The sequence below is a fragment of the Limosilactobacillus caecicola genome (genome assembly GCF_943192935.1).
In the GTDB taxonomy this organism is placed as follows: Bacteria; Bacillota; Bacilli; order Lactobacillales; family Lactobacillaceae; genus Limosilactobacillus; species Limosilactobacillus caecicola.
The window spans coordinates 228,535-459,220 of the sequence record NZ_CALPCI010000001.1 but is presented as its reverse complement, the minus strand read 5'-3'; the positions used below and the strand labels follow the sequence as shown (position 1 = coordinate 459,220).

Genomic DNA, 230,686 nt, shown 5'->3' with positions numbered 1-230,686 from the left:
AAACTTGCTGGGTAGTAATTAATTTCCTGACCATCTAATTCGTAGGCCCGGGCGATTTTGATCGTCTTCAAACCGGATAACACATCCAGCAGGTTTAAGCTGAGGTAGTCAAGGCCGTCAACCCGGTGCGCATGCCGGAGGGCCACTGCATCAAACCAGCCGACCCGCCGTGGGCGTCCGGTAACCACCCCGTATTCGTGACCAGTTTCACGGATATGGTCACCAATTTCATCCGTTAATTCAGTTGGGAATGGCCCTTCACCAACCCGGGTCGTGTAGGCCTTACAAATGCCGACTACCTTATCAATCCGGTTCGGACCTACTCCCGACCCAGTGGCAGCCCCACCAGCAGCGGGATTGGAAGAGGTGACGTATGGGTAGGTACCGTCGTCGACGTCGAGCATGGTCCCTTGGGCCCCTTCAAAGAGCACCTTTTTGCCAGCATCCATTTCATCGTTAATCAACAGGGATGTATCGGTCACGTATTGTTTTAATTCTTGACCATATTGGTAATATTCATCAAAAATATCTTCAAATTTCAGCGGTTCCACACCGTAAATCTTGGTAAAGAGGGCGTTTTTCAGTTTGAGGTTTTCCCGCAATTTTTGCTCAAAGGTGTCCTTTTCTAACAGGTCACACATCCGAATCCCGATCCGGGAAACCTTATCCATGTAGGTTGGCCCAATCCCCTTTTGGGTCGTCCCAACTTTTTGGTCACCCTTGGCTTCTTCTTCACACTTATCGAGCAAAATGTGGTATGGCATCGTAACGTGAGCCCGGTTAGAAATCCGTAAGCCTGAAACATCAACACCATTTTCTTGTAAATAGTGGAGTTCCTCTAATAATGCCTTTGGATTAACCACGACCCCATTACCGATTACTGAAAGTTTCTTCGCACCAAAGATTCCTGATGGAACCAAGCGTAAAGCAAACTTTTTCCCGTCAAACACGATGGAGTGACCGGCATTATTGCCCCCTTGTGAGCGGACAACTACGTCAGCTTCTTGACTAAGGTAATCGGTCATCTTACCTTTCCCTTCGTCACCCCATTGACTACCAACAATTACTACTGATGCCATTAAGTATTCACCTCATTATTCATTTCTAAATCAGCACACAGTTACTCAATAATACTACCGAATCTGCTTTGATTTTTCAAGAACTTTTGCGAACTATTTTCCGAATGTTTTTCAAAAATGTCCGTAAATTGTCTTGACTATTTATCAAGTTCTGATATATTTACAGATGGTTTCTGACCGATTGGATTTAAGAAAGGTGGTTTTCCCCGCGTGGAAACTTTTGATTATGATGACATTCAACTCATCCCTAATAAGTGTATTATTAAGAGCCGGAAAGAGGCCGACACGAGCGTCCAGTTTGGACCGCACAAGTTCAAGATTCCCGTGGTTCCAGCCAACATGGCCAGTGTGATTAATGAGGAATTAGCAACCTGGTTAGCAGAGCATGATTACTACTACGTCATGCACCGTTTTGCCCCTGAAGAGCGGGCTGGTTTTATCAAACGGATGCATGATCGCAACCTCTTTGCATCCATTTCAGTCGGCATTAAGGACGCCGAATACGATTTCATTAACCAACTAAAATCCGAACATTTAGATCCGGAGTACATTACGATTGATGTAGCTCACGGACATTCTGATTATGTCATTAAAATGATACAACATATCAAAAAGCAATTACCAAATACGTTTGTGACCGCGGGAAACGTCGCAACCCCAGAAGCGGTCCGGGATTTAGAAAATGCGGGCGCGGACGCCACCAAAGTTGGGGTGGGGCCGGGGAAGGCCTGCATCACCAAACTGAAGACTGGCTTTGGTACCGGTGGTTGGCAACTTGCCGCCCTGCGTTTATGCAGTAAGGCTGCCCGCAAACCATTAATTGCTGACGGCGGCATTCGTCACAATGGTGACATTGCCAAGTCCGTCCGCTTTGGCGCTTCAATGGTCATGATTGGCTCGATGTTGGCCGGTCACCAAGAATCTCCTGGTAATGTCATTACCATCGATGGTAAACAATACAAGCAATATTGGGGTTCCGCCTCTGAAGTGCAAAAGGGCGCCTACCGCAATGTCGAAGGCAAGCAAATGCTCGTTCCATTCCGTGGTTCGATCAAGGACACGCTACAAGAAATGCAAGAAGATTTACAATCCTCAATTTCTTACGCCGGTGGTCGTGACCTGGAATCCATTACCAAGGTCGACTACGTCATTGTTAAAAATTCCATCATGAATGGCGATTATTAATGTGATAATTTTTTGACACCATTATTCTTTTGGGCTATCTTAGCGTAGATAATTTAATATTGGGAGGTAGTCTTGATGGATGCCAAAAAGAAGTCACGTTTAAACCAACAGCAACTACTCACCACTGGTGAAAAGAAAAGTGCCATGATGTTAGGACGAATTGCATCAGTTTTTACCATTATGATGTACGTTTCCTACATTCCAGAAATCATGGCCAACCTACAGGGGCATCCAGTCAATGTCTTGCAACCCACGGTGGCGGCCTTTAATGGTTTTTTGTGGTGCGCCTACGCCTTAGACAAACGCCATCGGGATTGGGCCGTGTTTGTCGGTAATTTTCCGGGCATCATTTTCGGCATTGTGACCGTTGTAACTGCCTTTATTCATTAATAATTACATTTTAAAAAAATCAGTAAAAAGAGCGCAGAAACTGCTGGCATACCTCTTCATGAGGCACTTGCATAAGTTCCTGCGCTCTTGACTTTTAAGCTGGCAGATTAGAAATGGGATTTAATAGATTCCAATATCGTTCGACAACGCTCTGCTGGCGGATGGTTTGCCGAATTGTCCGCTGCAATTCTGGCAAGCGGTCCGTCACGATCCCGTCGACCTGTTGGTTAACCAACTGTTTCATTGCGCCCCGACTATTAACCGTCCACGCAAAGACCGGTTTGCCTTGCCGGTGCACCGCATCAATAAACCGTTGGTTCAAAGTTGAATATTCATTATTAAAGCCCACGATGTGCTTTTGTGGATTCGTAAAATTATAGGCTTGTAAATACAGCACTTGCATCCGCGGATTGAGTCGTTGCAAACGCCGGACCAACCCATAATCGAGTGAGTGCACGAGGTAATGACGGCGGACAATTAAGTTCCCGTATTGATGGTTAAAACGTTCCACCACGTCGCGTGAATCATAGCGGGTGGTCTTGAGTTCCACAATCAACTTCTGGTGCAGTTGCCCCGCCACCTTCAAGTAATCATCAAAACTGGCCACTTTAGCCTGATGACCATTTTCGTGAGCGGTCAGTTTCGTCAACTGTTTGAGGGTCAACTGACCGGGACGTTTATCAACCCCCGTCAATTGCCGCAGGTTTTCATCATGCATCACCACAAACTGGCGGTCCTTGGTTTCGTGCACATCCATCTCAATATAATCAGGATGGTAACGACGACTGGTCAGCCGGAGAACCTCAATACTATTTTGGACCCCATTGCGGTCGGCAACCCCACGGTGGGCAATCGTCACGGGTCGCCGCAAAGATGGGCGGTTTAAATATTGAAATCCGGATAACCCAATGTTAACCAATAATATCAATAAACCAGCAAGTGACCAGCCGGCCCACTGACGATGAACTTGGGGAACCTGGTTGAATAGCTCTGGTTCGAGTAATTCCAACCACCGCATCAACACCCAACCCAAAAGGGCCACGGCCGCCGTTTCAGCGATTATCAAGCTCGCGATTCCACCCCACTGATTATCCGGTGCCAAAATAAGCTGTAAACCAGCGAGCACCGCATTAATGAGCCAACTGACAATTCCTGCACCCAGCAAGGTCCCGCTTAACTGCCAAACACTGCCGCGGTGAACTTGTTGCTTGTCACATGTGACTTTCAAAATGCTATCTAGTAAGGTTCCCCGGTGAAGGATCGTCGAACTTAGGCAGCCAAGATACACCAGTAGCATAATGACAAACAACCACCAATGACGCGTCCCGTAGTCCAAGAGGAATTCGGGAATCCGGATACCGATTAATAATGGCGTGCGAAAGGCCACACTAAATAAGGGCGCCAAGGCAACAAAATCAACTAATGTTTGCCACCATTGCCGTCCTTGAAAATGATGAACTGTCCCGGTCAATTGGCTAATCCAATGCTGCCAACTACCAGCGGGCCAGTAAACTTCCTTCATTCCTAAGATGAAGGCCGCCCACCCCGCCATCAGTAGCCACCAAACAATCACTAATTCGAGAATTAATGCCACCGTCACCCAGGGATGAAATTGGATAATCCGGGCAAGATTCGCTAGTGAAACGAATGGCACTTCTGCTTGGGGAAACAAGGCGGTGTTAATCAGCCGCAACACCGGCAGGAACACCCAGCGGATCAGCAAACCGCTAATCACCACTAGACCAAAGCTCGCCCACCACCAACGTAATTGCTGATGTCGTTGACGTCCCATTAGTAATCAACTGCATCGGGGTCAGCACACTGGCCACCGAGGTCCCGTAAGGCACTAATTTGCTTCATTTCATCATTACTCAATTCAAAGTCAAAGAAGTCCGTGTTTTGCTTCATCCGGTCGACGTGAACCGACTTTGGTAATGGGAGTATGTTTTGCTGCAGCACCCACCGTAAGCAGACCTGGGCCACCGTCTTATGATGACGATCCGCAATGTCTTGCAGGGTTGGATTCGTCAAGACTGTCGATCCTTGGCCACCCAGTGGTGCCCATGCTTCAACTAGGAGATCCATTGATTGAAGCTTTTTAACCTCTTCCGTATGTGGCCAGCCGGGGTGCACTTCGATTTGGTCCACCATTGGTTTAACTTCCGCCGTTTCCAGCAGGTCAGCAACGTGGTGTGGCATAAAATTACTCAAGCCAATCGCCCGAATCTTACCTTCGTGGTAGAGGTCTTCCATTGCCCGCCACGTTTCGGCATTCAGTTTCTTAGCATCAGCACCAAATTGCTTTTCATTCGCTGGCCAGTGAATGAGGTACAGGTCCAAATAATCCATGTCCAGTCGGTCTAAGGTTGCCTGAAATGCCTTCTTGGTTGATTCATAGCCCCGTTCAGTGTTCCAGAGTTTACTCGTCACGAATAACCGTTTCCGGTCAATTCCTGAATCCTTGATCCCGCGACCAACCGCTTCTTCATTGCCGTAAACGGCAGCGGTATCAATATGCCGGTAGCCCACTTCAATGGCATCCGCCACCGCCTTTTCGGCAACGTCAGCTGGTGTCCGGAAGGTTCCGTAACCAACACAAGGGATTTTGACCCCATTATTCAAGGTCCGCATCGTATTAATATTCTTAAATTCCATTATTGTTCCTCCAATCACAGTTCGTATAAATCGCCTGTCCGCACTAGGTATAGGTAACGGTGGGTGACTGTTTCACTAGTCATTTGCTGAAGGGCGGCCGCGTAAAGATTAACTTGACCGCGGTAACGATCAACAATTTCGGTCAGACGCTCTTCATCGCCTGGTTTCAAATAATCAGTTTTATAGTCAAATAATTCTAGTCCATCCGCACCCCGGAAATAACCGTCGATGATCCCGTGAATTAAAATTTGGCCATCATCAGGCGTCAGATCATTAAATAACTGGTGACCATCCATCAACATGGAAAATGGTTTTTCCCGGGCCAATTGTCCTGGAGCTTGCAAAATTCGTTGTCCTAACGCGGTTTGGTAAAATTTCACAATTCCCGCAACATCAATTTGCTTGGCAACCCGCTCGTTGGCGATTAACCGCTGGGCCACCAAGTCCCTGATCGTTGCCTGAACTTGGGATGTCGTCACCTGACCCTGCGTTAAATCGAGCATTTGGAAAACCAGGTGGGTTGCCGTCCCGACCTCTGTCGGTAACGGTGCTTGTGACGTCGTCTGCATAAATTGCGGTTGTTTAAAATCGCCCCGTAGGTATTGACCTTCATCCTTAACTTCCGCCTTATTGAAGGTTAACCGCCCCATCTCCGCATCATCGGGATCTTGGTTCGCAAAGATATCCCGAATCGCCGAAACGGATTGGTAGGCCGTCGTTTGAGTGGCCGCTTGGTACGGGTATTGCATGGTCAAAACCTGGTGGAGAAATTCCCGCTCCTGAGCCGTCAATGGCTGGCTCCCCGGATCTGTTGATACCTCAACACCATGGTTGGCTTTTAACTGTGCCAAATTAGCTTCAACCTGGTTGGCAGTTAGCATTTGAACCTGGTAATCAGCCTGTGGCAAGCCAAGTGTTGGCTTGACCACGTCATCATCGCCGCCAATAATTTGCGGATCAAACTGAGGAGTTCGGACTAAACACAAGCCAAGCCAATCGAGCATTGATTTACTATCAAGGCGTAACTGAGCGCCTAGCACTATCTTAGACCCCTGCAGGCCCTTACTCCACCTTTTCCACAGACTTTTTAGGTTATTTCGCGAATTTTTTTCGTTCACTGAACCGGTCAAAATTAATCGTTGTTCTGCCCGGGTTAACGCCACATACAAGAGGCGCATTTCTTCGGCACGGTTAGCCCGGGTAATCGCATCCGCGACGACCGTTCGTTGGGGGAGATCATAGGTGACCTTGATCTGGTCAGCCGTCAGTGATTGGCCTTCCCCCTTCATCGGTGCGTCACCCAAATACCGAATCCCAATGCCTAAATGGGGATCGATTACCAGGTCACTAGCCGTGTCACGGGTATTGAACTGGTGATTGAGGTCAATCACAAAGACGATCGGAAATTGCAGTCCCTTACTACCGTGGATCGTCATGACATTGACCGCATCCGTCGCCAATTCCACCGGTGCCTCGCCCAGGTCCTCGTTTCGCCGTTGCATTCGTTCAATAAAGTGGATGAACTGATACAGCCCCTTAAAGCTAGATTGCTCATAGGTATGGGCGCGTTCATAAAGTGCATGGAGGTTTGCTTGACGCTGTTTTCCACTCGGCATTCCACCCACGTAGTCAAGGTAGCCGGTGCTTTGGTAAACCTGCCAAATCAGGTCCACCAGCGATTCTTGCTGGGCCGTTACTTTAAATTGCGCTAGCTGCGTCAAAAATTCGCTCACTTTTTGGTGTAACTCAACTGGATCAACCCCGTCCGCTGGTCCTTGTCCGGTCACATCAGTTTGCACAAATGCCTGCAAAGCCTCATAGAAGTTTCCTGAACGATGGTGGATTCGCAGGTACGCCATTTCCGGTTCCGTTAGCTGAACAATTGGGGACCGTAACACCGCCACAAGGGGAATATCCTGGTAGGGATTATCAATCACCTTTAATAGCGACATTACCGTGCGGACTTCGGTGGCTTTAAAGTAATTTTGTACATCTTGGACCACCACCGGAATATTGAGTTGGCCAAATTGTTCCACAATCCGGTTGTTTGGTCCCTTGGTTCGTTCCAAGATCACGATATCAGCCGGCTTAATTGGTCGTTCATGCCCTGATTCCTGGTCGTAAATGGTCTCCTGGTTGTCCAGCATCTGCCGAATTCGCATCCCGATCATCCAGACTTCACCGGCATATTTATCTGCCCCTTCAGGAAGTTTCAGATAACGTTGCCGATTTTCTTCTTTCGTCAGTTCGGTGTCATTATCCGCATTAGCATCATATACCAAGAGCTCCGTTGCCTTTGGTTGGGCCGCTTGGTACCAAGTGGCGGCATATTTAAGCTGCGCCTGATCGTCGTAGGCCATTTCACCAACCGTTTCATCCATCAACTGGGTAAAAATCAGGTTCGTAAAATCCGTGACATTTTGCATTGACCGGAAATTTTCGGCTAAATTGACGGTTTCATCAGCAGTGGTCGCGTCCTGATACCGTTGATATTTATCCAAAAAGAGGCTCGGGTCCGCTTGGCGGAAGCGGTAAATCGACTGCTTAACGTCCCCTACCATAAAAAGGTGGTTGATTTGCGGGTCATGCAATTGGTTAATCAAGTCGTCCTGGAGCCGGTTCGTATCCTGATATTCATCCACCAAAATTTCTTGATAATGCTGCTGCAACTCAGCCAGAACTTGTTGACCGGCTGGCGTTTGGTTAGTCAAAATTTGGTAAGCATAGTGTTCCAAATCACTAAAATCAAGCATGTGGCGGGAGAGTTTTGCTTCCTGATATTTTTGGCGAAATTCTTTGGTAACCGCCACTAATTCGGCTACCGTTGAGCAAGCTGCAGCGGTTTTCGCCCGTAATTGCTGTTCATCATATTGGAAATACTTGCTGTGGATATCAGCTAAGCGAGATCGTAAAACATTCCGGCCATTCTTCGTCAAGTCCTGGTAGATGGCTTTGCGTTCCGGGTCATCTTTGAACCGGTGTGCCTTAAGCTTGCCAAAACCAGTGTTATTAATCAGCGCCTGCAATTCATCCCAGCAAGTACCGGCGCCTTGATCTAACGCCGCCTGCATCTCCTGCACGTGGGCAAGATCATCATTCAATAAGTCTGCCACATCACCAAAATCGTTGGCGGCCGCTTCCTTCACCAAATCCTGCCAGTCGGCCACTAATTGCTCCATGAGCGGTCGCAAAACTGGTAGTAAGGCCTTTTGATAAAAGGCTGATTTAGTAATTGGTTCATCACCAAATTCATAGTTTTCAATTGCCTGGTCGAGCCACTGGTCCGGATCCGGCTGGGCATTCGCCTCCTGGTACAGTTTTTCGACAACCTCTTGCAAACCCTCACCAACGTTGGACTTCGGGTCCGCAAAATTCTCTGCCAGATGACTAAAGTGCCAGTCTTGTGGATCCGCCATGGCGTAATCCTCCTTGAGATGGTCCTCTTGAAGGTCGTTCCACACTTGTTCCTTCAGGAGGGCTTGTTCGGTCGCATCCGTTACCAACCGGTATTGGGGATCGAGACCAATCACGTAGTAGTAACGCTTAATAATTTGCTCACAAAAGGAGTGAATGGTACTGATATTCGCCAAGGCCAAGCGGTTAATCTGCGCTCGCATGTGTAAGTCATTACTATCCGCGAGTAACCGTCGACGAATCCGGTCCTTCATGTTCTTGGCCGCTTCTTTGGTAAAGGTCACCAACAACATTTGGTCGATATTCAAATGGCGGTTTTCTTTTAACAGTTTGATGACCCGGTCAACGAGTACCGCAGTCTTCCCCGAACCGGCTGATGCAGACACCAGGATATCACGATCACGGTCGTTAATTGCCCGCGCTTGTTCTTTGGTTGGTTGAAAATTACTCATGGTCGTCCCCCTTATCCATTAGCTGGTTCATTACATCATCGTCCGTCAACGTAATTTCGCGGTATTTATCCTGATCTAATAAGTTGTCAAAGTGATAAATATCCAAGTAATCACTGTAGTCCAGGCCAGTTTTTTGTTCTCGCCGGAATGGTCGCAATTCGACATTGCCGCTAAAGATTTGCTGAGTGGCGTTAATGATTAACTGCCGATTTTGGCTCAGCAACCGTTCCAGTTGTTGTTCATTGACTAATAACGAACCCTTCCGCGCCTTAATGAGGTCCTTACTCTTGGTGTAGCTGACGCCCAGAATCAACGGATCTGGTTTCTCAGCCAGCAACCCTTCATCAATCTGCCGAAGCACATCATCGTTATCCAGTAACAGGCCTTTAAATTCATGGCGCTTTAGCTCTAAAATTTCTGGCGAACCCTTCATCACGTCAGAATAACTGTAATGCGGGTTAAATAAGTGCAGGTACAGGGCCCCCGCAATCGCCGTTGGTTGATCAGGGTTTGCAAGGTCGAGGTTGGCTCGTAAATTATTCAGGTAAGTGAGCATTTGAAGGTCCAGCCCTTCATAAGCATCGACCAGGTCAAAAGCCTTGTCCGCTGATTTGTAGTCGACCACCGTTAGATAATCCTGCTGGTCACTATGGACAGCGTCAACCCGGTCAATCCGGCCCCGGAGGTAAACTTTGCGCTTCAAATCCGGTTGATCAACCGTTTGGTTACGGACCGTCGTTTCATAAACGAGTGCCCGATAGCTTGGCTGCTGGTCTTGACGGTCATCGAGCACGCCAAGGTGGTCAAATTTTTGTTCCGTCGTTAGTGGATGGGCGGCCGAATTTTGGGCCTGGTTTCTCAATACCCGGGCCATCGTCAACACGATTCCTTCCAAATGACGTTTCTGATAGGCAATTCGTTGATAATTATCTGCCAATTCAACCACGCTTGGTTGCCGCCCAAAGGCCCAGTCAATTGCTCGAGCAACGTAAACGGCGAGTTGGTCGTCCGCCAAGTTTGCAAGCACAATTTTATCTTGGTGAAGCAAACGAATAAAGGCCTCCATCGCATCGTGGTAGAAAGTCCCTGAGTTGGCGTTCGTGATTTCTAATTCTTCCCGCTTTTGAAGGTCCAGACCAAACTTCAGGAAAAATTCATACGGGTTCTTGTAAAAGGTTTGGAGCTGTGAGATTGATGTTGCGAGCGTATTATGTCGCTGGTCGTCAGTCACCTGGGCCCAATCGAACTCTTGACCGGTTTGGCGGGCCGCCGTGACTTGCTGTAGAATGTCGGGATCCAAATGCCCATACAATTGGGCTGCCAAGTTTGGCGATAACTTAGTCGTTTGGTTTTGATAATTCAGGCTCGACTTTAACCAGCCCAGTCGTTCATGGTTTAGTTCCCGAGACACGGCGCGCCAGCTGGCACCAACCGCTTGACCATCAGTTTTCGCCTGGCGTTCAACCTGGATATAATTCGTCAATGTAGCCGCTGGAGCCCCGACAAATGGTTTCAGTTGGTCAAAGGTTGGCCGGGCTTGGGGGGCAAATGGCAGATCATTTTTGAGTTGGTCCGTTGCCGAAGCCCATTCGCCAAAGTACTTTGCCAAGCCCACCATGTATGGTGACATCACTAAGTGGGCCTCATCACTATCGAGGTCGGGAACCGAAAGAAAGAGCTGCTCCTGCCCGCTCAACATCCCTAAATAGTTGACCATTGGTTCGTCATCGACCCGTTGCATTCCCGAAACGGGTAAAAATTGATCATCAGCGAGCCCCCGCTTCAATAATTCTTTATCAGGATCGCTTAGCAACCCCTCATTAATTTTAACTTCTGGCATGACATCATCCGTGGCACCAATCATAAAGACGACTTTTCTGGCCGCCGTCTGAACAATCCCGGTTTCAGACACCAATACTTGGTCCATCGTGGACGGAATTGAGGAATACGTGGCGGTTTGAAAACCAATTTGCAGAATTTCCACAAAATCTGTGAGGTCAAACGTCCCGCTGGTGCCCAACACCGCGACGTACTCATCGAGTAAACTACACAACGTATTCCAAACTTGTTGCGGTTGCTGAGCCAGGTCCAATTGTCCCCGGTCTGTGGCCTCCCGGGTCCACCGTTGAAGTTGTTGATCGACCCCTAAATTGACTAATCCCTGGTATAAAACGGTGGCGGCAGTCTGACCATCAGTAGCGGACTGCAATTGCTTAATTAATGGGGCTACTTGCTCCCGCACCACCTGCTTAACCCAATTAATTTGTTGGGTTAGTTGGGCTTCGCGCTTTGCTAGTTGCGGGTTGGCGGCTAACACTTGCGGATCAACGTGGGGCGTATACTCCCAAGCCTGCTGGTCAAGCCAAGCGGAACCGGTTTTACCGTATTTCAAGCACCAATTTTCCGTCGTGTAAATGGCGTTCATGAATTGTTGAGCTAGGTCACTCCCTTGGTCCGCTCCACTATCCTGATTTGGCATGACCAAGCCCGTCTTTAATAACTGCAAGACGTCTGGCAATTGAAAATGCCGGTTCGCAATTTTAAACAGCGCCTCGATAAGGGTCACGAGGGGGTGATTAGCCATCGGCCGGTCATTATCGTTAAAAATTGGCACCTCATTGGCATCAAAAACTGGTTTGAGCATGGTCGTATACCCATCCAAGTGCCGCGCTAAAATGAGAAAATCGCGGTAACGGTACTGCCCGCTGGCCACCAGTTGGCGAATTTTGGTTGCGACCCGTTGCAGTTCGGCTACCCGGGTTGGCGCCGTAAAAAAGTGGATATTGCCATGAGTTGGTGTTTGCTGGTCAGGATCATGACTCAGCTTAGCTTCCGCTTTGAGCCAGTTCTCTACCCCGATCAAATCGGTACTGACCCGCTGTTTGGTCACCTGAACATCCGCGCGGAGGTCGACTCCTGCTTGCTGGTCAGCAAAATTAGCTAAGCGATGATACTGCATCCCCGTTTGGTAAAACAGGTCGTGGGGGTCCGGCAATTGTTGTCTACGGTATGGCCGGTCCAGTACTAGACCGATGGTTGTAGAAGTCGCATTTTTAATGATCGCTTCGACGACTTGTTCTTCAATCGCGGAGAATTGGCCATTATAACGGTTCAAGAAAAAATGAGTGTGGGAGAAATCATTCCGTTGGAGATGCTGAACCAATTGTTGATAGACTGCCGTGGTATTTAGTCGGTTAGCCATCCCCGTTTGAAACTGTTCATAGACCTTAAATAGGACACTCATCTTATCCAAGAAGGCGTTCGAAATGCGTTCATGGTGGTTTTGCGCCCACGCCTGAACCCGTTCCATAATGGCATCATGGTCACTTGGGTCGACGTTTGCATTTTGCAATTCGATTAATTGGGCCGTCAATTCCTGAACAAAACCGTACCGGTGGGCCTCTTGAGCAAACATTTTCAGATCGTCTTCAGGCAGGTTCCGGACGATTTTGGCAACTAACATCGTCATCCCAACGTTGGAAATGCGAGGGATTTGATAGTTTGGTTCATCCCGTAATAAAAACCACGCGAGCCGGGTAAAGGACAGGACTTGGACCTGTGACTGGGCGTATACATCCGTCGGATCACTCAACTCCCGTAACTGGTTTAACACCTCAATTTCTGTGGAGAATTTGATGTGGTTGGGCACCAGGAAAAAGAACTGGTCGTTGGGGTGGGCAACCAATTGCTCATGCAACTCACGCACGAGCTCTTGTTGATGATCCTTTGATGCCGGACCCAACACAAAATTTAGTGTACTCATGATGATTCCTCCGTTTGTCAATTATCCTTATTTTAGCATCACTAACGATGCAAAATTCTCCAAAAAAATTTTTTAAACTGTTGACAAGATTAAAATTTGATTATAGCATTCTAAGCAAGATTTAAATAACCGCGATGAAGAGATGAGTAATTACTGGATCCTTCTCCAGAGAACTGCGTTAGATGGGAAGCAGCGTTGGCAGAGGTAACGAAGATGGTCTTGGAGCGATGGAAGTTGTGAGTAGCCACAAGCAGCTTACGGACTGGTACCCGTTATCGTACCTGGGTTTTCCGTTTGGAGTACCCACTGAGGGTCTAGTCGTGAGGCTGGACCAAATTAGGGTGGTAACACGCTAGGATTTAGTAATTCAGCGCCCCTAGAACTAGCCAGTGATGGTTTGGTTCTAGGGGCTTTTTGTATATCAGGAGGTTTTTATTATGTCAGAATTTACTACACGTACTAAGTCACCATTTCGTTATGATATTGTCGGTTCATTTTTACGGCCAGCCAAGTTAAAGGACGCTCGTGCTAAGTTTGCTAAGGGCGAAATCGGTGCCGCCGACCTCAAGCAAGTTGAAGACGAGAGCATTATTGATTTGATCCATCAGGAAGAGGCCGCCGGGCTAAAGGCCGTGACCGATGGTGAATTTCGGCGGAGCTGGTGGCACCTCGACTTTTTCTGGGGCCTGAACGGGGTGCAAAAGAAAATTTTAGATGAAGGTTACCACTTCGCTGATGAAGAGACGCGTCCAGAATCCACAGAGTTAGTTGGCAAAGTTTCCGGTGAAAACCACCCCTTTGTGGAACACTTTAAGTTTACCCGTGATCACGTTTCAAAAGGAACCCAAGTCAAGCAAACCATTCCGGCACCAGCGCAATTCCTTGAAGAATTTCTCCGTCCCGAAAATCAAGCAAATATCAGTCAATTCTACGATTCCTTAGCCGATTTTGACCACGCCGTTGCCAAAGCTTACCACCAAGTCATTGAAGACCTGTATGCCGCTGGTTGCCGTACATTGCAACTTGATGACTGTACTTGGGGGATTTCGGTCAATAACTATGCAAACCTCAAAAAGAAAGATCCCAACGCTGATACTTCCCAACTCAAAGCTTTGCAAGAACGTTTCTTAAAGGTGAATAACGAAGCCATTGCTGACCTCCCCGCCGATCTCACGATTAATACGCACGTTTGTCGTGGAAACTACCACTCAACATGGGCTGCTGCTGGTGGTTACGGTCCGGTTGCCGATACACTCTTCGCTCAAGAAGACGTCACCGCCTTCTACTTGGAATACGATTCCGAACGCGCTGGTGGTTTCGAACCCTTAGCCCAAGTTCCTGATGACAAGTACGTCGTCTTAGGCTTGGTTACTTCCAAATCAGGTGAATTAGAAGATCGTGAGCAAATTATTGCTCGCATTCAAGAATCTACCAAGTTCCATCCCCTCGATCACCTGTGCTTGAGCCCGCAATGTGGCTTTGCTTCAACCGAAGAAGGAAACATCCTCACTGAAGAACAGCAATGGAAGAAGCTTAAATTGATCAAAGAAATTGCTGAAGAAGTTTTGGGGAACTAATTCCTCTCCGTCATTAAATCAACACTCCTCTAAATAGAAAACGCCTAAGCTGGCTCCTCTCCCCAGCTTAGGCGTTCTATTTAGTTACCGGAAAAATAGTGTTTCCAGAGTTGGTTGACGTTGTATTTCCGCGTCTTGTTCTTGGACCAGAAGCCGACTTTGACGACCCCGTCCACTTTACTCTTCGGGACAAATCCCCAATAACGACTATCGTTAGAGACCGTCCGATTATCCCCAAGGACAAAATATTCGCCCTTTGGAACCTTCGTGGCACCGGCATTTTTGACCCAATTGTTTTGCTTGGAAATGCTCTTTAACGTCCAGTTCCCGGTCCCTTGTTTCCGTTGATCCATCTTAATGTAACTCTGGTTGGTCTTTTTACCGTTGACGTAAATGTTCCCATTCTTTGATTTAACCGTGTCACCAGGTAAAGCAATTACCCGCTTGACATAATCCGTCTTCGTAGAAACCTGGGGATCGACCCCGTTAGCATTAAAGACAATCACACTTCCCCGGTGGATCTTGGACTGCTTAAAGCTAAACACCCGTTCATTATTCACCAAATTAGGTAACATCGAAGGACCATCAACCCGCACATTTTGGAACAAAAATTGCCGAATCAGTAACGCCAAAATTAACCCAATCGCAATCGGGACAACCCAGCTCAAAATTTGCCGTAAAGTTTTCATTTCTTCATCCTCAATCACAAAAAATATTCAGCTTAATAATAGTACATTTCAAAATGAAAATTCCACTATTATTTCTCATCAATCGGCATTTTTGTCTGCTGGCTGAATTTTCGAAATCTTACCTTGTTGGATGTAAACACTCAGAATTGCCAAATCTGCTGGATTAACTCCACTAATCCGGGAAGCTTGGGCCAACGTTTCAGGACGAATCTTTTCAAGCTTTTGCCGCCCTTCAGTGGCGAGGCCGTCAATCGCTTCGTAATCAATGTTGTCTGGAATATGCTTGGCTTCCATCCGCTTCAACCGGTTGACCTTCACTTCTTCTTTCTTAATGTAACCGGCATACTTCAGCTGAATTTCAACTTGTTCAGCTTCTTGCCGCTTCAAAGGTGTTTCCGGTGCCGGAATGAATTCCAATAGTTTCTGGTAGGTCACGTAAGGCCGCCGCAAGAATGCTGCTGCCGTAAGCGAATCCTTTAATGGGTTATCACCATTGGCCTGGATGAATTCATCGGCCGCCGTCTTTGGCTTAATCCGAACGCCTTCGAGGCGTTTGATTTCATCCGCCACGTGTTGCTTCTTGGCTTCCATCTTTGCCAACCGTTCGTCGCTGACCAATCCAATTTCATGACCCTTTTCCATTAACCGGAAATCTGCGTTATCGTGCCGTAAAATCAACCGGTATTCGGCCCGACTAGTCAAGAGCCGGTATGGCTCCTTGGTGCCCTTCGTTACCAAGTCGTCAATCATGACCCCGATGTAGGCATCTGACCGCTTGAGCACAAATGGGGACTTTCCGAGGGCCCGCCGTCCGGCATTGATTCCAGCAATTAGCCCTTGCCCAGCGGCTTCTTCATAACCAGAAGTTCCGTTGGTTTGTCCTGCCGTGTATAAATTCTTAATCTTCTTGGTTTCCAACGTTGGGTGCAATTGGTATGGTGCGACCACATCGTATTCAATGGCGTAACCAGGTCGCATTAATTCTGCGTCTTCGAGACCCTTGACGGAGTGCAACATCTTTTGCTGAATTTCTTCTGGCATGGAAGTTGATAAACCATCCACGTAGTATTCATCAGTGTCCCGGCCTTCCGGTTCCAAGAAAAGTTGGTGCCGGTCCTTGTCCGCAAACCGCACGATCTTATCTTCAATCGATGGACAATACCGTGGTCCAACCCCCTTAATAACTCCTGAGAACATCGGTGCCCGGTCCAGGTTGGCCCGAATCAGGTCATGCGTGTGGGGGTTCGTATAGGTTAACCAACAAGAAATTTGGTCAGATAGGGAGAGGTACTGACTATCTGGTGTATCAAAACTAAAGTGGTTTGGTTCCTTGTCACCCGGTTGTTCTTCGGTTTCATCATAATGAATGGTGTTCCCGTTGATTCGTGGTGGGGTCCCCGTCTTAAACCGTTCCAGATCAAAGCCGAGTCGTTCCAAACATTCTGAGAGCTTCGTGGCACTCTTGGAGTTATTTGGACCAGATTCATATTGGAGTTCCCCAATGATAATCTTCCCCCGGGCGGCCGTCCCAACTGTTAAAACCACCGTTTTAGCACCATACCGGGCGCCGGTGTTGGTGATCACACCCTTGCAAACGCCATCTTCCACAATTAAATCGTCAACCGTGCCTTGTCGCAAGGTTAAGTTCGGTTCCTTTTCAATTGTCAGCTTCATTTGCCGGTGGTAAGCGTGCTTATCCGCTTGCGCCCGTAGTGCCCGCACAGCCGGACCCTTCCCGGTATTCAGCATCCGCATTTGAATATAGGTCTTATCGATATTGTGGCCCATTTCACCTCCGAGGGCGTCAATTTCACGGACCACGATTCCCTTTGCGGGCCCACCTAATGAAGGATTACATGGCATAAAGGCCACCATTTCTAGACTAATAGTGATCAGCAAGGTTTTGTTCCCCATCCGGGCCGCCGCCAATGCTGCTTCAGAGCCCGCGTGGCCGGCACCAACCACGATTACATCGTAGTTACCACCATCGTATTGAACTGCTTCTCCAGTTTTCATTTTCATTCTCCTCTGATTTATTTTCCTAAACAGAATTGACTAAATAATTGATCCAATAGCTCATCTTGGTAACTGTCACCAGTGATTTCACCTAGTAGGTCCCAAGCCCGCGTCATATCGATTTGCACCAGGTCCACTGGCATCCCATCATCAAGCCCCTTTAGCACATCACCAAGCGCCTCATCTGCTTGCCGCAACAGGCCGATGTGACGGGCGTTTGTGACCATAATGTTATTTTGGTTACTTTCAATTCCTTCGTTAAAGAAGAGGTGACTGATGGCGGTACTTAACTCATCAATTCCCTCGTGCTTAGTCATTGATGCCTGGACCAAATGATCATCACCAATTAACTGCCGTAATTTCTGCTCGTCCACCTTCGTTGGCAGGTCCGTCTTATTCAAAATGACGATCCGCGGATGACCAGCCGTTTGCTTGATTAATTCACGATCTTCATCCGTCAAGGATTGCGAACTGTCAATCAGTAACAAAATCAGATCCGCCGTTTCGATAGCTTGGCGACTCCGTTCAACCCCGATTTTTTCAACCGTATCATCAGTGTGACGAATCCCGGCCGTATCAATTAACTTCAGAGGAACATCATTGACGTTGACATATTCTTCGATAACGTCCCGGGTCGTCCCGGCGACGTTAGTTACGATGGCCTTATCCTCATGCAAGAGCGAGTTTAGTAAACTTGATTTACCAACGTTCGGTCGGCCAATAATTGCCGTTGCTAACCCATCGCGAAGGACTTTTCCTTGCTTAGCCGTCTTCAAAAGGCCTTCAATTCGTTGCCGAATGTCAACCGCCTTTTCCCGCAGGAGTTTACTCGTCATTTCCTCGACCGCATCATATTCGGGATAGTCGATATTGACTTCGACCTGCGCTAAAACATCGAGGATATCTTGCCGTAATTGTTTAATCAGATGTGAAAGGTCCCCATCGAGCTGGTTTAAAGCGACCTTCATCGACTTATCCGTTTTCGCTCGAATCAGGTCCATCACCGCTTCGGCTTGGGATAAGTCTAACCGCCCGTTTAAGAAGGCCCGTTTAGTGAATTCACCTGGTTCTGCCATCCGAGCTCCGGCCCCAATCGTCAATTGGAGAATTCTGTTCGTGGCCAGCAGGCCCCCGTGACAGTTAATTTCGACGACATCTTCCTTGGTATACGTCTTCGGTGCCCGCATCACGGAAACCATGACTTCATCAACTTCGTCCTTAGTTTGGGGGTCAATAATGTGCCCATAATTAATCGTATGCGTCGGCACCTTGGCCAGGTCCTTGCCCTTAAATAACTTCTTTACTACGGGAATGGCCTCTTCGCCACTAACCCGAATGATTGAAATTCCACCTTCGCCAACTGGCGTTGAAATTGCCGTAATGGTATCAAATTCTGAATTAGCCATTGTGCCCCTTCCTTTCTAATTCAATAAAAAAAGTGCCAATTCCACACAACAACGTCGTTCCGTTGAGGATGGTCAAAGCACTTTCACTACTCTAACAAGCTCGATTTAATTATCACCGTTATTTTAAAAGTCCACTTCTCAATTGTCAATACTCGACCTAGTTTTTCGGCGCGATGACAATGCTCCGGAAAGGTTCTCGACCGTGAGAATATGTCCGGACCTGACCTTGACGTTCGGCCAATTTATGCAGGAACTTTCGCTCACGCGCTGGCATAGGATCCAAAAAGACCGCTTGGCCAGTCGCAATTACTTGGGTAATACTGCGTTCCATAATTTTTTCAAGTGCCGCCCGCCGTTTTGCGCGGTAGTCGCCAGTATCCAACATCAATTGGACATCATGAACACCGTGATAGTTGAGATAAACAGCCCCTAACTGTTCGACTGCATTAATCCGTCGTCCATGATAGCCAATCACTTTCCCGGGCTGTTCCGTCACCAAATTAATTGAACAATTATGCGCCCGCTCTTCAATAATTTCAGGTTGGACGGTCACCCCTAAATTAGCATAAATTGAAGTTAAGTATTTTGTTAGGCCATCCGTGGCCTGATGCATCATTGCTAAATTTTTCTGGTGGTTTGCCGCCATTTCGGCCTGAAGCTGTTCTTCGGCACTCAACTCTTGCTTGGCGACGTGGGGAGCTACTTGCTGCACCACTTGTTTGTGGGGCTTCGCTTGTTGGGCTGGTTGCGCCGTCGTGGAAGCTTTCAAAGACCGCTTTGGCGGTTGTTCCGGCCGTTTTTTTGCCTCAATTTTGGCTGGTCGACGGCCAATACCAAAAATTCCCCGACGAGCGGTCTGGATAATTGTAATCTGTAAATGCTGCCGATCCGTGGCCAAGTGGCCTTCTGCAGCCCGAATGGCGCTTTCTTGATCTTTCCCTGTAAACTCCGTCATGATTGTCACCTCAATTAAAAAACCACTAACCTTCCAACCAACTAGTGGTTGCCAGGCTAGTGGCATCATTGTTATTTCCGTTTACTCTTTAAAGCATTTCGCTTCGCATGAGCAATCTTATTCTTCCGTTGCCGCTCTGCCCGTTGCTTAGCTTCCCGTTCCCGCTTAATCTTAAATGGATTTTGCAGTAATAAGGTTTGGCCAACTTGGAAAGCGTTAGTAACCACCCAGTAGAGAGTGATGGCGGAAGCAAATCCTAACGCCATGAAGAAAATCATGATCGGCATTACCCACGTCATCGCTGTCGACATCGAATTTTTTTCTGGCATGGAAGCCATTGAGAGCCATGAACTAATAAAGGTAAACAGGGCCGCCAAAATTGGTAAGACGTAGTACGGATCCGGATGACCTAATTGTAACCACAAGAAGGTCCCATGCCGCAACGTACTGGTCCGCCAAATTGCTTGGTACAGCGCCCACATAATCGGTAATTGAACAATTAACGGTAGCATGGAAGCGAAGGGGTTCACACCAGCTTCCCGATACAGTTTTTGTTGTTCAACTTGCAATTTTTGCATCGTTTCACGGTCACGTGAAGAATACTTTTGCTGCAGTTTTTTCAGCTCTGGAGCTAATTCCTGCATCCGCATCATTGACTTGGTTTGGTAATACATCAATGGCAAGATGATGATCCGGACAAGAATCGTAAAGATAATGATCCCCATCCCATAACCACCAAAGTGATTAGACAACCAAATAATAAACCGTGAAAAGTTGTAAATAATGTAGTGATCCCAAATTCCAGTGCTATGACTAGTGATTGGTTTATTAGAACAAGCGGCCAAAAATAGGGTCAAACTCATAATTCCCAATAAACTGAGGACCTTTTTAGGATGCTTTTTCATCTCATACCTCTCTTTAATCCACTAATAAATGTGCAAGCTTTAAAGCATGAACTAAATTTTTCTTAGTTTCCGCCATCGTCATTCCGTCTGCAGCAGGCCGCGCAATCACGAGAAAATCAACATCCGGTTTTAACTGTGGCTTCACCTCTAACAAGGTTTGACGAATGCGCCGCTTTAACCAATTCCGGTGGACGGCATTGCCAATTTTTTTACCAACCGAGATACCGACGCGAAAATGAACTTGCCCCGGCTTTTCCATTTGGTAAATAACAAATTTATGATTTGCAACGGAATTATGCGTTTCAAATACCCGTTGAAACTCACTTTCTTTTTTTACTCGAAAAGTCTTTTTCATATTTAATAAATCTCCCCAGTAACAAAAAAAGGCGGTAGGAACATAAACAAAACCACAACATTAAAAATTGCAGCAAAGTGTATGGCCCTGCCCCCTACTGAGAAAAAAGCCGCGCAAACGGACTTTTTTATGCAGATAATACTTTACGACCCTTTTGACGACGACGGGCCAATACCTTGCGACCGTTGCTAGTGCTCATCCGAGCGCGGAAGCCGTGAACACGAGCACGGTGACGCTTCTTAGGTTGAAATGTGCGCTTCATAAGTTTTGCACCTCCTCAGCAATTTAAGAATTGTTTCGGTTTAACGTCCCTGAAGGACAAACTCTTTAAACATACTTTGAAAGTATATCATACTTTTCGGAGCTGATAAAGGGCGGAATTGCCAAGAAACTTTTTTACTTATCCACAGGCAATACAAAATAATCCACAGCGTTACTTTTTTATTTTGAATCAGCATTCCTAATCCACAGCCTTTTTCACCCTGCTCAACTTAAGCACAGGAATGTTAACAAAGTTATCCACAAGTCTGTGGAAAAACTGTTAAAAGTCCGTGTTAATAGTGTTCATTAGTCCGGATATCCACAAAAATCTGTGGATATCTGTATTTTTCTGTGGATATTTCCACAAATTCACACCCTTGTGGATTATTTCCACACAGCGTTGTGTATTTTGTGGACGAAAATTTATTCAGCCTGTGGAAAACTAAAAAAACTAATGATAAAATTGATTCTGGTTTTATTTTATCCACAACATATCCATATCTTTGAGGAGGAATTTTATTTTGACTGAGCTCGATTCTCTCTGGGAAACGGTCCAAAACGAGTTTAAGCAGTCGATTACACCACCGACTTACGAAAACGTCGTTGCTCCGGCAAAAGCATACTCTCTTCAAAACCACGAATTAACTGTCGTGTTGCCAACTGATTATCATCTAGATTGGTGGAAGAAGAGTCTCAACATTCAACTTAAGCACATCTTGCATGAACAAACTGGTGAAGACATTGAACCACGTTATGTCTTAACCAAGGACCTCATGAAAGAAGACCAGGCCGTTGGTGATTCGGTCAAACCAACTTATAAAACGCAGACACCGTTAAATAAGGAATATACCTTTGAAAATTTTGTTGAAGGACGAACCAACCAATTTGCCTATGCGTCAGCCTTTGCCGCTTCCGAACAACCAGGTGGGCTCTATAATCCCCTCCTCATTTACGGTGATGTTGGGCTCGGTAAAACGCACCTAATGCAAGCCATTGCTAATAACATGCTCGTCCACAATCCAGATGCGAAAATTAAATACGTCACCAGTGAAAATTTCATGAATGACTACATTAATTCCATTAAGACGGGGACCCAAGAACAATTCAGACAAGAGTACCGCGACCTTGATGCGCTGCTCGTGGACGATGTTCAATTCTTTAGTGAAAAAAATGGTACCCAGTTGGAATTCTTCAATACCTTTAACAGCTTGCATGACAATAATAAGCAAATTGTCCTGACCGCTGATCAAAATCCAAAAGAAATTCCAAACTTAACTGATCGGCTCGTCTCCCGGTTCGTCTGGGGACTGACCGTTGAGATTACCGCTCCTGATCTGGAAACTCGGATTGCTATCTTGAACCGAAAGGCCGAAGAGGAACACTTAGAAGGCATTCCCAACGAAGTTTTCAACTACATTGCTTCCAAGATTAATACTAACGTCCGGGAACTCGAAGGTGCCCTAATGCGGGTCCGGGTCTTTGCTAACCTTCACAAAACTTCCATTAATGAAGAAGTTGCCAGAGAAGCCCTGCAGGGAATTGGCAATGATACTCCTGCCACCCTCTCCATTGATCTTATCCAAAAGAAAGTCGCTGCCCACTTCAACATTAATCAAAGTGACATTACCGGGAAAAAGCGGGTTAAAAATATTGTGATTCCTCGACAAATCGCGATGTACCTGTCACGTGAGTTAACGGATAATTCCCTTCCCAAGATCGGTAAGGAATTTGGCGGAAAGGATCATACAACAGTGCTCCATGCGATTGATAAAATCGAAAAACAACTCACTGAAGATCCAAACCTGCAAAAAGAAATTAATTCATTAAAGAACGACTTACGTCCTTAGTAAATGTGGATAACTTTAGAGGTTTTCCAAAATAATCCACAAGTTTTCCACATGTGGAAAACTCTTTTTCCATCTGGTTTTGATTGATTTTTCCACATTTTCCACAGGCCCTATTACTACTACTAGTTATAATATTAATTAAATATAGATATTAAGGAGCGGTACGCAATGAAATTTACGATTAATCGAACTGCATTTATTAATCAATTAAATAATGTGTTACGAGCAATTTCTTCAAAGACAACAATTCCAATTTTGACAGGAGTTAAAATCGTGGTTGATGATCAGCAGGTTATCTTAACTGGTAGCAATGCTGATATTACAATTCAAACCACTTTAAAGGTTGCTGATGGCGATGCTGGATTAACCATTGAAGAACCAGGTGCCATTGTGTTGCCTGCTCGTTTCTTCAGTGAAATCGTGAAGAAGCTTCCTGATCAAGAAGTAACTATTGAAGTTCGCGATGGCTATCAAGCACAAATCTCTTCTGGGAATGCTGAATTTAAGATTAATGGTCAAGATGCGAATAATTATCCACACTTACCAGAAATTGAAAGTGCCGCAACCATTAGTATTTCCCCAGATTTATTACGGGATGTCATTGAACAAACCCGGATCGCCGTTTCCAAACAAGAAAGTCGGCCAATCCTGACCGGGATTCATTTCCAATTAGCGGATGACCAATTAACCGCGGTCGCGACTGACAGTCACCGGTTAGCGCAACGGAAAGTGGCGGTGCCAACGAACGACCACAGTTATGATGTTGTCATTCCGGGGAATAGCATGACCGAATTGGCGCGGATGATTGCGGATGTTAAAGATGACATTCAAGTTCAAATTGCCGAGAACCAGGTCCTGTTCCAATTTGGTAACGCCCTGTTCTATTCTCGCTTGCTGGAGGGGATGTACCCAGAAACAAGTCGGTTAATTCCAGACACTGCTGATACCACCATTGAATTAGATGCTGGCAAATTCTTAAATGCCATTGACCGGGCTTCTTTGTTATCACACCAAGGTCATAATAACGTTGTTAAATTAACGTTAGACCCAGATAATGGTTCTGCCAAAATCAGTGGTGATTCTGCTGACGTCGGTAATGTTGAAGAAGATGTGGCGTTTGAAAAATTGACTGGTGCTCAACTGGAAATTTCTTTTAATCCAGATTACATGAGTGATGCCTTAAAGTCGTTTGGTCAAACCACGATTCTAATCTCCTTCACTTCGCCATTACGGCCCTTTACCTTAGTGCCAACAGAAGACCAAGAGAACTTTATTCAATTGATTACTCCGGTCCGGACCTATTAAAAATTAATTCAAACGAATGTCACCCGAACGACGGTGACGTTCGTTTTTTATTTAACAAAGCAAATTTGATTGTATATTTAGTGTTGGTAATTAAAACTATCTCTAAAATGGTGAAATCAGCCTAAAACGATTCTCGCTAATTTTAGGGCAATTTTGAGTTAAATCCCTCATTCATATTAAATTTGCTAAAAATGGCTGAGAATGCGTTTAAATTTGTTTTTAGGTTAATAAAAGACTATAATATTAGCATTAACAAAGTAGGTGATGAGAGTGCAAAACTCGAATGTTTTTCAAATTGATCGTGACTTTATCACCCTTGGTCAACTTCTGAAGGAAGAAGGGATTATCCCAACGGGAGGCGCGGCCAAGTGGTTTTTGAAGGAACATCAGGTCAAGATTAATGGTGAACTCGATGATCGCCGGGGGAAGAAATTACGTCCTGGTGATGAAATTGAAATTGTTGGAATTGAAACTGTCAAAATCGAAAGTAAGCTGTGATCACAGATGATTCTTCAGGAATTAGGCCTGAAAAATTTTCGTAATTATGATGATTTACAAGTCAGCTTTTCCCCGGGAATTAACATCTTAATTGGTGAAAATGCCCAGGGAAAAACTAATTTATTAGAGGCAATTCATGTTCTTGCCCTTACCAAAAGCCACCGCACTTCTAAGGATCGTGAATTAATCCAGTGGAAGCACAAGCAGGCTTTTTTGTCTGGCAAAATTCAAAAGCAAGTGGAACGGGTGCCATTGGAAATTCAAATTGCCCAAGGCGGGAAGCGGGTCAAAGTGAACCACCTTTACCAGAGTCGGCTTTCTGCTTACGTTGGTAATTTGAACGTGGTCCTCTTTGCTCCTGAGGATCTCGCCCTTGTTAAGGGCGCGCCACAGGTGCGGCGACAGTTCATGAACATGGAATTTGGTCAAATGAGTAGCGCGTACCTTTATCACGTCAGCCAGTACCGTTCACTGCTTCAGCAGCGGAATCAGTACCTGAAGCAACTTCGTTCTGGTGAACAGAATGACCGGGTGCTATTAGGGGTAATTTCGGACCAACTGGCCGAAGCGGGAGCTCAGATTGTTCAAGCACGCTTCAAATTACTGAAACAACTTGAAAAATGGGCGCAGCAATTGCACGAGCACATTTCACTCCAAAAGGAGCAATTGCAACTGCAATACGTGACGCAACTAACCATTGATGAGCAGACTGAGGTTGCAGACTTGCAAACCCAATTACGGCAATTATTTGACGACAATCTCGAACGAGAAATCTTACTTGGGACCACCCTCGCTGGTCCACAACGCGATGACATCCATTTCATTGTGAACGGCCAAAATGTTCAGCATTTTGGCTCTCAGGGTCAGCAGCGAACGACGGCGCTAGCGGTTAAATTAGCTGAGATTGACTTGATGAAAGAACAGACTGGTGAGTATCCATTACTATTACTGGATGATGTTCTCTCAGAACTCGATGATGACCGTCAAACGCATTTATTAACGGCGATTCAAGATAAGGTGCAAACATTTTTAACCACCACCAGCCTGAGTGGAGTTGCACGGCAACTAATTAAGGCTCCGACAATTTTCGAAATTGATGGTGGGACGTTAACGAAGGAGGAAACAACGTGAGCGATAAAGAACGCGAGGTCCAAGAAACGGCGGCTGAGAAAAAAGCCGAAGAAAAGGCGGAATTAGGTAGTAAGTACGATGCGAGCCAAATTCAAGTGCTAAAGGGGCTTGAAGCCGTTCGAAAGCGTCCAGGGATGTACATCGGTTCAACGACTGCCCAGGGGTTACACCACTTAGTTTGGGAAATCGTGGACAACGGGATTGATGAAGCGCTGGCCGGATTTGCTGACGAGATCAACGTCGTAGTTGAAGAAGATAACAGTATTACCGTGACCGATAATGGGCGGGGAATTCCGGTTGATATCCAAAAGGAAACCGGCAAACCAGCCTTGGAAACCGTCTTTACCGTCCTCCACGCCGGTGGGAAGTTTGGTAATGGTGGTTACAAAGTTTCTGGTGGTCTTCACGGGGTTGGTGCCTCTGTTGTGAATGCCTTGTCGACTGAGTTAGACGTTCGCGTCACGCGGCAAGGGAAGGAATATTACATGGACTTCCAATATGGCCACGTCAAGACGCCAATGAAGGTCATTAAAGAAGGATTACCGGAAACTGAGCACGGCACTATTGTGCACTTTAAGCCGGATCCGGATATTTTCCAGGAAACCACGACCTACAACATTAAGACGTTGACGGACCGGATTCGTGAACTAGCCTTTTTGAATAAGGGACTCAAGATCACAATTGAAGACAAACGGAACGACGAAGATAATCGGCAAGAATTCCACTACGAAGGCGGCATTCGTCATTATGTCGAATTCTTGAATAAGGGCTATGACCTGCTGTTTGATCCACCGATCTACGTGGAAGGTGAATACAATGGGATTACAGTCGAAGTTTCGCTTCAATATACCAGTGGTTACCGGAGTAACTTACTAACCTTTACTAACAACATTCACACTTACGAAGGCGGAAGCCACGAAACCGGGTTTAAGACCGCTTTGACCCGGGTGATCAATGATTACGGGCGCAAGAGTGGACAATTGAAGGGCAACAACAGTACTCTGTCCGGTGACGATGTCAGAGAAGGGCTCACGGCGGTTGTTTCCATCAAGCACCCGAACCCTCAATTTGAAGGTCAAACAAAGACGAAATTAAGTAATTCTGATGCCCGGACGGCCACGGATCACATCTTTAGTGAAACAATGAACCGGTTCATGATGGAACACCCCGACGTGGCAAAGAAAATTGTCGAAAAAGGGATGTTAGCTTCCAAAGCTCGGGTAGCTGCAAAGCGGGCGCGGGAAGTAACCCGGAAGAAGAGTGGTCTTGAAATTAGTAACTTGCCTGGTAAATTAGCGGACAATACTAGTAAGGACCCGAATATCTCTGAATTATTCATTGTCGAAGGGGATTCCGCGGGGGGCTCTGCTAAGCAGGGTCGTTCACGGTTGACCCAGGCGATTTTGCCAATTCGGGGGAAAATCCTAAACGTCGAAAAGGCCAGTTTGAACCGGATTTTGGCGAATGACGAAATTCGGTCACTCTTTACCGCTTTGGGCACGGGCTTTGGTGACGACTTTGATGTTTCCAAGGCTAATTACCATAAGCTGATCATCATGACCGATGCGGATGTCGATGGTGCGCACATTCGAACTTTGCTCTTAACCTTGTTCTACCGCTTCATGCGGCCGATGATTGAAAAAGGGTATGTTTACATTGCGCAACCACCGCTGTACCAAGTCCGGCAAGGGAAGTTTGTCAAATATATTGAAACTGATGAAGAGCTTGAACGAGTCATCAATTCACTCCAACCGAGCCCGAAACCAGTTATTCAACGGTATAAGGGGCTTGGTGAAATGGATGCTGAACAACTGTGGGAAACGACCATGGATCCTGAAAATCGGCATTTACTGCGGGTTGACTTGGATGATGCTGAAGCAGCTGACAAGATTTTCCCAATGTTAATGGGTACCAAAGTTGGGCCACGGCGTGAATTTATTGAAAAGAACGCCACCTTTGTAAAGAACCTAGACCTGTAATTGAAGTAAGGAGCGAGACGAGTGGCTGAAGAAGAAATGTCAAATCGCATCACTGACGTCAAATTAACTAGTCAAATGCGGAATTCATTTCTGGACTACGCAATGAGTGTCATTGTGTCACGGGCATTACCAGATGTTCGAGACGGGCTCAAGCCAGTGCAGAGACGGATTTTATACGGAATGAATGAATTAGGGGTGACCCCCGACAAGCCTTACAAGAAGTCCGCCAGAATTGTTGGGGACGTCATGGGGAAATTCCACCCGCATGGTGACTCCTCAATTTATGAAGGGTTAGTGCGGATGGCCCAGGACTTTAGTTACCGCTACATGTTAGTTGACGGTCACGGTAACTTCGGTTCTGTCGACGGTGATGGCGCCGCCGCAATGCGGTATACTGAAGCGCGGATGAGTAAGATCGCGGTTGAAATGCTGCGGGACATCAATAAGGATACTGTTGATTTCCAAGACAACTACGATGGTTCTGAAAAGGAACCAACAGTGCTGCCAGCCCGGTTCCCTAACTTGTTGGTAAACGGGGCTTCAGGGATTGCCGTTGGGATGGCGACGAACATCCCAACCCACAACCTGGGGGAAGTTATTAGCGCGATTCATGTCTTGATGGATAATCCCGATGCAACGATTGAAGATTTGATGAAGGTCTTACCAGGACCAGACTTCCCAACTGGTGGGGTCGTCCTTGGTAAATCAGGGATCCGTAAGGCTTATGAAACGGGCAAGGGTACGATTATTGTCCGCGCGAAGGTCGACATTGAGGAAACGAAGACTGGCCGCCAACAAATTATCGTTCACGAAATTCCGTACATGGTCAACAAGGCGAAATTGATCGAACGGATTGCGGAACTTGCCCGGGAAAAAGAAATTGAAGGTATTACCGACGTCAATGATGAAACCGACCGTGAAGGGATGCGGATCGTGATTGATGTCCGGCGTGACGCCAGTGCCGAAGTCATTTTGAACAATTTGTACAAAATGACGATGATGCAGACAACGTTCAACTTCAACATGCTAGCCATCGTTAACGGTGCCCCAAAGATTTTAAGTTTGAAGGAAATCCTGACCTACTACCTTGAACACCAAGAAGAGGTTGTTCGGCGGCGGACTGAATTTGAACTGAAAAAGGCACAAAGTCGGGCCCACATCGTTGAAGGATTACGGATTGCCCTTGATCACATTGATGAAATTATCAAGATCATTCGTCAATCCCAAACGAGTGAAGTTGCCAAAAGCGAATTAATGAGCAATTACGGCCTTTCTGACCGGCAAGCACAAGCTATTTTGGATATGCGGTTGGTTCGGTTAACCGGCTTGGAACGGGAAAAGATCGAAGCTGAATATCAAAAGCTGATGGAAGCCATTGCTGATTACAAGGATATCTTGGCACACCGGGAACGGATTCAACAGATCATTTATGATGAATTAAAGGAAATTCAACGGAAGTTTGGCGATGCCCGGCGGACAGAATTACAAGTCGGCGACATTACAAACTTGGAAGACGAAGATCTGATTGAAGAACAGGATATCGTAGTGACCCTCACCCACAACGGTTACGTCAAACGGCTGCCAGTGGATGAATTTAAAGCACAAAATCGTGGTGGTCGTGGTGTCAAAGGGATGGGTGTCCACAGTGATGACTTCATCGAACACTTAATTTCCAGTTCCACGCACGATATGTTGCTGTTCTTTACGAATTCCGGAAAGGTCTTCTCAATGAAGGGCTACGAAATTCCAGAGTATGGCCGCGCCGCGCAAGGAATCCCAATTATCAATTTGTTGGGAATTGATGGCCAAGAAAAGATCAATGCAGTGATCAACGTTTCTCATACGGCGGATGAAGATGCCGATCACGACCTCTTCTTTGTTACGAAGCAGGGGATTGTTAAGCGGACGTCTGTGGAGGAATTTAAGAATATCCGCAGTAATGGTTTGAAGGCAATCAACCTTCACGATGGTGACGAGTTAATTGCGGTAGAAATTATTGACCATGACCAAAATATGATTATCGGAACGCACGAGGGGTACGCAGTTAGCTTTAGTGCAAGTGCGGTTCGGTCGATGGGCCGGGCTGCTGCCGGTGTCCGGGGAGTCCGTCTCAGAGAAGGCGACTACGTCATTGGTGTTGGTCAATTGAAACCGGATAGCAACGTCCTTGTCATTAGCGAAAAAGGGTTTGGTAAGCAAACGCCAGCAGCAGAATACCCAATCAAGGGCCGGGGCGGAAAAGGAATTAAGACCGTCAACGTCACGGAAAAGAATGGTCCGCTGGCAGGCTTAACCACGGTTTCTGGTGATGAAGACATCATGTTAGTAACCACTGAAGGGGTTATTATCAGATTTGGTGTCGAAAGCGTTTCTGAAACTGGCCGGGCCACCATTGGTGTGCACTTAATTAAGCTAAACGAAGGCTCGAAAGTGGCCACGATGACGCGGGTTGCTAAGGAAGAAGAAGCTGACGAAGATGATGATAGCCAAGATACGGTTGATTCAGAAACGACCACTTCTTCATCCGACACAGAAAATTAAATAATATAAAAGATCCGAAAATGCGTCTTTAAATAATAGACCGCAATTTTGGATCTTTTTGTTTAATCCTTGTTATTTATTGATAATTATGATAACATTCTAATTTGTGAGTATACGTTCGAGAACGTCTGCTCTCCTTGTTCTTTCTCATGAGGGGAAAGGGCCAGAGTCCATAAGGAGGTGTAACATTCATGGAAACACGCAAATATGAAATTACTTACATCATTCGTCCTGATATTGATGAATCAGCAAAGAGCGCTTTAGTAGAACGCTTTGACAAGGTTCTTTCAGACAATGGTGCAACTGTTGTTGACTCAAAGGATTGGTCAACCCGTCGTTTTGCATACCCAATTGATAAGTACACTGAAGGTACTTACCACGTTGTAAATGTCACGACTGATACTGACCAACCATTAAACGAATTTGATCGTTTATCCAAGTTCAGCGACGACATTTTACGTCACATGATCGTTAAGCGCGGTTAGTCTTAACGAAATTTTTTGAGAGGAGTGATGTCCGATGTTAAATCGTGTAGTATTAACTGGACGGTTAACTAGAGATCCGGAATTGCGGTATACCGGTAGCGGAACAGCAGTCTGCAGCTTTTCAGTAGCTGTTGATCGCCAATTCAGAAACCAAAATGGTGAACGGGACGCAGATTTCATTAACTGTGTTATCTGGCGTAAATCTGCTGAAAATTTCGCTAATTTCACTCACAAGGGTTCATTAGTTGGTATCGATGGCCGGCTTTCGACACGAAACTACGAAAACAACCAAGGCCAACGTGTCTACGTCACCGAAGTTACGGTTGACAACTTTGCATTGCTCGAACCACGTTCCAATAATCAAGGTCGCAACAATCAGGGTGGTTACAACCAAGGCAACAATGGCGGCTTTAATAATAACCAAAACTTTAGCCAAAATAATGCCTTCAATAACAACAATGGTGGTAACTTTGGTAATAACGGCCCTGCTCAAACCGCGAATAATCAACCAGTCTTCAACCAAGATAATCAGGTTGATTTAAGTACCTTGCCATTTAACAATGATGATGCCGACAATGGTTCATCAAATGGCAATGGGATTAACATTGACGATAATAGTGCAATGGGCACTAATCAAAAGAATGACAGTTCATCAGATGATCAGAATGATGATCAACCATCAATTGATGATGTACCGTTTTAAAAATTAAAAATACGGGGAGGTAATTTCATGGCACAACAACGTCGTGGTGGCCGTCGTCGTCGTAAGGTCGACTTCATCGCCGCAAACCACATTGACTACATTGACTACAAAGACACTGATTTATTACGCCGGTTCATTTCTGAACGTGGGAAGATCTTACCACGTCGGGTAACTGGAACTAGTGCTAAGAACCAACGCCGTTTGACGATCGCAATCAAGCGTGCACGGATTATGGGTCTTCTGCCATTCGTTGCGGATGACTAATCAATAAGTGAGGCTGGGAATTCTCAGCCTCTTTATTTTACATTTGACCACGGAGGGTTTCAGTATTCTGATTTACCGGATACTGGAGCTCTTTTGTGTTGAAAGCGGAATTCATGGTCAGTATGTGATAAGATAATAATGTTAAATCTTTGGACAGGAGGTGAGAAAATGCACTGGTTTTTACAGGGAATGATTAGCAAATTTCTAAAAAATCGCCGGTTACGGTTAAATACGGCCTTCCTGCTATTGACAACTGTCGTGGCCATTGTGATGGCGTTCCTGTATAACTGGATTGCTGGGTTGATCCTGTTAGTTTTAGGGATCATTGGCTTGGCAATGAGCTTGACCCAGTTGCAACACCTGGCTGGTGATACTGAGCAATACCTGCGTGATCTCACCTATGAAGTCCAAAATAGCCAACAAGAAGCCCTCCTGGAAATGCCGCTTGGCATTATCATCATGAATGCACGCGGAGTTGTCCGGTGGGCGAATCCATACATGGTGAAGTATTTGGGTAATGAAATTGTCGTGGGCGAAAAATTGGAAAATAGTGTGCCAGAGCTTGCGCAAATTGTTGCTGATCACCAAGATGACCAGGAACCTATTATTATTACTTGGCAGGGTCATAAGTTTGAATTTCGCTATCAAAAACGGTTCCACAATATCTATTTGAAGGACATTACCAAGTATGAGCGGATTAACCAACGTTATTTGGATGAACGACTTTTCCTGGGAAATATTTACCTGGATAATTATGTGGAATTGACGCAGGGAATGAGTGATTCCGACGTTTCGAACTTGCATAACTATGTTACTTCAGAACTCAGTGACTGGGCTAATCAATTTAACCTCCTGCTGAAGGTAATTGACGATGATAATTACTTGCTGCTTGGTCACGAGAGCGACTTGCATCGGTTAGAGAACCGTAAGTTTAAGATTTTAGATATCATTCGTGAAAACACCTCGAAGATGAACTCACCAGTGACGTTAAGTGTGGGGATTTCATATGGCCAAACCGATTTTATTAAATTGGCGGATACTGCCCAACGAAATCTGGACCTTGCTCTTGGGCGTGGTGGGGATCAAGTCGTTGTCCGCGCCGAAAACGAGCAAGCCCGGTTCTTTGGCGGTAAGACAAATCCGATGGAAAAACGGACACGGGTGCGGGCCCGGGTCATCAGTCATGCTTTCCAGGAATTGATGAACCAGTCTGACCAGCTCTTTGTTGTTGGGCATAGTAATCCTGATATGGATTCAATGGGGGCTTGTTTGGGAATCCGCCGAATTGCCGAAATGAATGGTCAGAAGTGCTGGATTGTCCTGGATCAAGAGCGGCTACACTCTGATATTGCCCGGCTGATTTATCAGATCAAGGATTATCAAAGTATTGAAGATTGCATTATTACCCCCGCTGAGGCGCTTGATAAGGCCACATCACAAAGTCTCTTGGTCATGGTTGACCACTCCAAAGTCAGCCTGTCAATGGCCTCAGATCTTTATCAACGACTCGCTGACCGGACGGTGATTATTGACCACCACCGGCGAGGTGAAGAGTTCCCTGAAAACCCACTGCTGGTTTACATTGAACCATATGCTTCCTCAACGTGTGAACTGATAACAGAAATGTTTGAGTATCAACCGCGCGAAGGGAAGGCGTTGAATAAACTTGAAGCGACAGCAATGCTGACGGGGATTGAAGTCGATACTAAAAACTTTACCCAAAATGCCGGGACGCGGACGTTTGATGCAGCAAGTTATCTCCGTTCTGCCGGTGCCGATGGTTTGATGATTCAATACTTCATGAAAGAAAACGTTGATGACTTCATGGAACGTAACCACCTGATTGCTCACACTGATTTTGTGGCTGGCCAGCTAGCCCTTTGTGTGGGAGCTGATGATAAAATTTACGATCCTGTCACCGCTGCTCAGGCGGCAGACATGTTATTGCAGGTCGAAGGTGTTGATGCGTCATTTGTCATTACACGGCGTTCTAACGATACTGTCGGGATCTCAGCCCGTTCAATGGGTGACTACAATGTTCAAATTATCATGGAAAAAATGGGTGGTGGTGGTCACTTGGCCAATGCTGCAACCCAAATTAAAGATCAGTCTGTTGATGAAGTTAAACAGCAATTATTAGATTTGGTACAATCAACAGCAGAAGTAGAAAATCCAGAGGAGTGATCTAGAATGAAAGTTATTTTTGTTGAAGATGTCAAAGGCCGTGGCAAGCGTGGGGAAATTAAAAATGTTCCTGACGGGTACGCACAAAACTTCTTGATTCCCCGTGGTAAGGCTAAGGCAGCAACCAAAGCAGCCCTGAGTGAAGTTGAAGGTCAAGAACGGTCGAAAGAAAAGCATGAAGCTGAAGAACTTGCCGAAGCGAAGAAGCTGAAGAAGGTTCTGGAAGCCGATGACATGGTTTTGGAAATGAAGGGTAAAGCTGGGACAGATGGCCGGATGTTTGGTTCCATTTCCAGCAAGCAAATTGCCAAAGCACTTCAAGATCAATACAATATTAAGTTAGATAAGCGCAAGCTAGAATTAGCTGCACCAATTAAAGCACTTGGCTATGTAACGGTGAAGGTTAAGTTACATCATGACGTGGAAGCTAGCATGCGGGTGCACATTGCAGAAAAGTAAACGTCAGTTAATTTTAGGATAAGGAGGGGCATCAGTGGATAACGCACCAGATATTAAGCGGACGCCACCACGCAATCTAGAAGCTGAACAGGCGGTACTTGGGGCCGCTTTTTTAGCCAAAGACGCGATTGTCGAAGCGATGGAATATGTCCAGCCGGATGATTTTTATACGCGGGCGCACCAAATTATCTTTGGGGCGATGATTAAGCTCAATGATCGTGATGTCCCGATCGACATTGTTTCCCTGAAAAATGAATTGGATCGGGAAAACCAGACCGAAAATGTTGGTGGGATGGAGTACCTGGCTAAGTTGGCTGGTGCCGTCCCAACGGCGGCGGACGTCGTTTACTATGCCAAAATTGTTAAAGAAAAGTCGACTTCACGGAAGTTGATTGATACGGCAACTCAAATTGTCAGCAAGAGTTATGATGATACAGAAGACCTAACGGATTTGCTTGATGATGCAGAACGTTCGATTCTGGGAGTTGCCGAAAGCAATAATAATACTGATTTACAAAAAATCGGGGACCTCTTAAATTCCTCAGTTAACAAGATTTTTGAGCTTTCGCGGCAACAGTCTGATGTGACGGGAATTGCGACTGGTTACCCACAGTTAGATAAGATGACGACCGGGTTACACCCTGATGAACTTGTCATTTTGGCAGCCCGTCCCGCAATGGGGAAAACGGCATTTGCTTTGAACATTGCGCAAAATGTGGCCATCAAGAATAATACGTCAGTGGCAATTTTTAGTCTCGAAATGGGCGCTGAATCACTGGTTAACCGGATGCTATGTGCTGAAGGCAGCATTAATGCGAACCACCTTCGGACAGGTGAATTGACCCAGGATGAGTGGCGGAGTCTTTGGGTGGCCGCAAGTACCCTGGATGCCGCAGATATATACATTGATGATACTCCGGGGATCCGGGTTCCTGAAATTCGGGCGAAGTGTCGACGGTTAGCAAAACGAACAGGAAACCTCGGATTAATTGTGATTGACTATTTGCAATTAATTGAAGGTGGGAATGCAGAAAGCCGGCAACAAGAAGTTTCCGAGATTTCGCGGCAACTGAAAAAGCTTGCTAAGGAATTGCAATGTCCGGTGATCGCACTTTCCCAACTTTCCCGGGGAGTGGAACAACGGCAGGATAAACGACCGGTACTGTCTGATATTCGTGAGTCTGGTTCAATCGAACAGGATGCAGATATCGTTAGCTTCCTCTACCGTGATGACTACTATGAGCGTGAACAAGGCGATGGTGATCAAGGTAACAATCAACCTGCGCAACAGGATGCGGATGTACCAAGTCTGAGCGAGGTCGAGGTAATTATCGAGAAGAACCGGAGTGGTCCGCGGGGGACGGTCAAATTACTTTTTAATAAGACCTACAATAAATTTGCTTCTATTGATTATCAACATGATGATCAATAGAACTAAAGAGGCTGGGTTTCCCCAGCCTCTTTAGTCTGTAAAACTGATTATTAAGGAGAAAATAATGAAAAAGGGCATCAAACTCCACTGGTTATTAGTGGGGGTTTTTCTCGTGAACTTTGGCAACAGTTTTGTGTGGCCGTTAACGACCGTTTACATTCATGATCAGCTTCACCAAAGCCTCACGGTTGCCGGGTTGGTAATCCTCTGCTATTCGGGAGCCAATGTCGTCGGTAGCTATATTGCGGGAATCCTCTTTGATCACTACAACCCGCGCACTTTAATGATTGAAGGATTAATTGGGGCAATTTTAACGATGTTTGTCCTGATATGGCGAAGTGGTTGGCCGATGTATCCCATTATGCTCACGTTGGTGGGATTCTTTAATGGTTGGCTAGTTACTCTTCACAATTCATACGGGACCATGGTGACGGGCCACGATGGACGCTATGTTTTCAATATGATCTACTTTTCCAATAATCTTGGCATGGTGTTTGCGACCAGTATTGTGGGCCCACTTTACCAGTATGCTCATAACCATGTTGGTCCCTTATTTGGCTTGACGGGGATTTTGTACATGTTCTTTATTGTGATCGTGTACTTCTTCTACCGGGTTCATGTGACACGTCAACAGGCTGCAGCGATTAATGCCGATGAAATGCCGAAACACGCCACCAAACTTCCGCGCCCGAACTTAGTGACGATTTGGACGCTTTTTATGACCCTCATGGTGATTTGGGTGACCTACTCCCAATGGTCCAGTAACATGTCCGTGTATATCACTAACCAAGGAATTTCAATGACCCTTTATAGCATGTTGTGGACCGTTAATGGGTTGATGGTGGTGATCTTACAACCGTTGATGAATATCGTTAATCAATATGTTCATAATGATTACGGCAAAATCTACGGGGGAATCTTTGGAATTATGCTTTCGTTTATTGTCTTGCTGTTTGCCAAGCAATACGGGTGGTTTGTTGTCGGTATGGTGGTCCTAACTTTAGGAGAAATCACCGTCTTTCCGACAATTCCTGCAGTGGTTAACCAACTATCCCCAGAAGACGAGAAGGGCCGTTACCAAGGACTGCTGAACGCATTTATTTCTTTTGGGAAGGCAGTCGGCCCAGCGATTGGTGGAGCAATGATTGAAGCATTCTCCTATCGTCCGTTATTTATCGTCTGTGCTGGAGCATTGGTGATCGCAATCATTGTGACCAGCATTGTCTTGGAGCGGAATAAGCACCGCGTTACTGAATATTAATATTTCCTGGGAAATAAAAAACCGATCATCAAACGATGATCGGTTTTAATAATGGGCAGTCAGGGGATCGAACCCTGGACCCACGGATTAAGAGTCCGTTGCTCTGCCAGCTGAGCTAACTGCCCATATTGCTTGTGACAACATATAAAATAATAGCAAGTTTTTTGAAAAATGGCAAGCTGTTTTTTAAATATTTCACTTCACAAATAAATAATGGTCACCAACTTTGAGGTTAATCAAAGTTGGTGACCATTTAAATTTATTGATCGTGATTAAGGGAGTTTGTGACCAGCCGCAAGGTATAAGTCATACCATTCTTGGTTGGTAATTTCAATTTCGCCACCCTTAGCACTGTCTAAAATGTGTGCGGGATTCATGGTCCCAATAATCATTTGCATGTCTGCCGGATGTTTGAGGATCCAAGCGGCAGCAATCGCATTCTTACCAACACCATATTTGTCGGCGACCTTTTGGAGAGCCGCATTTAATTCTGGGTAATCTGGGTTATCAATGAAGGTGCCTTCGAAATTACCATATTGGAATGGTGACCAGGTTTGGATGGTGATGTGTTGACGTCGACAATATTCAAGCAAACCACCATCGTGATCGGTTCCTTCACTATTGCTAATGTTGGTATTCAAGCCAAAGTCAACCATCCCAGTGTGCATGAGGCCGAACTGAAGTTGGTTGAACATTAGCCGTTGGGATAACTCAGCCTGAAGCATCGCTACTTGTTGCGGGTGGAAGTTGGAGACACCAAAGAAACGGACCTTCCCACTTGCTTGGAGAATGTCAAACGCCCGCTTAATACCGTCTAAATCCATCAGCGCGTCTGGACGATGAAGTAGCAGGGAGTCCAAGTAATCAATGTGCATGCGTTGAAGAATGCCATCGACAGCTTCGAGTAGGTGTTCCTTAGTAAATTCATAACGCCCACCAAAGACGAAGCTTCCGTGACTACGTGCCGGGTCAATAATGATGCCGGCCTTCGATTGAATAAAGAGATTTTCCCGCTTTACGTTTCCCAATTTGAGTGCTTCACCGAAAACCTCTTCTGATTTGCCTTGCCCATAAATATCCGCTGAATCGATAAAGTTAATGCCAGCATCATAGGCAGTCTCAATGGCGGTAGCAGCATCTTTTGGCGATTTTGCTTCCATTCTCATAATTCCTAACGCCATTGCGGGAATTTGGAGAGTGGTTGCACCTAAGTTTACTTTTTTCATTGTCAATCCTCCTAGTAGATAGCTTTCCCCATTATCATAACTAGGAGACAACAATCAGGCAAGACGGGACTTCAAAGACAATCGGTTACTTTTCGGTACCCGGGCCTCGTTGCATAAAAAAAGAGACTGAGAATTGCTTCTCAGTCTCTGTAAACCTCTGATGGGCAGTCAGGGGATCGAACCCTGGACCCACGGATTAAGAGTCCGTTGCTCTGCCAGCTGAGCTAACTGCCCATATTTATCAGAACAGTAGTTATATTACCAGTAATTTTGCCATTACGCAAGCATTTTTACGGACTTTTTTTAAATTTCTAGGAAGTGGTATAATGTGATAGTAATTAAACGGATTTAATGAAAAAGCTACATTCAGTCAGTCCTTATAAATTGGAGGAATTGAAATGGCCAATAAAGTTTTGGTAGTTGATGATGAAAAACCAATTTCTGATATCATCAAATTTAATCTCGAAAAAGAAGGGTACGAAGTCGTCACCGCTTTTGATGGGGAAGAAGGCCTCGAAAAAGTGGAAAGTGATCAACCAGATTTGATCATTCTCGACCTGATGTTACCAAAGATCGATGGTCTGGAGGTTGCTAAGCGGGTTCGTGCCAAGCACAACACGCCAATTATCATGGTTACGGCAAAGGATTCCGAGTTAGATAAAGTCCTAGGATTGGAATTAGGGGCCGACGATTACGTTACGAAGCCATTCTCTAATCGTGAATTAGTGGCCCGGGTGAAGGCTAATCTGCGGCGGCAAGACGTCGCTAGCAATCCAAATGCCGATGCCGAAAATAACGACATTAAAATTGGTGATTTAACGATCCATCCGGACGCCTATACAGTTACTAAACGTGGTGAAAATATTAATTTAACTCACCGGGAATTTGAATTGTTGCACTATCTTGCACAGCATATCGGACAAGTCATCAAGCGTGAACAGCTCTTACAAACTGTTTGGGGTTATGACTATTTTGGTGACGTGCGGACGGTCGATGTTACTGTCCGGCGGCTTCGTGAAAAGATCGAAGATAACCCTAGTCACCCACAATGGCTGGTGACCCGGCGGGGAGTCGGTTACTACTTAGCAAATCCTAGTCAAGAGTAGGGGAAAATAAGTTGTGAACAGCAAATTAAAAATTTATCAATCAATTCATTTTAAAATCGCCCTGGTATTTGCGTTAATGTTGATGTTGACGCTCGAAATTGTTGGGGCGGTTTTTGTGCGTCAATTGGAACGGCAAAACATCTCCAATTTTAAACAGCAAATTGAATTGCCTGCTTATATTGATAATTCGCTCGCCACACAACTCAGCCGTAAGAACACTAAAAAAGCGAACCGCCAGATTCGGGAAATCCTCACGGAAGTTAATAATAACAACATTTCAGAAATCCGGGTAGTTGACAGCAAGGGGATTATCCGGGGAACGAGTAATGCCAGCAACCAAAGCATTGTTGGTCAGCGGACGACGGATAATACCGTTAAAAATGTGCTCGCAACGAACCGGTCACACAGTAAGAATGTTTACGATAGTGACAATCATAATCGCTACTACGTTAACGTTGTCCCGTTATTAAGTAGCAACAATACCAACAACGTGGTCGGCGCCGTTTACATGCGGGCAAGCCTAGAAAGTGTCTATTCGACCATTAATAATATCTCGTTGATCTATGTCTTTGCGGCACTGATTACGATTGTGATTGGTTTGGGAATTACCATCATTATTTCCCGGGAAATTACTCGACCAATTGAGGAGATGCGTAAGCAAACGTTGCGAATCGCCCGGGGAGACTACTCCGGACGAGTTAAAGTGATGGGTAATGATGAATTAGGACAACTTGCCGGGGCGATTAATAACCTTTCTGTCCGGGTTGAGGAAAGTCAAGAAATTTCAGAAGCTGAGCAACGGCGGCTGAATAGTGTCCTTTCCCACATGTCGGATGGGGTGCTAGCCGCTGATCGTCGGGGGTTAATTACCGTGATCAATGAAACTGCTTTGGACCTCCTGGATCGCGATGACGAAGATGACGAAGATGTGATTGGTAAATCGTTATTAGACATTTTGGAAATTCGGCAAGATTATACAATGCGCGAACTCGTTGAGGATGATGTCCAACAGATCCTCATTGATAACACGGATACTAGTGGGATGATTCTCTCGGCGTACTTCTCGACCGTTCAACGTGAATCAGGCGTGATTAGTGGTTTTGTTTGTGTTCTCCATGACGTGACGAGTCAACAAAAGGAAGACCAAGAACGGAAACAATTTGTTTCCAATGTTTCCCATGAGTTACGGACTCCATTGACGAGTGTTAAGAGTTACGTGGAAGCCTTGAGCGATGGTGCTTGGAAAGATCCAGAGATTGCTCCACAATTTCTGCAGGTGGTTCAGGATGAAACCGACCGGATGATCCGGATGATCAACGATTTGCTGAGTTTATCGCGGATGGACTCGGGTACTGTCAAATTAAATCTGGAATTCGTGAACATCAATGAATTATTTAACTACATTCTAGACCGGTTTGATATGATCCTTAAAAAGGAAAAGGATCCTGACCAAAAGAAGTACACGATCCAACGTAATATCACTAAGAAGGACTTGTGGGTTGAAATCGACACCGATAAGTTTACTCAGGTAATCGACAATATCATGAATAACGCCGTGAAGTATTCTCCAGATGGTGGAGTGATTACTGCCCGGCTAATGGAAACCAAGAACCACGTGATCATGAGCATTGCCGACCAGGGATTAGGAATTCCGCGGAAGGATATTGGTCATATCTTTGACCGGTTCTTTAGAGTTGATAAGGCTCGTTCACGGAAGCAAGGTGGGACCGGTTTAGGATTAGCCATTTCTAAAGAAGTCGTGAACCTGCTAGGTGGTCAAATCTGGGTTGATAGTATCGAAGGCAAGGGATCGACGTTCTACATTTCATTACCATATGTACCGTACGATGAGGAGGATGAATGGGATGATGACAAAGATTAAGGATAATTGGTTAACCATCCTTTTAACGATCGTTGTGATCATCAGCCTGGTGTTGTCCGGGATCGTGTGGGTTAATCCTTACCGGACTGACCACCGGTTCTTTGGTGACAATACCTCATCTTCCAATAAGCAGATGACCACGCAGTCAATGCGGGACATTTATCTGCCGACTCAGGTGATTAGGACCGGTAGTAACCAGGGCCAGCATCTTTTGTATGGTCAACCCAAGAATACGGTCCTGACAGCGCGGCAAAGTATTGAAAAGTGGCGGTTACGTCGTTTAACGAGGATTGAATCTGGGCGCCCCAATAATTATTTGAATTACTTACGGTTAAACAATTCGGTCATGCTGTCGTATCCGCAAAGCGTGCCAATGACCATCTTTAATGACAGTTTTAATCAGAACTTGAACTACAACAGTTTGGGAAAGATTAACCATATTGTGATTCCACTGGATCATTCCAATCGGATTAACCGGATTTACCTCCTGAGTGATGATAATTACCGAGTTTTCCGGGTGAAGGTTAGTTATGCCAATATTAAGGCCATCCGTCAATCTTTACGTGGCGGATCATCCATCAGTGTTGACCATAAAATTTACCGGGGCCACCCGATTGTGACCTACCCGCATGGGGTTAAATTGCCTAATTTTGGTTACCAGATTAGTAAGTTGAATCCAGACAGTGTTAGCCAAACCCTGATGAGCTCCTCTAACAAGAGTTCGTCGGTAACCTCGAAGCAAGAGAATAATCAAATTGTTTACCAGAGTGGCACTAGTCGGCAGCTAGTTTTTAGCCCGGCCAAAGGAACAATTGATTACGAAAATTACGTTGGCCATACGGATCAATTCAATTACCAACAAATCTTTGGCCATCTGTATAATCAATTAGCGGGGACGTCGATTCCACTTGACTCGTTGCGTTTTGATGCGTACAGCAGTAAAAATGAATCCATTACCTACCGCAGTTTCGTGGAAGGTTTCCCGATTTTTAATGAGAATGGCTACGGAACTGTCCAAATGCAAAACAATAGTGATGGGGCAGAACGCTACCACTTCTCAATCTATAGTCTTCAGGTGCCAATTCCGGTTAAAAATAAAACGACGACACTTCCTTCCTCGGCGGTGGTCTTTAACGGCCTGCGGAGTAGTAATAAGGTCAAGGACATTAGTGGAATGCGGATTGGTTACCGGTGGAAGAATGACCAAAATTCGAAAACCGTCACGCTCACACCAACCTACTACCTCAAGTATCGGGGCAATTGGGTTGATTATGAAACTTTGATGAACTAGGAGGACTAGGAATGAACTTTAAACGAATCCAGTGGATTTTTATCCTTGCCTTTGTCCTCTTAGATCTGGGGTTATGTCTTTCATTATTCATGGGCACGCAATTTCATAACAGTACACAGCAACAAAGCCAAACCCAGATTACGCTTAAAGAAATGAAAAATGACATGATTAGTTTTAATCAATTGTCCAACAAGCGGCGGGATGGTTACTACGTTTCAGCAGCAGATAATCAACAATGGACGAATAATAACCACCTCAATACGTTGAAGGGCCAATCAGCCCGGATTAGTAATGGGATTGTGACGAGCACCTTTGATAAAACTATTAAGGTGAAGCCAGGGATTCAGATTCAAGCACAATTAGACAAGCTGGTACATTCGAAACGAATTCTTCACGGACAGCAATATACTTATTCGGCTGCCCTGTCGTCGACGCACCAGGTTGTATATACGCAAACTGTCCATGGCCAACCCGTGCTGGAACGGGATGGGCAAATCAGGATCCGGATCAATGACAATAATGAGGTTACGGGCTATACCCAAGGATACGTTGGCCAATTTAAGAATCTCCGGCCGCGGGCGATGACGGTTTCACAGCAGCAAGCGGTGACCTGGCTTTACCGGCACAACCAAATCGCTAATAATTCACGGATTCGCTACGTTCTGCTTGGTTATGCGAAGAGCGAAACCGTTAATAACCGGACGGTTTATCTGCCGGTTTGGAACGTGAATGTCAAGAGTAAGGCGGATGATAATAGTCAGAACCTCAGGGTGAACGCATTTAGTAACACCATTTTCACAACAAAACAAAGTAATTAAAAGGAATGATTAACTGGTGGCAAACACAGATGATTTACACTACAGTATTTTAGCTAGTGGCAGTAAGGGTAATTCAACCTACATTGAAACGGCCCACCACCGGATTTTGATTGATGCTGGATTAAGTGGGAAGCAAATTGAGGCCCGGATGGCAGAGATTAACCGGTCGATGGCGGATGTTGAAGCGATCTTTGTCACACATGAACATAGCGATCATAGTCATGGGGTGGGGGTTCTCGCCCGTCGCTATGGGCTGGATGTTTATGCTAACAAGGGTACCTGGGCGGCAATGGAAAATAAGATTGGTAAGCTCTCTTTGGACCAAAAACACCTGATTGCTCCCGGAACAGTCAAGGACTTTGGGGACTTACAGGTGGAAAGTTTTCCGGTTTCTCACGATGCTGCTGAACCACAGTTTTATCAGGTCCACCATGATAATCAGGCATTTTGTATTTTAACCGATACTGGTTACGTCTCTGAGCGGGTCGCCGGCACGATTCGGGATGCGGATGCCTACCTAATGGAGTGCAACCATGATACGGAAATGCTGATTAACGGGACTAAATATTCCTGGCCGCTCAAACAACGAATTTTAAGTGATGAGGGGCACCTGTCAAATGAGGATGGGGCGGAGGCCCTCATGGACGTGATTGGTCGGCATACTAAAGAAGTGATGATTGGCCACCGGAGCCACGAAAATAATACGCGGTCGTTAGCCCACTTGACGGTTGCTTCCTTTTTGGAACAACACGATTTTGGGGTGGACCATGACTTTAAACTCGATGATGCGGAGCAGGATCACGCCAGTCAATTACGGACTTTATAGGAAAAAATATGCATCTTTCAAGAAATATTCATATTTAGTTCCTATAATTGGACTGGATAGGAGGATTAAGAATGCAACAGAAGAATAACAATAAGTTTTGGCTGAAGGTTGCGGTTGTTGGCTTAGTCGCTGGTCTAATCGGTGGCGGAATTTCGCTCGGTGCCGGGGACCTAATTTCTAATCTTCGTGATCGAATTTCTACACTGACCACGTCCAGTTCTAATAAGGCTGGCGGGACTTCGGTTTCCAAGAATAAGGCCAATTTGAATAATCAATCAACGAAGGCGTATCAATCTGTAAAAAACTCGGTTGTGTCGGTGATTAATCAACAAACAACGCAAAGCAATAATAGTATTTCCAGTATGTTTGGGAGCAGTTCCAGTAATAGCTCTGGTTCTTCCAGTAGTAAATTGCAGACCGCGAGCGAAGGTTCCGGGGTAATTTACAAGAAGAGCGGTGGTTACGCGTATATCGTTACTAACAACCACGTTGTGTCGGGTTCAAACGCCTTGAAGGTGATCTTAAGTAACGGGAAGGAAGTTTCGGCTACCATTGTCGGGACTGACTCCACAACCGACTTAGCCGTCTTAAAGATCAGTTCTGCTCATGTTACCTCCGTCGCTTCGTTTGGTAATTCCAACGATATTGCGGCCGGCCAGGATGTGCTGGCAATTGGTTCACCAATGGGGAGCGAATATGCCAACACCGTTACCAAGGGGATTATCTCTGCGAAGAAGCGGACGATTACAGCTTCATCAGGTGCGGCTGCCACGACAGTTATCCAAACTGATGCCGCTATTAACTCCGGGAATTCGGGTGGCCCATTAATCAACATGGCTGGTCAAGTCATAGGGATTAACTCGATGAAATTGGCCTCCGATACGAACGGTAGCAACGTTGAAGGGATGGGCTTCTCAATTCCAAGTAACGAAGTCGTGCGGGTCATTAACCAACTTGTGAAGAATGGTAAAATTACTCGACCATCATTAGGGATTGGTTCACTTGATTTAAGTGATGTTTCTAAGGAACAACAATCATCAGTTCTGAAACTGCCAAGCAGTGTCACTAAAGGGGTTGTTGTCATGAGCGTCACCAGCAATGGGGCCGCGCAAAATGCCGGAATTCAAAAGTACGATGTGATCACCAAGTTAGGTAACAAGACCGTTAAAGACGTTAGCTCGTTGCGAACGGCTCTGTACAAATACAAGGTTGGCCAATCCGTTAAGGTAACGTACTACCATAATGGGAAGGCACACACCGTGACGGTGAAGTTAACCCAATCATCGTCCAGTTCATCAAGTAGCAGTTCTTCTGACTCTAATAGCAGTAATTCATCCCAACAGGGTGATACTGATAATGAACAGGGCCAGGATGATTCTGGAATGACCGCTGGATATTAACTATTAAGCACACTCAGGAACTGTGACATAAGTTCCTAAAACGAAACAAGGCTGGATGAAACCGTTGGGGATTTCATCCAGCCTTAATGTTTTTTCTATTATGACTTTTGTCACAGCCCTGTCATGGTCCGACTAGCTTAAACTAGTTAATTATCCAGACATTGTCGAATAAACTGGTCATAGATATCAGTCATCCGTTGATCGTAAAAGGCGTTGTTTCCGTGTGTGGCACCTTTAATCAGATACAAGTGAACTGGTTTGCCAGCAGCTTTTATTGCTTCATACAATTCAATGCTTTCTTGATCTGAAACGGTTGTATCACCAGTCCCATGTGCAATTAGCATTGGTGGAAAATCTTCGTTCACATAGGTTTTGGAGTTAGCCGTTGCCGTTTTCTCAAGGTGAGTGGGGATATCAAAGCCCATTTCACTGCCTTCGGGAGTCTTAATGCTATGGCTATCACCAGTTGACGGAAAACCACCTTTCATGGATAAGTCCACCGCTCCATACAGGTCGATGATCCCCTTGACATCAGGTGTTTCGTCATTAATTGGTTGGTCAAATAGGGCCGTTTTGGCAGTCATACCGGCCACGGTTGCCACTTGGCCACCGGATGAGTCACCCATGATAATGAAATTCTCTTTCTGGATATGGTAAGTGTCGGCATTTGCTTTGAGGAACCGAATTGCATTTTTCGCATCAATGATCGGGTCCGGAAAGTGGAACCCGGCTTCATAGTCACGATACTGAGTAATGGCGACGACATAGCCTTTAGCCGCTAACTTGGTCAGATAGGAGACCCGCCGGTAAACATTTTGCGTTGCCCAATGACTTCCCTGGACAAACACGATTGCCGGATAGGTTTGTTCCGGGTGATTAAAGGCGTTTGGTTGCAAAATTTGCAACGTTAATTCTTTACCGTAATTTTCGTAAGGAACGTTGGGGAGGTATTCAACTTCGATTTCGTTGCCATTCATTTCCAAGATAGTCTTGGTATCATTACCAGTTAGGTTAATTTGGCTGGGCTTTGCTTGCGTATTTTTCAAATTTATCATTCACCTTTCATGCAGATACGTTATTCATTATATCTAAATCATGGACGGCACGTAATAGTTAGCCCATCTTCTGACTCTGACAGCAGTAATTCAAACAGGGGGATAACTAAATCAGGCCTCGCAAGCTAAATGTCTGCGAGGCCTAATTTAATTGGTTAATTGATGGATTGTGAAGATTGGGTTATTAGCAATGGAGTGGCTTAAGCAAGGAGTTGCTTGATGGCGTCAACAATCGGGGTTACAGGACGCCCAAGGACCTTAGCTAAGTCATCAGTGTCCTCGGTTAAGTCACCGCTATCGATTGGTGCTTGGAAGGAGGCAAACATTGCTGCCAGGTTGGCGTCTAAGCCACCATCTTCCAAGTACTTAACGTAGTCGTCTTGAGAAACTTGCTTGATTGCAAAGTTGTTACCAGTTGCTTCTTGAAGAGCGTGACCAAGGTCTTCATAGCTCCGGGAAGCACCAGCAAATTCGTAGACTTCTTGAGCTTGGTCAGCAGCGACCACTTTGGCAGCAGCTTCTGCATAATCACCTTCAAGAGCCCAACCAGCGTTGTTGTTCGCCCAGTATAATGCATCCTTGTTAGCAGCACCGCTTTGTAAGAAGCCCATTTCATTTTGCAGGTACCAGTTGTTCCGCAAGAAGGAGTGGTCAATTCCGGCAGCGATGATTGCGTCTTCAGTCACCTTGTGGTCACTTGCTAATGGTGACTTGGCGTCTTGGGCGTGTGGGTAACTTGTGTAAGCCACAAACTTAACATCGTTAGCCTTTAGAGCGTCAACAACGTTCTTGTGAGCAGTAGCCCGATCAACTTTACCACCAGGTTGTGATGAGATAAAGAGGACCCGGTCGACACCTTGAAGGGCGTCCTTAATTGAAGCGGCGTTATCGTAATCACCTTGTCGAACTTCGTTTTGTGGGAATAGCTTGTTGCCCTTTTCGGTGTTCCGGACAACGGCAATCACGTTGTCTGCACCAACTAAGTCGTTCAATGTCTTCACGGCAGTTTGACCAAAGTTACCAGTAGCAGCAGTTACAGCGTATTTCATGAATAAAACTCCCTTTCGTTTCATGCTTGTTGTTTTTTGGTTTACAAGTGTTATAATAACACGTGTGATTTTATTGTCAACATGTTAAGCGAATTTTTTTCAAGGAGGTTAATAATGAACCAAATTCAACGACGTGAATACCTAATTAAGAAGCTTTTGGCGGAAAATCCGGAATATGCATCAGCAACGGTTCCGGAAGATGAACCGACCCAACGGCTATTGCTCCGGGCATTAATGAATGTCCGCGCGCCCAAGGAAATTTCTGCTGAATTTCAGCAAGTTCAAGATGAGTATTTGCAAGCGGAAAATGCTCAGCAGGGGGTGGTCACCGTCGACCAGTTCCAAACTGGACTCAATCTTTGGCGGGGCGATATTACCCGCTTAGCAGTCGGTGCCATTGTCAATGCGGCAAATAGTGGGCTGACGGGATGTTACTTACCAAACCATAATTGTATTGACAACGCGATCCATACTTTTGCCGGCATTGAATTGCGCAATGCCTGTGCAGCATTAATGAAAGAACAGGGGCATCCGGAAGCAACGGGTCAGGCTAAAATTACCCCGGCATTTAATCTTCCGAGTGATTATGTTATTCACACGGTGGGACCAATTGTAGAAGGGGACCAGCCAACCCCACAGGATGAACAATTGCTGGCCTCATCATACCGGTCTTCATTAGCCCTTGCGGATCAAAATGGGGTGGAGAGCATCGCATTTCCCTGCATTTCGACGGGTGTCTTTCATTTTCCAAATCAGCGGGCGGCCGAAATTGCGGTGGCCACTACGCGTGAATATATGAAACAAGCACAAAACATTCAGAAGGTGATTTTTGATGTCTTTAAAGAAGAAGATTATGCCATTTATGAACAACTCCTCTAATAAGAGTCGGCAATTACAGAAAAAGTTAGCGGCGGCGGATGCAGTCATCCTCGGTGCCGGCTCAGGGTTATCGACGGCTGCCGGCTTGACCTATTCTGGGCCCCGGTTTGAAAAGTATTTTCATGACTTTGAAGTAAAATACGGGATCCATGACATGTATTCGGGTGGTTTTTATCCATTTAAGGACCCGACAGTTTACTGGGCATGGTGGAGTCGGATGATCTGGGTCAACCGCTATCAAAAAGCCCCGAAGCAGACTTATCAACAGTTGTTAAAACTGGTTCAAGATCAGAATTATTTTGTTTTAACTACGAATGTCGATCATCAGTTTCAATTAGCTGGTTTTGACAAACAACGGTTATTTTATACCCAAGGAGATTACGGGCTGTTCCAACGGGCGGACTTAAACCAAACCTATTCGAATTACGACCTAGTTAAGGCAATGGTCCTGTCCCAAGGCTTTGAAATTAATCAGGCGGGGCAATTGGTGGTCCCGGAAGGAACAAAAGTTAAGATGCATGTTGCTTCTGAATTAGCTGAACAAGCGGCTATTTACCAACGAAATTTGCGGGAAGACGACCAATTTGTCGAGGACGAGGGCTGGCAACGGGCGGCGGCCCGTTTTAACAACTTTGTTCAACAACATCAGCACGGCAAGGTCGTTTACTGGGAGCTGGGAGTGGGCATGAATACCCCGGTGATTATTAAATATCCATTTTGGAAATGGACTGCTCGGAATCCACAGGCGACCTTTGTGACAATGGATCAACAGGTGATGTACCCACCAGAAATTGCCCAGCAAACATTGGCTTTCCAGGGGGATATTAATGATAGCTTAGCTTCGCTGATAAAATAGCCCGTCAACTAGTTGCCAAAGTTTGCATGAAAAACGGTTCAAGTGTCAAGCATTAACCCCTGACATGGAGCCAATGAGGAACGTTCGGCAATCCCGGACGGTTATTTCCTAAAACCGATTAAATTCTACTTAATATACATAAAAACGAATATTGAGTAACAGCAGCAATTTAATTGCGGCAGGAGTGGATAAGTTTTCCACAAAGTTTTCCACAGGCTGTTGAAAGTTGATTTAATCGCAATTGTGGCTGTGGAAATAGTTATCAACAAGCATTGTGGATAATTGTGGATAAATCTCATTTCTCGAAAAAAAGAACGCTAGAATGCTTGATATAAAAGGACTAGCAAAGTGTGGATGCGAACGACCGTTTCTGTGGATAATGTGGATAAGTGATAAAAATGGTTGATGAGGAATCGTTTTTTAAAGAACGAACAAGTGGGGATAATCACAGGATTCTGTGGATAACTTGTGGATTATTTGTTGAAAACTTGTGGGTTATTCACAGATCACTCCCGGATGCGCTAAAATAGTGGAAAACTGAAGGAGTTACAGAATGAATATCAAAGTTATTGGCGTTGGCAAGGTGAAGGAAAAATATTTTAAAGATGGAATTGCGGAGTATGCAAAACGATTAAGTCGTTTTTGTAAGTTTAAAATTGTGGAAGTTCCTGATGAACCTGCTCCTGAATCGCTCAGTCAAAATGAGATGGATGAGGTCATGGCTAAAGAAGGGGAACGAATCCTGAGTAAGATTAAGGACCGCGAATACGTTTTTGCATTAGCCATTCAAGGTAAGGAACGTTCCTCGGAAGAATTTGCCAAGGAAATCAACCAACTAACCACCTATGGACACAGTGACATTACCTTTGTCATTGGTGGCTCTTTAGGGTTGAGCCCGGCGGTTTTAAAACGGGCGAATACGCAAATTTCTTTTGGCCGGTTTACCTTGCCCCACAAATTAATGCGCTTAGTACTCACTGAACAAATTTACCGGGCCTTTACGATTATTAATGGGCTTCCATACCATAAATAAGATAAAACCATCACATTGTTCCATTTTCGTTAAACCCTTCAATAACAGTGTTTGTGCGCTGAACAGGTCCTTATCTACCCGAATTTAGTGTTGATCTGCACAAACTTCGTACTAGAATCAAATGTGTAATTACTTTTTGGAGGCAAATAAGCATGGAACAACAATTTGATTTCTTAATGCCAAGTGTGAACTTCTTTGGCCCTGGCGTCATTGCCAAAATTGGTGACCGGGCTAAGATGTTAGGGATGCATAAGGTCCTGATCGTTACCGGAGGCCACGTTAGCAAGATTGAAAACGGCCCAGTCGACCAAACCGTCGCTTCATTAAAGAAGGCTGGCGTTGACTACGTCATTTTTGATGGAGCTGAAGAAAACCCCAAGATTCGGGACATTAAGAAGGGAAAGCAGTTATACCTGGATGAAGGTTGTGACAGCATCATTACCGTTGGTGGTGGCTCCTCTCATGATTGTGGTAAGGGAATTGGGATTATCCTGACGAATGGTGATGACATTACCAAACTGGCCGGGATTGAAACCCTGGACAACCCATTGCCACCATTGATGGCCGTTAACACGACTGCTGGGACTGGTTCTGAATTGACCCGGCACGCGGTCATTACAAACGAAGAAACCCACTTGAAATTCGTTGTTGTTTCATGGCGGAATATTCCGTTGGTTTCCTTCAATGACCCAATGCTGATGTTGGATATTCCACAAGCAACGACCGCGGCCACTGGACTTGATGCTTATGTTCAAGCCGTTGAACCATTCGTTTCCGTTGACCACAACGATATTACGGATAGTCAATGTGAAAAGGCAATTAAGATTATCCAACGATACTTGCCACAGGCAGTGGCTAATGGTCACAATGTGGAAGCCCGGACGAAGATGGTTGAAGGGGAAATGCTTGCCGGCATGGCCTTCAATAACGCTAACCTCGGTTACGTCCATGCGATGGCCCACCAACTGGGTGGCCAATATGATGCCCCACACGGTGTCTGCTGTGCATTGATGCTCCCGGTTGTTGAAGAATGGAACATCATTGCTTGCCCAGACCGGTTTGCTAAGTTAGCAGAAATCATGGGCTACGATACTACTGGCATGACCACCATGGAAGCTGCCCACAAGTCCATTGATGGAATGCGTGAATTGGCTAAGTCCATTGGCATTCCTGATTCAATCGAGGCAATCGGTGCCAAGCCAGAAGACTTTGAATTAATGGCAAAGAACGCTTTGAAGGACGGGAATGCCTTCTCTAACCCACGGAAAGGGACGGTTGAAGAAGTTGTTAAGCTCTTCCAAAAGGCTTATGACGGAATTTATTAATTATTAAAATTGCCAATCAAAAATGGCGAACGGAATGTTTTCCGTTCGCCATTTTGTGTTTCACGTGAAACACTCTACAGTTGTAATTTTAAATCATGCGGTTCAATGATTGCGGACCGCTTGACGAAAATCAGGTTCATTAGCCAGGCTGCCAAGAGGGGAATCACAACATAGCAAAGCAGGACCCGCCCGATTAAGAATGGGCCGGTGGAGTGTTGATACGCGGTTAGGGGACCAATGAGTCCGGCAAAACCGAACCCGGCAGAAAATGGTGTCCCGCCCATTTGACAAAGGGTGGCGAAGAAACCAGTGATTCCGGAGGCAAGAATGACGGGGATGAACAACTTCGGCTTTTCAAGCATGTTCGCCATTTGGACCTTTGGTGAACCCAAAAAGTGAAGGAGGGTTCCCCCAACGGGATTAACGGAAGCGCCCATCCAAGCCAGGGTAAACGAACAAGCAACAATTCCGGCATTTGCGGCGCCTGATCCTACTCCTGACAGGGAAATTGCCATGGCAATTGCCACGGAAGAGATTGGGGAGACGATCAGGACGGCAAACAGGATTCCTAAAGCAGTGCCCATCAATAATGGTGACATCTCGGTTGCCGCTTGGACGACTTGACCGATAATATTTTGAATGCCAACCATCACTGGCATGGTAAGCATGCTAATGCCACCGGCAATCAAAAGGACCAGCAATGATTCTAAAATCATTTTGAATTGGCCTAGGTAGTGATCGAGTAAGATGACCACGACAGAGGCAATCAGCGTCGTTAGCATGATGTTTAAAATGACCCCAGACCCGCTTAACAGGAAGGTGGATTTTTGTGGGGTGGCATTGCCGGCCGCTACGAAGGTGGCGAGGGCCATCGAGCCAACTTGTAAGGTTGAAAACTTAAGGATCATGCCGACGGCAAAGGCGGCAATAAAGGGAAAGGTCGTCTGGGCCAGGTTAATCATGTGGCTAATGCCGGTTGTAAAGGTATTGGTGGGGCAAAATTGCAAGACTTGTGATAATAAGGCACTGGGAATCAGTGCGATGATAATGGCGATGGCATTACCGTTCAGCGTCGCCATGACCAGGCTCTTGGGCTTGATTTTCATAATAATCTCCTCATTTAATTATTTGCATTCGTGGGGCGATTCGTTACCAGCTAAAATTGTCAAAACGTCAGTTAATGAAATATCAACCATGTTTTGCACGGCGATATTTGTAAAGAAGGCAATGTGTGGTGTCAAAATGACGTTGTCCATTGCGTGGAGCTCTTCGACCAGGGGTTCTGCAGCCAGGCCATCTTGACGATGATCCTGGTTGAAGATGTGTTCTTCACCTTCTACAGTATCCAGGGCAGCAGCAGCGATTTCCTTGTTCTTCAAGGCCGTCACGAGGTCCTTCGTGACGACGACGGGACCCCGACTAGCATTGACCAGTCCGGCTGTCGGCTTCATGAGTTTGAAATCATCGATCGTCATGAGGCCCTTAGAAGTGTCATTCAAATCAACGTGGAGGGAAACGACATCTGATTGCTTCAGTAGCTCTTCCTTCGAAACGTATTCCACAATTCCCTTCATTTCTTCACGTGGTTTAACATCGTAACCGAGCACCCGGGCGTCAAGGGCCTTTAATAACTTAGCGAGGGTCCCACCGATCCGGCCAACTCCAATAATCCCAATCGTGGCGGAGTGAATTTCGGTTGCTTGTAGACCGGCCCACCGGTAATCATTTTCCGCTACGCGATGGTCAAAGGCGTAAGTATTACGGAGCAGGCGGAAGGTTTGCATGAGGGCGTGTTCGGCGACACTCCGTGGTGAGTAAGCAGGTACGTTGGTAACTTTTAACCCATTTTCGTGTGCTAAGGGAATGTTAATGGTATCAACACCGGCAGTCCGGGTACTAATTTGTTTTAGTCCGTTTGCTTTTAGTGCTGCGTAGGCGTTGTCCGGCACCTTGGCATGTTGTTGAATTACTAAACCATCCATGCCCTTAGTCATGGCAATTGCTTCGTCATCAATGAACGGTTTGGCAGTCGTAATGATTTCAACACCGTTCTTTGCTGCAAATTCGTTGATGGCCTTTGCCTCATCAGGACGGACACTGGTCATTAAAATTTTCGTCATTGTTAATTCACCTTTCTTATTTACCTAACATTGTTTTAATTCGTTCAACGGCTAATTTGATGTTTTCCATGCTCGTGGCGTAGCTTAACCGAAGGAAGCCTTCACCACCATCACCAAAGTATGAGCCTGGAATGACCGCCACCTTGCCTTCTTCGGCTAACCGGGTCGCAAATTTCACATCATCGGTTCCTTGATCAGCTGGCAGCTTAGCGAAAACGTAGAAAGCCCCGTGTGGAGTGGCAACCGTGAAACCAAGCTTTTGCAATGCAGCGACGATGTAGTCACGCCGCTTTTCGTAAGCATCCTTCATATCCAAGGTGGCTTGTTTCCCTGCTTCACTATCAAAGACTGGAATTGCCGCGGCCATCGCTGGATCGGATGGAGACGTAATCATGATGGAGTGAACCATGCCGAGGCGTTTCATTAATTCTGCTGGTGCTGCCATGAAGCCAATCCGGTAACCAGTCATGGCTCCCGACTTGGAGGCCCCGTTTAAGACCACAGTTTGACCAGGGATGAACTTGGCAATTGAAGTATGGTGGCCACCGTAAATTAATTCGGAGTAGATTTCGTCAGCGATCACAATCAAGTTAGTGTCGGCCAGCACATCAGCAAGGGCCTTTAATTGGTCTGCCGAGTAGGTGACCCCAGTCGGGTTAGAAGGGTAATTCAGGACGATTGCTTTGACATGGTCGTGGTCAGCGAGGGCCTGCTTTAACATTTCTGGGCTCAGGACAAAGTTGTTGGCACTGGTGTCGATATTGATGGCTTCACCACCCAGCAGGTTGACGACTGATTCGTAAAGCGGGAATGTCGGGGTGGGAATCAAGACCTGGTCGCCCTTGTTGATGATGGCGAATAACGAAGCATAGATGGCTTCCGTTGCCCCGATTGTCACGGCAATTTCGGTCTCGGCGTCGTAATCAAGGTCGTAACGATCCTTAAGGTAATGGGAGATGGCAGTCCGTAAGGCTGGTGTCCCGGAGCCAGCAGAATAGTGGGAATCATTATCCTTGATACTGTCGATGGCGGCTTCTTTGGCAACTTCAGGAACGTTGAAGTCGGGTTCGCCAAGGGTTAATTTGACGATTTCAGGGATTTTACTGGCCTTGTAATCAAAAGTTCGGATCGGGGTTGGTTGCACGCGGGTAAGGTTGGTATTGAATTGTTGACTTAAACTAGCTTTCATTTCTGGCATGGTAAATGTCCTCCTTAAATAAAAATCCCGGGGTTGCATGTTGTGCAACACCCGGGAGCGCTCTGTTCTTAAATGGTAGTATGCCAAATTAAGGTTGGTCGGCTTCCGGATGTAGAGATCCTAGAAGCCATCACAAAATGCTACTGACTCTAGGAGATGGAGTTCCAGAACCAGTAATAAAACGCATTATTTACATGAAGATAATTTAATGCAGTCATTTTGTGAACCTCTCTAATTTGATTGTCTATATTCTAATCTAATTTTAAGAAATGTCAACAAGAGGATTAAAAAATTATGAAAGCGGGGTGCAGAAAGGCCTGAAATAATTGTCTATTTTCTTATTATTTTTCTTTGGTTATCAGTAAAAAATAATTCACATTTTTCATATATTACACTTGTGTTATTCCACAAGTATGATATAATGATAATCGTAAAGGAAGTGAGCGGTAATGCGGGTGAATATCAAATCATATCTTGATGCAAATCATTTGACGATTTATCGCGTCGCCAAAAGCTCCGGATACGGCTACACCACTTTACATAAGTCTTTTAATAAGCAGCAATCGAGTGCCACATCTTTGAACTTGCGCGATTTGGATGCAATTGCCAAAGCGCAACATCTCCAGATGTGGGAGGTCTTACGAGACCTCGAAGAAAACTACTTACAAGACGAGTAGGGTCAAAATAGGTAGCCGATATTTTGGACATCGTTTTTAACCTGAAATAAACTTAAAAAGAGAATCAAATTCAATGGGAGGAATGAATTATGGCACAAAATCCAAGAGATCCATTTGACAACGACATGAATGACATCTTTAACCAATTGATGGGTGGCATGAACGGTTTCAACTCTGACAACCGTCGTTACCTGATCAATGGTCGGGAAGTAACGCCAGAAGAGTTTGCACAATACCGGCAAACTGGTCAATTGCCTGGTGGGGCTGCACCACAACAACCAGGCCAACAACCAAATGAAGGTAAGGATAGCATTATCCACAAGTTAGGCCGGAACTTGACGGAAGAAGCTCGCCAAGGTGAATTGGACCCTGTCATTGGTCGTAACAAAGAAATTCAAGAAACTGCCGAAATTTTGAGTCGGCGGACAAAGAATAACCCTGTGCTGGTTGGTGATGCCGGGGTTGGTAAGACTGCGGTTGTTGAAGGCTTAGCCCAAGCTATCGTTTCTGGTGACGTTCCTGCACCAATCAAGGATAAGGAAATCATCAGTATCGACATTTCCGGTTTGGAAGCTGGGACGCAATACCGTGGAAGCTTCGAAGAAAACATGCAAAAGCTGGTTGACGAAGTCAAGAAGGCCGGTAACATCATCCTCTTCTTCGATGAAATTCACCAAATTATTGGTGCTGGTTCGACTGGTGACTCTAGTGGTTCCAAGGGAATGGCTGACATTATTAAGCCGGCTCTTTCCCGTGGTGAAATCACGGTGATCGGTGCAACCACCCAAGACGAATACCGGAACACGATTATGAAGGACGCTGCCTTAGCACGGCGGTTCAACCCGGTTACTGTGAACGCCCCAAGCAAGGCTGATACGTTAGCCATCTTGAAGGGAATTCGCGACCTTTACGAACGTCACCACAACGTTAAGTTGCCTGACGACGTGCTCCAAGCGGCAGTGGACTACTCCGTTCAATACATTCCACAACGGTCATTACCTGACAAGGCAATTGACTTAATCGATATGACGGCTGCTCACCTGGCTGCTCAACACCCAGTGAAGGACGTCAAGGAAATCGAAAAGGAAATTGAAAAGGAAGAACAAAAGCAAAAGGACGCTGCTAAGAAGGAAGACTACAAGGCAGCCCAAGATGCGAAGGAAAAGATTGCTGATTTGAAGAACCAAATCAAGGATCACTCCAAGCAAGAAGAAGTTACGGCTACTCCTGAAGACGTTGCCAAGGCCGTTGAACAAATGACTGGGATTCCGGTTTCCAAGATCGGTGCTAGTGACGTTCAACGTTTGAAGGAAATGGACAAGCGTCTGGAAGGCAAGGTCATTGGCCAAGACGAAGCGGTTGAAGCCGTTGCCCGGGCCATTCGGCGGAACCGGGCTGGCTTTGACGAAGGCAACCGGCCAATCGGTAGCTTCCTCTTCGTTGGGCCAACTGGGGTTGGTAAGACTGAACTTGCTAAGCAATTAGCCCTCGACATGTTTGGTTCCAAGAACGACATTATCCGGTTAGACATGTCTGAATACTCCGACCGGACAGCCGTTTCCAAGTTGATCGGGACCACTGCTGGTTACGTTGGTTACGATGACAACTCCAACACCTTGACGGAAAAAGTTCGTCGTCACCCATACTCCATCATTCTCTTAGATGAAATTGAAAAGGCAAATCCACAAGTGATTACCTTACTTCTCCAAGTCTTGGATGATGGTCGCTTGACTGACGGTCAAGGGAACACCGTGGACTTCAAGAACACGGTGATCATCGCAACTTCCAACGCCGGCTACTCCAACGACGCACCAGTTAAGCTTGGTGACGAAGCGGATGAAGAAGACTTGATCAAGAAGTTGACCACGTACTTCCGTCCAGAATTCTTGAACCGGTTCAACGCCATCGTTGAATTCCACAGCTTGACGAAGGACGACTTGCAAAAGATCGTTGACTTGATGATCGCTGACGTTAACAAGACGTTGGCTAAGAAGGGCATGGACGTGAAGGTTACCCCAACGGCTAAGCAATTCCTGATTGATGAAGGATACGACGAAGCCATGGGTGCTCGTCCACTTCGGCGGGTTATCGAACAACAAATCCGTGACAAGGTTACTGATTACTACCTTGACCACCTTGATGCAAAGCACTTGGTGGCTGAAATGAAGGATGGCAAGCTCGAAATTGTCGATGCTAAGGATGCTGAAAAAGACGACAGCAAAGAATATACGGCTGACAAGGACGATGCTCAAGATGATAAAAAAGCTGACGACAAGGACTAGTCGTTAGGTAATCGAAGGCGGTCTGCTCACACGAGCAGGCCGCCTTTTGCGTGGGGGAATGAATTATGATATGATCGTCGATGTAAAAAAGTGAACCTGTCTGGGGTGCTATTAACTTAGCTGAGAAATACCCATAGAACCTGATCTAGTTAATACTAGCGGAGGGAGACAGCAATTATTCGATGCGATTTTGAATTTCGGTAATGGCTTCTCCATGATGGGGGAGCCTTTTTCAGTATCAACGTTGTTTTAGACATGATAGAAAAGGAGCGAAAAATGTTTAAACGTTATACACACTGGAATCTTGCATCGGTCATTCGGGTCGCCCTCGTGGGGATCCTCTTTGGGGTCATCTACATGTTGCTGATCAATACGGTCTACAACTTTGTGAAGGCCCTCTTAACCCCGCTGGGAATCGGTCCTCTGGTGGACACCGTTCTGTCAGGGCTCTGGTACATGGCTGGACCAATCTCAATCTACCTGGTACCCACGATTGGCTCGTCAGTGGTGGGGGAAACCATTGCCTCAATGATTGAAATGTTCCTCGGCGGTCAATGGGGCGCCCTAACGATTATGGAAGGCCTCATCCAGGGAGCCGGGAACGAACTGGGCTTTTTCCCGAAAAAAGCGCGTTACGCCAAATGTAGCTGGGGTAGCGTCCTGTTGGGATCCTTTGGTGCTCACCTCGGCGGCTTTATTCCGTCATACTTTATTTATGGGTGGAACCACTTTGGTGTGGGCCTTCAAGTGGCAATGTTTATCACCGGAGCATTGTCGTCGTTAGTTTTCGACGGGGTACTCGTTAAATTGATCATGAACCTGCTTGATAAGAGCCTGTCACCACAGGTGCAATAATGTATATTGATGTTCATTGCCATAATGACGCCACAAACGCCATTCTACAGGTGCAGCAAGCCCATCACATGGCCAGCACGATTAGTTCGACTAGTAACGCAGAGTATCGAAATAATAAAAAGCAAGTTGGCTCACGGCAAATCTTGAGTTACGGGATCCACCCGTGGCGGGCAGCGACTGAGATCCTCGATGAGGAACTGCTCCGGCACGTTGCGGTCGTGGGCGAAATCGGCCTGGATAACACCTGGACGACCGTCCCCCTGACGGTTCAGCGGCCAGCTTTTCAGTGCCAACTCCAATCGGCGGCTGACCATCATCAACCGGTGGTCTTGCACGTCAAAGGGGTCGAAGAGGAACTCTTAAGGACAATTCGCAAGTTTCCGCGCGTGCATAAGTTGGTGCACTGGTATTCAGCCAACGAATTGTTGGCACAGTATTTACGGGTGCCGAACACCTGGTTTTCGGTGGGACCCGATGTCTTTAAGGATCCGGCGGTGCAAGCAGTCGCACGCCAGGTATCTTTGGACCAGCTGTTCATCGAAAGCGATGGGTTTGAGGGCATTTCTTGGGCCCTCGATCGACCGGTGGATCAGGGGAGTTATTATCAAACAATCCAGCAAATGTATCAATTTGTCGCCAAACTGCGGGACCTGACGCCGGGTCAATTGGAACGGCAAATCGAATTGAATTGGCACAATTTTATGAATTAAAAAATCACGGGCCCAGTTGCCATTAGCGCAACTGGAACCCGTGATTTTAGTTTGGGATCGCAATTACCGGTTCTTCAGGTAAATCGCTAAGGCAATCAGTGCTAATAAAACGATGATTGCCAGGATCGGGTTTTGATTAAATAACATGTGGAAGGCACGAATTTGACCGACCCCCAGTTCTGGTTGCAACATTTTGATCACCTCGTCGTCATTTTGAATCATTATACCCGAATTAGTCAGTTGGTTCATCCTCCAGAATGCGTTAGAATTAAAATAAGGACGCAAAGGAAAGGAGGACGACTGTAATGATTCTAACGTGGCAGATTATTAAATGGACCCTCATTACGATCGTCCTCGTGAATGAAATTGCGGCCCTCTTGACGGTCTTCCGGGAAAAGCGGGACATTGCGGCGACCTGGGCGTGGTTGTTGGTGTTAACTCTCATTCCGGTATTGGGCTTCATTGCCTACGCCTTTTTGGGCCGGAAACCAACCCGGCAACGAATGGAGCGGATCCAGAGTGCCACCCAGTTGGAACTCACGGAGGCGATTGAAGACCAAAAACGGCAGTTTGCTAATATGATGAAACCGAAGCACCAGACGCCCCGGACCTACTGGCGGACCGTGATGTTGTTTCAAAACCTCGATGATGCTTTTTTCACCCGGCATAACCACGTTGATATTTACCATGATGGTCACAAACTATTTGAACAGCTGTTTAAGGACATTGAGGGGGCAAAAAAGAGCATTAATATTGAATTTTATACGATTTATAATGACCAAATTGGGAACCAATTACGGACGATTTTAGAGCAAAAGGCGGCCGAAGGCGTTGAAGTCCGGGTCCTCTATGATTCATGGGGATCACGGGGGGTAAAACCAAGCTTTTATAACCACTTGCGGGAAAATGGTGGTGAAGCGGCCCAATTCTTGATGACGCGAAGCAACCTGTTTGACTTCCGGATCAACTACCGGGATCACCGGAAAATTGTGACGATTGACGGCAAGATTGGGTACGTCGGGGGCTTTAATGTCGGGGACCAGTATCTTGGGCGGGTCGCCCGGTTCGGCTACTGGCGTGACACCCACCTTCGGTTAATTGGCGGGAGCGTCTATTCGCTCCAGCAACGGTTTATTCGGGACTGGAACGCCACCATGCAGGGGACCGATAAGCAGATTGTGCACTACCGTCGGTTCTTCCCGCCGATTCAGGTGACAAATGGAGAAACGCCGATGCAGATCGTTTCCAGCGGCCCAGATACCCAATCAGAAACGATTAAGCTTGGCTACCTGCGGTTGATTAATGCGGCCCAGGACCATATTTGGATCCAGTCACCGTACCTGATTCCTGACGATAGTATGATTGATGCCTTAAAGGTGGCGGCTCACTCGGGGATTGATGTGCGGATCATGATTCCGTGCAAGCCAGACCACCCGTTTGTCTACCGGGCGACGCAGTATTATGCACGAATGTTGGCTAACGAAGGGGTCACGATTTACTATTATGAACACGGCTTTATGCACGCCAAAACCGTCATGATTGACGGTAAGATGGCGTCGGTTGGCTCCGCAAACTTGGATTACCGGAGCTTTAAATTGAACTTTGAAATTAATAGCTTTATTTACGACCCGGCTACGACTGACCGGCTTGAGCGGATCTTCATGGATGATATCCGCAACAGCCGGGTGGTCACTCCCGAGATGTTTAAGGAACAATCGTGGTGGTTGCGTTTTAAGCAGATCGGGTCACGGTTGTTGTCACCGATATTGTGAAAAAAAGCTATTGACAGCGCTTACATACAAGGCTATTATTATCGTGTAGTCAAATGTTATTACTTCGGGTAAGCATGAATGGCTATGTATTAAATAAAGATTGATTATCTAACGTAAGGTGTTATCCTAACGGAGCATGACTTACTAAAGGTCGACATTTGTAGTACCCTTAGTAGGTCATTTTTGATTTAAAGGAGGGCGGATGGTTTGCAGATTAAACGAGTCTTAAACAATAATGCTGTTATTTCTGAAAACCATGACGGCGTGGAAGTCCTCCTCATGGGTTCTGGGATTGCCTGGAATAAAAAACGTGGTCAGGACGTTGATATTAGTAAAGTTGAACAAACTTTCTTATTGAAGAATCCGGACACGCTAGATAAATTTAAAGAAGTCGTGATTGACGCGTCGATGGATGAAGTCATGATCGCAGAACGTGTTATCAATTACGCAAAGATTAAGCTTGGCCGTAAGCTAAACGAAATCATTTATGTGAATTTGACTGACCATCTTCGCGGCGCGATTGATCGTTACAAGCAAGGTATTAAGCTTAACAATCCGTTAAAATGGGACATTGCTCGTCTTTATCCTGATGAATACGATGTTGGGATGAAGGCTGTTGAACTCGTCAAAGAAAAATTGGGAATCACTTTTCTCGATGATGAAGCAGCGTTTATTGCCCTTAGCTTCCTTGATGTGGAAGCAAACGGTGGGACTGAGCAAAATAATGCGTATCAGATGACACAAATTGTGACGGAAGTAGAGAACATTGTGAAAGACTACTTCCGGACGGAGTTTGACGAGCAATCATTAAATTATTTTCGTTTCATTACTCATCTGAAATTTTTTGCTCAACGGATTTTGACCAATACGCATTATCCAGCGGATGATACGGATTTAGAGCTGATGGAAAGCCTGAGTAAGCGGTATCCAGAAGCATTAGCGTGTGCCAAACAGGTTCAGGATTTTATTCAAAACAAGTACCACTTTACGGTATCTAATCAAGAAGTGATGTATTTAACCGTTCATATTGCACGGTTAGTAAAAAATCTTTAATGTCGGGTGTTATCTTTTATAGAGCATGACCGAAATAATTTCCTTGAGGGATTATTTCGGTCTTTTTTATTAAAGGAGTTAGGAAAATGGCAAATCAAAAAGACATTGAACAATCGGTTCAACAAATTTATGATGCGGTTGGTAAGGATGACAATATTAACTCATTAACCCACTGTATTACGCGCCTTCGCTTCCAACTAAAAGATTGGGATAAGGTGAATGATGATGTGGTCAAAGACATCCCGGGAGTCCTCGGTGTTAACCGTCAAAACGGTCAATATCAAGTGATTATCGGTAACCAGGTTGCGGACTACTACGATGCAATTACTAAGCTGGGACACTTTGCTTCCAATGGGGAAGTTCCTGCTGATGACGATGAAGATGGAAAAAAGCGGGGACTATTTGACCGGTTTGCTGATTTTATTTCTTCGTGTATGGCGCCACTAATTCCCGCATTGGTTGCCGGCGGTTTGATGAAATTAATCCTGATCGTCTTGACGACGGTCGACTGGATGAGTGATAAGAGTCAAACATACGTCTTGCTGAGTGCAATTGGTGATGCGCCATTCTACTTCTTACCAATTGAACTAGCGTATACTTCAGCGCGGTATTTCAAAGTGAATGTCATGCTGGCAGTAAGTACTGCCGGGGTATTAATTTACCCAACTTTTACTGCCATGGTAAAAGCTGGTAATGCTGTACACATGATGGGATTACCAGTAACTTTGGCCACCTATTCTTCATCAGTCATCCCAATTTTGATGACCATCTGGGCGATGAAGTATATTGAACACTGGATTGACGTCATTACCCCAAACCAAATTAAGAGTATCGTCAAACCACTCGCTGAACTCTTCATTATGGGAGTGTTGGCTCTCGTTGTGATTGGCCCAATTGGCACTTACCTTGGGAAGCTATTATCCGCAATCATGTTGTTCTTGAATACCAAGGTTGGTTGGTTAGCGATGGCTTTAATGGCTGCTTTAATGCCACTGATCGTGATGACTGGGATGCACTGGGCCTTTGCCCCAATCTTCTTGGCAGCTTCCATTGCTAAACCAGATTCGTTAATTCTACCAGCCATGCTGATTTCCAACATTGCTGAAGGAACTGCTGCCTTAGTAGTCGCATTAAAGACTAAAAATGTTAAGTTACGTGGGGTCGCTTCTGCAGCAAGTATTTCTGCATTGGTTGCCGGGATTACTGAACCAGCCATGTATGGGGTCACTTTGAAATATAAGCGGCCACTATATACGGCAATGATTTCCAGTGGGGTAATTGGTTTATTTGCCGGTTTCTTCCACATTCGGGCGTTTGCATATGCCAATCCATCGTTTATTTCATTGCCACAATTTATTGCTAAAGTGGCACCGCATAACTTTATGTACGCCCTGATTTGTGCGGTCGGCTCGTTTATCCTAACGTTCATTTTGACGTTTATGTTTGGATACAATGATAAAATGTTTGGTGTTACGGCTGATGGTGAAACAGCACCTGTTCAGGCGAGTGATGCCGAAAACAGTAATGATGATGTAAAAGTAACACCGAATGAAAACAGCAACATTGAAGCTGGTGTAAAAACTACGAAGAAGGTCTATGCACCAATGGCCGGTCAACTGATTCCTTTGGACCAAGTAAAGGATAACGTATTTGCATCTAAGATGATGGGTGATGGTGCGGCAATTCAACCAACGGATGGTAAGATTTACGCACCATTTGATGCTAAAGTAGTGACAGTGTTCCCAACGAAACACGCCATCGGTCTCAAGAGTGAGAATGGAATTGAATTGATGATTCATATTGGTCTAAATACTGTGGAACTAAAGGGAAAGCCATTTACCCAACATGTTGCCGTTGGCGATGAGGTTAAGAAGGGGCAATTGTTAATGGATGTTGATCTTGACGCCATTAAGGATGCAGGCTATGACACAACTACACCGGTAATTGTTACCAACAGTAAGGACTTCGTTGAGATTGAAGCTGCTGATCAACAACAAGTGACGACGGATGATGTAATTTTATATGTAATTTAAAGTGAGGGATAAAAAATGAGTGAATTTCCAAAAGATTTTATGTGGGGTGGCGCAACCGCTGCTAATCAAATTGAAGGGGCTTATGTTGTTGATGGTAAGGGACTCTCGATTGACGATGCGCTACCTGGTGGGCCAGATCGCTTTAAGATTGTGAATGAACCTGACTTTAACTGGCAGATTGAACCGGATCGTTATAAGTATCCAAACCATGACGGAATTGATTTTTATCACCATTACAAAGAGGATATTAAATTATTCGCGGAGATGGGCTTTAAATGCTACCGGTTCTCCATTGCCTGGACTCGGATTTTTCCTAATGGAGATGAAACGGAACCGAATGAAAAAGGGTTAGAATTTTATGACCGGGTCATCGATGAATGTTTAAAGTATCATATTGAACCGGTCGTCACTCTTTTCCACTATGAAATGCCGATTAACTTGGTTACGAAGTACGGTAGTTGGAAAAACCGCCAGTTGATTACCTTTGCTGAACGTTATGTCAAAGCAGTAATTGATCGTTATAGTGATCGGGTTAAGTATTGGATTACCTTTAATGAAATTAATTCCGCCTTACACTTCTCAGTAATGGGACAAGGACTTGTAAAATCAAACGGGGCGGATGATAAAAAGAATATCTATCAGTCATGGCATAACCAGTTCGTTACCAGCGCCTGGGCAGTGAAGTATGCTCATGAGAAGCGGGCGGATTCTAAAGTTGGCTGTATGATCTTATATGCCACGATGTATGCCTACGATGCCGACCCGAAGAATCAATTAGCCCGGCTTAAGGAAAACCAAGAATTTAACCAGTACTGTGCGGATGTCCAAGCACGGGGTGAATATCCAGACTATGCTGAATCTCTCTATCGGAAATATGGCTTTACGTTCGCTGATTTGGAAACTAAACCAGAAGATTTTGAACTACTTAAAGAAGGCACGGTTGATTACATTAGCTTTAGTTACTATATGTCCACTGCAATTAACGTCACCGATAAGGATCTGCCAACCGCGAATGGTAATTTGGTTGGCGGAGTTAAAAACCCATTTTTGCAAGCAAGTGAATGGGGCTGGCAAATTGACCCAACTGGTCTTCGGATTGCGCTGAACGAACTATACTACCGCTATCAAAAGCCGGTCTTTGTAGTTGAAAATGGCCTTGGTGCTGTAGACCAACCTGATGAAAATCACTTTGTTCAGGATGATTATCGGATTAAGTATTTGAAACAACATATCGAAGCGATCGCTGGGGCCCTTGCGGATGGTGTTGATGTGATGGGTTACACGCCGTGGGGATGCATTGATTTAGTGAGTGCATCGACTGGTCAAATGTCAAAACGGTATGGCTTTATCTACGTGGATAAAGATGATGACGGAAACGGTTCATTAAAGCGGTACAAGAAAGCATCGTTTGACTGGTATAAGAATGTGATCGCCACTAATGGTAAAGAACTATAGTAATTAACGCCTGCAGGATGGAGGTTCTGCAGGCGTTTCTATGATTCTATCGTAGATATAGACTTTCGTTTCGGCAAATAATATAATGATTTTTACATGTCTATCGTATCTATCGTAGTATTAATTGGGAGGATTAACGATGAAAAAAGTAGGTTTAATCTGTTTCACGGCTCTAGTTAGTTTATCATTAGCAGGTTGCGGTAATAGTTCAAAGCAAAAAGAAAATAGTAGTCTAAGGGCTGAAAACTCAAGTTTGAAAGCCAAAAGTTCTCAGAACAGTAGTACAAAAACAATCTCTAATAAGCAAAGTGACAATAATAGTCAAACGAATACGGAAGCATCTTCAAGCTCAACTAGCCAACTAACTACTGATGAAGTTGCCAATCGTTTTACTCAAGTTCATCGAGTGGAATCGGGGAGTACGGTTTATGCAACTGCCACTTCAACACCTGGCGTTTATCATATTTATGTAAAGGGACCAAATCAAGATCCAAACGTTGATAGTATCGCCGACCATTACATGTTTAACGTCAATTCGAATACGGTCACACATGCCGTAACCCGAGAACAAGGGCTGGAATAAGTGGTAACGTAACCGAACGACATCTGGTTTAGCAAATTTAGTTTAACATGCTGCATATTTTCTGCGAGCGATTAATGCTGGCCTAGATAGTTAAGAGAATAAAGAAATCAATTTTAGCGTGCCCTCAAGCACCAGCTGAAAATTGAATGAAGATAATCACTCCACATCATTCGCCAGTCGCCATTCATGATATGCTATATTAGTTATAGCAACACTACAGAAGGGCAAGTAGCGATGAAAAAGAAATATTTTTATGAATTCACGATGGCGATTCTCGCAATCATTTCCATCGTGCTGATTGTGTTAAGTTATCTAGGCAACATTGATTTGTCACGACCGCCGTATAGCTTTGTTGATAACGGCATTTTAATTATCCTAGCAATTGATTATTTTGTGCGCTTGATCATCGCCAAGGATAAGAAGAAGTTTTTTATCAATAATATTTTTGATTTGCTGGCTATCATCCCGGTCAATAACCTCTTTTACTTCTTCCGGTTCGCGCGGGTCGGACGGGCTTTCCAATTGGTCAGGTTACTCCGGGTCCTTCGCCTGGTCGGGTTAACCGGCCGATTGAAGGAGTTTTTACACGTTAATGGGCTCCTGTATTACCTGTACCTGAGCTTAGCAGTGATCTTAGTTACTTCAGCGCTTTTCTGCATTGCTGAAAAGATCCCATTTATGACCGCTTTTTGGTGGTCCATTAGTACCTCGACCACGGTCGGTTATGGTGACATTTCGCCGCATACCGCTCTAGGGAAATTTGCCGCCATTATTGATATGTCAATCGGGATTGGTTTAATTGGAATGCTCACCAGTAGTATCACAAATGTGTTTTCGCGAAGTAATCATGATGACTTGCATGCGGAACTTGCCAAGGTTAAGAAACAAAATAAAGAGATCCTGGCGCAGCTTAATAAAATCGAAAAACAATTGAATAAGTAATCATCTGTCGAGGCTAGTCGTTGTACTAGCCTTTTTATTTTACGTTGGCGCAGTTGTATAATTGAAATTAAGTCATTAAAGGAGATCTGAGTAATGAGTACAGAAAATACTGTGACAAGTTCGATGATTAAGCAGTTCCACGATAACTATGTTTCACGTGGAACATCAAAAGTCATCGAACGCGCCATTCGCAAAAATGGAATTAAAGCAACGAGTGAAGACCCGGAAATTAGCCAACGTCTTCACCGGGTGTTCTCCCACGAAATTAAGACGGGCAAAGTCAGCAATCAAAAGCATAGTGGCCGGTGCTGGTCATTTGCAACGCTCAATACCCTGCGTCACAAATTTGCCTTAAAAAACAAGATCAAGGACTTTGAATTATCGCAAAACTACTTGTTCTTCTGGGATCGGATCGAACGGGCCAATAAATTTTTCGATAATATCCTGGCTACGGCTGACCGTGACCTCCACGACCGGATCGTGGACTTCTATATCCAATCGGCTGAAATGGACGGTGGTCAATGGGCCAACGCGGCTTCAATCATTGAAAAGTACGGGGTCATCCCGCACTATGTCATGCCGGACACTTACAACACCCAAGACACGACCGACATTGCCGAAGTGCTGACCTACATGATGAAGAAGGATGCCTTGCAACTCCGGCAATTAGTGCATGAACAAGCGGGTGACGAAGAAATTCAAGAGACCCGGCAACGGATGATGAATGACGTTTACCGGGCTTGTGCCTACGCCTTTGGTGAACCACCGGCTCATTTTGACCTTGAATACCGGGATGATGACCATAATTATCACCGGGTGGCTAATTTGACACCACTGGATTTCTACCACCAATACTTCGCTACCGACTTGCACGATTACGTGGTTGTAACCAACGCCCCTGACCACGAATATAGCAAACTCTACTCTCTGCCATCCCAAGATAACGTCAATGGTGGGATCCCAATCCAATTTGCCAATGTGTCCTTTAAGAAACTCCAGGATGTCGTCCTCAAACAACTGGACGCTAACGAAACAATCTGGGTTGGCAACGATATCTTGCAACAAATGGACCGCAAGCGGGGCTTGATGGACGCTCAGTTATTCCACCGCGAAGAATTACTTGGCATTGATTTCACCATGAGCAAGAAGGACCGGCTGGAAACCCACCAGGCGGAAGTTTCTCATGCCATGACACTGACCGGCTACAACATGGTGGATGGTCAACCAGACCGTTGGAAGATTGAAAATAGCTGGGGTGATAAAAATGGTGACCAAGGCTACTTTGTAATGAGCCAAGACTGGTTTGAACAGTACACTTATGAAGCTGTGATCAACAAACAGTACTTGACGGACGAGATTAAGGAAATTGCGGCGCAAACTCCAGTGGAATTACCAGCGTGGGACTCTCTCCAATAGTTAGATTAAAAATAAATTAAAAAAATCTCATAAAACTCTTGACGACCTTTCTAAATTGCTTTATAGTGTTAGCAACATCAAGAAACGGTACAAGAAACACGATGAAGCGGAGATTAGTTTAGCCGCCATTAGCAAGCGACCCTATGTGAGTGTGAGTTAGGGAAATGGTTGTTAGACGAAAGTAGCCGCTGAGTGACTAGGGCGACAGCGATGAAGTTCTAGGCGGGAGCGCCCGTTACAGCGCCAACGTATCTGTCGATTTGACATGTACGGGGTGAGGGGTCACTAGTGATGGTGGCCTGAATAAAGGTGGTAACACGCGTCAGCGTCCTTTTAAGCAAATGCTTAAAGGGGCGCTTTTTTTGTACCGTGATGGTAATGCTAATTTGAGAAAGGGAATGATGATTATGATGGAGACTGAGAAACTAACGTTGAAGAAAACGATTATTATTGCGTCACTAATTTTTGGAATGTTATTTGGTGCCGGGAACTTAATTTTCCCCGTTCACTTGGGCCAAATGGCGGGTGGTCACTGGCTGACAGCGAGTAGTGGCTTCTTAATTTCTGGGGTGCTGATCCCGTTAATGGCTCTGTTGGCCATTAGTATTACCCGATCCAACGGGATCTATGACCTGGCCCGGCCCAATGGTCACTGGTACGCCTTGATTTTCTTAATCTTGGTTCACGCCACTTTAGGGCCATTGTTCGCAACTCCCCGGACCGCCACTGTTCCATACGCGATCGGGATTGCCCCACACTTATCCGCTAGTAATAATCCGCTGGGGCTGTTAATCTATTCGGCCTGTTTCTTCGGTGCCGTTTACTTCTTCTCGACCCGCCAAGGTAAGATTACGACGTTAATTGGAAAATTGCTGAACCCACTGTTCCTCTTGCTATTGTTTATTATTTTCTTCCTGGCATTCCTTCAACCAATGGGGAAGGCTACGACAACGTCCATTACTAGTACCTACTTACACAATGCGTTTACCAACGGTTTCTTGCAGGGTTACAACACGATGGATGCACTAGCTTCATTAGCCTTTGGGATTACCGTTATCACGGCCATCAAAGGACTAGGAATTAAGAAGCAACGCGCCATTTCTTGGGCAACCGCGAAGGGCAGTATCTTCGGCCTGGCCGGGATCGCCATTATCTACCTCGCCTTAACCTGGTTGGGTGCCACTAGTCTGCATGACTACCATTTAGCTGCTAATGGTGGAACGACACTGGCCCAAATTGCTCACCGTTACATGGGAACTGTCGGTGACGCTTTGTTGGCAACGTTAGCGACGATTACCTGTATGACGAGTGCGATGGGACTGGTTGTTGCCTTTTCTCAAGATTTCCATCACCGTTTCCCAAAGATTTCTTACAAGGCCTTCTTGCGGTTTAACTGTGGTCTGTCGTTCTTTATTGCTAACTTGGGGTTGAACCAAATCATTGCTTGGTCCACGCCATTCTTAATGTTCTTGTACCCATTGGCTATTACCTTAATCATCTTAGGGATTACCTCACCACTGTTTAATCGTGATCCGCTGGTTTACCGGATCACCACAGGCTTCACGCTGATTCCAGCAATCTTTGATATGCTGAATGCGTTTCCTGAACCAATTCAGAGTTTGGCCATCACCAAAACGTTGTTGGCCTTTGCACAACACTACTTCCCATTTTTCAGTCTTGGGTTTGGTTGGCTTAGCTTCGGGATTGCTGGCATGATCATTGGACTCGGTTGCCACTTCCTGATGCAACGGCGGGCTACCGCAGGGACCGCTGCCGAACGAGACTAATCAAGGCATAATGATTAAAAAATTCCGTTTAATGATGGATATGGCCGAACGATGAATCATGAATCAAGCCACTTTTGATAAAATAATCCTGGAGCAATTATTATATTGTGATAGTTATTTTGGGGATTAACTATTAAATCATTCAATTGCTATTGGGAGAAATACTATCCTGTAATTTCGTTCATGACGGAATTCATAAGTCACCCAGTAATGAGTGGCTTTTCTTTTTGGCAATTTTGGATAATTGAAAATCAGAATTAGGCTCCCGTAGTGGGGGCCTTTATATTTGCAGAGGGGATTAAAAATGAAGAAATTAAAATGGGTACTCGTCATTATTGCGGTGCTATGTATCTTTGTCGGGGCATATTTTGCGGGGCGGATGTTTAGAAATAATCAGGTTGCCACGAACCATTCGCAACAAACGACGCAAAGTAGCTCTAGTAGCACCAGTTCAACTGCGGAATCATCTTCCAGTACGGACTGCGCTTTTGAGTCATCTCCGCAATATCCAAGACTTGGATACCAAGAGTTTGGTCTATAGCAAAGTCATGGACGGCCTCAGTAATTGCTGGGGCTGTTTTTCATTAAACGGTCAAACGGATTAAAGCTCAGTTAAATACGCTAATTAACGTTCATCCCTTTCATTCGGTAACGACAATCCAAAAAGCCATGCCGGAACCGAGTGTTAATAATGTTTACATTTTGAAGTTAGAAATTGATGATGATTCTCAGGCGGGTTTAAAGTTTAGTCAAGAAATTCGTAAATTCGATCTTAAGGCGTCGATTATTTTTCTGACGGTCCACGATGAGTTCCTGTCCACAACCTATAAATATCAGGTGGAGGCCCTCGACTTTATCGTTAAGCGGAACGATTCGATTGAACCGGTAGACGCGGGAATTGATGGGGAAAATGAAAAATGACCAAATGATTAATTGGTAACGAAAAGCGGTCCAGGGTGATTCAACACTCTGGACCGCATTTTTTCAATCATTTGATCTTGTTAACAAGACAAAAATAGCATTATTAATCCCGCCGCAACTGTTGGCGCATGGTAAAGAGGTAGCTAAGGCCGATCATGATTGCTAGCCACAGGAGGCCACATAGAACCCAAGACCCCGACCAATCAACGAGGCTGGAGAGCGCCTGCAAGGTAGCAGCACTGGGGTGCCAGAAATTGATTAGGAGCCGAACAATTTGTACTAGGACGATTAGGATCACGGTCGGAGTGGCGATGCCGACGATGATTTTCCACTTGCGTGATAGAAGGGCAAAGCCACTTCCCACTGCGTAGGCTAAACTGACCACGTCGATCAGGATCAGGAAAGTTCCAAAATAAGGTGTTATTGTCTGGTAATGCCAGCCGCCGGCCGCTAACCAGAGCAGGAAGTTAAAGATGGTGGTGGTGATAATCCCCAGAATCTGACTCAGCCAAATTTGGTGCCGGGTTTGACCATTCTGCATTCCAAGCTTGAATTCTCGGTAAGGAACCCATAGGTAGTAAAAGCCAAACCAGATGTAGGCGAGGGGGATGAAAGTATTCAGGAAGTCATCACCGAAGCCGGAAAAACTTTCTCGTAAACTCGCCCCGGTCAGTAGGCCAAAGACACTACTAATGATGAATAATGCCAGGACAGTTAAAAAGACGATTGCTAAACGTGCGAAGTAGGTTAACATTGATTTTCGATAAACCATTGGTAGTCGCATGTTAATTCTCCTTTCCGTTGGTCAGGACCATGAAGGCCCTTTGGAGGTCGATATGTTCGATTTTCACTTGGTCAGGAATGATCCGTTGCTCATCAAGTGGTTGAACCACGTAGACCGTCTTGATATTACTGATGGTTTGCTGGTCAAGGATCGTTAGCCCTGCGCAGTATTGGTCCACCAAGGCGGCCGGTCCACTAATTGCCCAGGCGTTGGCGAGAAGCTCATCAACCGCTTCATCCTTAATCAGGTGTTGGTGGTGAAGGATAAAGACATGATCGATTAATGGTTGCACCTCACTAATTAAGTGGGTGGATAAAATAAAGGTCCGAGGACGGTCTTCATAGGTTTTGAGGAGTTCACGGTAGAATAGCTCCCGGTGATTTGCGTCCAGACCGAGGGTTGGTTCATCCAGGAAGACAAAGTCGACATCGACGCACAAGGCCGTAATCAATTTGGCAATCGTCGTCAACCCAGTCGAAAGGTTATTGAGCTGGGCACGTTCATCTACTTCAAATTCGCTGGTGAGGCGGTGCGCTAATGCCAAGTCAAAATCACGGTAACCGGTAGCGGCCATTTTAAACATGTCGCTGACCCGGGTCCGCTTGGGATACATGTTGGCTTCACTCATCAAGTACATTCGCTGCAGTGCTGTTGGGGTGTTATTAATTGAGTCACCAGCAAGGGTAATTTCACCATCAGTCTGGAAGTTACGGTTATTAATGATGTTGAGGAGGGTACTTTTTCCCGCACCATTGCGGCCAAGCAAACCGTAGATATGCTGGGGTTCCAATTGGAAGCTCAGATTTTCTAAAATGGTGTGCCGTCCAAACCGTTTGGTGAGCTGGTTAATCTTCAGTGTGGTCATGTTGGTACCCCCTTTGAATCAGTGTTAATAAATGGTCTTCAGTAATGCCTAATTTGGTGGCCTCTTGAATCAGGCTTTCAATGTAGTTTCGATAAAAGCCCTCTTTGCGCTTTTCCATAATTTTCTCCTTTGCCTGCGGCGTGACGAACATTCCTAAGCCGCGGCGCTTTTCTAATAATTGCTGGTCCACGAGAATATTCATTCCTTTGAGGACGGTGGCAGGATTGATGTGTAACTCTTGTGATAGCTGGGTGGTTGAAGGGACTTGCTCGCCTTCGGCAAACAATCCGGTAAAAATCATTTCTTCTAACTGGTCCGCGAGTTGCTGATAAATGGGCGCCGACTGGTCAAATTCAAAGTGCATTCCTGAAACCTCCTTTCACGTTAGTTAGTTAATTACTTGTGTAACTAACTATATAACCACCCGAGAAATTTTGCAATAGAAAAATAAAAAAAGGTCTTGCAAACGCGTTGCAAAGCCTTTTGAAGTGGTAATCAAATTATAGGTTTGGATCCAACTTGAACGTTAACTTCGAAAGGGTGGTTCCCTTACTGAGTAACTTGAAAATTAGTTGTCGAGTTTGTTCGTTACAGTATTGGGCGATTTCGTGATTTTGTTCCGTCAGGAACTTGGTCAGATCGTCACCGGTCTTTTGAGCCGCAGTGACGTCGACGTTATGGAGCTTGCGGCGGGTCCAAGCCTGCATGTCTTTCAGGAAGGCCTGGTCGTCTTCGTAAAAGTCTTCCAGGTGGGCTTCCACAATTTCTGCCAATGCTTCATCCAACCAGAAGGTGTGGTCAAAGTCCATCGTCTTTGGTAAATCACGGTAGGAAACGTCCGTATCAGTAGCGTTCCCAAAGAATGGCACGTAGGCCGAGAAGGTTGGAATGCCAAAGTTAATCCATTGGACAGCTTGGGTACCAGTATCGTGAGGGCGGACCTGCAAAATATGGGATTGGGCCGTCCGGCTCAAAGCGATTGACCGGTAACGACGCTTGTCATCAGGGGTACCGTCACCGAGCGGGTCATACTTGGTTTCGTTGAAGTGGGAACCGAGGAGGTATTCGATATCTTCTACGGAAATTTTACGTTCTGCCTTGCGGATAAACGGCATTTCCATGTCTTCAGGTTGTTGGTCAGCGGCCGCTTGGGGACTGAGGTAACGTTGGGCAAACCAAACCCGTGGCGTGTTGTAATGCCGGTCTTTCCGGGTCCGGGTCCCAAAAATGTGCCGGAAGTTCCATTGGTCGTGGTCAGGATTCAGGTCATGTTCAGTGACGAATTGCCGAATTCCCTCGGACCACATGTAGTTATCGGGATCTTGGAAATCAATTTGTTCAATCATAATTTGGTTCGGTGCGATTGCATAGCAATCATCTGGGATCCGCACGGCAACCCATTGGTGACCCGTGGCGATTTCCATGTACCACACTTCATTTTGGTCAATAAATTGGACCCCGTTACCTTCGGCTGAGCCGTAAGTGGCGACTAACTTGCCAAGGTATTCTACCCCTTCCCGGGCCGAATGAATGTAGGGCAGGACCAGGGTCGTCATCGAATCTTCGGCCAAACCGTTTTTGATGTAGGGATCGTAGGCTAACACGCGGGCGTTGGCGTAGACACTTTCGGTTGCACTTTCCCCAACGTTGGCTTCATTAAAGCCGTCTTCTTCGTTAGGCCCCATCGATTGGTCGACGTGGGGCGTGGACGTATAGCGCATCCCATTTTCGGGCAGGGGGACGGTTAATTGATTATATGGTGAGACATAGGTTTCATGACGGCCAGTCACAGCAGGCCGGACTAGGAATTGCTTTGGTTCGATTGGGACAACCCGGTCTTCATTCCGGGAAATAAAGGTTGAACCATCAATTGAGGCCTGTTTTCCGACCATAATTGACGTACATGCTGAATTACGCATAAAATCACTCTCCTTGTTATCCATTATAAGGGTTTTACTATGGTAAAGACACGTTACTCACGCAAAAATGTCCTAAAGTCAGCAATTGCTACATAATTATATTAGAATAGAAGGGGAAAGCGGGGTGACGTCATGGCATATCTACAGGGCTTACTAATTGGACTGGCCTTTGTGGCGCCAATTGGCATGCAAAATATTTACGTTTTTAATAATGGCCTTTCTTACAAACTCTCGCGGGCCTTGTTATATACCCTTTTCGTCTGGTTCTTTGACGCTCTTTTTTGCTTAGCGGCCTTTTATGGTATTGGCGCCATCATTAGCCATAACCAAATCGTGAAAGTGGTCGTCATGATCCTTGGTGGGGGATTAACGATGTACATTGGTTATAACATCATTCGGTCGGCTAACCAGCGCGCAATTACCAGCGCTGATAATCACATCAGTGTAAAACAGGCGATTATGACGGCAATCGTGGTTAGTTGGGCTAATCCACAAGCATTGATTGACGGGACAATGATGCTAGGTGCTAGCCGGGGAACCCTCACGGTGGCCGAAAGTATCTTCTTCATTATTGGGGTTGTGACCTCGTCCTTTATTTGGGATCTGGGAATGACCAGTGCCTTTAATTTGTTGCGTCACCGCATGCCGGCCAAGTTACTAGTCGGGATTAATTTAGTGAGTGGGCTAATCGTGTTTGGTTACGGGATTTTCTTGCTCGTGAATGGAATTCATCAAGCAATTTAAAAATGTTTCATGTGAAACAAAAAGGGTCACGGGTGCAAAACCGCACTCGTGACCCTTTTTCTAATTGGTCAAATATTTTGCTTTGAATTCGGCAATGGTCCGGTCAGTGAACCCTAATTGCTGTTTGGCAAATTCTTCTGTCGAACCCCAACTATCTTGAATGGTGTCGAGAAAGGCCCGCATCACTGGTCCGTCACCCTTGGTTAAATTCATCTTGGCGACCATGGCACCAACTTCGGTATCGCTCGGTAATTGCCGTCCGCTGGCGAAATCGTAAAGTTCGTTGGTAAGGAGGTAGTCACGAATAATAGTGTCATCATCAACCCCAATGAGGCTCAAAATGAGGGCAGACATCATTCCGGTTCTGTCCTTTCCGGCACTACAGTGGTAAACCAGGGCTTGATCTTCCGGTAAGACGAGTAATTCGGCGAGCACTCGTTGGAACATTCGCTCACTATGCTCATTTAAAATCACGTGTTGATAGACTAAGCCCAGGTAATTATTTTCCTGCAATGGCTGCGGTGTCCGCACTTGCCGGTCAACGTCATCCTCGTCAGGGTAGACGTGGCAATCAATGACCTTGGTAGTGGCAGGCACGACGTCAGGGGCCATTCCTTGCTCATAGTCGGAACGTAGGTCACAATCAACGGTGATGTGCAAGTTCTCGAGCCTTTGCAGGTCCTTCCTTGAGAGGTTACTGAGCGAATCAGCCCGGTAAATATGCTGCCATTTGACAGTTTTACCTTCCTGGGTCCGGTAGCCACCAAGGTCCCGGAAATTCATGGCACCATCGAGCTGAACTAAACGTGCGTGCTGATTCATGAGTTTACCTCCATTGAATGTTGTTCCTCTTTATTTTACGCCAAAAAAGCGGCTCCGCAGAGAACTTCTGCAGAGCCGCTTAAAATTTCAGCGAATGATTAGTCTTTGTTCCGGGAGTAGGAAGCAATGTCAGCGAGCAATTCATCCATAAAGTCTTGCTTGCTCATGCTGTTTTGTTCCTTTTCACCATACTTCCGAACGGAAACGGAGCCGTTAGCCATTTCATCGTCACCAACAACCAGGGTGTATGGAACCTTTTGGGTTTGGGCTTCACGAATCTTGTAACCCATCTTTTCGTTCCGGTGGTCGACGTTGACCCGGATCTTAGCAGCCCGTAATTCCGCACCAAGTTGGTCGGCGTATTCGCCGTGCTTGTCATCGGAAACTGGGATGATGTGAACTTGTTCAGGAGCCAACCAGGTTGGGAAGGCACCCTTGTAAATTTCGGTCAGGTAAGCAACGAACCGTTCCATGGTCCCAACAACCCCACGGTGGATCATCACTGGCATGTGTTCTTGACCATCCTTACCAGTGTACTTCAGGCCAAACCGTTCTGGCAGCATGAAGTCTAATTGGATGGTGGACATAGTTTCGTCGTTACCGAGGGCCGTCTTGGTTTGGATATCCAGCTTTGGACCGTAGAAGGCAGCTTCACCTTCGGCTTCGTAGTAGTCAAGGTTCAAGTCATCCATGGCAGCCTTCAGCATTGATTGCGAACGTTCCCACATTTCGTCATTAGCGTAGTACTTCTTGACGTTCTTTGGATCACGGAGAGAAAGCCGGAAGCTGTAGTCGGTGATGTCAAAGTCCTTGTAAACGCTCATGATTAACTTCAGGATCTTGGCAAATTCAGAACGAATTTGGTCTAAGGCCACGAAGGTGTGACCGTCGTTCAAAGTCATTTCACGAACCCGTTGCAAACCAGAGAGGGCACCAGACTTTTCGTAACGGTGCATCATCCCAAGTTCGGCAATCCGCAATGGTAAGTCACGGTATGAACGTAAGTGGTGCTTGTAGATTTGAATGTGGCTTGGGCAGTTCATTGGCCGTAATTCCAACATTTCGCCGTCACCCATGTCCATTGGTGGGAACATGTCATCACGGTAGTGTTCCCAGTGGCCAGAAGTCTTGTAGGCGTCTAGGTTCATCAATACTGGGGTGTAGACGTGTTCGTAACCGTCGGCAACTTCCCGGTCGATGATGTAACGTTCAATTGTCCGCCGAATTGCGGCACCCTTTGGCATCCAGTATGGTAAGCCGGCACCAACCTTTGGATCAACGAAGAAGAGGTCCAATTGGTTCCCAATGACCCGGTGGTCACGTTCCTTGGCTTCTTGACGCTTCTTCAGGTCGTCTGCTAAGTCGTCCTTCTTGTAGAAGGCGGTTCCGTAAATCCGTTGCAACATTGGGTTGGAGGACATGCCCTTCCAGTATGCACCGGCAACGGAGAGGAGCTTGAAGTTCTTGACAACATTACCGTAAACCAGGATTGGGGCACTAGCCACCGCGTAGGTGTCACCAAGCTTGTACATGGCAACTTTGCCATCCTTGGCATTGTCTTGGATTAATTCAGTGGAGAACTTGTCATCCTTAACGTCGGCTAAGGCTTCGTCGACATCCCGTTCAACGAATTCAACTTTTGCGTCATCCTTGGCTAACTTCTTGATATCAGCTTCGAGGCCTTCCAATTCATCGGCGGAGACTTGTTGGTCATCTTTGTCTGAATCAACCCAGAATTGGTCTTCTTCAGCGACAGCATCGCCTAAGCGAATGCCATCGTACTTGTTTCCCAAAGCTGCCTTGAGCATTAAGGCAACCATTTGTCGAAGGGCCGCAGCACTTTCTGCTGAGTCCTTATCAATTTTGTTTACTTCACCATTTGGTGACATTACTGCAACTTGCGCCATAATTAATCTCTCCTTTATCTAAATAAAAAAACGTCCCTAGTACCGCTTCACGATACTAGGGACGTCGGTTTAACAAAATCAGCGTGGTTCCACCCATGTTCAGAGTTATCAAAAACTCTCTCTTAGGTGTTGTAACGGACACGACCCGCTCCTCCTTATTTCGGAGGGAAGTGTTTAAAGGTGGTACCGCCATTACCGTCACTAATGATTCTTCCACTAATGAATCACTCGCTGGGTAGGAAAGCAATGGGGCTTGTCCTTTAGTTAATGCTGATTATATTCGTGGGGAATTTCCCTGTCAAGACCCAAATGAAAAAATTCTAATTTTATTGTTGATTGCCACCTGTGGAACCAGTACTGCCGCTACCGGTATTCTCAGATTGGGTACCCGTACCACTGTTGCCTTGGCTTTGCGTGGTGGATTGACTTTGGCCACCGTTATTTTGCTGAGTAGTATTATTTTGTGATTGGTCACCTTGGTTGCTGCGACTAGTATTGCCGTCAGTAGTCGTTGTGGTGGTTGAGTTGTTAGTGCCTGAACTTGGCGATTGAATTTCATAAGTTGCCTGGTTGTCATCATCAGTATCATAACTAGAACTGGATGATGAATGACGCTTATGGTGCTTTTTGTGCGATGAACTGCTGGAGGAACTTGATGAAACGGTCGTATCGGTATCCGTATTAATAGGGTTCTGTTGCCGGATCGCAAAGATAATGATCATGATGACCAAAATTCCCAGCAGGATGGCGAGAATTATTTTGTAAACTCGCCCATTGCGCTTTTTGCTGCGCGGCTTTTTCGGGCGGGAACCCTTTTTGGCTGTATTCATACTGGAGCGACTCATTGAGTTGCTTCCCTGAATGGGTTGGGCAGTCGGGTTCACGGCAGACCGTGATTTTGACTTGCGACCAAATAGGGACCGTTTTGGTTTCTTGCGACTTTGCGGGGTATCGTATAATTCAACCCGACTCAGGTGTTTTTGCTCGTCGCGATTACGATTATTATTATCCAATGCTTTCACCTCAATTGATTTCGGCAAGGATGATTACCGAAAATGCTTTTTGATATTATAACATTATCAGCGAAGACAAGCGAAAAAGGACTTGAAACATTACTAAAAATAAAACGCTGTGCTGACGCACAACGTTTTATTTGATTAATTAGCTTCTTCTTCAGCAGCTGACTGATCCCAAGCATGACCCTTGTGTTGTTTGGCCAAGCGGTGGTCACCAATCACCATCTCAACACTGGTCCAAACCAGCAGGACCAGGATAACAATGATGGAGATCCATGCCAACACATCTGAGGTGCCTTTATTCCAAATACCAAAGCCTTCAAATGTTTGGGGAAGGTTGTATAAGTTCAGGAATGTCAGTGCTAGCACCGCAATCCAACCTAAAATCCGGGTAACGACATGGTTACGGAATTGCCCCATTTCTGACTTACTGTTGGTCATCAGTAGTAATGGCAACATGGAGAATGGGAGGGCGAAGGCCAGGAAGACTTGTGAGTTTTCCATCAAAAGGTTCAACGCCACGTGTTGTTGAGTTTCGGTATCCCGAGCGGTGAAGGCCACACAGAGGAGTACGGGAACTACGGAAAGTAACCGGGTAATTAACCGCCGTGCCCAGAGTGGCATCTTCATGTGGACAAACCCTTCCATGATGACTTGACCAGTCAGGGTCCCAGTAATGGTTGAATTTTGACCAGAGGCCAACAGGGCCACCGCAAATAGGGTGGAAAGAACCCCGGACTTGGCAACGCTGATCAAAATCGGATTACTCAGCATCGAAGTGTTATTCAGCGCTTCGTAAAGGCCGAAGAAAGAACTGTCCTGAACAGCACCGCTCTTGAAGACAGCGACCCCCATGATTAAGAGGAGGGCGTTGACGATGAATGCCAAACTCAATTGGATATTAGAATCCCACATTGTAAAACGGACGGTTTGTTTAATGTCATCGTAATTGGAATGATCCAACTTCCGGGTTTGCGAAATTGCCGAGTGGAGATAGAGGTTGTGCGGCATGACCGTCGCCCCGATGATCCCCAGTGAACCAGTTAATGGGGAAATCCCCCCAACAATTGGGCCCTTGGCAATGGCCTTTTCAGAAGGAATCAGGCCCATGAAGACACTGCCCCAGGCTGGCTTGGACAATGCCACTTCGTATGCGAAGACAAAGAGGATGACCAAGATTAGGCACGCTACGATTGCTTCGATTTTTCGGAAGCCGATTTTGGTTAAGAGCAAGAGAACCAGGACGTCCAGGACGGTGATGAAGACCGCCGGAATTAATGGAATATGGAATAATAGATTCAAGGCAATTGCCGCACCAATAACTTCCGCAATATCGGTTGCCATAATGGCAAGTTCGGTCATGATCCAAAGAATAATTCCTAAGGCCTTCCCTGTACGAGCACGAATGGCCTGTGCGAGGTCCATTTGACTTACGATACCAAGTTTAGCCGCCATGTTTTGCAGTAACATCGCAATCAAACTTGAAATCAGGATGGTCGTCATCAAGGTATATTGGAAGCTTTGCCCCCCGGTAATCGAAGTTGACCAGTTACCAGGATCCATATAACCAACGGCTACGAGAGCACCAGGTCCGGAGTAAGCGAAGAGTGTTCGCCAGAATCCTTTACCATGAGGAACCTCAACTGTGCCGTTGATTTCCTCTAGAGATTTACCGTTCGCATATTCAATCAGTTTATGTTTACGGTGTTGATTTTTTGTGTTTGCCACGCCAAATCCTCCCTTTCTTTCGTATGCTAATAAGGTATGTCCGGAGTGAAAAATTAATCCATTTGAACACCTTTGTTAGGTTAGCATAAAAATTTAAGTAACGCAATGGAAAATGCCCAATTTTCGGCAATACAGGCGACTTTTTGGGTGGGGAAAATTCTTCACTTATGCAAAATTTCACATTTAAAAAGAAACTTGCCAAATTAATTTAAAATTTACTGACAATCGTTTGACAATTGAAGCGCTTTTTCATATACTAACGGGGTAAATTAAACTATTCACAAGAGAGGTATTCTACTCATGAAGGCATTAGTTTTAGAAGGTCTTAAAGACCTTAAAGTTGAAGATTACGAAGTTCCCGAAATCAAGCCTGACGAAGTCTTGATCCACACGGCTTACGCCGGTATCTGTGGTACTGACAAGGCGTTGTACGCTGGTTTACCAGGTTCTGCAGAAGCTGTTCCACCAATCGTTTTGGGACACGAAAACTCTGGTGTCGTTACCAAAGTTGGTTCTGCTGTGACAAACGTTAAACCAGGTGACCGGGTAACTGTTGACCCAAACATCTACTGTGGCCAATGTGAATACTGCCGGACTCAACGTCCTGAACTGTGTGAAAACTTGGACGCCGTTGGTGTTACTCGTGATGGTGGTTTTGAAGAATACTTCACTGCTCCAGCAAGGGTTGTTTACCCAATTCCTGATGATGTTTCATTAAAGGCTGCTGCCGTTGTAGAACCAATCTCATGTGCAATGCACGGGGTTGATTTGCTTGAAACTCACCCATACCAAACTGCTTTGGTCTTAGGTGACGGTTTCGAAGGTCAACTCTTTGCCCAAATTTTAAAGGCTCGTGGTGTTCACGAAGTTACCTTAGCCGGTCGTTCTGACGAAAAGCTTGAAAACAACCGTAAGCACTTTGGTGTGAAGACGATTAACACCACTAAGGAAGACATTCCAGCTGATCATTACGACATCGTAGTGGAAGCCGTTGGTTTGCCTGCAACTCAAGAACAAGCTCTTGACGCTGCTGCCAAGGGTGCCCAAGTTTTGATGTTCGGTGTTGGTAACCCTGACGACAAGTTCTCCGTGAACACTTACGACGTCTTCAAGAAGCAATTGACGATCCAAGGTGCCTTCATTAACCCTTACACGTTCGAAGATTCAATTGCTCTGTTAGCATCTGGTACTGTTGACCCACTGCCACTCTTCTCCCACGAATTAGACTTAAATGGTGTGGAAGACTTCGTCAGTGGTAAGTTAGGCAAGGTTTCTAAGGCGATCGTTAAGGTCGGCGGTGAAGAAGCCTAACCTTCAGTAATGCCCATTAGTAAAATTAATCGGTCATCTGTGATGGCCGATTTTTTTTTGCCGGTGATTGAGACGGTGTCACTTTGCTGGTATGCTGTTAGGAAAAATCTGGTGACGTGGTGTCACCAAGGAGGCGGAGAGTTTGCCATCAAGCACTTTTGAAAATTTACCACCAACGAAAAAAGCGAATATGAAGCGAGCGCTTTTGACGGAGTTTAGCGCCCATAGTTTAGCAACGGCCCAAGTCGCACGGATTGTTAAATCTGCTGGCGTGGCGCGCGGGACCTTTTATAAGTATTTTCCGGATCTGGTCGATGCCTACCAGTGGCTCCTCAAAACGGTGATGGTCGACCTAAATATTCATTCGACCGAATTTATGCATGGGCAAACCGCGGATTATCTGGAAGCCATTCGTCAATTAATGGTCCGGATCCACCAGAGTGATTACCGGCCATTTATTAAGATGTTTTATGGAGCAAATGAGGGACTCCTCGCCATGCAGAGTAGCGCTCATTATCCTGTCCCAGGGATTACCGGCACTCAGTGGGCGGTGATGGTCCTTTGTCATCAGGCGATTAAGGAGTGTCTCCTCAGTCCTGACCAGCAGGATGTCGTTCTGGACCGGTTACAGGAAGCATTAAATAACATCATTGGAGGTTAAGCATGTTTTTAGCGATTCGAGAAATTAAGCATAATAAGCTGCATTATGGCTTAATTATTGGAATGGTAGCCCTCATTGGTTACCTGATGTTCATGTTAGTGGGGCTGATGTTGGGGTTAGCCAATGAAAATACTGCGGCGATCAAGAGTTGGGATACCCAGACCGTCTATTTAAATAAGGATGCCAACGAAAACCTGAGCCAGTCATTGATTTCTAAACAACAGGCTGGAAAAATGAATTCCCATGAAGCCCTTGTCGGGACCGTTCCGGTCGTTTTACGGAAGACCTCTGGTCACGAAGCGAAGCAATCAATCCAGTTTATGGGTCTGTCAAAATCTCAATATATTTACCGTAATAAATTAAAGATTACCGAGGGACGGAAGCCAACCAAGGCCCACGAAATTGTTCTGGATGAATCATTGAAGGATAAGGGTTACAAAGTCGGCAGTCACGTCAAGTTGAACTCCCAGTCAACCACTTACCGGGTAGTTGGGTTTGTTAAAGACGCCCAATTGAACATTGCTTCGTTAGCCATTGGTTCTTTAAGTACGTGGCAAGAGCTCAAGGGCACCAGCAACCAGTTCGTGGCGAGTGGAATTTTGTCTGATCGTTCCCTTTCGGCAAGCCATCATCGGCAGTTAGCGCGTTACTCGGTCAACCAATTTATTCAAAAATTACCGGGCTACTCGGCTCAAAACGTGACCTTTGAATTCATGATTGGCTTCTTAATGGTGATTTCACTGATCGTGATCGCGGTTTTCCTCTATATTTTAACGATGCAAAAGTTGCCTGAATACGCCGTCCTGCGGGCGCAGGGGATCCCGGTCAAGACCTTGGTCTGGGGAACCCTTGCTGAAGCCATTATTTTGATGGTTGCGGGGGTCGTCATCGGCCTAGTGCTCACGTTTGGCACGTCCTTGGCTATCCCAGCTGCGGTGCCGATGCTGATTAAATGGCCATTAACGCTGCTGATCGGCTGCAGTTTGGTAATTTTGGGGACAATTGGGGCTTTACTTCCAGTACGGATTATCACCAAAATTGATCCAGTTGACGCAATCTAGGAGGGATATCCATGGCAACTATTGAATTAAAAGATGTCAACCGCTCCTTTGGGAAAGGAGTCGGGCAAGTTCAAGCACTGACGGCAATTAATTTTCAAGCAGAACCAGGCGAATTAACCCTGATTTTGGGGCCGTCCGGTTCCGGAAAGAGTACGTTTTTAACCATTGCGGGCGGCCTCCGGCGGCCAAGCTCAGGACAGGTCTTCATTGATGGACAGGACATTAGCAACCTCAGTTCTCGGGAACTCGACCAGCTGCGGTTAAACAAAATTGGTTTTGTGTTGCAGTCATACAACTTGCTGCCGTACCTCACGGTGGCTGAACAATTTCAGCTTGTTGACCGTGTCCGACCAAAGGGAAACTTGTCACCGCAAGAATTGGACCAACTACTCCAGGAATTGGATATTGACCAGTTAAAAAATCAGTACCCGGATCAATTATCTGGTGGTCAAAACCAGCGAGTCGCGGTGGCTCGGGCCCTCTACACAAACCCAGCGATTTTGCTTGCTGATGAACCAACTGCGGCCCTGGACAGCGTCCGTGGCGCTGCCGTCGGTCGAGAATTTAAAATGTTAGCGAAGAAAAAACATAAAACCGTCCTCGTGGTCACTCACGATTTGCGATTGAAGGAATATGCCGATCGCATTTTTGAAATTAATGATGGTAAAATTAAACAAACCAAGTAAGTAGGAACAGTAGGAGGGTACCATGGTATTTTTAGAACTACACCAGATTTTCAAATCTTATTTCCTGGGAAATGATGAATTTCCCGTTTTAAAGGGAATCGATTTGAACTTTGATAAGGGCGAATTTGTCTCGATTCTTGGAGAATCTGGTGGTGGTAAATCAACCTTGATGAACATCGTCGGGGGGCTCGATCGTGAATTTGATGGTCAAGTCATCGTTGACGGTAAGGTGCTGGACCACCGAAATGAAAAGCAACTTGACGAATACCGCCGATCCACAATTGGTCATATCTATCAATCATACAACCTCATCCCGCACCTGACCGTGCTGGATAACGTGTTGGTATCACTGGACATGACCACATTGTCTGCTGCTGAAAAGAAGGCCCGGGCAGAAGGTTTGCTGAAAAAAGTGGGCCTTGCAGATCAAATTCGGAAGTACCCGAAGCAACTTTCCGGTGGTCAAAAGCAACGGGTGGCGATTGCCCGTGCGCTGGCCAGTGATCCCCAAATCATTATCGCTGATGAACCAACGGGCGCCCTGGACTCCAAAAACACGCAAGAAGTTCTCGAATTAATGGATGAAATAGCCAAAGACGGGAAATTAGTGATTGCGGTCACGCACTCCTCAGAGGTGGCCAATCACGGGACCCGGATCGTCCACATGGAAGATGGGAAAATTGATCGTGACGAACACCTAAAGGATCCATACCCGATTCCGGAAGATCCCACCCACATTCAAGCCCAGAAATTGCCAGCTCGTGCCAGCTACAGCTTTTCGTTTAAGCATTTGATGTATAACTTCTGGCGGAATTCCTTAATTATGCTAGGGGTCGCCATCGGCCTCTTTGCCGTGATGATCTTTAGTGGCCTGGGTAACGGGGTCAACGGTTATATTCAAGACCAAGTCAACTCGATTGCCAATCCCCGGGTGATCCAAGTTCTTAAAAACACGACCGGAAAAAAGATGAACCAGCAGGAATTATTGGAGACCTTCCAAAATATTGCTGGTGATCCGCAAGCGGGCTTGATTGATAACCAACAAGTTCAACGGGTGGCCAAGTTAAAGGGTGTCCAAAGCGTCGAAAAGGGTTACACATTGCCAACGTATCGTTTAGAGCTTACTAGCAGTGGGAAAACCCAAAGTGGCTCGAGCCTTAGCACGTGGAACGCGATGGATAAAAAGAGCTCTTTGAAGAAGGGGCACGCGCCAAAACAAGGCGAAATCGTGATTGGCAAACAAGAAGCTGCCCAGTTTATGGGAGCGAAAAACTACCAAAAGATTATTGGTAAAAAGATGACCCTGTCCTTTAACTGGGTCGACGGGAATGGCCAACCGGTTGCCATCAGTGTGCCAGTGAAAGTCGTTGGCCTCGTTGATAGTTCGACTGCCGGTGGTTCAGCTGTAAACTACGAAACGATTCGTCAGGCAATAAAGAAACAAAACGCTGATGACCGGCCAAACTTCCTCGCGGTCAAGGTCAAGAATTTTAATCAAGTGCAAACGGTGGCCAACAGGATTGATGGCCTCCGGTCTGGTAACAAACGGATCTTTGGTTCAATCACCGTTGGCTCCATGTTAAAGCGGATTAACCGTTACGTGAAGTTGGCTTCCAACGTCCTGTCTGGCGTGGCGGCTGTCTCGTTACTGGTTTCGGCCCTCATGATCATCGTGACGATGTACATGTCAGTCTCCGAACGGACGAAGGAAATCGGGATTTTACGGGCTCTGGGTGAACGGAAGGTTGATATCCGCCGGTTGTTCACATCGGAATCGATTTTAATCGGTCTCTTCGCGGCGGTCTTAGCGTTAGTCATTACATTGTTGGCCACGTGGGGAATCAACAGCGCCCTGTATGGATTGATTAAGTACAATATCATCCAATTAACGGTCGGTAACGTCATTTTTGCCTTTGTAGCGGCGTTGGTCATTTCCTTCTTGGCCGCATTACTGCCGGCACGGCGGGCAGCTAAACTGAACCCAATTGAGGCCTTGGCAGCTGATTAAACGCCAGCTTATTACTACGGTTGTTGACTAATGATGGTCAACGACCGTTTTTGGTTTGCAGTCGCTAAATAAAAATGGTAGAATTATGAGAATTGAATAAGAATTCTATAAGAATTGCCGTGTGAGAACCCGGTTTTCACAAAATATCCATGGGAGAGATGCATATGAATATTTGGAAGAGAATTACCATGAAGGAAGATCCCAGTACCTACGAGGTCAAGGATGCCCATTTGGCGCGAACGCTGCGTGTTCGTGACTTCCTAGGCTTGGGGGTCGGAACGATTGTGTCGGCTTCGATCTTTACCCTGCCAGGGGAAGTGGCCGCCCAGCACGCTGGCCCGGCCGTCATCATTTCGTTTATTTTAGCAGCCATCGTTGCCGGCCTGGTTGCGTTTGCCTACGCTGAAATGGCCGCCGCCATGCCCTTTGCCGGTTCTGCTTATTCTTGGATTAACGTTATTTTTGGGGAATTTTTCGGTTGGATTGCCGGTTGGGCACTCCTAGCTGAATATTTCATCGCCCTCGCGTTCGTTGGCTCCGGGTTGTCGGCGAACTTCCGGGCATTGATTGCCCAGTTCGGGGTGACCTTACCAAACTCACTTTCCAATACCTTTGGAAACAACGGGGGGATTGTGGACCTGGTTTCAGTCGTCGTCATCATTGCCGTGGCCTTGCTGATTGCGCAAGGGGTTTCTGGGGCTGCCCGGGTGGAAAATCTGCTGGTCATTTTGAAGGTTTTTGCCATTCTCTTGTTCGTTGTCGTGGGGGCCGTTGCCATTAAAAAGGCGAACTTTATTCCGTTTGTTCCTAAGTACCGAATGACTTCTAACGGGGCCTTTGGTGGTTGGCAAGGAATTTACGCCGGGGTTTCCATGATTTTCCTGTCATATATCGGTTTTGATTCCATCGCTGCTAACTCTGCGGAAGCCATCAACCCACAAAAAACGATGCCCCGAGGAATTTTGGGCTCACTGTTGATCGCGGTGGTATTGTTCGTGGCCGTTAGTTTGGTCTTGATCGGTGTAATGCCGTACACGAAATACGCTAACTCTGCTGAACCAGTTGGGCTGGCACTGCGGGCAATTCACCACCCAATGGTGGCCGTGGTTGTCCAAACAATCGCCGTTGTCGGGATGTTTACTGCCTTGATCGGAATGACCCTGGCCGGTTCACGGTTGATCTACTCATTTGGTCGTGACGGAATGTTGCCAAAATGGTTGGGTAAGCTAGATGATAAGAAACGGCCAAACCACGCCCTGTTCGTATTGACTTGTGGGGCGGTCCTGATTGGGGCCTTCTTCCCATTCGCCTTCCTGTCACAATTGATTTCTGCCGGAACGTTGATCTCCTTCATGTTCGTTTGTTTGGGAATCTATGCATTGCGGAAGCGTGAAGGGAAAGATATCCAGGATCCGGCATTTAAGATGCCATTCTACCCAGTTATGCCAGCACTGGGCTTTGTCGCTGCTCTGTTGGTCTTCTTGGGCTTGAGTACAGACGCTAAGATTTACGCCGGCTTCTGGTTCCTGGCTGGATTAATTATCTACTTCGTCTATGGAATTAGCCATTCTGCGCTTAGCAAACGTTCAAAGAATTAATTAATAAAAGAAGGGTGGGTGAGTTTTTTCTCAGCCGCCCTTCTTTTTTGCATGAAAGTGGTTTAATATTAGATATTATGAATGATTATTCAAAGGAGAATCAAATATGAACCATCGTGACCGGCGTAAATTAATTCTGGACCTGATTAACAATCACCGGGTGAATACCCAGGAAAAGCTGTTACAGCTATTGGCAGAGCGGGGAGTTAACGCCACTCAGGCCACCGTCTCACGTGATATTCATGCATTAAATATCGTGAAGGTGAGTGATCAGGCGGGACAGGCCTACTATGCACAGCTCCAGGTAGATAATGAAGATCAGCACCAACGATTATATGATGCTATCCATGATAATGTGGAAGATTGCACAGTGGTGCAGTTCATGAACGTTATCAAAACCACGCCGAATTCGAGCTTTGCGACCGTCTTGGCCGGTTTACTTGATGATAGCGACCTGACCGATATCGTGGGGACACTCGCTGGTAATGATACGTTGATCACCATTAGCAAGACGAACGAAAGCGCCAATGCCATTGGTCGTCTGATTCATGATCATATGGCGAATAAATAATAAAATCCGGGTAAACGTGCTTGGCACACTTACCCGGATTTTTGAATGCACTAATTCTAAAAGTCGTTAATTCCGCCCATCGCGTCAGCAATTAAGGTCATGACCGTTGGATTATCTAATTTATATACGATTTGTTTCCCATGGCGTTCATAACTAACACAGTTATACTCCTTCAGAAGTTGCAACTGATGCGATACTGCGGATTGCTCCCAATTCAAAGCCGTACTGATTTGTGACACTGTCATGGAATGCTGAATGAGTAGGTAAAGGAGTTGGAGGCGCTTGGTATGACCTAAAATTTTAAAGAGGGAACTGACCTCATTTAGATCGTCTAGATTGGATAGTTGATAGTTAATCATTTGCCGAAACCTCTTTAACTAAAACCAAAAACGAATCTTTACGTATATAAATTATAAATCTATTTTTGACTAATTCGCTAGAATTACAAAGCGAGTCGTTGGCCGACGTAAATAGTATATGGCGCTTGAATGCCGTTTCTAGCAGCTAACGTCGTCCAGCTAATTCCGTAGTTAGCGGCGATGCCGGAGAGGGTGTCGCCGCTCTTAACAACGTAGTTACAACGGGAACTAGATGACACTCTGGCAGCACTAGTGCTGCTACCACTAATTTGAAGAACTTGACCAACGTAAATCGTATTTGGATTGGAAATGTTATTACGTTGCGCCAAGGCTTCATAGGTGGTGCCGTATTGAGCAGCAATCCCCGAAAGGGTGTCGCCGCTCTTCACGGTGTAGGTGCCGGTGCCAGTCGTAGTCGTATTGGAACTACTGGAAGTCGTCGTTGTTGAACTACCAGAAACCTTTAAGACTTGGCCAACCCGAATTAAGTTTGGATTCGACAAGTTATTCAATTGCGCCAAGGTTTCATAAGTGGTGCCAAATTGACTGGCGATGGATGACAGGTTATCACCGCTTTGGACGGTGTAAGTGCCAGTGCTGGTCGTGGTTGTCGTTGAAGTGTTAGTGCTAGTGCCCGCGCTAAGCTGCAGAACTTGACCCACGTGGATCAGGTTCGGGTTCGACAAGTTATTTAATTGGGCTAATGACTGCCAAGTCGTCCCGAATTTGTTGGCGATCCCGGATAAATTATCGCCACTTTGGACGGTGTAACTAGTGGCCGTCGTTGTCGTGGAGCTTCCCGTGTTAGTGGAAGTTGAGGGGGTCGTCGTCGTGGTCGTTGAATTTGAGGAACTAGCTTGCTTAACCAAGAGACGTTGACCAACATAGATCCGGTTTGGGTTCGAGATGTCGTTTAATTGTGCTAACGTTTGAACAGTTGTCGCAAATTCACTCGCAATCCCGGAGAGGGTGTCACCACTTTGGACGGTGTAGTAACCAGAATTATCAACGCTGGAACTGTTCCCATTGTTACCCTTATTAGTAATTACTGGTTGGGCACCAGAAAGGGCAATCGTGTCTAATTGGGTCAGATTGTAGGTTTGAATTAAATTAATTAACGAGCTGGCGTAGCTTGGGTCAGTTGCGTAACCATCAGCTTGAAGTTTTCTAGCAACACTGGCGTAGTTTGTGTCACCAAGTAAGTTACTGTAACGGCTGTTGCTGTACAGGAAGTTTCCGTGGTCTTCAACTGATTCGGAGTTGTTAGCGTAGGCCCGGAAGGCGGCGTTAACGTAAACGGAGCGACCGTTATACACTTCCCGGGTTGACATGGTCACGGAATTGCCATTGTAGGAACCCTTGATCCCGAAGAGGTTGTGAGCTTCGGTCGACAATGTTGACGTTCCCCAGCCACTTTCGAGGATCGCTTGCGCAACGGTTACAGAAGGCAGGACACCATATTTGTTCCAGCCTTCGATGGCTCCGCTAGCGACACTTTCAATAAAGTTTTGCTGCTTAGCACCATTACTAAAGTGGATAGCACTAATGTCAGCTTGGGTGTTGGCAGTTGGTGTTTGCACGAAGTTGACAACGGCCTTTTCTGAAGCTGTTGAAGCAGTGTTGGTAGTATCGGATGAAGTCGTCGTATCAGTCGTTTGGGCAGCGGTACTGTTGGTTTGAGAACTAGTATTATCATCAGTGTTGCTCTTGAAGTTGACACTCGCCGCAGCGGTTGCAGAACTCGTGCTTGCTGATGAATTGTCATTCGTTTGACTGGCACCACCATTAATGGCAACTTGGCTGTCATTGTTATTCGTATTGCCGGTATTATTGTTCGTATCGGATGATTGGCCATTGGTATTGCTGGTTTGACTATCGGCGTGGGCAGTCATGGTGCCAGCAGCCAACATGGTCAAAGCTGCGACGCTCGCAAACATCCAATTCCGACCGTTCTTATACATTTTGGAGTGATTGGTCATTACTGAAGTCTCCTTTGAAATAGAATAATTAAGAAATTTAAGAATCTTAATAAATTCGTAAGATTTCTAAACAATTAAAATTTAGCATTATCTCAAGATTTGGTCAAAGAATTTTATCAAAATTTACAAAAAAATTTTTCAGGTGAAAAATACAACGTTGCGGTCCGAAAATTCGTCAAATAGACACATAAAGTTATGTAATTGTTTATCGCTTGACCCAGTTCAAATTTTTTCAAGAAATAATTTTGATAAACGTTTGACATTTTATTTGAAGATTGCTATATTCTTATGTGAATTAATGAGCTTTTGTCATTAATATCTTGGGATTTAATGAGGTTTTATCATGCAGAATAAGAATTCGATGATTACAAAATTGGCATTCTTGTCAGTTTCCTTCATGTTAACGAGTGCTTATGCCGTGCAAAGTGCTTTACCACAATTAAAGGCTTCATTGCACGTCACACAGACTCAATCGGAGTATTTAGCAACGACCCCATCCTTTGCCGTGATGATTTTCGTGATTTTGTCACCACTTTTACAACAGTGGTTCAAAATTTCTGATAAGAAAATGATCATGATTGGGGTCACGATTGTTGGGGTGATGGGATTAGTACCATTCTTTAACATTCGTAGTTACCCAATCATTCTGGCTTCACGGTTATTGCTAGGTGCCGGTTATGGATTGTATAATTCACAAGCGATTTCCATGATTTCAGTCTGGTATGAAGGGAGCACCCGGGCGCAAATGCTGGGGTGGCGAGCTGCTGCCGAACAGATTGGTCAAGCCTTTACCCTCTTCGTAGCTGGTTTGCTGTTAACGGCGAGTGGCTGGCACGCCTCGTTCCTGGTTTACGCCTTGGCCTTCGTTGTTTTGATCTTCTTTGGTCTCCGGGTTCCGGATGATTCCAAGGCTGACAAATCAGCTTCTGATCAAGCAGAAGAGGCGACTGAAGATTTACCAGCTGAGGATGAGATCCAAAAGACCAGCCCAACGGTGTACCTGTTAGTCCTCTTTGCCTTCTTATTAGTTGTGGACTACGTTGGGATGGAAAACCGGTTCCCCGGTTTAGCCGTTAATATTCGTGGTGCGCAATACACCGGTGCTTCCAATTTCTTATCGTTGATGTTAATTGGAGCCACACTCGGTGGGCTCTTCTACGGCTCGATTCAAAAGCGGTTAGGATTTGGGACGGTTTACCTGGGATTAGGATTGATGGCCCTCTCCAATTTCCTGTTCTACTTTGCTGGATCGAATTTCGTCTTATTAGTCATTGGGTTATTATTAATTGGGTTCCCACTCCAATTAGTTTCACCATTGATCTTTAATTTATTGCCAGGGTTAGCGCCAGCGAAGCGTCAACCAATGGTCACATCGTTGGTTCTGATTGGTTTTAACTTTGGGGCCTTTTTCTCCCCATCGATTGCTGAATGGACCAACCATTTGATGGGCCAACCAACCAGTGGTTATGGGCTGGCTGCTCCATTCCTCGTTTACGGGATTGGGTTGCTAGTAATTGCCGTCATTATCTTTGTTGCTACTCGTCGTCATGCCACTAAGTAAAATTTTGGAGGATTAGATTATGCCAATTCAAAATAAAGCAATGTTGATTACTTACTCCGATTCTATGGGTAAGAACATTAAAGAAACTCACGAAGTCTTAAACAAGTATATTGGGGACGCCATTGGTGGGGTGCACCTGTTGCCATTCTTCCCATCCACTGGTGACCGTGGCTTCGCGCCATACCGTTATGACGTTGTTGACTCCGCCTTTGGTGACTGGAGCGACGTTGAAGCATTAGGTGAAGATTACTACCTGATGTTTGACTTCATGATTAACCACATTTCCAAGAAGTCTGAAATGTACCAAGATTTCAAGAAGAAGCATGATGATTCCAAGTACAACGACTTCTTTATCCGTTGGGAAAAGTTCTGGGAAAAGGCTGGTAAAGATCGGCCAACCCAAGAAGACATTGATATGATCTACAAGCGGAAGGACAAGGCTCCAGAACAAGAAATTGACTTCGATGACGGTACTAAGGAACACCTCTGGAATACGTTTGGTGAAGAGCAAATCGATATCAACGTCAAGAGCAAGGTCGCAAACGAATTCTTTAAGGAAACCTTGATCGATATGGTGAAGCATGGGGCTGACATGATCCGTTTGGATGCCTTTGCTTACGCGGTGAAGAAGGTCGGCACGAATGACTTCTTCGTTGAACCAGAAATTTGGGACTTGCTGAATGAAGTTCAAGATATCTTGGCTCCATACAAGGCCATCATTTTGCCAGAAATCCATGAACACTACACGATTCCACAAAAGATTTCTGCACACAACTTCTTCATTTACGACTTCACCTTACCAATGACCACTCTCTACACTCTGTACTCTGGTAAGACGAACCGGCTTGCTAAGTGGTTGAAGATGAGTCCAATGAAGCAATTCACTACCCTGGACACTCACGACGGGATCGGGGTTGTCGATGCTAAGGACATCTTGACTGATGACGAAATCGCTTATGCTTCTAATGAATTGTACAAGGTTGGGGCCAATGTTAAGCGGAAGTACTCCAGTGCTGAATACAACAACTTGGATATTTACCAAATTAACTCCACTTACTACTCAGCCTTAGGGGACAACGATAAGTCCTACCTGTTGGCACGGGCTATCCAAGTCTTTGCACCAGGAATTCCAATGGTTTACTACGTTGGTCTGTTAGCTGGTTCTAACGACTTAGACCTCCTTGAAAAGACCAAGGAAGGCCGGAATATCAACCGTCACTACTACACCAAGGAAGAAGTTGCCAAAGAAGTGCAACGACCAGTGGTTAAGAACCTCTTGGAACTGCTCTCCTGGCGGAACAAGTTTGCGGCCTTTGATCTGGAAGGTTCAATTGATGTTGAAACACCAACTGACACGACGATTAAGATCACGCGCAAGGACAAGGACGGTAAGAACGTAGCAGTTCTGGATGCTGACGCTGCTAACAAGACATTTACGATTACTGCTAATGATGAAGTAGTAATGGAACAAAAGTAATTTACAGAAAACACTCTCTTAAAGGGATCTACCTCAATCCCATTCAAAGGGAGCGTCCCAGGAGCAAGGCTTCTGGGACGCTCCCTTTTCTATTGGCTAAAAATTGCGGTATAATAAATTATCTAACAATGGAGTGAATTGAAAATGGTTGCAAAATTAAAAGATGTTGCTGATTTAGCGGGGGTTTCAGTGACCACCGTTTCCCGAGTCATCAATAATTATGGCTCACTAAGTAAAAAAACAATCGCGAAGGTGCATGCCGCAATGCGGGAATTAAACTACCAGCCGAACGCGTTAGCACGGGCCATGCAGGGAAAACCTTCCAAGTTCATTGGGTTGATTTTTCCGAACACGACGAACCCATTTTTTGCTGAGTTAATCAATGATTTAGAATATCGGTTATTCGGTTTAGGGTACAAGACGATCATTGCTTCTTCAGCGGAAAATGAGCAGATTGAGCATGACTATTTGGGGATGTTAATGGCCAATCAAGTGGATGGCATTATCTCTAGTTCGCACAACTTGGGAATTCGTGAATACCAACAAATTTCATCACCGATCGTTTCCTTTGACCGTTACCTGGCGGGAAATATTCCAATTGTCGAATCCGATAACTACCGAGGTGGACAACTGGCGGCGGAATATATTATGAACCATGGCGGTAAAAAAATTGCGGTGATGATTGATGAAGATACGTCGGTTTCCCCAACGCTAAACCGGGTTCAGGGGGCCGTTGATTACCTTACTGAACACCATGCCAACTACACGCCGCTGGATTTGAAGCGGACGAATTTTACTCAGACATTTCCCGGGAAATATGATGCGGTGATTGCTACTAATGATGTTCAAGCCCTGCAAATTCGCAATGTTGCGAAGCGGGCTGGAAAGGTGATTAACCAGGACTTTGTCGTTACCGGGTACGATGGTTCGAAAATGATTCGGACGGTTGCACCAGACTTACCGACGGTGGTGCAGCCAATTGACCAAATTGCGGATGAATTGATTGAAACACTGATGGCTAAAATTAAGGATCCTAAGCAGGATTTGGAGCCCAAACAACTCCCCGTTAGCTTTCATGATCCAGAATAGACAAAAGAAGCGCCCAATTGGGCGCTTCTTTTGTCTTCACGAACGATTTTATTGGTGAGAATCCATAAACCGCCGCAACAAGCCTTCTTCTTCGGGAGTTGCATCGCTGGCTTGTGACTTGATGTCGTGAACCCGTTCTACAGATAATTGGCTACCGAAAGCCATTTCGTTATCGGTCAGGTCGTGGTCCTTTTCGTAGTTAATAATGTCCATTGAAAGGTTATTTCCTTCATCCATTATGAGAAGTCCTCCTTAGTTTAACACGTAATCGTGCCATCAATATTACCATTATAACTGTTTGCCGCGAAAAACGCGAAGAAGAAATGGATTGTGGTACAATTAGGTGACAAATGATAAATTAATTTGACCGCTGCACCAGCGATCAGGAATGGAGAGAACGGATGACTTGGAATTGGTTGGGGTGGCTATTATGGATCGCTGCCGTTGCATTCTTGTGTTACGTAATTCACTATATTCGTGTGAAGCAATTAATGCTCATCGCAAAGACCGGCAAACGATACCAGGGGAGCTTGGTAGTTCGTTATATCATTTTGCTAGTAATTGCCCTCGCATGGTTGTGGGGCATGTGTTACCTATCGTTTTTCAGAACCGTAGATTACCACAATCAAAGCGAAGTTAGCACCAGTGTGAAGTATCAAGCACTTCAACTCACTGAAATTAAGGATGACTATTACTACGTCAAAGTGAACCGGAGTGATTCAGGAAAGCGGCCGGTTGTTTCATATACTTATTGGGCCACTAATAACAATAAGTACATGACCAATTCGCGGTTTGGCTCCATTGCGGACAGTAGTCACTACCTAAGCACTGAGGCGGCCGTTTACCCGTGGAACCGGAAGGCCCTCGCGAAGGAAGACCAGCGAACGAACCACGCCTTTGCCGCAGTCATGACAATCCGTTATAAAAACACCTTATTAAACGGCCTCGGTTGTCGGATTCACCACGTGGCAGAACAATACACTCTGATTCGGGTGCCAGCTTCGAACTTGATCTACCAAAAGTAGTGCGAAGTTCCTGCTGAAAAGTGATTCTAATCTATGATATAATGAAATGCGTATGCCATAGCTTCTGACGGCTATGGAAATTTCGTAAAGAAGGAGTACTTATAATGATTCAAACAATTGATTTGAAAAAGGGTATGGTATTCAAGCGCGATGACAAGTTACTGCGGGTTTTGACGATCAACCACCACAAACCTGGTAAGGGTAACACCTTAATGCAAATGGACATCCAGGATATTCGTTCTGGTTCCATCGTGCACACCACGATGCGTCCTTCCGAAAAGGTTGAACAAGTCAACGTGGATAAGCGGAACACCCAATACCTTTACGAAGAAGGCGACAACTCCGTATTTATGGACCTCGAAAACTACGAACAATACGAAGTGCCTAACACCAACATTTCCGAAGAAAAGAAGTACTTACAAGAAAACATGGAAGTACAAATGGAATTCGTTGGTGGCGAAATCGTTGGGGTTGAATTACCAGCGACTGTGACCCTGGAAGTTACTGATACCCAACCAGAAATCAAGGGGGCAACCATCGATGGTGGTGGTAAGCCAGCAACCTTGAACACTGGTTTGGTTGTAACTGTACCAGCCTTCATCAAGAACGGTGACAAGATCATCGTGAACACCGCAGATGGTGCCTACAAGTCTCGTGCTTAATTGAGACGCAAAAAGGAGCTGAGCATGTGCTCAGCTCCTTTTGTTTACAAATAATTAACTTTACAGATCGTAAGTTCCCATGTCGTTAGCCACGGCAACCTTTCCGGCGGCGTCCTTTCCAGCTCCCTTGGTTAAACCAACTTTGTTATATGCAAAGGTCACGGTAGTGTCTGCCTTCACGGCAACACCCATGACTTCACCAGTATCGGTGTTAATACCGGATGGCATGTCTACTGCCACGACGGGTGCAGCAGAATCATTCATTGCCTGAATGACGTCGACGTAGTGGCCTTGCACTTCGCGGTCAATGCCAATTCCGAAAATGGCATCCACGATCAACGTGGCGTTGGTAAGAACCTGTAAATCCTCAGTTTCAGGAATTTCGTAATACTGGCAGATCTTTTCTTGAGCTTGGTGCTCATTAGAAGCGTGTGCCGGGTTGCCAACGTTGAGAATTTGCACATTCACTCCGGCGATTTTGAGGAGCCGAGCCACGGCCAGCCCGTCACCACCGTTGTTGCCACTGCCGGCAACCACGACAACGTTTTCTTGGTTGAGTGGGTAGGCTGTGAGGATTTCATCACGGACGGCGAGGGCAGCCCGTTCCATCAGGACTAATGACGGAATCCCAATTTCGTTAATGGTGTGTGAATCGAGCTTTTTCATTTCTTCAGCAGTAACAATTTTTTCCATTTAGATGTCCTTTCTTTAATAAATCATTCTAAAATGATACTAACACTAATTTTACGAAATGGTGATGGCGAATAATGAGTAAGAAAAATCAATACGCGGTCCAAAAATTTTATGGACTTCCCGTTGAAAATAATAATTCTGGTGGCTATGAACTCAAAGTTGGTTCAGATGGTGAGGCCAAAATTCATACCTGGCGAACTGGCAAGCATACGAAGGGTAAGTACCGACATCCAGGCCAATTGTTGCTCACTGAAAATAATCTGATGGTGATGATAATAGCTACGGAGCGAATGGCTTTTAAAGACCGGCATAGTGAGGTACCTTGTCAGCGCTTTTTGACGGCAACTGTAGATGCAGATTTACTTGCTGTCGGTCAACAATTATACAGAAAGAGTAAAATCGATAAAGCAGACGTTTAAATTATTCATTCAATTATTTTAGTACGGTTTTATGGAATGCTAAACTGAAAGTGTAGCGAGTAACTATTGAATTAAAAGGAGGTTATTCAAATGGATCAAAGACCAATCGGAGTAATGGATTCAGGAATTGGTGGTTTGTCAGTAGTACGAGTATTACGTGACCATTTGCCACATGAAGCAATTGTGTTCGTTGGTGATCAAGGGCATTTTCCATATGGATTACGCACCCAAGCCGATGTTTGCCAGCTGGCGTTAAATATCGGTAAATATTTGTTAACGCATGACATTAAAATGATGATTATTGCATGTAATACGGCAACTGCTGCATCATTGCCAACCCTTCAAAAGGAACTGCCCATTCCCGTAATTGGTGTGATTAAACCTGGGGCTGAAGCAGCTCTAGCAGAGCCTCATCATGAACGCGTTGGGGTGATTGCAACGGAATCTACTACCAAAGCTGGTGCTTACCCCAAGACGATTCACGAACTGGATCCGAACGTCACGGTGATTAGCAAAGCTGCTCAACCAATGGTGGCAGTAGTTCAGCATAACGAAGTTGGTACCGCTAAAGCACAGACAGTTGTTGATCAAGAACTAGCAATTTTTAAGGAAAAGCCAGTTCAAGTCCTCATCCTGGGGTGTACGCACTTTCCTTTTCTTTCTCGGGAAATTACTAATTTCTTAGGATCTAATGTTACGTTGGTGGATCCAGCGTTGGAAACGGTTAAAACTGCTGCTGAAATGCTGCAAACAACGGATTCATTAAATAACAATACAACCAAAGGAACTTTAACCTTGTACAGTACGGCAGACAATGCTGAATTAGTTCAGGGTGCAGAAAAATGGTTGGCTGGTGATCAATTTACCTGTAATCATGTTGATATTCCAGGAGACTAAAATTATTAAGATAAAACCCGTGGCAGAAGCGTCGCGTATGGCTTCATAGTCACGCTCCCGCAAGCAACAATAGGGCCCCAGCATTTGGCTTTACCGGATGTTGGGGCCCTATTGTTGTGATGCGCTGTTCGTATTACAGATACGTTGGAGGAATTATGTTACAACTTCACTTTATCATTATCATGCCAATTTTTGCTGTAAAAGGGTTTGCAAAATGATGGCTTGGTTGTATTGGGGGTCTTTTGCCCCGTATAATAAAATTACATTTTGGGTAGACAACTGTGTTTTAACCGTAGCTATCAATTGTGTGTAAGCTGGGTTATGTTGTAATTCAGCTAAGTATCGTTGTTGAAATTCAGCAAATTTGTTCGGCTCATGATTAAACCATTGCCGAAGTTCAGGACTAGGTCCGACTTCCTTCGCCCATTCGTCTAAGTGGGCGTTGACTTTGGAGATCCCTCGTGGCCACAAGCGGTCGATAAGAATCCGGTAACCATCTAGGTCAACGGGTTTCGTATAAATTCGTTCAATTTTAATTTCCACGATTAATCACCTCGTTTCTAATGATAGGCTAGTTCACGAAAGGAGTAAACGTTCATGGATGATTATCAGCGATTTTTCACTGGTCGACCTACGACCACGATTGCACAAGACCTGTTAGGTCGCCTGGTCCTTTACCAAGGTGCCTCTGGTACCGTGGGTGGGTTAATTGTTGAAACGGAGGCCTATCTCGGCGAAGACGATTCAGCTTCCCATGCTGCCGGTGGACGCCGCACCCACTATACCGAATCGCTGTACGGTGCACCAGGGACGTTATATATCTACCAAATTCGTTCCCACTATTGTTTTGACATTGTTGTCCAGAACACGGGTGAACCTCACGGAATCCTGCTGCGCGCAATTGAACCGACGGTGAATGTTCAGCAAATGATAAAAAACCGCGGCATGACTGGTGTTAACGTTTCGAACGGCCCGGGGAAATTAATGCAGGCACTGGGAATCCAGGACCGTTCTTTGGATGGTCAACCAATGGCAATTGCGCCACTGAAGATTAAGCTTCAAAAACGGCGGATGCCGCGACAAATCATTAGTGGACCACGGGTGGGCGTTAACCAAGCTGGCAAAAATGCATCAGACCGGTTGCGCTTTTATGTTGCCGGCAATCCGTACGTTTCTAAAATTCGGCAACGGGATGTGGACTCAGAGCATTACGGTTGGAGGGATTAACCGATGGCACTCAATTATCAAGCAATGAAACAAGCAGTGAAAACAGTGATTAAGGCCGGCAACGTCCCTAACTTGGTCGGGGAGGCCGGGATTGGTAAATCCACCTTGGTTAGTGAAGTGGCTGAAGAGCTCGGGGCGAAATTGTTCACCACGGTCGTGAGCTTGGTCGAAAAGGGAGACCTGGCAATCCCGGTCCCACCGTTACGTGACGAGGCGTTTATTAAAACAACCCAGTATGGTGAGTTAGCGAATGTCCAGTATGGTTATTCGGAGACCCTGATTCAGATTATCCAGCAGGCGGAAAGCCATCCGGAGCAACCGATTATCTGGTTCCTCGACGAATTTAACCGCGGCACGGTCGCGGTGCAAAGCGAATTGATGAACCTTGTACTACAACGCCAAATCAATAGTCTGCTCCTCCCGCGCCAGGTTCGAATTGTGATTGCAGAAAACCCGGATGATTCAATGAGTGGCTTTGCTGATACTGAATATGCGGTAACGCCGGCGGATGCGGCCATTAAGGACCGGACCGTCCGCCTAGTGATGGAAGCTTCATTGACGGATTGGCTTCAGTGGGCTTCAACCACGGAAAACGGCCAGCCACGCATTCACCCGTTAGTTCAAGAATATTTGCAAGCCTATCCTGAGTCGTTGACTGGTCCCCGGAATGAGGACTTGTATCCAACTCCACGGGCGTGGGAACGGGTTTCTAAAAACCTGAGTGAGCTCCTGCAATTGGAACAATCACTTCAAGAACAGCTAATGCCGGACGTTTTTAGTGGCGATTTGGGTGCTGAGGTGGGGGTTGCCTTTACGCAGTTTGTGTTGGACAATGGCAATCAACTTACCGCCGATGACTTATTGACCGACCAAGGAACCAAGCAATTTGAACAGTTAGCCGAACCTGACCGGGTTCAGCTTTTGAACCAATTTGTTAGCGACCAATTCACCAAGTTGCCGGAGCCAGCTGTCCTGAAGCATTTGCTAGCAGCCCTTCAAGTAGTTAGTCCAGACGGTCAGTACGCGGTCGTTCAACAATTTGCTAAATTAAGTCACCAGAACCCGACGGTATTAGAAAAATTTTATCAACAAGCCCAACAGGATTCTTTGACTGCAGAATTTTACCAACTGCTCCAAAGGATTGCGGTGATGTAAATTGGATCAACTTCAGAAAGCACAACAACGGCTTACTAACGCCATCATTCAGCTATTAACGACCGACCCGCTGAGTGGGGAAGTTTTGATGATGATTTCCCGGGAAATAATTACCCAGGGGAATTTTTCCTGCGCCTTGCGTTGGCAAAATAATCAATTAACGTTAGTGGCCTGTGCGGAACAAGTGAACCGCCAACGACTGGATGACCTGGTTAATGACCTGCGGCACCAAGCGTTGCACATCATTTGGCAACACCCCCTCCGGTATGCGCAAGAACGGGACCGTTCCCTCGTGAATGTCGCGTGTGACGTCGCGGTTAACCAGTACCTGACCACCCCACCGGCAGGCACGATGACCTTGGCACGGTTGGAACAAATTCTTCACCAGCCACTCCCTGTCCAAGCGGACTCCCAAACCTATCTGCAAATTTTGCGGAATTTAGATCAACGCCAGCAAACGCGGTTAGCAACGGAGCTCAAGAAAAGCCAGGCTTCCACGCAACATCAGGGCTGGTACCAAAATGGTAACCAGCTTATTCGGCAGGGCAACTTAAAGCAAGTGGTCCGTCAGAGTATCCACCATTTAACCGCTCGGCAACGGGGGACGCTTCCCCAGGCTGTCCGTGAAATACTTATGCCCACGTCGCAACACTACCGGCTGCCGTTTCGCCAGGCCTTTTGGCGATTGGTTGGCCAAGTGCCCAGTGGCTACCAGGAATCGCGGGCCCGGTTTAACCGGCGTCAACCCCAACGGTTAGAACTACCTGGCCGTGTTACCAGACTTGTGACCCGGTTGACCGTCTTTGTTGATCAGTCAGGCTCGATGAGTAATGACACCTTGAGCAAGGTAGTTGGTATGCTGAATGAATTAGCTAAGCAGGCAGACATAGAAATGCAAGTCGGTGATTTTGATGCGCAAGTGCAGACGCCACCAAAACCGGTTAACCACCTGGCCGCCTTTGAGCGCCATGGGGGAGGTGGTACGAGCTATCAAGCAGTCTTTGACTATTTAGCTGACCACAATTTTAGTCGCCAGACACCTGTCATCATCGTGACTGACGGCTGGGGTGAGCACAAAATTGACGATCACGGTTACCATCGGGTACTATGGCTGCTGACGAGTCAGGACCACTTATCGGTTCAGCAACCCGTTGGTCAGGTGATTCGATTGGAGGAAGATGAATGAAATTATTACCACCACAAGAATTGCAAATGGTGTTGGATCAGTCGCCAGAATATCGCCAGGCACGGAAGCTTTTACGGCTCGACATTGATGAAGACCCAAACCGACTGTACCACCAACCAGTAAACGCATTAACGGTCCGGTTAGCCCGGACCCTCCAAACTAGTAATTTGATTCAAGGACGGGTTGACTTGAGCGATTATCGTTCAGTGAGTCAACTCGTGGGCCAACATGATCGCTGGTTTTCTGGAGACGCTAAGCGTGAGCTGCTAAAACCTTTTGAGTAGAATCAGGTATAATAGATGAAAAAATGAAGGAGCGATAGCAATGACTGAGATTGATCAAACAGCCATTAAGGAAGATTTATACGAAGCCGTGAACGGTGAATGGCTCAAGACTGCGAAAATTCCGGATGATAAACCGGCAACCGGTGGGTTCAACGACCTGGTTGATGACATTGATAAAAAGCTGATGGCGGACTTAGACAAACTGGTCGAAACGCCAAGCGATGATCCACGCATGCAAGAGGCCACCAAGCTCTATCAGCTAGCGAAAGATTTTAAGCGACGTGATCAGGAGGGGACTCAGCCACTCCAGGACCGCTTGGCAAAGCTGACGGTCTTAAATAGCTATGCGGACTACCAAAAGATTTGGGGCCAACTCATTTTGGAAGGGTCGGCGTCACCCGTTTCGTTTGATATTGATGCGGACATGAAAAACGCCACGGTCTACGCCCTATTTGCAGCGGCACCTGGCCTGATTTTGCCGGAAAAGAGTTACTACGCTAAAGATAATCCACAGGGACCACAACTGTTGAAAATGTGGTCAGAAATGACGAAGAAACTGTTGCAAAAGGTTGGCTATTCTGAAGAGGAAGCCGATGACCTGATTGATGACACAATCCAGTTTGACTCATTATTGGTTCCTCACGTGAAGAGTGCGGAAGAGAGTGCCGACTACAGCAAGATGTATAATCCGCAGAGCTTTGCCGAATTTACTGCCCACACGGCCCAACTGGACCTGGGGGCCGTCATTCAAGAATTAGTTGGAGCTAAACCAACGAAGGTGATCGTGACCGAACCGAAGTACTTTGCGGCATTGAATAGCATTTTGCAGGACCACTTTGCGATCTTTAAGAGCTGGTTGATCGTTAACGAAGTGCTTGGTCAGGCTGGGTTGTTGACTGACGAATTACGGACGATTAGTGGCGAATATGGCCGGGCCCTCTCCGGGAGTAAGAAGCCGGTCAACCAACGGAAGTTTGCCTTTTACCTGACCCGGGGGATTTTTAGCCAGGTCATTGGTGATTACTACGGTAAGAAATACTTTGGCCCCGAAGCCAAGGCCGATGTGACCCACATGGTTAAGCAGATGGTGGACGTTTATAAGCAACGACTGGCCAACAATGATTGGCTCGGCAACGCCACTAAGGAAAAGGCGATTACCAAGCTGAACCACCTGGGAATTCAAGTCGGTTACCCGGACCAAATTCCAGACCTCTACAACCATTTGAAGGTTGATCCAACCAAGAGTTTGTTAGAGAATGTCAATGATCTCGGGGTCGTAGCTAACCGGGAATTATTCAGTCGCTGGAACCAACCGGTGGACCGACTTCGTTGGGAAATGAGTGCGGCGACCGTCAACGCTTACTACCACCCGTTTAAAAATATTATCGTCTTCCCAGCCGCCATCTTGCAGGCGCCATTCTATAGTTTGCAACAAAGCAGTAGTGAGAACTACGGTGGTATTGGGGCCGTGATTGCCCACGAAATTTCCCACGCCTTCGACAATAATGGGGCCCTCTTTGATGAATACGGGAACCTGCACAACTGGTGGACCAAGGAAGATACGGCCCACTTCCAGAAGTTAGCCCAGAAGATGATTGATGAATTTAACGGCTTACCATTTGCTGGCCAAAAGGTCAACGGCAAGCTGACCGTTTCTGAAAATATTGCTGACGGTGGGGGCTTGAGCTGTGCATTAGCTGCGGCCAAGGAAGAGGACAATTATTCCGCCCAAGCATTCTTCATTAACTGGGCGCGGATTTGGCGGATGAAGGCCACGACTCAGTACATGCAACTCTTGCTGTCAATTGATGTTCACGCCCCAAATAAATTACGGGCAAATGTCCAAGCCCAGAATCAGGATGATTTCTTTACCGCCTTTGATATTCACAAAGGTGACGGGATGTGGAAGGCTCCCGCTGACCGGGTCAATATCTGGTGAGCGGCTATGACACAGATTCAAGTGATCCCAGGCGACATCACACAGTTTGCCGGTGACGCGATTGTGAACGCCGCGAACACCACTTTAATGGGTGGCGGTGGTGTGGACGGCGCCATTCACCGAGCAGCCGGTCCGGCCCTCTATGCGGCCTGTGAAAAGTTTCATGGTTGTCCAACGGGGGAGGCCCGGATTACCAGCGGTTTTGCCTTGCCGGCCAAGTACATTATTCACACGCCCGGCCCAGTTTGGCGGGATGGCAGGCATGGGGAACCCGAGTTGTTAGCAAACTCGTACCGGAATAGTTTACAATTAACGGATGAGTACGGGTGCCAAACGGTCGCTTTCCCATCAATCAGTACCGGCGTTTACGCTTTTCCGCTCGACCAGGCCGCGCCAATTGCCATTCGAACAATCCGGGAATTTTTGCGCACGGCGCAGCATGTCCAAACGGTGACGATGGTATGCTTTGATCCCGTCACTGAGCAAGCTTACCAAACAGCTTTGAACGCATAGAAAACTCCTTCAACCGACTGGTAAAGTCGAATTGAAGGAGTTTTTTTATCGCAAATTTTAGTGAGCCGATTCAACAGCTTTGCTGGTCACAAAGCTCTTTTGAATTCGAACCGACACGATCATGGCTAACAGATCAATGATGATAAAGGCAATCAGGGTCACGTAGTAGTTGTGGAGGACTTGGTGCGTCCAGGATAACAGGACGGGGCCCACCATCCCAGCGGCGGCCCAAGCGGTTAGCACGTAACCGTGAATGGCCCCCAATTCCTTGGTACTGAAAATGTCACCAAGGTAGGCGGGAATGACGGAGAATCCGGCACCGTAGCAGGACATCAACAGGCAAAGTGCCACAGCGAAGATGAATGGTTGCTTAAAGAAGATCAAGATGACCAACATGATGACATCAATGATGAAGATGAGGCTATAGGTGAGGGGCCGACCGATGTAATCGGACAAAGTTGCCCAAGCGAGGCGGCCAAAACCATTGAATAAGCCGATAATCCCTACCATCACCGCGGCGGCGGCCGCTGTCATGGAAGTCATGCTCTGGGCCATTGGCGAAGCGGCAGACACAAGGCCAATCCCGGTCGTGATGTTGATGAAGAACATGAACCAGAGGGCAGCAAACCAAGGTGTTTTGACCGCTTGGTTGGCGGTTAAGGATTGGTTCGTGAGGCTGACCCGGGCGGCATTTTGAGCAATCACGGTTGGTAGTTCGTGTGGGTGTGGTTTTCTAATGAATTGGGCCGTGATGATCATGACCACGAAGTAAAAGGTGCCTAAGGCATAAAAGGCGTTTGCTAAACCGATCGTGGTGATCAGGCGAAGTGCTAACGGACCAGTTAACAGGGCTGCAAAACCGAAGCCCATGATGGCTAAGCCGGTTGCTAACCCCCGCTTGTCGGGGAACCAACGGACGATTGTGGAAACGGGAGTGACATAGCCAGACCCCAGGCCCAGACCACCAATGACCCCGTAGGCCAGGTAGAGGAGCCATAATTGCTGGGTTTGGATGGCCAACCCGGTCAGAGCGATTCCGGATCCATAAAAGATGCTTGAGATGGTTCCAACTTTGGCTGGGCCAAACTTTTCAACGAGCCGGCCCATGAAGGCAGCGGACATGCCTAGAAAGAAGATGGCTAAACTAAAGGCAAATGAGACACTCGCTTCTTTCCAACCGGTTTGTTGGGCGATGGGCTTAGTGAAGACACTCCAGGCATAGACCCCACCGATCATGAGGTGAAAAATTACTCCGGCGATGGCAACTCCGTAACGTTTAAGTGGATGTTCCAATTTTCTCTCCTTTATAAAAATACGAACATTAAAATTGAATAGCGAATTATAATTCGTGGTTATAAGGTAACATAAGATTTGACGGATAACAACCACCAAAGTAGAAAAATGGAATAAAAAAGCCAGCGACAACCGTTGATGATCATTGCTGACTTTGTAAATAAAGTTCGTGTTTAACTCACTTCAATGATTTTCACCTGGTAGGTAGAGTCCGGTGACTCGACAGTTACCGTTGTCCCGGCTCCCTGATCCATTAGTGCTTGACCCAAGGGTGAATCAAAGGCAAGTTTTTGGGCCGCCAGGTCCGCTTCCTGCGTCCCCACGAGTTTGTAAGTCACTTGTTCGTGGTCGTCCAAGAATTCAATGGTGACGCTACTTCCCAAGTCAATCGTGCCGTTGGCTTGGGGTTGGACGATTTGAGCGTAGGTGAGTTGCTTATTGAGAAAGCGGAGGCGGCTCTCAAGATGGCGAAGGTCCCGCTTCGCCGTGCTGTATTCCGTATTTTCGGAAAGGTCGCCCAGGGCTCGGGCAGCCTTCAGTCGGGCAATTTTAGTGGGCCGGTCCTTCTTGAGCTCCTCAATTTGTTCTTCAATTTCGTGATACCCTTCCGGGGTCATCTTCTGAAAGTAGATCTCTGCCATGGTAATCCTTCCTTAGAGCTGGTTAACCGGCCACTGTGGCTTTTCGCCCTTGAGGACCCGAACAACTTCGCTTGCCGCATCATGACAACCACGGTCCATTGCGTCGATCGTCCCGCCACCGATGTGTGGGGTGAGGAAGACGTTTGATAGGGTGGTTAATTCATCATCAGTCGGCAGGGGTTCCGTTTGAAAGGCGTCCAAGACAGCACTGTGAATCTGGCCGTTCTTCAGCGCCGCAATCAAGTCATCGTGGTTGACTAGTTGGCCCCGACCAAAGTTGATCAAACTAGCGGTCTCCTTCATCTTGGCAAAGGCGTTCTGGTTCATCATTTCCCGCGTTTCGTCGGTCACTGGAGCACTCAGAGAAACATAATCAGCGGTGCGCAGTAATTCATCAAGGGAAACGGCGGTGCCGACTTCGGGATCTTTGTGGTGGCTCCCGTTATTGACCAGCACCTTCATCCCCAGGGCAGCAGCCTTTTTGGCGAGGGCGTGACCAATTCGGCCGTAACCGATAATGCCCAGTGTTTGGCCCGCAATGTCGTGACCGGCGGTGGCGTGGCCTTCGTCCCAGTGACCATCACGCAAGGCCTGCTGCCGTTGGAACATATCCCGTGAAGTTAGCAAAATTCCTCCCAGGATCGCTTCCGCCACGGAATTATAGTTGGCGTGCGGGGTGATAGTGACCCAAACCCCATGGGCAGCGGCACCTTGTGGATCAATGTTGTTATAGCCCACGCCGACCCGGGCCAAGACTTTCAAATTCGGGGTCTTTTGGTAAGTTGCGTTACTAATTTGGTCAAGCATGACCACCGCCCCTTGAATGCGGTCCGCATACTGAATTAAGGCGTCATTGTTGACGTCCTCGACTTCGATCATTTCAATTCCGGCGTCCCGAAAAACCTGTCGACCGGCTTCTTGGAAAATCTTGGGAATTAAAACTGCTTGTGACATGACAAACTCCTCCTCGTTCTGTGTTACCTTTATTATGATATGATAATCAGTAGAATTCAATTTAAGAAGGGTGAGGAACATGAGTTTAGATGTACCTGAAAACATGGAAGAAGTCGCAATGAAGATTGCGCAATATCAGGTCCGGGGACAAAAAATTACGGAAGAAGAAGTGATCACCACCGCGGTTCAGGGAATTTTACAGGGTTATTTGGATGAAGCCTTGGAAGGGCACTATGACGACGTTAAAATGGCCGTTGATGGCACCCTGGTCGTGACCGATGTGATGGGTGATGAAGCAGGACAAGTTAAGCCGACGGGCGCTGATTGGGTCGCGGACTTTAAGGCGGATGCAGATGCCCTGGAAGAACGCTTTGCTCATGAGGCTCAACGGATCGTTGGTAACCGGTAAAATTAGTTCACGTTTCTAGTTGACATTTGTCAACCAGCCTTGTAAAATTTTACTGATTGAAAGTAAGTAATAAGATGGAGGCGGTTGAGCAATGAAAAAATGGATGAAGCGGCTTGCTGTGATTGGTGCTAGCTTGTTAGCGGCGGTGACCTTAGCAGCATGTGGAAAGTCTTCTTCAAGTAGCAGTCCTCAATTAGTCAAGAAGGGGACGATTACTGTTGGTTTGGAAGGGACTTATGCTCCGTATTCATACCGTGAACATGGTAAGCTGACCGGATTTGAAGTTGATTTAGCCCGGGCCTTGGCCAAGAAGATGGGCTACAAAGTAAAGTTTGTCCCGACTAAGTGGGATTCGCTGATCGCTGGGGTTGGTTCCCACAAGTTTGATATGGCCATCAACAACATCGCGATGACTTCAGCCCGGAAGAAGGCTTACCTCTTCTCCACCCCTTACATTTACTCCAAGACGGCCCTAATCATGAAGAAGGACAATACCACGATTAAGAACGTCAATGATATTAAGGGGAAGAAAATTGCGGCCGCTACTGGGACGGCCAATGCCGACAACGTTAAGAAATTCGGTGGACAAAATGTTTCATCAGATGACTTTGCAACCGCGATGGCATTGATTCGTCAAGGCCGGGTCCAAGCCGCGATGAATTCCAAGGAAGCCTTCCTTTACTACCAACGCACGAATAACGCGAGTGATTTGAAGGCCATCACGGTACCAACTAACAAGATTCCAAGTCAACCAATTGGAATTCTGATGGCTAAGAACAACAAGGCCTTGAAGACAAAGGTTGATAAGGCACTGAAGGAACTTCGCAAGGACGGGACGCTGAAGCGGCTCTCCGAAAAGTACTTCAAAGAAAACATTACTGATAAGTAACATCACAAAGGCCAAGGTCGCGGAGTAAACGAGCTTGGCCTTTTGCAAAAGGAGCGAACTTTATGTGGGATATTATCAAATCATCGACCCCGGAAATCCTCTGGGCCGGTATTAAATACACAATTCCAATTGCGGTGATTTCCTTCATTATCGGGTTGGTGATTGCCATCATCACGGCGTTGATTAAGACTTCGCAGCCCCGGGGAAACGCGGTTACCAAGAGTTTATGGCGGATTGTCAAAGCATTCTTTGCCTTTTACGTCTGGCTCTTCCGGTCCACACCATTGATTGTGCAATTGTTTATTGTCTTCTACGGGCTGCCAAGCATTGGTCTGCAACTGAATGCATGGACGGCCGGCATTTGGACCTTCTCCTTAAACACGGGGGCCTACGCTTCTGAAACGATTCGGGCGTCGATCAGCTCGATTCCGACTAGTCAATGGGAGGCAGCCTACTCGATCGGGATGACCTACCGCCAAGTCCTGTTCAAGATCATCCTGCCACAGGCCTTCCGGGTGGCGATCCCACCGCTGTCCAATTCATTCATTAGTTTGGTCAAGGATACCTCATTGGCAAGTACGATTACCATTGCGGACATGTTCCTGGTGAGTCAACAAATCGCCTCACATAACTACCAACCAATGTTGATGTACTCCATTGTTGCGGTCGTGTATGCCATTTTCTGCTCGATTTTGACGATCCTGCAGTACTTCATGGAAAAGCGGCTGTCCCGCTACATTCAAGCAGAGGGGGAATAATTGATGATTACACTTAGCCACGTTGATAAACAATACCGTGACCACCACGCCCTCAATGACGTCAGTGTTCAGTTCCCAGAACACGAGACGACGGTGATTTTGGGACCATCGGGGGCCGGGAAATCAACCTTGCTGCGGGCTATTAACTTGTTAGAACGTCCGCAAGCTGGTGAACTCACGATTGGTGACCTGCACCTCAATTTTGCGGATAATTTGACGAGCAAACAAATTCTCAAAATGCGGCGGCAAACCGCGATGGTCTTCCAAAGTTGGAACCTTTTCCCGAACTTGACCATTTTGGAAAACATTACGGAAGGCCCAATTTACGTGTTGAAACAGAGTAAGGAAGCAGCGGAAACACGGGCCCATGAATTACTCAAGCAGGTCGGCTTGGATGACGTTGCGAACCGGTACCCGAACCAACTTTCTGGGGGCCAGCAACAACGGATTTCCATTTGTCGGGCCTTAGCGTTAGATACTGACTTTATCCTGTTCGATGAGCCAACGAGTGCTTTGGACCCCGAATTGGAAGCCCAAATCTTGAGGATCCTGCAGGACCTTGCTGAACGGGGTCACTCCATGATTGTGGTCACCCACAACATGGAATTTGCCCGGAAGGCGGCGGACCGGATCGTCTTTGTCGAAGATGGACAGATCGAATTTGCCGGGACTAGCAAGGAGTTCTTTGAAGAACCGACCCAGCGGATCAAAGACTTCTTGGCAGCAATGAAACTATAATGAAAAAGCCATTCGGAATTGGAACAATTCTGAATGGCTTTTTTGAAAAATCATCGTTTTGTTGTTAATTATCCAGATCATCAAACAGAGAATCAACTGAATTGAAAGATTTACAATCACCGTGATTCAGCTCAGCAATGGAATGGTCCAGATTGTTAGAGCCGTTACGAACTTTAATGGGTGTACTGTTTATCTTAAACTCGTTTCTTGACTTCGTACGGCTTGGTTTGCTCAACCGGTTCATGCTTGGCATCCTTTGCATAAAAAATCGCGTATTCTTCGTTGTCTTTATCCTTGGCGATTACCAGGTCATCCACCTTGCGTTCTTTTTTAAAGATTTGCCCTTTCCGGACGGCTTCGTTGTAATCGTGAATGTTAGCGATCGAGTCACCAGGGTTGAAAAAGATTCTTGTTTCCATGTTCTCACTTCCTTTAGTAATTAATCTGCCCGTGAAGGGAGGGTAATGGTAGCTTGGTCTAAAATGTGACCGTCTGCTTGGTGAAGAAATTCGTTCAGCCAGTAACCATTTTTGAGGGGGAGTACCGTATCCAAAGCGTAAACCGTGAGCTGGTAATCATGGGTCCCATTTGGTGGGGTTGGTCCGGTGTACCCAGTTGCTGGTTCAGCATTGACGAACCGGCTGGCGTTACTATTCTTCCCTTGGATAAAGCGGTCTTTTAATTCTAAACTGGCGTTTTCTGGAATCGTTGACCAATCGGCAGGAATGTTGGCCGCAATCCAGTGGATCCAAGTAAAGCCACAAACGGGAATTGAATCATGGTCAATCATCACTAGGGCATATGCGGCAGTCTCAGCTGGAGCGTCCTTAATTTGAATGGGAAACGAGGTGCTGGGGTTACCACCAATTTTAGCATTCTCTGGGGCAAATTTTCCGTATTGGTCAGGTAAGAGAGCATTATTTAATGGAACGTTAATTTTCATCTTGAAGTTCCTTTCTAATTAATTAAATATTTTGCTTTTAAATCTTGCAAATCCTGAGGAGACAATTGAAGGGCCGTTGTGAGGTAACCATTGACGTCACCATATTCGGCTTGAAGCACTTTGAGCGCAGCCGCTAAATAGCTGGGGTCGGCAGTCCAGAGGGCCGTGTAATTATCAATCAAAGTTGCTGGCTTACCAGCGGAACGGAGCGTTGCTTGCTGACCGCGGAGAAAGTTTTTCAACGCGGTATTGGTCAACAGGTAGTCCTTTTTGGCGACCGCCGGGCTGACGCCGAAGGCCCGTAAAATCAGGTAGGCGCTCATTCCAGTCCGATCTTTCCCCGCCGTGCAATGGAAGAGTACACCTTGTTGGTCATCGACGGTCAACAGTTGTTCAAAAATTTCGCGAAAGGCGTGGGCGGCCGCGTCACTAGTCATCATATCATGGTAAACCTCTTGCATGTGCTGACGGCCAGCACCGGCTTCGCTTTGCAGGTTGTGAGCGAGGTTGCTGACGTTTTTCGAAGAATCAGTGACGTCCCGTTTAAAAACCGGGTTGAATAGGTACTGGACTTGCTCTGGCAGGCGGTCTGGTGAGGATTTGGTTTCTTCTGCAGAACGCAGATCAATATCGACACCGATGGCCAACTTGACTAATTCAGCCTGGTCGTCCTTGGACAACCGGTCCAGTTTATCAGCCCGAAAAATACGTCCCCATTGAACGGTCTGACCAGTGGCGGTCGCATAGCCACCAAGGTCACGGAAATTATTCGTATGAAAAATAGGGATAATTCGTTGATGAACCACGAGCTCACTTCCTTTCTTGACACCTATTGTACCAGTTGCGCTAGGACTTGTGCAAAATGCTCGCCGGCCTCTTGGGAGCCTTGTAAATCAGGGTGGAGACCGTCAGTAGTGTGGTGGCACCACCCAGTTGTTTGAATCACCGCCATGCCGAGTTCCTGACCAATTCTGCTGATGATTTCGTGAAAACTTTGGCGGAAGGGGACCATTAATGCCACTGGAGATTGATAGCGGTGTTGGACCGCTTGCACGTAATCTCGGTAGGCGGTCCGAAATTGGTTTTCGCTGAAACGGCGGTCATTAACCCCCAACGCGATGACGATTGAATCGTAATTACCAACAGTCGCAGCCTGCTGATCGTCAAGTCGGGTGAGCCATTGACCGGCGGGTGGTACATTACCGGTTCCGGGACGTAAAACACCCGCCGCCGAATAGGCAACGCGCTGAATTTCAGTGTCTGGTAGCAGGTTTTGTGCGATCGCAATGTAGTTTTGTTCTGGCCGGTAATCAACACTGGCGTGCTTACCGTTGATCCAACAGCCGGCCGTGATGGAATCGCCCAGAACCAGTACCTTTTTGGTTTGCTGAACTGGGTGCACTATGGCCTGGTCGTCGACGACTAATTTAGTGAGAGAAAAATCCTGCTGTTGAAACCAAACGTCATCTAAGTCACAATTACCACCCGTCATGATCCGGACACGGTGCTGATCACTCGTCATTGGGATCTCGAAGGCCAACTGGCTGGCTGCCCACCGTTGCCACGGCCCATTGTCAATGCGAATGGCCCAGTACTGACTGGGCGAGAGTGGGTTGGCATGGTTGATAGTGTGAACCGCCAAACTTTGCGTATTAGTAACGGTAAATCTTAATTCAGCACCCAATAGTGGTGACCGCAACTGCTGGTCTTTAATAAACCACCGACCAGTTTGATGGGTTTGGGTGAGTAATTGTTGGGCAGTAAGTTCCAAAGTCATAGTTCCTCCTTTGCTCGGCTGTGTTAATTTTACCGTAATTTTTGCCAATGTTTCACATGAAACATTACCTACTAAACAATCTTATAAGGGTAAAATTAGACTTAAAAATTTATATACGGAATTTTATAAAAGCCAATGTTTAATTTGTGGCGGGCTGATATACACCAGCCGCGAAGCCATGTTCCTAACCCATCTGATGGGATCGGCCACAAGCCAGACTTGCCAGGTGGCACGAAGTATCAATGGAAAGATCCGCAAAAGGTTCAAGATGACGTTAATACGCCAGGTGACCATGATGAAGTCATTGTGGTAATCTACCCAGATGGTCAAACCTCTGAAATCACCGTCACGATTCACGTCACTCCGGCTGACCGTGGCAATGGTGACAACAACGGTAATGGCAACATCACCATTACTGGGAACAATAACGGTACAACGACGAATGCTCAAAAGCAGGCCCTCCCACAAACTGGTAATGAGAATTCTTCCGCTATTGGTCTTGGCATTGCTGGTCTAAAGAGACGTAAGAATGATTAACATTCTCCCATATGTTGATTGTTTTTTAGGCTGGCGAGCGGGAATCAGCTGATTCCCGATATATATGAAAATAGTCTCAGGTATTCACAACCCCGAATGCCTGGGGCTATTTTCGAGCCCCCGCCAGCAACAATAGGCCTCCAGCATTCGGCTTTACCGGATGTTGGAGGCCATTGTTGTACTGCGTTATTTGAATTTTATTTTGGCTGCATTATTTATGTTCTTGATGATTAGTTTTTGAATTCAAGGTGGTGGTGGAGGACCGGGAGAAAATGCTGGTCCGACCAACCAATCAGGTAACCTTGGGTCAGGATGTTGTAGATGGTCCCGATCCCAAACGAGTACCAGTGCCCGTTAACAACGAACACGAGGACCACGATGATTAGCGGTGGCACGTTGCTCATCCACTGGGAAAAGACTGATGAGCCATGCATGAAGCGGAACCGCAGAATGTATGGTAAATCGTCATTGGGGTGCATGATGATGTTGGCCCGTTGGTAAAGCGAGACCGCGGCAGCGACCCCGAAGAGGCCGATCACGTCGAGAACTGCGCGCCAGCCGATCCCTAATTCAGGAACACCCCAGTGGACGAAGAGTTTTTCAAAGCCCGCTAAAAGGTAACTGAACGGGGTGATGAAGAGCAGGTTACGGACCAGTCGGAACCAGTCAAAATGACCGAGCAGGGCGAGGTTGGTGAAGGCCACAATTACCCCTTCGGCGAAGAGGACGTTTCCCAACGAAAAGTGGAGCCAGTTACTTAGACTCACTGCCGACGCTGTCCAGATCGCACTCCCCATTTGCGTTGAAACCGTGAGGGCGTTAAAAAAGGAATTAATTATGATGGAAATAGCGAGAAAGGTAATCCGGCCGTTAATACTATTGGCCCACTTTTTTGAAATCATTACAACCTCCCATATTATTTAAAACATGATTATTTCAGTAACAATGATACTCTGGTTTATTCAGGAGTTGAATAAATTTTCGTTGAAACTATGCTAAAATAATTGTTTAAGAATTGATAAGGAGGGGGTAGCCGTGAAGCACTACCGTATTAGTCGCCTTAGTTTGGGGTGGCAAATTTTTATTGGCCTGATTGCCGGAATTATCTGTGGGATGATTTTTTACAAAAATAACTCCGCAATCGTTGTGATGCAAAGCCTCGGGACGATCTTTTTGCGTCTGATTCAAATGATCGTTATGCCGATTGTGATCTCCTGTCTGACCGTCGGGATTGCCAACATTGGTGACTTCCATAAATTAGGACGGATTGGTGGGAAGACCATCATCTACTTTGAGGTCTTGACCACCATTGCGATTATTGTCGGGTTGATTGTCGCCAACGTGGCCCATCCAGGGAGTTTTATTGAGATTAAAAGCCTCCACGCTTCCGATATTTCAAAATACATGGCGACGGCGAAAGCGGCCAAGGGGCATACGGGCTTTTGGGATCAAATCTTAGCGATTATCCCAACCAATATCTTCAAGTCGATTAGCGATGGCGATATGATGCCGGTGATTTTCTTTAGTGTCTTCTTTGGCCTTGGCTTGGCTTCGATAGGAGAACGGGGCAAGATTGTCGTTGATTTTTTGAATAGCGTTTCCGAAGTAATGTTCAAAGTAACGAACTGGGTTATGAAATACGCACCAATTGGGGTCTTTGGCTTGATTGGGATGACGATCGCTGAAATGGGGATTAAGGCCCTGTTGCCGTTGGGTTACTTTGTCTTGTTAGCCTACCTGACGATGGCCTTTTTCTGTATTGTCGTGTTAGGGATCGTTGCCAAAATCTTCCACCTGCACTACTGGAAGACGATGCGGGCCATTTGGGAAGAAATCGTGTTGGCGTTCTCAACCGCCAGCTCAGAAGTAACCCTTCCGCGGTTGATTGAAAAGTCCCAAAAAATGGGGGTTGAAAAGGGGATTGCGTCCTTTGTTATTCCAACCGGTTACACCTTTAACCTGGATGGTTCGGCCATTTACCAATCATTGGCGGCCATCTTCTTGGCGCAAGCCTACGGGATCCATTTGACTTGGGAACACCAATTTACCTTACTAGTTGTTTTGATGATTACCTCCAAAGGGATGGCCGGTGTTCCAGGAGCGTCCTTTGTGGTCCTCTTGGCTAGTGTCTCGACCATTGGGGTGCCAGTTGCAGGGTTGACCTTTATTGCCGGGATCGACCGGTTTGTGGACATGGGCCGGACTGTGGTCAACGTAGTCGGTAACTCGATTGCGACCCTGGTGATCGGGGAATCCGAACACGAATTAGATAAGGATAAGTATGTTGAGTACCTGGATAGTTTTGATCGAAAGAAGGCCTAATTGATGAGTGATGAACACACGTTGCCGAGTCGGCAGGAGGTGTCGATGGCATTGACTTGGGATCTAACCCTGTTGTATCCCAATGATGAAGCTATGAAGACACAATTGAAGAAAACGGTGGCGAAGGCGACCGAACTTCACCAGTTAGCTGGTCAGTTGGCGAATAGTGGTGAGACCCTTTTGCAGGCTCTGCAAGCTTCTAAAGAAATTGGCGAGGAGCTCGAACGGGAATATGTCTACGCCTTTCTCCGCCGCGATAGTGACACAACGGATGCGCAAGCAACCGAATTGTACGGGGTTGCAGAAAAGGCGGCGACCCAAATTGATACCGCCCTGTCCTTTATGGATCCCGAAATCGTTGCGATTGATCAAACGACGCTGGACCAATGGTTGCAAACCATTCCAGACTTGCGTGAATTCCGGTTCATGCTTCACCAGATCCGTCTCCAAAAGGGGCACGTCTTGACGACCAGCGAGGAGGGGTTGCTGAGCCAATTGAGCCGGTCCCTCGATAGTGCGGATACAATTTACAACACTTTGAATGATGCTGACCTCCACTTTGGCAAGGTGAAAAACGACCAGGGTGAACTGGTCGAACTGACCCATGGTAACCGGAGCCAATTTACGGAATCGACGAACCGGGACGTGCGAAAAGCGGCCTTTCTAGCTTATCAAAAGCCGTATCATGAATTGCGCAATACCTTTGCGTCAACCCTGAACAGCTTTATTGATAGTCGGAATTCCATTGCGGAACTCCGGCATTACAAGAGTGCACGGCAGGCGGCCTTAGCGGGAAGCCAAATTGATGAAAAAGTCTACGATACCTTGGTTGACACGGTCAACCAGCACCTCAACCTGGCCTACCGTTGGTATTCCATCAAAAAACGGGCCTTGCATTTAGATCCGTTCTACCAATATGATGTCGGGGTACCACTGGCGGGCAAGGACTTGCTCCGGACAACTTTTGACCAGGGCAAGGAAATGGTCCTCGATGCGATGCAGGTGATGGGGCCAGAGTACGTTGCCGGCCTAGAGCAAGAATTCACGCATCGGTGGATTGACGCCGCGGAAAACCGGGGAAAGCGGTCCGGTGGTTACCAGATTGGGGTTTACCAAGCGAACCCATACATTTTACTGAACTGGACTGACAAGCTCTACAGTACCTTTGTCCTGGCCCACGAGTCTGGGCATGCCATGCACAGCTGGTTTAGCCAACACGCTCAGCCGTCCGAATACGCGGATGCGCCGATTTTCTTAGCGGAAGTGGCGTCAACGTTTAACGAAAATATTTTGACGGAATACTTGTTGCAAAAGTACCATGACAACCGTGAATTACAGGTCTTTATCTTAGAACAATCAATTAACGGGTTTATTGGCTCGATTTACCGGCAAACCCAGTTCGCAGAATTTGAAGATACGGCCTACCGTGAGCAGCAGGCTGGCCGGACCTTGACCGCCGATTACCTTGATCAGATGAACCAAAAATTGGTTGAGAAATACTACGGTCCCGACGTGAAGTTGGCGGGGACACCAACCCAGGGCTGGGCCTACGTCCCCCATTTCTACATGAATTACTACGTTTACCAGTACGCGACGTCGTGGGCGATTGCGACGACGTTGTCTGAACGGGTTTGGACCAAGCAACCCGGGGCCTTAGATAAGTATTTGGCATTCCTGCGGGCTGGTGGTTCGGCTGACCCAATTACGATTCTCAAGCGTGCCGGAGTCGACGTGACGAGTGGTCAATACTTGGAAGACTCATTAAAGGTCTTGAGTCAGCGTCTGGATCAAATTGAACAATTACTGGATTTAGCTTAAAGCAAAAACAGGAGCCTAACATTAATGTCGGGTTCCTGTTTTACTTATTGTTCACTTAACTTGATTCCCCGGTGTTCCACACTGGTGGAGAACACAATCTGAGTGCTGGTTTTACCAAAGCGACGTTGGACTTCATTAATGAAGTCATCCAAATCACCGGTGGAAGGAAAGGCGACTTCCATTACTTCAGAGTAGTCACCAGTAATACAGTTACACTCAATGACGTTTGAAATTGAGCGCACGTATGGATAGAAATCACCCTTTTGGCTTGGTTCTAGCTGGACCATCACAAACGCTTTGACGTGGTAGTCCAACTTTTCCTGGTCAATACTAGTGTGGTAGCCAGTAATGATCCCAGCGTCTTCCATTTTCGAAATTCGGGCTGCAATCGCCGGTGAGGAAATGTAACAAGCTTTCGACATTTCCTTTAGCGAAACGCGGGCGTTTTCTTGAAGCATGTTCAAGATTTTCATATCAATTTGATCCATTCAGTCATCCTCATTTATTGTCTTGTGTTACCAACCGAACTTTACAAAAATCAGTTAAAGGTTAAGTAGATTGTAGGCTACTTTGGTTGGGAAGTCAATTTAGGGTGATCAAAATCAAATTGTTTGGAATGGATTCCAAATTAGTTTTCTGAAAATGAATTGATGATTTGCACAGAGTAAGCTAAATTTTACCCTAACCAATTAATCAACGGAATGTGGTAAAATAGTACTGATAGTTGATTGATTGGAGGCTGTTGATTTATGGATCAAGAATATGAAAACATTTTGGTACCAGTGGATGGTTCCAAGCAAGCTGAAGCTGCCTTGGAAAAGGCGGTCGTTTCCGCTAAGCGGAACGATGCCCACATTGATGTGCTGAATGTTGTGGATACCCGGGCGATGGCTTACAACTTTGCCGGCATGTCCGACGGCAGCATTGCTTATCAATTGGTGGACAAGGCCACTGATTATTTGAAGGACCTTTTGAAAAAAGTTAAGCAAGACGATGACTTTGATAACATTGATATCCACATTCGTTTGGGGAACCCGAAGACGGTGATTGCCTTTGATTTCCCAAAGGACCACAAAAATGACTTGTTGATCATGGGCGCCAGTGGGATGTCCCGTTTGCAACGGGCCATGGTTGGTTCCGTGACGTCCTTTGTTAAGCGGAACGCCCCATGTGACGTTTTGGTTGTCCGGACTGGTTTAGATAACCAACAATTGGATATTAAATAAAGCGAATGAAAGGCTCCCGCTGATGGGAGCTTTTTTGTTTCTTTGCAGATCAAGTTGGCCCAATTCGGTCGGAGGAGTAAATATGATGGATCAAGCAGCACTTTATGATGCTTTGCCAAGGCCTTCAATCACCCGGGGCAAGACCTCTTTTTCTCACCAGGGCGCATTAACCTGATTGGTGAACATACGGACTACAATGGTGGGCTTTCAATGCCGTGCGCGATTAGCTTAGGGACCGACCTACGGGGTTTATGCACCACGGCAGGATGACCAAGTGGCCCTGTATTCGGCCAACGTGCAAAGTGAGGTTGTCCGGTTCTCGATTAACGACCAAGAACCGGCCCAAGATGATCAAGCAAAGTGGACGAACTACTTCAAAGCAATGCTGGTATTTCTCCGCCAAGCGGGTTATCAGATTGATCATGGCTTTGAACTGTACATTTCTGGTAATCTCCCGTACGGGGCAGGCTTGTCATCGTCTGCTTCCATTGAAATGCTGATGGGGGAAATCCTCCGGACGGAATTTCAGCTCGACGTTAGTGACCTTGAATTAGCTAAGCTGGGACAACGGACCGAAAATGAATTTTTAGGGCTGAATTCTGGGATCATGGACCAGTTTGCTGTCCGAATGGGCAAGGCTAACCAGGCGATTTTACCAGCTTGGCTAAAGGACGAATTAGCCGAGGTCAAGAAATATTAGCTCGGGCAAGCGAATAAAATTAGCGAAGAGCATTTGCCGTGGGCAAAGGAAGTCCCGTCAGCAGATTACGGCAGAGAACGTTGATGAAGTGTTACAAGTAGAGTTAGCAGAAGTCTTCAAAAATGACGCTGCGGGACGCGCTGGCTGGGAGGACCGGTTTATTCACTCATTGACGCATTAATTTGAATTTGATGGTACACAAAAAGAGCGAATTTCTAATGAAATTCGCTCTTTTAATCTGGACAATAAGTAAATTATTGTTCTTCGTACCAGCTGTAGTGGAAGTTACCAGGACGGTCGGTCCGTTCGTAAGTGTGAGCACCGAAGTAGTCACGTTGTGCTTGAAGCAAGTTAGCAGGAAGGACTTCTGCACGGTAGGAGTCGTAGTAGCTAATTGCGGCACTCAGTGATGGAACTGGGATACCTGCCTTAACAGCAAGAGAAACAACATCCCGAGTTGCCTTTTGGTACTTCTTGGCGATTTCCTTGAAGTAGTCATCAAGGAGCAGATTCTTCAAGTCAGGGTTCTTATCATAAGCATCAGTGATGTTTTGTAAGAATTGAGCACGAATGATACATCCGGCACGCCAGATTTGAGCTAATTCACCCATCTTGAGGTTCCAACCGTAGCGTTCGGAGTCGATCCGCATTTGTTCAAAACCTTGAGCATAGGACATTACCTTACCGAAGTAAAGGGCTTGACGAATCTTTTCAACCATTTCCTTCTTATCATCAAAGGAAACAGCTTCAACGTCTTCAGGCAATTCCTTGCTTGCTTGAACACGTTCGTCCTTCATCATGGAGATGTAACGAGCGTAAACAGCTTCAGTAATAACTGATTGAGGAGCACCACCGTCAAGGGCAGTCATAGAACTCCACTTACCAGTACCCTTGTTGGCACCACGGTCAAGGATCATGTCAACGATTGGCTTAGCCTTGTCGTCACCAAGGTCATCCTTACGAGTTAAGATGTCAGCGGTGATATCAACTAAGTAGCTGCTTAATTCACCCTTGTTCCATTCAGCAAAAGTCTTGGCAATGTCATCAACAGGCATCTTCAAAACGTTCCGCATGATGTTGTAACTTTCGTCGATTAATTCTTCGTCACCATATTCGATCCCGTTGTGGACCATCTTGACATAGTGACCAGCACCATTAGGGCCAATGTAGGCAACACAAGGTTTGCCATCTTCTTCAGCCTTAGCAGCAATCTTAGTTAAGATTGGGGCAACTAAGTCATAAGCTTCCTTTTGACCACCAGGCATCAGAGAAGGACCATGGAGAGCACCAAGTTCACCACCGGAAACACCCATGCCGATAAAGTTGATACCGGACTTGTCCAACTTAGCGTTCCGTTCCATCGTGTCGTGGAAGTTGGTGTTCCCACCGTCGATCAACACATCACCCTTGTCAAGCAATGGTAACAATTCATCGATAACGGCATCAGTTGGTGCACCAGCCTTAACCATCAAAAGGATTCGACGAGGCTTTTCAAGTGAGTCAACAAAGTCCTTAATCGTGTAACTAGGTACCAGGTTCTTGTCACTGTGATCGCGAATCATTTCGTCAGTCCGGTTACGGTGACGGTTGTATACGCCGACAGTAAAACCGCGACTTTCGATGTTCAATGCAAGGTTCTTACCCATAACGGCAAGGCCTACAACACCAATTTGTGCTTTCTTATCTGACATTGTGTTGTCACACTCCTTAATAGAAATACATTTTACGGTACCCATTATAACAGAAAGGAAAACGATATCAAAACAATTTGAGAAAGTTTGCACAAGGTTTTTTCATTAACAAAATGGGTCTATGCAAAATGAATTTTTCCTATGGTAGATCAGCACTACAACCGATTGTCTAACGTCTGTCAAATTAACAATTGGTCTAGTGCTAGAGATCAAAATTTTAATAGTTTGTTCAAACATTAAACAATTCATAATCATCAAGAAACACTACTTTGAAATGGTTTATGATTAAGGAGTTGCTGCAGATATTGTGACCTTTTAAAATGAGATAGGGAAACAAGTATTTGACTAATAGGTGAACTCAGCATGCACAACTTAAATTTTCTAACGGACTTCACTGGACAGGCTTTGGATCCCTACGTCCGACTTAATGAAGGCCAACTTTACCATTTTAATGATCCACACCCTGGCTTATTTATTGCTGAAAGCCCAAAGGTGATTGAACGGGCCCTGCGGGCGGGTTATCGGCCAGCTTCCCTTTTGGTGGAGGAAGGGGTTTTAAAACGTGATTTGGCTGACCTGGATCATGAAATGGCAGTCCATAACACTGCTGGACTAGGGCAAACGCCCATCTATGTTGCCAATCGACAACTGTTGAACCAACTGCCAGGCTACAACCTCTTACGAGGCGCCCTTGCTGCCATGCATCGGATTGAGCGACCGGACCTCACCAGCTTTTTAGCCTCCATGCCCAATGGTCACCCCAGAATTGCGGTTCTGGAAAACGTCGTCAACCCTAGCAACATTGGGGCGATTTTTCGATCGGCAGCCGCATTGGGAATCGATGGTGTGATTGTCACGAGTGACTCGGCCGATCCCCTTTACCGACGGTCTTCGCGCGTCTCAATGGGGACGGTGTTCCAGATCCCCTGGACCTATCTAGATGCCCAAACTTGGTACACGGAGGGTATTAGTCTCCTTCATCGGTTTGGGTACCAAACGGCTGCGATGGCCCTCCGTCATAATACTGTACGGATTGATGATCCACAGCTTAATCAGGTACCTAAATTAGCGATTATTCTTGGCTCGGAAGGGCCTGGATTGCGAACAACGACGATTCAGGAGAGTGATTTTACAATCAAAATTCCAATGGCGCCCGAAGTAGATTCTCTAAACGTTGCGGCAGCTTCTGCCTTAGCATTTTGGGAGTTAGGGAATCGTCAATCATAACAAACGAAAAGGATCCCCGAGATTTGAAATCTCGGGGATCCTTTTGAGTTAATTTAACTTAGTGTTTACCTTGTTCCTTTAACGCTTTATCACGCTTGTTTTGTCCCGTGATGAAGTAGAATGGCAAGATAATGATTAAAGCACCAAATCCAGCGATCAATTGGTAAGCCTTGGCATTCGCTAACAGCCAAACTGAGGCTACAATTGCGAGGATTGGGATTAACCAACCACCTGGAATCTTGAAGGACGACTTTTGGTTCTTCATCGTCTTTCTGAAGACCATCACAGCGATACAAGTTGGAATGTATTGGGCAAACCGTGAAACCACGGAAATGTTGGCCAAGGTGTAGTAAGAACCAGACCAAGCAACCGCCATGGCTAAACAAGTGTGGATGACGATGGCCACGTATGGCGCACCCTTGCGGTTTTCAGCCCCTAACTTCTTTGGCATTTGATGGTTGTCGGCCAAGGAGGCAGCCAACCGTGGTGAAATGAACGAACTGTTCAGGGCCAAACCACCCATGGATAGGAAGGTTCCAACAATGATTACCGATTCACCAGCCCGGCCAGCAACGGCTTGGGCAGCGTCTTGGAGTGGAACAGAGCTCTTGGCTAAGCCACTACCGAGGATCCCAACACAGGAAACGACGACCAGGACGTAAATCGTGGCTACCGCAATGATGACCAGCAGGAGGGCCCGTGGTAAGTTCTTGGAAGCATCTTTCATGTTTCCGGCGGTAATCACCAGGGATTCAATCCCAGTGAAGACCATGAACAGCGTGATCGTTGCGTTAGCAAAGCCGTTCGCCGTACTTCCCGGCAGGAAGAATGGATGGAAGTTAGTCGGGTGTAAGAAGAATAAACCAACAATAGCAACTAACAGGATTGGCACTAACTTCGCGACGGTTACTACGTTGTTGAAGAGGGCAGAAGTTTTAACCCCCGTCATGTTAATCAGAATTAAGCAAATTCCGATGATGGTAACGATGATGTTCTTGGCACCGGTCGTTGCCCATGGCTTGTAGACTCCACCAAGCGCGGTGGCAATGGCCACGTAAAGGGTTCCTTCGGCAATGATCCGAATCGCCCACGTTACGACCCCAACTTCATAACCGATGAAGGGACCGAAGGCTTTTTTAGCATATAGATAGGCACCACCAGTTTCCTTAAAACGACCGGCACATTCCGCAAAACAGAGACCGATCATGAAAACTAAGAGTGCGTCGGCTAACAATGCCAGGATACTAGCTGGCCCAAACAGGTTATACCCCTGTCCGGGTAAGAGGAAAATCCCTGAGCCGAGGATTCCGTTGACTCCGAAGAGCACGATGCTCCAGAAGCCCATCTGTCTTTCGACAGAACTACTTTGTGTACTCATATAATATGTCACCTCTTAAATAATCGAGAACAATAGCTGTAATTTAATTATTACATTTTCTCGCGACCACCGCAAATTAACCAGGACAATCTATTGATATATAAGGCAATTATGCCAAAATGCCTTAATTTAAATTACTTCCCGAAGATTGTAAGCGCTTCAACAAAAGTTCAAAAAACAGAACCTGATCCGCAGACCAGATTCTGTTTGGTAATTCGTTTACTTGTTAAGACGGTAAACCCATTGACGGCCATCCCGTTCAAGGAGTTCGTCAGCAGCCACTGGCCCCATCGAACCAGGGGTGTAGTTAGGGAATTGTGGTGTTTCAATGTCCCATAACTTCCGGGCCACGTCAACAAACTTCCAGGCGTAAGCAATTTCAGACCAGGAAGCAAAGTTGGTGTGGTTGCCTTCCAAAGCATCATGGAAGAGTCGTTCGTATGGTTCTGGTGATTCTGCCTTGGTCGAATCGTCTTGCATGAACTTGAGGTCCACTGGTTCGGTATTGAAGCCTTGACCAGCGCTCTTTGCGTTGACCCGCAGGGAGAAACCGGCGTCTGGTTCAACGAAGATCGTCAAAACGTTACTCTTCAAGGATTGTTCGGACTTCATCCGTGGGTTAGCAAAGATATCGATCAATGGCTTCTTGAAGACCACGTCAATCCGGGTGAACTTGTCAGCAAGCTTCTTCCCAGTCCGGACGTAGAATGGTACTCCAGACCAACGATAGTTGTCAAAGAGCAACTTAGCAGCAACAAAGGTTTCAGTGTTGGATTCTGGATCAACCCCGTCTTCATGACGGTAAGCATTCGTATCTTGACCGGCATCGTATTGGCCACGAACGAAGTTTGAAGCAGCTTCGGCAGGAGTGTAAACCCGTAATGAACGTAAGGCCTTGATCTTTTCGACCCGGACATCGCTATCAGTGAAGGAAACTGGTTGTTCCATCGCTAATTGGGCAACGACTTGCATGATGTGGTTTTGCATCATATCACGGAGGGCCCCGGACTGGTCATAGTAACCGGCCCGTTCTTCGACACCCAGCTTTTCACTCAGGGTAACTTGGATATTGTCGATGTAGCGGTTGTTCCACAGGGATTCGATGATCGTGTTACCAAACCGCAGTGCTTCGATGTTTTGGATCATTTCCTTACCCAGGTAGTGGTCAATCCGGAAGATTTGGTTTTCATTGAAAGTTTCAGATAATTCGTCGTTCAACTTCTTGGCGGATTCGAAGTCCCGGCCAAATGGCTTTTCGATGACCAGACGGTTGTAACCATCATCGGACAGTAATCCTTGCTTCTTTAAGTTGATCGCAATGGTACCAAAGAATTGTGGGGCCATTGACATGTAGAAGAGGCGGTTGCCGTCAGTACCAAATTTTTGATCAAGGTCATTAATCCGCTTCTTTAATGCTTCGTAGTGTTCGGGCTTTGTAACGTCGTGGGATTGGAAGAAGAAGTGCTTTACAAAGTCATGAGCTTGACCATTTTCGGTTTCTTTAATCCCGCTAATGGATTTTGCCACCATGGCTTGAAATTCTTCGTCGCTCTTTTGACGACGGGAGGTCCCCAGTAATGCGAAATGATCACCAAGGTAACCCTTTTGATACAACTTGAATAGGGATGGATAGAGCTTCCGTTGTGCTAAATCACCGGCGGCTCCAAATAATGTGATAACAGCTTTGTTTTCCTTAGCCAAAATGTTCACTCCTCTTGAATACAATTTATATTCACTCATCGAGTACGATTATATACTTTCGCACAACCGATTGCATTAAAAAAGGGAGCGTTTTCTTAACTTGTAAAATTAGTAACAAAATGGCTCGCAACACTGATAACACATGGTTAAGCCGATTGATAAACGTTTGCCATTAATTGGTCTAGGTCAAATTTTTTTAAAATCCAACCGTTACATTGATTTCAAAAGGGATGCTTGCTAAACGGTTTATCAACATTTGAGCCAATTTGACGTGGAACGTTGAAGAAATTATAATTAAGGAAGTATTTTTTACGGAGGAAAATGATGGAGGCAGACATATACCCCTTTTTAACTTTTGAAAATAGCGCGGAAGCGATGGATTATTATGTCCAGGAATTCGGTGCAAAAATCATTCAACGGACCCCATTTACTGAGGAACAGGTCGAAAATTTGGGACTCAAGGTAGACGATTTGGCCAAAACAACGGTCGTTGGGGAATTTGAAATTGCTGGGCACCACATTTTATGTGGTGATGCCACAATGACGACCCCTCAAGCGTCTTCGCTGGTGTCCTTGTTTTTAGACTTTGGTGGCGATGTTGCGGCAGCCAAGGGTTTATTCGACCAATTAGCTCAATCAGATTTGCAACGGGTCACGTTGCCGTTTGCAGACCATGTTGTTGGTCGACAATTAGGACAGATTGTGGATTATTACGGAATTACCTGGTATATTGCTGCCGGTACCCAACCGGCTGAATAATAAAACACCCGTCAAAAGGAACAACCAACCATGTTGGGATTCCATTTGACGGGTGTTTTCAATCGTTGGTAACTAACTGTTAAGCTTCAACAGTTTTCCAACGCTTTTGTAAAATTGTGTAGATGTTGTCAATATCTTCGTCCGTACCACGTAATTCATAGTCGGCTAGGAAGGGAGCATCAAACTGGTCACAGTACTTCCGCGCAGTCAGACAGTATTGTTCATTGAAGTTTTTATTACCACTGCCGACGACGCCGATACATTTATCAGCGTTGTTGTTAGAAGCAATGTATTCACCTAGTGCATTGGTCATGAGTTCATTGAAACCAGAATCAAAGCCATTGCCACCATCGAGGTAGGTTGGGACAAAGGCAAAGAAATTCTTGTCTTCCGCTTCGGGAACCGTTTGGTCAGTGATTTCTTTTAAGTTAATGGTCAAATTTTGGCTGTTGATACTGTGTTGTTGCTTAGCAAAGGCTTGCAACCGGGTAAGAAATGAGCGGGTGTTGCCCTCGATTGAGATGAATAAAATGTTCATTGTTGTTTCCATGCTTCATGTCTCCAATACTATGATTTTGTAGGCTCTTGGTGTTTCTGCGGGGCTTTAAAAACTTCGAACCAGTCGATATACGAATTTTCGTAATCCTGGACGATTAACTTTAGGTTCCCAATGGTGATGGTGTCACCGGTTTTGACGTGTGGGAAATTATCAATGACGTACCCGGAGAGGGTGACAGCGTCATCTGAATCAAATGCTTCGATCTCCTCGTGGAAGAAACGCTCAAAGTCGTAGGTGGTAGTTTTTCCGTCAACTTTGTAGTGGCCGTTTGGCAATTTGCTGATCATATTGTCGGCAACGTTGTCGATTTCGTCCCGGACAGTACCGAACAGTTCTTCATAGATGTCCTTGTCGGTAATGATCCCGGAAGTGCCACCGTATTCGTCAACGACGATGACCATTGGGACCCGGGTCCGGATCATTTGCTCGAGAACTTCGGTGATCGCGGTGTTTTCAGGGGTCGTTGGTAAGTGCCGCAGGACTTTAGCAACGGACAGGTTGCCATTAATCCGTGATTGTTTGATGAGGTCGTAATTGAAAACGTACCCCACAATTTTATCCTTATCGTTATCAGCAACAACTGGTAAACGGCTGTACTTAGTTTGGATGTACTCTGTTAATGCTTCATCAACGGTTTCAGTAATGTCCACAACGGTTAGTTGAGTCCGGTCAATCATGATGTCCTTGGCCACTTTATCATTAAATTCAAAGGCCCGTTCCATATAAAGCAAGTCGCCACGTTCTAGTGCGCCCCCCTTCACGGAATTACGGGTGAGGCTAATAATCTCGCCTTGGGATAAGACCTCATCATTTTCATCAGCCGGCTTCATGCCCAGCATACGGACGATGCCGTTGGCAGAAGAATTTAATAGCCAGACAAATGGATAAAAGATAATGTGAAAATAGTGCAACGGTGTCACGGTTGCCATCATCATCTTCACCGGGATATCAATGGCGATGTTTTTCGGAACAATTTCCGTTAAGACCACTTCAAGGTAGGTTAGTAAAAGAACCCCAACAACGGCACTGATGACGTGCACCACATTTTGGTTCAGTGACCAGTTTGGTAGGTGCAGAGCATCAACGAGCAGTTCTTCAAGGGTTTCTTCACCAATCCACCCAAGAATAATTCCGCAAACGGAGGTCCCAACCTGGGTAGTAGAAAGGTATTCCGTTAAATTAGACACCATTTTAATGGCCCGCTTGATTTTGAGTGAGGGCTTGGCGAGTTCCTTCTGGCGTTCTTGCAGGGCGGTGACTCGAACTTGTACCAGAGCAAATTCAGCAGCCACAAAAAAAGCGGCAAAGATAAACGTAACGATGATGATCAAGAGATTGATCATTATCTGACTTTGATCCAAAGAAAAGACTCCCCATTCCTGAATGATTACCATTACAAATGATAATCAAGCTAATATTGCATAACGAGATTATTATACCATGGTAAACTAAAGACGAAACAGGCGAAAGGCGGAATGTGACTAAATTTAGCCGTGATGAAGGAGAAAAACCATGCCACAGGTAACAATAGTTAATCAGCAAAGTGATCGCTTATGTCAATTAGTGAATGATAAACTGCCAGGCGTCACTCTCGTGAATGATTTTAACCAACCATTCCAAGGCGGTGTTTTATGCTGGCTACCAGGCGCCCACGTTAGGGTGGACGAAGTCGTCCAGGACCTCGTTCACTTAGTTGACCACAGTGCCCAGCAACCAACAAAAATTGTGATGAATTCAATCATGGGAACGGCAGATGACGCAACGGTAGAGCAATTGCAAGCGTGGTATGGGGAGGATTTCCAAAACATTGTGGCGGACCACCTCTACGCCATTAAAATGATTGATGAACTCGAATTACCATACACGATTGTTCGGAGCTTGCCATTGACGACCAAGTCAGTTGACCGCCCCGTCATGGATGAGGGGCAACCAGTTACGGGAGACTGGAGCAATGTCGCTGCCGTGGCGACAACACTTGCCCAAGCGTGTGATTTGGAGAATTATTTAAATCAATCTGTCGGGATCTAGTTTTAAAAACTAAATTATGGTATATTTAATACTAAATAATAACTAGACGAGGAGGTTACCCTGATGATCGAACAAGCATTTAAAGATTGGCGCAAGAATTTAGCAAAGGTGCACTTGGAAAGCTGGGATGAGCTACCCGAAATGAACTTGTACGTGGACCAGGTGGTCTCGTATGTCAATGATCGGTTAATCGATCTGAACGTGGATCCATTAACCAAGTCGATGGTGAATAACTACGTCAAAAAAGGGGCCATCATGGCCCCCGTGAAGAAAAAGTATTCGGCTTACCAAGTCGCATCGCTGTTCGCCATTGCCCTGTTGAAAAACGTGTACTCTTTGGACCAGATTCGGTCGGGAATTGACCAAATGGCCATCAATAATTACCCGAAGGTGATCTATAACCGGTTCGTGGAACTGTTCAATGCCCGCCTTCAGGATCAAAAATTTCCTGAACATAGTGTGCTCACCGCCACAAATGATTACATGTTGCGCCTGATCGTGGATACCGCCTTTCAGCGAATTTTAACGATCCAACTGCTCAAGGAAATGCAGAAGAGTGAAACACCGGTGACCCTAACTAAAAAATAATTACTGTACTAATTGCATGAGATAATGATGACTCTGGATTTGTTCCCGGCAGTCATCATTATTTTTTAGGTTAATTTCGTAAATGCTGGTGGCATTTTGGTTGAGTAACGGCAGGGCTGCTGCCCAGTCGATTTTACCGGTGCCAAGCGGCAAACTATCGTGGGTCAAGCCCATTGAATCGACCAGGTGGTAGTGTACAACGTCAGGCTTTAAATTAGTGAGTGAAGCCTGGAGCTGACGGTTGCTACCGTGGCTATAGATAAAACAATGGGAAGTATCAAAGGCCAGCCGGTAGTGGTGAGCCAAAATTTCTTCTTCGGATTGTTCATCACCGTAGCAAAAAATGGATGAAATTGAGTTTTCAAACATGATGTGGTCTTGGCCCATTTCTGCGAACCGGTCCAACCGCTTAAAAACGGTGTCTTTGGCGGCGGTTAGTGAAGGATAGTGGGCGATGAAGAGTGGGGTTTCTTTGGCGTACGAACCATGAACCAGGCACTGAACGTTCAGGTCAGTTGCCAAACGGATCAACTGCTCGGTCGACTTTTCGATGAACCGGTAAAGCTGGGGAAATTGTTGCTCTGGGGCGACTAGGTCGGTATGAAATTTGCCATAAGCCATCGGGTGGTGGATCACCACGTTCTGGACGCCTTTGCTTTGGATGTACTGAACGGCATCATAGAGTTCTTGATAACCTTCCGTGGTGAAATCACTAGTGTCTGTATAAAATTCATAAGTTGTTGGGTGGTATTGCAAGCGGTCGTTGACCTGTTGAGGATCACGACTGCCCTTTAAACCAAGTTGTGGTAACATGCGGTGCTCCTTTCAAAATAAAAGAGGTTGGGAATTCTCCCAACCTCTTTTAACTTTTAATCAAGTTGATTTAGATAATTTTCAATGGTCACGAAGACCCCGTTTTGATCATTGGTTGGTGCTGTGTGCTTGGCTAACTTGATGACTCGGGGGTCGCCATTAGCCATGGCATAGCTTTCACCAGCTAATTCTAACATCGTCATGTCATTCTGGCCATCACCAAAGGCCATTAATTCGTTAGGCTGCCAGCCGTGAACTTCCATTAACTTGCGAAGTCCGGTCGCCTTATCAAGACCGCTGACGATCAGGTCCATGTTGCCGTACCCACTGGAGACGGCGGTCAGTTGGCCCGCGAAATCGTGATTGATTTTCGCTTGCATTTGGGCGGTGATTTCGCCAGGGACGTCCATTTGCATTTTGACGATTTGGTCGTCAACTTCATCTAACGAATTGATGGTGACAAGGTGGGGATAATGAACCCGAATGCGGCGAACAAAGTCGGGATCTTCATCTTGAAAGACAAAGGCCCGTTCCACGCCGGAAAGTAAAAAGGTGCTGTGCGGCGTGGCTTGGTGGAGACGAAAGAGCCCCTGAATAGCTTCGTCAGCCATTTGACCGCAGTACAGTAGCTGATTGTTACGGTCAAAGCATTCGACACCATTTTCGGCGACAAAGCAGAGGTCGTTGATCTGTTCGGGGAACGCCATGTGAAGCTGGTAAATCGGGTTGCCACTGGCGACCACTAATTGGATCTGGTGCTCTTGGAGACGGCGGAATATGCGCTGAAAAGCCTCGTGGTCATATTGCCCCGCCGAATTTAAAAAAGTCCCGTCCATGTCCACAGCAATTGCTTTAATCATAGTTATTCCTTTCCTAAACTAACGAAGGTATTGAAACGCATGTATTGATAATGGATTCGCATATTGGAAACTTCGAAGGGGGTCCCGTCGTCGAGAAAAAAGACCCCTTCCATGATGCCGACCGGCTCCGTTGCTTTCAGGTCAAGCAGCTTTTGGTCAACGGCATTTGAAGGTTCGACCGTCAGCGTCAGGTAAGAACGGGTCACGGTTTTCCCCTTTTGACTTTCCAGATAGTTAAAAATGGAGCTTTCTAAAATTTGGGGAGAGAGGGTTGGTAAAATTTTGATTGGGATGTAGCCCGTTTCGATCATAAAGGGTTGGTCATCAATCAACCGGAGGCGTTCGATTTTATAAACGTATTCGTTTGACTCCAAGAACAGGTCTTGTTGAATTTCTTCAGGAGCGGGGATGACCCGGTAATTCAGCAGCTTAATGCTTTGCTTTTTGCCATCTAAGCGGAAACTGTCGGTGATTCCCAGGTTACTCCCTTCGTAGCGAAACATTGCCCGGTTTTTGAGGTAGAGCGGGTTAATAAAGGTCCCTGACCCCCGTTTCTTGAAGATGATTCCTTGCTGAACGAGGACGTCTAAGGCCCGCTTGATTGAACTTCGACTAACCTGGTACATATCACTCAGGCTTCGTTCATCGGGAAGTTTCATTCCAGGATACTGATTATCCAAAATTTTTCCTTTTATATCGCGCATGACTGAGCGGTATACTAAATCTGCCATAATTATTGCTCCAAATCTTCCCATTTTGGGGAAAGGTAGTTGTAATTGTGATAATTTATAATTAGTATACCAAACTTTTCATAAGTGGTAACCACTTTTGGAAAATTGGACCGTTCCATAAAACAAAAGGAGCAGAGAAACAATGAGTAAGAAAAAGGGTCAATTAAAAAAGACCCAAGTTGAACAAATTCTAGATAAAAACCACGTTCCATATCACCAGGCCGTCTTTCCAACCCACCAGGATGGTGACGTCCGGTCATTAACGGTTGACCATAGTGGGATTGACGAACACCGAATTTACAAAACGCTCGTGCTGGAGGGGCCAACGACTGGGCCGTTGGTCGGGGTCGTGCCAATTGACACGCACCTGGACGAAAAGGCCCTGGCCCGGGTTTCCGGTAATAAAAAGGTGGAAATGGTGCCATTAAAGAAGTTGGTCAAAACGACGGGTTACGTGCACGGCGCCAACACGCCAGTTGGCATCTATGAAAAACACCATTTTCCAATCTTTATTGATACGGATGCGCAAAAGGAAGACACAATTTACGTGTCTTCTGGCCAACTGGGGCGGTCGGTCGAATTAAATGCGGATGATCTGGCCAAACTGGTCCACGCTGAATTCGCGGACCTCCAACAGAAATAATGCTAGCTAATTTTATTCGAACCCTGGCAGCGATTGCTGGGCTGGTGGTGGTCATTCCCAGCATTTTGGGGATGATAGTAGTCGGTATTAGTCGGGCTAATAAACGCTTGTCAGTCATACTCGGTGGCTTTTACGGTCAGATTTTGTTGGGTGGCCTTGGCGTAATTATCCACGAACTTAGTCACCTTATTATGGCACTGCTATTTGGCCATCGAATTCAGAGCTTTAGTTTATTACACATTCCGAACGCGTATGATCCTTATGATACCGGTTTAGGATACGTCAACCACGTCTGGGACGACCATAACTTTTACCAGAAGATGGGGAATGTGATGATTGGCATTGCCCCCGTTATTGGTTGCACGACCGTGATGGTGTTGAGCACGCGGTGGTTAGTCCCGGATTTTTACAATCAATGGCTGGCCTTGACCGGGGCAGCGCCGGTGGAAAACCGGCCACTGGTCTGGTGGCAACTGCTGGTGTGGTTGATCCTGATGGTCAACATTAGTGTAGGTGGTTTTGACCTGAGTCGTGCCGACTTACAAAATTCGCGTCAGGGACTAGTGGTCTTATTGTTACTATTGGTAATCAGTGCGGGAATTTGTAGTTTCGTTACTGACTACCAAAGCGTCATTACACAATTAACGGTTTTTTTGACCCCGTTTTGGCTAGCATTCGGCTTTGCGATCGTCATTAACCTAGTGTTATGGGGACTGTTACGGTTATTTGTCCACGTAAAAGGCAATTATTGAATAATTGACCGTTTAATTGTCGAGGACTAGAATTAAAATATTAGGTACAAGAATTAGGTACCATAGTTTTGTTTTTGAAAAAGAAGGGGTTTATCCATGAGAAAAAAACTTACTGCATGTACGACCATCCTAGTTGGTAAGAACGCCACAATTGATGGTTCCACATTGGCCGCCCGGAACGACGATACGCCAGCTGCAATCACGCCACAACGGTTTGTGGTTTATCCTGCCTACCATGACAATCCAAACCAAGTTCACGCCTTTTTGAACAAGTTTGTTGGTGACCGCCCAGCCGACGGCTACCGTTACCAAGGGGTGCCAAACGTTGACTTGAAGTCCGAAGGAACCTTTGACGAAAATGGGTTCAACGAAAAGAACGTGGCTATGTCCGCAACGGAAAGTTTTTACGCTAACGAACGGGTATTGGCTGCTGACCCAATGAACACCGTCAATGGGATTAACGAAGATGCTATGGTTGCCATGGTCTTGCCATTCATCAATAGTGCTAAGGAAGGGGTTGCTTATCTCGGAAAGTTAGTTGCTAAGTATGGTTCTGCTGAAGGTAACGGGGTAATCTTCTCCGACAAGGACGATATTTGGTACATGGAAATCGCTACTGGTCACCACTGGGTTGCCCAACGGATTCCGGATGACTGTTATGCCGTTACTGGTAACCGGGCGGCGATTCAAGATGTTGATTTCAACGACCCGGATAACTTCATGTGGTCAGAAGGAATTCAAGAATTCGTTGAAAAGAACCACTTGAACCCGGACCTTGATGAATGGAACTTCCGGCACATCTTTGGGACGGCGGATGTTTTTGACTTGCATTACAACACGCCACGGCAATGGTACGGTCACTTCTTATTCAGCCCAGATGTTGAAATGGACCCTGAAGACTTTGATCTGCCATTTGTGATGAAGGCCCGTCATAAGTTCACTGTGGAAGACCTAGAAAAGTACTTGAGTTCTCACTACGAAAATACGCCATATGATCCACTGGGCCACATGGGCACGAAGCAACAAAAGCTTTTGTACCGGCCAATTTCACTGAACCGGACCCAAAACTCCCACGTTATGCAAATCCGGCCAAACGTACCAGAATCGGCCTCTGCAATTATGTGGATGACGTTCGGGGGAATTCCTTCATTCTCACCATACATGCCATTCTTTGCGCAAGTTGATGACAATGATGCCCGGCTCCGTAACACACCAATGAAGATGGACCTTGATTCCGACAGTACTTACTGGCTGTTCCGTCAATTGTCCATGATTGTCGAATCTCACATGTCCGAATTCGCTAAGCCAGACTTAGACTACTTGAAGGACATTCGTCAATACTTCCACAGTTGGGTTGCCGAGAATACAGAAAAGTTGGATGGCCTTTCTGATACGGACGCAACTGCCTACTTGAACGAACGGACTAAGGAAATGCTGGACGAAGTTTACAAGCGGACGAAGACATTGATGGCTGAATTAATGACCAAGGGTGTTGAAATGTCGAAATTAACGTTCGATATGGATCCAAACCTGTAATTAAAGTCCATAAAATTAATCAAACCAGAGCGGTGATTGACCGCTCTGGTTTTTTCTGTATGGAGAAAATTTTAAGTGAAATCAGCAAAAGTTTCTCCACACTGAAAATTATGAGGAAAAGCCGAAAAATTTTCAGTACAGAGAAAATTTAACTACTACGCTGGATCCTTAGTTTTCCAGACGTGAGCCGAATTTGAATGCCCGTTTACGAAAACGATTTCCTAAAGAATCTTGACAACGCTTTCAATGGATAATATTATACTGGTGTATCGATAAACTAAAACGCTTTCAAGAAACGAAAGGGTGGGATTAGATTGCAGTATTTTATTGGAGTGGATGTTGGGACAACCAGTACCAAGGCGGTCTTGTATGACCAAAATGCCAATGTACTGACCCAAGCCAAGCAGGGTTATCCGCTGTATCGGGACGCCGCTGGAATGGCTGAGCAAGACCCGGACCAACTGGTTGATGCAGTTGAAAAGGTGATTCATGATGCTGTGCAAGAAGCTGATTTAACAAATGGTCAGCTATGTGCCGTATCGTTCTCCAGCGCCAACCAAAGTGTGATTTTGCTTGATGAAAATCACCGGCCGTTGACACGGGCGATGACCTGGGCGGATACCCGGGCCCGGAAAGTTGCTGCCGACCTCAAGAGTTCTCCTGAGGGAAAGCAAATGTACATTAAAACGGGGACCCCAATTCACCCGATGTCGCCATTAACGAAATTAATGTGGTTGCATCAATCAGCACCAGAAAAGATGGCGCAAGCTAAGTATGTTGCAGATATTAAGTCATACTTGTTCTACAAACTGTTTGGTGTCTTCCGAGTTGACATCTCCATTGCCTCATGTACTGGGATGCTCAATATCGAAACTGGCGATTGGGATTCACAAGCGTTGGAACTGGCACATGTGAGTGCTGATCAGTTACCAGAAATCGTGAGTGGTACGACTCAACAGATTGGCTTGATGGCTGAAGCCCAATCTAAGATGGCCATTCCTGCTGAAACACCATTTGTGTACGGTGCCTTTGATGGTGCCCTCTCTAATCTCGGGGTTGGCGCATTATCTAAGGACACCGTTGCCATTACGATTGGGACCTCAGCAGCGGTCCGGGTCGTTACCGACCATCCGGTCATTGATCCTGAACAACGGTTGTTCTGTTACGCGGTTGATAATGGGCTGTGGGTCATTGGTGGTCCCCTCAATAACGGTGGTGATGTCTTCCAATGGGCGGTTGAACACCTGGTAGACGCGAGTGCTATTAAAAATGAAAATACCGACGCCTACGCTTTAGCAAACGAAGTCATAGCTGGGGTTCCCGCCGGTGCTCATGGGTTGATCTTTAATCCATACTTAGGTGGTGAACGGGCACCAATTTGGAATGCTAACGCGCGGGGCAGTTTCTTCGGCCTCTCCCAATTGCATACGCGGGCAGATATGCTCCGGGCGGTAATGGAAGGAATCAATATGAACATTAACAGTGTCTTTCAAGCTGTTCGGAAGTTAGTTGGTGAACCAAAGAGTGTGACCGCAACTGGTGGTTTTGCTCAGTCACCGGTTTGGAAACAAATGCTGGCGGATGTTCTGAATTGCCCGGTCGAAATTCCTAATTCGTTTGAATCTGGTTGTTTAGGAGCCATCGTCATGGCGATGAAGAGTCTTGGCATGGTCGACAGCTTGAGTGCGGTTAACCAATTCATTGGTGACAAAGAAGACTGCCAGCCAGATCCGGAAGCAGTGGCCGTTTATCAAAAGTACCAACCAATCTTTGAACAGGTTGTGACACTTTTGTCACCGGTTTATGCACGAATTTCAGATTTACAGCAAACAACGGATCACAAATAATTCAAAGGAGTTATACAGATGCCATTACTCATTGTTTTAATCGGTGTTATTTTCCTGATCTTTTTGATCGTTAAGCTGAAGTTGAACACCTTCGTTTCATTAGTTGTTACTTCATTTTTAATTGCCATCCTACTTCAAGTACCGGTTTCAAAAATCCCAACCGCGATTGAAACGGGGATCGGTGGTCAATTAGGGCACTTGGCCATTATCTTCGGGTTTGGTTCAATGCTCGGTGCTCTGGTTTCCGATGCTGGTGGTGGTTTCCGAATTGCCACGACTTTGATTGACAAATTTGGTCGTCGCTGGATCCAACTTGCTATTATTCTCGCTTCCTTCATTATTGGATTAGCCCTCTTCTTTGAAGTTGGTCTGGTGGTTGTCTTACCAATAGTCTTCATTATCGCTCGTGAATTGGATATGCCACTGATGTATCTTGGAGTTCCAATGGCTGCAACGTTGAACGTTACCCACGCCTTCCTACCACCGCACCCAGCACCAACGGCGATTGCCGACATGTTGAATGCTAACTTAGGACACGTGTTGTTACTGGGGATTATTGCCGCAATTCCAACGATCATTATTGCTGGACCGGTCTTTAACTGGTGCTTGCGGAAACTTTACCCACAAGTTTACCGGAAGAACATTGATATTTCTGTTTTGGGAGAATACAAGGAATTTGACCTCAAAGATACCCCAGGATTTGGAATCTCAGTTTTGACGGCTATGATGCCAGTTATCTTGATTGCTTTAGGAACGATTCTTGGCTTTGTTTTGCCCAAGCACAGCGTCATTGGCCAATTTGTACAATTCGTCTGTGCACCAGATGCGGCGATGCTGATTTCCTTAATCTTTGCTATTTTCACGATGGGGCTGCGTCGAAACAAGAAGATGCAAGAAATCGAAGGAACATTGACTGCCTCAGTTAAGCAAATTGCCCCAATGCTCTTAATCATTGGTGGTGGTGGTGCCTTCAAGCAAGTTTTAGTTGAAGGTGGAATCTCCAAGTACGTTTCCCAATTGTTCACCAACACGCATATGTCCCCGATCCTGGCAGCGTGGTTGATCACTGCTATCCTGCGGGTTGCCCTGGGATCTTCAACCGTTTCTGCATTAACTGCGGCTGGTTTGATTGCGCCAATGGCTCAACAATATGGTTCGCAATCTGCAATGGCCGCTTTGATGGTCCTGGCCATCGGTGCTGGATCAGTCTTCTGTGACCACGTTAACGATGCTGGTTTCTGGATGATTAAGTCATACTTTGGTCTTTCATTGAAGGAAACCCTCCTTTCCTGGTCAACATTGACGTCGGTACTAGCGCTCGCTGGGCTCGGAAGCGTTTACGTAATCTCACTCTTTGTATAAATTAATCTAAGAAATAATGATGAAACACCGGTTGGCTTGAACGTGGCGGACACCATGTTGCCCAAACGGTGTTTTTTAACGGGAGGTCACAAATGATGTTTGATTTAAATAGCTTTTCTTTAAAGGGCAAAACGGCAATTATTACTGGTGGTGCGTCTGGATTAGGGGAGTACTACACTAAAGCGATCCTCAAAGTTGGTGGGCGCGTCCTGATTGTGAGCCGAACCGATAAAAATTGGGATGCAATGAAGGACTATGCAAATCAATTGGGAGCTGACTTACGCTTCTTTAAACAGGATTTGACGGCGGCTGACGCACCGGCAAAGATCGTAAATGATGCATTAAAGGAATTCGGCCAAATTGATATCTTAGTGAACAATGCTGGGATGCAGTTACGGAATGAATGGCAAGCTTATCGGGATGAAGACTGGAACAGGGTGGTTAACTTAAACCTCAATGCTGTGTACTTTCTATCCCACGCCGTTGCTAAAGAAATGGCCAAACAAAAATCCGGGAAAATCATTAATATTGGGTCGATGCAATCTTTCCGGGCTGGTAAGTATATTTTCCCGTATACCGCTAGTAAACATGGCATTGTTGGCTTGACAAAGGCGTATGCGGATGCGTTGGCACCTGACAATATTCAAGTTAATGCGATTGCGCCAGGATACATTAATACGCCAATGACCAAGGCTTTACAGGAGGATCCAGTACGAAGCAAGGAAATTCTGGAACATATTCCAGCTGGTCATTGGGCAGATCCAAGTGAATTAATGGGCGTGGTTGTTTTTCTTGCCAGTGCTGCCTCCAATTACATTACTGGAGTTACTTTACCAGTTGATGGTGGGTATTTATTAAGATAACTGGTAGAATATTAGACAGTAACTAATTTTGAAGGGTGGTTAAACTGATGAAGCGGCCAACGATCTCACAAGTTGCCAAAGAAGCCGGCGTCTCAGTTACCACGGTCTCTCGCTGTCTTAATGGTAAGTATTCCAAAATGGGACCGGCAACTAAACAAAAAATTGAAGAAACGATCAAACGGTTGAATTATATTCCAGCTGCCTCAGCCCGGCGTTTGCGACAAGGGCAATCCCATGCTGTCGGCGTCTTAGTTGGGGACATTGGTAATACCTTCTCTACGTTGTTGGCAAAGGGGATTGACGATATTTTGCAACCAGCTGGGTATGACATTATATTAATGAATACCAACAACAGTACGGTGATTGAACGTCGCTCGCTACAAAGGTTATATGAACTACAAGCCGATGGAATTATCGTTCAGCCGGATTCAATCCATTTTGCTCAATTTGAAGAATGTCTTCAGCGGGAAACACCATTAGTGTTGGTCGATCGTGAGGTAGGAGATCACCCCTTGAATGTTGGTAAAGTGACCAGTGCTAATCAGGATGCTTGTTACCGCTTAGGACAGATCTTGCATCAAAAAGACTATTCCAACATTTTGACGGTGAGCGCCCACTTTGCAGAAGCTTCCGGGCAAATTCCGCGGATTGCGGGGCTAAAGGCCACCGCGGATGATTATGGCTTGAGCTATCACAATTTAGAAACGCGTGGTCATGACCGGCAGTGGCTGCGAAAGGAATTATTTCAGATGGTGAACCAATTACCTGGCAAAACGGTGATCATTTCGTTGATGGGCCCGGTTCTCTTTGAAATTTTAGACATCCTAAAAGATTTACAAATCAAGTTTCCCCAGGATGTTGGCTTGGTTAGTTTCGATGATTGGAATTGGTCCCGTTACGTCCAAGATGGTATTTACCTCATGCGACAGGATATGGAATTAATGGGTAACGTTGCCGCTCGGCAATTGCTAAATCAGATTAATCATCATACAACGGTGGATAGTACGACCATCTTGCCAGTTACGATGGTGGATAAACCGTCAATCTAGTTTGGCATTAGAAAAGGGCATGCTAAAATAATGGTGACAATTGCACGCATTGCTATAGGAGGGCAACATGTTATTAAATTATTTCTTTGACTTTGATAAAACGCTCGCGAGTTCGGGCGATGCTTCCGTTAAAGCAACGAAACAGGCATTTCAGGACAACGGTTTAACCGTGCCAACGACCGACGAGATCTTGGACTTCATGGGGATTCCGGCCGAAGTTTCATTTCCTAAAATGGCTGCAGAACCGTTAGATCAGGCCCAAACACAAAAGGTCGTGGACCGTTTCCGCGAAGTTTACAGCGATTACGAATTGGAATCTACTAAGTTATATCCAGGGATCCAAGCAATGCTGGATAAGTTAACCCAACGCCATAAAAACCTGTTCATCGTTTCCAGCAAGCAAACCGATGCGGTTGACCGGAATCTCAATAATTTGAAGATCCGCCACTACTTCAAAGATGTTGTCGGTTGTGATCAGGTGGACCACTACAAACCGGCTCCAGATGGCATTTTATTGCTCCTCGATAAGTACCAACTCCAAAAGGAAGATAGTGTGATGATCGGTGATGCCCGTTACGATTTACAAATGGGTAAAGCCGCCGGCGTGCAGACTTGTGGAGTCACCTGGGATGCCTTTGATGTTGAAAGCCTCAAACGTGAACACCCAACCTACTTAATTGATGCACCACTAGAATTATTACCATTAGATCAAGATTAAATGTTTTAAGAACACGGAAGAATGTTACAATTCCGTGTTCTTTTTGTGTAAAAAGGAATTTTTTGTGTTCAGTAACTTTCAAATCCCTTGGGAGACAAGGAATACAGATTTCTAAAAATTGGACCGTATCAATTTCTAAAAAGGTTGACTTTTTGCTAAAATGCTTTATCATAATAGTCGTAAATTGATGAGATTTACGATGCGTTACATAGTCGAATACGTAGTTATTTCTTTATAGAAGGAGTGTTTATTACAATGACAGTAGATTACGATTCCAAGCAATACTTGGAAAATGTTGATGCTTACTGGCGTGCTGCCAACTACCTTTCAGTTGGTACGCTGTTCTTAATGCACAACCCACTGTTACGTCGTGAATTAGAGGCTAAGGACGTTAAGCCTAAGCCAATTGGTCACTGGGGTACGATTGTTCCTCAAAACTTCATTTACGCACACTTAAACCGTGTCATCAAGAAGTACGACCTGGACATGTTCTACATTGAAGGTTCCGGTCACGGTGGCCAAGTAATGGTTAACAACTCATACTTGGATGGTTCATACACTGAAATTTACCCTGACTACACTCAAGATGTTAAGGGTATGGCTAAGCTGTTCAAGCACTTCTCATTCCCAGGTGGTACTGCTTCACACGCTGCCCCTGAAACTCCAGGTTCCATCCACGAAGGTGGGGAATTAGGTTACTCCCTTTCCCACGGTGTTGGTGCTATCTTAGATAACCCTGACGTTATCGCCGCTGTTGAAATTGGTGACGGGGAAGCTGAAACTGGCCCATTGGCTGCTTCATGGTTCTCAGACAAGTTCATCAACCCAATCAAGGATGGTGCCGTATTACCAATCCTTCAAATCAACGGTTTCAAGATTTCTAACCCAACCATCGTTTCTCGGATGACTAATGAAGAACTTACTAAGTACTTCGAAGGTATGGGCTGGAAGCCATACTTCGTTTCAGCTTACACTGATGGCGAATTTGATGGTTTGAAGCCTCACATGGAAGTCCACGAAGAAATGGCTAAGGTTATGGACAAGGCCATTGAAGAAATCAAGGCTATCCAAAAGAACGCTCGTGAAAACAATGATGACTCATTACCACAATGGCCAATGATCATCTTCCGTGTTCCTAAGGGTTGGACTGGTCCTAAGAAGGATCTTGACGGTAACCCAATCGAAAACTCATTCCGTGCTCACCAAATTCCTATTCCGGTATCACAAGATGACATGGAACACAAGGACATGCTTGTTGACTGGATGAAGTCATACAAGCCTGAAGAATTATTCGACGAAGATGGTCACCCAGTAGAAGCAGTTACGATGACTACTCCTAAGGGCGACAAGCGGATGGCTATGAACCCTATCACCAACGGTGGTATCGATCCTAAGCCATTAGTCCTCCCAGACTACCGTGAATTTTCTGTGGATGTTAAGACTCCAGGTTCTGTTGTAAAGCAAGACATGATCGAATGGGGTAAGTACCTGAACAAGGTTGCTGAATTGAACCCTAACAACTTCCGTGGTTTCGGTCCTGACGAATCCAAGTCTAACCGTCTCTACGCAATCCTTGACGATCAAAAGCGTCAATGGATGGAGGACATTCATGAACCAAACGATGAAAACATGAACCGCTCTGGTCGGATGATCGACTCACAACTTTCAGAACACCAAGCTGAAGGTTGGCTTGAAGGTTACACTCTGACTGGTCGTCACGGTTTCTTCGCAACTTATGAATCATTTGGTCGGGTTGTTGACTCAATGTTGACTCAACACATGAAGTGGTTACGGAAGGCTAAGGAAATGTACTGGCGTCATGACTACCCAGCACTGAACTTTGTTGATACTTCAACTGTCTTCCAACAAGACCACAACGGTTACACTCACCAAGATCCAGGTCTGTTGACTCACCTTTACGAAAAGGAACGTCCAGACTTAGTTAAGGAATACCTTCCAGCTGATACCAACTCACTGATGGCTATTTCTGATGTTGCATTCCGCAACCGTGAATGCATCAACATCTTCGTAACTTCTAAGCACCCACGTGCACAATGGTTCTCCATTGACGAAGCTACTGAACTTGCTAAGAACGGCTTGATGTACGTTGACTGGGCTTCAACTGACCAAGACGCTGACCCAGATGTTGTCTTCGCTTCTGCTGGTACTGAACCTACTGAAGAAGCTCTTGCTGCTATCAGCCTTCTTCACGAAAGCTTCCCAGAATTGAAGATTCGTTACATCAACGTTGTTGACATCATGAAGTTGATGACGCTTGAAAAGAACCCAGAAGGTCTTTCTGACGAAGAATTCGATCGTTACTTCACTACTGATGCTCCTGTAATCTTTGCATGGCACGGTTTCGAAGACATGATCCAATCACTCTTCTTCCCACGTCACAACCACAACCTTCACGTTCATTGTTACCGTGAAAATGGTGATATCACCACGCCATTCGACATGCGTGTCTTGAACGAACTTGATCGTTACCACTTAGCTAAGGATGCTATCCTGAACGTTAAGGGTTACGAACAAAAGGCTGCTTCCTTCGCTCAAAAGATGGATGACATGGTTGCAAAGCACAACCAATACATTCGTGACGAAGGTAAGGATCTTCCAGAAGTTGAAAACTGGGTATGGAAGACTTTAAAGTAATAACTACCTAACGTTTCGCGTTTTAAATCGCAAAAAGGCATGGTCCTAATCGACCATGCTTTTTTTGTGCACAAATTGGGACAATCGTCTCAATTTGTAGATTGAAGCAACAGTGACAGCGTGTTATGCTCTTCACTGTTGTGAATTTGAATGTAATGGCATTCAACATTCAAGCCACGAAATACATGAAATATTAGTAAAGGAGTCGCAAGAGAAGTGAAAAAATTTGTGCAAAATCACGTGTTCTCATTGATTGCGTGGGTCATCATTCTAGTGATTGCCTTAGTATCATTTCCTAACGTTAACCAACTGACGCGTGATCATTCAGCCGTCAATTTGCCAGCGAGTGCCCAGAGCCAAATTGCGGAGAATATCCAAGAAAATCATTGGGGACACCACCAGGGCAATTCGTATCAAGTCGTTGCCGTTTTTAATAACGGTGACCATTCGATGACGAAAGCTCAGCAGGCGAAGGTGCAGGCGACAATCAATAAGTTGCAGCAACACCAGAGTCGTTATGGGATCAAGAGCATGTTGGCGCCCCAGGATAATGCGGCCACCAAGAAACAATTAATTTCAAAGGATGGTTCGACCCAGATTGTCCAACTGTACGTTAGCAAAAAGCACGGGACGATTAATCACGTTAATAAGCAGTTAACGAGTGCCATCAAAACCAGTGGGATCAAAACTTACGTCACTGGTGCGGACGTCTTGAATGATGACTTTTCCGAAGCAATCCAACAAGGAATTAAGAAGACAGAACTCATTTCCGTTATTTTCATTTTCATTGTCCTCTTGTTGGTCTTCCGGTCACCAATTACGCCGTTGATCTCACTGTTAACGGTCGGGGTTTCATTCATGACTTCGTTCAGCATTGTGACGAATTTGGTGAAGCATTTCAACTTTCCATTTTCTAATTTTACCCAGGTCTTCATGGTAATTGTTCTTTTCGGGATCGGGACGGACTATAATATCCTGCTCTACAATAAGTTCAAGGAAAACCTCGGTAACGGTATGGATAAGTGGGAAGCCACTCATGATGCCCAACATAGTGCCGGTCGGACGATTTTGTATTCTGGTTCATCTATCCTGATTGGGTTTACTTCGTTAGCATTAGCGAAGTTCTCGATTTACCAATCTGCCGTCGGGGTGGCCGTTGGGGTCGCGGTGCTGCTTGTCGTACTGCTAACCTTAAACCCATTCTTTATGGCGATCTTTGGTAAAAAGATGTTCTGGCCAGAAAAGAAATTTGTGGGAGAAAATCCTAACAAATTCTGGCATAAGTTGGCCACCTCGTCAGTCGCCCACCCAATCATTTCACTGGTTCTGGTGTTCGTGATTCTATTGCCAATTGGCTTGTCTTACCAAAACCACCTCAACTATGATGACGCTGCAGAAATTAGCAACTCAACGCCGTCTAAGAAGGGACTGTTGGTTGTGGAAGACCACTTCTCCAAAGGGACGGCCGAACCCGTTACGATCTATCTGCGGGCCAACCACAAGTTAGATAATGAACGGGACCTGCTGTTGATTGACCGGTTAACCGATCAATTAAAGAAGAATAGCGACGTCCAAACCGTAGCTTCCGTGACCCAGCCAGCTGGCTCCAAGGTCAGTCAGTTGTACGTTAATAATCAACTGGCCCAATTAACGGGGCAATTAGGCACCGCCACTTCCAGCATGTCACAAATGCAAAGTGGTATGCAGCAAAGTGAGCAACAACAAGCTGCCCAACAAAGTAGTCAGATGATGCAGGGCTTAGGACAATTAGATAGTGGGCTCCAGGCTGGCTCGCAATACCTGACTGGTTTACAAAAGTCTGCCGCAGCGCAAACTTTCTACCTGCCACAATCAGAAATGGCTAATGCTCAGATCCAACAATCTGTGAACACGTACTTGTCTGACAACAAAAAGATTGCCAAGATTACGGTCGTTTTGAAGTCGAACCCAAGTAACACCCGTTCGACGAAGGCCATTCACCAAATTACTAAGATTGCAAAGTACTCTCTCAAGGGCACGAACCTTGGTAAGGCCAAAGTAGCCGTTGGTGGGCAATCCTCCAAGATCGCGGATACGAAGAACGTTGCCGGTGGCGACTTCTTGCGGACGGCCATCATCATGGTTGTCGGTATCGGTCTGGCCCTGATCTTTGTGACCCGGTCACTTCTTCAACCACTGTACATTATTGGAACACTGGTTACAGCTTACCTGGCATCATTATCCATCACCCATGTCTTGACACATTGGATCCTGGGTCGGTCAATGTTGACTTGGAATACGCCGTTCTTCAGCTTTATCATGCTGCTAGCCCTTGGGGTAGATTACAATATCTTCCTGGCGATGCGCTACCGGAATTATGACCAGTACAAGCTCCTGCCAACGGAACGGATTATCCGGGCTTCCGCTGTGATCGGGACGGTGGTAACCTCTGCAGCTATCATTTTAGGTGGAACCTTTGCGGCCTTGATCCCGTCCGGCATTCCAACCCTGATTGAAGTGGCAATGACGGTCATCATTGGGTTAATCATTTTGGTAATTATCATTCCACTAGTAATTCCAAGCACGATTCACCTGACCTACCCGCTTAAGTCGACTTTCCATGACCAAGATGGTGAAAAGAAAGTTTAATTAAATTAAGTCAACTGTCTCATCAACACTGATGAGGCAGTTTTTCTTAATCGTTCCTAGAAATCTCTTACATCCACTCCCAATTATCTTAGGCCACGAAGGGTCAGGGATCGTTGAAAAGGTTGGTTCTGAAGTCAAGGATTACAAATCGGGTGACTAGTTCACTTCAACATTCCTCCTTTAGAAATAATATCGTCCCTTGCATCGACGCAGTGCAAGGGGCTTTTTTGGTGTGGAACGTAAATTTATTCCACGTCTGGGAATCTTGGAATGAGTGAATTGATTATAATAAATTACAGATCAAGATTAGAAAGGAAGGATTATCATGAAAAAAGTCGGTGTAATTGGTGCTAGTGGGATGGCCGGCAGTGCCATTTATCAATTAGCGAGTGCTGATTCCAATTTGGATGTAATCGGGATTGTCCGGAATGAAAAGCGGGCGAAGGAGGTCCTGGGTGACGATGCAAACCTATTGATTACCGGAGACGTGTTAAACTTGTCAGACGCGGAATTAGCCCGGTTCGACGTGATCATTGACGCTTTTGGCACGGCACCTGCCAATGCCGATCAACAAATCAAGTTAGCCGAAAAATTAATCAATGTGGCGCGGCAGGGCAAGATCCGGGTTATCTTTATTCTGGGTGCCGGAAGTTTGCATACCGGTGAAGATAACCACCTGGTAGTTGACGACTTGGCCAAGTTACCGAACGCTGAAACCTGGATTAATACGCCAAAGCAACAACTGAAGGAACTAGAATTCTTGGAAACCGTGGATGATGCTGACTGGCTTGGCATTTCACCAGCAATGACGTTTGAATCAGGCCCAGCGACCGATTATGAACTGGGTCAGGATGAATTACTGTTTAACTCCGCCAATGTTTCACGAGTAACTTCCGGGACGATGGCCAAATTAGTAGTCAGTGAAGTGGTCGATCCACAACACCACCAAGAACGGATTACGCTAGTTAATGAAGGATAAGGAATCACTAAAAAGTGTAACGTTTTCAATGTCAATCAGCCGCCTGGAGGACCGTCGTTAGGTCATACGAAAATTAATTTGTGAAATCTTTGTGAAACGTTTGACAACCCCTCCGAGAGAGTGTAAATTATAGCTTTGTAAGCACATTCACAAAGAGAGGAAGTTAGCTATGGATGAACAAACGCCTGTCCAAGGGAAGGTCCAAGAACGGACGATTTCCCTGACAGCTAGTTGGGCGTTTTTTGCCTTTTCTATCGTGATCAACTCGATGGGGAATGTTTTGACGCTGGTTACTAGTTCACATGTCCACCCACAATTCCTGGGTTCAGCATACTGGACTGCTGCTGAAAATAACTTGGGGATTGCCGTGTTGGGTAATAATTCAATGACCCTGTTCTGGGCCTTCATGGTGCTGGGGATGTTGACCTCAGTCCTGAACGCAATTTTGATGCATAAATGGGATTGGAAACGAATTGGTGGTAACTTTATTTTCATGTTGCCATTTTCAATTTTCATTCAATGGTTCTCCGACATTTTTAACCGGATTATGCCAGACGCCACTTCGTTACCAATGGTTATTCTCTACGTTTTGATTAACTTCTTAGGGGTGGCTTTTATCGGGACTGCCATTTCGATTTACCAACGGGTCAACTTGGTTCTGCACCCGGCGGATGACTTGTATCAAATCATCCGGTTCCGTTACTGTCATGGGAATGCATCCATTTCAATGTGGATGTCATATATTCCGCCGACAGTGATGGCGATTATCGCGGCCATCATGCAGGGTGGTATTTACAACTTTGGGTTAGGGACCCTGTTTGCTTTAGCATTCCAAGGGGCCATTACTGGCTGGGCCGACCGGCATATTTTCCCGAAGCTGCATCACCAAGCTTTGGATATTGGTAACTAATTGGAAATAAAGGAGATTATTATCATGGCATTTAACAAGAGCTTAGCAGGTTACTTTGACGACGTTCAACACATTGGAATTCCAACTGATGACATGGCCGCAACGATTGCTTTTTGGGAAAAGCTGGGCTTCAAGAAGTTGGGAGAATTTGATACTGATGACCAAGGCAACGAAGTAGTGTTCATGCATTACAACCACTTGACTTTGGAAATCTGGACTGGTGACGGTGCCGTTTGCAAGACTGGTGCGATCAACCACATTTCTTTGAACACTAAGGATGCCGATGCAGCATTCAAGGCTGCTAAAGCAGAAGGCTTCAAGGTCAAGGATGACGCAGTTCAACACCTTGATTTCTGGGACAAGGGCATTAAGTTCTTCAACATTGAAGGACCAAATGCTGAAACGATTGAATTTTGTGAAATCGTGAAATAAAAATCGATGACTCAATTAAAAGGACCGCTACCCCATTCGGGTAGCGGTCCTTTTGTGTTCATGTTGCTAATGCAGAAGCATACTTTTCTATTTGAAGGGTTATTAACACTTCGTAACGTTAAACTCTGCCAATTTAATGGTACCATCTGGCGCTAAATCTAGGCGGGAGTAACTACCGTTAGCTGGTACTGCCCTACTATCGTCGTCACGATAGACTTTGGCACCATAATGCTCACAAATTGTCCGAATCAATGTTCCATGTGAAACAACCAGAATGTTGTCGCCAGTGTCAAAATGGTGACTTTGTAGTTCTTGCAAGAACGCTTGCCAACGGTTTAGGACGGCGGGATAACTTTCGGCTAAGTGAGAATGATCATGTTCAACCATCAGGTCCCGGACCTTCTTCATTCCACCATGTTTAATAATGTCGTTTTGGGTGTGCATTTCAGTGCCGGTGGTAATATCGGCCCAGACCTGGTCAATCGGCATCGCGTCAAATTCGCCAAAGTTCACTTCCCGCAGTTCGAGCCGGTATTCGGGAGTGAGGTGGTTCGGAAGCTGGTCTTGAATGAGTTGAGTTGTCTGTTTAGCCCGGCCAAGGTCAGAAGAGAAAACGGCCTGAAACGGAATTTGTGCCAAATTTTTTCCTAACGTGGTGGCTTGGTGCTGGCCACGTTCCGTCAAGGCAGAGTCAGTAATGCCTTGCATGCGGTTCATTTGATTTAAAAAGGTTTGTCCGTGGCGGACTAGATATAGGTGTGCCATTAAAATGCCTCCATTGACTGTGCTTTAACTGAGTAAATTGCTATCTTGTAATAATTTATTAAATTCCGTTAGCGTTTGAATATGACTTAATTGGTTAAAATAATTATCATTTTGAACAAATTCTAATAGATTCGCTAAAACTCTAAGGTGTTGATGCTGGTCAACTGGTGCTAAGCCAACTACTAAACGTATCTCTTTACTAGAATGAGTTGTTTTAAATGGCTGTTTAAATAGAGTATAGCTGAATCCAAGATGATTTACACCAGCTGAAGGGGTAGCATGAGCAAGAAAAATTCCATTGCCAATTGCCATATAATCGCCATGTTCTTCAGTAAGCTTAATGATTTGTTTAGTATAAGCAGGTTCGATGGTTTTGTTTTGCTCTAAGCTACGAAGTGATTTTTGGATGGCAGTTTTCCAATCTACAGCTTGTTCAACCAATGCGGTGCTGTAATTGATTGGTGTTTTTTCACTTACTATTTGTGGAGCATTGTTGTTACGAGTAGATTTCTGAATATACTCACGGAGCTCTTTTTCTAAACCGTTTGGATCAACCATCCGGGTATGATGAGCAATGATGTCCATTAACGTTGCAACTTGAACTTTGTTATTAGTCGAATTCTGAATTAATTTTACTTCTTGGAGCCAATGATCAATTTGCTGCCAATCATAATTAGTTGGAATTACGGGTACTTTAATCATCGGAATTTTTTCAGGGCTTTTTGGTAAGGCCATGGTGCTAAGAATTAAACGTGTGTTTTGGTGATCTGCATTTTCATATTGGAAAATATTATATGGCCCAGTAAAGATGACATTAGGATAGTGAGCCCTTAATTGGGAGATTAATAATTCGGAAGTGCCAATACCACTGGAACAGATTACCATTGCACTATTTTGGTCTCTGGCCGTAATGTTCGAGTTTCTGAGAGCGCTACTAAAATATACAGTAATTAGAGCGATTTCATCATCTGAGAGTCTCTTTTTTGTGAATTGCTCGAATGGCTTAATTGACAATTTAGTAATTTCAAATGTTTCCTGGTAGGATTCTTTAATTTGTGTAACTAAGGGATTTTTATATTTAATCTGGTATTTAACTCTGTAATAGGTTGATATGAGATGGATTGTTAGGTTCTTTTTTAAATTTTGACCATTAAAAGGTAAGTTCACGTCAGCAATTGTGTTAAACCTTTGGATAATTTGGGCTACTAATGGCTGAAGAATGGGGATCATTGGGTTATCTTCACTAATATGCTGGTAGGCTTGAGTGTTTACGATTTCTGCTAAAAAAATAGCTTCTGAAGTTGATGCTATTCCGATATCATTTAAAAAACTTTTTGCCCATGTATAAGTTAGAGAGTATTCACCGATTTGGTATTGATTCTGTAATTTGTGATTTGGAAAGGCTTTAGCACGTTCAATAATCCAACTAATGTAAGCTGTTAATAAATTTAAAGAATCATCAGTGAACGCATTTCCAGTAATCCGTTCTAATAGATTTAGTTGGTCAATATATTTAATACGTTCATTGTTTTGAAACGTCAATTTTGGTTTGATGAGTTCCATAATGCTTCTAAAATTTTCGAATACCCATCGTCTCAAGACGTTTTCATTTCCTGAAAAGTACTTACCATCTTTAGTGTTTTTTAGGGAAAGCTGTGGAGGAACTAACGTTTTAACAGTTTTTAGGTCGGTGATGATGGTATTTTTACTAACTTCAAACTGGTCGGTTAATTGATTTAATGATGTTTTATTACGGCACATTAAACAAAATGCAATCAACAGGACTCGATCATCTTTTGATAACGCGGGGAAGTTAAAGTGACTGAATAATTCTATAAAACTATGAGCAACGTTAGTTTGCCAACTTTTTAGTAAAGCTTGACGGGTTTCTTTAGGAAGTCGGTAGCCGATTCCTCTGATATTTTCCACCTCATCTAGTCCATTTGCTGTTAATGTTTCATTTATTTTTTTAATTGTATAAAAAATGCTTCGTCTTGATAATTTTAAAGCAGTTTCCAATGTTTCTAGCGAAACTGCAGTAGGAGATTTAATTAAGACATTTAGTAATTGTTTACCATGTTTTACTTTTTTGAATTCCACTATTGCGTCACCTTATTTCTTTACTAAATCATTATACTAGTGCAATTTTTGCACTAAAGCAAGTCACATTATTGCACTTGTTGGGTAATTAGCAAATGATTATTATAAAAATCGTAAAGAAGTGAGGTGATTTTTTTGGCACTAGAGTTATTAAATGCTGACACTGTTCAAGTCCTCGAAGGAGATAATCTTAATTGGCAAGGGGCGATTCGCCGAGCAGCAAAGCCACTTGTAGAAAATGGAACTGTCGGGGAGGACTATGTTCAATCAATGATTGATGTTGTTCAAGATAAAGGACCATATATTAATATTGGGCCAAATATTGCATTGGCTCATTCACGTCCAAGCGACAGTGTAAAGAAAGTTGGCTTGGCCTTATTAAAGACGAATTGCTCCATTGACCTAGTTAGTGAGGAGCATCCCATTAAATTGTGGTTTGTACTTTCAGCAGTTGATAGTAATAGCCACTTGAAGGTGATCCAAGAACTATCACAAGTTTTGATGGATAAGGAACGGACTAATGGGTTATTGGCATCAACATCAGTGGATCAGATCTTAGATGTTTTAAAGGATTAGGGGGAATCGCTATGAAGTTTGAAGCTTTATGTCAATCAGGTTTAGGCAGTAGTTTTATGGTTCAAATGAACATTCAAAACCTTTTACAACAAGAAAATGTTCAGGAAGATATCAAAGTTGACCATTCCGATATTGGTAGTGCTACTGGAGATCAAGCAGATTATTTTTTCTTAGATCCAACCCTTAAAACTTCCGCAGGGAGCTTACCGCAAGAAAAAATTGTTATTTTGAACAGTCTTGTTGATGCGGATGAATTAAAAGAAAAGGTTAATGCAATTTTGGATAAGGAAGGAATTGCACACGATTAATTAGTGAGTGAAGATATTATTCTTCTCCTTTTGCAATTATTTTCTCACTCATTAATTTATGGGGGATTAGTTTATGAATGGAATATTAAATCTATTTGAAAGTATTGCAACTACTCCTGCTTTATTAGTTGGATTAATTGCGTTAGTTGGTTTACTTCTTCAAAAGAAGAGTGCTACGGAAGTTATTCAAGGTACAATTAAAACTTTCGCTGGTTTCTTAATATTAACTGGTGGTTCCACAATTTTAAGCGATGCCTTAACTCCATTTGCTAAAATGTTCAAGTTTGCATTGGGCGTACAAGGGGTTGTGCCTAGTAACGAAGCTGTTGTAGCGATTGCATTGGTTAAATATGGCTCTGTCACTGCTTTGATTATGTTAGTCGGGATGATTGTCAACATCTTGTTGGCTCGTTTCACAAAATTTAAGTACATTTATTTAACTGGTCAGGCTATGCTATATGTTTCGTGTTTGACAGCTGTTGTCTTGATTAGTGCAGGAATTGGAAATAATTGGAAGACTGTTTTACTTGGCGGCTTGTTTGAAGGTACATTACTGACGATTACGCCCGCTTTCTGTCAACCATTCATGCGCGAAATTACACACGGCGATAACATTGCGATGGGCCACACTGGTAACATTGGTTACGCAATTGCCGGGTTAGTTGGTAAATGGTTTGGTGATAAGAAGCACAGTACTGAAGATATTGAATTTCCTAAGTCTTTAGGTTTCTTACGTGATTCTACTGTTTCAATCACAATTGTTATGGGAATTGTTTACATTATTTTAGCGATCATTGCTGGGCCTCATTTTGTTGAAAACAAATTAAGTGACGGTACAAACTATATCGTTTATGCCTTTGTTCAAGCTGGTACTTTCGCTGCCGGATTTGCAGTTGTTTTACAAGGTGTTCGGATGATTTTGGCTGAAATCGTTCCTGCCTTCCAAGGGATTGCTAAGAAGTTAGTTCCAAATTCAAAGCCTGCTTTGGATGTACCAATCATTTTCCCATTTGCACCAAATGCTGTACTACTCGGCTTTATCGTTAGTTTTGCTGTTGGTGTACTAAGTATGTTTGCAATGGTTGCAATGCACACCGTTGTTATCATTCCTGGTGTTGTTGGACACTTTTTCTGTGGTGCCGCAGCTGCTATTTATGGTAACTCTAAGGGTGGCCGTCGTGGTGCAATCCTTGGTGCGATTGTTAACAGTTTATTGATTAGTTGGCTACCACTTTACATCTTGCCTGTTTTAGGCAATTTGAAGATGGCTGCTTCTACATTTGCTGATACTGATTACTTGGTACCAGGGATTTTGCTTGGTAACTTAGGTCACTTTGGACCAACTGCTGTAACCTTCAGTATCATCGGCTTTACTGTAATTGTAATTATCGTAAGTATGTTGATGAAGTCACCAAAGACTGCAACTCCAAAGGAAAGCAAATAGTTAAATGTACATCGGATAATTACTAGGACCGAATCTAATATTAGGCACTTAGTAGTTATCCTTTTTATTAGGAGGTCAATTATGGATAATAAAGAAATGCAAGCTGTTAATGCGCTTCGCTTTTTAAGTGTGGATATGATTCAAAAAGCGAACAGTGGTCACCCTGGTGTAGCAATTGATGCTGCGCCCATGGCATATGGCCTATGGGAAAAGGCGATGAACTTTAACCCCAAAGATTCGGAATGGTTAAATCGTGATCGATTTGTTTTATCCTCAGGGCATGGGTCTTCGTTATTATATAGTTTGCTATATTTCAATCAATTTGGTTTGACAATTGATGATGTAAAAAACTTTCGGCAGTTAGGTTCCAAGACACCAGGGCACCCAGAATATGGCCATACCAAGGGGGTGGATGCCACGACTGGTCCATTATCTCAAGGATTAGCAATGGCTGTCGGAATGGCGATGGCAGAAAAGCATCTTGCTGCAATGTACAATAAGCCGGGTTACAAGGTGATTGATCATTATACCTACTCGCTATTGGGTGATGGAGATTTGATGGAAGGCTTAAGCGAAGAGGCGATGAATCTTGCTGGCGATAAAGGCCTATCTAAATTAATTGTTCTCTATGATTCAAACGATATTTCACTTGACGGACCCTTAAGCTTAAGTACAAATGAAGATGTTCAAAAGAGGGCTGAAGCAGCTGGATGGGATTACTTTAAGGTTTCAGATGGTAATACTGACGTGGATGCAATCGTATCTGCAATTGAAAAGGCAAAGCAAACGGATAAACCATCACTAATTGAAGTTAAAACTACTATTGGTTATGGAACACCACAGAGTGGTACTAATGCGGTTCACGGTTCACCATTAGGTGAAGAGAATGTTGCCAAAATGCGGGACTTCTTTAAGTGGGAATTAGCGCCATTTGAATTTACAGATGAAATTCATAAATACTTCGACGATGCTATTGAAACTAAAAAAGCTAACTATGATAAGTGGACAAAGATGTTTGACGAATATCAAGCAAAATATCCTGACGAAGCAAAACAGTTAACTACACAAACTTTAGATGTCGATCAATTAACTACTAGTTACAAGCCTGGGGATTCAATTGCTACGCGGGTAGCTAGTCAAGAAATTTTGCAGCAAGTTGCCAAGCATAATCCTGAGTTTTGGGGAGGAGCAGCTGACTTAGCTTCATCTAATAAGACCTTCTTAGATAATGATGGACAGTTTACTAAAGATAATCCTGCTGGCCGGAATGTTTTCTTTGGTGTTCGCGAGTTTGGGATGGGGGCTGCCGTTAATGGAATGAATCTTCACGGTGGTAATCGTGCATTTGGTAGTACATTCTTCGTATTTACCGATTACTTGCGCTCTGCAGTTCGTTCTGCGGCCATTATGAGTTTGCCTTCAATCTTTATCGGATCTCATGATTCGATTGCTGTTGGTGAAGATGGTCCAACGCACGAGCCAATCGAACATCTGACTAGTTTCAGAGCAATGCCAAATCTCAATTTGATTCGTCCAGCTGATGCAAATGAAACGCTGGCAGCTTGGAGAATGATTGGTCAAACTACCAATCGCCCATCGTTGTTGGTAACTTCTCGTCAAAAATTACCTGTAATGAAGGAAACTATTGATGCACCGATTGAAAAAGGTGGATATGTTCTTTCGGATTCAGACAAGCAAGAACCAGATGGTATTATTCTTGCTGCCGGTTCAGAAGTATCATTAGCCATGAATGCTAAAGCGCAATTACTTAAAGATGGAATTGACGTTCGGGTGGTATCAATGCCGGTAATGAATTTGTTTGACGAACAATCTGCTGAATATAAAGAAAGTGTGCTACCAAGTAATGTAACAAAACGGTTAGCCGTAGAAATGGGCGCAACAATGAGTTGGTATCGCTATGTTGGACTAAATGGTAAGGTCATGGGAATTGATACTTTTGGCGCTAGTGGTAAAGGAGAAGAGGTAATCAAACACTTTGGCTTTACTCCGGAAAATGTTGCTAGAGAATTTAAAAGTCTTGGTTAATAATTAGTATTATCTTAAATTTTGATAACTCTTTTTGCAAAGGGCCGTTGAGTATAGGAACTTAACGGCTTTTTTCAATATGCCTTTATGGTAACTACCTAAAAGATTTTTTGGAAAAATGATTGCATTTTATGGCAAATTGGTATAGTATCTTAATCGTTGATTGAATTAGACCATTTAGTCAATATAATTGTGAAATGCCTTGATTATGGCAGTTCACAATAAATACCAATTAGAATATATTTTGATACAAATAACTATACCTTTAATTACTATCAATCCACACACAAATAACGCGAGTTTTCGCGATGAGGTGAATAGTTTATGAGTAATCAAAATATGGAAGCAGTGAATGCTTTAAGAATGTTAAGTGCAGACATGATTAACCGGGCCCAAAGTGGGCACCCGGGAATCGTGTTAGATGCTGCACCAATGGCCTATACTTTATACGAAAAAGTGATGAACTTTAATCCTGCAGATCCAAATTGGATGAACCGGGATCGTTTCGTGTTGTCATCAGGGCACGCTTCGGCACTTTTGTACAGTCTGTTGTACTTTAACCAATTTGGCTTGACCATTGATGACTTGAAAGAATTCCGTCAGTTAGGCTCCAAGACTCCTGGTCACCCTGAATATGGGGTCACGGCGGGAGTTGATGCCACGACTGGACCACTTTCTCAAGGGATCGCAATGGCGGTCGGCATGGCGATGGCTGAAAAACACTTGGCAGCCATTTATAACAAACCAGGTTATCCAGTCATTGATCACTACACCTACACTTTGCTTGGTGATGGTGATTTGATGGAAGGCCTGAGTGAGGAAGCCATCAACATTGCTGGACAACACCAGTTGAGTAAGTTGATTGTCTTGTATGATTCTAACGATGTTTCGTTGGATGGCCCACTGAGCTTCAGTACTCATGAAAATGTTCAGCAACGCTTTAACGCTGCTGGCTGGGATTTCCAACGTGTTGACGATGGTAATAATGACCTGTCAGGGATTCAGGCAGCCTTGGAAAAGGCGCAAAACACCGATAAGCCGTCGATCATTGAAGTCAAGACGACTATCGGGATTGGGACGAAGGAAGCTGGTACAAACAAGATCCACGGTGCGGCCTTAACTGATGATCAAATCAAACAATTACGGGATTACTACAATTGGGATGCGTCACCATTTACTTTTGCGGACTCCGTTTATGAGACTTTTCAAAACGCCCTTGATAGCAAGAAGCCAAACTATGACGAATGGCAAACGATGATTAAGAAATACCAAGCGGCTTACCCAGAAGAATACCAACGGCTGATGAGTGACCACCTGGACACTGACGGGATCACGACCAAGTACCAACCGGGTGATGAAGTTGCTACCCGGAATGCTTGTGCCGAAGTACTGGAAGAACTTGCCAAGAAGAACCCACAACTCTGGACGGGAGCAGCCGACCTTTCGTCTTCTACTAAGACGAATTTACAAGCTACGGACCGGTTCTCCGCTGACCATCCAGAAGGGCGGAACGTCTACTTTGGCGTTCGTGAATTTGGTATGGCAGCAGCCACGAACGGCATGAACTTGCACGGTGGTAACCGGATTCTTTGCAGTACGTTTTTAACCTTTACGGACTACATGCGTTCTGCAATCCGGTCAGCGGCCCTGATGCACTTGCCATCAGTCTTCGTTGGTTCACATGATTCGATTGCAGTGGGGGAAGACGGCCCAACCCATGAACCAATTGAACACGTTGCCAGTTACCGGGCAATGCCAAACGTCAATGTCTTCCGGCCAGCGGATGCCAATGAAATGTTGGCTAGCTGGCAGGTCATTGCTAATACGACCGATCGGCCATCCGTCATGGTCACCAGTCGGCAAAAATTGCCGGTTCTTGCGGAAACGGTGGGCGCTCAAGTTGACCGTGGAGGATACATTCTCAAGGATAGCAAGGCTGGTTTACCCGACCTGATTATCATGGCAACTGGTTCAGAAGTTCAGCTGGCGATGGACGTTCAGGCACGTTTAGCAAAGAACGGTCTTAATGTCCGGGTTGCTTCGATGCCATGTGTTGATATCTTTAAGGAACAACCACAGGGTTACCGTGACAGCGTTTTTCCACCAGAAGTTAAGAATCGGGTGGCAATTGAAATGGGTGCCAGCCAAAGCTGGTACGAATTTGTCGGTCTAGATGGTCAAGTTTTTGGCATCGATAGGTTTGGAGCCAGCGGTAAGGGTGATGAAGTGATCACACACTTTGGTTTCACCCCTGAAAACATCACTAACCAGATTTTGAAGAAGATGAAAGTGACTGTAACTGAATAGTTTAAATAAGATGAACGCTCTAGAACTAATAGAAACTAGTAAGTTGTAGGGCGTTTTTTTGATATGCTCAAAAATAAAGAATGTTTAACAATTAATGTCCATGCCTATGGACATTAATTTATCTTCAGGTATTACTGAAATTGCTAGAATTATGATTGAGGAGGGAGGAATGATGACTAAAAGCGGTGACAAAATTATAAGTGTCTTGTCGAAGTACGACAGATTTGTTACATCTAAAGAATTGGCTAATACCGTTGGCGTTTCAACAAAGACAATTTATCGAAAAATATCAGAGATTAATAAAAACTACCAATCACCAATTATTAAATCTGAACCTGGTAAGGGATATATCATTGATTATGAACAGTATTTAAAGACCAAGGGACATGATACAAAAAACAGTACTTCTGCACTTCAACTAACTCCATTAGAGCGAAGAAATGAAGTAATGACTGTATTACTTTTTAATGCTCCTCAAGCTATTAATATCAATGACGTTTATGACAAATATTTCATTAGTTATGATCTTGTTAAGCAAGATTTACTAACAATCGGAAAAACTTTGTCAAAGTTTCATATTAATTTATTCCGCAATGGAAACCAAATTAAGGTTGAGGGCAAAGAGCAACAGATTAGAAAGGCTATTAATAATGCACTGTTGCAAAGTAAGGCGATGAATACTGAAAGTATCAATGACTTTGCCAGTGAGTTTAAGGACTTAAGTCACCAAGACAACCAGTTTTTAACGACACAGATTGATTGGATTCAAAAATCTCTACATACGACAGTTCCATACCCATATAATATCAACATATTTTCACATTTATACGTACTTATTAAACGATTCCGGTATGGGAAGGTTGTTAAAGCAGACGAGGAGTCCAATGAGTTTTATGATCAATATCAGCAGATTATAAATGATAATCCAAAATTTTGGAAAATCAGTACTGATGTGGTTAAGAATACGGCCGATTATATTCATCGAGAAATCCCTGAAATAGAAAGCTATTATTTATTAGAATATTTAATTTCTATGAGATATAATCATGATTTTCAACTTAATGACTCAATTTCAGCAGATTCAAGCGAGTTAGCGGATTTTTACATAAAGGGATTTAAATTAGATGAAGGTTCTTCTAAGACAAAATCTTTGAAGAATGACTTAATTAGTCATATTCGGCCAATGTACAACCGATTGAAGAATCATATCGTAATTGTTAATAAATTATTGAAGGATATTCGTAGCGAATATTCTAATATATTTAATCGATTACAGAAACTAAGTCAACAAGCGTATAAAACAAACCTATTGCCATGGCCAATTAGCAGTGACGAAGTTGGTTTTCTAACTTTATATTTTGCGAAGTACTATGAAGAAGTTAGTTTAAATAAAAAAGTTTTAGTTATGTGTGCTAGTGGTGTAGGGACATCAAAACTCTTGTATGCCAAAATTCATCGTAATTTTCCAAATTTAGATCTAGTGGGTATAACCTCTAAATCAGATTACGAGAAAGATTATGATAAATATTCTGACGTTGATGTAATTGTATCGACAGTTCCTGTGGTTGCAAAAAATCACGCTGAAGTTGTGTTGTCTAGTGCAATGTTCAATTTACAAGATCGTAATAGGTTAAGCAGGTACATTAATGAAGGTTTTTCTGGATAAACATCTTGATGTTGAAAATTATGACAATTGGGTAACACTCACTGTTAATAAGCATTTTACTGATTATGATAAATCACTTCGCCAAGAATTAGTTACTGAATTAGTTCAACGGGATCAACTAGGCAGTCTCCAAATTGCCGAACGGGTAATTTTACCTCACATAATTGATTCGTCATTGGCAGAGAGTGTTATTGTCATTAGTCAACTTAATGAACCAATTCTATACCGAACAAATGTCGAAATTACGACAGGGATATATATTTTGGCACGGCAAAATGAACCATCGATTACAAAAATTATAAATCGACTAATTGATGAATCGGTCATCCTCACTCTGCAGTCGTCTCGTTTAACATTAGACGAGGTGCAACACATACTTACGTAGACGGGAGAGACGGTATGCTTTTTGATAAGAAGGTTATACTTTTCGATCAAAGCGCTTCGGATAATACTGATGCTTTGACACAATTGGCAAATCATTTACATGAGGCTGGAGTTGTTAACGAAGAGTACAAAGATGCTATTTTGAAACGGGAAGCAAGTTTCCCGACAGGTTTAATGACCCAAACAATTGGAGTAGCAATTCCTCATTGTGATCCTGACAAGGTCATTGAACCGCAAATCGGTTTTATGCGTTTGAAGGAACCTGTTACTTTTCATCAAATGGGTGATAATGCCGAGATACAAGTAAAAGTGATTTTTATGTTGGCATTAAAAAAGTCTGATGATCAGTTATCTATGTTGCAAAAATTAATGGCGTTATTTCAGAATAAAGAAGCAATGAATGCAGTGCAAACTATAACGTCAGTTGATGACTTTATTGAATTAATGAAGAGTAACGAGATTATTAAATAATTTTAGGAGGGAAAAGTATGAGCGCGATCAGTGCGGGATTGCAGTGGTTTGTTGACCTTGGAGCAAGCGTTATGCTTCCAATCCTTTTATTCATTTTTGCTTTAATTTTACGAATTAAACCTGGAAAAGCCTTTAAGGCTGGATTAACCGTTGGGATTGGGTTTATTGGCTTAAACTTGGTAATTGATTTGTTAACCAAGAGTTTAGGACCTGCTTCACGGGCAATGGTTCATAACTTTGGTTTACACCTTTCAACTTTAGATATTGGTTGGCCAGCTGGGTCAGCGGTTGCTTACGGTACTGTTCTGGGTAGCTTAGCCATTCCAGTTGGTGTTATTACCAATGTTATTTTGCTATTAATTGGTTTGACTAAAACATTAGATGTGGATGTGTGGAATTACTGGCACATTGCATTTACAGGATCGATTGTTTATGCTGTTACTCATGACTTTGCTTTGGGTATCTTTACGATGGTTGTTCATATTATGATCATCTATCTTTTGGCCGATATGTCAGCTCCATATATTCAAAAACAATATGGTTTACCAGGCATTTCATTCCCACAGGGGGCTTCAGCGCCAGGATTTGTTCTTGCTTTGCCATTAAATTGGTTGATGGATCGAATCCCAGGGATTAACAAAATTCAAATTACTCCGAAAACAGTTCAAAAGAGAATGGGTGTTTTCGGTGACGCCTCAGTGATGGGATTAATTATTGGTATCATCATTGGTTTACTTGCTAAGTATTCGTTTGCTAAGACTTTACAATTAGGTGTAAAGACAGCGGCTGTCTTAGTCTTAATGCCACGGATGGTATCATTGTTGATGGAAGGATTAACACCAATTTCTGAAGGTGCTAATGATTTCATTAAGAAACGTTTCCCAGGCCGCAATTTGTACATCGGTATGGATAGTGCTTTAGCTGCAGGTAATGAAACTGTTCTGTCATCAGCCTTGATTTTGGTGCCGATTACACTGTTAATTGCGATCGTCCTTCCAGGTAACAGCACGTTACCATTTGGGGACCTTGCTACTATTCCATACATGATTGCGATTATGGCAGCCGTTTTCCGTGGTGATATTTTCCGTACATTAATTGGTGGAATTGTTGATATCATCATTACCTTGTATATTGCTTCTTGGGTTGCACCGTTTGTTACAGCTTCCGCAAAGGCAGCACATTTTGGGCTGCAAGGAGCAAGCTCAATCACTGTGTTGAGTGATGGTGGTGTTTGGACTACTTGGTTAATCATCGGTCTTGGTAAGATCATGACATGGGGCGGTATCGGACTGATTGGTATTGTTACATTAGCTTTCATGATTTGGTTTAACAAGTTCCATAAGGCAAAGGAAACAAACGCAGAACAATAATAAAGGAGAGGTAATACTATGAAGACTTTAATGGTTGTTTGCGGTAGCGGAATTGCTACTTCTACTGTTGTTGAAGGCAAAATTCGCGACTTTCTAGATTCTAAGGGTGTCTTAGATAAAGTGAAGATGTTAAAAGGTAACATTGCTGAACAAATTAACCATATTGATGATTATGATGCATTTGTAAGTACAACGGTGGTACCAGATGACGTTAAGGATAAGGTTATCAGTGGTCTGCCTATTTTGACAGGTGTTGGGGCGGACGCCGTATATGACCAAATTTTATCTAAATTGGGTTTAAACTAATATAATCTAAATAACCTGGAACTGCGCCAAAAATCGTAGTGCCAGGTTATTTTTATGTTTAAATTTCTAATACATTGCCGCGAGTGCTTCATCCATTTCCTGATCCCGTTCAGCCTTGGGGATGAAGGAGCGGATCGAATCGCTATTAAAGCCAATTTGAATTTGGTATTTTGACATGATGATGGGCGCCCTTAACAAACGGGGATTGGCACAGACGATTTCGGTGAATTCATCAAAACTCAATTTGTTAAAGTCAATTTGCATTCGCTTATAAATATTTGACCGCGTGGAAATGAACTCTTCGGTTCCTTTCTCTGAGAGGGTCAACATTTGTTCAAGCTCTTTTTGTGTAATCCCAATGGTGTATAATTTGTGTTCAGTAACGATGATTTGATGATTACGAAACCAATTAAGTGCCTTGCGGCAAGATGAAGAATTGGCAGCGGTATAAACCGTAATCATGCACCCACCTCCTTTACATGGTGTCACTTATTAATCACTCTATACCTAGATTCTAAATCAGATTGGTAGCGATTGCAAAATAAATGCTTTAAATTATTCAGGGAACACCAGGTTATTCAATAGATGGGGGGGGGTAATAGACTTAATTTAATTAAATATATCGCTATCAGATAATAACTAAAGTTGGATTATGTAAAGCTTAAATGCGGGTTTTTAGCAGGAACTTGGCTTTCAGTTCACTACCGGGTAAGATAGACCCATTATTATAATGACAGGAGAATAACCAATGAAGGTTCGAACCATTAGTCGTGACGCAATTTTATTTGCCCTGCTGATTATTGCTTCACAAATTTCACTACCACTGCCAGGAATTCCACTAACGCTGCAAACGTTTATGATCGGGTTAATTGCCACGCTTGTTCCGGTGCCAGAAACTTTGGTGATCATTGCCAGCTATTTGGTATTAGGGACCCTTGGCCTGCCCGTTTTCAGTAATTTTACGGGTGGCCTATCAATTCTGCTGAGCCCCTTGGGTGGTTTTTTAATCGGTTTTCTGGTGTACGGGATCGTCACCAGTGGTCTACTAAGCTGGTGGGGACAAACAACGTGGCCAATTTTACTAGCCAATTTAATTGGCGCACTTCTGCAACTGTTAATCGGGACCTGGTGGTTTAAGCTCTGGAATCATTTATCCTGGTTCCACGCCTCTGCCGTTGCCTTCTGGCCTTTCGTATTACCGGGCTTAATCAAACTTGGCCTACTAATGTTAGTTGCGCCGCGTCTTCTTCGGGCGCTCAACCATTTGAACCATTAAAAAAGCGCGCCACCAAACTAGGTGACGCGCTTATTTTGTGCTTGCTAATTATTGATGATGTTGAACCTCATCGAGATTGCCAATGTGGTGCTTCTTTGTTGCTTGATAAATGGCAAACGGCAAAATGAGCACGATAATAAAGGAAACAATCAAAATTGTCATGTAGGCTGGAGCGGACGAGCTTGGCAATGAACTGGATGGGAAGAAGGAAACGATAAAGGCAAAGAGGGTAACTAAAAGTCCAAAGACTGCGCAAATCGTTTTACCAACGGTTCCTCCAGGAACGTTATAGGTCCGTTCGAGGTTCTTCTTCTTGAAAACTAATACCAGGTAGCCGATAAAGAACATGAAGTAAGCAACCAGGTAGATAACTACGGTGAGTCCCATGGCAGCGAAGAAGGAGACGTTACCGCCACCGCCACCAAGGGTTAGGACGGCATCCCAAATCGAAACAATAATTCCTTGGACGATGATTAATCTTACCGGAATGTTGTGCTTATTAGTCTTCTTGAAGTAGGCAGGTAAAATCCCGACTTTTGCAGTATCGTAGATCGCCCGTGATGGTCCAGTGACCCAGGAACTAATTTCGGCAATGACCCCGCAGGCCAGCATGAGGCCAACGATCCGGGTTAACCAACCGAGTTTAGCGCCACCTAAGTGAACAAAGAGGTAGTTGAAGGCTTGGACAACTCCGGCACTCAAAGAGAGCTTACTTTGTGGAATTACCGCAGCAACTGTGAAGCCACCAAAGGTATCTAGACAAATGGCCAAGATGACCAAGATAAACATGACTAACGGATAATTTCTGTTTGGATTCTTCAATTCATTGATGTAGGAAGCGGAGGCTTCGCCGCCCATGTAAGCAAGAATGAATGAAACAAAGACAACTAGGGTTGAAACCTTTGAGAAGTCAGGGACAAAGGCATGTGGGGTGAAGCTAATCAATAACTTACCACCACTGCAGAGGTACCAAATCGCCAAGATAAAGAGGATGGCGGATGGAATCAAAATTCCAATCATAAAACCGAATTTAGCAATCTTTTGGGTGTATTTGGTTCCACCAAATTGAGAAAAGGTGACAAGCCAGAAGACAATCAGGACACCAAAGAACTTGACCCATGGATTACTTTCTAGCGCTGGCCAACTAACTACGAAGGCCAGAGCCCCTAAAATGAAGTAAATCATCGTACAGAAGTTGACGGTAATTTGGAACCATTGGAAGAAAATGGCGGCAAAACCGAACCGTTGGCCCAGGGTGTGGCTGACCCAGCTGAATTCACCCCCGCCATTATCATTCCAACCTTTAACAGTTGCCATTTCGGCCGCACATAAGGCCACCGGAATGAACCAGAACAAGCCACCAAGGATGAGGAAGAATACCAAGTGCAGCTTTGAGGTTGCAAACGTTGGGTATTCATAAACGGTCAATACCATGGCGGCAGTAATTGAGAAGAACCCCCACATGGTTAGGGTTCTCTTATTCTTCACGTCACTCATATTGCTACTCCTTTCCATGAAACGACATACATAATGACATAATTGCGCAAACCGTTCGCGGTTCATGTTCATAGTATTGTGACTCCGGTCCGTTTGACAAATATAATGAATGTTAGATTTCCCTCAAGTTAATTTTTGCAATTTGGCGAATGGATTCGCTACACTGATGATGAATCATGATTTATCTGAGACATGCCTCGCTAAAGATTTAGAAGGGAGGTCGGGAATTAGTTCGCTACCAATTCCTGGATGTAATTATGGATAAAAAAGATCAAGCATTAGAACAAAACTGGCTCGGCAGTGTTGAAGCAGGTGAAGATTTACCTGACCAAGAAATGCCGGAAAATGCGATGAATCCGACGGTTGCCAAGCAATTAATTGAACATTTCCGCCTCGATGAAGCGAAGGCTGATCAGAACCTGACCACTTTCTGCACCACGCAAATGGAACCAGAAGCGGATGAATTAATGAAGCAAGCGATGAACACCAACGCCATCGACAAAACAGAATATCCAAAGACTGCTGCCATGGCCGACCGGTGTGTGGCCATGATTGGGCACATGTGGGGAATTCCGGAAAATGAAAAGTTTCCTGAAGACTTTATTGGGACTTCCACCGTTGGTTCTTCAGAAGCCTGCATGCTCGGTGGTTTAGGAATGCTCTTTACCTGGAAGCACCGGGCCAAGGCTGCGGGAATAAACATCAACGACCTTGACCACCACAAGCCAAACCTGATCATTGGCTCTGGTTACCAAGTTGTCTGGCAAAAGTTCTGCACTTATTGGAATGTTGAAATGCGTCAAGTACCATTGAAGAAGGGCTCTGACGAACTGAACTTAAATATTGATGAAGCGATGAAGCTCGTGGATGAAAACACGATCGGGATTGTCGCCATCTTTGGGATTACCTACACCGGGGCGGTTGATGATATCCAAGCCCTTGATAAGCGGGTCAGTGAATACAATGAAGATCACCCAACCCTACCAATTCGGATTCACGTGGACTCCGCATATAATGGTTTCTTTGCACCATGGGTTTCTGGTTTCGAACCATGGGACTTCCGTCTGAAGAATGTGGCTTCAATTAACGTTTCGGGTCACAAGTACGGGATGGTTTATCCTGGAATTGGCTGGGTCGTTTGGCGGAAGAATACCTATGATTACCTGCCAAAGGAATTACGGTTCTCGGTTAAATACCTGGGGAAGACCGTTGATTCGATTGCGATCAACTTCTCACGGTCTGGCTCGAACATTGTGGGCCAATACTACAATTTAATTCGGTTTGGGAAGGCCGGCTACCGGGCTTGCATGGAAAATGTCCGGAAGGTTTCTGAAAAACTCAGTAAGGCGATTACGGACACGGGTTACTTTGAAGTCATCACCGATGGCTCAGAATTACCAATCATTACCTGGAAGTTTAAGCCGGGTGTCGACGTAAAATGGAACCTGTACGATGTTCAAGATGCTTTGAAGATGTTTGGCTGGCAAGTACCGGCTTACCCACTTCCGAAGAACCGAGAAGATGAAATCGTACAACGGATCGTGGTTCGTCCAGGGATGGACATGACGATTGCCAACGACTTTATCGCTGACTTTGGTCACGCCTTGGACTACGTTAATCACAAATAATTAATTCTTAAAACTAATGAAGACTCGACTAGGTTATGTGGGCACTTAGTCGAGCCTTTGACGTATTTGAGTTTGTTAGGAAGATTCGCTACAATGGCAGCAGTTCATTAGATCGGAAGGTGGCAGAAAAATGAAGAAGATTGAAGGGCACATTCATTTAATTCGTGAACTGGCCGGGGCGAAGGGGCAAGGACGGTTGAGCCCGCTCGGTAACGGTGACGCCATTTGGGATAATGGTGAAGTGATCCACCTAATTCCCGAAGGCTGGGGTGATGATAACTTTCTCGTGGAAAAGTACCTCCCCATCATGAAGCAGGAAGGAATCGAAAAAGCTGTCCTGTTGCAGGGAACCCTGAATGGTTACCAAAATTACTATACTTACCAGGTGGTCAAACGGTATCCTGGTAAATTTATTGGCGCCTTTGCGGTTGATCCTTATGATGACTATGCTATGGAAATTGTGAAACGGCACGTCGAAGACCTCGGTTTCCGGGCAATCAAGTTTGAGATTAGTCAGGGTGGGGGTCTTCACGGCTTCCACCGGCCATTCCGCTTAGATGAGGATAATCACTGCAGCCAGATTTTCCATTATCTAGCCGATTACCCCGGCTTTGTTGTGACGGTCGATTATGGTGATTATACGCAAACGAGTTACCAACCTGAGGCAATCGCCAACCTCGCAAGTCGTTACCCATTACTTGACTTTGTGGTTTGTCATTTGTCATTTCCGAATGCCGATCACCTACCACGCTTAGCAAATGCGTTAATGCAGTTTGCTCCGCACAAAAATATTTACGTGGACCTCTCTGCCATCCAAGATATTGAAGGAGAACGGCCGGCCGACTTTCCGTATCCCCGGTGTCAAGCCGATGTTGAATTGGCCAAGCAATTTATTGGTGCCCAACGGTTAATTTGGGGCTCTGATTCACCATGGTCAGCGACCTTTAATAGTTACCATCAATTGGCAACCTGGCTGGAACACACGGACCTCTTTACGGAACAGGAATTAGAAGATGTGATGTACAACAACGCTAACCGGGTTTACTTTAAAACACAAAATGTTGCTGCGGCGGCAAATGCTGAAGACCCGGTCATGAAAAAATAATTGAGAAAAAGAAAAACGGTTCTGAATTTTCAGAACCGTTTTTTGTTGTTGAAATTAGAAATTAGCGACTTGGATAACCTTGACGCCCTGCTTACGGAAGGCGTCCAGCGTTTTGCCAGAGACGAAGGGGTCGGTAATCAAGATATCGATGTCACTGACCTTGCCGATTGTAAAGTTAGAAAAACTACCAAACTTACTATAGTCCGCCACCACAATGACCCGGCGGGAGTTTTTAATGATATTGCGGTTAACGTTGGCTTCCTCGATTCGTGGCGTGGAGATCCCTTGCTCAAGGCTGATCCCGGCACACCCGATGATTGACCAGTCAGCCCGCATGCTCAGGAAGGTTTGGTTAGCGATATCTCCACTCATGATGTCATGCTCGTTGACGTTACCACCAGACAAAATTAATCTAGCAGGGTCGTTGTCGCTAATATAGCGAGCGGCATTGCCATTGTTGGTGATAATGGTAACGGGTTTCTTTATTAAAGCAGCGATGGCATACATGGAAGTGGTACTTGAGTTGGTGAAGACAATTTCACCATCGTGGATATGGAATGCTGCTTCATGGCCCAACCCTTTTTTGATTTTTTCTCGTGACTCACTATGGTTCGCCGTTTCTTGAGAAACGAATTTGACGATGCCGCGTTTTTGCGTAATGCGTCCCATTTGGGAGAGGTTATTACAGTCACGACGAATGGTCATTTCTGAAACGCCAAGTCGATCACTTAATTCACTGATTGTCATTGAGTCCACATGATTCAAGACATCAAGGATCTTTTCACGACGACTGGCAATTGCCTTGTACGAGTTTTTCATGAAAATGCTCCTCCTGGTTAAAATCTAGACAATTGAATGATTTGTTAAATGATAACTTCATATGTGATTATAACAAATCGAATTAAAAAACAAACTATAATGCTCGTATAACTAGATTTTAACATAAGATTATCGTTTAATTTTCATAAAAAGTGATAAATTATCATAAAACATGATTGAAAAGGCTTTCTAATGAGAATATATTATAACCGTAAACAAATTATGATGTTGTTTAGGAGGAATTTAGATTATGGCATCACCAAAAAACATTAACGATGTAACTCCAGAAAACTATGCGTCAAACAATTTCCCAGAATGGGGTACTTACCTCAACGAAGAAATTGCGGACTACAAGGTTCCAGCAGGTAGCTTCCGTCTTTGGTGGACGGGTTGCATGGGCTTCTGGTTGAAGACTCATGAAGGTACTAACATCCTTGTCGATGTTTGGAATGGTACTGGTAAACACACTCATGGTGACGGCAAGATGCGTAAGGGTCACCAAATGATGCGGATGGCCGGTGTTGAAGCACAACAACCAAACCTGCGGAACCGTCCATACGTGATCGACCCATTTGCATTCAAGGACGTTGATGCCCTTTGTGTAACTCACACGCACCACGACCACTTGGACATTTACACCGCTGCTTGTGTTAACAAGAACTGCCCTAACGCTAAGTTCATCGGCCCTCAAGGCGTTGTTGATGAATGGATTGAATGGGGAATTCCTGCTGAAAAGACCATCGTTGTAAAGCCTGGTGACGAAGTTAAGGTTGGTGCCGTAACTGTTAAGGCCCTCGAATCATTTGACCGGACTGAATTAGTGACCGAAGATGATCCATCAGTTACTTTGGAAGGCCACATGCCACGGAAGATGAGCGAAGTTGCCGTTAACTACTTGTTCGAAACTTCAGGTGGTAACCTCTATGACGCTGGTGACTCCCACATGTCCAACACCTTCACTAAGCACGGTAACGAAAACAAGATTGACGTTGCTCTCTGTGCTTATGGTGAAAACCCACGGGGCATCACTGATAAGCTTGACGACTCCCAAGTTCTGCGGATGTCAGAAGACTTGAAGACCAAGGTTGTTATCCCAATGCACTGGGACATTTGGTCTAACTTCTTTGCAGATCCTAAGGACATCATCAAGCTTTGGGAACTCAAGAAGTACCGTCTCCACTACGACTTCAAGCCATACATCCTTCAAGTCGGTGGTGGCTTCAGCTTCCCACAAGAAAAGGATGACTTTGAATACAATTACGACCGTGGTTTCCACGATGCATTCAAGAACAAGCCAGACCTACCATTCCCAGAATTACTTTAATTCTGAGTATGCATACGGTTAGTCGGCCGTTAATGGAAAATATTAATTAGCAGCCCCGATCGGGTGGGCTTGGGAGGAAATTATCAATGTTACGTTACTTTTTAGAAAATGGATTAGTAAACATTACTGATCAGCATCCCGATAATTGGGAAGACGCAATCCGGGTTAGTGGTGAGGTTATGAAGAAGAATAACCTGGTCACGGACCAATACATTGACCAAGTGATTTCAGATGTGAAGGAATATGGCCCTTACATTGTCATTGTTCCAGGAGTAGCAATGCCTCACTCTTCTGCTGAAAATAGTGGTGTCTTGGGAACTGGAATTGGCTTTACGATTATGCCAGAAAAGGTTTCATTCGAGGATGGTAACCCTGATAAGGATGCTAAGTTATTCTTTATGCTTGCTGCTAAGGATCACGATACCCACGTTAAGAACATTGCTAACCTTTCCGACATGTTAATGGAAGATGGCATGGTTGATGATCTGTTGAAGATCAAGACGATGGATGATTACCGTGATGTGATGAAGAAACATAATATGTAAGATTGTCGATTAAAGGTGATAAATAATGAATGCAGTATTAAACGTCTTAATGGCAATCTGGGAATACTTTGCGAAAAACATTCTAGAACAACCAGCCTTCATGATTGGGTTCATTGTTCTGATTGGTTACCTGCTCGAAAAGAAGAAATGGTACGAAGTCATTTCCGGATTCCTAAAAGCAACTATTGGTTACTTTATTTTAACAGTTGGTTCTAACGGACTGGTTACTTCATTCCGGCCAATCCTGGTTGGTTTGAAAGACCGTTTCCATTTGTCAGCCATGGTTACCGACCCATACTTCGGTCAAAACGCCGTTACGGTTGGGATCATGAAGCGGTTTGGTCGTTCCTTTGCGGACACCATGCTTTTGCTGCTATTTGCCTATATCATTAACATTTTGTTGGTTCGTTTCCAAAAGTACACCAAGCTTCGTGCTGTGTTCACAACTGGTAACGTCCAAGTTCAACAAGCAGCGACCGCTTTCTGGCTCTTCCTGTTCTGTTTCCCACACATGGGTCGATTGCCAATTCTGATCATCATGAGTATTGTGCTGGGACTCTACTGGGCCGTTGGTTCAAACTTAACCGTTGGGATTACTCAGGAATTAACTGATGGTGCCGGCTTCGGGATTGCCCACCAACAAATGTTTGGGATTTTCATCTTCGCTAAGTGGGCTGAATGGATGGAAAAGCGTGCTAAGGCTAAGGGTAAGACCGAATCCAAGCGTTTGGAAGATATCGAATTACCAGGTTGGTTATCCATGTTCAACGATAACATGGTTTCCACTGCGATCTTAATGCTCGTCTTTTTCGGGATCATTTTGATCGTTTTAGGCCCATCCTACTTGATCAAAGCTGGTTTCATGAAGTCTGGCCAAAGCTTTGTCTTCTACATTATTCAAACTTCACTGATGTTTGCCGTTTACCTGGCAATCTTGCAACTCGGGGTTCGGACATTCGTTAATGAATTGACTGAATCATTTACCGGGATTTCCGATCGCTGGCTCCCAGGTTCCGTTCCTGGTATCGACGTTGCTGCTACCTTAGGTTTCGGTTCACCAAATGCCGCTACGATTGGGTTCATGTTTGGTGCTCTGGGTCAATTCTTGATGATCATCTTACTGATCGTCTTCCACTCACCAACAATTGTTATCGCCGGATTTATTCCACTGTTCTTTGATAACGCCGCAATTGGTGTCTTTGCCAACAACCGTGGTGGTTACAAGTACGCAATGATCGCACCATTCATCTCTGGTTTAATCCAAGTTGGTGGATCTGCTTTGATCGCTACCTGGGTTGGTATGGCAACCTACGGTGGTTACCTTGGAATGTTCGACTGGGCTACCGTATGGCCACTCGCAACTGTCATCATGAAGTACTTAGGTTACATCGGTATCGCTATCGTGATCATCATCTTCGTTATCATTCCACAATTGGAATACCGTCACGATCCAAAGGGTTACTTCTTAATCGTTAAGGATTACGACGCCTGGAAGAAGATGCACGAAGAAGAAGCCGACAGTGCAAAATAATTAAAAAGCTAACTAACTCACGAATTCTCAGGAGGAAAGATCATGAAAATTTTAAGTGCATGTGCTAATGGTTCAGGAACTAGTTTAATGCTTTCACGGACTGCTACTAAGGCCATGAAGGACTTAGGCTTCAACGTTACCACTTCAGACCACACTTCCGTTTCTGAAGCCAAGGGGACTGCTCGTAACTACGACGTTGTCTTCACTTCATTACCATTCGTCAAGATGTTTGACGAAGCTGAAAAGCGTGGTGCCATCGTTATCGGTGTCAAGAACGTGATGTCCAAGCAAGAAGTTGAAGATGCTGTGAAGAACAACGAAAAGCTGCAAGCAAAGCTGAACGGTTAATTTAAAGGAGACAAATACACATGGCAAAACCAATGTTACAGGTAGCCTTGGATACTGATACCACGGCTCAAGCCTTAAATATTGCTCGTCAAGTTAGTGACGTTGTAGATGTTGTCGAAGCCGGAACCCTCTTGATTTACCAAGAAGGCTTTGACGCAGTCAGTGATTTGCGGGCCGTTGCCCCAGACAAGATTGTACTTGCCGATGCCAAGTGTGCCGATGCTGGTGGCCACATTGGTAAGGTGGCAAAGGAACACGGTGCTGACTGGTTGACTTGTATCAATGCTGCTACTGTTCCAACCATGGCCAACGCCCAAAAGGAAATCGAAGTTCAAGTTGAACTTTACGAAGGTTGGGACAACAAGGAACGTGCTCAAGAATGGTTAGACAACGGGATCGACCAAGTGGTTTACCACCAAAGTCGTGATGCTAAGTTTGCTGGCCAATCATGGGGTGAAAAGGACTTGAACTCTGTCAAGAGTTTAATTGACATGGGCTTCAAGGTTTCCGTTACCGGTGGAATGAAGCCTGAAGTTCTGAAGCTTTTTGAAGGCGTTCCAGTTTACACATTCATCGCCGGACGGGCAATTCACGGTGCCGATGATCCACACGCGGCAGCGCTTGAATTCAAGAATGAAATTGACCGTATTTGGGGTTAATTACAAACTGCCTCAGTCAAAATAATCTCTCTTTTGAAAAGCAATGGCGGGCTGTAATTGGTTCGTCATTGCTTTTTTGTTAGAAAGGAATCACTTTTTATGACAGAAAATGCAATCGGTATTTACGAAAAGGCCTTACCACAAGACCTGACTTGGAAAGAAAAGTTTCAATTAGTTCACGACTTGGGCTTTAACTTTCTGGAATTCTCAATTGATGAAAGTGATGAACGGCTCGCGCGGTTGGACTGGACCAAGGAACAACGGGCAGAGTTCCGTCAAGCAATGTGGGAAACCAACAGTCGGATTAATACGATGATGTTATCCGGCCACCGGCGTTTCCCACTGGGTTCTAAGGACCCGGCAGTTCGCCAAAAGTCATTAGAAATGATGCAAAAGGCAATTGACTTGGCCGTTGATTTAGGAATCCGGAATATCCAAATGGCAGGCTACGATGTCTATTACGAAGACAAGACGATGATGTCACGTGAACTGTATGTCGAAAACTTAGCTAAATGTGTTTACATGGCGGCCAAGAAGATGGTCATGCTCTCGATCGAAACGATGGATGACCCCTTCTTGAATTCCATCGGTAAAATTAGTGAATTAAAGACGCAAATTCACAGTCCGTGGCTGCAAGCTTATCCAGACCTGGGAAACCTCAGTGCTTGGCCAGAAAACTATGTGCCAGTTGATTTTGAAAAGCACATTGATGATGTGGTGGCCGTTCACCTTAAAGATACCAAGGCCGTGACACCAACTTTTGAAGGCCAATTCAAGAACGTGCCATTTGGGGAAGGCTGTGTCGACTTCCCAGGCTTACTTAAAGAACTGGTGCGGCTGGATTATAACGGCAGCTACACCATTGAAATGTGGACTGGGGATAACGGTGATGCAGATCCGGTTGATGAAATTAAAGCTGCTAAACAGTACTTTGACCAAATCTTTAAAGAAGTCGGCATTCACCAAGAACCAGTTGTGAAGTAATTTAAAGGAGAAAATTATGCTCGAAGAATTAAAGCAAGAAGTTTATGAAGCCAACATGCAATTACCAAAGTTAGGGTTGGTAACCTTTACTTGGGGGAACGTTTCTGGGATTGATCGTGAAAAGGGCCTTTACGTCATCAAGCCATCTGGGGTGCCATATGATGAATTGAAGCCTGAAGACATGGTTGTAGTTAACTTGAAGGGTGAAGTTGTTGAAGGGGATTACAACCCATCTTCTGACACCCAAACTCATACCTATCTTTATAACCACTTCCCAAAGATTGGCGGGATTGTGCACACCCACTCACCATGGGCCGTTTCCTTTGCGGCAGCGCACATGGATATTCCAGCTTTGAACACCACTCATGCGGATACTTTTTACAATGATGTTCCAGCTGCTGACGCGTTGACGAAGGAAGAAATTGAAGAAGATTACGAAGGCAATACTGGGAAGGTGATTGTCCGGACCTTCAACGAACGGGGGCTCGACTACGAAGCCACTCCAGCTGCCCTCGTTATGCAACACGGTCCATTTGCCTGGGGACCAACGCCAGACAAGGCGGTTTACAACGCGAAGGTTCTGGAAGTCGTTGCTGAAGAAGACTACCACGCAATGCAATTGACTCGTTCCAACCTGGAATTGCCACAATATCTGTTGGATAAGCACTACTACCGGAAGCACGGCGCCAACGCTTACTACGGTCAAAACAACGCCCACTCCCAGGACCACGCCAAGAAAGCTTAATTGATCATTTAAGAGACTGGGAAGCTTCTCAGCCTCTTTTAAAAAGTAATTTTGAAAGCGTTTGTCATTTGCTGTAGTAATCATCATGAAAACGGTTTATAATTATTAACTGTGATTAATTAAATTTAATGAGGAAGAGGAGAATGACCATGTCAAAAGACATTAAAGGAATTGCCGCTAGTGATGGGATTGGGATTGCCCCAGCTTACCTGTTGGTCGACCCAGACTTATCCTACGACAAGGATAAAAAAGTTGAAGATGCTGACGCAGAATACAGCCGGGTGGAAACAGCCTTCAATGATTCAATTGCTGAATTACAAAAGATCAAGGAAAACGCCAAGGGCCGTCTAGCTGACGAAGAACTCGAAGTCTTCGATGCCCACATCGCGATCTTGTCTGACCCAGAAATGTTGGGTCAAATCAAGGATGACATTACTAACAATCAATCTAGTGCTGAAGCTGCCGTTGACAAGGTAACTTCCAACTTCGCTGACATGTTGGCAGCCATGACTGACAACAAGTACATGCAAGAACGGGCCGCTGACGTTAAGGACGTTGCTAAGCGGGCAATGAGCCACTTGATGGGGAAGCAATTACCAAATATCGCGGGCATTGATCACCCCGTAGTTATTGTTGCAAAGGAAATTACCCCATCTGATACTTCACAGATGGATGCGAAGTTCGTTAAGGGGATCGTTACCGACTTGGGTGGTCGGACCAGCCACGCCGCAATTATGTCCCGGACCTTGCGGATTCCAGCCGTTGTCGGTGCTGAAAACATCACTGAAAACGCCAAAAATGGTCAAATGATCATTGCTGACGGATTACACGGTGACATCATCGTGGACCCATCTGATGATGAGGTCAAGGACTACCAAGCTAAGGCCGACGCCTTTGAAAAGGAACGTGCAGAATGGGCAAAGTTAGTTGACGCTCCTTCCGTTTCTAAGGATGGCAAGCACTTTGAAATTGCTGCGAACATTGGGACCCCTGATGACGTTGAAGATGCAATGAAGCAGGGTGCTGATGGGGTTGGCCTCTTCCGTTCAGAATTCTTGTATATGGGTGCTGACCACCTCCCAACTGAAGATGAACAATTCGAAGCCTACAAGAAAGCCATCGTTGGCATGAAGGGGAAGCCGGTTGTTGTCCGGACCCTTGATATTGGTGGGGATAAGCCACTGGACTACATGCCACTTCCAGAAGAAATGAACCCATTCTTGGGTTACCGGGCCATCCGGATTTGCCTGGACCGTCCGGAAATCTTCAAGACCCAACTGCGGGCCTTGATCCGGGCTTCTGAATTTGGACCACTTTCCATCATGTTCCCAATGATTGGGACCTTGGCGGAACTGCGGCAAGCTAAGAAGATCTTTGAAGAATGCAAGACTGAATTGCAAAAGGATCACCGTGACTTAGGTGATGACATTAAGATCGGGATGATGATCGAAGTACCATTAGCAGCCATCAATGCTGATAAGATGGCCGAAGAAGTTGACTTCTTCAGTATCGGTACTAATGACTTGATCCAATACAACTTTGCTGCCGATCGTGGTAACGATGCGGTTTCTTACCTTTACCAACCACTGAACCCAGCATTCTTGGGCTTAGTTAACCACGTCATCGCAGCGGCACACCGTCATGGTACGAAGGCTGCAATGTGTGGTGAAATGGCTGGTGACGAACTAGCACTCCCACTGTTGATGGGGATGGGCTTGGATGAATACTCCATGTCTGCTTCTTCAATCCTGCGGACGCGTTCAATGATGAAGAACTTGGATACGAAGGATTGTGCAAAGCTGGTTGAAAAGGCGATGGACCTTGACACGAACGAAGAAGTTGCCGATTTAGTAAAAAAAGAATTGAACTTAGACTAGTTTGCAATTCATAAGAAAAGGGGCTGCGGAAAAATCCGCACCCCCTTTTTTATGATTATTTACGAACATTTTTTTGTCGAGCCACAATGACATCACATGGCGCCATGCGAACCACATATCCCGTGGTGGAACCGAGCAATAAGCGCTCAATTCGTGACGCTCCAGTCCCACCCATCACGATCAGGTCATTATGGTGGTCACGCAGAAAGTCGCGAGAAATGACCAGCTTAGGACTACCAAACCGGATGTGAATATTAACGGACTTTACCCCGGCATCTTGAGCCTGCTTTTCCAAATCACGCAGGCGTTTCTCCACAATTTGGACCAATTCGTGGGTTTTACCATCACTAAGGTCGGTTAACGAGGCAAACCCCTCCGTGACTTGGTTAATTTGGACAACGTTGAGAATGTCCAGGTGAGCGTCGTTATGCAGGGCGGCTTGGATTGCCCGTTTCATTACGATTGGCGTCTGTTTGGACCCATCAATTGGTGCGAGGACCTTTTGGTAGCTTTGAATTGCCATGATATAAAATTCCCTTTCTGTCTTTTTATCTATGATACCATGGATATATAGAACAAATTGAGCTTTTCTACGTTGGATAGTAAAATAGAAGGTACTAATTGAGAGGAATATCATTTTATGCAAAAACAAAATAATGTTGTGAAGATTATTGCGGTTACGATTGTGACGTTAATTATTGCGATGGTCATTGAGTTCGTGATGTTCAATGAACATGAGATCGCTTGGACGTCGGGCAGTGCATTAACCACCCTCGCGATGATGGTCATTATCATGATCATTGTGGTTCTCCTCGCGGTGGCTGATTGGCACTTTTCAAATTATGCAACGATCATTGCAATGTTGTATTACGGGATCATTAGCCTTGGGGGGCTTCTGCAAATTCATGGGAAGTCCACCCCATTTGGGTTGTTAATTCAATTATTAGCGATCATTGGCCTAGTCCTATGTGTCTATGGCCTGGTGCTGGGCTTTAAGCAACGTGAACTGTATATGCGTAACAAGTATCGAAAAGATCATCGGGGGATGAAATAATGGAATTAACGTATGGTGATTATTTGAATTTACTGGAAGGTGATCATGTCCAGAGGACGACGGTCGATACGACAGTTGCAAAGATCCAACAGGAAATAACTATTATTCCGGGGCTCCGATACATCGAGGACCAACTGGCTAGTGGCTACCTGTGCAGTTATGAGTGGAACGTGCAAATGCCCATTGGCGATCCACTAAGCGTTCGCTTAGAAACGAACTTGATTAATATTCCGATGAAAGAGGCTCAACGGCTGGACCCGAAGTTACTGGACCGCGACCCACAATATACGGTCAATGTGTACATGGTGGCTGAAGGCGACCATCTTAACAACTCTGGTCTCCGGATTGACGAACTGGCTAGTGGTGACGACTTCAGTAGTGCCACCGATTTGGTTACCAAGTTCCAAGAATGGGTGGCGAACCAGTTATCAATGGCCACCACTAACCGGAAGGAAGCCGACCAGGCCAAGGAAGACAGCAAGTAGTGCTTGCGTTACTTACTTTAAGTATGGTAAAATGAAATATGCGATGAGTCGAGAGGTCTGGTTGCGACCCAAATTGCAACCATTAGACATTTCGAGTGGGGCACGTTAACCTGCCGGATTGCAGGGTGCCTGGTTAACTAGGAAGTGGACGTCTTAGTTGACCTGAGATAGTATCAATACACAAAAACAGGATTGGTAGTTTCTGCCAATCCTGTTTTTTTATTTTACCAGATAAATTTGTTCATCAATTAAGTCAAACGATTTCAAGTATTGGTTAACCTCCTGAAGCTCGGTCGGCTGTGACAGGTGAGCATTTTGCCAGAAGGCTGGTGAATTGGTGGCGCCGTCCTTTTCACCAATGACGAGGAACTGAAGCTCTGGATAATCGTTCCGGAGTAGTTGCAGGAGTTCCCAATCTTGTTCACCCTTGTCGGGAGCCCAGGACATGATGACGAAGTCAACCTGGTGTCCGTATTTTTGGACGGCCGCGAATGCGTCCAGTCGTTCAATTGGGGTGACGGGGTGTTTACCGGTTTCGTTTTCTTTTGTCCAGGCTTGACTATCAGTTGTGTAAATGACTTGGTGGGGGTTACTATTCCGCAAGCCCTTGGAAAGGTAACCATTGCCGGCCATCACTTCCAGAACTGGTTTGCCCGCAAGGTATTTACTCAAGGAATTGGTAAAGGATGAATTAGTGTACGACCACATTCCGTAGGTCTCTTCGAGATAATCACGAAAGTTCCGTAGGAGGCGATCTAATTTCGGCAGGGCCGCACTATACTGATTCCACAATTTATCACCGCGCGGATCACCTTTTGGGTACTCAGCATTCACTTGCTGGAAAATGGTGTCCTGGATGTCGTCAGGCAAGAGCATTTTTGGCAATGGTTGGGGAAGAAGTCCGGAACGTAAGAGCCGGTCGCTCAGTAGAGCGTTGTTAATCAAAAATTTGATGCTGGAAAAATCCTTAAACAAATCTGCATACTGCTCTAATTGCTGAATATAGGGGGTCTTTTTGACTGCGGCATGGGCCCGGTGGTATTGCTTTTTTAGTTTTTTAAGTTGTTTTGGATTCATGGGCGGCCTTCTTAATTAAAGTGCAAATTGAGTTCTTCTTGCTTACCGTAGAAGGTATCAGTATCTTTCCGGTGGTTCCGACCAGTGAGGTAACCGTCGATTAATTGGAAAATTTCGTAGCGGTCTTCGCTAGATAATTTGGTATGGTTAAATGTGAGATTCTTACTTGAAAAGAATAATTTAGCGAGGTCGTAATCGTCGTGATCCTCTTTACCGGTGAGGTAATCGAGGCTCACGTCAAAGAACTCCGCTAATTTTTTGGCTTCGATGTAGGACGGTGTCCGAATGCCCCGCTCCCAATTACCAATTTGTGAAGCGGTATTGGGGCGTTCATTTGGCTCTAAATTTTTATTTAACTCGGTGGCGAGCTGTTTTAAAGTAATCTTTTGTCCGCGTCGTAAAGCTCGAAGACGTTCAGGAAACATCATTACTTCCCCCTTTTGTTAGCTAGCTCTATTTTACCATCGAACCACGCTTCGTGGAAAATGTTGCTGCATTTTCCTCCTAAATGCGCTAAAATGGTCGCTATGATTGGGATAGGAGAGAAATGAAAAACATGAAACAACAACGAAAACATCATTTATGGCGCTGGCTTGCCTGGATCTGTGGTATTTTAGTGGTCCTTTGGTTGGCAGCTGGGCTATACTTTTTCAAAGTCGGCATGGTTCCAGGACACAAGTCATTCATTAGTAGTAATCAACAGACTTTACGGAAATCTGATCCACTTTATAAACAAAAGAAGTGGTTTAAAAACGTCCATAAGCAAAAATGGACGATGATGTCGGCTAGCAAACACTACCGGTTGGTTGCTGACTACATTCCGGCTAGCAAGCCAACGGCCAAGAGTGTTTTAATTTGTCATGGTTTTATGAATAATAAGGAAACGATGGGGGCGTATGCTGCGATGTTCCATCAACTGGGTTACAACGTCCTCCTACCAGACGCGAGAGCGCATGGTCAAAGCCAAGGTAAGTACATTGGTTATGGGTGGCCAGAGCGGTATGACGAGCGCAAGTGGATTAACCGCTTGATTAAGAAAAACGGTCAAAAGAGCCAAATTGTGATGTTCGGGGTCAGCATGGGTGGTGCCACGACGATGATGACCAGTGGAATTAAGCTCCCAAAGCAGGTTAAGGCCTTTATCGAAGATTGTGGTTACACCAGTTTGGCCGCCGAGTTAGATCACGAAGCGGGCACTCTGTATCATTTACCGGCGTTCGTTGCTAAACCAGCAGAATTGTCACTCAGTATCGTCAACCGGATTGCCAACGGCTTCTTTACGACGGAGGCCAGTTCGGTTGCGTCACTTCATCATAACCACCGACCAATGCTCTTTATCCACGGTGCGAAGGATAATTTCGTCCCAACACAGATGGTTTACACTAACTATCGAGCAACGCGGGGGCCAAAGGAATTATGGATTGTCCCAAAGGCAGCACATGCCAAGTCTTTCCAGACGGCACCACAGCAATACCAACAACACGTTCAACAATTTTTAGCTAAATATGTGAAATAGTAAAAGCACGCCCGCGGGCGTGCTTTTTAGTTGAGCGACTGCATGTAGACTAATTGGTCAGTCGAAACCTGTTCATTTAAGGCGTTTGCTAATTCAGAAGACATCTTTCCGGCGGCAGCTTGCTGTTGGATATAGCTGTGCTCGCTTTGGAAAGCGTCAATGAAGTAGCTGGTCATTTGATCTGCGTCGAGCTGGTCCCTTCTGGAGGCAAACCGGTACCGGTTGAGGTAGGTTCGCCGGACAGCCGCCACTTCAAAAGCGTTTTGCGTCGTTTGCACTTCATTCAGGTACTTATTGATCCGCCGGATAATGATCCGCAGGGTACTACTCATTTCGTCGTTGAAATTTTTAAAGCGTTGTAGGTGGCGTTGCTGAATCTCTGGATGTTTTTCAGCTAACCTATGCATTTTGTGGCGGACCCGCAACCAATGGAGTCGCTGATAAATGATGGAGAAGAGGTCCCAAAAACCGTGGTTAGAATGATTGAAAACATCTCGAACCATCAGTAAGGCATAAGCGCGCTCTTGCTGAGGAGTGATGACATCGTCATCAACCAATTCTTCCAAAGTATTTAGTTCGACCTGGTGACATTTTTGCAACAGTTTATTGTAGACCTCGGTATTTAACCGGGAACGCATCGTCATCTGACTTGCTAACTGGTCAATCACCAACGATTTTTCCCGATTTTGGTCCTCTGTATTGGTGAGTTCTGTAATGGCGAATTGAACGGTAGCGGTCATTGCTTTTTGAAACTCAGTGCGCGAAAAACTGGCTTGTTTCTTAGGTAGTAGGCGGGGAAACGCAACGGTTCCAACAAGGAGGCTAATTAAAATTACAAAAGCGGCGATTAAAATAAGCGCGTTTCTCATTGCCACGCGGTTGGCGGTTGCCAAAATGGGGATGGAAAAGGCCATCGCCATGGTGATGGTACCGTGGATCCCACCAATGGCAAGCAAAAGACTGTCGCGACGGGGATTTTGTTTCAATGTTCTCGAATGAAGGTCCACCAATCCAAACCGCGACCACAGGTAACGGAGTCCCGTCATGACTACATAGAGAATGACGGCAATGCCAATAATTTTGAGGGTCTGGAGTTGTTTAATATGATTAATTACCATGGGGAGACTTAGTCCCAGAAAGACGAAGACCAGGCCATTGAGGGCTTCGGAAATGATGTTCCAGATGGTCGTGGTGGCAATTTGAACCTTCGTCGAAGTCAGGTGCAGACGATCATAAAGGATACTGTGCATAATCCCTGCGGCGACAACCGCTAAAATCCCTGAGAGGTGTAATTCTTCTGCCAAATAATAAATGAGCAGGGGCGTCATGATATTGATTGGAATTACGATCGCCGCGATATCCACGTGACGGGCGAGGAGGGCCGTCCGTAATCTGATTAGTAAAGTACCAACGATCGTTCCAAAGATGATCCCACCAAAGAAAACGTACACGAAGGTCCAAATCCCATTCGCGAGGGAAAATTTACCGGAGATTAACGTGGTCTCCGCCAGGCTGAACAGGACAATTCCTGAGGCGTCGTTGAAGAGGGATTCATGTTCCAAGGTTAGATTAACGTTTCCTGGCATTTCAACGTTCGTCGTGAGTGATTTAACCGCGACCGCGTCAGTCGGTGTGATGATGGCGGCCAACATGAATGCGATCGGCAATGAAAAAGACTGGGGAAGAAAAAGATGCAGGCCAAGTCCCAGGATAATCACTGTAACCAGGGCCAAGTAAACTGCCATCGACATCGTTCGCGAGAAACTGCGGGCCAACTTTTTCGAGGAAGTATTTTGACCGTCATTAAACATTAACGGGGCAATGATGAGTAACATGAAAATCTCTGGCTCGAGTTGAAATGTTTTGAGGTCTGGAATGACCGCCAAAATGACCCCCGCCACAATTTGATAGATGGCTAAGGGGACCACCGGCCAGATTAAATGCACGATGTTGGCGATGACAACGGCGGCGAGTAACAGGAAAATTCCAATAACGGTTGCCATGGTCGGCCTCCTTTCGCAAGAATGAACTAATAAAAAAGGCTTAACAAAACGTCACCGGAGCACGTTTAGTAAGCCGATAAGATCCTATTGACGTTTGATTAAAACACCGACAGCCATGGCGAGGTTGTAGATGTACAGCAATAACGAAATCAAGAGGGCAATGATTGTCAGAATACCAAAAATCCAGCCACCCGCAGTGCGAATTTGGGCGACACCACTGGCGCCCATGATGAAGAACATCAAGAGAGCGATGAGCACGTAAAGTGCCGGGAAAATCTGTGACCAGAAAGCGAGTTTAGCATGGCGGACAACGTAGCGGTCTTGCCGGTCAGCGATCCAGATAATTAATGGCAAAATGACCGGTAGAAAGAGGATGCTCAGGTAAGCCAAACAACTTAATACACGACTTGTCGTGGGAACACGGTTCAAAATTAACACTCCTTTTTTAAGACCAGTATAACAAGAAATATTACGGTAACCAAATTAAGCCCGTCTGCAGGAGAATGAGGCTGCTGGCGGTGATGAACCAATCAAGCGGCCGGACGCGGATGATCCGGGCGTGGGTGCGTGGTTGGCCCTCCACAAACCCCTGGGATTCCATTGCTTGGGCAAGGTCGTCTGACCACTTCAAAGCTGATAGGATTGCTTTAAAGTAAAGCTGGGGTGACCAAAAGTGCAGCATGATCCCACGCATTTGCGCGGCCACCCGGATCGTTTTAACTTCCTGGATCGTTTTGGGAATGAGGTTAATCGCAGCTAATGTGCCGTACGCAAACTTGGCAGGAAGGTGGGCATTCTGTTCCAACGAATGCGCTAATTCTAATAGTGAGGTGGAAGTCGTCACCACTGCCCCTAAGAAGCAGTAGGCATAGAGTCGACTGACCATTACCAAAGCATAAAAGGTGCTGTGGCCAGGACTGAACCAGCGGATGGTGATGGCGATCACTAGTGCCGGAAAAAGAGGAAGCAGAATTAGTCTGGCCAAAGTTTGCCATTTCACTTTGTGGCACAATAAGTCAACCAGGGCGATGCCAATTAATAGTAAGTTCACCACGATTTTGTTGGTGAAGGATATTTCCAGGGAAATAATGATGACCAATAGTAATTTTAAACTCGGGTTCATCGGGTCGCGCCTCCTTGGTATCGCAAGTGCTGGTGATCTAAGACGAGATGGTAATCAATCAGGTCTGCCAAACCAGCCAGTTGGTGACTAATAATTATGATCGTTTGTGGTTGGACCACTTGGCAGTTGCGAATTAAGTCGATCACTGCCCTAATGGAACGGGAATCAAGGCCGCTAAATGGCTCGTCCATTAATAAAATGGGTTGTCCCATCATTAACATAAGGAGGATCTGCAACTTTTTCCGTTGGCCCCCCGAGAGGGAATAAACCACCCGTTCCTTGAGTTCGCTGAGGCCAAGCTGTTTTAAGACGGTTGCAAGTCTTTGCTGCGTAAAATAGGGATGGTGACCGTGTGTCAAACTAAGGTTGAGTTCATCATTCACGGTGACGTTCATAAACTGGTCATTCGCATTTTGAAACACGAGGCCGATGGTTTGACCTAGTTGACGTCGTGAATACTTGCGCAGGGGCCGCTGGTTAACTTGTATATTTCCTTGATGGGGGACTAAATTGATGAAGGCCTGAAAGAGAGTCGATTTCCCAGAACCAGACTCACCAGTTAGGAGGGTGATATGGCTCTTTATAATGTTCAGCTGCTCCTGTTGGATGAGGCAGGAATTTTGCCGGGAGAGCGTGAAGTCTTGAAGGGTAATTGCCGCGGCGGCTGTAGGATCAGGAAGGCTTGTTGTTGGCTGGGAAAGTGAACGGAACTGCTGAAAGAGTTGTTCGCGTTCCGATGGAGTTAGTGTCCGGACATCCTCCCGAAAAGAAATTACATTCGGGTCTAGCTGGGTGTATGCAGACAAATCATGGTCGGCAATAATGATGGTCTTGCCCCTTTGCTGTAATTTAACTAGTTGTTGCAAGATCAGATCACGGTTGTGGTGGTCAAGACTTGCGAACGGTTCATCTAGCAGGATAATCTCTTTTTGCATCGCCACAATGACGGCGAGGGTGGCGCGTTGCTGTTCTCCACCGGAGAGGGTCGTAAACTGGCGGTCAGCCAGCTTAGTGATCCCGACATCAGTCAGGGCAGCCGCGGTGCGGTTTGGAATCTTATGACGCGGCACCCGTAAGTTTTCCAGAGCAAATTCAATTTCGTGACGGGGAGTATCCAGGGCAAATTGCATGCTGGGGTCTTGGAACATTAAGGCCGGTTTCACGTTTGTTGGGAATGTGATCCTACCAGATAGGGATCCCCCATATTTAGGAAGTAATCCTGCCAAGATTTTCAGGAACGTCGACTTGCCACTCCCAGAAGGCCCATGCAAGAGGGTCAGGTGGTGGAGTGGAATTGTCAGGTGGGGAATTTGTAGGATTGGTGGCTGGTCCTGGTAGCTAAATTGTAAAGAATCAATTTGAATTTGTTCGTTCATCATGCAACCTCATAAAAAAACACCCTGGTGGCCAAAAAAGTGTCCGCAGGGTGTTCATTAATCGTGATCATTGATTGCTAATCTTGTGATCTCCCTTCGCTGGTCTTAACCAGAGCAGGTTCGATGGGTATTTCTCAGCCAATGGCACCCCAGACAAAGATAATTACATTTTACGTTTATCATACCGAAAACGGGTCAGTAACGCAAGATGAGCAAAGAAATCAACAGGGTGTGGATAAATTGTGCACAACTAATCGATAGCTAGGAAGGCTGTTATAACGGGACTTGTGAGATAAGCTGTGGACAAAAATAGGGTTATCCACAAGATGTTGTGGATTAAAGTCAAATCATCCACAAGACCTAGAAAAGAATCGGGTGGAATTTGTGAATTGCCTAACCACAGAGCGTGGTCTAAAAAATAATTAAAGCGACACTTACAAATAATAAATAACTTTCCGTGGGCTGTTGGACACAAAAAAAGCCCGCCGAATGGCGAGCTCATTAATTTGATTAGTGTTCTTTGAAGAGGTTGGTTAAGTAATCCATAAAGGTCTTTAAGTAACGTTCCTTGTCAACGTTGACTGCCACCTTGACGTTTGGATTAGGATCATTTAACTTCGCGTTGTTACCAACGGTCCGACCATAATCCGCTCCTTCATAAACAACCTTCATAAAGAGGCTGATAGTTTGAACAAAACTAGGATCTAATGAGACCCCAACGGCTAATGGGTCGTGGAGAGCACAACCGTTCTTGTCGATGTCCAGGTTGTAGTAAGCATCGATGTAAAAGTCAGTTAAGTCAGCGTAGGCTTTTCCGGCGGCAGTACCGAGGTCACGCCATTGTTGGGTTTCCTTCTTGGTAAGCAGGGTCCGCAGGGTCACATCAAGGCCAACCATTGTTAATGGCAAGTCAGGATTGGACAACACAACGTTAGCGGCTTCAGCGTCTTGGTTAATGTTGGCTTCTGCAGCGCCAGTGACGTTTCCTTCCACGGTCAAAGCCCCACCCATGAAGGTGACGTTACCGATTAGTTTAGCAATCGAAGGATCCTTTTCTAAGGCAGCAGCTAAGTTGGTCATTGGACCAGTTGGTACAATGATCAGGTCTTTGCCGTACTTATGGGCAGCCTCAATGTAGAAATCAACCCCGGATTCACTTTCGACTTGGCGTTGGGGATCTGGTAGTTCAACTTCACCAATCCCATTGTTACCATGGATGTCTAACGATACTTGCATGACATCAAAGTGGTCGCTGGTGCTGGAATGAGGGAGTCCCTTGTAAACCGGGACATCGGTTTGTCCCAGTAATTCGAGGAGCTTTAAACTGTTTTGTGCACAAACGTCCAGGAGATTGTTACCATATGATGAAACGATCCCGATTAAGTCAACATCAGGGGCCGCTGTCGCATAAGCAATGGCTAATGCGTCATCAACACCGGTATCCAAATCCAAAATCATCTTTTTAGTGGCCATAACCCTACCTCCATAAATAAATTATTTGAATGCACCTCTATTTTACGCGATTTTGCACGAAAATACAATCAAAATTTTACGAGAGCGTTTTCGATGTTCAGAACATCCTGAATAATGTCATGTTACAATTAGTTCAATATCCTTTGAATAATGGAGAGGTAGAAAGCCTATGAAAGAACCACTTTACGATGTCACCATCATTGGTGGCGGTCCGGCAGGCATGTTTGCTGCCTTTTATGCTGGATTGCATGAACTAAAAACACAACTGATCGAAGCCTTACCACAATTAGGTGGTCAAGTACGGGCACTGTATCCGGAAAAGCAGATCTGGGACGTTGCCGGCAAGCCAGGTGTGACTGGAGAACAGCTGATCGCCGATTTAGAAGAACAACTGGCCATTGTCGATATTGACCAGTCACTTGAGACCACGGTGGCGGAGGTTGAACAAACTAATGATGGTTTCTTAATTAAGACTAATCAAGGACAATCACAGACTAAGGCCGTCGTGATTGCCCTGGGTAATGGTGCATTTTCGCCACGTCCACTCGCGGTGAACGGGGTGGAACAGGTCGATCCACAAAGAATCCACTATTTTGTTCAACACAAAGCTGACTTTGCTCACCAACGGGTTGCCGTGCTCGGGGGTGGTAATTCAGCGATGGATATGGCCATGATGTTGGAACCGGTAGCTGAGCAAGTGTATTTGGTTCATCGGCGAGACCAATTCCGGGGTCTCCCAATGACGTTGTCCCGACTGAAAGAATCAACGGTGCAATTACGAACACCGTATTTACCACGGGAAATTAGCCAGGCAGCGGACGGGACGCTGACACTGCAATTAAAAAAGATGCGTAGCGATGATGAAACGACTTTAAATGTCGATCATGTACTGGTTAATTATGGATTTACGGCTAATAATGCGGCCTTAAGTGATTGGTCACTTGATCTCGCAACGGATCGACACTTAATTCGGGTTGATTCCACGATGGCCACTAGTGTTCCAGGAGTGTATGCAATTGGTGATGGTAATACGTATCCTGGTAAGGCACCATTGATTGCAACTGGCCTCGGTGAAGGGCCGATCGCTATTAATGCTTTAGCAAAAAAGCTTTATCCGGACAAACGGATGGCGACCCATAGTTCTTCGCTGAAAATTAATCGTTAATCGCAAAGAAACAGGTGGAACCACACTAAGCAGTTCCACCTGTTTTTTAATTGATTTCTTTGTAAATATCAGCAAGTGGCTGACGAACCTTTGGGGTAATCTCTTGGTTACGATAGCCAAAACTGGCCATCACGGCCACTCCCCACATGGTCGGATCCATGTAGTGGTGGTCAGCCATAAACTGATTCATTTTTGCATAGTTGAAGCCTTCGATCGGACAAGAATCAATGTCCAACGCTGCTGCAGCATTTAGCATATTCGCCATTGCAATGTAGCACTGGCGAACCGCCCATTGAAAAACATCAGCAGGTGTTTGGAGGCCAAGGTCGTCCTCCTGAAACGTCTTGAAGTTTTGGGAAACTGCTGAAGTTGGTGAGTAGTCTTTGTGCTTGATGTCATTCACCATGTGTTCAACATATTCACTATCGTAGGTGACGTTTTTACGGGCTAAAATGACGAGCAACTTATCAGCACCGGCAATACTGTTGGCAGCACCCCAGGCAAACGGTTTGATCGCCTGACGGGCAGCTTCGTTGTTGAGGGCAACAAATTGCCAAGGTTCATAGCCAAACGAACTTGGTGACAGACGGCCCACCTCAAGAATGGTTTGCCAATCGTCGTCAGGAATGTGTTTATTAGGGTCGTACTTTTTAGTAGCATAACGGCGGTGCGCGTTTTGCAAAATCAGTTGTTGAATTTCCGGTTTATCCATTGGACAGTCCTCCTTATATTAAGTAAGTATAACATGATATTTCCTGGGAAATACAAAATGCGCGATGAAAGTCAGTACAGATTTTCATCGCGCATAATGATTTAATTATTCCCATCTGGGTTGGTAATCTTAATCCGGTTAGAATCAGTCTTAGAGTGCTTTTGTTCAGGAGCATTCGTTGAGTAGTCACTAACGGTGGACTTATTACCATTTTCACTATAGATGCTGGTTGATTTCTTACCCTTCTTCTTTTCGATTGCTTTGGCTTTCTTCAGGCCGTTGGAGTAATTGTAGTTCTTCGGGTTAACCTTCTTAAAGCCCTTTGGTGTGTAGAAGCGTAAGAGGTTCTTTTCGTTGAGTGAATCGGAAAGACTCAATTCTTTATTCACTAATTTTTGTGCCGCTTTCAAACGCTTCTTTTGCGCTTTAGTTAGTTTAGCGACTTTTCCGGTTTTATTATTGTAAATTGTGCCACTGATACTGGTGTAATTAGGGGTCACAAAATCGTGGTTTCTGAAGGCCACGGTTTGACTATGCTTGGAACTAAAGAGGTCGGTACCAAACATGATGTAACGCTTGGAACTAATTCCCAGAAGGTGGAGCAACGTTGGCAGAACGTCAATTTCACCACCATAAGTATGGTAAATACCACCGTGACCACCAGATCCGGGAATTACAAACATTAATGGAACCCGTTGTAATTGAGCATTATCAAAGTCGGTCCAGCTATCAGAACTCTTGCCCAAAACACTAGCCAAGGTTTTGTTTTCGGAGTTAGAAATTCCGTAGTGGTCACCGTAAATCATGATGATCGACTTTTTATCTAACCCGGTCTTTTTCAGGTAAGCAAAGAATTCTTGGAGTGATTGGTCTAAATAGTGGGCCGTTTCAAAGTAGCCATCAATGTTTGAATCACCGGTATTGGTGGTTTGGAAATTGGAATCCTTATCCTCATCATCAATGGTGAATGGGAAGTGGTTAGAAACGGTTAAGAACTTCACGTAGAACGGTTGCTGGAGGTTTTGTAAGTACTTAATTGAGTTAGCAAACAACAGCTTGTCCTTTAAACCATACCCAGTAGCTTTATCACCGGACGTATCATAATAACTAGCGTCGAAGAAGTATTGGTAGCCAAGATTCTTGTAGACGTTATTCCGGTTCCAGAAACTAGCGACATTTCCGTGGAATACCGCGCTGGTATAGCCAGCCCGTTGGTTGAGGATTGCGGGGGCAGCTTCAAAGGTGTTGTCACTACCTAATGTGGCAAACAAGGAACCTTGGGATAACCCAAAAGTGCTCGTTTCCAGCATGTTTTCCGCATCAGAAGTCTTTCCTTGACCAACTTGGTGGAAGAAATTATCAAAGGCATAGGTGTTGCTTCCGTGGTACAAGGAATTTAAGAATGGGGTCACTTCTTGACCATTGATCTTTTTGTCAATCAAAAATTGTTGGAAACTTTCCAGGTGAATGACGATGACATTCCGGCCCTTAGCAATACCGAACATTTTCGGGTTGGCCGGGGCAAAGTGCTGATCAGTAAATTTTTTAACTGCGATCATTTCAGAACGTTTAGCGCTCTTTCGCATATTATCGATATGTTGAGACTTTACTAAGTCGTAACCAGTAAAAGCATCGATCCCGAGGTATTTAACGATGTAGGAACGGTCAAAGGTCCGACTTAATAATTGGGGACGGCTGAATTCCGCCACCATTAAGTTGAGGCCAAACAGTAGGACTGATAATGAGGTGAAGGAAAAGGCGAGCCGGTGACTAATTGCGCGAGGGTCAAACTTGATCACTCGGAAGAGCATTAATAACAGAATAATGACAATATCGGCCCAATAAAGGAGGTCGTGCACGTTGGTTAAGGCGAGTGAACTACCGCTTAATCCTTGGTTCACCTTTGAGTACCCCGTCATCGTTGCGATGGTCATGAAGTCAGTAAACTCACGATAGTAAATGACGTTTAAATACAACAATAAGGTGTTTAAAATATCAATCCCCATCAAGACTGGGTAAAAAAAGCGGGAACGCTTGAAATAAAACGCCAGACTAAATAGGAAAATTGTGGTTGCTAACGGATTAAATAGTAGGATGCCGTACTGCACAATCCCAGTGGCGCCTAGTTTGAAATCGGTAAAGTACGCCAGGAGCGTCTTCAACCAAAAAAGGACGACCAGAAGGCCACAAAAGCCAATCCGGGTGTCCACAAGTTGACCTAGTTTTTTCATTAGGAAATATCCTCGCAGTTCCAGAATTTGATCTAAAGTCGATTTTTTCAACGCTCCCTATTTTAACACATTATAAAAAGGTTCAGTACGCCTAGATAAAATGTAGCCTAATCTTAATGATTCTGATTGGTGGTAGAATGATGCTAGATTTAGAAAGGACGTTGGTGGGAATGAAACGAAATCTATTTTTAGTACGTCATGGACAAACTTACTATAATATCTACAACAAATTACAGGGGTGGAGTAATTCGCCGTTAACTGAAAAAGGGCAGCAAGACGCCCAGCAGGTCGCTGAACGATTAAAGACGACCCATTTCGATGCGGCTTTTTGCTCGGATTTACCGCGGGCGATCGAAACTTGTCAAACCATTTTAGATTTGAATGAAGCTGACTCGGTTAACAAACCGACCGTGTCACCATACTTTCGTGAAGAATTTTATGGGGTATATGAGGGAACCAATATGGACCAGGCTTGGTACATGGCAGGGGCCCCACATGGCCTAAAGACTTTTAAAGAGATTGTTACGAAGCATTCAATTGGGACTGCCAAAGACTGGCTTCATGATGCGGATCCATTCCACGATGCGGAAAATAACCAGCAGTACTGGGCGCGGATGGGCAAAGGGATCGCATTGATTCGTGACGCGGATTTACCGGACAATGCAAACGTTTTGTGGGTGAGCCATGGGAATACCTGTTTGAGTATCGTCGAACGTTACGGTGAAGGCCAATATGATATTACGGAACGCCCAGCCAACGGGAGTTTGTCTAAACTAGTGATGACTGATGATGATATCCGGTTTGAATACTATAATCGGAAGTAGAAGATTGTAAAAAAGGGACGTGACAGAAGTTGTTTACGACTTCGTAGTCACGCCCCTTTTAAATCAGATCATTTCAGGTTCATTGGTTAAGTTAACATCGGTTGCGACTGGCTTCCCCCGGAAACGGTTGCCAGCTAATTGCCGATAGTACAAGGCATTAGTAGTTTGCATATATGGCCGTAACCAGAGAAAACCAATGCCAAAAGTGAAAATGCACAGAAGTGCCCAGCCCAAAAAGCTTAACTGTAAAACGAAGAATTCCCATTTATGGCCGTCCATTAATTCGCGACTTTTTGTAATTGCTTCAGTGGCAGCCACTTCTTGTCCAGAGTCCAGTAGGTCTTTGGCAATGTAAAAAGCTTGTGAGTACGCAAGGGCCTTGATAATTCCTGGAATCACCAGGAGTAATGACCACAGAAAAGTAAAAATCGTCTGGAGTAACCACGTAAGAAAGACGGGAATGAACCGTATACTGGTGAAGGCCGCAAACATTGCGGTAAAGTAGTTGTTTTCTCGCTGCCCGGCGGTAAAGTCTAAAAAGGTATACGCGTAACCTGCGAAGATTAAGCCGCCAACGATCATCCCAATCCCGCCGGTAAGGGCAGAAATTACCCCGGTGATAATGGCGGTTAACAGTGAAAAAATCACGGCCCACTGCCAATTACCACTCAAGAGTGACTTGGCTTGGGTCTTTAAGTTTTCCCGATTCATAATTACATCCTCCGTTAAATTGGTCCCCTTGATTATCACAAAAAAAGGGGACCGAGTCAACTCAGTCTCCGAATGATATCACAGGCCATCGCCAAGGTTAAACGAAATGTCAGAGGATAACAAACTTTGGTGGACTAAACTGTCGATTAAATCGGTGGTGACTTCCGTGACGTGGTCGGCAGTTTGGATATTTTCATTGGTTAAAAATTCTTGCAATTCAGCCCCGGTCAGTTGTTTGGCTTGGCGGTCCACCTCGTCTAATCGCCCCACCACGTAACTTTGGGCATCATCACGGTAAGCATTGACCTCGTTAATAAATTGATGGTACTTTGGTTCGATGATGATTGGCAGCAGCTTGTACATCCAGTAAGCACTGTCTAAGTTGAATTTGTCAGGAGCAAACTTGTAATTTGCTGGTGTGTCAACGATGTTAGCGTAGAACGGGACGTAAGGACTATAACAATAGAAACCAAACGCGATCCATTGAATGGCCGCCATTTCTGCCGGGACATCGTTACGTAATTGCAAAATGCAAGAGCTTTGGTTCCGGTCGAGGGCAATGGACCGGAACTTTTTTTGGGCTGTTTGGTCACCAGAGGAGTTGGTATTGAATGGATCATACTGGGTTCCATTGTAATGAGAGCTCAGGAAAAATTGGACATCCTCCACGGCGATTTTCTTTTCGGGCTTGCGACAGAATGGCATGTTTTGGCTAGTTGGTTCTTGTTCGACACTAGGGTTGAAAAGCTTCTGGCCGTACCAAGTCCGTGGTGTGTTGTAGTAGCTATCCGCCTCGTTTTGGGAACCAAAAATGTTGCGGAAATTAAAGTCCATTGGGTTGGGGTTGAGGTGGTATTGATTGACAAAGTCACGAATCCCGGTTGAGTGCATAAAGTGGTCATGATCACCAAAGTCGATGTTTTCAATCACCATGATGTTGGGGCAAATTGCGTAGGCATCATCTGGGAGCCGTTGGGCAACCCATTGGTGGCCACCAGCAGTTTCCATATACCAAACTTCATCTTGGTCACTAAAGGCAATTCCGTTACTTTCAGCTGTTCCGTATTGCTCAATTAAGTCGCCCAGTCGCTGCACCCCTTCACGAGCACTCTTGATAAACGGGAGGACGAGGCTGACCATTGCGTCCTCGGCAATTCCATTGTCAACTAGTGGGTCGTGACCGAGAACGCGGGGGTTGGTGAGTTCCGTTTCCGTTGCGGACATGGCGACGTTTTGTTCATTGATCCCGGCTTCGTACCAGTCACCTTCGCTAGGATTACCATTTGGTGTGGCGGTGTAGCGGTAACCATGGCCCTTGAGCGGGACTTCTAAACCAGTATATTTAGAATGATAGGTGATGTCATAATCTTGCGCGGGAATTACCACAAATTTTTTGGTATTGATGGCGGTATGGGCATCTTCATCCCGGGCGATGATGGTGGAACCATCAATGGTGGCTTTTTTACCAACAATCATCGCCGTACAATCTGAACTTAAACGGTTAAATTCTTCCATTAAAAACACTCCTTTAGACAATTCAGCTCGTGTTCATATTATACGACTGACTCTCTAAAGGGGTTCAACGTTAATTCCGTGATTTCTTAAATTCATCGAAATTCAATACTAAATTCAAAATTACGGCCGTGAGGCTGCCCATGACTACGCCATTACCGAGGATAATTTGCAGTTCAGTATTAAGGTGTTGGAAAATTTGTGGGTACACAGTGACGCCAAGTCCTAAACCAATCGAAATGGCGGCGACCATCAAGTTACTGTTTTTGGAAAAGTCTACATTGTGCAAGATTTGCATTCCCTGAATACCGACCATCCCAAACATGACGATCATGGCGCCACCCAAGACGGGGTCAGGAATCATTGTGGCTAATGCCCCTGCCTTCGGCAATAAGCCAAGGATTAATAAGAGGACTGCAGCGTAGTAAACTGGTCGACGAGTCCGTACTCCCGACATTTTCAAAACCCCAACGTTTTGGGAAAACGTGGAGTAAGGGAAGGTATTGAAGAGGCCACCTAGGATGGCGGCAATTCCTTCAGCCCGGTAACCATGTTTCATATCAGTTTCCGAAATGGGTTGGTGAATCGCTTCAGCCAGGGCAAAGTAGACCCCCGTGGATTCAATCATGGTGGTAATCGCCACCAAGATCATGGTAATGATCGCACCTGTACTGAATTTAGGGGTGCTGAAGTAGAAGAGCCGGGGGAGGTGAAACCAGGCCGCTTGACTGACGGGTTGGGTGGAAACCATTCCCCACAGTGCGGCAGCAAGTGACCCGATTAAAATTCCCCACAAAATCGCAATCGACTTCATAAAGCCACGACCAAAGCGGTGAAAGAGAATGATGACAATGATCGTTAAAAATCCGATGACCAGGTTTTGGGGATTACCAAAGGAATGCGCGGTGGCACTACCCCCACCAAGGTCCTCGAAACCAACTGGGACTAAAGTAAAACCTATTACGGTAATCAAGGAGCCGGTGACCACCGGTGGAAAAAGGCGCTTCATTTTGGCGAAAAAGCCGGCAATGAGAAAAATAAAAATTCCGGCACAGATAATCGCACCATACATGTAGCCGATGCCCATTTTGCTACCGATGGATTCCAGCGGTGCTACCGATTGGACGGCACAACCAAGGACGACGGGCAAACCAATTCCCATTAAAGGAGTTCGGTGTAATTGTAAAAGGGTGGCAATCCCACACATGAAAATATCGATGGAGACCAGGTAGGTCATTTGGGCCTGGCTAAAATGGAGGTAATTACCAATTAATAGGGGCACCAAGACGTCGCCTGAATACATGGCGAGCAAATGCTGAAAACCGAGTACCAGATTCTTTCCAAAACCAATGCTAGTGGCTGGTTGTTGAATTTTTTGATCCACAATAATCCTCCTGAAAATAAAAAACGAGGCCCTTACATCCGTAACGGTCTCGTAGATAATACGCTGCTTATAGTCTCATATTTACGGCATGAGGTAGAAACGTCCGACCATATTACGGAATTATATAGGCAATATTTAATTAGTGATTAATGGCATTCTAGCATGATTAGTGAACAATCACAATGGTTACTTCCACCAATGACGGTTAAAGACGAACCAAATCGAGAGGGCCATCAGAATTAGGGTGATAATAATGGTGATTTGCCAAGCAAAGTCATTTTCAGCAAACGGCAAACTTTTGACGTTTTCTCCATAAAAGCCAGAAACGATTGGTGGAATCGCCAGCACGATTGAATAGACGGTGAGAAACTTCATGGTTTGGTTCAGGTTGCTATCTAAGACCTTACTATAGGCGTCCGATACCCGGGCAGACACGTCCGAAGTCATCTGGGCCATTTCCAACCCTTGTTGGGCTTCAATGATGACGTCATCGAGGTCGTTGCGCTGCTTGCGGGTCATCAAATGACTAAACCGGCGCTTAAATTCCTGGAGCAGTGAAACGTTGCCTTGAAGGGACGTCAAAATATAAACCAACCCGGTTTCGATTTCCATAAATTCAGTGATCGCTTTACGTTCAGTATGGTGCTGCAGGTTCTTTTGGATTTCCCGTCGTTGTTGGTCAGCACGACGAATGGGACCGAAGTAGGCGGTCGACAGTTGGTACAAAATCGGCAAAATAAAGTCAAACTGGTCGGTCTGGGTGTCACGTTTTTGTAATTTGTTTAATTGCCGGGCAATAATGCCGTTGACGAAGTTGGTTTGGGCGTTCGTAAACGTCAGCACGTTGTTCGTGGTGAGCATGATCCCGATTGGGGCGGTTTGTGGTGCCGACAGTTCATGGGTCGGCACGTACACATCGAAGACCAATAGTGTTACACCGGCGTCTGGGTCGACTTCCACCCGGGCTTTTTCGTAGGGGTCAATTGCGTAATCCAGCAATTCCTGGGTCACTTCATACTTTTCAAAGAGCGCGTCTCGTTCGTTCGGCAGGGGCTCGAAGACACTGACCCAGTAACCATGATTGTTAATTTTGACTGAACTAAGCACAATTTCACCCCCATCAAGATCCACTATTTATTATACGCTATTATAATAACAAGAAGAAACAGGAATTGTGAGGATGAAAATGACAAAACCACGCTGGGTAATTCAAGAACAATTACAAAGGGATCAACCAATCATCACGGTTCGCCAATTATTGCAACAGCAATGGCTCCTACCGAAGCGGTTTGTCCACTACCTTAGGAGTCGTCAGCAAGTCACGATTAATGGTGACTATCGTCATATGAACGAGCTGGTCCATCCGGGCGATCAGGTCATAATGGGATTTTGGGGCGATGAATTTCGAACGGCGGCATCGCACTACTTGCCAACAGTGGGCCCGCAGTTGGATGTCCTGTTTGAAAATCGTGATTTGTTGGTGGTTAATAAACCAGCCGGGCAGAAAACCCATCCCAACCAGCCGTTGGAGACTGGTACCCTACTAAATGACGTGGCAGGCTACTTAGCCGACACCCCGTCCCAAGCTTACATGGTTCATCGCCTTGACCAACAAACGAGTGGGGCGGTCATCGTGGCGAAAAATCCGGTGGTTGTGCCGATTTTGGACCGGTTAATTGCGGAGGGACACATTCATCGTCAATATTTGGCGGTCGTGACCGGAATTTTTCAGCGTCCACGGGGAACTTTTGACTGGCCCATTGGTCGTGATCCTCAGGATCAGCGGAAGCGGATGGTAAACGGCGCGGCGGCTAAAGAGGCCCATACCGCTTACGAAGTATTAGGCACCGGCGCTGGGCAAAGTATCGTGTCTTTGACGTTACAAACGGGGCGGACACATCAATTACGGGTGCATCTTGCCCATAGTGGCCACCCAATCATTGGCGACCCGCTCTATAACCCGGGAACAGGGGACCGTTTACTGCTTCACGGTGTTCAGCAGCAACTGATCCTGCCATTTAGAGAAAAATTAAGACGAATTTCTGCACCAGTCCCTAACTATTTTCCGTCAGTTCTGCTAAAATATTATCAAAATTAATCTCAAGGGGGATATTAATTGTCACTTATCAGTGAACTATATGGGCCGTTTTTTGATGCCCATAATTGGTTAACGGTGATTGAATCAGGCCAGGATTGGCTAGTGATTTTTTCGTTGGTAATGATTGAATGTTTGTTGTCGGTAGACAACGCGATTGTGTTAGCGGCGCAAACGAGGGTGTTGCCAACGCTGAAAGAACAGGAAGAGTCACTATTTTACGGTATTTGGGGATCCTACCTGTTCCGATTTTTGATTATCGGGATTGGGACCTACCTGATTAACTTCTGGGAAATTAAGGTGATTGGGGCGGTGTATCTGATGTACCTTTCCTACCGCTTTTTCCACCATTTACTCTTAGGCGACCGGCAGCAGAAAAAGGTCCGCAAAAATCGGGCTGCTAACCTGACCGGTCGCAAACGATTTTGGATGGTCGTGGGGCAAATCGAATTTATCGACATTGTCTTTTCGATTGACTCCGTGTTAGCTTCCTTGGCAGTTTCGTCCAATCCGGTGATTGTCCTCATCGGTGGGGTGATCGGGATCGCATGTATGCGGGGAATTGCCGAAGTTATTATGAAGCTTATGCGCAGAATTCCGGAATTGGAACCAATGGCGTATGTCCTGATCTTTTTAATCGCCATCAAACTGTTCTTGACGATTCCGGCGATTGATATTGAAATTCCATCTGGTCAATTTGGGATTTTTGTGGTCGGCGTCTTTATCGTTACCTTTATTGTTCACTTTATTCGGAATCCAAAGGGCAAGGGTGACCAACCCCAAAAAGAGGAGGAACACCATGATTGAAGCAAGCGTTGCTAATTTCGATGAACTAACGACCGGACCAATGACGGTGGTGGATTTTTGGGCACCGTGGTGTGGGCCCTGCAAGATGATGGCGCCCGCATTGTCTGCTGTCGAACAAAAATATGGTGACCAGATTAAATTTGTTAAATTCAACGTTGATGATGACAAGTCCATTCCACAGCGTTATAAAGTCATGAGCATGCCAAGTTTGGTCCTTTTTCGTGATGGTCAAGCCAAGGAAAAGGTGACGGGCTTGTACAATGCCAGCCAATTGAGCCACTATTTTGACCGCAAATTAGCAGAAACGACAGCTTAAATAATAGAAGTCCCGCTCCATTGTGAAGCGGGACTTCGTGTTTTTAATGATGAAAAATTTGCTTAAGATTTCGCCACAGGGAGCCAGACTGTTGGTGGTTAGTAACGTCTTGGGTCACCTCAACACAACCGAGATAATTATTTTGCTCATCGCGGAGGGCATAAAAGGCGATGTTGACGGGGCGATCATGGTACTTAATCATTAAATTAATTGAATCACGACCACCACTGTGCATGTCGTGGAGAACCTGCTTCACATGCTTTTGACTGTGGCCGGGATGAACTTCCAACACATGTTTGCCGAGGTCATCAGCGGTTCGTTTAAAGAGTCGGTGCCGATTAGCAGACGACCACCGAATAATGTCGTGTTCATCGATAAAATCGAATTCTACCGGAATGGTTTCAAAAATGCTATTGAGTTGATTTAATTTGAGTGAACCGCCTTTGAGGTTAACTTCTTCCATTCGAATCTCCTTTACATCGTCAGTAACTTCTGTGCGTCAACAATATCTGTGATCAGAACGTTGGGGTAGCCACCACATAAAGCCGCGTGAATGGCGGGTAATTTTTCAATTCCCCCGGCCACTAAAATGGATTCACGTTTCTTCTTGAGTTCGCTGGGATTTAGGGACATCGTCCGCTCGGCAATCTTTGGGGCCGCAATCGTACCATCTTTATTGATAAACTGGGACAAAATATCGCCAACCGCGTGTTCTTCCAAATAGTTAATTTGGGCTTGGTTAAAATAGCCAAGCTGGAAGAGCATCGCTTCCGGTCGGACCGTTCCGACGGTATACAGGGCGATTTGGGCTTGCTGACCTTTTTGAATGATGCGCTTGATAAATTGGTCTTGGGACACAATATCATGGGTTTTTTGATGGTCAAAGATCACGGGCACTGGTAAGATTTCGGTTTGGGTGTGGAAAGCAGTATTAAAACGTTCCGTCACAATGCTGGAATAGTTATTGTGCGTCGAATTGGAAACCGTTCCCTTGAGATAGACCGTCGAGACGTTCTGGCGGGCGTTTGTTGTGAGATGTTTAGCCACTGCCGCCATTGTCGTTCCCCATGTCAAACCGATGATGTCATTATTTTGGACAACAGTACTCAAATAGTGAGCCGCTAATTCCCCAATCTGGTCTAGGACACTAGTATACGAAGATCCAATTTGATCTGCAATTAAGACCTTTTTGAGGCCATACTTCGTTGCTAATTTTTGAGGCAGATCCGGTACTTTTTCAAATGGGTTATTAATTTTAATTTGAACAATATTTTGGTCTTGGGCCAACTGGAGGAGTCGCGAGATTGTCGGTCGCGATAAATTTAACTTTTTGGCAATTGCCGTTTGGCTAATTTTATCGAGATAGTATAACCGACTGACTTCTACAGCCGCCTTCATTTGGGCGGTATTTTTAGCTGACAGTGACAAGATCATCACCTCCGTTTGCAAACGCTTGTCTTTTACTATTTTTCATTTTAGCTATTTACAAATGTAAAAGCAAGGGTTAACATGAAAACGTATTCAAAACATGAAAGCGCAATCATGTTAGATTGCGGAGGAGGATTTTATTCATTATGGAATTTAACAAATATATTGACCACACGTTGTTGGCACCAGACGCAACTGAAGAACAAGTGGACACGGTTATCAAACAAGCAATTGACAATCATTTCCACACCGTCATGATCAATCCTTACTGGGTTGCAAAGACGCACAAGGCACTTGAAGGCACGGACGTTAAGACTGCTTGTGTGATTGGCTTCCCTCTCGGGGCTAACACGACTAAGATCAAGGTTGCCGAAGCACAAGATGCGATTGATAACGGCGTCGATGAACTTGACATGGTGATGAACATCGGTGAAATGAAGTCCGGTCACTATGACAAGGTGGAAGAAGACATTCAAGCCGTTGTCGATGCTGGTCACGCTGCTAACAAAGTGGTGAAGGTCATTATCGAAACCTGCCTGTTAACTGATGATGAAATCACTAAGGCTTCAGAAATCGTTGCCAAGACTGGGGCTGACTTTGTTAAGACGTCAACTGGTTTCTCCACTCAAGGGGCAACTGTTCACGCCGTTGAATTAATGGCAGCTGCTACCAAGGGCACGGATACTGCAGTGAAGGCTTCTGGTGGTATTCACAGCGCTGCAGAAGCCCAAGCAATGATTGATGCCGGTGCCACCCGGTTAGGGGTTAGCCACAGTATGGCCATTATTGGTAAGGAATAAGTCGTTACGGATTAATTAATGAGGTGAAATCATGAAACGATTTAATTTAAGTCATGCAATGTTCTCTGACGCCAAGTACTTATTGTACGAAGATGATCACTTCAAGGCAGAAACCTACAAGTTTCCGGCTGGGGTCGAAGCAATCAAGGTATCTAACAGCCGTGGTTATTTAACCTTGTTGCCATTTTATGGCCTAATCATTTGGGATGCTGTCTTTGACGGGATTCAATTAAAGGAAAAGGATGGTTTCAAACAACCACACTGGGGAAACCAAATTGCCGATACATACGGTGCCTTTGAATTTACTTCTGGATTACTTGCCAATGGGAACCCTGGTCCTGAAGACACCCACGTTCAACACGGGGAAGCCGCTACTGCGCGGATGGACCACGCATACTTAGAAATCGGTGATGATACCCTCACCGTCAAGAGTGACTACGAATATATCAAAGGCTTTGGTGACCACTACATCGAAACACCTTCCGTCACCCTGCACAAGGACAGCGGTCTCTTCGACATTCGGCAACACGTTAAGAACCTGTCAGGCTGTGCACCAATGACGTTGCAATACATGTGCCACCTTTGCTACACCTACGTTGACAATGCCGTTATGACTTCCAATATTCCTGACGAGGCCTTCCAATTACGGACTTCCGTTCCTGACCACGTTCACCCAACACCAGAATGGACGAAGTTTACTGATGAATTGGAAAAGAGCGGCAAGTTGATTGATAAACTTGACGACGCTAGTCATTACGACCCAGAAATTGTCTTCTTCTCTAAGGACTTGCGTCAATACACGGACAAGGCTGAATTCCGGATGGATCTGGGCAATGGGCACAGCATTTTAACGACTTACAGCACCGAAAACTTGCCAATTGTTACCCGGTGGATTCTCTATAATGCTGATCAACAAGTTGCAGCATACTGTTTACCAGGAACTTGTACGCCAGAAGGGCAGCATGCTGCCCGCGAAGCCGGCACACTGATCATGCTTCAACCAGGTGAAGAAAAAGACTTCCACGTAGTTACAGGACTTGAAAAATAGGAGGGGTTTAAGATGACTCACGATATTACAGTAATTGGTTCCAACATGATGGAGCTTTCAACGGATGTTGACCGGATGCCGGAACTAGGGGAAACCGTTGCGGCGCCAGATTTTCACATGGCCTTTGGTGGTAAAGGGGCTAACCAAGCTTATGCCGCCTCACAACTTGGTTCCAATGTGGCGATGATTTCAAAAGTTGGATCTGATATGCTGGGGCGTGAGTATCTTAAGCACTTCAAGGAAAGCGGCATCGACGTTTCTGGAGTTAGTGTGGGCAAAAAGAGTAATGGGGTTGCGCCATGCTTTATTCAAGGCAACATGAACAGCATCATTATTGTTCAAGGGGCCAATAGTGAATTGACTCCAGAAGCCCTCGAGGATTACTGTGACATTATCAAAAACTCCAAGTTGATTGTCCTTCAACAAGAAATCTCGTTAGCAACTGACTATAAGGCAATTGAAATGGCTCACGAATATGGTGTACCAGTTATGCTAAATCCGGCGCCTGCCAACGACCACATTGATATTCAACACGTCGCAATGTGTAAATTCTACTCACCAAATGAGACCGAACTGGGGCGGTTAACGAAGATGCCAATTGACACGATTGACCAAATTAAGGCCGCTGCACACAAGTTAGTTGACTTGGGCGTCAAGAACGTGATTGTGACAATTGGTTCCCGGGGTGCGCTCTGGGTTGATAAGGATCACGAAGAATTAATTCCTTCTTACAAGGTCAAGGCGGTTGATTCGATTGGTGCCGGTGATTCCTTTGTTGGGGCCTTCTCCCACTACTATACACAAGGGGAAGACATTAGCACTGCTTTGAAACACGCCAATGCCTATGCCGCAGTGACGGTTACCCGTGAAGGTAGTCAAACCTCATACCCAATAGCCGCAGAATTGCCTGCTTTACAAAAGAAATTGGGAATTGATGTGACCAATGAATTAGTTGGTGCTTAATCCTTATTTTCCAAGCGTTGCGCGACTTGAAGCACAACGCTTTTTTGGTGGTGGCAGCTCAAGCTTTCACAAACAAACCGGTTTCATTTGGTTGAGATTATTTGTAAGCGATAACAACCCGGGTGGGTTCCAGAAAAAATTTTCTAAAAAATTTGAACGAATGTGAAACGGCGAACGTATACGTTTTCATGCTGTTTTCATTGCTAAAACGTTATACTTGTTGTCGTAATAGTCTTGCAAACGATTTCTTTGTGTGATAAATTATGAACTGTTAACGAATGTAAAACGATTTACGTGATTTTACTGAACAATAGGAGGATTACAGTATGTCAAACAAGATTGCGGTACTCGGTAGTATTAATGTTGATACCACTTACCACATGGATCGTTTCCCAGAACCTGGTGAAACCCTCCAAGCTAAAGACAAGTCTTCTGCTCCTGGTGGTAAGGGTGCTAACCAATCAGTTGCTTGTGCTCGCTCTGGAGCTAAGACTTACCACATTGGGATGGTTGGTGCTGACCAAGAAGGTAAGTTCATGCGTGAATCAATGCAAGAAGATGACATTGATACCAAGTTTGTCGGCATCGACAAGATGCACGGGACTGGGACAGCCTTAGTTACTTTGGACGCTAATGGTCAAAATGACATCATGGTTTACGGTGGTGCCAACCAATCAATGACTAACGACGTTTTGAAGGGGACGGATGACTTATTCAAGGAAATTGATTTCATCATTACCCAATTTGAAACGCCACAAAGTGTTTCAGCTGAAGCATTTAAGCGTGCTAAGGACAACGGGGTCATCACGATTTTGAACCCTGCACCAGCTAAAGACATTGACCCAGAATTATTGAAGTACACTGACATGATTGCGCCAAACGAAACGGAAAGTGCTTTGTTGACTGGCATCAAGATCACTGATGAAGATTCAATGGTTAAGACCGCTGAATACTTCAAGAGCAAGGGTGTGCCAAACTTATTGATCACCTTAGGTTCAAAAGGGGTCTTCTATTCCACACCAGATGGTCATGGTTTGGTACCAGCCTTCAAGGTCAAGGCCGTTGATACGACTGCTGCTGGTGATACGTTCATCGGTGCGTTGACTTCACAATTGAAGACCGATTTGAGCAACATTGCTGATGCACTGGTTTATGCTCAACGGGCTTCAAGCTTAACGGTTCAAAAGATGGGTGCCGCTCCTTCAATTCCAACTTACGACGAAGTGAAGGCCGCACTTGCCGAAAGCGGCAAATAGGATTTTTGAAAGGAGAACATTAAAATGAAAAAGACTGGAATTTTAAATTCAGAGGTTGCTTCCGTTGTGGCTGGAATGGGTCACATGGACTGGTTATCAATTGGTGATGCCGGTATGCCAGTTCCAATGGGCACCAAGAAGATTGACCTTTGCTTAGATAAAGAAGAACCAAGCTTCATGGACGTCTTAAACAACGTTTTGAAGGAACTCAAGGTTCAAAAGATCTACTTGGCTGACGAAATCAAGACTGACAACCCCCAACAATTAGAAAACATCAAGAAGGCTTTGCCAGATGTTGAAATTGAATTCATGCCTCACGCCGATCTGAAGAAAAACTTGGCGAAGACGCATGCCTTCATCCGGACTGGTGAAATGACACCATTCTCCAACGTCATTCTTGAATCTGGCGTAACGTTCTAGGTCGTTATTTAGAAAGAGGTTAAAACATGGACGCTCCAAAAAAGCAATCATGGGTTCAATTACCTGATGGTTATTTAAGTAAAACGCCAATTTGGCAATACATTTTAGTTACCTTGGTCTTCCCATTCTGGGCAATGGCCGCAGCATTGAATGACATCTTGATCACTCAGTTCAAGACCGTCTTTACTTTAAACGATACGGCAACCGCACTTGTTCAATTTGCTTTCTACGGTGGTTACTTCTTAATCGCTTTACCTGCCGCATCAATTATTCGGAAGAACACGTATAAATTTGCTATTTTAACTGGTTTGACATTCTTTATTATCGGATGTGCATTGTTCTTCCCAGCTTCTCACATGGCTACTTACGGAATGTTCCTGGGTGCCGTCTTCGTTATCGCCATTGGTTTAAGTTTCTTGGAAACTTCCTGTGATACTTACGCTACGATGATGGGACCGAAGAGTAGTGCTAACCTGCGGATCAACATTTCTCAATTATTGATTCCAATTGGTAACATTACTGGGATCGTGTTAGGTAAGTACCTTGTCTTTGCCGGCCACGGTAACATGGAAGACGAAGTTAAGGGCATGAATGCAGCTCAAAAGCTTGCTTACAACAAAGAAGTGCTGCAATTGACTTTGAAGCCTTACAAGTACATCCTGGTTGCCCTGATTATTCTCTTCATCTTGATTGCCGTTACTCACATGCCTTATTCCAAGGCTGCTACTAAGAAGGATGCTAGTGGTGTTGAAGAAAAGAAGCCATCAACTGGCGAATCAGTTAGCTACTTAATTCACAACAGTCGCTTCATGAAGGCCGTTGGTGCTCAATTCCTTTACGCCGGAATGCAAACCTGTGTCTGGTCCTTTACCATTCGGTTTGCTTTGCGGATCATCCCTGGTATTACTGACCACGCCGCAACTAACTACATGATTATCGGTTACGCTGCCTTCTTCATTGGTAAGTTGCCTGCTACTTGGTTGATGCACCGCTTCTCCATCACCAAGGTTATGGCTTGGTACGGAATCCTTGGCACTTTGAGCTTAGTCTTTGCCTTCACTTACCACGGAACTGCAGCTATCTGGGGTGCCGTAATGAGTGACTTCTTCTTCGGACCATTCTGGCCAACGATTTACTCCCATGGTTTGGACCAAATCCACGAAAAGAAGTACACCGAAACTGGTGGTGCCTTCATGGTTATGTCCTTAATCGGTGGTTCACTTGTTCCATTGCTCATGGGTCGGGTTTCTGACCTTTCTGGCTCAATGCAACTTTCCTTCCTTGTTCCAGCAATTTGTTTCGCATTAATTGCGATCTACTTCTTTACTGAACACCGTTGGGAAATGGCTCACCCAGATCAAGTTCAAGAACACTAATTTTTATCCAACAATGTTATAATTAAGAGGTTTGAAAACGAGGTTTTCAAGCCTCTTTTATTTTATGAAAAATTAGGAGGATCAAGATGAGTTGGTGGATTTACGTAATCATTGTCGTCGTATGCTTTATTATCGGAACGGTCTGGAGTTATCGTAAAAATCGTCGTCAAAAATAATTAGAATGGGGCGCAGTAATTCGTGATTAATCTTCAACAAGTCCGGGCTGACTTTCCAATTCTGGAACAACGGGTGAATGGGGAGCCGTTGGTTTATTTTGATAATGCGGCGACTTCACAAACTCCTGTGTCAGTGTTGGACGCGATGCGAAACTATTATTTAACCGAAAATGCGAACGTGCATCGTGGTGTGCATACCTTAGCAGAGCGGGCCACAGAACACTACGAACGCGTTCGGCAGCAAGTAGCTAATTTCATCCATGCCGCTTCTGCGGACGAGATTGTTTTTACCCGCTCAACGACCGAAAGTCTCAACTTGGTGGCTAGGGGGCTCGGTGACCAAATCCTGCAACCGGGTGATGAAATTGTGATTTCGATCATGGAACACCATAGTAATTTGGTACCATGGCAGGAAGTGGCGAAGCGTACCGGAGCGGTGCTCAAATATATCGAATTGAATGATCACCAGGAATTGGATCTTCAATCGGCTCAAGAACAGATCACACCACAAACGAAGATTGTTGCCGTTGCAGCGGCTTCAAACGTTTTAGGCACGGTGAACCCGGTAAAACAGCTCGGTAAATTAGCTCATGCGGCACATGCCTGGTTTGTCGTGGACGCTGCTCAATTTGTTGGCCATCATCCATTAGATGTGCAGGAATGGGATGCCGATTTGGTGGCTTTTTCGGGCCATAAAATGTATGGGCCAACCGGGATCGGCGTCCTGTACGTCCGTGAACAACTCCATGACCTGCTTCGCCCAGTTCAGTTTGGTGGAGAGATGGTCGAAACCGTCACCCGTGAACAAACGACGTTCAAAAAAGCGCCACTGGGGTTTGAAGCGGGAACCCCAGATATTAGTGGGGTCGTTGGCCTGGGAGCCGCAATTACCTACCTCCAAACGATTGGCTGGGAGAGCATTGAACACCAGGAACGGGTCTTGGTAAATTACTTGCTACCACAAATCAAGGCAATTGATCACGTGACCATGTACGGTCCCCAGGATCACCATACGGGCGTGTTTGCCTTTAATGTCCGTGGTGTCCATCCTCACGATGTGGCAACTGCGCTCGACCTGGCCGGCGTTGCTGTTCGTGCTGGTCATCATTGCGCTCAACCGTTGATGAGCACACTTGGTGTTACCGCAACGGCCCGGGCCAGTCTCGCGTTTTATAATACAAAAGCAGAATGTGATCAATTCATCAATGCGTTGACCGCAGTAAAGGAGTTCTTTATTAATGGGATTAGCTAAATTGAGCTTTTTATATCAGACCTTAGTGCTTGAACATGCTAAAACTCCCCACCATTACGCTGCTAATTTGCCAACGAATGGTCAGGAATTAACCCTCCATAATCCAACCTGTGGTGATACTATCAATGTCGCATTGCAACTGCAGGATCACCACCTTCATAATCTCTGCTTTAACGGCAGCGGGTGTTCGATTTCGCAAGCTTCGGCAAGCATGATGACGGAAGTACTCAATGGGAAAAGCGTGGACGAAGCTGACCAACTAATCCAGGCCTTTTTCGACCTGTGCATGGGGAAAGCAGTGTCACCGGAATTGCAAAAGCAACTTCAGGATGCTGCTATCATGGGGAGGGTCGCGGAATTTCCTGCCCGAATTAAGTGCGCGACACTATCTTGGCATGCAGTTCAAGACCTGCTTCAGAAAAAAACTGATTAATTTAAACAGGCGACCAACATCCCGTTGGTCGCCTGTGTGCTTATTTTTGCCAATGTTCTTTTTTAAATTGTTCCCGGCCGCCAGCTTCTTGCACCGCATAAGCTTCCGGATTTTTCTTGTAGAAAGCCTGGTGATAGTCTTCGGCCAAGTAGAACGGTTGCGCATCCTCAATCTTAGTAACGATTGGGTCGGTAAAAAGGGCACTTTCTTGCAGCCGCTTCTTGGAGGCTTCTGCAATTCGTCGTTGTTCGGCGTCTTTTACAAAGATGACCGGACGGTAATTATCACCACGATCCTGAAATTGACCGCTGGCGTCAGTCGGGTCAGTTTGTTGCCAGTAAATTTCTACCAGGTCCGCGTAAGAAATCTTCGCTGGGTCAAAGGTAATTTTGACGGCTTCGGTATGGCCAGTCGTGCCAGATTTCACTTGCTCATAAGTGGGATTAGCAACGTGGCCACCGGTGTAGCCGGATTCAACCTTTTCAATCCCTGGGTAGGTATCAAATGGTTCGACCATGCACCAGAAACAACCACCAGCGAAAATTGCAGTATCTAAATTCATGTTCAATTCCTCCTTTAGTTTTTACCGAAGATTGGCCAAGCAGCGATTTCAGAACCCTTGTAGGTTTTTTCGATCGCCTTCTTCGTTGCTTCGGTTTGGTAAGCAGCGACAACCTTTTTATATACGGGGTTGTTCTTGTTTTTGGCTTGCACTGCGATGATGTTAACGTATGGTTTAGCCTTCTTATTAACTGGTTCGAGGTAAATCGAATCCTTCTTCGGGTTCAAGTTAGCTGCTTCAGCGTAGTTCCCGTTGATAATTGAAGCGTCGACGGAGCTTAATGCACGGGCAGCGGTGGCCGGGTCGACTTCCTTAAATTTCAAATGTTTCGGATTACTTGTAATGTCATTTAGTGACGGTTTAATTCCGGAACTCTTCTTGACCTTAATCAAGCCAGCTGATTGAAGGACGTTGAGTCCCCGACCAAGAGTGGTGGGTTCGTTTGGAATGGCGATTGTCGCCCCGTCCGGGAGGTCCTTGATACTCTTATATTTTTTAGAATAGACGCCCAGTGGTGAAATGACGGTGTTACCGATGGAAGTCAGGTGGGCGTGTTCCTTTTTATTATAGGAATCAAAGTAGTAACGGGTGAGGCAAGAATGCATGTCAATTTTGCCTTCCTTGAGGGCTACATCTGGTTGAACGTAGTCGTTGAAAGTGACGTATTTAATCGTGATTCCTTGCTTCTTTAAGCGGGCGCGGACATTATCCCACACTGGTTGGGAATCCGTTCCCACCAAGCCGAGCCGGACAACCTTATTTTGAGTCGTAGTCCGGTGATGGATGAATCCGATGATTCCGCCAATGACGATAATGGTAATGATGATGAGACTAATTAACCCTGTATGACGCTTTTTCATAAGACATCCTCCTCAGATTAGAAAAGAAAAAACGTCCCTGGAAATGACGATAGTCACTCCCAGGGACGTCGAAAACGTGTTACCACCCTGCTTCAGTATCCGGTAGATACCCTTAACCAACTCACCAACAGGAAAGTTGAAACGTTTGTAACGGTTGCTAGGCCGTAGCTGACTGACAGCTTCACTGCTTGCCAACTAGATTGCTTTCAAGACCATCTTCGTTAACCATTTCAGGATCACCTTTCAGCCCCATGGTGACTCTCTGGACGAGAAATCGGTAACTACTCATCTTTTCTAATCGTTTTTTAATTTATCTGCGATTATACTAACCGAAGTTTAATTTAGTGTCAACCCTTTACAAAGATTTTCCTAGTTCATAGGCCACCTGCGGATAAAAGCGGAGGTGGTCCGGCCCCGTTACCTTCCCGGCCAAGACTTGACCGCCAAACCGCCAGCCAAATTCATCAAAAATTTCTTTGAATTCTGATTTGACGTGGTCAAAATTGTCCGTGGTCGAAACTGCGATCAGGACCCCGGTTTTTTCTTGCCGGAGTTCGTGATCCCAAAACTGCATATAATCAACGACGGTTTTCATTTGCGCTGACATGCCAAACAGGTAGAGGGGCGTTGTGAAGACAATGGTATCAGCCAGTGACATTGCTTGTTTTAACTGGTCCAATCGTTGATCTGTTAATTGAAAATTATTTTCCTGATCAACACTCAACATGGGGAGGGGATTGACCCCCACGTCAAATTGGGTGACCTCCTGTCCGGCCTCCTGTGCACCGGTGCTGAATTGATCAGTAATCGCTCGTACGGCACCATTTTTTCGTGGACTACCATTAATAATTAACATGCTCACGATAATCCCTCCAGTTTGTCTCGTTATTTATAATTCGTTAAATATTACTATCTCTATCTTAGCACTTTTTAAACTTTTTTGTTGTTTTCTATCGGATAAATTGGTATGATTATCTGTATTTGAGTAAATTGAACGGGGGATGAACTACGTGGCAGTGTTAGATGTGACCGGACTGACCATGAGTTTTGCCGACAAAAAACTTTATGATGATGCTAATTTTCAGCTAGAAAAGGGCGAACACATGGGAGTTGTCGGACAAAATGGTGCCGGTAAATCGACCTTGATTAAGATCCTGATCGGCAAGGAATTACCGGTGGCAGGCCAAATCAAGTGGCAAAAAAATACGAAAATCGGCTACCTTGACCAGTACGTTGATATTCCTCACGGCATGACCCTGATCGAATTTTTACACACTGCTTTTCAGGACCTTTACGATACCAACGAGCAGATGAACCAGTTGTATGCTGAATATGCAACCGCAATGGACGATGAGTTATTGACGAAGGCTGGACGGTTGCAAGAAAAGCTGGATGCCAATCATTTTTACGAAATCGAAACCGAAATTGAGCGGGTGATGTCAGGCCTGGGTTTGAACGAAATTGGCAAAGATCATGTGGTATCGGAAATGAGTGGTGGTCAACGTTCCAAAATCATTTTGGCCAAGATGCTCTTGGAAAACCCCGACGTGATTTTGCTTGATGAACCGACTAATTACTTGGATACGGCCCACATCGAGTGGCTAATCGACTACTTGAATGGTTTTGATGGCGCGGCAATGATCATTTCCCATGATTATGATTTTTTGGAACAGGTGACGAATTCAATCGTCGACGTCGCCTTTGGCAAAATTACTAAGTACCGGGGAAGCTTCCAACAGGCGATGCGCCAAAAGGAAGAACGAAAGGAAACTCAGCAACGCGAGTACGAAAAGCAACAAGAAGCAATTGAAAAGGCCCAACGGTTTATCCGGAAAAATAAGGCGGGTTCCAAGTCGAATCTGGCCAAATCCCGGGAAAAAATGTTGGCGCGAATGGACCGGATTGATCCGCCATCGGATAACCTCCAGGCCAGTTTCAAATTTCCGTATGAAAATACGGGTTCCGCAAACGCCCTCCGGGTCACCAATTTATCTGTTGGGTATGGGCATCCCTTACTAAAGCCAGTGACCTTTTCGATGACCATGGGTGAAAAACTGCTGTTTACTGGCTTTAACGGGGTTGGAAAATCAACCTTGATCAAATCCATTCTGGGGAAAATTCCTGCGTTAGCGGGGCATGCGGAATTTTCGCCCTCGGCGATCGTGAATTATTTTGACCAGGATTTGGAATGGGACGATCCGCAGCTGACGCCATTGCAAACCATCCAGAACTTGTTTCCAACCATGATGCCGAAGACGATCCGCCAACGGCTCGCCCGGGCGGGAATTAATGCAGCCAATACGCAAAAACCGCTGCACCTGCTTTCTGGTGGTGAGCAGACGAAGGTAAAGTTAGCAATTTTGGAATTAACGCCAAGTAACTTCTTGGTGATGGACGAACCAACCAACCACCTCGATGACGAAACCAAGGAAGGTTTAAAAAAGGCCCTGCAGCAATTTCCGGGGAACCTGATTCTGGTTAGCCACGAAGCAAGCTTTACCAACGGTTGGTTTGATAAGGTCCTTAATGTTGAAAAGCTTAGTTTAAAAAAGCAATTGTAAGAACAATTGATTGACGTTCCGGGTGACCGGGACGTTTTTTTGAGAGAAAATGTAAACGTTTTCTTAAAAACTATTGCAAATTGGTCAAAAGGTGTTAGTATGAGAATTGTAGTTAATGTAAACGCTTACGCAAGATAGTTGTCTACAGAAATAAAGAATACTGCTTTGTTTGCAATTATTCATTACTTTCCTTTATTTCTGCTGTCAGTTTCAATAGGGAGTGTAATTATGGATATGACACATAATGGTCACCAAGTCCATCAGGACCAGCCGGCGAAAAAGGCCCGGGTTGATCTGGATGCTGGCTTGCCTGACCTCTCAAAACGGGTGATCTTTGCGATTACTTTCGGTTTCTTAGGAATCAACATGGGCTTTTCGCTCCAAAGTTCCCAAATGAGTCGAATCTTCCAATCAATTGGTGCCAACCCGAATACGTTAGGGTTCTTCTTCATTTTCCCACCATTGATGGGGATGATTGTCCAACCACTGATTGGTAAGTATTCTGACCGGACCTGGAACCGGTTTGGCCGGCGGATGCCTTACTTACTGTTTGGGGCACCAATTGCCGCATTAGTTCTGTTGATGTTACCATTCTCCGGTTCATTTGGCTTTGGTTATGGTTCATTAGCCGCCATGATCTTTGCGGCCTTTGCCGTTTGTTTCATGGACCTGTTCAACAACATTTGTATGCAGCCATTCCGGATGATCGTTGGTGACATGGTTAACAACAAGCAAAAGAACTTTGCTTGGTCCTGGCAACAAATCTTCTTTAACACTGGTGGTATCTTAGCCTCCTTGCTGCCATTCATCTTTACCGCATTTGGGATGCACAACACCGCCAAAAAGGGTGTCGTACCAAACACCGTTATTTGGGCCTACATCGTGGCCGCTGCTGTGCTTCTCATTACGAGTATGTGGACCGTCTTCAACGTTAAGGAATACGATCCTGCTACTTATGCGAAGTATCATGGCATTGATCCTGCTGCAAACAAGAAGTCTGTTTCCCTCTGGCACTTGTTAAAGACCGCTCCAAAGGCCTTTTACGAAATTTGCCTGGTTCAATTCTTTAGCTGGGTTGGGGTTATGTACGTTTGGACCTACACGACTGGGACCTTGGCCAAGAATGTTTGGGGCACGACGAACCCAACTAGCGCTGGTTTCCAGGCCGCTGGTAACTGGTACGGGGTTTTGACCGCTGTCTTGAGTGTTGCCGGAATTTGTTGGGGCTTCCTGTACTCCAAGTCTAAGGCCAACGCCCGGAAGCAATGGTATGTTTTGGGCTTGACCCTTGGTGGAATTGGGTTGATCATGGTTGCGCTAGTTCACAACATCGCATTAACGGTGGTTGCGTTCATCCTCTTTGGGATCTCTTACTTCACCATTCACACCATTCCATTTACGCTGTTGACCTCCTCACTCAACGGTGAAAACGAAGGGGCCTACATTGGGCTCTTTAACATCGGAATTTGTTTACCACAAATTGTTGCTTCAATCTTAAGCTTTGTCATCTTCCCAATGACGGGCAAGAGTCAACCAACAATGATGTTGATTGCCGGGATCTCTCTGATTATTGGTGCGATCTGCGTTCACCAAATTCATGAAGGGGTTGCCGCTCACAAGGCCAACTAATAAATTGCTGCTTAGTTAAACCAAGCCCGTCAGAATGGATGTAATCCATCTTGACAGGCTTGGTTTTTATTGTTGATTTTGCTTATCGAGTTGACGATGCTTTAGAACCAGCGTGGTGACGGGAACAATTAACAACACGCCTAAAAATGACATTAATAACTCAATGAGTGCTTGACCTAAAATTTGGTTATTGATAATTTGTTCCAACGAATAATTGAGTTGTGAAAACCAAATAAATAGTGCTAATGAACTACCAAAAAGGCCAAAGAAAAGGGTATTGAGAGTCGTCCCAATAATTTGTTGTCCAATGTGGAACCCACTAAGGAGAAATTGGGTAGTGCTTAATTGTTGGTGTTCTAGAACTTCTTCTAAACCTGTGGCAACGGCGATCGAGGCCTCCGCAATTGCACCAAGGGAACTGAAAATCATCGAGACGGTCGCAATTTGTAAGAAGCTAATGCCAATTTGCACCGAAAAACCGGCGACCTCGTCACTTTGTTCGTTACTAAATCCTTGGATCATTGCGTGGTAATTAACCAGGACAATCAAACCGCTGAGGATGACTAGGACAATTAATGACGACCAAAAAGAGGTGGTGGTTACGGCGAGATCATCGTTGCCGGTAAAAATTGTTACTGCGAGGATACTAGTACCGACAACAATTAGAACGATGACGGGAGGAATTTGAAATGCCATGAGGGCGATGCCGATAAAAAGTAAAACAAAATTAATCACTAAGCCAAGGAAAGCCTGCCAACCATGCTTGTGACCGATTAATAACATCAGGATTAACAAGATGGTTGATAAAACAGAAATTGTACTCATTGATTATCCCTCCGTTGACCCAGTAGGTAAGCACCACAGCAACTGGTGAGTGGAATGGTTAGTAAAATACCAATGCCACTAATTAAGCTTTGTACCATTCCAAGCCCCATGTTCATGCTAAAAGTGTATCCCCAGCTATTACCATTCCGGAGGTAGAGGAGGCTCATGGTGATCGTGTCGGCGATAAAGATCAGAAATAAAACGTTAATTAATGGTCCCATAATGGCTTCACCAACCTTAATTCCAGATTTAAATAATTGGGCTTGCGTGATCTTTGAATCAACACTTTTCAGTTCATAGAGGGTCGCCATAATGTCACTAGCCTCATCCATGACAGCTCCCAGTGACCCCAAAATGGTTTCCGCAATGAACAGGGGAATGGGCTGCTGAGTGGCATAGTCTAGTGTTTCAAAGAGGACGCCTTTATTATTAGTGACCTTTAATACCACCACCCCGACGATGACGGATAAAAGGGTGCCACCAAGGGTTGCAATGAGGGTTGCTAACATCTTTTTGGAGGTTCCTAAAATTAGGGTGAGACTGACTAGGGTAAAAATGGTGGCAGCAAGGCTGGCAATCAGTAAAATTTGATTACCGTTCAAGAGGTTATTAACTTTAATCATGATGATTAAAAAGCCGGTATTGATGAGAACCCCCAATAAAGCCAACCAACCGGCCCGCTGCATTGAAAGGACAAGAATCGTCATGACCAGCCACAATAACATCGTAATTAACCGGTCCCGCTTCAACCCAACAATACTAGAGCTGAGCCTTCCTTGTTGCTGAGTAATGGGATTGAGGATGAGTAATTGTCCTCTTGAATAACGGTGACTCATGCCCTGAGATTTTGTGTAGGCATTATTAAGGATAATTTGATGATTCTTATAACGTCCATTAAGGATTCGAGCACGGATCTTTTGCTGAATTTGTTGATCAGTATTGTTGAATTCATCGTGAAGTGACTGATGTTGTGTAATGGTGGTTTGTTCGATTTTGGCCACCGGATTACGATAATAACGCTCGTTGGTACTGGTGAAGATTAATAATGCGGTACCAATGGCCAACATTAGAATGGTTACTGGCCAGTGAGAAAATTTTTTCAAAGCGTTCATCATCAAGCATTCTCCTTCTCTATTTACCGGTGCTAATAGTAATAGTTGCCATTTATCTAAACAAGTCTTTCAAATAAGCTTTGTGATTTCTTAAGATCTCTTAGTGATGAAGTGGTGGGGAGCTTTTTGCTATACTAGTAGTTAATAAATTCAATAAAGGACGTTTTGTAATGGCAACGCAACAAATTAAAATTTTTTCACACAATGATCTAGATGGTTTTGGGGCACCATTCTTACTGCAGGTTGTCCAACCAACCCTGTTTCCTGAAGTTAGCTATGATATTACCAACATTGGCGCCGGAAAAATCGATGCCGAACTAGATTACTGGTTCACGCATGCTGATCTGGGCTCCTATACTGATTTATATATCATGGACATGACCCCGGATAGTGAACATACCTTTGAACAGTTAAACCAGCACTTTGCAAACCACTGGCTGGTTTTTGATCACCACGAAAGTGAGGCTGCACAACGCGCTAAGTATGCTGCCAATACTGTTAGCAGTGCAGGAGAGCGAAACGAAAGTGCTACCAGTCTGGCCTGGCAGTGGGTGCAACAGCAGGAAAAGTTTAATCGCCTCCCAGCTATTCAGCAAGGGCAATTGGCCCAGACGGTAGAACTGATTCGGGCTTATGATACTTGGGATTGGCAAAACGACCCCACCCTCTCTGCAGAAGAAAAGCAGGGGGCGGATGAACTTGACCAGCTCTTCTGGTTCTACCCACTCGATCACTCTACTGACTTTATTCAAGAGGTTTACCGGCAGGGGTGGCAAGAATACCGCCATCACAACCAACTACTGATTCAAACGCTCAATGATCGGCGGGCTAACTACCTTCATCATCATCTCAAAGATGTGTTGATTGATGAACTGGATGGGCACCAGTGGGGCTTCGTTTACGCGGATGACTATAAATCTGAGATTGCCCATCAATTGTTGCAGGATCATCCAGAGGTCGAAGCAGCAATGGTGATTAGTCCCACCAGTTTATCGTTGCGGAGTAATGGTAAAATTGATGTGGCTAAGTTTGCTGAGCGCTATTTCCGTGGTGGTGGTCACGCCGATGCCGCTGGTGGACGAATTGATATTAATCTGATTCAAACTGGTGAGCAGGCCGTGATTGATCATTTGAAGAACGTCATTAAGGACGCTCAGGAAGACCAACGGGCTAATCACGAAACACTGGCGGACAATATTGATCCAGAAGTAGCGGCCAAGATGGCGGCCCTGTTTGGTAAGCAGAACAAGTAAAAAATCGGGCTTTCAAGCCCGATTTTTATTTTTGATAGTGATGATATAAGAACTCTTCCATGTTTTCAGGAGCTTCGCCAGTCAAACGGTGGAAGTCATCGCTAATGCCCTTTAAAAGACCCTGACCACCAGCGGCGTACATGGAAGCTAGTTCTGCGCCACCATCGTCACGGTAAATCCGGGCAAATTGCTCGACCGTTACTGGCCGGTAAGTAATTGGTTGGTCACTGACATCGCTCATGATTTTTGCTAATTCAACCATATTGTAATTGTGGGACATGGTTAATAAATAACTTTGGCCACGACCCCGTAACGCTGGTTGAACCGCCAGACTAGCAATTGCTTTAGCACTATCGTCACGACTAATGAAGCTTAACGGTTGGTCACCAACCGGGTAGATCAGGTGACCCCGTTCAATGAGTTCTGGCAGGTAGGAAACTAATGGATCAGCGTAAAGCGAGTTACGGACGTACGCATAAGCGATCCCACTTCCGGCAAGTCGCCTAGGAACATATGCGTAGAAGGGCGCCATTTGGAAGGGGTTGTTGACCTGGTCAGCAAAGAAACTTACGAAAATGAAGTTTTCCACGTGGTGCCGCTGTGCACCTGCTAAAACATTTTCGAATTCTTGGATCCGCTTGGTTAAGTCATAAGTAATGCTGGGAATATAAATCAAGACATCAATCCCCGTCATGGCTTGGTCAATTGAGGATTGATCAAAATAATCCAGGTGGTTGACGACCACGTCGAGGCCAGTAAATAAGTTAGCTTTAGCCATATTATGGACGCCAGCGTGAACTTCGCCATCGCTAATGTTATGGCGGAGGTAACGGACCACTTTCTGGCCTAAGTGGCCACTAGCACCAGTTACTAAATATTGCATCTTAATCATCCTCCTTTGCTTTAAATTAATTATAGTAAGGAGCGGGCCGGGAAAGCAACGCAAAGGGGGCGTGACTGTTCAGTCACACCCCCTTGATATTAGTTAACTTTTAGAAATGACAACTTTGGTGCCCGTTGGAATGTTTTTGTACATCCATTTAGCATCCGGAACGGATAGCCGGATGCAACCGTGGGACATTGGCTTTTTACCGAGGTACGAAGCTTGCTTTTTGTCGTATTGCCCCTTGCTGTTGATTGGTACGGAGTGGAAGAGGAAATCGTTCCCTTTCCAAGCAACATAATAATTGGCCCCGGCCTTTTCTTCTTGATTATAGAAGGTCTCACCACGGAGGTCTTCAATGTAATAGGTTCCGGTTGGAGTGGCGTTGTGGGCGCCAGAAGAACAGTACATTGTGTAGAGGACCTTGTTTTTGCTACTCATTAGGTAGACCCGTTGTTTCTTTAAATTAACGTGGATCCACATTCCGGGATTCTTTTGGACATCCGGGTATGGCTTGTTTTCGGAGGGCTTTCGATAATCAATCGTGGCGGCCTTGGTGTTGTGTAGTGCACCACCCAGGGTCAAAAAGACCATCACTGAAAGAATCGTCAGTCCAATGAACTTTTTTAAAAATTTCATAATTTTGCGCTCCCTTTAATAATACAGGGACCATTCTACCACAAGATCAAGTCTATCCAGCAGGAGTTTTTTGGACGCTTTCGCGTTCGACAATGTGGACGGGCAGAAATTCTGCAGGAGCGTTCTCCATTAAATTGGTAACACTTTGTTTGCCCATTTCGTGAAAGGCTTGGGAAACGCTGGTGAGTTGGGGAGCGGTAATGTCACAAATAAAGGTACCATCAATGCTGATGATGGAGAGGTCCTCTGGTAATTTAAAGTCATACTGGCGCGCCGCCTTAATAATCCCCGCAGCTGCCATGTCACTGGCAGCAATGATGGCGGTCAGACCCAGGTTGCGCACCCGTTTAAAAAGTTTTTGGGCATTTTCAAAGCTATAGTCACCGTATTGAATCCAGTCTGGGTCCACGATTAAGTTGGCCTTCGACATCACCTTTTCGTAGCCCAGAAGCCGCTGTTTCCCCGTATTCGACTTATCGATGCCGAGCAAGCCAATGCGGCGGTGGCCACGGTCGATTAAGTACTGGGTGGCTAATTCGCCGATTTTAATATTGTCCGAGCTAATAAACTTTGTCTCGTGATCATCGCTACCATAAATTGAAACAAACCGGAAGGGCAGCCCAGAATTGTTGAGGGTTGCGAGCTGGTCAGGGGTGGCTTTGGTAGCAACCAGCAAAATTCCAGAAACAGCGCGTGCCAAGGCATCATTAATGGCGTTCGTCAGCATTTGTTCATCATTATCACCGGCATAAAAAATGATGGAATGCCGATGGTTCGCTTTGAGTTCCTCTTGAATGCCGTCCAACACTGCTTGCCAGAAGTTGGTTTTCGTGTTGTTAATGATGATTGCAATGGTTTTAACTTCATTCGAGGCAAGTTCCGCCGCCGAAAGGTTCCGGTGGTAGCCCAATTCGTTGGCAATTTTACGCACGTGTTCGGCTGTTTCACTCCGGTAGGTTCCCTTTTTGTGGGCGAGGACTCGGGAAACTGTCGCTGTGGAGACGTGAGCCGCCTTCGCGACATCTTTAATTGTAGCTTTCATTTGATCGCTTCCTTGTGAAATTTACATTATTACTATTATACTCCCAAATCATGAGTTAGGAAACGTTTACATTGTTGAGAAATAACTATTGTAAACGTTTACGTAATGTGCTACAGTATTCACTGTAAACGGATTACATTAAACTTCAGGTCATTTGAAAGGAAGTTTCTAGCTTATGAGTAATCAATTAACCGACTATCAGGATAATGATCAACGTGTGACGTTGAATTACGCTGGTGGTAAAGACTTAATCTTGAACATTTTAACAAATGAAATTATCGAAGTCTTCCAAGATCATGGTTGTCCAACCAATTCCTATGCCGTGGAAGGGGACAAAAAGCGGAAGACTAATTATACCGTTGAAAATCAGGGAGACCATGTTGAAATTCGCACCGGTTCCTTGATTGTGAAGGCCTATGACGACGAGAAAATTGACGTGTTTGATGGCGACGGACATCCACTCGTGTTGGACTACCGTGGCAAGCGGGAACCACTTCCCACTGATATGGATGATGAACACCGCAAGACCGTTATGTCAGAAGGACATGCGGTTCACGCCAAAGCCAACCCAGATAACGTTAACTTTGAAATTATCAAATCCTTAGCCAAGGACGAAGTTTTCTATGGTTTGGGCGGTAAGACCGGGTTCCTTAACAAACGGGGCTATGAATATGACAATTGGAATAGTGATGTTCCAGTTCTCCACAACGAATCTGAAACCCATCTCTACAAGTCCATTCCGGTTATGTATGGGTTGAAGAATGGTCACCCATACGGGCTCTTCTTCGATGATACCTACAAGAGTCACTTTGACCTCGGTAAAGAAAGCGACAATTATTATTACTACTCTGCAGTGGGTGGCAACATTGATTATTACATCATGGGTGGTCATACACTCAAGGACGTTGTTTCAAACTACACCTACTTAACTGGGGTGGTCCCATTACCACAAAAGTGGATGCTGGGTTACCAACAATCACGGTGGGGCTACAGTACCAGTGACCACCGGGTCGAAAGCATTGCGGATGGCTTTGCTGAACATAACCTGCCAATCGATGTTATTCACCTAGACATTGATTATATGTACGGCTACCGTGACTTTACCTGGGATACGACAAAGTATGAGAATCCAAAGGCCTTCGTACAAAAGATGCGGAAGCGGGGAATCCGTCTCATGCCAATCCTGGATGCCGGTGTGAAGGTCGATGACAAGTACGATATCTACAAAGAAGGAATGGAGAAAGGCTACTTCGTTACTAATCCAGATGGTAGTGTCTACGTTGGCTCCGTCTGGCCCGGTGATTCAGTCTTTCCAGACTTTGGTAATCCGGACGTACGGCAATGGTGGGCCAAGCACGTTAAGTTCTTTGCTGATATGGGGGCCTGCGGTGTTTGGAACGACATGGACGAACCAGCGAACTTCCGTGCCAAGGGTCAATTACCAGATGACTTAGTCTTCCATGATGGTGTCAACATTAGTACCCATGCTAAGATGCACAATGTCTTTGGCCACCTGCAAGCCCAAGCAACGTATGAAGGAATGAAGGCAGCCACTGGTAAACGGCCATATATCATTACCCGGGCCGCTTATGCCGGGACCCAAAAGTATTCCACCGTTTGGACTGGTGACAACACTGCCGTTTGGTCTCACCTACAATTAGCCATTCCACAATTAAATGGCCTCGGGATGAGTGGCTTTGCCTTTGCGGGTACCGACATTGGGGGCTTCCAAGAAGACACTACCCCAGAACTGTTGACCCGGTGGATCGAAGCTTCACTGATGGTGCCATTGTTCCGGAACCACTCCATCTTGGGTTCACGGTATCAAGAACCATGGGCCTTTGATAAGCAAACGTTGGATATTTACCGGAAGTACTTGAATTTACGGTACCGGTTTATCCCATATCTGTACGATCAATTCCGTCACGAAACGGAATCAGGTTTGCCAGTAATGCGGCCATTGGTCTTGAACTACCCAGAGGATCCGGAAACACGGAACCTGAATGATGAATACATGGTTGGAACGAACCTCTTATTAGCGCCAATTGTTAACCAAGGGGCCACCAAACGGTTAGTCTACCTGCCAGCTGGTGATTGGGTTGACTTCTGGAACCATGCTGAATATTCAGGCAAGCAGTATATCATGGCAGATGCACCAATTGATAAGTTACCATTCTTCGTGAAGAAGAACACCATTTTACCATGGGGCAATAAGGTCATGCACGTGAGTGACGAACCTGACAAGGTGATGACCTTCCGGCTCTTTGGTGAATGTGGTTCCTACCAGCATTACCAAGATAATGGTCAAGACTTTAAGTATCAACAGGGTGAATTTAATGAATACTATGTTGAAGTGACTGAAGACGGTCAGGTTGCCGTGAAGTTAACTAAGCATGGTTATCAACCAACGTACGATAGGATTTATGTTGAAACTGACCAAAGCCGGTTTGAATTTGATTTTGACAACACTGATGAAGCTTATCACCTCGTCAGTGAACATTAAAAAGAAAACAATAGGGCTCCAGCATTCGGTTTTACCGGATGCTGGAGCCCTATTGTTGTACTGCGCTGTTCGTGATACAGCTATCTTTCAGGGATTATGTCACAACCCCATTGCTTTACAGGGAGACATTAATAATGTTCGAGGTCCGTTGGGGTGTGCAATAAAATATCCGCCCCTTCTTGAATGGCTTCTGGATTTGCAGAACCATACAATGCGGCAGCAAATTTCACTCCGGCAGCATGGGCCGCTTGAAGGTCGTTGACGGTATCGCCAACGTAGACCGTGCTAGCCGGGTCAGCATTCATGGCTTTGACAGCGGCCAAAATTGGGTCCGGATCTGGTTTATGCTTGGTTGTATCTTCAGCCGTGATAGCGACGTTGAAGAGGTCAGCAAAGTAATAACGCTTTCGGAAATTTTGGTATTCGTAATTTAATTTGGAAGTTGCCACGGCCAGCTCCGTCTCTGGACGGCGGGACAAGTCATCTAACATTTCTTTGATTCCTGGAAAAACGGTGACCTGGTCTTGACGGGTATAAGCCAGCTGGAACCATTCGGTTTGAATCGGTCGAATATCGGCTTCTTTGACATTACCTAATCTGAGAGCATCGTCAGCGGTAATCCCGAAGCCCACCTTGTTGAGGTGGTCAATTTCTTCTGGGGTATAGGTATAGCCGTGTTTTTTAAGAGTTTCGAACATTGCCGGCATGTACATGTCGATGGTATTAATTAAGGTTCCATCGATATCAAAAATAAAGTTATGTAATTGTGCCATGAGAATTCCTCCCCGCTTAATCTTTACCTCACATTCTACGCTTTTTTAAACCAAACCAAAAGGGCACCCCTTGGGTACCCTTTAAATTTACTTGTTAAATGTCCCAGCCTCCACTTCACGAATGAAGTCTGCCAGGTGCTTGTAGTAGACATCTGGATTATCCAGCATGTGATGGTGACCACCATTCGGGGTGGTGACTAACTTAGCGTTTGGAATCAGTTTTTCCATTCGCCGGGCCGCACTCAGGGGCATGGTTTCGTGCTCCCCAAAAGTTAGCAACGTTGGCACCTTAATGTTCTTTAACTGGTCGGTAAAGTGCCACTGGTCCAGCTTTCCGGTGATCACAAATTCGTTATCTCCTTGGAAAGCGTGATAAACGGCGTCACCATCAAGACTCTTGACGTGTTCGAGTTTTGATGGTTGTTTCCGGTCCACGAAGTTTTCGTTCAGGACTTGGACGTCGGCTTGGTAACGCTCGTTATCCCAGTTACCGTTGTTTTCACATTCCTTCATGAAGGCGACTTCTTCTGCTGGGAGGACCTCTTCACGCACTTGATTGACGTGTTCAACGTAGTCATCGACATCATCGACCATCGAGGAGATGATGGCCCCTTTCAAGTGTTGGCCGTACTTGACGGCGTACTCTTGAACGAGGAGACCACCCCAACTTTGGCCAATCAGGTAGAAATTATCCAACCCTAATTTTTGCCGGACTTCTTCAACTTCATCTAAGAAGTACTCGTAGGTCAGATACTTTTTGGCAATTTCTGGGTCAGCAAAATCGGGCTGGTCGGAGTATAAAGAACCCAGTTGGTCGTACATGTGGACTTGGACGTCCAACCCTTGTTTCTTGAGTTGTTCAGCGGTATCTTCCCAGTATTCGTGGTTTCCACCGGGGCCACCGTGCAAAGCTAACAGGTGGATCGTGCCTTCCCCCTGGGTGTTGGTCCAGAGGTGGTAGCCATTATCCAGCGTTAAAATTTTTGTCCCTTGCTTCATAATCAAATTCTCCCTCTCGTCAGTCATTAGAATATGATAAATGTTAACTCATTTTCTTCTTAAAAACAATTCGTTGGGGAGAATTAACTTTGGCGCTGGGCAACTAATTGTTAGGGATGATCAATTCACAATGTTGGGGGTCAATTTGGTATTGAATCTTTTCGTTGCCGCGCAGCGTCATTTCGTAGTCGGTTGCGTAGAGGACCAATTCCAATTGATGGCCAGTCGTCAGGGTATGGAAAACGGGTTGTAGTGGTAATTCAACGTCGACAAATTGGCCGGCCGCCAAATCGTCAACACTGGAAGCATCACGACGGTTTTGGAGGTTGATATGCCCAAACGAGATGACCTTCGCTGGGGTCACTTGTTTTTGCAGTTCAAATTCACGGAGGTCATCCTTGCCAAAGTGGTAGGCCAACTCGAGACCATCCTTGGCTAAAATGACTGGAGTGGTTGTCAGCCGCTTGGCGTCGCCACGGTCCACCAGGCGGGCACTAAGAAGGCCGTGGTCAACGGAACTAGCAATCCGGACCCTCAACATTGGTGTTCCACGGAGGACCCACTTTTCTTTTACCGGGGCTCCAACGAAGTGGGCACTGAACTGACCATCTTGGTCATTTAGTAAGGCTTGGGCCCATTTATCAGGATGTTGACACCAGTCCTGATAAGTTGCTGGTTCTTGATGGTCATCAAATGTGACGGCTGCTGTGGTTGGTGTCGTAGCGGTAGTCAAACCGTTGGCTGTCAGGTTGAACGTGGTGGACTGGTTGCCTGACCAATTGGTCGTGGTGTGCCAAGTTTCGGCATGGACGTTATCTTGAACCAGGACATCGGGGAGCAAGTCGTCAGCGTGGTTATCTAGTTCCCATAATTTGTTGGCAAACCACAAGTTCGCCATTTCGGAGAAATCTAGTGACCGGAAGGCGTTGATGTAAATATGTTGTCCCTGATGGAGAATCAACTTGCTGGTAACGGGGAGTCCTTGGAGGGCATCATAGAGGTTTTTGACGTTGACTGGTTTGACGTTCCAGTCGTTAAGACCATGGACCATCATTACGGCACATTTAATGTTGTCCACGTTCGGTAAATAATTCCGGTGAGCCCAAAAGGCGTTGTAATTCCCTGTTTTCCGATCTTGGGCGGCAGCGATGCCTTGCAGGTACTTGTCATTGGTGGCTTTAATTCGCTGGTAGTCAGCTGGTGATTTGGTCCGACTAAAGGTTTCGGCTGCTAAAACGTCAGCGTCTTCCCCCTGGAAACCACCCGGGGCCATGACTAACCCATTTTCCCGGTAGTAGTCATACCAATTCGAAATGGCGGCTTCGCTAATGATGGCCTTTAATCCGGCCACACCCGTGGTAGCGACCGCGGTGGCGAGGGTTCCCAGGTATGAACGACCCGTCATCCCGACGTTACCGTTACACCAATCTGCACTAATCGTGATTCCGCTGGTCCGGTCGGTAAATGCGCGGCGGTCATCGTGGAGCCATTCAACGACGGCCTTCATGGAAGCCGTTTGTTCAGGAGAACCACAGGTTTGGAGACCATCAGAATCCTTGGTCCCGATTCCAGAGGCGTAGACGATCGCGTAGCCACGAACACTCAGGTAGGTGTTGAGAGTATAGGCTGGCGTCGTACTAAAGCTCTCGGCCGCTTGGTGGCTTTCACCATGGACAGTTTGCTTAGTGAATTCAATTGGGAAAGTCGGTTCGTTCGGGGCTTGGTAATCGCTGGCTTTGTGGGTTAATGGCACGTTCACGTTATGGGTGATTTCTTCGCCCCACTTGTCGTTTGTCCCCTGGTTATAAGGACTCGCCGTGAAAACAGCGGGAACCTTCAGTCCATCGTTACTTTCTGCCGGCCGCATGATTTCGACTTTTACCAAGTCAGCTTTACCATCGTAGTCGGTGTCCATGTCTGTTTCGACGTAAACCACTTCGCGGATGAACCGGTTCGGATCAAAACTGGCCAGTGGCTTACCATTAAAGAAGAGGGGCTTTTGCTTGGCTGGTAACGCGTACGTCCAAGTTAGCATTCCTTGACTGGTGAGCCGGTCAATCAGGTTTTGACCGAGCTTGGTTCTGGTATTTAACAGGAGGTAGAACGAATCAATAACGGCAGTGGTGTCCCATTGATCATGAGTTTCTAGTGGCAGTTGGATTTTTTGCATGCCGTCCAGTGGGGCGTCGAGGGAGAAATCCAGGGCCGGTTCGAATTGCAGTAATTGTAAGGCGACTAGGTAAAAGACGTTGTTCGTCAGTGGTTGGTGGCTGGCTAACCATTGCAAAATGGATTGGTCAGGTGTTGCCAGCAGGCTGTTGAGCCATTCACGGTCCAACGCTTCAGTGTGGTCAGCAACGTGAATCCGCACCAGTAATTTAGCCCATAATTCAGTTGGACTTAGACTGGCTACTTCATCGGGATGGAGCAGGTGGATTCTCTGAAGCTCTGTCACCCGCGTTTGGTGGTCGGTCGATTGAATTGCGAATTGATTATTTTTCATTTTCGATAGCACCTCACAAATATAATTATCCTTATTATGACACGGAAAACGGTCCGAAACACAAAAAACTACCAGTTGACCTGGTAGTTTTGTTTGGTACATGATTAATCTTTTGTTGCAATCGTACTGTGACGGTAACCATAGCTGAAGTAAATGATGATCCCGATGATGAACCAAATTCCGGCACCAATAAAGGTCGTCTTACCAAGTTGTAAGATCATCCAAACGCAGGCGACCCCAGAAATGATTGGCAAGACTGGATAAAGTGGCACCTGGAAACCACCGCGGTTTTCGATGTCTGAACGGTGGCGCAGGGGAATAATCCCGAATGAGACAAGGGTGAAGGCTAATAAAGTCCCAATGTTAACCAAACTGGTTAATTCATCAAGGGAAACGAAGCCACCCATGATACAAATAATGATGGTGACAAACCCCAGCGCATTTTCTGGAGTTTCTCCTTTGGCTTCATTCAACTTACTCAATCTTTTTGGTAACAAGCCGTCACGGCCAAGTGAGTAGACTAACCGGGAGCTCGCAAAAATGGTACTAATCATCATGGTAAACATCCCGATTAAGGCCCCAATGGCTAAGGTATCAGCTAACCAACCCTGGTTCACGACTTGCAGAGCGTAGGAAACGGGGTTGGCAACGTCCAATTTGGTGTAGTGAACCATCCCGACTAAAACGGCGGAGACGCCCATGTACAGGACGGCCGCAATGAGTAACGTGCCGATAATTCCAATTGGCATGTTCCGCTTGACGTTTTTAACTTCGGCGGCAGAACTAGAAACCGCATCAAAACCAAGGAAAGCAAAGAAGACGGTCGTGGCACCACGCATGACCCCGGAGAGGTGGTATGGCATGAATGGTCGGTAGTTAGCGGGTTTAATAAAGAAGAGCCCGACCCCAATAAAGAGGAGAATAATCACAATCTTTAAAACCACCATCGCATTATTGATTCGCTTGGAAGATTGCATCCCGTGCGAGAGGATCCAACTAACGACTAATAAGATTAATACTGCGACCAGGTTAAAATAGGTCCCATGGGCGGGGTCAAACGGTCCTGAAATCGCTTTGGGAATGTGGATCCCAAAACTAGCCAACAGGGAGTTGAAGTAGGCTGCCCAACCAGTGGAAACGGAGGCAACCGCGAGCATGTATTCGAGCACGAGGGCCCAGCCAAGGATCCACCCGATAAATTCACCGTAGATGATATTCCCGTAGGAATAGGCACTCCCGGCGACTGGTAAGGCAGAGGCAAATTCAGCATAACACATGGCCGCTAAACCACAGACGATGGCGGCAAACAGGAATGATAGGATGACTCCAGGACCAGCATCATTGGCGGCCACGGTTCCCGGCAGGATAAAAATCCCGGTCCCAATGACCATCCCAACACCCATCGTCATTAAATCGAAAGCGGAGAGCGATTTAACGAAGTGCTGGTCGGCTCCTAAGTAATTTGAAAGACTTTCCTTTCTGAAAATCTTTAAATGCATAATCACTAACCACCTTTGCTATAATGTTCTATAATATAATTTCTACATTAGATCTATAATAAGTTCCATTAATATTAAAAGTCAATTAAAAATTGATTAAAGGAGTGTTCGAAATGGCAATTGAAGTTACTGCGGGTGCGGTTGTTTATCGAATTAAAAACAATGAGCTTCAGTACCTATTATTGGAAAGCACCAATCAAGGGAACTTTTGGGGCTTCCCCAAAGGCCATGTTGAGGGGGAAGAATCATTAGCCGAAACCGCCCATCGTGAAATTAAGGAAGAAACGTCATTGGATCTGCCCATTGATACCAGTTTTAATGTTTACACCGAATATGACCTTCCTAATGGTAATCATAAACAGATGACGCTATATACAGCGCAGTTACCAGACACTCACGACCTCCATTTACAAGCCGCGGAAATCAAAAATGCGGGCTGGTTTAATTATGATCAGGCTCGTCAACGGCTCACCTACAACAATTTAAAGGAATTGTTGGATAAAGCGCACGCCCACTTAGTAAATCAGGTTGACTAATGAAAACAGGAAAGGTATTTGTAATCACCGGAGCGACCGGGTCTGGGAAGACAACGGTGGCTCGTTACTTACAACAGAAATATCATTTATGTAAAGTGATCACCCATACAACCAGGCCACCGCGCAGTGATGAACAAAACGGAGTTGATTATTATTTTGAGCAACCGGCGACGATGAAGAAGCTCCATCTTTTAGAGAAGGTGGAGTATGACCACCACCTGTATGGATCCTCATTAGAGGGACTGCAAAAGGGGTGGCAGAATCACCAAGATGACGTGATTGTTCTGGATACCAAGGGGGCTATTACCTATAAAGAAAAGCTGGGCGACCGTGCTGAAGTGATTTTTTTAACGGTGTCCCACTTTCAAAAATTGGCCCAGCGGTTGAAGGAGCGTGGTGACTGCCAAACGGCAATTAAATCGCGGCTAAATAGCGATGAGTACGAGCGTGATTTAGCCCTTCCCCGGGAATTAAAAGGGAAGGCGCACGTAATTGTGAATGATAAATGGCAGGAGACGATTGCCCACCTCGACCAGATTTTTAAACGTTAGTTTAGTGAGGTAAATAGCGATGGATGACATTGACTTACGAGCAAAGCGATTATTGAAGGCGGCCGGTCTGCGTTGGACTAAACAGCGGCAGTCCCTTTTGCATATTTTAAATTCATCCTTGGACCGTTATTTAGATATTACGGAAATTGACCACCAAATGCGTCAACAATATCCGAAAATGAGCCATAACACTATCTACCGAAATCTCAAGGAATTTAAGGACCTCAAATTAGTGGAAATGCGTCCAGGAGAAAATGGCTTGATGGTTAAATTAGAGTGTGACCAACACCATCATCACCACTTTATTTGTCAAAATTGTGGCCGCGTGCAAGAGATTACGATGCCCCATTTTGATTACGCTGAATATCAGCAACAATTGCCGGGAGCAAAAATTACTGGTCATAGTTTTGAACTCTATGGATACTGTGCCCAATGTCAGCGAAAAATGGCCGCCAAATCTTAGGAGATCCTTAACTTTTACGATCGGTAAATTTGATTATAATTGGGTATTAAAGGAGCGTTGAATATGTTAAAAACACCACCATTTGTTACCCCATTTGCACTAGTGTCCTTAGTTTTAGCATTAGGTGCAACGAACGTGGTTGTTAACAAGACCACCCATACTAACGAAGGGGCAAAAGTGACCAGCACACAAAGTAGTAGCCGGACCTCATCTGATCAGCAGCGGGATAATAGTAGTCATGAAAGTAGTGATGATCGTGATCGGGATGACCGAACTTCATCCTCCTCATCCTCCTCATCCTCCTCATCGACAACGCGACAAAGTCAATCTGGGACGGACCGCACAGATGACGGCAATACGACTACGACTGGGCAAACGACGACCCAACGATCCAATTCAGATAACGGTACGGATAGTAATACTAGTAACGGTGGAACAACCACTAACAGTGGAAACACCACGAATAGTACTACGACCACTGATAGCACGAATTAAGAGGAGGGTGACCCATGTTTAGTTTTCTTGATATGATTAACCACTCGTTAGGTTACTTTAATATCAACACCAAGTTAAAAAATAAAATTTACACGGTTGTCGCCCTGCTCGGTGATTTCTACTTGATTTATGTCACTTACCGACTGCTAGCCAACCACGTTTGGCTGCGGGGGTTTTTGTACTGTTTAGCTGTTATTCTCATCACTTACTATGTCTATTTAAATGCTGTGTACTATTTTTTGGAACGAACTTCACGCTTGGACGTTCTGTCACCGTGGTTAGTTAAAATTACGGGTTATG

At 45.5% G+C, this 230,686-nt stretch carries 213 protein-coding genes, 2 tRNA genes, 2 pseudogenes and 3 riboswitches (2 of these 220 running past the window's edge); of the genes and pseudogenes, 133 read left to right on the top strand and 84 right to left on the bottom strand.

What is annotated here, in order from left to right; translation table 11 throughout:
• Window positions 1-1,079, bottom strand: partial view of an adenylosuccinate synthase gene (locus tag NFR43_RS02200; RefSeq protein ID WP_251546021.1) — the 5' portion only. Its footprint begins 211 nt before the window's first position; the window shows 1,079 of its 1,290 coding nt (coding positions 1-1,079); the start codon lies at window positions 1,077-1,079; its stop codon lies beyond the left edge, outside the window.
• 210 nt (window positions 1,080-1,289) lie between these two features.
• On the opposite strand from NFR43_RS02200, the gene NFR43_RS02195 reads away from it, so the two are divergent.
• The gene (locus tag NFR43_RS02195; RefSeq protein WP_251546019.1) at window positions 1,290-2,264 is read left to right on the top strand and encodes a GMP reductase; all 975 of its coding nucleotides are present in this window, start codon (window positions 1,290-1,292) and stop codon (window positions 2,262-2,264) included.
• 75 nt (window positions 2,265-2,339) lie between these two features.
• Window positions 2,340-2,654, top strand: a complete 315-nt coding sequence (locus NFR43_RS02190; RefSeq protein ID WP_251546017.1) for an SWEET family sugar transporter — start codon at window positions 2,340-2,342, stop codon at window positions 2,652-2,654.
• Window positions 2,655-2,748: 94 nt separating this feature from the next.
• On the opposite strand, the gene NFR43_RS02185 is transcribed toward NFR43_RS02190, so the two are convergent.
• Genes NFR43_RS02185 through NFR43_RS02170 form a run of 4 tightly spaced genes read right to left on the bottom strand, consistent with a single transcriptional unit; the run spans window position 2,749 to window position 12,938 of the window.
• On the bottom strand, window positions 2,749-4,446 hold the full coding sequence (locus NFR43_RS02185; protein ID WP_251546015.1) for a glycerophosphodiester phosphodiesterase: 1,698 nt from the start codon (window positions 4,444-4,446) through the stop codon (window positions 2,749-2,751).
• Window positions 4,446-5,312, bottom strand: a complete 867-nt coding sequence (locus NFR43_RS02180; protein WP_275087094.1) for an aldo/keto reductase — start codon at window positions 5,310-5,312, stop codon at window positions 4,446-4,448. Before NFR43_RS02180 ends, NFR43_RS02185 begins: the two co-directional genes overlap by 1 nt.
• A gap of 11 nt (window positions 5,313-5,323) precedes the next feature.
• A complete protein-coding gene (gene addA, locus NFR43_RS02175) occupies window positions 5,324-9,175 on the bottom strand; it encodes a helicase-exonuclease AddAB subunit AddA (RefSeq protein ID WP_251546011.1) in 3,852 nt (1,283 codons plus the stop codon).
• Window positions 9,168-12,938, bottom strand: a complete 3,771-nt coding sequence (locus NFR43_RS02170) for a PD-(D/E)XK nuclease family protein (protein WP_251546009.1) — start codon at window positions 12,936-12,938, stop codon at window positions 9,168-9,170. The genes addA and NFR43_RS02170 overlap by 8 nt, the downstream gene beginning before the upstream one ends.
• Before the next feature lie 437 nt (window positions 12,939-13,375).
• Between NFR43_RS02170 and NFR43_RS02165 the strand changes: the two genes are divergently transcribed.
• Window positions 13,376-14,515 carry a 5-methyltetrahydropteroyltriglutamate--homocysteine S-methyltransferase gene (locus NFR43_RS02165; protein WP_251546007.1) on the top strand — a complete coding sequence of 380 codons (1,140 nt, stop codon included), beginning with the start codon at window positions 13,376-13,378 and terminating at the stop codon, window positions 14,513-14,515.
• Between the two features lie 80 nt (window positions 14,516-14,595).
• On the opposite strand, the gene lepB is transcribed toward NFR43_RS02165, so the two are convergent.
• The 7 genes from lepB to rpmH all read right to left on the bottom strand — a co-directional run bounded on the left by lepB (window position 14,596) and on the right by rpmH (window position 21,103).
• Entirely contained in the window at window positions 14,596-15,204 is a 609-nt protein-coding gene (gene lepB / locus NFR43_RS02160; protein ID WP_251546006.1) for a signal peptidase I, read from the bottom strand.
• A gap of 78 nt (window positions 15,205-15,282) precedes the next feature.
• On the bottom strand, window positions 15,283-17,220 hold the full coding sequence (gene mnmG / locus NFR43_RS02155; RefSeq protein WP_407658118.1) for a tRNA uridine-5-carboxymethylaminomethyl(34) synthesis enzyme MnmG: 1,938 nt from the start codon (window positions 17,218-17,220) through the stop codon (window positions 15,283-15,285).
• 17 nt (window positions 17,221-17,237) lie between these two features.
• Window positions 17,238-18,626 carry a tRNA uridine-5-carboxymethylaminomethyl(34) synthesis GTPase MnmE gene (gene mnmE / locus NFR43_RS02150; protein ID WP_251546002.1) on the bottom strand — a complete coding sequence of 463 codons (1,389 nt, stop codon included), beginning with the start codon at window positions 18,624-18,626 and terminating at the stop codon, window positions 17,238-17,240.
• Window positions 18,627-18,783: 157 nt separating this feature from the next.
• Complete coding sequence (gene jag / locus NFR43_RS02145; RefSeq protein WP_251546000.1) at window positions 18,784-19,650, bottom strand: RNA-binding cell elongation regulator Jag/EloR; 867 nt, start codon at window positions 19,648-19,650, stop codon at window positions 18,784-18,786.
• Between the two features lie 2 nt (window positions 19,651-19,652).
• A complete protein-coding gene (gene yidC / locus NFR43_RS02140; protein WP_251545998.1) occupies window positions 19,653-20,486 on the bottom strand; it encodes a membrane protein insertase YidC in 834 nt (277 codons plus the stop codon).
• Between the two features lie 13 nt (window positions 20,487-20,499).
• Window positions 20,500-20,841, bottom strand: a complete 342-nt coding sequence (rnpA, locus tag NFR43_RS02135; protein WP_251545996.1) for a ribonuclease P protein component — start codon at window positions 20,839-20,841, stop codon at window positions 20,500-20,502.
• A gap of 127 nt (window positions 20,842-20,968) precedes the next feature.
• Window positions 20,969-21,103, bottom strand: a complete 135-nt coding sequence (rpmH, locus tag NFR43_RS02130) for a 50S ribosomal protein L34 (RefSeq protein WP_006917488.1) — start codon at window positions 21,101-21,103, stop codon at window positions 20,969-20,971.
• Window positions 21,104-21,623: 520 nt separating this feature from the next.
• On the opposite strand from rpmH, the gene dnaA reads away from it, so the two are divergent.
• The 13 genes from dnaA (at window position 21,624) to NFR43_RS02065 (ending at window position 37,191) form a co-directional block, all read left to right on the top strand.
• Window positions 21,624-22,949, top strand: a complete 1,326-nt coding sequence (gene dnaA / locus NFR43_RS02125) for a chromosomal replication initiator protein DnaA (RefSeq protein ID WP_251545994.1) — start codon at window positions 21,624-21,626, stop codon at window positions 22,947-22,949.
• Window positions 22,950-23,117: 168 nt separating this feature from the next.
• Window positions 23,118-24,254: a DNA polymerase III subunit beta gene (dnaN, locus tag NFR43_RS02120; RefSeq protein ID WP_251545992.1), complete on the top strand. Its 1,137-nt coding sequence runs from the start codon at window positions 23,118-23,120 to the stop codon at window positions 24,252-24,254.
• Between the two features lie 270 nt (window positions 24,255-24,524).
• The gene (gene yaaA / locus NFR43_RS02115; protein WP_251545990.1) at window positions 24,525-24,752 is read left to right on the top strand and encodes a S4 domain-containing protein YaaA; all 228 of its coding nucleotides are present in this window, start codon (window positions 24,525-24,527) and stop codon (window positions 24,750-24,752) included.
• Window positions 24,753-24,758: 6 nt separating this feature from the next.
• On the top strand, window positions 24,759-25,883 hold the full coding sequence (gene recF, locus NFR43_RS02110) for a DNA replication/repair protein RecF (protein WP_251545988.1): 1,125 nt from the start codon (window positions 24,759-24,761) through the stop codon (window positions 25,881-25,883).
• Between the two features lie 89 nt (window positions 25,884-25,972).
• Window positions 25,973-27,862: a DNA topoisomerase (ATP-hydrolyzing) subunit B gene (gyrB, locus tag NFR43_RS02105; RefSeq protein WP_251546213.1), complete on the top strand. Its 1,890-nt coding sequence runs from the start codon at window positions 25,973-25,975 to the stop codon at window positions 27,860-27,862.
• A gap of 21 nt (window positions 27,863-27,883) precedes the next feature.
• The gene (gene gyrA, locus NFR43_RS02100) at window positions 27,884-30,403 is read left to right on the top strand and encodes a DNA gyrase subunit A (RefSeq protein WP_275087085.1); all 2,520 of its coding nucleotides are present in this window, start codon (window positions 27,884-27,886) and stop codon (window positions 30,401-30,403) included.
• A gap of 191 nt (window positions 30,404-30,594) precedes the next feature.
• A complete protein-coding gene (rpsF, locus tag NFR43_RS02095; protein ID WP_251545986.1) occupies window positions 30,595-30,888 on the top strand; it encodes a 30S ribosomal protein S6 in 294 nt (97 codons plus the stop codon).
• Between the two features lie 34 nt (window positions 30,889-30,922).
• Window positions 30,923-31,591: a single-stranded DNA-binding protein gene (gene ssb / locus NFR43_RS02090; RefSeq protein ID WP_251545984.1), complete on the top strand. Its 669-nt coding sequence runs from the start codon at window positions 30,923-30,925 to the stop codon at window positions 31,589-31,591.
• Window positions 31,592-31,618: 27 nt separating this feature from the next.
• Window positions 31,619-31,855, top strand: a complete 237-nt coding sequence (gene rpsR, locus NFR43_RS02085) for a 30S ribosomal protein S18 (RefSeq protein ID WP_251545977.1) — start codon at window positions 31,619-31,621, stop codon at window positions 31,853-31,855.
• A 168-nt stretch (window positions 31,856-32,023) separates the two neighbouring features.
• On the top strand, window positions 32,024-34,039 hold the full coding sequence (locus NFR43_RS02080; protein ID WP_251545976.1) for a DHH family phosphoesterase: 2,016 nt from the start codon (window positions 32,024-32,026) through the stop codon (window positions 34,037-34,039).
• Window positions 34,040-34,045: 6 nt separating this feature from the next.
• Window positions 34,046-34,498, top strand: coding sequence for a 50S ribosomal protein L9 (gene rplI / locus NFR43_RS02075; RefSeq protein ID WP_251545974.1), 453 nt, complete (start codon window positions 34,046-34,048; stop codon window positions 34,496-34,498).
• Between the two features lie 34 nt (window positions 34,499-34,532).
• Entirely contained in the window at window positions 34,533-35,930 is a 1,398-nt protein-coding gene (gene dnaB / locus NFR43_RS02070) for a replicative DNA helicase (RefSeq protein WP_251545973.1), read from the top strand.
• A gap of 64 nt (window positions 35,931-35,994) precedes the next feature.
• Window positions 35,995-37,191 (top strand): MDR family MFS transporter, encoded by a 1,197-nt coding sequence (locus NFR43_RS02065; RefSeq protein ID WP_407658117.1) that lies wholly within the window; start codon window positions 35,995-35,997, stop codon window positions 37,189-37,191.
• Window positions 37,192-37,243: 52 nt separating this feature from the next.
• Here the strand turns inward: NFR43_RS02065 and NFR43_RS02060 are convergent.
• The 3 genes from NFR43_RS02060 to NFR43_RS02050 all read right to left on the bottom strand — a co-directional run bounded on the left by NFR43_RS02060 (window position 37,244) and on the right by NFR43_RS02050 (window position 38,651).
• Window positions 37,244-37,316, bottom strand: a tRNA-Lys gene (locus NFR43_RS02060).
• 147 nt (window positions 37,317-37,463) lie between these two features.
• Window positions 37,464-38,417, bottom strand: a complete 954-nt coding sequence (locus NFR43_RS02055) for an aldo/keto reductase (protein WP_251545972.1) — start codon at window positions 38,415-38,417, stop codon at window positions 37,464-37,466.
• A gap of 161 nt (window positions 38,418-38,578) precedes the next feature.
• A tRNA-Lys gene (locus tag NFR43_RS02050) sits at window positions 38,579-38,651 on the bottom strand.
• A 164-nt stretch (window positions 38,652-38,815) separates the two neighbouring features.
• On the opposite strand from NFR43_RS02050, the gene yycF reads away from it, so the two are divergent.
• From yycF to NFR43_RS02020, 6 genes are all read left to right on the top strand, one after another.
• Window positions 38,816-39,523 (top strand): response regulator YycF, encoded by a 708-nt coding sequence (yycF, locus tag NFR43_RS02045; protein ID WP_251545971.1) that lies wholly within the window; start codon window positions 38,816-38,818, stop codon window positions 39,521-39,523.
• 13 nt (window positions 39,524-39,536) lie between these two features.
• Complete coding sequence (gene walK / locus NFR43_RS02040) at window positions 39,537-41,405, top strand: cell wall metabolism sensor histidine kinase WalK (protein WP_251545969.1); 1,869 nt, start codon at window positions 39,537-39,539, stop codon at window positions 41,403-41,405.
• Complete coding sequence (gene yycH, locus NFR43_RS02035; protein WP_251545968.1) at window positions 41,389-42,696, top strand: two-component system activity regulator YycH; 1,308 nt, start codon at window positions 41,389-41,391, stop codon at window positions 42,694-42,696. Before walK ends, yycH begins: the two co-directional genes overlap by 17 nt.
• A gap of 11 nt (window positions 42,697-42,707) precedes the next feature.
• Window positions 42,708-43,514, top strand: a complete 807-nt coding sequence (locus tag NFR43_RS02030; RefSeq protein WP_251545967.1) for a two-component system regulatory protein YycI — start codon at window positions 42,708-42,710, stop codon at window positions 43,512-43,514.
• A gap of 16 nt (window positions 43,515-43,530) precedes the next feature.
• Window positions 43,531-44,340, top strand: coding sequence for an MBL fold metallo-hydrolase (locus NFR43_RS02025; RefSeq protein WP_251545966.1), 810 nt, complete (start codon window positions 43,531-43,533; stop codon window positions 44,338-44,340).
• 71 nt (window positions 44,341-44,411) lie between these two features.
• Window positions 44,412-45,740, top strand: coding sequence for a S1C family serine protease (locus NFR43_RS02020; protein WP_251545965.1), 1,329 nt, complete (start codon window positions 44,412-44,414; stop codon window positions 45,738-45,740).
• A 146-nt stretch (window positions 45,741-45,886) separates the two neighbouring features.
• On the opposite strand, the gene NFR43_RS02015 is transcribed toward NFR43_RS02020, so the two are convergent.
• Together NFR43_RS02015 and NFR43_RS02010 are read right to left on the bottom strand one after the other, a co-directional pair.
• Window positions 45,887-46,786 (bottom strand): alpha/beta hydrolase, encoded by a 900-nt coding sequence (locus NFR43_RS02015; protein ID WP_251545964.1) that lies wholly within the window; start codon window positions 46,784-46,786, stop codon window positions 45,887-45,889.
• A 209-nt stretch (window positions 46,787-46,995) separates the two neighbouring features.
• Entirely contained in the window at window positions 46,996-47,844 is an 849-nt protein-coding gene (locus tag NFR43_RS02010) for an NAD(P)H-binding protein (protein WP_251545963.1), read from the bottom strand.
• 114 nt (window positions 47,845-47,958) lie between these two features.
• Between NFR43_RS02010 and NFR43_RS02005 the strand changes: the two genes are divergently transcribed.
• From NFR43_RS02005 to NFR43_RS01990, 4 genes are all read left to right on the top strand, one after another.
• On the top strand, window positions 47,959-48,723 hold the full coding sequence (locus NFR43_RS02005; RefSeq protein ID WP_251545962.1) for a protein-ADP-ribose hydrolase: 765 nt from the start codon (window positions 47,959-47,961) through the stop codon (window positions 48,721-48,723).
• Window positions 48,677-49,579, top strand: a complete 903-nt coding sequence (locus tag NFR43_RS02000) for an SIR2 family NAD-dependent protein deacylase (protein ID WP_251545960.1) — start codon at window positions 48,677-48,679, stop codon at window positions 49,577-49,579. The genes NFR43_RS02005 and NFR43_RS02000 overlap by 47 nt, the downstream gene beginning before the upstream one ends.
• Window positions 49,580-50,132: 553 nt before the next feature.
• Entirely contained in the window at window positions 50,133-50,612 is a 480-nt protein-coding gene (rlmH, locus tag NFR43_RS01995; RefSeq protein ID WP_251545959.1) for a 23S rRNA (pseudouridine(1915)-N(3))-methyltransferase RlmH, read from the top strand.
• Between the two features lie 152 nt (window positions 50,613-50,764).
• On the top strand, window positions 50,765-51,937 hold the full coding sequence (locus NFR43_RS01990) for an iron-containing alcohol dehydrogenase (RefSeq protein ID WP_251545956.1): 1,173 nt from the start codon (window positions 50,765-50,767) through the stop codon (window positions 51,935-51,937).
• 74 nt (window positions 51,938-52,011) lie between these two features.
• Here NFR43_RS01990 and NFR43_RS01985 read toward each other — a convergent pair whose 3' ends face one another.
• The 3 genes from NFR43_RS01985 to NFR43_RS01975 are packed head-to-tail and all read right to left on the bottom strand — an operon-like array spanning window position 52,012 to window position 55,255.
• Complete coding sequence (locus NFR43_RS01985) at window positions 52,012-53,043, bottom strand: PTS sugar transporter subunit IIC (RefSeq protein WP_251545948.1); 1,032 nt, start codon at window positions 53,041-53,043, stop codon at window positions 52,012-52,014.
• A gap of 18 nt (window positions 53,044-53,061) precedes the next feature.
• Window positions 53,062-54,057 (bottom strand): NAD(P)-dependent oxidoreductase, encoded by a 996-nt coding sequence (locus tag NFR43_RS01980; protein WP_251545946.1) that lies wholly within the window; start codon window positions 54,055-54,057, stop codon window positions 53,062-53,064.
• Window positions 54,058-54,073: 16 nt separating this feature from the next.
• On the bottom strand, window positions 54,074-55,255 hold the full coding sequence (locus NFR43_RS01975) for an aminotransferase class I/II-fold pyridoxal phosphate-dependent enzyme (protein WP_251545944.1): 1,182 nt from the start codon (window positions 55,253-55,255) through the stop codon (window positions 54,074-54,076).
• Window positions 55,256-55,704: 449 nt separating this feature from the next.
• On the opposite strand from NFR43_RS01975, the gene NFR43_RS01970 reads away from it, so the two are divergent.
• The 4 genes from NFR43_RS01970 (at window position 55,705) to NFR43_RS01955 (ending at window position 59,779) form a co-directional block, all read left to right on the top strand.
• A complete protein-coding gene (locus tag NFR43_RS01970) occupies window positions 55,705-55,932 on the top strand; it encodes a transcriptional regulator (protein ID WP_251545942.1) in 228 nt (75 codons plus the stop codon).
• Between the two features lie 89 nt (window positions 55,933-56,021).
• On the top strand, window positions 56,022-58,214 hold the full coding sequence (locus tag NFR43_RS01965) for an ATP-dependent Clp protease ATP-binding subunit (RefSeq protein ID WP_251545940.1): 2,193 nt from the start codon (window positions 56,022-56,024) through the stop codon (window positions 58,212-58,214).
• A 91-nt stretch (window positions 58,215-58,305) separates the two neighbouring features.
• A riboswitch (TPP riboswitch) is annotated at window positions 58,306-58,398 on the top strand.
• A gap of 92 nt (window positions 58,399-58,490) precedes the next feature.
• A complete protein-coding gene (locus NFR43_RS01960; RefSeq protein WP_251545938.1) occupies window positions 58,491-59,069 on the top strand; it encodes an ECF transporter S component in 579 nt (192 codons plus the stop codon).
• Window positions 59,069-59,779: a TatD family hydrolase gene (locus NFR43_RS01955; RefSeq protein ID WP_251545936.1), complete on the top strand. Its 711-nt coding sequence runs from the start codon at window positions 59,069-59,071 to the stop codon at window positions 59,777-59,779. The genes NFR43_RS01960 and NFR43_RS01955 overlap by 1 nt, the downstream gene beginning before the upstream one ends.
• A gap of 63 nt (window positions 59,780-59,842) precedes the next feature.
• Here the strand turns inward: NFR43_RS01955 and NFR43_RS08500 are convergent, their stop codons facing one another.
• Window positions 59,843-59,971 (bottom strand): hypothetical protein, encoded by a 129-nt coding sequence (locus NFR43_RS08500; protein ID WP_275087084.1) that lies wholly within the window; start codon window positions 59,969-59,971, stop codon window positions 59,843-59,845.
• Window positions 59,972-60,084: 113 nt separating this feature from the next.
• On the opposite strand from NFR43_RS08500, the gene cls reads away from it, so the two are divergent.
• From cls to NFR43_RS01910, 9 genes are all read left to right on the top strand, one after another.
• A complete protein-coding gene (gene cls, locus NFR43_RS01950; RefSeq protein WP_251545935.1) occupies window positions 60,085-61,551 on the top strand; it encodes a cardiolipin synthase in 1,467 nt (488 codons plus the stop codon).
• A gap of 207 nt (window positions 61,552-61,758) precedes the next feature.
• Window positions 61,759-62,604 carry a BglG family transcription antiterminator LicT gene (gene licT / locus NFR43_RS01945; protein ID WP_251545932.1) on the top strand — a complete coding sequence of 282 codons (846 nt, stop codon included), beginning with the start codon at window positions 61,759-61,761 and terminating at the stop codon, window positions 62,602-62,604.
• 86 nt (window positions 62,605-62,690) lie between these two features.
• Window positions 62,691-64,637 (top strand): beta-glucoside-specific PTS transporter subunit IIABC, encoded by a 1,947-nt coding sequence (locus tag NFR43_RS01940; RefSeq protein ID WP_251545930.1) that lies wholly within the window; start codon window positions 62,691-62,693, stop codon window positions 64,635-64,637.
• Between the two features lie 15 nt (window positions 64,638-64,652).
• Window positions 64,653-66,092 carry a glycoside hydrolase family 1 protein gene (locus NFR43_RS01935; RefSeq protein ID WP_251545929.1) on the top strand — a complete coding sequence of 480 codons (1,440 nt, stop codon included), beginning with the start codon at window positions 64,653-64,655 and terminating at the stop codon, window positions 66,090-66,092.
• 139 nt (window positions 66,093-66,231) lie between these two features.
• Complete coding sequence (locus tag NFR43_RS01930; RefSeq protein WP_251545927.1) at window positions 66,232-66,675, top strand: hypothetical protein; 444 nt, start codon at window positions 66,232-66,234, stop codon at window positions 66,673-66,675.
• Between the two features lie 234 nt (window positions 66,676-66,909).
• Entirely contained in the window at window positions 66,910-67,617 is a 708-nt protein-coding gene (locus NFR43_RS01925) for a potassium channel family protein (protein ID WP_251545925.1), read from the top strand.
• Window positions 67,618-67,710: 93 nt separating this feature from the next.
• The gene (locus NFR43_RS01920; RefSeq protein ID WP_251545919.1) at window positions 67,711-69,033 is read left to right on the top strand and encodes a C1 family peptidase; all 1,323 of its coding nucleotides are present in this window, start codon (window positions 67,711-67,713) and stop codon (window positions 69,031-69,033) included.
• Window positions 69,034-69,443: 410 nt separating this feature from the next.
• The gene (gene brnQ / locus NFR43_RS01915) at window positions 69,444-70,820 is read left to right on the top strand and encodes a branched-chain amino acid transport system II carrier protein (protein WP_251546207.1); all 1,377 of its coding nucleotides are present in this window, start codon (window positions 69,444-69,446) and stop codon (window positions 70,818-70,820) included.
• A 669-nt stretch (window positions 70,821-71,489) separates the two neighbouring features.
• A complete protein-coding gene (locus NFR43_RS01910; RefSeq protein ID WP_251545918.1) occupies window positions 71,490-71,741 on the top strand; it encodes a response regulator in 252 nt (83 codons plus the stop codon).
• 103 nt (window positions 71,742-71,844) lie between these two features.
• Here NFR43_RS01910 and NFR43_RS01905 read toward each other — a convergent pair whose 3' ends face one another.
• The 4 genes from NFR43_RS01905 to NFR43_RS01890 all read right to left on the bottom strand — a co-directional run bounded on the left by NFR43_RS01905 (window position 71,845) and on the right by NFR43_RS01890 (window position 75,309).
• Complete coding sequence (locus NFR43_RS01905; protein ID WP_251545917.1) at window positions 71,845-72,525, bottom strand: hypothetical protein; 681 nt, start codon at window positions 72,523-72,525, stop codon at window positions 71,845-71,847.
• A 1-nt stretch (window position 72,526) separates the two neighbouring features.
• Window positions 72,527-73,390: an ATP-binding cassette domain-containing protein gene (locus NFR43_RS01900; RefSeq protein WP_251545916.1), complete on the bottom strand. Its 864-nt coding sequence runs from the start codon at window positions 73,388-73,390 to the stop codon at window positions 72,527-72,529.
• Window positions 73,371-73,754: a GntR family transcriptional regulator gene (locus tag NFR43_RS01895; RefSeq protein WP_251545915.1), complete on the bottom strand. Its 384-nt coding sequence runs from the start codon at window positions 73,752-73,754 to the stop codon at window positions 73,371-73,373. The genes NFR43_RS01900 and NFR43_RS01895 overlap by 20 nt, the downstream gene beginning before the upstream one ends.
• A 136-nt stretch (window positions 73,755-73,890) precedes the next feature.
• The gene (locus NFR43_RS01890; RefSeq protein ID WP_251545913.1) at window positions 73,891-75,309 is read right to left on the bottom strand and encodes a C69 family dipeptidase; all 1,419 of its coding nucleotides are present in this window, start codon (window positions 75,307-75,309) and stop codon (window positions 73,891-73,893) included.
• Window positions 75,310-75,441: 132 nt separating this feature from the next.
• On the opposite strand from NFR43_RS01890, the gene NFR43_RS01885 reads away from it, so the two are divergent.
• A complete protein-coding gene (locus tag NFR43_RS01885; protein WP_251545911.1) occupies window positions 75,442-76,053 on the top strand; it encodes a LysE/ArgO family amino acid transporter in 612 nt (203 codons plus the stop codon).
• Between the two features lie 60 nt (window positions 76,054-76,113).
• Here NFR43_RS01885 and NFR43_RS01880 read toward each other — a convergent pair whose 3' ends face one another.
• From NFR43_RS01880 to NFR43_RS01865, 4 genes are all read right to left on the bottom strand, one after another.
• The gene (locus NFR43_RS01880; RefSeq protein ID WP_251545909.1) at window positions 76,114-76,875 is read right to left on the bottom strand and encodes a tyrosine-protein phosphatase; all 762 of its coding nucleotides are present in this window, start codon (window positions 76,873-76,875) and stop codon (window positions 76,114-76,116) included.
• A 98-nt stretch (window positions 76,876-76,973) separates the two neighbouring features.
• The gene (thrS, locus tag NFR43_RS01875) at window positions 76,974-78,782 is read right to left on the bottom strand and encodes a threonine--tRNA ligase (protein WP_251545907.1); all 1,809 of its coding nucleotides are present in this window, start codon (window positions 78,780-78,782) and stop codon (window positions 76,974-76,976) included.
• A 326-nt stretch (window positions 78,783-79,108) separates the two neighbouring features.
• Window positions 79,109-79,795, bottom strand: a complete 687-nt coding sequence (locus NFR43_RS01870) for a hypothetical protein (RefSeq protein ID WP_251545905.1) — start codon at window positions 79,793-79,795, stop codon at window positions 79,109-79,111.
• Between the two features lie 144 nt (window positions 79,796-79,939).
• Entirely contained in the window at window positions 79,940-81,526 is a 1,587-nt protein-coding gene (locus NFR43_RS01865) for an Nramp family divalent metal transporter (protein ID WP_251545903.1), read from the bottom strand.
• Window positions 81,527-81,826: 300 nt separating this feature from the next.
• Between NFR43_RS01865 and NFR43_RS01860 the strand changes: the two genes are divergently transcribed.
• The 7 genes from NFR43_RS01860 to NFR43_RS01830 all read left to right on the top strand — a co-directional run bounded on the left by NFR43_RS01860 (window position 81,827) and on the right by NFR43_RS01830 (window position 89,422).
• Window positions 81,827-82,837 carry a zinc-dependent alcohol dehydrogenase family protein gene (locus NFR43_RS01860; RefSeq protein WP_251545901.1) on the top strand — a complete coding sequence of 337 codons (1,011 nt, stop codon included), beginning with the start codon at window positions 81,827-81,829 and terminating at the stop codon, window positions 82,835-82,837.
• Between the two features lie 142 nt (window positions 82,838-82,979).
• Window positions 82,980-83,498 (top strand): TetR/AcrR family transcriptional regulator, encoded by a 519-nt coding sequence (locus NFR43_RS01855; RefSeq protein ID WP_251545899.1) that lies wholly within the window; start codon window positions 82,980-82,982, stop codon window positions 83,496-83,498.
• A gap of 2 nt (window positions 83,499-83,500) precedes the next feature.
• Window positions 83,501-84,559 carry an ABC transporter permease gene (locus NFR43_RS01850; protein ID WP_251545897.1) on the top strand — a complete coding sequence of 353 codons (1,059 nt, stop codon included), beginning with the start codon at window positions 83,501-83,503 and terminating at the stop codon, window positions 84,557-84,559.
• A gap of 11 nt (window positions 84,560-84,570) precedes the next feature.
• Complete coding sequence (locus tag NFR43_RS01845; protein WP_251545895.1) at window positions 84,571-85,245, top strand: ABC transporter ATP-binding protein; 675 nt, start codon at window positions 84,571-84,573, stop codon at window positions 85,243-85,245.
• A gap of 22 nt (window positions 85,246-85,267) precedes the next feature.
• Window positions 85,268-87,253, top strand: a complete 1,986-nt coding sequence (locus NFR43_RS01840; protein WP_251545893.1) for an ABC transporter ATP-binding protein/permease — start codon at window positions 85,268-85,270, stop codon at window positions 87,251-87,253.
• Between the two features lie 164 nt (window positions 87,254-87,417).
• Window positions 87,418-88,851, top strand: coding sequence for an APC family permease (locus tag NFR43_RS01835; protein WP_251545891.1), 1,434 nt, complete (start codon window positions 87,418-87,420; stop codon window positions 88,849-88,851).
• A 106-nt stretch (window positions 88,852-88,957) separates the two neighbouring features.
• Complete coding sequence (locus NFR43_RS01830; protein ID WP_251545889.1) at window positions 88,958-89,422, top strand: arginine repressor; 465 nt, start codon at window positions 88,958-88,960, stop codon at window positions 89,420-89,422.
• Window positions 89,423-89,478: 56 nt separating this feature from the next.
• Here the strand turns inward: NFR43_RS01830 and NFR43_RS01825 are convergent, their stop codons facing one another.
• Together NFR43_RS01825 and NFR43_RS01820 are read right to left on the bottom strand one after the other, a co-directional pair.
• On the bottom strand, window positions 89,479-89,781 hold the full coding sequence (locus NFR43_RS01825) for an ArsR/SmtB family transcription factor (RefSeq protein ID WP_251545887.1): 303 nt from the start codon (window positions 89,779-89,781) through the stop codon (window positions 89,479-89,481).
• An 83-nt stretch (window positions 89,782-89,864) separates the two neighbouring features.
• Window positions 89,865-91,760: a LysM peptidoglycan-binding domain-containing protein gene (locus NFR43_RS01820; RefSeq protein ID WP_251545885.1), complete on the bottom strand. Its 1,896-nt coding sequence runs from the start codon at window positions 91,758-91,760 to the stop codon at window positions 89,865-89,867.
• A gap of 343 nt (window positions 91,761-92,103) precedes the next feature.
• Here NFR43_RS01820 and NFR43_RS01815 point away from each other — a divergent pair, with 343 nt between their 5' ends.
• The 3 genes from NFR43_RS01815 to NFR43_RS01805 all read left to right on the top strand — a co-directional run bounded on the left by NFR43_RS01815 (window position 92,104) and on the right by NFR43_RS01805 (window position 95,887).
• Window positions 92,104-93,321: an MFS transporter gene (locus tag NFR43_RS01815; protein ID WP_251545883.1), complete on the top strand. Its 1,218-nt coding sequence runs from the start codon at window positions 92,104-92,106 to the stop codon at window positions 93,319-93,321.
• A gap of 19 nt (window positions 93,322-93,340) precedes the next feature.
• Window positions 93,341-94,798, top strand: a complete 1,458-nt coding sequence (gtfA, locus tag NFR43_RS01810) for a sucrose phosphorylase (RefSeq protein ID WP_251545880.1) — start codon at window positions 93,341-93,343, stop codon at window positions 94,796-94,798.
• 144 nt (window positions 94,799-94,942) lie between these two features.
• Window positions 94,943-95,887 carry a LacI family DNA-binding transcriptional regulator gene (locus NFR43_RS01805; RefSeq protein ID WP_251545876.1) on the top strand — a complete coding sequence of 315 codons (945 nt, stop codon included), beginning with the start codon at window positions 94,943-94,945 and terminating at the stop codon, window positions 95,885-95,887.
• Between the two features lie 48 nt (window positions 95,888-95,935).
• On the opposite strand, the gene NFR43_RS01800 is transcribed toward NFR43_RS01805, so the two are convergent.
• A complete protein-coding gene (locus NFR43_RS01800) occupies window positions 95,936-96,124 on the bottom strand; it encodes an LBP_cg2779 family protein (protein ID WP_006917425.1) in 189 nt (62 codons plus the stop codon).
• 164 nt (window positions 96,125-96,288) lie between these two features.
• Here NFR43_RS01800 and NFR43_RS01795 point away from each other — a divergent pair, with 164 nt between their 5' ends.
• Window positions 96,289-96,912, top strand: coding sequence for an LVIS_2131 family protein (locus tag NFR43_RS01795; protein WP_251545874.1), 624 nt, complete (start codon window positions 96,289-96,291; stop codon window positions 96,910-96,912).
• A 104-nt stretch (window positions 96,913-97,016) separates the two neighbouring features.
• The gene (gene efp / locus NFR43_RS01790) at window positions 97,017-97,574 is read left to right on the top strand and encodes an elongation factor P (RefSeq protein WP_251545872.1); all 558 of its coding nucleotides are present in this window, start codon (window positions 97,017-97,019) and stop codon (window positions 97,572-97,574) included.
• A 60-nt stretch (window positions 97,575-97,634) separates the two neighbouring features.
• Here efp and NFR43_RS01785 read toward each other — a convergent pair whose 3' ends face one another.
• Window positions 97,635-98,267, bottom strand: coding sequence for an NAD(P)H-hydrate epimerase (locus NFR43_RS01785; RefSeq protein WP_251545869.1), 633 nt, complete (start codon window positions 98,265-98,267; stop codon window positions 97,635-97,637).
• Between the two features lie 74 nt (window positions 98,268-98,341).
• On the opposite strand from NFR43_RS01785, the gene NFR43_RS01780 reads away from it, so the two are divergent.
• Together NFR43_RS01780 and murI are read left to right on the top strand one after the other, a co-directional pair.
• On the top strand, window positions 98,342-98,686 hold the full coding sequence (locus tag NFR43_RS01780) for a DUF7671 family protein (RefSeq protein WP_251545867.1): 345 nt from the start codon (window positions 98,342-98,344) through the stop codon (window positions 98,684-98,686).
• A gap of 90 nt (window positions 98,687-98,776) precedes the next feature.
• Complete coding sequence (murI, locus tag NFR43_RS01775) at window positions 98,777-99,583, top strand: glutamate racemase (protein WP_251545865.1); 807 nt, start codon at window positions 98,777-98,779, stop codon at window positions 99,581-99,583.
• A gap of 180 nt (window positions 99,584-99,763) precedes the next feature.
• Here the strand turns inward: murI and NFR43_RS01770 are convergent, their stop codons facing one another.
• Window positions 99,764-100,126 (bottom strand): DUF488 domain-containing protein, encoded by a 363-nt coding sequence (locus NFR43_RS01770; protein WP_456085672.1) that lies wholly within the window; start codon window positions 100,124-100,126, stop codon window positions 99,764-99,766.
• A 54-nt stretch (window positions 100,127-100,180) separates the two neighbouring features.
• Between NFR43_RS01770 and NFR43_RS01765 the strand changes: the two genes are divergently transcribed.
• From NFR43_RS01765 to NFR43_RS01740, 6 genes are read left to right on the top strand one after another with little or no spacing between them, the layout of a single operon-like run.
• Window positions 100,181-100,810, top strand: coding sequence for a DNA-3-methyladenine glycosylase (locus tag NFR43_RS01765; RefSeq protein WP_251545863.1), 630 nt, complete (start codon window positions 100,181-100,183; stop codon window positions 100,808-100,810).
• Window positions 100,811-100,813: 3 nt separating this feature from the next.
• Window positions 100,814-101,965, top strand: a complete 1,152-nt coding sequence (locus NFR43_RS01760; protein WP_251545861.1) for an ATP-binding protein — start codon at window positions 100,814-100,816, stop codon at window positions 101,963-101,965.
• A gap of 1 nt (window position 101,966) precedes the next feature.
• A complete protein-coding gene (locus NFR43_RS01755) occupies window positions 101,967-103,151 on the top strand; it encodes a vWA domain-containing protein (protein ID WP_251545860.1) in 1,185 nt (394 codons plus the stop codon).
• Window positions 103,148-103,435 carry a hypothetical protein gene (locus NFR43_RS01750; RefSeq protein WP_251545858.1) on the top strand — a complete coding sequence of 96 codons (288 nt, stop codon included), beginning with the start codon at window positions 103,148-103,150 and terminating at the stop codon, window positions 103,433-103,435. Before NFR43_RS01755 ends, NFR43_RS01750 begins: the two co-directional genes overlap by 4 nt.
• A gap of 40 nt (window positions 103,436-103,475) precedes the next feature.
• Window positions 103,476-105,374 carry a M13 family metallopeptidase gene (locus NFR43_RS01745; protein WP_251545856.1) on the top strand — a complete coding sequence of 633 codons (1,899 nt, stop codon included), beginning with the start codon at window positions 103,476-103,478 and terminating at the stop codon, window positions 105,372-105,374.
• A gap of 6 nt (window positions 105,375-105,380) precedes the next feature.
• Entirely contained in the window at window positions 105,381-105,887 is a 507-nt protein-coding gene (locus NFR43_RS01740) for an O-acetyl-ADP-ribose deacetylase (RefSeq protein ID WP_251545854.1), read from the top strand.
• A 57-nt stretch (window positions 105,888-105,944) separates the two neighbouring features.
• Here NFR43_RS01740 and NFR43_RS01735 read toward each other — a convergent pair whose 3' ends face one another.
• From NFR43_RS01735 to NFR43_RS01725, 3 genes are all read right to left on the bottom strand, one after another.
• Window positions 105,945-107,180 carry an L-lactate MFS transporter gene (locus NFR43_RS01735; RefSeq protein ID WP_456085671.1) on the bottom strand — a complete coding sequence of 412 codons (1,236 nt, stop codon included), beginning with the start codon at window positions 107,178-107,180 and terminating at the stop codon, window positions 105,945-105,947.
• A gap of 173 nt (window positions 107,181-107,353) precedes the next feature.
• A complete protein-coding gene (gene greA / locus NFR43_RS01730) occupies window positions 107,354-107,821 on the bottom strand; it encodes a transcription elongation factor GreA (protein WP_251545852.1) in 468 nt (155 codons plus the stop codon).
• 12 nt (window positions 107,822-107,833) lie between these two features.
• Window positions 107,834-108,775 carry a phosphoglycerate dehydrogenase gene (locus NFR43_RS01725; protein WP_251545850.1) on the bottom strand — a complete coding sequence of 314 codons (942 nt, stop codon included), beginning with the start codon at window positions 108,773-108,775 and terminating at the stop codon, window positions 107,834-107,836.
• A gap of 79 nt (window positions 108,776-108,854) precedes the next feature.
• Between NFR43_RS01725 and NFR43_RS01720 the strand changes: the two genes are divergently transcribed.
• The 4 genes from NFR43_RS01720 (at window position 108,855) to NFR43_RS01705 (ending at window position 111,569) form a co-directional block, all read left to right on the top strand.
• Complete coding sequence (locus tag NFR43_RS01720) at window positions 108,855-109,184, top strand: hypothetical protein (protein WP_251545848.1); 330 nt, start codon at window positions 108,855-108,857, stop codon at window positions 109,182-109,184.
• A gap of 91 nt (window positions 109,185-109,275) precedes the next feature.
• A complete protein-coding gene (locus NFR43_RS01715) occupies window positions 109,276-110,073 on the top strand; it encodes a transporter substrate-binding domain-containing protein (RefSeq protein WP_251545846.1) in 798 nt (265 codons plus the stop codon).
• A 62-nt stretch (window positions 110,074-110,135) separates the two neighbouring features.
• Complete coding sequence (locus tag NFR43_RS01710) at window positions 110,136-110,831, top strand: amino acid ABC transporter permease (protein WP_251545844.1); 696 nt, start codon at window positions 110,136-110,138, stop codon at window positions 110,829-110,831.
• A gap of 3 nt (window positions 110,832-110,834) precedes the next feature.
• Window positions 110,835-111,569, top strand: coding sequence for an amino acid ABC transporter ATP-binding protein (locus NFR43_RS01705; RefSeq protein WP_251545842.1), 735 nt, complete (start codon window positions 110,835-110,837; stop codon window positions 111,567-111,569).
• A gap of 194 nt (window positions 111,570-111,763) precedes the next feature.
• Here NFR43_RS01705 and NFR43_RS01700 read toward each other — a convergent pair whose 3' ends face one another.
• The 4 genes from NFR43_RS01700 to NFR43_RS01685 are packed head-to-tail and all read right to left on the bottom strand — an operon-like array spanning window position 111,764 to window position 114,289.
• Window positions 111,764-111,988, bottom strand: coding sequence for a hypothetical protein (locus NFR43_RS01700; RefSeq protein WP_251545841.1), 225 nt, complete (start codon window positions 111,986-111,988; stop codon window positions 111,764-111,766).
• A gap of 20 nt (window positions 111,989-112,008) precedes the next feature.
• The gene (locus tag NFR43_RS01695) at window positions 112,009-112,512 is read right to left on the bottom strand and encodes a YbhB/YbcL family Raf kinase inhibitor-like protein (RefSeq protein WP_251545839.1); all 504 of its coding nucleotides are present in this window, start codon (window positions 112,510-112,512) and stop codon (window positions 112,009-112,011) included.
• A gap of 14 nt (window positions 112,513-112,526) precedes the next feature.
• Complete coding sequence (locus NFR43_RS01690) at window positions 112,527-113,318, bottom strand: tyrosine-protein phosphatase (RefSeq protein ID WP_251545837.1); 792 nt, start codon at window positions 113,316-113,318, stop codon at window positions 112,527-112,529.
• 23 nt (window positions 113,319-113,341) lie between these two features.
• Window positions 113,342-114,289 (bottom strand): GDSL-type esterase/lipase family protein, encoded by a 948-nt coding sequence (locus NFR43_RS01685; protein WP_251545835.1) that lies wholly within the window; start codon window positions 114,287-114,289, stop codon window positions 113,342-113,344.
• 135 nt (window positions 114,290-114,424) lie between these two features.
• Here NFR43_RS01685 and NFR43_RS01680 point away from each other — a divergent pair, with 135 nt between their 5' ends.
• Window positions 114,425-114,826 carry a Rib/alpha-like domain-containing protein gene (locus NFR43_RS01680; protein ID WP_251545833.1) on the top strand — a complete coding sequence of 134 codons (402 nt, stop codon included), beginning with the start codon at window positions 114,425-114,427 and terminating at the stop codon, window positions 114,824-114,826.
• Between the two features lie 230 nt (window positions 114,827-115,056).
• On the opposite strand, the gene NFR43_RS01675 is transcribed toward NFR43_RS01680, so the two are convergent.
• Window positions 115,057-115,728, bottom strand: coding sequence for a hypothetical protein (locus NFR43_RS01675; protein ID WP_251545831.1), 672 nt, complete (start codon window positions 115,726-115,728; stop codon window positions 115,057-115,059).
• 133 nt (window positions 115,729-115,861) lie between these two features.
• On the opposite strand from NFR43_RS01675, the gene NFR43_RS01670 reads away from it, so the two are divergent.
• Both NFR43_RS01670 and pepF read left to right on the top strand, forming a co-directional pair.
• A complete protein-coding gene (locus NFR43_RS01670) occupies window positions 115,862-117,148 on the top strand; it encodes a dicarboxylate/amino acid:cation symporter (RefSeq protein ID WP_251545829.1) in 1,287 nt (428 codons plus the stop codon).
• A gap of 3 nt (window positions 117,149-117,151) precedes the next feature.
• A complete protein-coding gene (gene pepF, locus NFR43_RS01665; RefSeq protein WP_251545827.1) occupies window positions 117,152-118,966 on the top strand; it encodes an oligoendopeptidase F in 1,815 nt (604 codons plus the stop codon).
• Between the two features lie 44 nt (window positions 118,967-119,010).
• Here the strand turns inward: pepF and NFR43_RS01660 are convergent, their stop codons facing one another.
• Entirely contained in the window at window positions 119,011-119,454 is a 444-nt protein-coding gene (locus tag NFR43_RS01660) for an Lrp/AsnC family transcriptional regulator (RefSeq protein ID WP_251545825.1), read from the bottom strand.
• A 261-nt stretch (window positions 119,455-119,715) separates the two neighbouring features.
• Here NFR43_RS01660 and NFR43_RS01655 point away from each other — a divergent pair, with 261 nt between their 5' ends.
• Complete coding sequence (locus NFR43_RS01655; protein ID WP_251545823.1) at window positions 119,716-120,192, top strand: universal stress protein; 477 nt, start codon at window positions 119,716-119,718, stop codon at window positions 120,190-120,192.
• A gap of 111 nt (window positions 120,193-120,303) precedes the next feature.
• Window positions 120,304-120,844 (top strand): annotated as a pseudogene (locus NFR43_RS01650) (GHMP family kinase ATP-binding protein); the annotation flags it as partial.
• Between the two features lie 302 nt (window positions 120,845-121,146).
• Here the strand turns inward: NFR43_RS01650 and gndA are convergent.
• On the bottom strand, window positions 121,147-122,583 hold the full coding sequence (gndA, locus tag NFR43_RS01645) for an NADP-dependent phosphogluconate dehydrogenase (protein ID WP_251545821.1): 1,437 nt from the start codon (window positions 122,581-122,583) through the stop codon (window positions 121,147-121,149).
• Window positions 122,584-122,946: 363 nt separating this feature from the next.
• Between gndA and NFR43_RS01640 the strand changes: the two genes are divergently transcribed.
• A complete protein-coding gene (locus tag NFR43_RS01640; protein ID WP_251545819.1) occupies window positions 122,947-123,810 on the top strand; it encodes a TrmH family RNA methyltransferase in 864 nt (287 codons plus the stop codon).
• 58 nt (window positions 123,811-123,868) lie between these two features.
• Here the strand turns inward: NFR43_RS01640 and NFR43_RS01635 are convergent, their stop codons facing one another.
• Complete coding sequence (locus NFR43_RS01635; RefSeq protein WP_251545817.1) at window positions 123,869-125,188, bottom strand: APC family permease; 1,320 nt, start codon at window positions 125,186-125,188, stop codon at window positions 123,869-123,871.
• Window positions 125,189-125,407: 219 nt separating this feature from the next.
• Window positions 125,408-126,889 carry a glucose-6-phosphate dehydrogenase gene (gene zwf, locus NFR43_RS01630; RefSeq protein WP_251545815.1) on the bottom strand — a complete coding sequence of 494 codons (1,482 nt, stop codon included), beginning with the start codon at window positions 126,887-126,889 and terminating at the stop codon, window positions 125,408-125,410.
• A gap of 324 nt (window positions 126,890-127,213) precedes the next feature.
• Here zwf and NFR43_RS01625 point away from each other — a divergent pair, with 324 nt between their 5' ends.
• On the top strand, window positions 127,214-127,648 hold the full coding sequence (locus NFR43_RS01625) for a VOC family protein (protein WP_251545813.1): 435 nt from the start codon (window positions 127,214-127,216) through the stop codon (window positions 127,646-127,648).
• 79 nt (window positions 127,649-127,727) lie between these two features.
• On the opposite strand, the gene nrdI is transcribed toward NFR43_RS01625, so the two are convergent.
• Together nrdI and NFR43_RS01615 are read right to left on the bottom strand one after the other, a co-directional pair.
• Window positions 127,728-128,198 carry a class Ib ribonucleoside-diphosphate reductase assembly flavoprotein NrdI gene (nrdI, locus tag NFR43_RS01620; RefSeq protein WP_251545811.1) on the bottom strand — a complete coding sequence of 157 codons (471 nt, stop codon included), beginning with the start codon at window positions 128,196-128,198 and terminating at the stop codon, window positions 127,728-127,730.
• 17 nt (window positions 128,199-128,215) lie between these two features.
• Complete coding sequence (locus tag NFR43_RS01615; RefSeq protein ID WP_407658125.1) at window positions 128,216-129,550, bottom strand: hemolysin family protein; 1,335 nt, start codon at window positions 129,548-129,550, stop codon at window positions 128,216-128,218.
• A 169-nt stretch (window positions 129,551-129,719) separates the two neighbouring features.
• Here NFR43_RS01615 and NFR43_RS01610 point away from each other — a divergent pair, with 169 nt between their 5' ends.
• Complete coding sequence (locus NFR43_RS01610) at window positions 129,720-130,235, top strand: NAD(P)H-binding protein (protein WP_251545806.1); 516 nt, start codon at window positions 129,720-129,722, stop codon at window positions 130,233-130,235.
• Window positions 130,236-130,298: 63 nt separating this feature from the next.
• Window positions 130,299-130,823 carry a DUF1836 domain-containing protein gene (locus NFR43_RS01605; RefSeq protein WP_251545804.1) on the top strand — a complete coding sequence of 175 codons (525 nt, stop codon included), beginning with the start codon at window positions 130,299-130,301 and terminating at the stop codon, window positions 130,821-130,823.
• On the opposite strand, the gene NFR43_RS01600 is transcribed toward NFR43_RS01605, so the two are convergent.
• Genes NFR43_RS01600 through NFR43_RS01590 form a run of 3 tightly spaced genes read right to left on the bottom strand, consistent with a single transcriptional unit; the run spans window position 130,824 to window position 133,227 of the window.
• Window positions 130,824-131,636, bottom strand: a complete 813-nt coding sequence (locus tag NFR43_RS01600) for a sugar phosphate isomerase/epimerase family protein (RefSeq protein ID WP_251545802.1) — start codon at window positions 131,634-131,636, stop codon at window positions 130,824-130,826.
• Window positions 131,637-131,692: 56 nt separating this feature from the next.
• Window positions 131,693-132,496, bottom strand: a complete 804-nt coding sequence (locus tag NFR43_RS01595; RefSeq protein ID WP_251545800.1) for a Cof-type HAD-IIB family hydrolase — start codon at window positions 132,494-132,496, stop codon at window positions 131,693-131,695.
• Between the two features lie 2 nt (window positions 132,497-132,498).
• A complete protein-coding gene (locus tag NFR43_RS01590; protein WP_251545798.1) occupies window positions 132,499-133,227 on the bottom strand; it encodes a GntR family transcriptional regulator in 729 nt (242 codons plus the stop codon).
• A 142-nt stretch (window positions 133,228-133,369) separates the two neighbouring features.
• On the opposite strand from NFR43_RS01590, the gene ybaK reads away from it, so the two are divergent.
• The 14 genes and pseudogenes from ybaK (at window position 133,370) to NFR43_RS01520 (ending at window position 149,601) form a co-directional block, all read left to right on the top strand.
• Window positions 133,370-133,870: a Cys-tRNA(Pro) deacylase gene (ybaK, locus tag NFR43_RS01585; RefSeq protein ID WP_251545796.1), complete on the top strand. Its 501-nt coding sequence runs from the start codon at window positions 133,370-133,372 to the stop codon at window positions 133,868-133,870.
• Window positions 133,870-134,622: a hypothetical protein gene (locus NFR43_RS01580; protein ID WP_251545794.1), complete on the top strand. Its 753-nt coding sequence runs from the start codon at window positions 133,870-133,872 to the stop codon at window positions 134,620-134,622. The genes ybaK and NFR43_RS01580 overlap by 1 nt, the downstream gene beginning before the upstream one ends.
• Before the next feature lie 96 nt (window positions 134,623-134,718).
• Window positions 134,719-136,158 carry a C69 family dipeptidase gene (locus NFR43_RS01575; RefSeq protein WP_251545792.1) on the top strand — a complete coding sequence of 480 codons (1,440 nt, stop codon included), beginning with the start codon at window positions 134,719-134,721 and terminating at the stop codon, window positions 136,156-136,158.
• A 314-nt stretch (window positions 136,159-136,472) separates the two neighbouring features.
• Window positions 136,473-138,005 (top strand): gluconokinase, encoded by a 1,533-nt coding sequence (locus NFR43_RS01570; RefSeq protein WP_251545790.1) that lies wholly within the window; start codon window positions 136,473-136,475, stop codon window positions 138,003-138,005.
• A gap of 18 nt (window positions 138,006-138,023) precedes the next feature.
• The gene (locus tag NFR43_RS01565; RefSeq protein ID WP_251545788.1) at window positions 138,024-139,367 is read left to right on the top strand and encodes a gluconate:H+ symporter; all 1,344 of its coding nucleotides are present in this window, start codon (window positions 138,024-138,026) and stop codon (window positions 139,365-139,367) included.
• A 95-nt stretch (window positions 139,368-139,462) separates the two neighbouring features.
• Window positions 139,463-140,230 carry an SDR family NAD(P)-dependent oxidoreductase gene (locus NFR43_RS01560; RefSeq protein ID WP_251546201.1) on the top strand — a complete coding sequence of 256 codons (768 nt, stop codon included), beginning with the start codon at window positions 139,463-139,465 and terminating at the stop codon, window positions 140,228-140,230.
• 47 nt (window positions 140,231-140,277) lie between these two features.
• Entirely contained in the window at window positions 140,278-141,279 is a 1,002-nt protein-coding gene (locus NFR43_RS01555) for a LacI family DNA-binding transcriptional regulator (protein ID WP_251545786.1), read from the top strand.
• 67 nt (window positions 141,280-141,346) lie between these two features.
• On the top strand, window positions 141,347-141,997 hold the full coding sequence (locus NFR43_RS01550; RefSeq protein ID WP_251545784.1) for an HAD family hydrolase: 651 nt from the start codon (window positions 141,347-141,349) through the stop codon (window positions 141,995-141,997).
• A 255-nt stretch (window positions 141,998-142,252) separates the two neighbouring features.
• Complete coding sequence (locus NFR43_RS01545) at window positions 142,253-144,652, top strand: phosphoketolase family protein (RefSeq protein WP_251545782.1); 2,400 nt, start codon at window positions 142,253-142,255, stop codon at window positions 144,650-144,652.
• 216 nt (window positions 144,653-144,868) lie between these two features.
• Window positions 144,869-147,280: an MMPL family transporter gene (locus tag NFR43_RS01540; RefSeq protein WP_251545780.1), complete on the top strand. Its 2,412-nt coding sequence runs from the start codon at window positions 144,869-144,871 to the stop codon at window positions 147,278-147,280.
• A gap of 79 nt (window positions 147,281-147,359) precedes the next feature.
• A pseudogene (locus NFR43_RS08550) lies at window positions 147,360-147,437 on the top strand (alcohol dehydrogenase catalytic domain-containing protein); the annotation flags it as partial.
• 168 nt (window positions 147,438-147,605) lie between these two features.
• Window positions 147,606-148,259 (top strand): NAD(P)-dependent oxidoreductase, encoded by a 654-nt coding sequence (locus NFR43_RS01530; RefSeq protein WP_251545778.1) that lies wholly within the window; start codon window positions 147,606-147,608, stop codon window positions 148,257-148,259.
• A gap of 169 nt (window positions 148,260-148,428) precedes the next feature.
• Entirely contained in the window at window positions 148,429-149,169 is a 741-nt protein-coding gene (locus NFR43_RS01525) for a fructose permease (protein ID WP_251545769.1), read from the top strand.
• A 24-nt stretch (window positions 149,170-149,193) separates the two neighbouring features.
• Window positions 149,194-149,601 (top strand): VOC family protein, encoded by a 408-nt coding sequence (locus NFR43_RS01520; protein ID WP_251545767.1) that lies wholly within the window; start codon window positions 149,194-149,196, stop codon window positions 149,599-149,601.
• Between the two features lie 102 nt (window positions 149,602-149,703).
• Here the strand turns inward: NFR43_RS01520 and NFR43_RS01515 are convergent, their stop codons facing one another.
• Window positions 149,704-150,366 carry a histidine phosphatase family protein gene (locus NFR43_RS01515; protein ID WP_251545765.1) on the bottom strand — a complete coding sequence of 221 codons (663 nt, stop codon included), beginning with the start codon at window positions 150,364-150,366 and terminating at the stop codon, window positions 149,704-149,706.
• A 24-nt stretch (window positions 150,367-150,390) separates the two neighbouring features.
• The gene (locus NFR43_RS01510; protein ID WP_251545763.1) at window positions 150,391-152,466 is read right to left on the bottom strand and encodes a BglG family transcription antiterminator; all 2,076 of its coding nucleotides are present in this window, start codon (window positions 152,464-152,466) and stop codon (window positions 150,391-150,393) included.
• A gap of 135 nt (window positions 152,467-152,601) precedes the next feature.
• On the opposite strand from NFR43_RS01510, the gene NFR43_RS01505 reads away from it, so the two are divergent.
• The 10 genes from NFR43_RS01505 (at window position 152,602) to NFR43_RS01460 (ending at window position 163,344) form a co-directional block, all read left to right on the top strand.
• Window positions 152,602-153,042 carry a PTS sugar transporter subunit IIA gene (locus NFR43_RS01505; RefSeq protein ID WP_251545761.1) on the top strand — a complete coding sequence of 147 codons (441 nt, stop codon included), beginning with the start codon at window positions 152,602-152,604 and terminating at the stop codon, window positions 153,040-153,042.
• An 11-nt stretch (window positions 153,043-153,053) separates the two neighbouring features.
• The gene (locus tag NFR43_RS01500) at window positions 153,054-153,350 is read left to right on the top strand and encodes a PTS sugar transporter subunit IIB (RefSeq protein WP_251545759.1); all 297 of its coding nucleotides are present in this window, start codon (window positions 153,054-153,056) and stop codon (window positions 153,348-153,350) included.
• 73 nt (window positions 153,351-153,423) lie between these two features.
• Window positions 153,424-154,794, top strand: a complete 1,371-nt coding sequence (locus NFR43_RS01495; RefSeq protein ID WP_251545757.1) for a PTS ascorbate transporter subunit IIC — start codon at window positions 153,424-153,426, stop codon at window positions 154,792-154,794.
• An 81-nt stretch (window positions 154,795-154,875) separates the two neighbouring features.
• A complete protein-coding gene (tkt, locus tag NFR43_RS01490; RefSeq protein WP_251545755.1) occupies window positions 154,876-156,840 on the top strand; it encodes a transketolase in 1,965 nt (654 codons plus the stop codon).
• Window positions 156,841-157,164: 324 nt separating this feature from the next.
• Entirely contained in the window at window positions 157,165-159,147 is a 1,983-nt protein-coding gene (tkt, locus tag NFR43_RS01485) for a transketolase (protein ID WP_251545753.1), read from the top strand.
• A 172-nt stretch (window positions 159,148-159,319) separates the two neighbouring features.
• Window positions 159,320-160,813, top strand: a complete 1,494-nt coding sequence (locus NFR43_RS01480; RefSeq protein ID WP_251545751.1) for a BglG family transcription antiterminator — start codon at window positions 159,320-159,322, stop codon at window positions 160,811-160,813.
• Complete coding sequence (locus tag NFR43_RS01475) at window positions 160,794-161,198, top strand: PTS sugar transporter subunit IIA (protein ID WP_251545748.1); 405 nt, start codon at window positions 160,794-160,796, stop codon at window positions 161,196-161,198. The genes NFR43_RS01480 and NFR43_RS01475 overlap by 20 nt, the downstream gene beginning before the upstream one ends.
• A 14-nt stretch (window positions 161,199-161,212) precedes the next feature.
• Entirely contained in the window at window positions 161,213-161,668 is a 456-nt protein-coding gene (locus NFR43_RS01470) for a PTS sugar transporter subunit IIA (RefSeq protein WP_251545746.1), read from the top strand.
• Window positions 161,669-161,685: 17 nt separating this feature from the next.
• A complete protein-coding gene (locus NFR43_RS01465; protein WP_251545744.1) occupies window positions 161,686-163,038 on the top strand; it encodes a PTS galactitol transporter subunit IIC in 1,353 nt (450 codons plus the stop codon).
• A gap of 18 nt (window positions 163,039-163,056) precedes the next feature.
• Window positions 163,057-163,344, top strand: coding sequence for a PTS sugar transporter subunit IIB (locus tag NFR43_RS01460; RefSeq protein WP_251545742.1), 288 nt, complete (start codon window positions 163,057-163,059; stop codon window positions 163,342-163,344).
• Window positions 163,345-163,410: 66 nt separating this feature from the next.
• Here NFR43_RS01460 and NFR43_RS01455 read toward each other — a convergent pair whose 3' ends face one another.
• Window positions 163,411-163,806, bottom strand: coding sequence for a Spx/MgsR family RNA polymerase-binding regulatory protein (locus NFR43_RS01455; protein WP_251545740.1), 396 nt, complete (start codon window positions 163,804-163,806; stop codon window positions 163,411-163,413).
• A 286-nt stretch (window positions 163,807-164,092) separates the two neighbouring features.
• Here NFR43_RS01455 and NFR43_RS01450 point away from each other — a divergent pair, with 286 nt between their 5' ends.
• Entirely contained in the window at window positions 164,093-164,620 is a 528-nt protein-coding gene (locus NFR43_RS01450; RefSeq protein WP_251545738.1) for a biotin transporter BioY, read from the top strand.
• 48 nt (window positions 164,621-164,668) lie between these two features.
• On the opposite strand, the gene gadC is transcribed toward NFR43_RS01450, so the two are convergent.
• The gene (gene gadC, locus NFR43_RS01445) at window positions 164,669-166,117 is read right to left on the bottom strand and encodes a glutamate:gamma-aminobutyrate antiporter (protein WP_251545737.1); all 1,449 of its coding nucleotides are present in this window, start codon (window positions 166,115-166,117) and stop codon (window positions 164,669-164,671) included.
• A gap of 257 nt (window positions 166,118-166,374) precedes the next feature.
• On the opposite strand from gadC, the gene NFR43_RS01440 reads away from it, so the two are divergent.
• Both NFR43_RS01440 and NFR43_RS01435 read left to right on the top strand, forming a co-directional pair.
• A complete protein-coding gene (locus NFR43_RS01440; RefSeq protein ID WP_251545736.1) occupies window positions 166,375-167,745 on the top strand; it encodes a glutamate decarboxylase in 1,371 nt (456 codons plus the stop codon).
• Between the two features lie 130 nt (window positions 167,746-167,875).
• Window positions 167,876-168,850, top strand: a complete 975-nt coding sequence (locus NFR43_RS01435; protein WP_251545735.1) for an amidohydrolase family protein — start codon at window positions 167,876-167,878, stop codon at window positions 168,848-168,850.
• Window positions 168,851-168,904: 54 nt separating this feature from the next.
• Here NFR43_RS01435 and NFR43_RS01430 read toward each other — a convergent pair whose 3' ends face one another.
• Window positions 168,905-169,669, bottom strand: coding sequence for a DeoR/GlpR family DNA-binding transcription regulator (locus NFR43_RS01430; protein WP_251545734.1), 765 nt, complete (start codon window positions 169,667-169,669; stop codon window positions 168,905-168,907).
• Window positions 169,670-169,919: 250 nt separating this feature from the next.
• Between NFR43_RS01430 and ulaG the strand changes: the two genes are divergently transcribed.
• The 8 genes from ulaG to ptsP all read left to right on the top strand — a co-directional run bounded on the left by ulaG (window position 169,920) and on the right by ptsP (window position 177,682).
• Window positions 169,920-170,993, top strand: coding sequence for an L-ascorbate 6-phosphate lactonase (gene ulaG, locus NFR43_RS01425; RefSeq protein ID WP_251545733.1), 1,074 nt, complete (start codon window positions 169,920-169,922; stop codon window positions 170,991-170,993).
• An 86-nt stretch (window positions 170,994-171,079) separates the two neighbouring features.
• The gene (locus NFR43_RS01420; RefSeq protein WP_251545732.1) at window positions 171,080-171,538 is read left to right on the top strand and encodes a PTS sugar transporter subunit IIA; all 459 of its coding nucleotides are present in this window, start codon (window positions 171,080-171,082) and stop codon (window positions 171,536-171,538) included.
• 25 nt (window positions 171,539-171,563) lie between these two features.
• Window positions 171,564-173,069, top strand: coding sequence for a PTS ascorbate transporter subunit IIC (locus NFR43_RS01415; RefSeq protein ID WP_251545730.1), 1,506 nt, complete (start codon window positions 171,564-171,566; stop codon window positions 173,067-173,069).
• A gap of 42 nt (window positions 173,070-173,111) precedes the next feature.
• The gene (locus NFR43_RS01410) at window positions 173,112-173,417 is read left to right on the top strand and encodes a PTS sugar transporter subunit IIB (protein ID WP_251545728.1); all 306 of its coding nucleotides are present in this window, start codon (window positions 173,112-173,114) and stop codon (window positions 173,415-173,417) included.
• A 20-nt stretch (window positions 173,418-173,437) separates the two neighbouring features.
• The gene (locus tag NFR43_RS01405) at window positions 173,438-174,076 is read left to right on the top strand and encodes a 3-keto-L-gulonate-6-phosphate decarboxylase UlaD (protein ID WP_251545726.1); all 639 of its coding nucleotides are present in this window, start codon (window positions 173,438-173,440) and stop codon (window positions 174,074-174,076) included.
• Between the two features lie 99 nt (window positions 174,077-174,175).
• Window positions 174,176-175,060 carry an L-ribulose-5-phosphate 3-epimerase gene (locus tag NFR43_RS01400; protein ID WP_251545724.1) on the top strand — a complete coding sequence of 295 codons (885 nt, stop codon included), beginning with the start codon at window positions 174,176-174,178 and terminating at the stop codon, window positions 175,058-175,060.
• A gap of 16 nt (window positions 175,061-175,076) precedes the next feature.
• Window positions 175,077-175,805, top strand: coding sequence for an L-ribulose-5-phosphate 4-epimerase (locus tag NFR43_RS01395; protein WP_251545722.1), 729 nt, complete (start codon window positions 175,077-175,079; stop codon window positions 175,803-175,805).
• A gap of 149 nt (window positions 175,806-175,954) precedes the next feature.
• The gene (gene ptsP / locus NFR43_RS01390) at window positions 175,955-177,682 is read left to right on the top strand and encodes a phosphoenolpyruvate--protein phosphotransferase (RefSeq protein WP_251545720.1); all 1,728 of its coding nucleotides are present in this window, start codon (window positions 175,955-175,957) and stop codon (window positions 177,680-177,682) included.
• A gap of 55 nt (window positions 177,683-177,737) precedes the next feature.
• Here ptsP and NFR43_RS01385 read toward each other — a convergent pair whose 3' ends face one another.
• Window positions 177,738-178,205, bottom strand: coding sequence for a universal stress protein (locus NFR43_RS01385; RefSeq protein ID WP_251545718.1), 468 nt, complete (start codon window positions 178,203-178,205; stop codon window positions 177,738-177,740).
• A gap of 117 nt (window positions 178,206-178,322) precedes the next feature.
• On the opposite strand from NFR43_RS01385, the gene NFR43_RS01380 reads away from it, so the two are divergent.
• Together NFR43_RS01380 and NFR43_RS01375 are read left to right on the top strand one after the other, a co-directional pair.
• Entirely contained in the window at window positions 178,323-178,736 is a 414-nt protein-coding gene (locus NFR43_RS01380; RefSeq protein WP_251545716.1) for a hypothetical protein, read from the top strand.
• Window positions 178,736-179,221 (top strand): hypothetical protein, encoded by a 486-nt coding sequence (locus tag NFR43_RS01375; RefSeq protein ID WP_251545714.1) that lies wholly within the window; start codon window positions 178,736-178,738, stop codon window positions 179,219-179,221. Before NFR43_RS01380 ends, NFR43_RS01375 begins: the two co-directional genes overlap by 1 nt.
• 219 nt (window positions 179,222-179,440) lie before the next feature.
• On the opposite strand, the gene NFR43_RS01370 is transcribed toward NFR43_RS01375, so the two are convergent.
• Both NFR43_RS01370 and NFR43_RS01365 read right to left on the bottom strand, forming a co-directional pair.
• A complete protein-coding gene (locus NFR43_RS01370) occupies window positions 179,441-180,298 on the bottom strand; it encodes an SAM-dependent methyltransferase (RefSeq protein WP_251545711.1) in 858 nt (285 codons plus the stop codon).
• Window positions 180,299-180,309: 11 nt separating this feature from the next.
• Window positions 180,310-180,723, bottom strand: coding sequence for a helix-turn-helix domain-containing protein (locus NFR43_RS01365; protein ID WP_251546199.1), 414 nt, complete (start codon window positions 180,721-180,723; stop codon window positions 180,310-180,312).
• Window positions 180,724-180,854: 131 nt separating this feature from the next.
• On the opposite strand from NFR43_RS01365, the gene NFR43_RS01360 reads away from it, so the two are divergent.
• A complete protein-coding gene (locus NFR43_RS01360; RefSeq protein WP_251545709.1) occupies window positions 180,855-181,814 on the top strand; it encodes an alpha/beta hydrolase in 960 nt (319 codons plus the stop codon).
• Between the two features lie 26 nt (window positions 181,815-181,840).
• Here the strand turns inward: NFR43_RS01360 and NFR43_RS01355 are convergent, their stop codons facing one another.
• From NFR43_RS01355 to NFR43_RS01335, 5 genes are all read right to left on the bottom strand, one after another.
• On the bottom strand, window positions 181,841-183,817 hold the full coding sequence (locus NFR43_RS01355; RefSeq protein WP_251545707.1) for a cation:proton antiporter: 1,977 nt from the start codon (window positions 183,815-183,817) through the stop codon (window positions 181,841-181,843).
• An 84-nt stretch (window positions 183,818-183,901) separates the two neighbouring features.
• A complete protein-coding gene (locus tag NFR43_RS01350) occupies window positions 183,902-184,255 on the bottom strand; it encodes a DUF4870 domain-containing protein (RefSeq protein WP_251545705.1) in 354 nt (117 codons plus the stop codon).
• A gap of 31 nt (window positions 184,256-184,286) precedes the next feature.
• A complete protein-coding gene (locus NFR43_RS01345) occupies window positions 184,287-184,940 on the bottom strand; it encodes an energy-coupling factor transporter transmembrane component T family protein (RefSeq protein WP_251545703.1) in 654 nt (217 codons plus the stop codon).
• A complete protein-coding gene (locus tag NFR43_RS01340) occupies window positions 184,937-186,316 on the bottom strand; it encodes an ATP-binding cassette domain-containing protein (protein WP_251545702.1) in 1,380 nt (459 codons plus the stop codon). The genes NFR43_RS01345 and NFR43_RS01340 overlap by 4 nt, the downstream gene beginning before the upstream one ends.
• A gap of 74 nt (window positions 186,317-186,390) precedes the next feature.
• A riboswitch (TPP riboswitch) is annotated at window positions 186,391-186,478 on the bottom strand.
• Window positions 186,479-186,826: 348 nt separating this feature from the next.
• On the bottom strand, window positions 186,827-187,789 hold the full coding sequence (locus NFR43_RS01335) for a nucleoside hydrolase (RefSeq protein WP_251545699.1): 963 nt from the start codon (window positions 187,787-187,789) through the stop codon (window positions 186,827-186,829).
• 169 nt (window positions 187,790-187,958) lie between these two features.
• Between NFR43_RS01335 and NFR43_RS01330 the strand changes: the two genes are divergently transcribed.
• Window positions 187,959-188,954, top strand: a complete 996-nt coding sequence (locus NFR43_RS01330; protein WP_251545697.1) for an NAD(P)/FAD-dependent oxidoreductase — start codon at window positions 187,959-187,961, stop codon at window positions 188,952-188,954.
• A 46-nt stretch (window positions 188,955-189,000) separates the two neighbouring features.
• Here the strand turns inward: NFR43_RS01330 and NFR43_RS01325 are convergent, their stop codons facing one another.
• Complete coding sequence (locus tag NFR43_RS01325) at window positions 189,001-189,666, bottom strand: NAD(P)H-dependent oxidoreductase (RefSeq protein WP_251545695.1); 666 nt, start codon at window positions 189,664-189,666, stop codon at window positions 189,001-189,003.
• Window positions 189,667-189,767: 101 nt separating this feature from the next.
• A complete protein-coding gene (locus tag NFR43_RS01320) occupies window positions 189,768-191,897 on the bottom strand; it encodes an LTA synthase family protein (protein WP_251545693.1) in 2,130 nt (709 codons plus the stop codon).
• Window positions 191,898-192,067: 170 nt separating this feature from the next.
• Here NFR43_RS01320 and NFR43_RS01315 point away from each other — a divergent pair, with 170 nt between their 5' ends.
• On the top strand, window positions 192,068-192,721 hold the full coding sequence (locus NFR43_RS01315) for a histidine phosphatase family protein (RefSeq protein WP_251545688.1): 654 nt from the start codon (window positions 192,068-192,070) through the stop codon (window positions 192,719-192,721).
• 63 nt (window positions 192,722-192,784) lie between these two features.
• On the opposite strand, the gene NFR43_RS01310 is transcribed toward NFR43_RS01315, so the two are convergent.
• From NFR43_RS01310 to NFR43_RS01295, 4 genes are all read right to left on the bottom strand, one after another.
• Window positions 192,785-193,432, bottom strand: coding sequence for a DUF975 family protein (locus tag NFR43_RS01310; RefSeq protein ID WP_251545686.1), 648 nt, complete (start codon window positions 193,430-193,432; stop codon window positions 192,785-192,787).
• Window positions 193,433-193,510: 78 nt separating this feature from the next.
• On the bottom strand, window positions 193,511-194,947 hold the full coding sequence (locus NFR43_RS01305; RefSeq protein WP_251545685.1) for a C69 family dipeptidase: 1,437 nt from the start codon (window positions 194,945-194,947) through the stop codon (window positions 193,511-193,513).
• A gap of 70 nt (window positions 194,948-195,017) precedes the next feature.
• Entirely contained in the window at window positions 195,018-196,328 is a 1,311-nt protein-coding gene (locus tag NFR43_RS01300; protein WP_275087083.1) for a nucleobase:cation symporter-2 family protein, read from the bottom strand.
• Between the two features lie 50 nt (window positions 196,329-196,378).
• Window positions 196,379-196,476, bottom strand: a riboswitch (purine riboswitch).
• Window positions 196,477-196,514: 38 nt separating this feature from the next.
• Window positions 196,515-197,435, bottom strand: coding sequence for a magnesium transporter CorA family protein (locus tag NFR43_RS01295; RefSeq protein WP_251545684.1), 921 nt, complete (start codon window positions 197,433-197,435; stop codon window positions 196,515-196,517).
• Between the two features lie 79 nt (window positions 197,436-197,514).
• Between NFR43_RS01295 and NFR43_RS01290 the strand changes: the two genes are divergently transcribed.
• Genes NFR43_RS01290 through trxA form a run of 3 tightly spaced genes read left to right on the top strand, consistent with a single transcriptional unit; the run spans window position 197,515 to window position 199,546 of the window.
• Entirely contained in the window at window positions 197,515-198,426 is a 912-nt protein-coding gene (locus NFR43_RS01290; protein ID WP_251546195.1) for an RluA family pseudouridine synthase, read from the top strand.
• A gap of 18 nt (window positions 198,427-198,444) precedes the next feature.
• Window positions 198,445-199,230 (top strand): TerC family protein, encoded by a 786-nt coding sequence (locus NFR43_RS01285; RefSeq protein WP_251545683.1) that lies wholly within the window; start codon window positions 198,445-198,447, stop codon window positions 199,228-199,230.
• The gene (trxA, locus tag NFR43_RS01280; protein WP_251545681.1) at window positions 199,223-199,546 is read left to right on the top strand and encodes a thioredoxin; all 324 of its coding nucleotides are present in this window, start codon (window positions 199,223-199,225) and stop codon (window positions 199,544-199,546) included. Before NFR43_RS01285 ends, trxA begins: the two co-directional genes overlap by 8 nt.
• A 43-nt stretch (window positions 199,547-199,589) precedes the next feature.
• Here the strand turns inward: trxA and NFR43_RS01275 are convergent, their stop codons facing one another.
• Window positions 199,590-200,009 (bottom strand): PAS domain-containing protein, encoded by a 420-nt coding sequence (locus NFR43_RS01275; RefSeq protein ID WP_251545680.1) that lies wholly within the window; start codon window positions 200,007-200,009, stop codon window positions 199,590-199,592.
• 11 nt (window positions 200,010-200,020) lie between these two features.
• Window positions 200,021-200,980, bottom strand: coding sequence for a sugar-binding transcriptional regulator (locus tag NFR43_RS01270; RefSeq protein ID WP_251545678.1), 960 nt, complete (start codon window positions 200,978-200,980; stop codon window positions 200,021-200,023).
• A 140-nt stretch (window positions 200,981-201,120) separates the two neighbouring features.
• On the opposite strand from NFR43_RS01270, the gene deoC reads away from it, so the two are divergent.
• The 8 genes from deoC (at window position 201,121) to sufU (ending at window position 208,698) form a co-directional block, all read left to right on the top strand.
• Window positions 201,121-201,774 carry a deoxyribose-phosphate aldolase gene (gene deoC, locus NFR43_RS01265; protein ID WP_251545675.1) on the top strand — a complete coding sequence of 218 codons (654 nt, stop codon included), beginning with the start codon at window positions 201,121-201,123 and terminating at the stop codon, window positions 201,772-201,774.
• A 31-nt stretch (window positions 201,775-201,805) separates the two neighbouring features.
• Complete coding sequence (locus tag NFR43_RS01260; RefSeq protein WP_251545673.1) at window positions 201,806-202,822, top strand: aldose 1-epimerase family protein; 1,017 nt, start codon at window positions 201,806-201,808, stop codon at window positions 202,820-202,822.
• 12 nt (window positions 202,823-202,834) lie between these two features.
• A complete protein-coding gene (gene rbsK, locus NFR43_RS01255; protein ID WP_251545671.1) occupies window positions 202,835-203,785 on the top strand; it encodes a ribokinase in 951 nt (316 codons plus the stop codon).
• A 326-nt stretch (window positions 203,786-204,111) separates the two neighbouring features.
• Window positions 204,112-205,041 carry a ribokinase gene (gene rbsK, locus NFR43_RS01250; protein WP_251545669.1) on the top strand — a complete coding sequence of 310 codons (930 nt, stop codon included), beginning with the start codon at window positions 204,112-204,114 and terminating at the stop codon, window positions 205,039-205,041.
• Window positions 205,042-205,065: 24 nt separating this feature from the next.
• Window positions 205,066-205,461 (top strand): D-ribose pyranase, encoded by a 396-nt coding sequence (rbsD, locus tag NFR43_RS01245; protein WP_251545667.1) that lies wholly within the window; start codon window positions 205,066-205,068, stop codon window positions 205,459-205,461.
• A gap of 26 nt (window positions 205,462-205,487) precedes the next feature.
• A complete protein-coding gene (gene fucP / locus NFR43_RS01240; protein ID WP_251545665.1) occupies window positions 205,488-206,837 on the top strand; it encodes an L-fucose:H+ symporter permease in 1,350 nt (449 codons plus the stop codon).
• A gap of 198 nt (window positions 206,838-207,035) precedes the next feature.
• Window positions 207,036-208,265, top strand: a complete 1,230-nt coding sequence (locus NFR43_RS01235) for an aminotransferase class V-fold PLP-dependent enzyme (RefSeq protein WP_275087082.1) — start codon at window positions 207,036-207,038, stop codon at window positions 208,263-208,265.
• On the top strand, window positions 208,252-208,698 hold the full coding sequence (gene sufU, locus NFR43_RS01230) for a Fe-S cluster assembly sulfur transfer protein SufU (protein ID WP_251545663.1): 447 nt from the start codon (window positions 208,252-208,254) through the stop codon (window positions 208,696-208,698). The genes NFR43_RS01235 and sufU overlap by 14 nt, the downstream gene beginning before the upstream one ends.
• A gap of 40 nt (window positions 208,699-208,738) precedes the next feature.
• Here sufU and msrA read toward each other — a convergent pair whose 3' ends face one another.
• The 3 genes from msrA to NFR43_RS01215 all read right to left on the bottom strand — a co-directional run bounded on the left by msrA (window position 208,739) and on the right by NFR43_RS01215 (window position 210,976).
• A complete protein-coding gene (gene msrA / locus NFR43_RS01225) occupies window positions 208,739-209,260 on the bottom strand; it encodes a peptide-methionine (S)-S-oxide reductase MsrA (protein WP_251545660.1) in 522 nt (173 codons plus the stop codon).
• Between the two features lie 14 nt (window positions 209,261-209,274).
• Complete coding sequence (locus tag NFR43_RS01220; RefSeq protein ID WP_251545658.1) at window positions 209,275-210,120, bottom strand: MetQ/NlpA family ABC transporter substrate-binding protein; 846 nt, start codon at window positions 210,118-210,120, stop codon at window positions 209,275-209,277.
• A gap of 355 nt (window positions 210,121-210,475) precedes the next feature.
• The gene (locus tag NFR43_RS01215) at window positions 210,476-210,976 is read right to left on the bottom strand and encodes a flavodoxin family protein (RefSeq protein WP_251546190.1); all 501 of its coding nucleotides are present in this window, start codon (window positions 210,974-210,976) and stop codon (window positions 210,476-210,478) included.
• 154 nt (window positions 210,977-211,130) lie between these two features.
• On the opposite strand from NFR43_RS01215, the gene NFR43_RS01210 reads away from it, so the two are divergent.
• Complete coding sequence (locus tag NFR43_RS01210; RefSeq protein WP_251545656.1) at window positions 211,131-212,681, top strand: ABC-F family ATP-binding cassette domain-containing protein; 1,551 nt, start codon at window positions 211,131-211,133, stop codon at window positions 212,679-212,681.
• A gap of 228 nt (window positions 212,682-212,909) precedes the next feature.
• The gene (locus tag NFR43_RS01205; protein WP_407658115.1) at window positions 212,910-214,310 is read left to right on the top strand and encodes an SLC45 family MFS transporter; all 1,401 of its coding nucleotides are present in this window, start codon (window positions 212,910-212,912) and stop codon (window positions 214,308-214,310) included.
• Between the two features lie 66 nt (window positions 214,311-214,376).
• On the opposite strand, the gene NFR43_RS01200 is transcribed toward NFR43_RS01205, so the two are convergent.
• Window positions 214,377-215,135 carry a YibE/F family protein gene (locus tag NFR43_RS01200; RefSeq protein ID WP_251545654.1) on the bottom strand — a complete coding sequence of 253 codons (759 nt, stop codon included), beginning with the start codon at window positions 215,133-215,135 and terminating at the stop codon, window positions 214,377-214,379.
• On the bottom strand, window positions 215,132-216,250 hold the full coding sequence (locus NFR43_RS01195) for a YibE/F family protein (RefSeq protein ID WP_251545652.1): 1,119 nt from the start codon (window positions 216,248-216,250) through the stop codon (window positions 215,132-215,134). Before NFR43_RS01195 ends, NFR43_RS01200 begins: the two co-directional genes overlap by 4 nt.
• Before the next feature lie 167 nt (window positions 216,251-216,417).
• Between NFR43_RS01195 and NFR43_RS01190 the strand changes: the two genes are divergently transcribed.
• Window positions 216,418-217,500 carry a DHHA1 domain-containing protein gene (locus NFR43_RS01190; protein WP_251545650.1) on the top strand — a complete coding sequence of 361 codons (1,083 nt, stop codon included), beginning with the start codon at window positions 216,418-216,420 and terminating at the stop codon, window positions 217,498-217,500.
• Between the two features lie 25 nt (window positions 217,501-217,525).
• Here NFR43_RS01190 and NFR43_RS01185 read toward each other — a convergent pair whose 3' ends face one another.
• The 3 genes from NFR43_RS01185 to NFR43_RS01175 form a co-directional block, all read right to left on the bottom strand.
• Window positions 217,526-218,383 (bottom strand): NmrA family NAD(P)-binding protein, encoded by an 858-nt coding sequence (locus tag NFR43_RS01185; protein ID WP_251545648.1) that lies wholly within the window; start codon window positions 218,381-218,383, stop codon window positions 217,526-217,528.
• A gap of 102 nt (window positions 218,384-218,485) precedes the next feature.
• Complete coding sequence (locus NFR43_RS01180) at window positions 218,486-218,977, bottom strand: L,D-transpeptidase (protein WP_407658124.1); 492 nt, start codon at window positions 218,975-218,977, stop codon at window positions 218,486-218,488.
• Between the two features lie 97 nt (window positions 218,978-219,074).
• Window positions 219,075-220,064: a LacI family DNA-binding transcriptional regulator gene (locus tag NFR43_RS01175; RefSeq protein ID WP_251545644.1), complete on the bottom strand. Its 990-nt coding sequence runs from the start codon at window positions 220,062-220,064 to the stop codon at window positions 219,075-219,077.
• 175 nt (window positions 220,065-220,239) lie between these two features.
• On the opposite strand from NFR43_RS01175, the gene NFR43_RS01170 reads away from it, so the two are divergent.
• Complete coding sequence (locus NFR43_RS01170; protein ID WP_251545642.1) at window positions 220,240-222,567, top strand: glycoside hydrolase family 31 protein; 2,328 nt, start codon at window positions 220,240-220,242, stop codon at window positions 222,565-222,567.
• A 128-nt stretch (window positions 222,568-222,695) separates the two neighbouring features.
• On the opposite strand, the gene NFR43_RS01165 is transcribed toward NFR43_RS01170, so the two are convergent.
• From NFR43_RS01165 to NFR43_RS01150, 4 genes are all read right to left on the bottom strand, one after another.
• Window positions 222,696-223,340: an HAD family hydrolase gene (locus NFR43_RS01165; RefSeq protein WP_251545640.1), complete on the bottom strand. Its 645-nt coding sequence runs from the start codon at window positions 223,338-223,340 to the stop codon at window positions 222,696-222,698.
• 87 nt (window positions 223,341-223,427) lie between these two features.
• Window positions 223,428-224,339 (bottom strand): proline-specific peptidase family protein, encoded by a 912-nt coding sequence (locus tag NFR43_RS01160; RefSeq protein WP_251545638.1) that lies wholly within the window; start codon window positions 224,337-224,339, stop codon window positions 223,428-223,430.
• A gap of 103 nt (window positions 224,340-224,442) precedes the next feature.
• Complete coding sequence (locus NFR43_RS01155; RefSeq protein ID WP_251545636.1) at window positions 224,443-226,842, bottom strand: Xaa-Pro dipeptidyl-peptidase; 2,400 nt, start codon at window positions 226,840-226,842, stop codon at window positions 224,443-224,445.
• Between the two features lie 104 nt (window positions 226,843-226,946).
• The gene (locus NFR43_RS01150; protein ID WP_251545634.1) at window positions 226,947-228,341 is read right to left on the bottom strand and encodes an APC family permease; all 1,395 of its coding nucleotides are present in this window, start codon (window positions 228,339-228,341) and stop codon (window positions 226,947-226,949) included.
• A gap of 113 nt (window positions 228,342-228,454) precedes the next feature.
• Between NFR43_RS01150 and NFR43_RS01145 the strand changes: the two genes are divergently transcribed.
• The 5 genes from NFR43_RS01145 to NFR43_RS01125 form a co-directional block, all read left to right on the top strand.
• A complete protein-coding gene (locus NFR43_RS01145) occupies window positions 228,455-228,877 on the top strand; it encodes a bis(5'-nucleosyl)-tetraphosphatase (protein ID WP_251545632.1) in 423 nt (140 codons plus the stop codon).
• Window positions 228,877-229,428, top strand: a complete 552-nt coding sequence (locus NFR43_RS01140) for a guanylate kinase (protein ID WP_251545630.1) — start codon at window positions 228,877-228,879, stop codon at window positions 229,426-229,428. The genes NFR43_RS01145 and NFR43_RS01140 overlap by 1 nt, the downstream gene beginning before the upstream one ends.
• Before the next feature lie 19 nt (window positions 229,429-229,447).
• The gene (locus tag NFR43_RS01135; RefSeq protein WP_251545629.1) at window positions 229,448-229,891 is read left to right on the top strand and encodes a Fur family transcriptional regulator; all 444 of its coding nucleotides are present in this window, start codon (window positions 229,448-229,450) and stop codon (window positions 229,889-229,891) included.
• Window positions 229,892-229,954: 63 nt separating this feature from the next.
• Window positions 229,955-230,386: a hypothetical protein gene (locus tag NFR43_RS01130; RefSeq protein WP_251545628.1), complete on the top strand. Its 432-nt coding sequence runs from the start codon at window positions 229,955-229,957 to the stop codon at window positions 230,384-230,386.
• Between the two features lie 14 nt (window positions 230,387-230,400).
• A protein-coding gene (locus NFR43_RS01125; RefSeq protein ID WP_251545627.1) for a DUF6681 family protein crosses the window boundary here: on the top strand, window positions 230,401-230,686 show its start. 581 nt of this gene lie beyond the right edge of the window; the window shows 286 of its 867 coding nt (coding positions 1-286); it begins with the start codon at window positions 230,401-230,403; its stop codon lies beyond the right edge, outside the window.

Bases quoted from the DNA above. Each gene is read 5' to 3' on its own strand.
- NFR43_RS01465 (WP_251545744.1), top strand. From the start codon at position 161,686: ATGAGCGCGATCAGTGCGGGATTGCAGTGGTTTGTTGACCTTGGAGCA.
- NFR43_RS01380 (WP_251545716.1), top strand. From the start codon at position 178,323: ATGCAAAAACAAAATAATGTTGTGAAGATTATTGCGGTTACGATTGTG.
- NFR43_RS01835 (WP_251545891.1), top strand. From the start codon at position 87,418: ATGAATATTTGGAAGAGAATTACCATGAAGGAAGATCCCAGTACCTAC.
- NFR43_RS01640 (WP_251545819.1), top strand. From the start codon at position 122,947: ATGCACAACTTAAATTTTCTAACGGACTTCACTGGACAGGCTTTGGAT.
- NFR43_RS01140 (WP_251545630.1), top strand. From the start codon at position 228,877: ATGAAAACAGGAAAGGTATTTGTAATCACCGGAGCGACCGGGTCTGGG.
- NFR43_RS02190 (WP_251546017.1), top strand. From the start codon at position 2,340: ATGGATGCCAAAAAGAAGTCACGTTTAAACCAACAGCAACTACTCACC.
- NFR43_RS01475 (WP_251545748.1), top strand. From the start codon at position 160,794: ATGAAGGTTTTTCTGGATAAACATCTTGATGTTGAAAATTATGACAAT.
- NFR43_RS01885 (WP_251545911.1), top strand. From the start codon at position 75,442: ATGGCATATCTACAGGGCTTACTAATTGGACTGGCCTTTGTGGCGCCA.
- tkt (WP_251545755.1), top strand. From the start codon at position 154,876: ATGGATAATAAAGAAATGCAAGCTGTTAATGCGCTTCGCTTTTTAAGT.
- NFR43_RS01460 (WP_251545742.1), top strand. From the start codon at position 163,057: ATGAAGACTTTAATGGTTGTTTGCGGTAGCGGAATTGCTACTTCTACT.
- NFR43_RS01500 (WP_251545759.1), top strand. From the start codon at position 153,054: ATGAAGTTTGAAGCTTTATGTCAATCAGGTTTAGGCAGTAGTTTTATG.
- rlmH (WP_251545959.1), top strand. From the start codon at position 50,133: ATGAATATCAAAGTTATTGGCGTTGGCAAGGTGAAGGAAAAATATTTT.
- NFR43_RS01675 (WP_251545831.1), bottom strand. From the start codon at position 115,728: ATGATTTCAAAAAAGTGGGCCAATAGTATTAACGGCCGGATTACCTTT.
- NFR43_RS01335 (WP_251545699.1), bottom strand. From the start codon at position 187,789: ATGGCCACTAAAAAGATGATTTTGGATTTGGATACCGGTGTTGATGAC.
- NFR43_RS02055 (WP_251545972.1), bottom strand. From the start codon at position 38,417: ATGAAAAAAGTAAACTTAGGTGCAACCACTCTCCAAATTCCCGCAATG.
- NFR43_RS01405 (WP_251545726.1), top strand. From the start codon at position 173,438: ATGGCAAAACCAATGTTACAGGTAGCCTTGGATACTGATACCACGGCT.
- NFR43_RS01590 (WP_251545798.1), bottom strand. From the start codon at position 133,227: ATGGCAGATTTAGTATACCGCTCAGTCATGCGCGATATAAAAGGAAAA.
- NFR43_RS01310 (WP_251545686.1), bottom strand. From the start codon at position 193,432: ATGAATCGGGAAAACTTAAAGACCCAAGCCAAGTCACTCTTGAGTGGT.
- gndA (WP_251545821.1), bottom strand. From the start codon at position 122,583: ATGTCAGATAAGAAAGCACAAATTGGTGTTGTAGGCCTTGCCGTTATG.
- NFR43_RS01860 (WP_251545901.1), top strand. From the start codon at position 81,827: ATGAAGGCATTAGTTTTAGAAGGTCTTAAAGACCTTAAAGTTGAAGAT.
- yidC (WP_251545998.1), bottom strand. From the start codon at position 20,486: ATGAAAAAGCATCCTAAAAAGGTCCTCAGTTTATTGGGAATTATGAGT.
- NFR43_RS01415 (WP_251545730.1), top strand. From the start codon at position 171,564: ATGAATGCAGTATTAAACGTCTTAATGGCAATCTGGGAATACTTTGCG.
- NFR43_RS01200 (WP_251545654.1), bottom strand. From the start codon at position 215,135: ATGAGTACAATTTCTGTTTTATCAACCATCTTGTTAATCCTGATGTTA.
- NFR43_RS01635 (WP_251545817.1), bottom strand. From the start codon at position 125,188: ATGAGTACACAAAGTAGTTCTGTCGAAAGACAGATGGGCTTCTGGAGC.
- NFR43_RS01815 (WP_251545883.1), top strand. From the start codon at position 92,104: ATGCAGAATAAGAATTCGATGATTACAAAATTGGCATTCTTGTCAGTT.
- NFR43_RS01605 (WP_251545804.1), top strand. From the start codon at position 130,299: ATGATCGAACAAGCATTTAAAGATTGGCGCAAGAATTTAGCAAAGGTG.
- NFR43_RS01360 (WP_251545709.1), top strand. From the start codon at position 180,855: ATGAAACAACAACGAAAACATCATTTATGGCGCTGGCTTGCCTGGATC.
- NFR43_RS01750 (WP_251545858.1), top strand. From the start codon at position 103,148: ATGAAATTATTACCACCACAAGAATTGCAAATGGTGTTGGATCAGTCG.
- gtfA (WP_251545880.1), top strand. From the start codon at position 93,341: ATGCCAATTCAAAATAAAGCAATGTTGATTACTTACTCCGATTCTATG.
- NFR43_RS01595 (WP_251545800.1), bottom strand. From the start codon at position 132,496: ATGATTAAAGCAATTGCTGTGGACATGGACGGGACTTTTTTAAATTCG.
- NFR43_RS01305 (WP_251545685.1), bottom strand. From the start codon at position 194,947: ATGGAAGAATTTAACCGTTTAAGTTCAGATTGTACGGCGATGATTGTT.
- mnmG (WP_407658118.1), bottom strand. From the start codon at position 17,220: ATGAAAACTGGAGAAGCAGTTCAATACGATGGTGGTAACTACGATGTA.
- NFR43_RS01195 (WP_251545652.1), bottom strand. From the start codon at position 216,250: ATGATGAACGCTTTGAAAAAATTTTCTCACTGGCCAGTAACCATTCTA.
- murI (WP_251545865.1), top strand. From the start codon at position 98,777: ATGGATCAAAGACCAATCGGAGTAATGGATTCAGGAATTGGTGGTTTG.
- NFR43_RS01680 (WP_251545833.1), top strand. From the start codon at position 114,425: ATGTTTAATTTGTGGCGGGCTGATATACACCAGCCGCGAAGCCATGTT.
- nrdI (WP_251545811.1), bottom strand. From the start codon at position 128,198: ATGGAAACAACAATGAACATTTTATTCATCTCAATCGAGGGCAACACC.
- NFR43_RS01395 (WP_251545722.1), top strand. From the start codon at position 175,077: ATGCTCGAAGAATTAAAGCAAGAAGTTTATGAAGCCAACATGCAATTA.
- rplI (WP_251545974.1), top strand. From the start codon at position 34,046: ATGAAAGTTATTTTTGTTGAAGATGTCAAAGGCCGTGGCAAGCGTGGG.
- NFR43_RS01555 (WP_251545786.1), top strand. From the start codon at position 140,278: ATGAAGCGGCCAACGATCTCACAAGTTGCCAAAGAAGCCGGCGTCTCA.
- NFR43_RS01695 (WP_251545839.1), bottom strand. From the start codon at position 112,512: ATGAAAATTAACGTTCCATTAAATAATGCTCTCTTACCTGACCAATAC.
- NFR43_RS01760 (WP_251545861.1), top strand. From the start codon at position 100,814: ATGGCACTCAATTATCAAGCAATGAAACAAGCAGTGAAAACAGTGATT.
- rbsD (WP_251545667.1), top strand. From the start codon at position 205,066: ATGAAAAAGACTGGAATTTTAAATTCAGAGGTTGCTTCCGTTGTGGCT.
- NFR43_RS01925 (WP_251545925.1), top strand. From the start codon at position 66,910: ATGAAAAAGAAATATTTTTATGAATTCACGATGGCGATTCTCGCAATC.
- ybaK (WP_251545796.1), top strand. From the start codon at position 133,370: ATGAGTAAGAAAAAGGGTCAATTAAAAAAGACCCAAGTTGAACAAATT.
- NFR43_RS01795 (WP_251545874.1), top strand. From the start codon at position 96,289: ATGACTTGGAATTGGTTGGGGTGGCTATTATGGATCGCTGCCGTTGCA.
- NFR43_RS01135 (WP_251545629.1), top strand. From the start codon at position 229,448: ATGGATGACATTGACTTACGAGCAAAGCGATTATTGAAGGCGGCCGGT.
- thrS (WP_251545907.1), bottom strand. From the start codon at position 78,782: ATGGCGCAAGTTGCAGTAATGTCACCAAATGGTGAAGTAAACAAAATT.
- NFR43_RS02030 (WP_251545967.1), top strand. From the start codon at position 42,708: ATGAACTTTAAACGAATCCAGTGGATTTTTATCCTTGCCTTTGTCCTC.
- NFR43_RS01150 (WP_251545634.1), bottom strand. From the start codon at position 228,341: ATGCATTTAAAGATTTTCAGAAAGGAAAGTCTTTCAAATTACTTAGGA.
- tkt (WP_251545753.1), top strand. From the start codon at position 157,165: ATGAGTAATCAAAATATGGAAGCAGTGAATGCTTTAAGAATGTTAAGT.
- NFR43_RS01610 (WP_251545806.1), top strand. From the start codon at position 129,720: ATGCCACAGGTAACAATAGTTAATCAGCAAAGTGATCGCTTATGTCAA.
- NFR43_RS01160 (WP_251545638.1), bottom strand. From the start codon at position 224,339: ATGAAGCAAGGGACAAAAATTTTAACGCTGGATAATGGCTACCACCTC.
- brnQ (WP_251546207.1), top strand. From the start codon at position 69,444: ATGGAGACTGAGAAACTAACGTTGAAGAAAACGATTATTATTGCGTCA.
- NFR43_RS02005 (WP_251545962.1), top strand. From the start codon at position 47,959: ATGAACCAAATTCAACGACGTGAATACCTAATTAAGAAGCTTTTGGCG.
- NFR43_RS01430 (WP_251545734.1), bottom strand. From the start codon at position 169,669: ATGAAAAACTCGTACAAGGCAATTGCCAGTCGTCGTGAAAAGATCCTT.
- NFR43_RS01480 (WP_251545751.1), top strand. From the start codon at position 159,320: ATGACTAAAAGCGGTGACAAAATTATAAGTGTCTTGTCGAAGTACGAC.
- NFR43_RS01450 (WP_251545738.1), top strand. From the start codon at position 164,093: ATGAAGGTTCGAACCATTAGTCGTGACGCAATTTTATTTGCCCTGCTG.
- NFR43_RS01965 (WP_251545940.1), top strand. From the start codon at position 56,022: ATGGCACAAAATCCAAGAGATCCATTTGACAACGACATGAATGACATC.
- NFR43_RS01785 (WP_251545869.1), bottom strand. From the start codon at position 98,267: ATGGAAAAAATTGTTACTGCTGAAGAAATGAAAAAGCTCGATTCACAC.
- NFR43_RS01155 (WP_251545636.1), bottom strand. From the start codon at position 226,842: ATGAAAAATAATCAATTCGCAATTCAATCGACCGACCACCAAACGCGG.
- msrA (WP_251545660.1), bottom strand. From the start codon at position 209,260: ATGAATTTAGATACTGCAATTTTCGCTGGTGGTTGTTTCTGGTGCATG.
- NFR43_RS01130 (WP_251545628.1), top strand. From the start codon at position 229,955: ATGTTAAAAACACCACCATTTGTTACCCCATTTGCACTAGTGTCCTTA.
- NFR43_RS02010 (WP_251545963.1), bottom strand. From the start codon at position 47,844: ATGAAATACGCTGTAACTGCTGCTACTGGTAACTTTGGTCAAACTGCC.
- dnaN (WP_251545992.1), top strand. From the start codon at position 23,118: ATGAAATTTACGATTAATCGAACTGCATTTATTAATCAATTAAATAAT.
- NFR43_RS01275 (WP_251545680.1), bottom strand. From the start codon at position 200,009: ATGGAAGAAGTTAACCTCAAAGGCGGTTCACTCAAATTAAATCAACTC.
- NFR43_RS01975 (WP_251545944.1), bottom strand. From the start codon at position 55,255: ATGCCAGAAATGAAAGCTAGTTTAAGTCAACAATTCAATACCAACCTT.
- yycH (WP_251545968.1), top strand. From the start codon at position 41,389: ATGATGACAAAGATTAAGGATAATTGGTTAACCATCCTTTTAACGATC.
- NFR43_RS01970 (WP_251545942.1), top strand. From the start codon at position 55,705: ATGCGGGTGAATATCAAATCATATCTTGATGCAAATCATTTGACGATT.
- NFR43_RS01825 (WP_251545887.1), bottom strand. From the start codon at position 89,781: ATGATTAACTATCAACTATCCAATCTAGACGATCTAAATGAGGTCAGT.
- NFR43_RS02185 (WP_251546015.1), bottom strand. From the start codon at position 4,446: ATGGGACGTCAACGACATCAGCAATTACGTTGGTGGTGGGCGAGCTTT.
- NFR43_RS01780 (WP_251545867.1), top strand. From the start codon at position 98,342: ATGAGTAAGAAAAATCAATACGCGGTCCAAAAATTTTATGGACTTCCC.
- cls (WP_251545935.1), top strand. From the start codon at position 60,085: ATGATTCTAACGTGGCAGATTATTAAATGGACCCTCATTACGATCGTC.
- NFR43_RS01700 (WP_251545841.1), bottom strand. From the start codon at position 111,988: ATGGAAACAAGAATCTTTTTCAACCCTGGTGACTCGATCGCTAACATT.
- NFR43_RS01840 (WP_251545893.1), top strand. From the start codon at position 85,268: ATGGTATTTTTAGAACTACACCAGATTTTCAAATCTTATTTCCTGGGA.
- rpsF (WP_251545986.1), top strand. From the start codon at position 30,595: ATGGAAACACGCAAATATGAAATTACTTACATCATTCGTCCTGATATT.
- NFR43_RS01520 (WP_251545767.1), top strand. From the start codon at position 149,194: ATGGCATTTAACAAGAGCTTAGCAGGTTACTTTGACGACGTTCAACAC.
- pepF (WP_251545827.1), top strand. From the start codon at position 117,152: ATGAGTGATGAACACACGTTGCCGAGTCGGCAGGAGGTGTCGATGGCA.
- NFR43_RS01765 (WP_251545863.1), top strand. From the start codon at position 100,181: ATGGATGATTATCAGCGATTTTTCACTGGTCGACCTACGACCACGATT.
- yycF (WP_251545971.1), top strand. From the start codon at position 38,816: ATGGCCAATAAAGTTTTGGTAGTTGATGATGAAAAACCAATTTCTGAT.
- NFR43_RS01330 (WP_251545697.1), top strand. From the start codon at position 187,959: ATGAAAGAACCACTTTACGATGTCACCATCATTGGTGGCGGTCCGGCA.
- NFR43_RS01355 (WP_251545707.1), bottom strand. From the start codon at position 183,817: ATGGCAACCGTTATTGGAATTTTCCTGTTACTCGCCGCCGTTGTCATC.
- NFR43_RS01600 (WP_251545802.1), bottom strand. From the start codon at position 131,636: ATGTTACCACAACTTGGTTTAAAGGGCAGTCGTGATCCTCAACAGGTC.
- NFR43_RS01440 (WP_251545736.1), top strand. From the start codon at position 166,375: ATGGATAAAAAAGATCAAGCATTAGAACAAAACTGGCTCGGCAGTGTT.
- NFR43_RS01720 (WP_251545848.1), top strand. From the start codon at position 108,855: ATGAGTTTAGATGTACCTGAAAACATGGAAGAAGTCGCAATGAAGATT.
- NFR43_RS01575 (WP_251545792.1), top strand. From the start codon at position 134,719: ATGAGAAAAAAACTTACTGCATGTACGACCATCCTAGTTGGTAAGAAC.
- NFR43_RS01180 (WP_407658124.1), bottom strand. From the start codon at position 218,977: ATGGTCTTTTTGACCCTGGGTGGTGCACTACACAACACCAAGGCCGCC.
- ulaG (WP_251545733.1), top strand. From the start codon at position 169,920: ATGGCATCACCAAAAAACATTAACGATGTAACTCCAGAAAACTATGCG.
- NFR43_RS01685 (WP_251545835.1), bottom strand. From the start codon at position 114,289: ATGACTTTGGAACTTACTGCCCAACAATTACTCACCCAAACCCATCAA.
- NFR43_RS01615 (WP_407658125.1), bottom strand. From the start codon at position 129,550: ATGATCAATCTCTTGATCATCATCGTTACGTTTATCTTTGCCGCTTTT.
- NFR43_RS01745 (WP_251545856.1), top strand. From the start codon at position 103,476: ATGACTGAGATTGATCAAACAGCCATTAAGGAAGATTTATACGAAGCC.
- NFR43_RS01895 (WP_251545915.1), bottom strand. From the start codon at position 73,754: ATGCACTTTGAATTTGACCAGTCGGCGCCCATTTATCAGCAACTCGCG.
- NFR43_RS01365 (WP_251546199.1), bottom strand. From the start codon at position 180,723: ATGTTTCCTGAACGTCTTCGAGCTTTACGACGCGGACAAAAGATTACT.
- NFR43_RS01940 (WP_251545930.1), top strand. From the start codon at position 62,691: ATGGCAAATCAAAAAGACATTGAACAATCGGTTCAACAAATTTATGAT.
- ssb (WP_251545984.1), top strand. From the start codon at position 30,923: ATGTTAAATCGTGTAGTATTAACTGGACGGTTAACTAGAGATCCGGAA.
- NFR43_RS01550 (WP_251545784.1), top strand. From the start codon at position 141,347: ATGTTATTAAATTATTTCTTTGACTTTGATAAAACGCTCGCGAGTTCG.
- NFR43_RS01215 (WP_251546190.1), bottom strand. From the start codon at position 210,976: ATGTTAATTATTAATGGTAGTCCACGAAAAAATGGTGCCGTACGAGCG.
- fucP (WP_251545665.1), top strand. From the start codon at position 205,488: ATGGACGCTCCAAAAAAGCAATCATGGGTTCAATTACCTGATGGTTAT.
- NFR43_RS01175 (WP_251545644.1), bottom strand. From the start codon at position 220,064: ATGAAAGCTACAATTAAAGATGTCGCGAAGGCGGCTCACGTCTCCACA.
- NFR43_RS01740 (WP_251545854.1), top strand. From the start codon at position 105,381: ATGACACAGATTCAAGTGATCCCAGGCGACATCACACAGTTTGCCGGT.
- NFR43_RS01905 (WP_251545917.1), bottom strand. From the start codon at position 72,525: ATGCGACTACCAATGGTTTATCGAAAATCAATGTTAACCTACTTCGCA.
- lepB (WP_251546006.1), bottom strand. From the start codon at position 15,204: ATGAAAACTTTACGGCAAATTTTGAGCTGGGTTGTCCCGATTGCGATT.
- rnpA (WP_251545996.1), bottom strand. From the start codon at position 20,841: ATGAAAAAGACTTTTCGAGTAAAAAAAGAAAGTGAGTTTCAACGGGTA.
- NFR43_RS01560 (WP_251546201.1), top strand. From the start codon at position 139,463: ATGTTTGATTTAAATAGCTTTTCTTTAAAGGGCAAAACGGCAATTATT.
- NFR43_RS01565 (WP_251545788.1), top strand. From the start codon at position 138,024: ATGCCATTACTCATTGTTTTAATCGGTGTTATTTTCCTGATCTTTTTG.
- NFR43_RS01165 (WP_251545640.1), bottom strand. From the start codon at position 223,340: ATGGCACAATTACATAACTTTATTTTTGATATCGATGGAACCTTAATT.
- NFR43_RS01515 (WP_251545765.1), bottom strand. From the start codon at position 150,366: ATGGCACACCTATATCTAGTCCGCCACGGACAAACCTTTTTAAATCAA.
- NFR43_RS01270 (WP_251545678.1), bottom strand. From the start codon at position 200,980: ATGATCTTGTCACTGTCAGCTAAAAATACCGCCCAAATGAAGGCGGCT.
- addA (WP_251546011.1), bottom strand. From the start codon at position 9,175: ATGAGTAATTTTCAACCAACCAAAGAACAAGCGCGGGCAATTAACGAC.
- NFR43_RS01260 (WP_251545673.1), top strand. From the start codon at position 201,806: ATGAAACGATTTAATTTAAGTCATGCAATGTTCTCTGACGCCAAGTAC.
- trxA (WP_251545681.1), top strand. From the start codon at position 199,223: ATGATTGAAGCAAGCGTTGCTAATTTCGATGAACTAACGACCGGACCA.
- NFR43_RS01455 (WP_251545740.1), bottom strand. From the start codon at position 163,806: ATGATTACGGTTTATACCGCTGCCAATTCTTCATCTTGCCGCAAGGCA.
- NFR43_RS01960 (WP_251545938.1), top strand. From the start codon at position 58,491: ATGTTTAAACGTTATACACACTGGAATCTTGCATCGGTCATTCGGGTC.
- NFR43_RS01715 (WP_251545846.1), top strand. From the start codon at position 109,276: ATGAAAAAATGGATGAAGCGGCTTGCTGTGATTGGTGCTAGCTTGTTA.
- NFR43_RS01385 (WP_251545718.1), bottom strand. From the start codon at position 178,205: ATGGCAATTCAAAGCTACCAAAAGGTCCTCGCACCAATTGATGGGTCC.
- NFR43_RS01220 (WP_251545658.1), bottom strand. From the start codon at position 210,120: ATGAAAAAGCGTCATACAGGGTTAATTAGTCTCATCATCATTACCATT.
- NFR43_RS01400 (WP_251545724.1), top strand. From the start codon at position 174,176: ATGACAGAAAATGCAATCGGTATTTACGAAAAGGCCTTACCACAAGAC.
- NFR43_RS01145 (WP_251545632.1), top strand. From the start codon at position 228,455: ATGGCAATTGAAGTTACTGCGGGTGCGGTTGTTTATCGAATTAAAAAC.
- NFR43_RS01340 (WP_251545702.1), bottom strand. From the start codon at position 186,316: ATGAACGAACAAATTCAAATTGATTCTTTACAATTTAGCTACCAGGAC.
- NFR43_RS02000 (WP_251545960.1), top strand. From the start codon at position 48,677: ATGTCTTTAAAGAAGAAGATTATGCCATTTATGAACAACTCCTCTAAT.
- mnmE (WP_251546002.1), bottom strand. From the start codon at position 18,626: ATGGCTAATTCAGAATTTGATACCATTACGGCAATTTCAACGCCAGTT.
- NFR43_RS01725 (WP_251545850.1), bottom strand. From the start codon at position 108,775: ATGTCACAAGCAGTTTTAATTCCCAAGATTTTCCAAGAAGCCGGTCGA.
- NFR43_RS01470 (WP_251545746.1), top strand. From the start codon at position 161,213: ATGCTTTTTGATAAGAAGGTTATACTTTTCGATCAAAGCGCTTCGGAT.
- NFR43_RS01170 (WP_251545642.1), top strand. From the start codon at position 220,240: ATGAGTAATCAATTAACCGACTATCAGGATAATGATCAACGTGTGACG.
- NFR43_RS01710 (WP_251545844.1), top strand. From the start codon at position 110,136: ATGTGGGATATTATCAAATCATCGACCCCGGAAATCCTCTGGGCCGGT.
- NFR43_RS01580 (WP_251545794.1), top strand. From the start codon at position 133,870: ATGCTAGCTAATTTTATTCGAACCCTGGCAGCGATTGCTGGGCTGGTG.
- NFR43_RS02065 (WP_407658117.1), top strand. From the start codon at position 35,995: ATGAAAAAGGGCATCAAACTCCACTGGTTATTAGTGGGGGTTTTTCTC.
- NFR43_RS01930 (WP_251545927.1), top strand. From the start codon at position 66,232: ATGAAAAAAGTAGGTTTAATCTGTTTCACGGCTCTAGTTAGTTTATCA.
- NFR43_RS02080 (WP_251545976.1), top strand. From the start codon at position 32,024: ATGCACTGGTTTTTACAGGGAATGATTAGCAAATTTCTAAAAAATCGC.
- NFR43_RS01990 (WP_251545956.1), top strand. From the start codon at position 50,765: ATGGAACAACAATTTGATTTCTTAATGCCAAGTGTGAACTTCTTTGGC.
- NFR43_RS01655 (WP_251545823.1), top strand. From the start codon at position 119,716: ATGGATCAAGAATATGAAAACATTTTGGTACCAGTGGATGGTTCCAAG.
- NFR43_RS01545 (WP_251545782.1), top strand. From the start codon at position 142,253: ATGACAGTAGATTACGATTCCAAGCAATACTTGGAAAATGTTGATGCT.
- NFR43_RS01820 (WP_251545885.1), bottom strand. From the start codon at position 91,760: ATGACCAATCACTCCAAAATGTATAAGAACGGTCGGAATTGGATGTTT.
- rpsR (WP_251545977.1), top strand. From the start codon at position 31,619: ATGGCACAACAACGTCGTGGTGGCCGTCGTCGTCGTAAGGTCGACTTC.
- NFR43_RS01190 (WP_251545650.1), top strand. From the start codon at position 216,418: ATGGCAACGCAACAAATTAAAATTTTTTCACACAATGATCTAGATGGT.
- NFR43_RS01375 (WP_251545714.1), top strand. From the start codon at position 178,736: ATGGAATTAACGTATGGTGATTATTTGAATTTACTGGAAGGTGATCAT.
- NFR43_RS01205 (WP_407658115.1), top strand. From the start codon at position 212,910: ATGGATATGACACATAATGGTCACCAAGTCCATCAGGACCAGCCGGCG.
- gadC (WP_251545737.1), bottom strand. From the start codon at position 166,117: ATGAGTGACGTGAAGAATAAGAGAACCCTAACCATGTGGGGGTTCTTC.
- efp (WP_251545872.1), top strand. From the start codon at position 97,017: ATGATTCAAACAATTGATTTGAAAAAGGGTATGGTATTCAAGCGCGAT.
- NFR43_RS01410 (WP_251545728.1), top strand. From the start codon at position 173,112: ATGAAAATTTTAAGTGCATGTGCTAATGGTTCAGGAACTAGTTTAATG.
- greA (WP_251545852.1), bottom strand. From the start codon at position 107,821: ATGGCAGAGATCTACTTTCAGAAGATGACCCCGGAAGGGTATCACGAA.
- NFR43_RS02170 (WP_251546009.1), bottom strand. From the start codon at position 12,938: ATGAGTACACTAAATTTTGTGTTGGGTCCGGCATCAAAGGATCATCAA.
- NFR43_RS01955 (WP_251545936.1), top strand. From the start codon at position 59,069: ATGTATATTGATGTTCATTGCCATAATGACGCCACAAACGCCATTCTA.
- NFR43_RS01985 (WP_251545948.1), bottom strand. From the start codon at position 53,043: ATGAAAATCAAGCCCAAGAGCCTGGTCATGGCGACGCTGAACGGTAAT.
- NFR43_RS01935 (WP_251545929.1), top strand. From the start codon at position 64,653: ATGAGTGAATTTCCAAAAGATTTTATGTGGGGTGGCGCAACCGCTGCT.
- rbsK (WP_251545669.1), top strand. From the start codon at position 204,112: ATGTCAAACAAGATTGCGGTACTCGGTAGTATTAATGTTGATACCACT.
- NFR43_RS01185 (WP_251545648.1), bottom strand. From the start codon at position 218,383: ATGCAATATTTAGTAACTGGTGCTAGTGGCCACTTAGGCCAGAAAGTG.
- NFR43_RS01850 (WP_251545897.1), top strand. From the start codon at position 83,501: ATGTTTTTAGCGATTCGAGAAATTAAGCATAATAAGCTGCATTATGGC.
- NFR43_RS01495 (WP_251545757.1), top strand. From the start codon at position 153,424: ATGAATGGAATATTAAATCTATTTGAAAGTATTGCAACTACTCCTGCT.
- NFR43_RS01530 (WP_251545778.1), top strand. From the start codon at position 147,606: ATGAAAAAAGTCGGTGTAATTGGTGCTAGTGGGATGGCCGGCAGTGCC.
- NFR43_RS02165 (WP_251546007.1), top strand. From the start codon at position 13,376: ATGTCAGAATTTACTACACGTACTAAGTCACCATTTCGTTATGATATT.
- rbsK (WP_251545671.1), top strand. From the start codon at position 202,835: ATGACTCACGATATTACAGTAATTGGTTCCAACATGATGGAGCTTTCA.
- NFR43_RS01290 (WP_251546195.1), top strand. From the start codon at position 197,515: ATGACAAAACCACGCTGGGTAATTCAAGAACAATTACAAAGGGATCAA.
- NFR43_RS01625 (WP_251545813.1), top strand. From the start codon at position 127,214: ATGGAGGCAGACATATACCCCTTTTTAACTTTTGAAAATAGCGCGGAA.
- NFR43_RS01910 (WP_251545918.1), top strand. From the start codon at position 71,490: ATGCCGGAACCGAGTGTTAATAATGTTTACATTTTGAAGTTAGAAATT.
- NFR43_RS01830 (WP_251545889.1), top strand. From the start codon at position 88,958: ATGAACCATCGTGACCGGCGTAAATTAATTCTGGACCTGATTAACAAT.
- NFR43_RS01315 (WP_251545688.1), top strand. From the start codon at position 192,068: ATGAAACGAAATCTATTTTTAGTACGTCATGGACAAACTTACTATAAT.
- NFR43_RS01900 (WP_251545916.1), bottom strand. From the start codon at position 73,390: ATGACCACACTGAAGATTAACCAGCTCACCAAACGGTTTGGACGGCAC.
- NFR43_RS01320 (WP_251545693.1), bottom strand. From the start codon at position 191,897: ATGAAAAAACTAGGTCAACTTGTGGACACCCGGATTGGCTTTTGTGGC.
- recF (WP_251545988.1), top strand. From the start codon at position 24,759: ATGATTCTTCAGGAATTAGGCCTGAAAAATTTTCGTAATTATGATGAT.
- NFR43_RS01525 (WP_251545769.1), top strand. From the start codon at position 148,429: ATGGATGAACAAACGCCTGTCCAAGGGAAGGTCCAAGAACGGACGATT.
- NFR43_RS01845 (WP_251545895.1), top strand. From the start codon at position 84,571: ATGGCAACTATTGAATTAAAAGATGTCAACCGCTCCTTTGGGAAAGGA.
- NFR43_RS08500 (WP_275087084.1), bottom strand. From the start codon at position 59,971: ATGTTGCAACCAGAACTGGGGGTCGGTCAAATTCGTGCCTTCCACATG.
- NFR43_RS01325 (WP_251545695.1), bottom strand. From the start codon at position 189,666: ATGGATAAACCGGAAATTCAACAACTGATTTTGCAAAACGCGCACCGC.
- NFR43_RS01705 (WP_251545842.1), top strand. From the start codon at position 110,835: ATGATTACACTTAGCCACGTTGATAAACAATACCGTGACCACCACGCC.
- NFR43_RS01420 (WP_251545732.1), top strand. From the start codon at position 171,080: ATGTTACGTTACTTTTTAGAAAATGGATTAGTAAACATTACTGATCAG.
- NFR43_RS01890 (WP_251545913.1), bottom strand. From the start codon at position 75,309: ATGCGTAATTCAGCATGTACGTCAATTATGGTCGGAAAACAGGCCTCA.
- NFR43_RS01880 (WP_251545909.1), bottom strand. From the start codon at position 76,875: ATGAATCAGCACGCACGTTTAGTTCAGCTCGATGGTGCCATGAATTTC.
- rpmH (WP_006917488.1), bottom strand. From the start codon at position 21,103: ATGAAGCGCACATTTCAACCTAAGAAGCGTCACCGTGCTCGTGTTCAC.
- jag (WP_251546000.1), bottom strand. From the start codon at position 19,650: ATGATGCCACTAGCCTGGCAACCACTAGTTGGTTGGAAGGTTAGTGGT.
- NFR43_RS02020 (WP_251545965.1), top strand. From the start codon at position 44,412: ATGCAACAGAAGAATAACAATAAGTTTTGGCTGAAGGTTGCGGTTGTT.
- NFR43_RS01660 (WP_251545825.1), bottom strand. From the start codon at position 119,454: ATGGATCAAATTGATATGAAAATCTTGAACATGCTTCAAGAAAACGCC.
- NFR43_RS01345 (WP_251545703.1), bottom strand. From the start codon at position 184,940: ATGAACCCGAGTTTAAAATTACTATTGGTCATCATTATTTCCCTGGAA.
- NFR43_RS01370 (WP_251545711.1), bottom strand. From the start codon at position 180,298: ATGAATCCAAAACAACTTAAAAAACTAAAAAAGCAATACCACCGGGCC.
- NFR43_RS01980 (WP_251545946.1), bottom strand. From the start codon at position 54,057: ATGACGAAAATTTTAATGACCAGTGTCCGTCCTGATGAGGCAAAGGCC.
- sufU (WP_251545663.1), top strand. From the start codon at position 208,252: ATGGGATTAGCTAAATTGAGCTTTTTATATCAGACCTTAGTGCTTGAA.
- deoC (WP_251545675.1), top strand. From the start codon at position 201,121: ATGGAATTTAACAAATATATTGACCACACGTTGTTGGCACCAGACGCA.
- ptsP (WP_251545720.1), top strand. From the start codon at position 175,955: ATGTCAAAAGACATTAAAGGAATTGCCGCTAGTGATGGGATTGGGATT.
- NFR43_RS01805 (WP_251545876.1), top strand. From the start codon at position 94,943: ATGGTTGCAAAATTAAAAGATGTTGCTGATTTAGCGGGGGTTTCAGTG.
- NFR43_RS01920 (WP_251545919.1), top strand. From the start codon at position 67,711: ATGAGTACAGAAAATACTGTGACAAGTTCGATGATTAAGCAGTTCCAC.
- NFR43_RS01435 (WP_251545735.1), top strand. From the start codon at position 167,876: ATGAAGAAGATTGAAGGGCACATTCATTTAATTCGTGAACTGGCCGGG.
- NFR43_RS01800 (WP_006917425.1), bottom strand. From the start codon at position 96,124: ATGGATGAAGGAAATAACCTTTCAATGGACATTATTAACTACGAAAAG.